The organism is Phenylobacterium sp., from assembly GCF_013822795.1.
GTDB lineage: Bacteria > Pseudomonadota > Alphaproteobacteria > Caulobacterales > Caulobacteraceae > Phenylobacterium.
On the sequence record NZ_PNLB01000002.1, the window covers coordinates 113,142 to 307,040 of the forward strand.

Below are 193,899 nucleotides of genomic sequence, written 5' to 3' on the forward strand. Positions count from 1 at the left end.
GGCAACGCCCTGGGCAACTACGCGGCGGTGTACTGACGAGCGCTCAAGGCAGGAAGCGCGGGACCCGCGCTTCCAACAGCCTGATCAAGACCGGATCCATGAACTCGTAGTCATCGGGGATGTCGAGGCAGACCACCCGGGCGCGCTTGAGTTGCGCCCGGAAGCGCCTGGCCAGCTTGGTCCGATGCACCTTCTCCATCACGAAGATGATGTCGGACTCGGCGACCATCTCGGCGGTGAGCGGCTCGACGGCGTCGTTGTTGAGGCCGGCCGAGCTGACCTCGATCCCTTCCCAAGCGGCGAACACCTGCTCGGCCGTCGGGCTGCGCAGCTTGTTCTGGCTGCAGACGAACAGGACCCGCTTCATGCGGGGGACGCCCCCGCCCGATCTTCGGACGGGCGATAGAACAGGCCGAGCTTGAAGCTCTCGGCGATGCGGCCAGCCCTGGCCTGCAGCACCTGGGCGATCTGCGGGACGTAGGTCTCGTCGGTCGCCTCCTTCCACAGCGCCAGCCAGCGGTCGAACATCGGCGGGGTGATCGGCTGGCGCATGTGCTTGGCCATCGGCCGGCCGGTGAAGCGCCCGACGCCCAGCAGGCCGGCGGCCCAGAACTGGGCGATGTGGTCGAGATGATGGTCCCAGTCGTCGATCGCGGCGTTGAAGACCGGGCCGATCAACTCGTCTTCGCGCGCGCGGCCGTAAAAGCGGCCGACCAGCTCGCGCAGGTTCTCGGGCGTCACTTGCGAATGCATGACCGCCAGATAGGGGGCCGGGCCCAGCGAGGGTAGTCCGGAAATGTCCTGGGGCCGCGAACGCGGCGGTTCAGCCGCCCACGATCTGAAGCGCGGCCGATCGAATTTCAATCTCGTTTGATATCAAACGACTGATCCGTACGGTTTTTTTGCGGGGCGGACAGCACGCGCTTGCACCGGGCCATGCGCAGGGCCGCCGATCCGAGGCCTTTCAAGGCCGAAACTTGCCGTTTCGGCGCCGGCCATAGGTCGCCCAAATCGCATTTCAAGAGGTCGCCCTCGGACTGTGACTGACCGGTCACACCACTCGCAGACCGGTGAAATACAAGGGCTTCAGCCATTGTGACAGCGCGACGACAGGCATAGCTGGGGTCCAGTGTTTCAAGCCCAAAAGGGGACAAGAACGTGAAGACCCAACTGATCGCGACGGCCGCCGCGGCCGCCTTTTTCGCGCTGACCGGCGCCGCCCAAGCCCAGACCGTCGGCCATGTCGGCGCCAACTATAGCCGCGCCGAAATCGACGCCGGCGCGCTCGGCGACACCGACGCCGACGTGTTCCAAGGCGAAGGCGCGGTGGCGTTCGACGTCGGCTCGTCGCTGCGCGGCGCCGTCGATGGTTCGGTGACGAACTTTGACGCCGACGGCGGCGACGCCACCACCTGGGCCGTGACCGGCCACCTGAACAAGACCTTCGAAGGCGGCCTGGCCGGCGGCTTCGTCGGCGTCAACAAGAGCGACGACGTGACCCTGTGGGCCGTCGGCGCCGAAGCCCAGTACAACGTCGCCCCGAAGACCACCCTCTACGGTCAAGTCGGCTACGGCCAATCGGACGACCTGGACGACGTCGACTTCTGGGCCGGCCGCGCCGAGCTGCGCTACTTCATCACCGACACCTTCAAGGTCCAAGGCACGGCCGGCTACACCAAGGCCGACGCCAAGGGCGGCGACCTCGACATCTGGAACATCGGCGCTGACGCCGAGTACCAGTTCGCGGGCACCCCGTGGAGCGTGACCGGCGCCTATGAGCACGGCGAAATGGACGACGCCGACCTGAAGGCCGACATCTTCAAGATCGGCCTGCGCTACACCTTCGGCGGCACCCTGCGTGACCGCGACCAAGCCGGCGCGTCGCTGGGTTCGACCACGAACCTGTTCGGCGGCACGCTGGGCCAGAGCGTGATCGCCGCCGCCGGCGCGTTCTAAGCTCAGACGCTCTAGATCGGACGCAAGGGCGCCCTCGGCTTCGGCCGGGGGCGCTTTCTTATGCGAGGTGCAGCGGCTCGACGCTGACGGTGTTCAGGCTGGCCTCGAAATCCATGAAGATGTCGATCAGCTCGTCGACCGCGATCCGCGGCAGTTGGCCGGCCGGGAAGCGGAAGCGCCAGAAGCTGGCCACGTGCTCGATCGCCGACAACCGTTCGCCCAGGCTGTTGAACATCGCCGGGGCGCGCAGCAGGAACTCGCGGAACGCCACCGGATCGCTGCGCTCGGTCATGGCCCCGTAGGCGGTGTCGTAGGCGGCCAGGGATTCCGTCACCGCCGTCGTCGCCGAGAAGATCCAGCCGCGCAGGTCCTTCTTGATGCGAGTGATGTAGACCCGGTCGTCGTGCTCCATCGGCCCGACCGGCCGGATGAGCGCGATCTCGTCGACCACCTTGCGGATACGCGGCAGCAGGTCGCGCAGCTGCCACTTGTAATAGAGAAACGCCTTCCAGCAGAACACGCCCTCGCGGAACTGCTGGGCGTCCATATTCATCACCCGGCGTAGCGGCTCGAGTTCGGCGCTGCCGGCGTCGGACAGCAGCTTGGACAGCAGCGTCGCCGACTTGGCCGCAAAGGCGTGACCCGAGCCGAACGACATCCGCACCAGCGGCTCGAGCTCCAGCCGCGCCGAGGCCGACATCCGCTCCACATCGCCGTCGGAGAGGTTGAAATAACAGGCGGCGGGCGTGAAGCCGTTGGTCTTCAGGCTCTCGCGCATCAGAAACGGATCAAGCGAAGGCAGATTGGCGATGATGTCGAGCACCAGCCGGTCGCGCGAGCCGCGCCGCAGATCGTCGGCGAAGGAGGCGGCGGCCACGTCCTCGAAATCACGCTGGCCCACGAACAGGAACCGCGCCCCGTAGCGCAGCTCGCGCTCGGCGATCGGCAGCAGGATCTTGGTCGCCGTCTGCACCGGATAGTCGAAGAGGTCGACCTCGCTGCCGCGGACCCGATGCTTGAGGATCATCGCCCGGTTCAGCAGCGCGTTGCGGAAGAACGGGTTCTCCTGATGCTCAGGCTTGCCGCCCTCGCGCTGGGCGATCTGCCAGAGATTGAGCACGCGGGACGTCGCGGCGCTTTTCCTCAGATACTCGAGGCTGCGATAGGTACGATCACGCGACACGGTTAATCTCCCAGACTCCGCGTCGTAGGATCGCCCGCGGTCCGCTTCAAGCCGCAATCAACAATTGCAACGATGCAAGCATCCAGTCGCCGAAAGCGGCGTGGTCAGACGCGAACGTCCAAGGCGCGGCCTTCTTCACGGCTCTCGAGCGGACGACTGGGCACGACCCGGGCCTCATCGGCGAAGCCGAGCTCCTGAAGGGTCTTAGCCAGATGCGTGGCCGCCAACTGCGTCATCGGCGCCGCGCGGGCCCAAAGCCCCTCTCCCAGAAAGTGAAACTCCACCTTGAACATCGGACGATCTTTCTAATCGCGACGTAGGGGAAGCTTGCGCCCGCATGGTTATCGAGAGGTTAAATATACGCAGGTTCCGCGAACTTCGTTCGCTGAACGCTTTCGGCGTAGCACGCAGGACACACCGCGAAAGGGGCCCGGCGCCCAGCCGAACCCCATGCAGCGCGCCGATCTCCCGGCGCGCTGACGACTGAACGTGATCGGCGCGCGAGGCGCCGTCAGGCCTGCTGGGTCGCGCCCAACGGCAGGGGCATCGGCGCGCCCGGCGGACGACCAATCCAGATCTGGCCGGAGCGGGCCATGACTTCGCCCGCGCCGTCGAACAGCGCCACGCCGGCGAAGTGCTTGCGGCCCTCGACCTCGCGGGCCCAGGCGACGACGACATATGTCTCGCCCGCCTTCGGCTTGCGCAGGACCTCGCCGGCCATGGTGCCGAGCAGGCCGACCGGCGAGCCGGACTTGATCCACCAGGCCATTGACCCGGAGCAGTCGAGCGCGCCCCAGGTCACTTCGTCGGGAATGTTCCCGTCGGCGTCGGCGAAGTTGGCGTGCGGGGTCCAGACACCCGCGCAATGACCGGCTGGTGCGCCGTCGATCTGGCCGACGAACACGCCCAGGCCCTCGCCGGCGTCGCGCTCGACGCAGCACGAGAAGCAGCCGCGGTGCAGAGAACGGGCCGCAAACGGCGAGGCGGCGGCGAACGCCTTGGCTTCCTCGACGGTAGGCGGCGCCGGCGGCGGATTGGGAATCTGGCTGTCATCGGCCGGACGGGCCGAGCCAAGCACCGCGCCCTCGGCGTTGACCAGCAGCACGCCATCGCCCTCGCCGGGCTGCAGCGTCACCGCAGTGTCGAGGGGCACGCCGGCGCGCAGCATCGCCACGCCGCGGCCGCCGACCGCGCTGGAAAGCACGCCGCAGATGTAGCCGCCATTGGCCGTGAAGGGAGGTCCCCGAAATTGGCGGGGAACGACGATCTCGCTCATCGAAATGATCTCAACTTTGAATCGGCAGTCGAAAGAATTCGGACATCATGGCCCAGGCGGCGGCGTCCTGGGAAGCATGACCCAAGGGAAATGTGCAGGAACCGCGACTGTGCTTTTGGGTTCAAGCTAGGGCGCGCCGAGCCGGACCGGGCGATTGCGCGCTGATTGAACCGCCGCAGGAGCCGTCATGAGCATCGACATGAACGACCGCGCCGCCGTCGAACATAAGCTGTGGGACGACATTGAGCGCCATCAGACCGGCATGCTGGGTCTGGCCGAAGAGCCGGCCCTGCAGCCAATGACCGCCTTCGTTGAACGCGGCGGCGAACGGCTATGGTTCTTTTGTCGCACCGACACCGAACTCGCGCGCCGCATCGGCCAGGGCCGTGAGGGCATGTTCGTGTTCCAGCAACGTGACCTGCAGGCGACGATAACCGGCCACATGAGCGTGCAGCACGACGCGGCCCGGATCGACAAGTACTGGAACGCCGTGGTCGCCGCCTGGCATCCGCAAGGCAAGTCCGATCCGCACCTGACTCTGATCTGTCTGGACGCGCGCGACGCCGAGGTCTGGTGTTCGCAGGCCGGCCCCGTCACCTTCGCCTGGGAGATCGCCATGGCGAACGCCAGGAAACATGAACCGCACCTGGGCGGACGGGCGAACCTGCACTTCCACTGAGACGCCGCCGCTTCCCGTCGAGGCGATGCGGTTTTACTTCCGCCCAACCTGACGCTTCCAAGAACGGCGGTCTATATTCGCCAGTTCTCGCCGGATATTCTGGCCCGGCGGCGCAAGAACGCAAAGTTGTGTCGTGTTCACGACAGTCATCAAGCAGCACTCGGACTAGGTTAATCCCAAGCCGTAAGGCGACGCTTGATTCTCCGCTGCGAAGGTCTCCGAGTTCAGTGCAAAATCGCTTACTCGCCGCACTGCCTCCGGAGGATTACGGGCTGGTGGCGCCGCACCTCACCCACATGGATCTGGAGCGGGCGCGCCTGTTGTACGAGCCAGGCGATCGCATCGACGTCGTCTACTTCCCCCACGACGGCGTGATCTCGATGATGACCTTGATGGAGAACGGCGCGGCGATCGAGAGCGCCACCATCGGCTGGGAGGGCGCCGTGGGACTATCTGCGGCGGCCGCCCCGCGCCACTCGCTGTCGCGGGCGATCGTGCAAACACCCTGCCGCTGTTCACGCATCGGCTCCAGCCAGTTGCACGATGCCTGGGCCAAGAGCCCGCGCATCCGCGAACTGGTCGATCGCCACGGCGAGGCGCTGCTGGCGCACACCACCCAGTCGGCGGCCTGCAACGCCCTGCATTCGGTCGAGGCGCGGTTCTGTCGCTGGCTGTTGACCTGCCACGACCGGATCTCGACCGACACCGTCGCCCTGACCCAGGAATTCCTGGCCGACATGCTGGGCGTGCAGCGCACCACGGTCACCGCCGCGGCCCGCAGCCTGCAGGAGAAGGGCTGGATCCGCTATCGCCGCGGCATCGTCGACATCGTCGACCGCGACGGCCTGCAGTCAGCGACCTGCGAGTGCTACGAGGCGGTGCGCCGGCAGTACGAACGGCTGGCGCCGCCGCGGCCCGCCGCCCGCACCTAGAGCGAGAACACCAGCTGCGCGCGGACCCCGTCGCGGGTTTCGAGCTTCAGCTCCCCGCGGACCTGGGCCGCCAGGCTGCGGACGAACCATAGGCCGAAGCGCTCGCGCCCGCCCGGCGAGGACGGGTCGAAGCCGCAGCCGTGGTCGCGGACCACCAGTTCGTAGCGCTCCCCCCCCTCGATCCGCGACAGGCTCACCTCGATCTGACCGGTCTGGCCCTCGGGGTAGGCGTGGGCCAGGGCGTTGGAGACCAGCTCGTGCACGATCAGCGCCAAGGTCGAGGCGGCCTGGTCGGGGGCGATGACCGGCTCCATAGCCACCACCACCTCGGTCGGACCGGCCGCCTGGCGGCGACGCCAGACCGGGGCCATTTCCAGCAGATACTCCTGGAAGTCGACGCCGGAGCCCCGGCGATGCCGCTCGAGCGCGCCGAGCGCGCCGATCGCATCGGCCATCCAGACCAGCTGACGGCGGGCCTCCGGCTCGGCCGTGCGCTGACCCCGCATCCGAGCGAGGGCGGAAATGAGCTGGAAGGTGTTGGCGGCGCGGTGGCGCATCTCCGCCGCTCGGACGTCGTCCTCGCCTTCGTCCGTCATGGTCTCGCTCGAAGCCCCACGTCGCCTCACCCCGAGATGAGTATATCCACCGCTGCGCACGCCGTTTCGGCGCTTCGCAACAGTTATCCCAGGGACTCAATCAGTATGAATCACAGTATGCGGCGCCCAGGCGCCACGAAAGCTGAATAATTCCCGCTTAGGTCGTGCAATTTGAGCGCGATTCTCAGCGTTCGGAAACCGACCAGGCCAGGGCAGCGGCGACACCCAGCGTAAAGCCAAGCTCGAACACCTGCTCGATCGCCCCCAGCACGTCCCCGGTGTAGCCGCCCAATAGCCGGCGCGCGACCAGGGCTAAGAGCAGGGCCAGCAATGCCCCGGCCGCCAATCCCTGGACCACGACGCCGGCCGGGGACAGCGCCAGCGGCAGGGCCGCGAAAGTCAGGGCGCTCAGCACCTCCCAGAAGCCGAGGTCGGACGGCGCGGGCTTCCACTTGCCGCCGTCGACGTCGCGGACATAGGCCAGCGAGCGCATGGCCAGCACCGCCGCGCCGCGGCCGCCGGCGTGGGCGGCGACCAGGGTCCAGGCGCCGAGCCCGGCGGGCAGGGTCGCCAGGGCCGCGACCTTGGTCGCCAGCACCAGGCCCAGGCCGATTGCGCCATAGGTCCCGATCCGGCTGTCCTTCATGATCTCCAGCCGCCGCTCGGGCGTGGAGCCGCCGCCCAGGCCGTCGGCGGTGTCGGCGAGGCCGTCCTCGTGGAATGCTCCGGTCAGCAGCACGCCGACGCCGATGGCGAGCAGGGCCGGCAGCGCACCGTTCCAGAGCTGCGAAGCGCCCCAAAACGTCGCCGCGCAGACCGCGCCAACCAGCAGGCCGACGAGCGGGAAATAGCGGGCGCTGCGCGAAATCCAGTCGAGCTCGAAACCGGGCAAGGCCGGCGTCGGCACGCGGGTCAGGAACTGCACCGCGCAGAGGAACAGCTGCAGCTGGCGGGCGGCGAAGCTCACAGGCGGCCGGCCAGCACGTCGTCGAGACTGGCGACCTCGCGCAGCATGGCCGCGGCGGCGCGCACCATCGGAAGGGCCAGCAGCGCGCCGGTCCCCTCGCCCAGGCGCATGGAGAGGTCGAGCAGCGGTTCGGCCTCGGCCGCCGCCAGCACGAGCGCGTGGCCCTTCTCGGCGGAACGGTGGGTGAAGATGCAGAAGCCGGCGCAGGCCGGGTCGAGGCGGATCGCCGCCAGGGCCGCGGTCGAAGCGATAAAGCCGTCGATCAGCACCGGCGTCCGCGCCGCCGCCGCGCCGAGGATCGCGCCGGCCATGGCGATGATCTCCAGCCCACCGAACTGGGCCAGCACCTCGCGCGGTTCGGCCGCGTCGCTGCGGGCGGCGGCCTGGCTGAGCACCGCGTGCTTGCGGGCCAGGCCCTCTGCGTCGTGGCCGGCGCCCAACCCGATGCACTCGGCCAGCGGCGCCGGGGCCAAGCGGTGCAGGATCAGGGCGGCGCTGGCGCTGTTGCCGATGCCCATTTCGCCCACCACCAGCACCTGCACGCCCTCAGCCTCGACGGCGTTGCGGGCGATGGCCGCGCCGCGGGACAGGGCGCGCTCGACCTCGTCGGGCGTCAGCGCCGGACCGTGCTGGGCGTTGCGCGTGCCCTTGCGGACCTTGGCGTCGATCAGGGCCGGATGCGGCGCCAGGTCGGCGTCGACGCCCGCGTCGACGACTATGACCTGGGCCCCGACGGCGCCGGCGAAGGCGTTGGCGCTGGCCTTGCCGGCCAGCAGGGTGGCGACCATCGCCGTGGTCACCGCCGACGGATAGGCCGAGACCCCGGACTCGTTGAGACCATGGTCGCCGGCGAACACCAGCAGCAGCGCCTTGTCGAAGCGCGGGTCGGGGCGGCCGGCGATCAGCGCCAGACGGACGGCGAGGTCCTCGATCTTGCCCAGGGCGCCGGGCGGCTTGGCCTTGCCATCGACGATCGCGCGGAAGGCGGCCTCCTGGCTGCGGTCGAGGGGAAGAACGGGGGTCATACGCGAGGCTCCAGGCCGGCGATGGCCGCCAGACGGGGGATGTCGAAGGACGACTGCAGCACGGCGGCGATCTCGTCCAGGGCCGCGTCCACCCTGGCTGTCTGGTCGAGGCCGTCGGACGCCGCGCCCAGCTGCGCCAGCAGGGCGGCGCGGGCCTCGGCGTGGTCGAACAGGCCGTGGACATAGGCGCCGGCGATACGCCCGTCGGCCGACTGCGCCCCCTCCCCCGCCCCATCCTCACGGATCAACAGCGGACGCTGGAGCGCCGGACCCGTGGTGCGGCCGACATGGATCTCATAGCCGGTGAACGGCGCGCCAGTGGCCAGGCGGCCAGCGGCTGGGCGCAGAACCTTGTCGCCGCTGAGCACGGTTTCGAGGTCGAGCAGGCCAAGGCCAGTGGCGGCGCCGGGCGGCCCCTCGACGCCGTTAGGGTCGGCGATGGTGCGTCCCAGCATCTGGAACCCGCCGCAGATTCCCAGCACCCGGCCGCCACGGCGGACGTGGGCGGCGAGATCGATGTCCCAGCCCTGGGCGCGCAGGAAAGCCAGGTCGGCGATGGTGGCCTTGGTTCCCGGCAGGATCACCAGGTCAGCGTCGCCCGGCAGCGGCGAGCCGGGCGGCACAAAGCCGAACTCGACCTCGGGCTCGGCCCGCAGCGGGTCGAAGTCGTCGAAGTTGGCGATGCGCGAGAACATCGGCGCGACGATCTTGACCTTGCGGCCCTGGCCGGCGGCGCGGCGGTCCAGCACCACGGCGTCTTCGGCCGGCAGGCGACGGGCGGCGGCAAACCACGGCGCCATGCCCAGGTCCGCCCAGCCGGTGCGCGCGGCGATGTCGGCGCGACCGTCGTCGAACAGGCTGGGATCACCTCTGAACTTGTTGATCAGGAAGCCGGCGATCATCTCGCGGTCCTCGCGCTCCAGCACCGCATGCGCGCCGACCAGGGCGGCGATGACATGGCCGCGGTCGATGTCGCCGACCAGCACCACCGGCACCTGGGCGGCGCGGGCGAAGCCCATGTTGGCGATATCACCGTCCCGCAGGTTGGTCTCGGCCGGACTGCCGGCGCCCTCGACGATGACCAGGTCGCTCTGCGCTTGGAGGTTTGCGAAGCTCTCCAGAACCACGTCCAGCAAGGCGGCCTTGCGCTCCTGATAGCCCCGCGCCTGCCAGGTCCCGGCCATCTGGCCGCGGACCACGAGCTGGGCGCCGACGTCGGACTGCGGCTTGAGCAGGACCGGGTTCATATCGACGGTGGCGGGGGTGCGGCAGGCGATGGCCTGGAGGGCTTGGGCGCGGCCGATCTCGCCACCGTCGACGGTCACCGCGGCGTTATTCGACATGTTTTGCGGCTTGAAGGGCCGCACTCGCAGGCCCTGGTTGGCGAACACCCGGCAGAGGCCGGCGACCAGCACCGACTTGCCGACGTCCGAGCCGCATCCCTGGATCATCAACGCGGCCAAGCAAGTCCTCCGAGAGCAAGCGCGACGGCGAGGATCGCGCAGGCGCGCAGATAGAGCCCAAGCCCCCGCCTGAGGTCCAGGGGCGACAGGCGCGGTCCTTCGCCGAAGGTCGGGCGGTCGTGGGCGACGCCGTCATAGCTGGCCGGGCCGCCGAGCTGAACGCCCAGCGCGCCGGCCATCGCCGCTTCGGGCCAGCCGGAGTTGGGCGAGGCGTGCTTTCCCGCATCGCGCAGCATGGTCCGCCAGCCGCGGCCGGCGACCAGGGCGATCAGCCCGCCGGCGATGCGGGCCGGGATCAGGTTCATCAGATCGTCGGCGCGCGCTGCAGCCCAGCCGAAGCAACGATAGGGCTCCTCGCGGTGGCCGATCATGCTGTCGGCGGTGTTGACCGCCTTGTAGGCGAAGAGGCCGGCGACACCGCCGACCAGGAACCAGAACAGCGGCGCGACGACCCCGTCGTTGAAGCTCTCGGCCAGGCTTTCCAGGGCGGCGGCGGCGACGCCTTCCTCATTCAGCGCCTCGGTGTCGCGCCCGACGATCATCGCCACCGCGGCGCGGGCGGCCGGCAGGTTGGCGCCAGGGTCCAGCGCCCGGCTCACCGCCGCCACGTGGTCGTAGAGGCTGCGAGCGGCGAGGCCGGTGAAGGCGAGCGCTATCGTCAGGATAACCGCCCAGCCGTGCAGGAACCTGTCGAGCAGGAGACCGGCGAGGCCCGCCGCGCCGGCGACCAGCATCAAGGTCAGCACGCCGGCGGCGCGGCGGCGCAGGTCGCCGCCGTGGTTGAGCGCAGCTTCCAGCCGGCGCAGGCCTGCGCCGATCCAGACCACCGGATGGGGCAGGCGCCGCGGATAGCCGAAGACGCCCTCGACCGCCGCGGCGGCGAGGACGACCCAAGGATCAGCCGCCACGCCCGACGATCTCGATCAGCGGCCCGCCCTGCCCTTCGACCACGCGGGCGCGCACGCCGTAGGCGCGGGCCATGACGTCTGGAGAGAGAGCCTGCGCGGGCGGCCCATCGGCCAGCACCTTACCCGCGGCCATGACGATGACACGGTCGGCGATCCGCGCGGCGAGCGACAGGTCGTGCAGGGTGACGATAACGCCCTTGCCCCGGTCGTGCGCCAGACTGCGGAACAGCTCGCCGGCGTCGAGCTGGTGGCCGGGATCAAGACCGGTCAGCGGCTCGTCGGCCAGCAGCCACTCGGGCTCTCCGGCCAGGGCGCGGGCGATCAGCACGCGGCCGCGCTCGCCCCCCGACAGGGTGGTGACGTCGCGGTCGGCCAGATCGACCACTCCGGCGGCGGCCATGGCCCGGTCGATGGCGGCCGCGTCCTCGATCGAGAGCCCGCTGGAGCCGATGAACGGCGTGCGGCCGAGCCCGACCAGGATCCGCGCCTCGACCGCCCAGGCGACCTCCTGGGTCTGCGGCAGCACGCCGATGCGGCGGGCGCGGGCGCGTGGGGCCATGGCCAGCACGTCGTCGCGGTCGAGTTCGACGCGGCCGGACTGGGGCCTGCGCAGCCCGGCCAGGCAGGCGAGCAGGGTCGACTTGCCCGCGCCGTTGGGGCCGAGGATGGCGGTCACCGTGCCGCTCTCGAGGGCGGCGGTGACGCCGTCCACCACCGGCCTGCCGCCGAGGCGGACCTGAACGTCCTGGGCTTGCAGGCGGCTCATGCGATCCTCCGGCGTAGGGACAGCAGCAGGGCGAAGAAGAACGGCCCGCCGAGCACGGCCATGGCGACGCCGAGCTTCACTTCGCCGGCCGCGGGGGTCAGGCGCACGGCGATGTCGGCGGCCAGCACCAGCACCGCGCCGCCGAGGGCGCTGGGCCACAGCAGGCCGCCGGGCTGGGCTCCGACCAGCGGCCGCAGCAGGTGCGGCACGATCAGGCCGACGAAGCCGATGACGCCGGTGACCGCGACGCTGGCCCCGGCGGTGAGCGCGACGCCGAGCGCCAACATCCAGCGGACGGCGGCCATGTTGACGCCCAGCGATCGGGCGCCGGTCTCCCCCAGGGTCAGGGCGTCCAGGCTGCGGCCGATCATGAGCAGCAGGCCGCAACCGACGACGATCAGCGGCAGGGCGGTCTGCACCTCGGGCATGCTGCGGTCGGCCAGCGAGCCCATCAGCCAGTTGACGATCTCGTTCACCGCCCAAGGGTTGGGCGCGAGGCTGAGCGCCAGGGCGACGCCGGCCCCGGCCATGGTCTGCAGGATCACGCCGGCCAGGACGAAGGTGACGATGCTGGAGGCGCGGCCCGACAGCGCCAGCAGCAGGAACACGGCGACCAGGGCGCCGAGCATGGCGAACGAGGTGATCACCCAGGGCTCGGCGGCGCCGGCGCCCAGATAGAGCGTCAGCACCGCGCCGAGCGCGCCCATTGACGACACGCCGAGCGCGCCGGGATCGGCCAGCGGGTTGCGGGTGTAGCCCTGCATGGCGGCGCCGGCCATGCCGAGCGCAGCGCCGACGGCGATGGCCAGGATGGTGCGCGGCAGGCGCAGCTCGAAGATGATCGACCAGCGCGGATCACCGGGGTTCAGCCAGTCGGACAGCGGCACCCAGACCCGGCCGGCGGCCATGCTGACCAGCGACAGCAGCACCAGCAGAATGCCGAGGACGAGGAGGGTCGTGCGGCGGCAGGTCATGCGGGGCATCCGCTAATTGCTCCCCCCTTGGGGGAGCTGTCAGCCGATCGGCTGACTGAGGGGGACTGGGGAGTCAGCAGGCCCCCTCCGTCTCGCGGCTGACGCCGCGATCCACCTCCCCCAAAGGGGGCGGAACTTTTGAGCATCATGCTCCCCTCCGCTTGGCGAGGGCGTCTTCACGGGCCTTGGCGAGCATCCGCGCGGTCTCGATCAGCACCGGGCCTCCGCAGAAGGTCAGCTGCTGGGGGAAGGTCGCACGGTGCATGCGGCTGGCGACCCGCGACAGCGCCGGATGGGTGAGGACGCGGTCGGCCCAGGTCGGGGCGCCGGGCTCGGCCTGCCCCGCCAGCAGGACGTCGGGGGGATCGGCGACCAGCAGCTCCAGCGGGATGTTGCCGGTGCGCTTGAGCCCGTAGCGGGCGGCGGCGTTGTCGAGGCCGCAGCGGCGCATCATCTCGTCCATCATCGTCCCCGGAGCGGTGGCGAAGCCGCCGGCCTGGTAGGTGATCGCGCTCAGTCGCGGCGTTCCCGGCCGCGGCGCGGCGGCCGCCAGCGCAGTGCGGACCTGGGCGATCACCGCCTCGCCGCGCTCGGGGCGATGCACCGCACGAGCCACCTGGCGGACCTGGTCGAGGCTTTCCTCGACGGTGTTGGGCACCGCAAACAGCTCGGCCGGAATGCCCAGGCGCTTCAGCGCCGCGCGGGTGGCGGGCGAGGAGTGGCGGCCGGTCAGCACCAGGTCGGGCCGCAGCGACAGCACCTCCTCGGCGCTTTCGTAGGTGAAGGGGTAGCTAGCGCCGGACGGCCCGATGCTCGAGGAAGTCGGCTCGTGCGAATAGTGGCTGATGGCGGCGATCTGGGCGCGGTCGGCCACATGGACGAGGATCACGTCCAGGCAGGGATTGAGCGAGACCACGCGCCGCGGCTCGCGCACAGGAGCAGCCGCGGAAAGGCCCACCGCGGCGCCCGCGACGAGCGCCGACCGCCGGGTGAGCATCCAGCTCAAAAGTCGATCCCGCGCTGGGCCTTGATGCCCTGCTCGAACGGATGCTTGACCAGGGTCATCTCGGTGACCAGGTCGGCGATGGCGAGCAACTCCGGCTTGGCGTTGCGGCCCGTGATCACGACGTGCTTGTCGCGCGGACGGACCATTAGGTCGGCGACCACCTGGTCGACGTCGAGATAGTCGTAGCGCAGGGCGATATTCAGCTCGTCGAGGATGACGAGATCCAACTCCGGATCGTTGAGCATCTCCAGCGAGGTCGCCCAGGCGGCCTGGGCGGCGGCGATGTCGCGGGCGCGGTCCTGGGTGTCCCAGGTGAACCCCTCGCCCATCACCTCGTAGCGGACGCTGTCGGGGAAGCGCTTGAAGAACTGGCGCTCGCCGGTGATCCACTTGCCCTTGATGTACTGGACGATCCCGACCTTCTGGTTCCAGCCGAGGGCGCGGGCGACCATGCCGAAGGCCGCCGTGGACTTGCCCTTGCCGTCGCCGGTGTGGACCAGCAGCAGGCCCGGAGCCTCATCGGTCTTTTCGGCCATCATCGCCTCGCGCTCGGCCTTGAGCGCCTGCATGGCCTGCTTGTGCTCTTCGTTCTTGCGGTCTTCGTCGCTCATCGGCGGGAACTCTCCAGGGCCGCCTTCAGGCGCGGCCAGTCCTTGGGTTTCGGCAGGCCGAACCTGAGCCAGGTCGGCTGATCGGGAAAGGGCCGCGTGAGCACCCCGCAGCGGGCGAGCTCGGCGAAGCGGCGTCCGGCATCGGGCGCCGCGGCCAGCCGGAACAGCGAGGTCCCGCCCAGCACCGCAAAGCCGCTCGCCACCAGCAGGGCGTCAAGGCGCGCAGCGTCCCGGGCGAGGCGCAGGCGCGTACGCTCGCGCCAGCCTTCGTCGGCGTAGGCGGCCAGGCCGGCGGCGATCGCCTCGGCGCCGACCGGCCAGTCGCCGAACTGGGCCCCGATGCGCGCGGCCAAGCCCGGCTCGGCGATCACGAAACCGAGCCGCACGCCCGGCAGACCGTAGAACTTGCCGAACGAACGCAGCACCACCGTGCGTGGGCCGGCGGCGGCGGCGGCGCTGAGCTGCGGCGCAGTCTCGACGAAGGCCTCGTCGACGATCAGCCAACGGTCGGCGAGATTCGGCGCGGAGACGATCGCCCCGTCCGGATTGTTCGGATTGACCAGCACCACCGCTTCGGCGGCGCTGGCGGCGATCTGGTCGGCGGCGATGGCTTTGACCTTGGCGCCGGCCAGCCGCCAGGCCTCGGCGTGGCCGCCATAGGTCGGCGAGACGATGGCGACCGAGCGGGCGCCAAGGATCCGCGGCAGCACGCGCAGCGCCGCCTCCGTCCCCGGCGTCGCCACCACCCGGTCGGGGTCGACCCCGAAGGCGCGGGCGGCGGCGGCTTCCAGCGCCCTCACCTCTTCAGGATCGGGCAGGCGGCGCAGCGCATCGGGTGTGGCCCGCGGCGCCGGATAGGCCCGCGGGTTGATCCCCGTCGACAGGTCGAGCCAAGGCGCGGGAGCGTCCGGGAACGCTTCCTTCGCCGCCGCCAGGCGGCCGCCGTGGCGGAGGAAGACCCCCGCGTCGAGGTCAGAAGCGGGCGCGGACACCGGCATAGACCCCACGGCCCGGCGAGCTGTAGTTGCGGATGGTTTCGTACTCGTCGTCGAAGGCGTTCTCGACGCGGCCGTAGAGCTCGAAGGTCTCGTTGACCGGGTACGAGGCGCGCAGGTCCAGCAGGGTGTAGGCCTGCAGGGTGTAGCTGTTGGCGGCGTTGTCGTAGCTCTTGCCGACATAGCGGATCGAACCGCCGAGGCTGGCCTTGTTCTCCCAGGTGTAGGTCGCCTGGATGTTGGCCTGATGCTCGGGCCGGCGGGCCAGGTGCTTGCCGCGGTTGGCGTTGCCGGCGGAGTCGTTCTCGGTGTCGGTCCAGGTGTAGTTGGCGCCGAGCGTCAGCGGGCCGAGATCGGCGGTCCCTTCCAGCTCCACCCCGTGCGCCTTGGTCTGGGCGGTGTTGGCGTAGTAGCCGAAGCGGCGCACGCCGTTCACGACGCACATCGGATCAGTGGTCGTGGCGGTGCAGGAGAAGTAGTCGATCTGGTTGTCGGTCTCGCGGTTGAAGTAGGTCGCGCGGACCAGGAAGCGATCGGCGAAGCGCTGCTCGATCCCGGCGTCCCAGCCGTCGGCCTCTTCGGCTTCCAGGGCCTGGTTCCCGTACTCCGAATAGAGCTGGTAGAGGGTCGGGGCCTTGAAGCCCTGGCCGAAGCTGGCGCGCAGCACGGTGTTTCCGTCGTTCAGCGACCAGGCCGCAGCCAGCTGGCCGAGGGTCGCGTCGCCGAAGGTGTCGTGGCTGTCGCGGCGCAGGCCGGCGGTCAGGGTCAGGCCGGTGATCACCTCGCCCTGGACCTGGGCGTAGATCCCGTCGATGCCGGCCTTGGCGCGGGTGGCCGGCGGGTTGGGCGCGAAGGCGCTGGGCGAGGCCGAGCGCATCGAGGAGTCCTCGGTCTCGCCGCCGAAGGTCGCGGTCCAGGCGTCGTTGATCGTCCAGACGCCCTGGTACTCCCAGCGCTTGTTCTCGCCGCGGGCGTCGAAGGTGGTGGTGGTCACCGCCTGATCCGGATTGGTGTTCTGGCGGTCGGTGCGCGTGTAGGCGTAGGCGATGCGGTTGGCGAGCGCGCCGCCGAACAGGTCGAAATTGACCCCGGCGTAGCCGACGAACTCCTCGGTCTCGCCGTACTCGCGGGTGTCGCCGAAGCTGTAGGTCGGCGGCGGGAAGCCGTCGAAGCCGTTGCGGCCCTTGGAGTAGACGCCGCGCAGGTCGAACGAGAGCGCGTCGGTGGCGGTGATCAGCGCCCGGCCGCTGACGCCGGTGTTCTCATAGCCGTCCTTCTCCTGGCCGAGGCGGTAGGACGAGACGCCATCGGTGTCGTAGCGGCCGGCGGCCAGACGCCAGGTCAGATGCTCGCCCTTGCCGCCCGCACCGGCGCGGAAATAGCTCGTGCCCATCGAGCCGCCCTCGGCGGAGAGGTCGGCCTCGAACGGCGTTTCGGCCTGGCGGGTGATGACGTTGACGACGCCGCCGATGGCCTGGCTGCCCCAGAGGGTCGATTGGGCGCCGCGCAGGACTTCGATGCGGCCGATGTCGCCGGCCAGCAGGTTGGCGAAGTTGTACCCGCCGCCCGTGGTCGAGGGGTCGTTGAGCTTGACGCCGTCGATGATCACCACGGTCTGGTCGGCCTCGGCCCCGCGGATGCGCACCGAGGTCGAGCCGCCGACGCCGCCGTTGCGCGCGAAGGAGACGCCGGGAAGGGTGGACAGCAGGGAGGAGACGTCGGCGGTCTGGGCGGCCTTGATCGCCGCGTCGTCGAGGACGCTGACGCTCTGGCCGACGCGATCGGCAGCCTGCGGGTTGCGGTTGGCGGTGACCACCAGTTCGCTGACGCTGGCGATGGCGACCGGCGCGGCGCTCTGGGCGAGCGCGCTGGTCGAGAGGCCGCAGAGCGCGGCGGTGGTGGCGAGTAGAATGGTCTTCATCGGGTTATCCCCCCTGACGCATGACGACATGACCCGCGCTTGCACGCAGGTCGACGGACGCCGTCTCTCGGGAAAACTCCCCGTTCGCGCGCTCCCACCGAGCGTACGAAGGACGACCGCGTCAGGCAGGTCTCCTGGCTCACGGGTCACAGCCTTTGCGCGCCGCCTTCCCAGACTTCCGTCCAGTGGCCTATGACGCGCGGGCTCGCCGCTTACAGTTGCGGGGGCAGCCCAGGTTTCACACCTGAGTTCCCTATTAATCCCCTCTCGGGGAACCTGTCGCGGGGCCTGCCTAGGCTCTGCCATGCGGAGCGTCAATCCAAATGAGCCTGACCTTCGTCCTCGGCGGCGCGCGTTCCGGCAAGACCAGCTACGCGCTGCGAGAGGCTTGGAACCATTCCGGAAAACGTCGGGTGATGGTCGCCACGGCCCAGGCCCACGACGCCGAGATGGCCGAGCGGATCGCCCGTCACCAGGCCGAACGGGGCGAGGGCTGGGTCACGGTGGAGGCGCCGCTGGAGCTGGCCGCGGCGGTCGCCGCCTTGGGCGCGGGCGACGTGGCGGTGGTCGACTGCCTGACCCTGTGGCTGACCAATCACCTGCTGGCCGACGCAGACCTGAGCCAGAAGGTCGCCGAGCTGGTCGCCGCGATGCAGGCCAGCCCGGCGGCGCTCTATGTCGTCTCCAACGAGGTCGGCCAGGGGATCGTGCCCGACAACGCCCTGGCCCGCCGGTTCCGCGACGAGGCGGGCTGGATGAACCAGGCGATGGCGGCGGCCGCCGACCGCGCCGTGCTGGTCAGCGCCGGATTGCCCCTGGTCCTCAAGGGTTGATACATTTTGCATCCAAAATATTGACCGTTTGAATTCACCCTCATAGGCTTGCCGAAACGCCCGGCAAGGGCGCAGGCCTGGGTGGAGCGCGATGGACGGACCGATCAGGATTCTGGTGCCGACAGGCTCGCTCGGGGCCGGCGCCAGCGAGAAGGAAGTCGCCTACGGCATCGCCCAGGGGGCGCGGGCGATCGCCACCGACGCCGGATCGACCGACAGCGGCGCGGCCTATCTGGCGCTCGGGATCTCGAAGAACAATCGCGGCTCGGTGAAGCGCGACCTGACGATCCTGATGCAGGCCGGGGCCGAGGCGAAGATCCCGCTGATCATCGGCACCTGCGGCCAGGCCGGCGGCGACCGCAACCTCGACTGGACGGCGGAAATCGTCGTCGAGGTGGCGCGTGAACTGGGGATCCGCCCGAAGATCGCCCTGCTCTATTCCGAGCAGGACAAGGCCGACCTGAAGGCGCGCAACGCGGCGGGCAAGATCTCGCCGCTGGCGCCGCTGGGACCGCTGGACGACGCCGACATCGACGCCTGCGAGCACATCGTCGCGGCGATGGGCCCTGAGCCCTACATGGCCGCGCTGCAGGCCGGGGCCGACATCGTGCTCGGCGGGCGCACCACCGACACTGCGGTGCTGGCTTGCTTCGCGCTGCTGCACGGCGCGCCGGCCGGGCCGGCCTGGCATGCGGCCAAGATCGCCGAGTGCGGGGCCCAGTGCACGGCGGTGCGCAACGGCGGCGCCGGGGTGCTGATCGGCATCGGCCCTGACGGCTTCGAGGTCGAGCCGCTGGCCGCCGACAACTGGTGCGATCCGGAGAGCGTCTCGGCGCACATGCTCTACGAGAACAGCGACCCGTTCCGGCTGACTGAGCCCGGCGGGGTGCTGGACGTGACCCAGGCGGTCTACACCCAGGCCTCGCCGCGGGCGGTGAAGGTGACCGGCTCGATCTGGGAGCCGCAACCCTACACGATGAAGCTGGAAGGCGCGGCGGCCAGCCGCTTCCAGACGGTGATGCTGATCGGCATCCAGGACCCCGACGTGCTGGCCGATATCGACGCCTTCCACGACCGGCTGCTGGCCGCGCTCCACCAGCGGGTCCACAAGACCATCGGGGCGGCGGCCGGCGACTTCCACATCTCGCTACGGCTCTACGGCTGGAACGCGGTGTCGGGCGACAAGCCGCCGGAGGGCACGCCGCCGCCGCGCGAGGTCGGGGTGCTGTTCGTGGCCACCGCCGACACCCAGGAGATGGCCTCGCAGATCGCCAAGGCCTGCAACCCCTACTTCTTCCATTTCCCGCTGGTGATGGACAAGGAATTGCCGAGCTACGGGTTCGCCTTCACGCCGGCCGACATCGACCGCGGGCCGGTGTTCGAGTTCAAGCTGAACCACGTGGTCCAGGTCGACGACCCGATGGAGCTGGTGCGCACCGCCTGGATCGACCTGCGCGACGAGGAGGCGGCCTGATGGCGAGGGTCAAGGACGTCTGCCGCCACGTGCGGTCCAAAAATGCGGGGCCGTTCTGGGTCACCATCGACTTCTTCTTCGACGGGCCTGAGAGCTTCGCCCGCTACGCCGACAGCCCGGTGCTGGGGCCGGAGCTGTTCGCGCGGCTGTTCGGGGCCGACCCGGCCCTGGTCAAGCGGTTCGCCGCGCCGAGCCTGAACGTCGTGAAGGTCTCCTATCCGCGGGCCGCGCCGCAGGGCGGCATGGTCGAGCGCGACATGCACGCTGGCCAGCAGTACGTGCGGCTGCTGGACGTCGAGCTGGACGCCGCATGATCCGGCGGGTCGTCGTCACCCAGCGGTTCTTCGACGACGCCGCCCGCGCCTATCTGGAAGAGAACGGCTGCGAGGTGGCGGTCGCCGACCTGCCGCCGGGCAAGGGCGACGGCGACTACACGCAGGCCGAACTGGAGGCGCTGCTGGCCGGGGCGGCCGGCTGGATCGTCGGCCATGCGCGGGTGACGCGGCCGCTGCTGGCGGCGCTGCCAGGCTTGCAGATCGTCTCGCGCCGCGGGGTCGGTTACGAGCGCGTCGACCTGGAGGCGGTGCGCGAGCTGGGCAAGGTGGCGGCGATCGCGGCCGGCGGCAACGACGCCTCGGTGGCCGATCATACGATCGCGCTGATGCTGGCGGTCGGCCGCCGGTTCCGCGAGTCCCAGGCCGCCATGCAGGCCGGGACCTGGTCGATCCTGACCGGCTCGGATCTCTACCGAAAGACCGTCGGCGTGGTCGGCGCCGGCCGCATCGGCCGCAGCGTCGTCCAGCGGCTGAGCGGCTTCGAGGCCCAGGTGCTGGTGCACAGCCCGCGCCGGGACGAGACCTGGGCACGCGCCGCCGGCGTCGCCTACGCCGACCTGCCGACCCTGCTGGCGCAGTCCGATTACCTGACCCTGCATGCGCCGCTGACGGCGGAGACGCGGTTCCTCATCGACGAACGGGCGCTGGCGGCGATGAAGCCCGGTGCGATCCTGATCAACACCGCCCGCGGCGGGCTGGTCGACGACCGCGCGCTGCTGGCGGCGCTGGAAAGCGGGCGGCTGGGCGGCGCGGGCCTCGACACTTTCATGAGCGAAAGCGATCCGGACTGGGCGGCGGTGACGCAGGCGCTGCTGGCGCGCGGCGACGTCGTCGCCAGTCCGCATGCGGCGGCCTCCTCGCGCGAGGGGCTGGAGCGCACCAACATGGTCGCTGCCCGCTCGGTCGTGGCGGTGCTGGACGGCGGCGATCCGGCGGCCGGATGCGTGGTGGCCGACGGCCGCTAGCGCAGCGCCGCGGCGATGGCCTGGCCGCAGGCCACCGTGCCCAACGGGCCGCCCAGGTCGCGGGTGCGCAGCTCCTGGCGGGCCAGCACCGTCTCGATCGCGCTCACCACCGCGGCGGCCGCCTCGTGCTCGCCGAGATGATCGAGCATCAGCGCCGCCGACCAGATTTGGCCCACCGGATTGGCCACCCCTTGCCCGGCGATGTCCGGGGCCGAGCCGTGCACCGGCTCGAACAGCGAGGGGAACTTGCGCTCGGGGTTGATGTTGGCGGCCGGGGCGATGCCGATGGTGCCGGTGCAGGCCGGGCCGAGGTCCGAGAGGATGTCTCCGAACAGGTTCGAAGCCACCACGACGTCGAACCAGTCCGGATGCTGCACGAAGTGCGCGGTCAGGATGTCGATGTGGTACTTGTCCCAGCGCACGTCGGGATAGCCCTGGGCCATGGCTTCGACCCGCTGGTCCCAGTAGGGCATGGTGATCGAGATGCCGTTCGACTTGGTGGCCGAGGTCAGGTGCTTCTTCTCGCGCCGCTGGGCCAGGTCGAAGGCGTACTTCAGCACCCGATCGACGCCGATCCGCGTCATCACGGTTTCCTGGACCACCACCTCGCGCTCGGTGCCCGGGAATATCGTTCCGCCGATCGAGGAGTACTCGCCCTCGGTGTTCTCGCGCACGACGTAGAAGTCGATGTCGCCGGGGCCGCGCCCGGCCAGCGGGCTGGGCACGCCGGGCATCAGCTTGACCGGCCGCAGGTTCACGTACTGATCGAACTCGCGCCGGAACTGGATCAGCGAGCCCCAGAGCGAGACGTGGTCGGGCACGCTTTCGGGCCAGCCGACCGCGCCGAAGAAGATCGCGTCATGGCCGCCGATCTGCTGCTTCCAGTCCTCGGGCATCATCGCGCCGTGCTGCAGGTAGTAGTCGCAGGACGCGAAGTCGAAGTGGTCGAACTCAAAGCGGCAGCCGTAGCGCGCCGAGACCGCCTCCAGCATCCGCAGGCCCTCAGGCAGGACCTCCTTGCCGATCCCGTCTCCCGGAATGACGGCGATGCGATGGGTGCGGCTCATGACTCCCTCAGGCGCAAGCGACTATGGACAGCGCCGATGCTATCGCCCAAAAGATTGGATGCAATAATTATATAAAATGGATGCCATTTACGGGCAGCCTCATCGAAGGGTGGCGATGGCGAGGATGCGGGTCTTGGTGCGCAGCACGTGGTCGCTCATCGCCCGTTCGGCGCCTTGCGCGTCGCCGGCGCGGATCAGGGCGAGGATCTTTTCGTGATCGGCCTGCATCTCGACGATGTGCGGCGGGGTGGTCGCCGGCAGCTGGCGGGCGCGGGCCGGCACGTGCGCGGCGATGGTCGGCGACACCCGCACCGGATCGCCGAACAGCGGATAGAGCAGCGTCATGCGGATGGCGCTGCGCAGGGCATGGTTGCGGGTCACCTGGTGGATCAGCCGGTGGAAGATCCGGTTGTACTCGTACCAGTCGCGCTCCAGCGCCTCGGACCAGTCGCCGCGCGTCGCGATGGCCTGCGAGCGGGCGGCGACGTCGGCGAGATAGGCCAGCTCCTCGTCGGTCCAGCCGCGGTCGACCGATAGGCGGCAGGCCAGTCCTTCGAGCGAGGCGCGCACGTCGATCGAATCGTAGACGTCGCCAAGAGTCACCGCCCGCACGGTGTAGCCGCGGTTGACGCTGTAGAGCACCAGCCCCTCGGCCGAGAGCACGGCGAGCGCGCTGCGGATCGGGGTGCGCGAGACCTCAAGCTGGGTCGCCAGGCCTTCGGCCCGCAGCCGCGTGCCCGGCGCGATCGCGCCCGTGACGATCATCTCGCGCAGCCGGGTCAGCACGGTGTGGGTGGCCGGCTCGGTGTTCTGGGGATCGGCCAGCGCCTCGACACCGCCCATCGTCTTGCCCGCCATGCCCCGCTCCGAGAATCTTCGATCGGCCCCACGGTGGGCGATCCCCCCGAGCGATACAATCACCGGGCCGCGCGCGTCCCGCCCTTTCCACGCGCCGCGGCGAGCGGCGCTCGAGCGACGGAGCTCAGCCGTGATCCCCCTCATGCACCCGGCCCTGCTCGGGCTGGCGATGGTCGTCGTGTTCATGACCCTGATCATGACCAAGAGGATGTCGGCGATCGCCGCGCTGCTGATCGTGCCGATCGTGTTCGGACTGCTGGCCGGCTCCGGACCGCAGCTCGGCGACATGATCATCAAGGGCGTGCTGCAGGTGGCCCCGACAGCGCTGATGCTGGCCTTCGCGGTGCTCTACTTCGCGATCATGATGGACGCTGGGCTGTTCGATCCGCTGGTGCGGAAGGTGCTGGCCACGGTCGGCGAGGACCCGGTTCGGATCAGCCTCGGCACCGCGGTGCTAGCGGCCACGGTCTCGCTCGACGGCGACGGCACGACCACCGCCCTGATCGTGATCAGCGCCATGCTGCCGGTCTATCGACGGGTGGGGATGAACCCGCTGATCCTGGCCACCCTGCTCGGCCTGACCAACTCGCTGATGAACTTCGTGCCCTGGGGCGGGCCGTCGGCCAGGGCCGCAGCGGCGGTGCACGCCGAGCTCGCCGACGTCTTCCTGCCGCTGCTGCCGGCGATGATCGCCGGGCTGGCGGCGACCTTCGTGCTGGCCTGGCTGTTCGGCCGCGCCGAGCGCCGGCGGCTGACCTGGACGCCCACGGCCGACGCCTCGCCCGCCCCCGCGTTCGCGAGCGCTGACCCGACGCTGGCGGAGATCCGCCGCCCGCGACTGTTCTGGCTCAACCTCGCCCTGACCGCAGGCCTGGTGGCCGGGATGATCCTCGGCCTCGCGCCGTTGCCGGTGCTGATGATGGGGGCCTTCGCCATCGCCGTGACGCTCAATTATCCGCGGCTGGCCGAGCAGCGGGCGCGGATCGCGGCGCATGCGGAGAACGTGGTCAACGTGGTGGTGCTGATCTTCGCGGCCGGAGCCTTCACCGGCATCCTGAACGGCGCGGGCATGGCCGACGCCATGGCCCAGGCGGCGCTGTCGGTCATCCCGCCCAGCGTGGGTCCCTTCCTGGCGCCGATCACCGCCCTGGCCAGCATGCCGCTGACCTTCGTGATGTCGAACGACGCTTACTACTTCGGAGTCGTGCCGGTGATCGCGGCGACCGCCGCCAACTTTGGCATTCCGCCCGAGGAGATCGCCCGCGCCTCGCTGATCGGCCAGCCGGTGCACGCGCTCAGCCCGCTGCTGGCCCCGATCTACCTGGCCTGCGGCCTGCTCGGCGTCGACGTCGCCGACGCGCAGCGCTTTGCGCTGAAATGGGCGGTGTTGATCTGCCTGGTGGTCCTGGCCGCGGCGATGGCGACGGGAGCCGTGCCGCTGGCGGCCTAGGCGGTACGACGATGCAAGGCACGGGAGGGGATGTTGGGATTGCGGTCGTTAGTGGCGGCTGCAAGATTTGAAATCAGCGGCCGGCGCAGAAATCGCCATGCGTTCCAGATCTCACCTTATCGAGCGGCTCCATGTCGATATTGCACATTGCGACGACCGCACTGATCGCAGGCATTGCGCTGGTGCTCGCCGGTGTCTGGGCGTTCCAGAACTATGGCGTCTATCGCTTCAGCCGCAGCGACGCGCCGCCGCCCGCTGACGGCGTGAGATCCGTTCAATTTCGCTCCAGCGACGGCCAGATGATCGGAGCGAGATTGGCCATGCCCGAACCGGGCAAGCCCGTGATCATGAGCTTCTATGGCAATGGCGCTGACGTAGACTCGTCGTTTGCGCGGCTCAGGCCGTTGCGCGATCGGGGCTTCGGGATAGCCATGATGGAGTATCGTGGTTCCGGCGCCACCGCCGGCAAATCGAGCGAGATGAACTTCGCCCGCGACGCGCTCGCCTTTTACGACCAGCTCGACGACCTGATGGGGCCGCCGGCGAACCGTCGCGTTCTGCATGGCTTTAGCCTGGGCGCCGGCGTCGGCAGCCGACTTGCGGCGGCTCGACCGTTCTCGGCCGTCGTATTCGAAGCCTCGCCCTATCGCACCTGCCTCTACTATCAGGACGCCTTCAAGGGCTTCCCGTTCTGCCAGGTGATGTGGGCTGAACGGTACGACATCGTCGACCACGTGCAGGCCATCAGCGCCCCCAAGCTCTTCGTTCACGGCGCACTGGACGAGGCCTTGCCGGTCGCGCGGGCCCGCCAGCTATTCCAAGAGGCTCCAGGTCCCAAGGAGTACCTGGAGATCCCCGAGGGCCATCATGCCGATCTCGCCAAGTTCGAATTGGCCGAGGCGATGGCTGCGTTCATCACCAGGTCCGTACCGCCCTCGTCCTGAGGCGTGATGCGGCTTTCGATCATCTTGGCCAGCAGACGGACATTCTGGTCCTTCAGCATTCCCATATGGTCGCCATCGACCCACGGCGTTTCGACCGTAGAGGGATTGGATACCGTCCCCCAGCCCAGGGTCGGGTCGAGCTCAAGGGCTCGGCGCGCCAGCAGCCGCAACGGCCGAGTGCGGAACAGCGTAACGGGCGCACTGATCTTGCCGCCTTCGTACTTGCGGGCCGCCGCCATCCAGATGTCCTGCATCACCTGATAGCGCGAGTGGGACAGGCTCGAGTTCTCGACGAAGCGGAGCCTGCGCCCGCGCATGATCCTGGTGCGCACGGCCTTGGCGCGCCGCTCGAAGAACAACGGCAGGCCCTCGATCCGCAGCAGCTGGAACTCGTCGAGAAGCCACTCGCCCACGCCCAGTTTGACGGGCGGCCGGAATTCCTTGGCGAAGCCTGGCGCATAGGTGTCGAGCACGAACAGCCGGTCGACCTTCTCCCCCGCCATCTCCAGCTGACGAGCCATCTCGAAGGCCGTGAACGACCCGCCCGAATAGCCAGCCAACAGATACGGCCCGGTCGGCTGGTGCTGCCGCATGTAGCGGATGTTCGCGGCGGCCATCTCCTCGATGGTCTCGTAGGGCGTGTGGCCAAGCACCCCACGCGTCTGGAAGCCCACCACCGCGCGGTGGAGACCAAGCTGCGCGCCCAGCTCCATCAGGTTGTTGACGTTGCCGCCGACGCCGCCGGCGATGAACAGCGGGCGTTCGTCGCGATCGGGTCCGGGGTGGATGACGGCGCTGGTGTCCCACTCCGCGTTGGGGTTGGTTTCGGTCGGCGCCGCCGGGATGGACGTTTCCAGCAGCTCGGCGAGCTCGCGGAGCGTCTGGTTGCTGAACAGGGTCGAGATCGGCAAGTCGTGGCCGAACTCGCTGCGGATACGGTCGAACAGCCGCACGGCCAGCAGCGAGTGCCCGCCCATTTGGAAGAAGTTGGTATGGGCCGAGGTCACCTTCACGCCGAGGACGGCGGACCAGATATCGGCCAGCCGCGTCTCGCCCTCGCCGCGCAGCGCGGCGTCCGCGGCCTCGTCTGCGCCCTTGCCGCGCAGAGCCGGCAACGCGCGCCGGTCCGGCTTGCCGTTGGCGTTGAGCGGAATGTCGTCCACGGCCACGAAGAAGGACGGTATGGCGAAGTCCGGAAGGCGCGAGGCCAGGAAGCCGCGCAGTTCGGCGGCTAGCGGCGCGGTCCCCTGCGTCACGAAGTAGGCGGCCAGCACCTTGTCGGATTGGCCTTGCGGCACGGAGGCGGCCGCGACGGACTGTCGAATGGCCGGGTGGGCGTCGAGCGCTTGTTCGATCTCAGTCAGTTCGACGCGGTAGCCGCGGATCTTCACCTGCGTATCGGCCCGCCCGAAGAAGCGCAGCACACCATCGCCAGGGTTCAATGCGAGGTCGCCCGAACGGTAGAGCTTCAACGACGGGTCCCAGGGCGCGGCGACGAACTTCTCCGCCGTCAGCTCCGGACGGTTCCAGTAACCCAAGGCGAGGCCGCGTCCCGCGATGCACAGCTCGCCGATGACGCCATCGGGAACCGGGTTCAGGTTCTCGTCGAGGATGTAGATCTGCGTGCCAGGAATGGCGCGCCCGATGGGCAGCGGCATGCCGCGCGACAGATCGGCCTGGGTGACCTTGTGGGCGTTGGTGACGTTGCTTTCCGTCGGTCCGTAGCCGTCGATGACCGTGACCTTCGGACAGGCGGCCATGACGCGCCCGACATGCGCGGGCGAGACCACGTCGCCGCCGACGACGACCTGCTTCACGCTGGCGAAAGTCTGTGGCCGAAGGTCAGCGACGGCATGGAACAGGCCGGAGGTCAGCCAGAGCGTGTTCACGCCGTGGCTCTGGATCGCGTCGGCAAGCTGGGAGATGGAGAGCGCACCATCCGGCGGCACCACCAGCGTGCCGCCATGCAGCAGCGATGCGAACAGGTCGATAATCGACGTATCGAATGCGAACGCCGAAGAATGCAGCGTGACGGTCTCGTCCGTCATCTCCAGCCAATCGGTGTCGCGGAGCATCCGGATGATCGACCGATGCGGCAGCACGACGCCCTTCGGCACTCCGGTCGTGCCGGAGGTGAACATCACATAGGCGATAGACTCCGCGTTGATCTCGACGACGGGCGCGGCGGCGGGCGCCTGCGGGAAGTCCCCCCAATGGACGATGCGCACGCCCTCTTGCGCAGCTGGCGGGCAGTCGCCGAGCAGGACGTTGACGCCCGTGTCGCGGGCCATGAAGCGCAGCCGGTCCTCCGGCAGGCTCGCATCGAAGGGCACATAGCCGGCCCCGGCCTTCATGACGCCCAGCACCGCAACCATCAGCGACAGCGAGCGGTGGGATGAAATCCCAACCAGCTGGCCGGGCCGAACGCCCGAGGCGACCAGCATCGCGGCCAGCGCGTCGGACCGCTGGTCAAGCTCGGCGTACGTCATCGTCTGATCGCCGAAGCGCACGGCGACCTTGCTGGAGTACCTGCCCGCGACGGTGCGGAAGACTTCGGTGACCGTCTGCGGCCCTGCGGCTCCGGGGTCAGCATGCGAGCCGCTGGCGGGACCGATCTCGCGACCGTGCGACAGCAGGGAGGCGATGGGCCGGGTCATCGCATCCGGCGTCTCGGCGATGGCGCGAAGCAGCCGCAGCAGGTTGTCCGCATGAAGCCGGATGGTGGCTTCGTGGAAGAGGTCGGTCTTGTAGTTCCAGGTCAGCTCCACGCGGCCGGGCGCATCGAACTGGTTGAAGAACAGATCGAAGAACTCGTGCCCGGTCGAATTGACTTCGATGCGGGCGACAGCAGCGCCGAGCGTGAGGCTCTCCAAGTCGGCCAGGCCGTCGATGTTGACCACGACCGGCGCGAGCAGATGGCGCGCTGAGGTCCGCGGGGCCTGCAGGTCCCGCACCAACGCGCCGTGGGTGTAGTTCTGGTGCTCGACCGCGTCGAGCATGTCCCGGCGCGCCTGGCTCAGCAGGTCGCGCAGCGAAGCGTCGCGGCTGATCGTGGCGCGGACCGGGAGGAAGCTGACGCCGTGCGCGACGACGTCTTCCAGGCCGTATGAGACCTGTCCCGCAACGGGCACCCCGACGGTCACGTCAGGCGCACCCGCCATCAGCGACAGGTAGTAGCGGAAGCTGGCGAAGATCAGGTTGCGCAGCGGCGTATCGGCTCGTTGCGCGACGCCGCGCAGCGCTGCTTCCAAATCGCCGTCGAGCCGCGTGACGACACGCGCGGCCGCGGTCGTCGGCATGGCCGGATGCGGCTTGTCGAAGGTCAGGTCCATGACCGGCAGCGCGCCGGAGTACTTCTCCAGCCAGAACCGGCGATGGGTCTCGGCCTCGGCCGAACCGCGCCATTGCGCCTCGGCCTCGACCAGGTCGCTGATGCCTTGTGCTGGCGGCAGCTCGGCGGGCGCGCCTTGCAGCGCGGCCGTGTAGAGCGCCGCGAGGTCGCTCATGAGAACGCCGGCCGACCAGCCGTCGCAGACCATGTGGTGCACGATCAGCACGAGCTCGGCCCGGCCCTGCGGCAGGCGCAACGAAAGGACGCGCAGCAGAGGGCCGTTCGACAGGTCGAACGGCGCGCCGGCCGCCTCGCGCATCAGCGCATCGCGCTGCGCCTCAGCCTGTTTCGCGTCCAGACCTGACATGTCGTGCTCACTGAGGTCGAAGCCGCCTGGCGGCCCGACGGTCAGCGTCGCGCCGTCGAGATCGAAGGACGCACGCAGAACCTCGTGCCGGTCGACCAGCCCCTCGAGCGCCGTGCGGAGGGCGGCGGGCTCGATGGCGCCGGCCACGTGCATGGAGAAGGATAGGTTGTAGGCGATCAGCATCGAGCGATCGACGAGGATGCTGCCGGCGATCTCACGCTGGCCTTCGGTCATCCCGATGACGCGCGGCTCCAGACTGCGCATCCGAACGGGCGAGGTCGGAGCCTTCGCAGCGGCCGGCTGCGCAGCGGCCGCGCCGGCCCCCAGCAGGGTGGCGAAGGCTTCGAGACGGGGCCCCTCGAACAGCTTGCCGAGCGGGATCGATGCGCCGAAGTCCTTGCGCACCCGCGCGATCATCCGCACCGCATTGAGCGAATGGCCGCCGAGCGCGAAGAAGTCGTCCTCGGGCGCAATGCCGGAGACACCGAGGATATCGCTCCAGATGGCGGCCAGCCGCGCGGTCACCGGGTCGGCGATCTGCTGCTCGGGCCGGTTCTGGCTGCGAGGCTTGCCGGCGTCCGGGGGCTCGAGCATGGCGAGCCGGATGAGGTCGACCGACACCGGCGAGACCACCACCTGGCGCCCCGCATGGCCGAACACCCGGGCGAACAGCTCAGGCGCCTCCAAGCGCCGGATCCCCGTGGAGAGCAGCTGGTTGCTGAGGCTCTGGCGCGGCTGCGCCGTCATCAGCCCGCCCGCGGCGACGGCGCGGAGGGCGAAATCGTCCAGCTGCACCAGCACATTGCCGTCCACGTCGCAGATGGCGACCTTGAACGACGCAAACCGACCCGGCTGGCTGGCGGTCAGTTCGGCATGAGCGACGATGCGATCGGTCAGCGGCCCGAAGACCTGCATCCGCCCGGCCGACATCGGCGCGTAGAGGCTTCCGCTGCGGGGCACGAGCGCCAGGCCGATCGTCGCCGCCATGTCCAGCAGCGCCGGATGCATCGGGTGTCCGGCAAGGTCGCCGTGGAAGGCCTGGTCCAGCGCGAACTCGCCGACGACGCGGCTCTGCGCCACCCGGATGTCGCCCACGCAACTCCAACGAGGCCCGAAGCCGACCAGCCGGCTCTGCACGGGCTGGCCGCTCATGGCGGAAACCGGCCAGTCGCCAACGCTCAGCGGTCCCGGGCGGGCGCTGGGAGCGTCGAGCGCGACGATGCGCGCGCGCATATGCTCGACAGGATCTGCAGTCTTTCCGGCGCGGCTTTCGATCACCAGCTCATAGCCGTCGGACGCGGGCGCCAGCCGCATCGCGACGCGGCGCGGCATGCGCTCGAAGGTCATGGCGGCGGTGAATTGCAGCGCATCAAGCACGAACGGCCGCTGCGCCATCACCGCGCAGGCCGCGGCGTGCGCAAGCTCCATGCAGGCCGCCCCCGGCAGAACCGGGACGCCGTCCACGACATGTTCGGCGACCCGCCAATCCGTTTGCGGGTCAATGACGGTTTCGAACCCGATTGAGCCGTCCACGTCGTCCTTGCGGACGCCGAGCAGCCCATCGCCGCCCACGACTGAGCCTGCGCCATAGGCCTGCGCAGCCATGCCGACGTCGCGCCAGGCCCCCCACGCGATGGAGAAGCCGTCCTTGCGACTGGCCGCGATGGCTTCCAGCGCGGCGTTGGCGCCCGCATAGGACGTCTGCCCCACGCCGCCCAACAGAACCGAGGTCGAGGAGATGACTGCAAAGAAATCGAGTGTTCCGTCCGGGTAGCGCCGGGCCAAGGTGCGCGCGCCCGTCAGCTTCGGCTCCATGACGGCCAGCGCGGCTTCGAGCGGCTGGAGCGCCAGCGGCGCATCGTCCAAAACGCCGGCCGCATGGATGACGCCGTTCAAGGCCCCGAAGCGTTCGGCGACGGCGTCCAAGGCCGTCGTGGTCGCGGCAGGATCGGAGAGATCGGCCTGGACGAACGCGACCTCGCCGCCGTGCGCCTCGATTTCAGTGCGGAGGACAACGTCTTCGCCGGTGCTGCGCGACAGCAAGATCAGCCGCGCCTGGCACGTCTCCGCCAGCCACCGCGCCATCTCGCGGCCGATGCCGCCGGCCCCGCCGGTGATCAGATAGACGCCGTTCTTTCTCAGACGCTGCGGCAGATCCCGCGGATCGACGGAAGGGACGGACTTGCGCGAGCGCACGAAGCGGCTCGTGCGCAGCGCCACATGATCGGCCTCGTTGGGGCCGACGGCTTCGGCCAGCAGGGCGTCGAGGTCGGAGCCCTCGCCGAAGTCGACCAACACCGAGGTCAGGCCTGGAACTTCGCGCGGGGCGACCCGAACCGGGCCGAGCAGCGCGTTGGCCTGCGGATTGGCCACCGGCTCGCCCGCGACGCTCGCCGTGCCTTGAACCACCAACGTCAGGTGCGTCGCATGATCGGCGTCCGCCTGTTGCAGCAGGCGGGCGAGGAGATAGGCGCCGGAAAACGCCTTGCCAGTGAGACCAAGGTCGGCGCCCCACAGGTAGAGGATGCGGGCCGGAACGGCCTGCAGCGCATCGGCCAGCGCGTCAAAGTCGTCCTGCGCATCGGGACGCACGGTGAAGCCATGAGCGCTTTGGCCAAAGCCCACGCCGGCGCGGACCGTGACGATGCGCGCGCCGTCCACGCCGAGCCGCGCCAACACCGCCTCGGAGAGCGCGTCGTCGCCCGCGAAAACCAGCCAGTCGCCGTCCAACCGCGGCGCTGGGGCGTGACGCGCCTGCTCGGTCCAACCGAGTTCCTCAAACCATTGCTCAAGGTCCGGCTTGCGCACGAGTTCGGGCGCTTCCTCGACGCCGGCGCCGACCAAGCCGCGGCCCGGCTCGACCCAGTGCCGCTCTTTCGCGAAGGCGTAGGTCGGCAGCGAAACGCGCGCGCCCTCGGCCGCGACAGCCCGCGACCAGTCCACATCGACGCCATTGGCCCAAACCCCGCCCAGCGCGGCGAGCACAACGCCAGTTTCGTCGCTGGTGTCGCGCGCCCGCGGCGAGGAGTAGAGCACGGCTCGGGGTGGAACCGGCGCATCGCAGGCTTCCAACAGAGGGCCTAGCGTCTGCCCTGGTCCGACCTCGATGACGATGCACGGGTCGCCGTCCAGAACCGTGCGCGCCGCATCGGCGAAACGCACAGTGTTGCGCAGGTGCTGCACCCAGTACTCGGCGGAGCACAGATCATCGCCCTTGGCCCAACCGCCGCGCATCGACGAGGCGATCGGCAAGGACGGCGCGTCGAAAGTCACCCCCGCGAACCCGGCGCGGAACGGCTCCAACTGGCCGTCCAGCTGCCGCGAATGCGCCGCGACCTCGATGTGGATACGTCGCGCTTCGATACCGGCCGTCGCCAGGACTTGTTCGGCCTGCTCGATGTCGGCGGTCCGGCCCGACAGCACCGTCGCCTCGGCGGTGTTGATGGCCGCAATGTCCAGCTTGTCGCCGAGATAGGGCCGCAAGCGCTCGACGGAGAGCGGCACGGACGTCATCGCGCCCGCAGGCGCATCGTCCATCACCTTGCCCCGCAGCGCGACGATCTTCAGCGCGTCGGCCAAGCGCATGGCCCCCGCCGCCACCGCGCCCGCATATTCGCCGACCGAGTGTGCGAGCACGGCGTCAGGCTGCACGCCCCAAGACTGCCAGAGCTTGGTGTAGGCGTACTCGAGGATGAACAGCGCCGGGATCGCATAGCCGGAGCGTTCGAGCTTCGCCTTGGCTTCCGCATCGCTGCGCTCGCGGCGGAACATGATGTCGTAGAGGTCGGCGGGCGCGATGGGCGGCAAGGCCGCGAAGCACGTGCGCACAGCTTCGGCGAAGACTGGAAACGACGCCAGCAATCCTGCCCCGGCGCCTGGATACTGCGCACCGCCGCCCGGATAGAGAAACACGATGCGCGGGACCTTGTCCGCAGTGCTGCCCTGCTGACGATAGGCCGAGCTGCGCGCGCCGATCGCCTCCTGCAGATCCTGAACCGTGCGGGCGGCGACGGCGAAGCGCTCGCCAAAGGCGCGGCGGCCTTCCCGCAGCGTGAAGGCCATGTCGGCCAGTGCTGGAACCTCGCCGCCGAGCGCACCGGCCCAACGCTCGCGGGTACGGTCGAGATCGGCCTTGGTGCGGGCGCTGAAGGGAAACAGCTTCCAGGCGCCGTCATCGGCCGACGCAGCGCGGCGCGGCGCTTCCTCAACGATCACGTGCGCGTTGGTGCCGCCGACGCCGAGCGAATTGATCGCCGCGCGCAGCGGGCCGCTATGCTCCCATGCGCCCCCCTGCGCGACCACGCGGAACGGGCTGCCGTCGAAGTCGAACCGGCTGTTGGGCTTCGAGAAGTTCAGGCTGGCGGGCAGCGTGCGATGACGCATCGCCTCGACGACCTTGATCAGACCCGCAGCGCCCGCCGCAGTGTCGAGATGGCCGATATTGGTCTTAACCGAACCGATGCCGATGCCGGCCTGCCGCACGCCGCCATAGACCTGCTGAAGCGCGGCGAGTTCGATCGGGTCGCCAATCGGCGTCCCGGTCCCATGCGTCTCGATGTAGGAGATATCGCCAGGCGCCAGTCCTGAAAGCGCCAGCGCCTCGGCCGCCGCTTCCGCCTGGCCGTCGACCGAGGGGGCCAGGTAGCTGGCCTTGCCCGAACCGTCATTGTTGACCGCGCTGGCGAGAATCACGGCCTTGATGTCGTCGCCGTCGGCGACCGCGTCCTCGTAGCGGCGCAGCACCACCAGCGCGACACCGGACCCGAACACCGTACCTTTGCTGTCGTCGTCGAAGGCGCGGCAAAGCCCGTCGGGAGAGAGGATCTCGCCCTCGCTGTACTTGTAGCCGACGCCGTGCGGCAGCTCGATGGTTACACCGCCCGCGAGGGCCATGTCGCATTCCATGTTGAGCAGCGACGAAATGGCCGTATGCACCGCCACCAGCGACGTCGAGCAGGCGGTCTGGACGGCGACGGACGGGCCGGTGAGGTTCAGCAGGTACGACAGGCGGGTGGTCAGGAAGTCCTTGTCGTTGCCGGTGTGGCGCAACAGGAACAAGCCGATTTCCTCGGCCAGATCGGGATTGCTCAGCAGGTTGAACGGCAGATAGGCCTGCATGCCCGAGCCAGCGAACACGCCGATGCGGCCGTCGAACGTCTCCGGCACGTAGCCGGCGTCCTCGAGCGCCTCCCAACCGCACTCCAGAAAATGCCGATGCTGAGGATCGAGGATCGACGCCTCGCGCGGCGAGAACCCGAAGAAGCCGGCGTCGAAACAGTCCATGTCCGGCAGCACATTGGCCACGCGCACGTAGTTGGGGTCGGCAAGCTGCCGACGGCTGACGCCACGCGCCAGAAGCTCGGCGTCGGTGAGACGCTGCGAGGCGGTGCGGCCGTCGCGCAGCATCGCCCAGAATTCATCGACATTGCGCGCCGAGGGAAACCGCCCCGCCCGTCCGACGATGGCTATACGATTGCCAGGCGCCGCGTTCGAATCGTGCCGATCCACGTCCCCGCTCCCCTGATCCTACCTGCGACCCATTCTGGCCAGGCGAGCGGCGGCGCGCGCCGCGCCCCTGTCGGCGGCGGTGTTGGTCGAGCCGACGTCGCTGGATAGATGCGCCGCGATCGCGCGAACCGTCGGGAACCGGAAGATGTCCGTGATGGCGATGTCCCTCGCGAAATGCCCCTTCATGCGCCGCTGCACCTGTACGACCAGCAATGAGTGCGCGCCGAGATCGAAGACGTTTTCGGTGACCGAGATCTCCTCAAGGCCAAGAGCGTCCTTCCAGATCGCCGCCACCGCCGCTTCCATATCGCCCGTGGCCTCGACCATTTCGCCGCGCTCAGCGACGGCCTTGGGCAGCGGCAAGGCCTTACGATCGATCTTGCCGTTCGGCGTCATCGGCATCCGGTCCAGGACGACGATCTGCGAAGGGCGCATGAACTCGGGCAGCTTTTCGGCCAGGCTCGCCCGCAAGTCGCGCTCGCTCGGCTGCGAGGCGCCCGCCGTGACGTAGGCGACCAGACGCATGTCGTTGGCGCCGAACTCCGCCATCTTGACCGCCACCTGCCGGACCGCGTCGGACTCGGCGATAACCGCCTCGATCTCGCCCAGCTCGATACGGTGGCCTCGGATCTTCACCTGGTTGTCGGTCCGGCCCAGGAACTCCAGCGTTCCGTCGCCCAGCATGCGCACCAGGTCGCCCGTGCGATACCAGCGCTGGCCATCGCGTTCGACAAAGCGTTCAGCCGTCAGCTCCGGCCGCCGCCAGTAGCCGCGCGCAACGCCTGCGCCCGAAATCCACAGCTCGCCTTCCACCATGCGCGGAGCGACCTGCCCGCCGGCCACGCGCACGCTCAGGCTGGTGTTGGCGATCGGCTGGCCGAGCGGCACCCGCTCGGCCACGACATCGAGCGATGCGACCGAGGACCAGATCGTCGTCTCGGTCGGCCCGTACATGTTGAGCAGACGGCCCTCGAACCCGGCGCGCAGGTCGCGGGCGAGGTCCGGCGGCAGCGCCTCGCCCCCGATCATCAGGCAATCGAGCTGTCCGAGCGCGCGCTTGCCCGCCGCATCGGCGGTGAGATAGGCGGCCATCGAAGGCGTGCATTGCAGATGGGTGACGCCGTTCTGAATGATGTCCTCGGCCACCGAACTCTTATGGCCGACGCCGCCCTCGCGTTCGAGCTCGCTCATCAGCGCGCGAATGTGCTTGAGGTTCGCCAGCACGGTTTCGGAATCGATGCCGAAATCGATCAGGCAGGCGATCTCGTCGACGCCCGCGGCTGTCACGTCGCGCACGATCTCCTTCGCCGTTTCCGGCGTGCCGAACAGGCCCGAGCGGCGATAGTACCGCTCGAACGCATGGTCGAGCAGCGCATCGAGCTCTTCCGGCGTCAGGTCCTCGCTCTCGAAGATATCCTGCGGGCTGCCGCCCGCGGCTTCCGCCCGCGAAACGAAGGTCGGGAAGGTCCACGACGCCCGACGCACTAGGTCGACCGCGCTGTTCAGATAGGACTTCATCGGCTGGCGCGCGGTTTCCAGCACGGTTTGCTCGTCGTCCGAGACGAACGAATGCATCATCAGCACGACATGGCCGTCGCCTTCGAAACCGGCCTGGGCGCGCGCCTGGCGATAGGCGGCGATCTTGTCCTTCAGTTCGTCGAGGGTCTGGCCAAGCAGATGGGTGAGCACGCCGCACCCCAGGCGTCCCGCCTCGGCGAAGGTGTCGGCGTTGCCCGCCGCCGTGATCCAGACCGGAATTTCCTTCTGCACCGGGCGCGGATGGATGTTGACCGCGACCGGCTTGCCGTCATGGCCGGGAAATTCCACCGCTTCGCCGGCCCACAGCCGCCGGAGAGTCTGGACCGTGCCCAGCGCAATCGACTTGCGCTCGGCGAAGTTCTCGGGACGCAGGATGAAGTCGTTCGGCTGCCAGCCAGACGCGATCGCGATGCCCGCGCGCCCGCCCGACAGGTTGTCGACGAGCGCCCAGCTTTCGGCGATGGACACCGGATGATGCAGCGGCGCGACCACCGAACCGGCCCGCAGCTTGACGTTCTTGGTCATGCCCGCCAGCGCTGCGGCGCTGATCGCCGGGCTTGGATACAGGCCGCCGAACTCGTGGAAATGCCGCTCTGGGGTCCAGATCGCCTCGAAGCCGTTCTGATCGGCGAACTGCGCGCCCTCGAACAGGACGCGATAGGCGCCTGCGCCGGCCGCCCCTGACTGGGCTGCGAAGTAGAACAGTGAAAAGGCGGGAATGTCCGCCTTGCCGCCCGAAACCTGCAAAACGATGGTCGCGCCGCGCGTCAGCGTCCACAGAAGCTCCAGCACGGAGATGTCGAACGACATGGACGTGACGGCCAAAAGCCTCGCCCCGCGCTCAAGCGGCACGGCGCCGTCCATCCCTGCAAAGAAGTTCGTGACATTGCGATGCTCGATCATCACGCCCTTCGGCCGACCGGTCGAGCCGGACGTGTAGATCAAGTAGGCCATGTCGCCCGCCGCGCCCTGCATGCCGGCGAAGGGCTCTGCAGCCTTGTGCGAGACCACGCGCGCCGGGTCGAGGAAGCCAGGCAGCGCGGCGCCCGTGTCGGCCACCACCAGCGCCGCCTCGGAGTCTTCGACCATGAAGGCGACGCGATCTGACGGATAGGAGGGGTCGAGCGGCAGGTAGGCTGCGCCAGTCTTGAGAACGGCCAGCAGGGAAACCACCAGATCGGCGCTGCGATCGAGATAGATGCCGACCACCGCGCCCGGCCCTGCGCCGCGTGCGGCCAAGGCCCCGGCCAGGCCGGTCGCCCGCTCCTCGAGCTCCCGATAGGTGAGTTTGCTGCCGCCGCCCTCGACGGCGATGGTCTCCGGCCACTCCTGCGCGGCGTGCGCGATCAGCGCATGGATCGTGTTCGGATTTTCCGCCGGTCCGCCCGCAGCCGTCGCCGCGGCGTCGCCGCCCAGCGGTATGGCGGACAACGCAGCGTCCGGCCTGCCGAGAAACGCCTTGCAGAAGGCGCTGAAGTCCGCGGCGATCACGCTCAGGACGTCGGGTGCGTAAAGGCCGGCGCGAACCCTGATCGCCGCCGGATTGGCGCTCAGCGCCATCTCGGCGTCCGTGGCGCTCGGGCCATCGGCGACCACCGTCCCCAGGGCGGCCAGGGCGCCCCGCACGACCGCTTCGTCTCCAAGCCGCAATGGCAGGTCGACCGCCATCGGCGCATGCGCCCGCGCCTTGCTCAAGGCTTCCGCATAGGCCGCGAACGCCGCCTGGGCCGTGCCGGCGGGGTCGAACTCCACCGTGACCGGGAAGCGGCGCGACAAGGCGACCCCGGCCGGTTCAGCCTCCACCGCCAGCGTTACGCGCGGTTGGCTGGCGAGGGACGCCAGCCACGCAGCCCACGCCGCGCCGAGCGCATCTGCAGACACCCGTCCAACGTCCAACGCGACCTGGCCGGCATCGGCCGCATGGTCGCGCGGATAGGGAAGTTGGATCGGATTGGCGCTCTCGAGCGCCTCCTCCCAGAAGGCCTCCGAAACGCCGACGCTACGCAGCGTCGCAGCCTCGACCGGAACGAGCGGCGGCAGCACGGCGCCGACCGCGACGCCCAGCGACCTGGGATCAAGCGCCCCGCCGTCCATGTCGGAAAGGCCGGTCAGCACGACCGCGCCGTCCCCGGCCATCAACGTGATCGAGCTGTCGTCGAGAGCGAGGACGCGGCCCGGCTCACCCCTGGCGTCCAACGCGCGCTCGAGTTTGCTGACCGCCACCAGTCGGTCGCCAATCAGCACCTTGGGCAGGGCAAGAGGATTCCGGCGCGCGCCGAAATCCAGCGCCCGCACGATCCGGCCGAGCTCCTTCGCGGGCCGCGTCAGATCAAGAACGCCGAAGTTGGCGGGACGTTTGGCGCGCGCATACCAGCCGCGGTCCCCGCTCAACGGCGTCGCGTTCAGCCGCCCGACGGCAAGGTCGGCCAGCAGTTCACGGAAGGTTTCCTCGCCCGCCTCATAGCAGCGCAGATTCAGGCTGAACGCCGTCTCGTTCGGCGCGATCGCGAAACGCTGCGACTTCAATGCGCGGCCCGCATCGACCGCCTCCACCATCTCATGCCACGTCACGGCATGCTCTTCGGCGCCTTCGAGGATCGCCCAGGCCGGCGCGTTCTGACCACCGCGTCCCGGCAACGGGCCATCGTGGAAGTTGATCGCCATCATCCGCGCGGAGGCCAGCGTTTCAGGGGCCAGCACCGCAAGGTTCGCCACGCTGAAGAGGTAGTCGGCCCCGGCTTGCTCCAGCTCCGGTCGGACCGGGGCGCCGAGCAACCGATAACCGTGCTCCCGCGCCCAGACGATGATCTGGGGGGCGGCCGTGACAATGCCGGCCACCTGCCCGCCTGTCTCTATGAACGCTTCCGCGCAGCGGATCAGAAGCGTGCCATCCCCAATAAAGTAGGCGCTTTGCCTCGACATTTGGAACCGCCTAAGGTTCGACCATTCTGGCCGACAAGGATTTTCCCGCGACAGGAGAGATTGTCTAGTTACATACTGAAAAGAATAACGTGTACGACGCCCGCACGGCACGCGATTGTTAGGCCACTTAACAACTTTTCCAGAAATACGGTCGGGTAAAGCGATAAGATCAGACAGACATTAATTAATGACTTCTGAAATAACCAATCAACTTAACCAAAGCGGTAAACGGAGACGCTGAAAGCGGTCAGCTGACGATGATCAGGGGGGGCTGAATCATGCTGGACTTGATCCAAGTTGATCTTTCCATTCCGGTTACGAAAGAGCTTACAGCCTGTCTTTCGCCGGAGGAACTCGCCAAGGCGAGATCCTTTCATTTCGATCACCTGCAACGGCGCTATCTGGTGGCGCACGCCGCGCTTCGGAATGTCATGTCCAGCTATCTGACGCGCTCCCCCTCTGAATTGTCGTTTGTGAAGAACGAATGGGGCAAGCCCAGCGTTCCGGGCGGACCGCATTTCAGCCTGTCGCATTCGGATGATCTCGCCGTGATCGTGGTGGATCTCGAGCGTGAAACCGGAATTGATCTGGAGACCGGATCGCTTGCCCTAACCCGCGATGAGATGACCTACGTCCTGTCGCCGGAGGAACTGGCCGAACGCCGCGAACGCGATCTCGCGGACGCCGATCACCTGCAACTGTGGGTCAGGAAGGAAGCCGTCCTGAAATCTCTCGGCAAAGGGGTCGCCTATGACCCCTCGCGGCTCACGGTCGGCTTCCACTCGCTGGACTTCAACCGATGGCGGGAGGTTTCAACCATCGACGATGGCGCGCGCTATGACTTTCATCTGCTCGATGTTCGCCTCGGCGCGATGAGTTGCGCCGTTGCGCGACGGGATGAACCCCTAGCCACAGGCTCGATCGCCTTCCGGAGCTGGAGCCCGGAGTCGGGAGCGTACTAAGCGCCGGGCTCTTTCAGGATCAGTGGCGGATGCTCTGGGGACGTTGAATCGTCGCCATACTCAGAGCGAGAGCTCCACCTCGCAACCTACCATGGAGCCATACTTGCTTGCAACCATTCCTAGAAAGCGCTAGCGGCCGGGGCCCGGCCGTCGTGTGGTTACGCTAGTTGCGTCGAGGCGATTGGGTCGATGAAATAGTCGTCGATCGTCATTCCTCGGCCAAAGAGGAACTCGTCAGCCGTTGGCAAATTCGGATCGCTCGTTCGATCATCCACGGGCCTTGTCGGCGTTAGGTGCCAGACCGTCCCAACGTCCGCAACGGGTCAGAAGCGGGCGAGGCTGAGGTTCGCGCGAGCGGACCTCATCTAGTGTCCGCTTATCGGCTGCCACCCAACTTCCGCTGATGGCACCAGGCGGACAGGTCGCCAAAAAATGCGAGCGACTAACTAGTTGAAGGCGACGTCTCCGCCGCACGAATTTTCTGAAGCACTTGCTTCAACTGATCGTCCGATAGCGCACCGCGCAGCAAATAGCCGTTGATCACCAAGCCTGGGGTTCCCTCAAGCGCCAAGAGAGACGCCTCGCGTGCATTTCGTGCCAGAATGGCGTCGATGTCCCGGCGGTGGACCATCATGTCGTTTGAGAGCCTCGCCCAATCGACACCGGCCTTCTTGGCGATGGCGTCGACAATGTCCTCGTCGCTCAACCGTGTAGGCGAGCGCATGAAGGCACTGTGCACCGCGTCGTACCGCCCCTGATAGTTCGCCGCCAGCGCCACTCGCGCGGCATACGCCGACGCCCCGCCAAAGATGGGCCATTCCTTGTGCACCACGGCCAGGCGGCTGTCCGTCTTCAGCGCAGAGGCTAAAACGGGCTCCATTCGCTTACAGTAGCCGCAGTTGTAATCGGCGTACATGACGATGATGACGTCGGCGTCCGATGCGCCCGCCAGCGGCGTGCCAGGATTGCGCAGCAAGTCCCTAAAACCTACCTCGGCAGCATTGACTGGCGTGCAAAGAAGGAGGGCGATCGCAAGGGCGGCGGCGCAGCGGAAAAGCATGAGGAACTCCAGGACGGAGCCTCAAAAGTCAGATTGAGGCTGTAACGGCAAGCGCCGATCTGGCCCCCTGGAGGCCCGTCCTCGATGACGCAGGCGAGGCTTAGGTCTAAAGGCCCGAAAGGCGCGCCCGCGCGTTTGCCAGTGCGGATGATGGCCAACCGGAAGCGCTCAGGCCCTTTCCGCTCGGCCGCCTACTAATTGAAGGGCTGGAAAGTGGCTCCCCGCATTGGTCTTCGATGGCGCTTACATGGGCAGCCGACATGCCCGCCAGCCCACAGCTCGCGACAACGTTAGGTCGGCTTGCTGAAACGGGGAGCACTCAAGCCATCCGGCACGGTGCCCGTAGGATCAGGCAACAGTTGAGCGACCCGGCACACGCAACGTGTTCAGCACCGCCAGGCGCGGACGCGAAGAGCGTCCCTTGGAGGGCGACAACGCGACGGCGGTAGCCATCCTTCGTCGCCCTATTCGCCTTCGTCGGCTGCCCCTGCGTGCTCTCGATGTGCTCACTGGGGAGGCACGGTAGCCGGTGTCGCCGGCGCGCCGGCGACGCTCTCCACGACCTTATGGGCCTGGCCGCCCCACTTGTAGTCACTCACGAACGGCGCGCCCGGGATCTCAAGGGCGTAGATGCTTTTGTCACCACATCGGCCAGCGCGCGCGGGAACAGAGCAGGAGCCGCATCGAGGCGGAGGCCTTTCGGCCGGATGCGCGCGCAAAGACGATCCTGCGCGGCAAGGCGGCGGCCGCTCAGGATCTGCGAGCGTCGGGCGGCGCCTACGATGTCGATGAAGTCCGCAGGTTGCTAAACGGGGTCACACGCCAGGCCGTGGACAAGCGGGTCCACGACGGGGCGCTTCTGGCGGTTCCGGGGCCGAGCGGCCATCGGCATTTCCCCACCATCCAGTTCAATCGAGATGGCAGCGTCGTCGACGGACTGAAGGGCGTGCAGGCTGCTTTGAACTTCTCGAGCCCCTGGGCTGTGCTGAACTTCCTGGTCAACGACAACGACCGTCTGGGAGGGCGTCGGCCGATCGACCTCTTGCGGGACGGTAAAGTGGAGCCGGTTCTCGTCGCTGCGCAGAGCATCGGCGTGCAGGGGGCGTGAGCGCCCCCTCCCCCCAGCGATCTGGCCAGCCATACGCTTCACCTGCTGGAGATCGAGATGGGCGTTGTTATCCATCGCTTCTTACACGCTCGGAGATGGCGCGCGGCGCTTTGATCCCATCTACTCCGATCAGTCGCTGCAGGGGCGGTTCAACGCTCCAGATGCGAGCTATGGCTTACTCTATGCCGCCAAGGCGGAGCCTGGGGCCTTCGTCGAGAGGTTTCTGCGATCGCCGGGCCGTCGGGACATCGATCCCGGCCTGTTGGACAACAAAGGATACCCTCGGCTGAAGGTGCTTCGCCCGCTGAGGGTGGTGGAGTTCGATGGTCGGCGGCTCGCCCCACTAGGGGCAACCGCAGCTGTGCCGCATGGCGATCCGCCCTACGATATCCCCCAGACTTGGTCGCGTGCCTTGCGCGACCACCCCGCAAAGTCGCCTACACGGCGCGCCATGACCCTTCCGAGCTCTGCTATGCGCTGTTCGACAGCCCCGATCCGCCAGTCGGGGAGCTTCGGCGCGATTACGATTGGTTCTGGCGAGTGGCGGACCTCTACGAGGTTGGTTTAGCGCCTTGAGCGAAGAGCACGGTGATCGGGCGCCAGAGCCGCGAAGGGGCCGCCACTTGCCCCTTCAAGTGCAACGCGGCCCGCCACGTCTCGCCGTCAGAATCTGACGGCGAGGTCGAGGTGGAAGGCGTGGTCCTGCGCGTCCTTGGCGATCTGGCCGCGGTATGAGGCTCCGAGCGTGACGTTCTTCTCCGAGCGCAGGTCGAACCCGGTCTCGATCAACGCGGCGTTCTCGGCGATCGGCGCGCCGACAATCGAGAAAGCGTCTCCGCCTGAGAAGGCGAGCGTGGCGGCCGGGTCGAGATCGCCGACCGCATGCCGCCAGGCCAGGGTTCCTCGCACGGTTAGGTTCATGTTCGAGACCTGGGCCCCGCCCGCGGCGCGCACGCCGAGCGTTGAGACGCCGACATCGACGTCCTCACTGTGCCCGGTGAGCGCCGCGGCGCCGCCAAGTTCGTGCAGGTCGTCGGCCTGAAGCCGGACCGCGGCCAGGCCGGCGAACGGCTCAAGCGCCGCCTCACCGGCGTCGATCCGGTAGCCGATCTCGCCGAAGGCCTGGGTCGTCTCGGCCCGGTGGTCGGCCCCCATTCGGTCGTTGAAACCGGCGAAGGCAACGGATCTGCGGGTCTCGAGGTCATGCCAGCTCCGGCTGGCGCCAAGGCGCACGCCGACCGCGCCCCACTGCCCGCCGCCATAGACGCCCAGATGGTAGTTGTCGCTCTCGATCGAGGACATGCGCTTGTCGAGTTCGAACTCGGACTGGCTGAAGCCGGCCAGGGCGCCGAGGCGCAGGCCGTTCTTCACCGCGACGTCCCCGCCGAACAATAGGCCGCCGGTCGAGCGCTTCAGCTTGGCTGTGCCGCCCGTGGCGTCGACGTGGCCCCAGGAACCATAGGCCTGACCCCAGCCGACATAGGATCCGCCGCTGGGCGCCGGGGCCGCGCCGACGGCGCCGAAGGCCGATCGCAGGCGCTCGATGCCGGTCGCGCGCAACAGGCCGCTCTCCTCGATCAGGGCCGCCCTCGTAGACGCGTGGATCTCGCCGGAGAGCTGGTCAAAAGCGCCACGAGCGGCTTCGCCGTCGAGCACCAGCAGGCTGTTGTAGAGACCGAGCGTCTCGCCTGTCTGCGGCAGCGCGTTGAGGGCGAGCGCGGTGGCGTATTGGTTCGCCGTCTGCGCCGCCGTCTGGAACACCACAGGGGCTCCGCCGCCGGTTTCTCCGCCCTTGATGCTGATCGAAAGCGCGACCCCGCCGGTTGATGGGTCGAGGGCGAGGTCGAGGAAGCTGGAGGCGCTGGTCACGCCGGCGAAGCTTCCGATAATCCCGCTTCCCGCGCTCACCAGGCTGTAGCGTTGGCCGGACTGGTAGCTGATCTCGGGATCGAGCGTGGTCAGGACGACGTTGGCGCCGGTCAACGTCGCCGTTCCCGTTACCGAAATCTGGTCTCCCCCCCCGTCGGCGGCGATCTCGGCCGCATAGGTCGAGCCCGGCGCGAGGACGAGGTCGCCGTTGACCCTGAGCGTGCCGATCGAATTGCCCGGAGCGATGGTCCCGCCCGCCCTGATCGTGGTCGAGCCGACCGTGCCCGAGCCGCCAAGCGCCGCCCCCGAGAACACCGTCACCGCAGATCCGGCCAGTGAGCCGTTGACCGAGAGCTTGCCCTCCTCGACGCTGGTCGGGCCGGTCAGGCTGCTGGTCCCGGTGAGCTTCAGAACGCCCGCGCCCGTCTTGGTGAGACGACCCGAGCCGTTGATCGCATTGGCGAAGCTGGCGTCGGCCGCCTGGTCGATCACCAGCGCGGCATTGTTCAGCACCGTTCCGCCGCCGAAGCCGGCCGCCGCGCCGACCAAGGTCCCGTCGGTGATCGTCGTGCCGCCGGTATAGCTGTTGACCGCGGTCAGCATGGTTACGCCAGAGCCAAGTTGTTCAACGCGCCCGGTTCCTGAAATCACCCCGGAGAGGCTCATCGCGTTCGCGCGATTGAAGACCAGGGCGCTGTTATTGACGACGTCGCCGACGATCGAGCCGGTGGTTCCGCCGGCCCCGAGCTGAAGCGCGCCCGAGGTGATCGTCGTGCCGCCGCTGTAGGCGTTGACGTCGGACAGGATCAGGGTCCCGGCGCCCAGCTTGGTCAGGCCTCCAGCGCCGGAGGCTGCGCCGTCCAGTTGCAGCTCCACGCCGCTGGCCACATCGAAGCCGCTGCTCCCGATCAGGGTCACCGCCCGCGTCGTGACGATATCCGCCGTGGTCGCCAGCACGCCGCCGTTCAGGACCAGATCGCCGCTGGCCGCGCCGAGGTTCGCGTTGGACGAGATCTGCAGCGCGCCGCCCGTGATTGTCGTGCCGCCGGTGTAGGTGTTGACTCCCGACAGAATGACCACGCCGGCGGTGTTCTTCGTAGCACCAGCGGCGCCGGCCAGGATGCTGCTCACCTCGCCGGACCGCAGATCGAAGCCGGCCGTAGCGGAGAGTGAGCCGCCGGACATGGTTCCGCCGGACAAGCGGTAGGCGCCGGTGACGGTGACGTTGTTGGCGAGCGAGAGGGTTGCGCTGTTGGCCAGAGTGTGGCCCGTAACGTCGACGTGGTCGTTCAACAGAAGGTTGCCGGACGCGAGGACGAGGTCCGAGTTTGTGTTGACGATCGATCCCATGTCCGACTGGCCGATCCCTGCGCTGACGCCCGTCAGCGTGCCGATGGTCGCGCCTGAGCCGCCGGCGATGATGAGATTGCTCGCTGTGTCGTTCTGAATGTCGCCTGCGATCAAGCCGCTGTTCTGGAGCCCAGTCATAACGGCCGTCGATCCATAGGCCAGGGCCGTGGGGGCGATGATGGTGCCGCTGTTGCTTAGGGTTGCGATGTATCCGTCATTGACCAGACCAATCTGATTGGCAGACATCACCCCGTTGTTGACGAGCGAGAAGATTGTTCCGCTGTTCGCAACGGCGCGGTCGCCGGAGATGGCGCCGCTGTTCTGCAGAGCCCCGATCATGCCTGCATTGAGCAGGCCGGCGGCCGAGCCCAAGGTCCCAGAGGAGGATGCGACTAGGTGCCCCTGATTGCTCAAGGTTTGGATGACGCCCAGATTGACGACGGCCCCAAGTCGGTTCTCTCCGTCTTGGACGGTCGCGTCGAGGGAAACCACGCCGGAGTTTGTGAAGGTCGTGATCGTGCCGCCGCCCATGTTGGCGACGCCTGCCACCAGATTCCGAGCGCTGCCGCCCGGGGCTGCGCCCGTGATCTGGACGACGCCGGTGGTGCTGATGAGGCCGGTATTGGCCAGGGAGCCGACGTTGCCATTGCCAGCCGTGGACAGGCCGGCGATGACGTTGTTGAACCCAGCTCCGCTGGCGATCGTGCCGACGGCGCTGATCGTGCCGTTATTGTTGGCGGCGCTCACCGTCCCGGCTCCGGCAAGGAAGGCCGCCGCAATCGATCCGTCGCCCGAGATGGTGCCGTTCAGCCGGACGAGGCCGCTGCTTAGGAAGGTGCCGACCGTTCCCGCCGTGATGAGCGCGGCCAGCGTTCCGGGCGCATAGACATTCGAAGCGATCGTCCCCGCGTTCGTGAACGTCAGATTGCCGCCGATCCAGGCGATGCAGTCGTTGACGTCACCGACGACCGTCGAGTTAGTACTAAGATTGATGCACGCTGCTGCGGCGGCGGGCTGCGCCCCGCCTAGGTTCGCCCCTACGGCCAGGAGTGAGGCTCCCGCAAGCCATTGCACTCGGCCAAAGCGCTTGCCGCGCCCGCTCGTCATACGCCCCATAACCCGCCCCAAAAGCACATCTACAGATCGTGCCTTGCCTACGAAATCGTCGCTAAGTTGCTAACGCGAGCGCAAGACTTGGAATTTGTCGGATCGCCCCCAGGGGCTGGGGTCAGCGGGCGAGTCGGGTGAGCCCACGCCCGAGTTCTTCGATCACCGAGGTCCAGTCGCCCGGCGCCGTCTGGCGCAGCAGTCGATGGCTCGGATACCAAGGGCTGTCGTGGCGATCGAGCAGCCAGCGCCAATCGGGCACGAACGGGAGCAGCACCCATGCAGGACGACCCAAGGCCCCGGCCAGATGCACCGGCGAGGAGTCCACCGACACCAAGAGGTCGGCGATGCTCAGTATCGCCGCCGTATCCTCGAAGTCCTGGATCTCCCGATCCAGAGACTGGACCCTTAGCCCGGTCGGCGGCGAGAGAGCCTCGACGGCCTTCGGTCCCTTCTGAACCGCCAGAAATGTCAGGTCCAATTCAGCCAGCGGCGCGAAGTCCGCCAGGCTCATCGAACGGTTGGCGTCATTGGCGTGGGTCGGCCGCCCAGCCCAGACCAGAGCCACCAGCGGGCGCGGCAGCGCGGCGAGCCGCGCTCGCCAGGTCGCCACGCGCCTTGGATCTGGCTTGAGATAGGGCGCCTGGCCCGGAAGATCGCTCATGGCCAACCGCGTCACCATGGGAAGGGACATCAGCTCGCAATGCCGGTCGAAGGCCGGCGGAAGGCTGCCGCGCGCGGTGACGGCGTCGACGCCGGTCATGCGCTCGGCCAGGGACAAGAGTTCGGGCGCCACTTCCAGGACCACGCGCGCGCCGCTGCGCGCCTTGGCCTCAGGCGCCATCCGCAGGAACTGGAGCGTATCGCCAAAGCCCTGTTCGTCATGGATCAGCAGGGTCTGGCCTAGCATGGGCGCGCCATCCCAGCGTGGACGCTGCACTTTACGCTCGATGCCCGCCGTGTGAGGCATTCGGTAGCGCCACTGATACTCCCGCCACCCGCGCTCGAAGTCGCCGAGCAGCAACAGGCTTTCCGCCAGATCGAAGCGAGCGGTGAAGTCGCCTGGCAGCCAATCCACGATCTGGAGCTGAAGATCGCGGGCCTCGGCGATGCGCCCCTGCGCCCGCACGGCGAGCGCCAGCAGGCGTATGAGGTTTATCGGCGCCGCGTCAGCCGTCAGTTGCGCGCGCAGCACGCCCTCGGCCTGCGCATGGCGGCCGGCGTTCATGAGTTCGCGAATAGCCTCCTCGGAGATCTGGTCCGGGGCGGTCATGACGCTAGTCCGCCAAGCGCCGTCAATAGCGGTTGCAGGTGCGAAGCATAGGCTTTCCAGCGGCCGGCCGAGGTCTTGTAGATCGGCTGGCGCACCTGCGCGAAGCTGGAGGTCTGCGCCAGGCGCCGGGTGTCGTAGAAGCGATCGTCCCAGGGAAGACCGAGCGCCGCCAGCAGCCGCCGAGTCTGGCCCTCCGGATCCTCCACCACGGCTTCGTAGTCCACCTCGATGAACCGCTCGGCCGGGAGCACCGCGCGCCAATGGTCGGTGAGCGCCTGGTAGTGGCGATAATAACGCCCGAGTTCAGCAAGGTCGTAGGCGAACTTCTGTTCGCCCGTGAACAGCTTGCTGTAGATCGACAGGCAGGTGTCCATGGAGCCGCGGCGGCAATGGATGATCCTCGCCCGCGGCAGGATCGCCCTGATCAGGCCCGCGTGAAGGTAGTTGGAGGGCATCTTGTCCACCACGTGGCGACGCCCGGATGCGAGCGGCCGAACGCGGGCCAGATAGGCCGCTCCCAGCTCGGCGAAACGGTCGGGCCCGAGCGTTTCGATGCATGACGGATAGCCGTCGAGGCCGCCGACCAACGCTTCGAGCGCCGACAGTTCGCCGGCGCCGTGGACGGCGGGGTGAGACGCGAGGATCTGTTCGATCAGGGCGCCGCCCGTACGCGGCATGCCGACAACGAAGATCGGCATTTCTGAGGCCTGACCCGTCTCGGCCAGGGCGTCGAGCCGTTCTCGCGTGAACGTGCGCGCGATGTCGCGCATGTGCTCGCCAGCGGCCTCCACGTCGAAGGTGAAGGTGGAGCGCTTCATGTGGTTGCCGGCGGCCAGGTGCTCGAACGCCGCGCCGGGTTGGTTCGCGTCGAGATAGGCCTTGCCCAGCGCGAAGTGCAGTCCCGTCCGGTCGTCGAAACTCGCAGGGCCGCCCACCAGCATTTCCATCTGGGTGATGTCCGGATCAGCCGCCTCAAACCGCTTAAGTTCCGCCCGATTGATCCAGGCGCGGGCGAAGTCCGGCCGTTCGGCGAGCACGACATCGAAACCCGACAGCGCCTCCGTCAGGCGGCCGAGCTGCATCAGCAGGTTGGCCCGATTGACCAGGGCGTCGGCCCGGCCGCCCGGCAGCCGCGCGGCCGTTTCGAAGGCGGCTAAGGCTTCATCCTGGCGGCTCGCGGCCTGCAGGATTTCGCCCAGGGCGTTATGCGTGTCGGCGCTGTTCGGGCCGGCCGTCACGGCCCGCCGGGCCGCATCCAGCGCGCGTTCCAGTCGGTCTGTCCGCCAGAGAATGCGCGCCTGCGCGGCCAGAGCGCCCGCATGATCAGGGGCGAAAGACAGCAAGGCGTCGAGCCGGCGCAGCGCCTCGCCCGGGCGGTGGCGCCGCAACTCGCATCCAGCCAGGTTGATGTAGGCCTCGGGCAGCCTTGGGTTGAGTTCGATGGCGCGCCGCGCGGCCTCAGCCGCCGCGTCGTACTGGCCAAGCTCGTTCAGCAGAAAGGCCATGTTGCTTTCAGCTTCGGCATAGGCTGAATTCAGCTCGAGCGCCCGCGTGTAGCTCAGCCGCGCCTTCTCAAGGTCGCCGAGACGCAGGTGGGAGTTGCCGAGATTATTGTGCGCAGCGGCGTTGTCGAGCTGCAGGTGGACGACGCGTTCCAGACAGGCGACGCTTTCCGTAAGCTCTCCCATCTCCTGCAGGATCACCCCCAGATTGTTCCAGGCTGAGGCCAGATGCGGATCCAGGGCCGTCGCCCGCCGGCCGGCCGCCGCCGCGCCCGGTAGATCGCCGCCCTGGCGCTTTAGTTCAGCGAGATTGCTTAGATAGAGCGCGGGCGCGCGCGGCGCGAGACACGCCTGCTGTACGTGCTGGATGGCCAGGTCGAGATTGCCATAGGCATGCGCCATCAGGCCGAGGATATGGAGCGCGTCGGCTTGGCCTGGCCACACCGCGAGGACCTGCTGGCACAACTGTTCGGCCTGCTCGGCCTGCCCGGCGTTCCAGTGGTCGTTAGCACGCTGGAGCGCTTCCTGAATGCTGAGGACGGAGGGTTGAGCGGTGGGAGCCGATTTGCGAGCCATCGGATCGTGCGATTAGCGGATTCGGATTCTCCGCATCAACCGATGAATGCGGGCTCGTTGAGCTCCGCGAGCAAGATCAATCACAATCAGCCGCGGGTGAGGAGGTGTTGCGGAACGCGGGCCGGTCGGAAGCGCCCAAGTCGACTCGTCCGAGCGGTTGCGGTCAGTCTGCCCTCCACCAAGATTCTGGACAGGGCTTGAGTAAAGCTACAACCTCGACGACAGGATCCCTGGCCTGGAGCAATGCGATGTCCGCACGGCGACACGCGCGCAGGACTTGGCATGCGTTGTGGTTGGGAGCGGCCCTCTCGGCGATTGCCCTTGGCGCTACGGCTGCACCCGCCGCAGTGAGTGCGACGGCCCGTGACGCGGCAATGCGCGAACTCAAGTCGCCGCAGGGAATCGGCGGTTGCATACTTCTGGCTGTGCCCGTCAGCGTCCGGCGGGAGGCCCTCATCAGCGCCCTTGCCCGGCAGCCCACGCCTACCTCGTTTAAGGCGGCGGCCTCTGTCGTCACACCACAATGCGCTGGCCGGTCCTACTCAGCCGCCGATTTGCCATTGGTCGGATCAGTGGTGGCCGCACTGCACAAGTCAGCGGCCGCCGTAGCCCTCGCCCAGGAGTTCGGAGTTGGGCAGGAGAGCTTGGACCAAGCTTGGACGGCCGCCACGCGGGATGAGAAGGCGGCCTATTACGACGCGGCCGAGGAGTTTCTCCGGCCGGGCGGCGCCATGACGCCGCGTGTTCTCGACGTCGCCCCGCTCGCTCGGAAGACAGGCCTGATGATGGCCACCGATGAGGCCGCAGAGCCCAGCCTTCGCACCTACTTCATATACACGGCGTTGAGTGAGAGATCGGAGGCTGTGCTGAGGAGCGCACGCTAGATCAGCGCATCCGCGAGCCAAGCAAGTTGCGCATGGCTCAGCTCCGCTCGCAACCTCCCAGATCGCCTCTCGTTCGTGCTTTGCCGGAATGGTGAGCCACGCCGCCGGTGAACCGCCTCGCGGGCCTCAAGATCAGAACAGCCTTGGATCGAACTTGAACGGCTCATTGGCCTGCAGGCGCAGTAATGCGGCCGCTGGATGGCGCGGATTGACGAGACTGTTTCGCTCCTGCGGGACGACCGCGCTCGGGGCTCGGAGCACCAGCGCCTCGCCTCGGCTCAGAAAGTCGTCGCCGACCGCGCGCGGATCACCGGGTAGGTCTTCCAGTTCAAGGACTGGGGCGTCGTCGGGAACATGGATGGATAGTAGACGGTAGTCGTTCCGTAGAAGCTCCGGCGGCAGGTCGAAACGCACCAGCACTTCGAGAACCGCCAGGCTGGGGCTGGCCGCCGTATAGATCATAGGTCGTCCAGGCGAGTTCCAACGCCCGCCGAATAGGCGCGCGCCCTCCCCGTCCAGACCGGCGACGGGGGCCATCGTCAAGCGATGGACGATCAAGCGGCCGGACCGTGGGCGATCCGACACAGAGACCGCTCGACGCGCTGAGAGCCGATGTCGGTGTCGGCCAGTGAAAGCGGCGCTTCGCCGGAAAGTACGCGATTGGGCCGCCCTAGCCAGATCATCGCCTGTTGGCCGGCGTCTCGGCGATGATTGAAGGTGCGCCGGGGCACGGCGTAGGCTTCGATCGCCGGAGAGCGCAAATGGGTCGTTAACAGGACATCTTCCACCGCGACCGGCGGCAGGCCCTTGCGGGCCTGGCGCACGAGTTCGAGCCGGCTGGCGCGGCGATCGGCCACGAGTTCGCCCCCGAGCAGTTCCTGGATGTTGGCGACAGCGGCCACGGGGGCGCCTCCTGCAGTATGCCGCACGTCCAGCGGCGAATAGCTGGCCAGTCACTGAGCGCCTGGCCGCACCGGCATTCGCCCGGCGCGCTTTGAACCTCACGGGCGGGGTTGTCGAGGCCGCGCTCCGATCGGCTGGTTGAGGCGCTCCCCCGGCGCGGCAGGGGCCGTAACGCCCATGGCGCGCCGGGGCTACGTGCGCGATCGGAGCCTCAAGGCGGAGCTCAGCCGGGGTCCCGAGCTTGAGCCAACCGACTAACCGCGTCGTCAGCCTTGGCCCGCCACCAGTCGCGGGCGGCGGCCACTTCGGCGGCGTAGGCGGAGACCTCGTTGGCGCGTCGGACCGCCTGGACGAGCGCGCCGCTCAGGACGACCTCGGCCGACAGAAAGCTGTTCGTCGGGACAATGCCGCCGTCGTTCGCCTTTGTGCATAGATCGGCGAGGTCGCCAACCGCCGGCAGGCGTTCAATGAGGCCCGTCCAATAGCTCCGCAGCTCATCGAACCTGGCTTCAAGCTTCGGCTCGATCGGAATGGCGCCCCCGGCGGTCTCTGTTTCCTGCAACTGGCGTATGACGAACTCTCGGGCCAGCAGCGCGTCTTGATCAAGGGGCTCGACCGCAATCGGCGCCAGTCGGTTCAACTCCAACAGCACTCGCAGTTGGGCGTAACCGATGGACTCGTTCGTACGGGCCCGAGGCTCCCGGGCGTCGAGAGGCGCTGAATCTAGACCGGCGGCGGTCAGAAATCGGTGACAAAGCTCGGAGTTGTGGGATGCAGGAACAATGAACGGGCGCAGCGTGGCCTCGGCGAGCGCTACGGTCGAGCCTCCGAGATAGAGTTCGGACGAGCGCCGGTAGCGTTCGATGAGCGCCGGCGACGCCTCGGCTAATTCCAGGCGCTCCTCCCCCCTCCCCAACCCCCATTTGACGGCTTGCTGCCACATGGAGGGGATGAGGCGTCGTGGGTCTCGCAGCCCATAGACGACGACGAACTCCTGGGCGCCGCTGACATCACGGATCAACGCGAGCGCCGCGTCGTCGAACTCGTCAAGGCTGAAGTCTTCGGCCGAAATCAGGAGCGTGTGGGCTTCCAGCTCGTCGACCTGTTGCAAGGCCTGCTCCCAGCTCAGGGAGGAGCTTGAAAGCCTTACGGTCTTGCGCCCCAGTCGCTCCAGGATTTCCCAAGCAAGCGTTGGGTGCCCCTCGACACCTTCTTCTCCGGGCGCCGACGGATAACAAACCCCGGAACTTGCTAGAGCTTTTCTATTTCGGGCGAGCATCCCCTGAATAGCCGTCGTGCCGGTCTTGGAGGGCCCAACATGCAGTATAATACGTTCCATTTACTACTCTATACGCACGCGAGCTGTAGTTCCCGGCCCGCAATACGCCCATCGATCACCAGGAGCAAGCCGACCTGGGCCGTACGGTCGCGCAGCAAAGGGTTTCTTCCACTCCCAGCGCGTGATGCTCGCGGGGCGCTACACATCGGTGTGACTCTGGTCCGCGCGGGGCGCAGCTATCGCACCCGGAAGTATTGCCCGTCCTGCGCCATCGCATCCAACATCTCCGCGACGTCGAGCGCGTCCTCATGGTCCATGTCGTCCTGGGGCTCGTTGCCACCAGGGCCGGCCACCCGGTGAAGCGATCAAGCACCGCCCACCTTTGCGCCGCGGCCCGCACTTCAAACCGCTTGCTCCAGCTGCGCATCGGCGCCCCGCGTCTCCGTAATGTGCGCGTCTGCTTTGCCAGCCCAACGATGCGATCAGCCAATCCCTGAGGCGCCTGGCCTTGCGGAGCAAGAGGTTGCGGATTTGCACAGTGAAGCTTCAATATATATCGCTAGGCTTCTCTCGCCCGCTGAGCCCGTCTCGCTCCGCACTTTGGAAGCTTGTTCAACACTCCCGACATGTTGCGTATCGGCTACCCTTCAAAGGACGATCAGAATCCGGAGGCGATCGCGGCGCTCATGCACGCGGGATGCAATGTCGTGCGCTGCGAGGATCTCGATGTTGGAGCGCCGCGCGCAAGGCTTGAAGCGATCCTGAGTTTCATGGCCCCCGACGACCGACTGGTCGTTCGCCGCCTTGGCGCGCTTGGCGGGCCGCGCGCGACGCTCCAGCTGCTCGATCGGCTGAACGCATGCGAGGCGATCCTTGAAGTTCTCGAGCCGCCCTTCTCAAGCCAAGGCCCGGCCGGCGATGCGCTGCGTGCAGCGCTCGGGCTCTCGCCGGACGCCCCGGCCGAAAAGCCTTTGCGGCGCACCAGGCCAGACGCCATTCGTGATCTCCGGCGGATCGGCCGCACGCCAACGGAGATCGCAAAGCAACTTGGCGTGTCGCGGATGACGGTGTGGCGGGCCTTGAAGTCGGCCAACTGAGCCCTTGAGCGTCGACGCCGTCCGGCTCGCGCGGTTCGAATGCCCCTAAGCCCGGAGACGGGTCAGCCGAACCGCGGGCTGGCGCGTTGCCACGATGACGCCATGTAACTATGGACCTCATCCTCGACGCTCCCCGCCCGAGCTCCCCCGCGCAATGCGCTGACGTCTCGCTTCGGAACCCTGCATGCTGCAGTCGCCGCTGGTCTCCTTTATTGTTCTATCATACAATAATGCTCGCTTCATTCGGCGAACGCTCGACAGTATATTTTCGCAAACTTCCGAAAATTACGAGGTCGTTATTGTAGATGATGGATCCAGCGATAACTCCGTTGATATCATCAATAGTTATAATGATCCCCGAGTTCGGCTGTTCGCCCATCCCAACAACCTGGGGCTGACCCCTCGCTACAATGAGGCGATCGCCCATGCGCGGGGCGATTTCCTGGTCAATTTAGACACTGACGACTACATTCACCCTGAGAAGACCGCCAAGCAGCTCGCTTGCTTCGACGCAGACGCGTCCCTTGGCGTGGTCGGAAGCTACATCGACCTGATCGACGAAAACGATCAGCCTCATGATCAGGCGGCGCTGATGGAGGGCATGCTCAATCGCGTTTACGACTTCAACGATCCCGCCGCGTGGGTGGTGCAGAACATGTTGGTGCGCTCGTCGACCATGATGCGCCGACAGCTGCATGAGCAAGTCGGCCCGAACGAGATCGGCATGCTGCGCGCGCCCGATTACGACCTTTGGACGCGGGGCCTGCAAGCCGGCTTCCGCTATCACGTCATTCCGGAACGCTTGACGAGCTATCGGCTGCATTCGGCGGGTCTGACCTATGGCGACCCCAAGGCCACCTTCCTCGAACTCAGTTACGCGCTCCTGCGCAGGCTGCTGCCGTTGCTGTCGGCGGCGGGCGAGGCGGTCTTGATCGCTAAGGCATTGAATTGGATGCTCGCCGATCCGCAATTCCTTGCGCTCCCGGCCGCGAGCGCCGAGCGTCTCGCCGGCCTGTTCGCGCGGGGCGTCGATCCTGGCGCCTATCTCGATTACCTCCGCTTTCTGGAGGACGGGGGAGCCGACGACGACACTGGCCGGACGACCGGGCGCAGGCTGATTGAACTTCAGAGGGGAGACGCCGCCCGCTGGGCGCAGATCGAGGAAGCTCTTCAGTGGCAGACCGCGCAGCATGCCAACTGGGAGGCGGAAGCCAGCGCGCAGAAGGCCCAGAACGACGAAGTCGAGGCGATGCTTCGAGACCAGCGACAATCGACCGAGGCGCTCGAGGCCGCGATGGCGTGGCACGCCCAACAGGCCGAGAACTGGAAGACGGAAGCGGGCGCCCAGAAGGAGCGAGGCGACAAGCTTGAAGCCGCGCTCGAAGCTGAGCACAGATCCGTCGTCGCCCTGCAGGAGGTGCTCGCGCAGCAGGCCGAGTCCCGCGGAATCACCGCGGCCCCCCTCAAGGGGACGCCCGACTGAGATCTGCCCACCAGCCTCGAGAGCAGAGCCAATGGCAGGTTTGTCGTGACGGGCGAACAGGCGGCCCACGCGATCGGGTCCTGACGTATTCCGGCGCGGCTACAAGGCGGCGCCCGAGGGGTGCTACTCAGAGCGATTGACGTGGCTGCGGCGAGACATCATCGGTTGCAGGCGTAGCGTTCACTTGAGTCGAACGCCTCCTGGGGCGCCACCTATGATCAATTCTCTGACCGGCCTTCGGTTCTTTGCCGCCGCGGCCATCGTGCTCACGCACAGCCAGATGCCCAACTTGATCCCCGAAGGAACGTTCACCGCGTTCACTCTGACGGGCGCCGTGCCGTTGTTCTTCGCGCTTTCAGGTTTCGTGCTGGCGATCAACGCGCCAAAGTATGCCTCGACCATCGACTTCTACGTGGCCCGCGTCGCGCGGATCTGGCCTGCGCATATCGCCGCCGTGGCGTTCCTGTTCTTCATTTTCTGGCCATATAGCATCAGCCTGCTTCAGGGGGCCGACAATCAGCGCCATGCGCTCCTCAACATCCTACTGTTGCAGGCATGGTCGCCGAACCTTGCGACCTACTACTCGCTCAATGCGCCTGCGTGGTCCGTCTCGGTAGAGCTCTTCTTCTATCTCGCCTTTCCGGCAGTGCTGGTGCTGCTGTCGCGGCAGACCTGGTTGCGCGCTGGCCTGCTCTTCATTGGTGCGGCCGTTGCGGTGCACCTTATTCAGCGGAAGTTCCCGTCGCTGGACCCCAACTGGCTCGGCTACATCAATCCCCTGGTCAATCTGCCCACCTTCGCGCTCGGGGTGGCTGCGGGCATGACCTTCCTCAAGCAACCAACTACGCGCCCGAACAGCACGCTCCTTCAGTTGGGCGCTCTCGCCCTGGCATGTGTCGCAAACGTCGCCTTCACACAGCTTGCCCAGCGCATGCCGCCCGGCGGACTGGCCTATTTCGTCCAGGTCACCGGACCCGTGCCGTTCTATGTCGCGCTCATCTATGTGCTCGCCGCCTTCGATGGGGGGCTGTCGCGCGTCCTGGCCAAGCGCCCGATGACTTTCCTCGGCGAGATCAGCTACTCACTCTACCTCTTCCATCAGCTGATCTTCCGGTGGCACTCCGGCAAGACGTGGGCGCTCCCCACATGGGTACAGGTGCTCATCGTCTGGGCCCTCTCTCTCGCCATCGCCGCGGCGTCCTACCTCGTGATCGAACGTCTGACGCGCGCTGCGATCAAAGCCGGCTGGAGAGCGCTTCAAAGGCCCGTCATGCGCTCCGCGCTCGAACAGGGACGATCGCCGGCCGAGTGAGCGCCCGGCGGAGTGGGCGGCTCGGACGGGAGCATCTGGCGCTTTCGGCGAAAGCTGGCCGCGGCGGCCCTGGGTCCAGAGGTCTTGGGGCCGCTCGGGCCCCAAGCGCGCGGCGTCAGGTCACGCGCTTGAGGCGGTCACGGAACAGGTCGGATGGGATCATCATCGCGCCGCTCGCTTCCGTCGACTTCAGAAGCGAGCTTGGCTTGACCCGCACCAGATGACTGGTGCCGGGAACGATCTTGTGCACGGCTCCGAACGAGATCGTCTGGGCGTTCCACGCCCAATCTTCGAAGCCGAAGCCTTCCCCAAGCGTGGTCCGCCGATAGGGCACGGCGTCGAACAAGCGCTTCGACGCAAAAGCCAGCGAGGTCCAAAGATTCTGGGAGGCGAGCCGCAGCCAGGCATAGGCGTCATCGTCCATGTCCGGATGCATGAGCCAATAAGGATCGATCGCCTCACCGAAGAAGAGGCTGCCCTCCGGGTGCCAGATGACCTGACGATCATCCTGGGTGGCGCAGGCGTATGCGGCCTTGAGCCAGTTCTGGGCCCATAGATCGTCGCCGTCCAAGAACGCGACGTACTCGCAGGACGTGCTCTGCACAGCCACGTTTCGCGCGCATCCGAGATCGTCGACATCCGTCGTAAGCACGCGCAAACCAGGGGCCTCGAGACCCTCCACATAATCCCGTGTAGGCTGGTCCGGACAGTCGGCGACGACAAGAAGCTCAACTGAGATGCCGTGCGCGCGCGCGGCGTCCGCCGCGCGAACAGCGCTCTGCACGGATGTATGCGCAAGCAAGCCTTCGCGATGCACATTGATGATGGCGCAGATTTCGGTCATTGGGCGCCTCCGTCGCGGCCGCTGCCCGCGGCAAGAAATCCACCGTCCGCGCTCAGCGCCTTGAGGAAGAGACGCCAGCTCTCGCCCTCGACGTCGAAGGTGTCCGCCGAAACGATCTCACCAGGGCGGCGGTGCAGGGCCTTGGCAGGCGCCGGCAAGGACCGCAGCCTGCCGTATGCCGAGGCCGGGACGCCGAACCTATCGGCCAGCGAGCGCAACTGCCGCTCATCTTCACTGTAAAAGGCCGACATGCTCGGAAAGCAGCGGCGGAAGACGCGGCCGCTGTGCGCGTCCGTCGACGTCCCGGCGCCAAGCACCCCGTAGAGCCGCATCATCTTCGAGAGAGGAGCCCCCCTCAGATACATGCTTTCCCACCCGGCGAGGCTGTCGACGACCATGACGGCTTCGGGCTGGACGCAATGGAGCAGGGCCGTCACCAGGGCGCTTCGATCAAAGCTTCCCAGATCCGCGCCGAATTCCGCGAGCGAGCGCCATCGGACGCCGCGCGGAAGGCCTTCGGGCGGTCGCGGAGCAGCTTCGTCCGTCGCCAATACGAAAAGGCTGTCTGCGCCATGCAGTTCGGCCGTGGCGCGGGCGATCCGCCCGGCGGCCGGGCTATTCGCAAAGCTGCCGCACAATATTATGCGGCTGGGTCGACCGTGCATCTCAAGGTACAGCTTTTCCCAAGCGATCGGGAGCCCGCCCTGTGTCGGGCGGACGATCGGCAAGGCGGTCAGGTCCTGCGATTGCAGCCGCATCAGATCGAACTCTGTCGTCGCAAAGCGCCGCACGGTCTCAGCGGCCGACGCGGCCGTCGCCAAACTCGGGCCATGAGGATCCCGCAACGGGCACGCCTCGGCTGCGGCCAAGCCGTGGTCGGCGATGTCCGCGGGCGCGCCCGCGAGCTCCTCCTCCTCCTCCGCCGCCGTCCGAGGCCCTATCTCTCTCCCCTCCGCCTCCCCGAAGGCCAGGAAATGAAGCAAGGGGTTGAGGCCGCTCTCAGCGACGTCCGGATGGCGCGTCAAATACCACAGGGTATCGAAGGCCTCGCTCGGATTGCGCCCTTCCGAAGCGCCATGCGCAATGTAGTGCGCGAAGGGCTCCAGTCCGGCCTCCGCTACGTCTGGATAGGTCTCTAGATAGTATCGTGGATCGAAGTAGCGGTTCGGCCGCCGTCCCTCTCGCCATCCCGTCTCGAAATAGTGCACGAACGGATCGACGCCCGCCTCGGCGACATCGACGTTCGTCTTCAAGTAGAAGAGCGGATCGAACGCCTGCTGCGCCTTGGTGCTCTCGGATTGTATTGCGGGCCGATTGAGGACGCTGCCGACGAGGCCGCGCAGTCGCCGACGAGCCCGTCGCGCGAACGATCCAAATCTGATCAAGATTCGACAACCCCCACCCCGGCGCGACCGCTATCAAAGCGCCCTCGCGCTCGGATGACGCGGTCTGCAGTCAGTGCATGTGCCTATCAGGTGGAGCGGTCCATGGCCAGCATGCCCCGCCGGTTCAAGCCGTGCCCGCGCGCCGCCGTCGGCGGGTCATGCGCCGCGTGCGGCCAGGTCGGCGCGGCTGCGCAAGAGCGAGCGATCTCCTCGCCCTGCGGGGCGGCGAAGGCGCGGGGGCTGTCGACATCGAAGGGCAAAGCCGTTACCCAGGCGCTGCCCGGCGCGATGCGCGGTAAAGGTGTTGTAGGGATAAGAGGACGAGCTGAATGGAGTGCGATCTGGCATCGACGCGAGTACTGGTGACAGGCGCCGGCGGCTTTATTGGCAGTCACTTGGTTGAAGCGCTTGTTAAGAGCGGCGCTCAAGTGACTTGCATGACTCATTACAACGCCCTCGGAAGTATCGGAAATATCGGCTTCTTGCCGGACGACATCCGCCAGCGCATCACGATCGCGGCGGGAAATGTCGAGGATGGCGATTTCGTCCAGCGGATCGTCGAGGGCCAGGACCTCGTGTTCCATTTGGCGGCCCTGATCGCGATTCCCTACTCGTACGTCGCGCCGCGCAGCTATCTGCGGACGAACATCGAAGGGACTCTGAACGTTTTGGAAGCGGCCCGTCGCACGGGGATCAAGCGGGTCGTGCACACTAGCACCTCGGAAGTCTACGGCACGGCGCTGCGCACGCCTATCGACGAGGATCACCCTCTCCAGGGGCAATCGCCTTACTCGGCGAGCAAGCTGTCCGCGGACAAGATCGCCGAAAGCTACTATCGCTCCTTCGAGACGCCCGTGGTTACGGTCCGTCCCTTCAACACCTTCGGGCCGCGGCAGTCGGCGCGCGCCTTCATTCCCACGATCATCTCGCAGGCCCTGGCCCGCGATGTGATTCAGCTGGGTTCGTTGACCCCGCAACGCGACATGACCTTCGTGTCGGACACCGTCTCGGGATTCCTGAAGGCCGCCACCACGCCCGGCCTGGAAGGCGAGACGATCAATCTCGGCACAGGCAGCACCTTCAGCATCGGCGATTTCGCGACCCGCATCCTGGCGTTGATGGGCATGGACAAGCCCATCGTGCACGACAGCGCCCGCGATCGCCCGAGCAAGAGCGAGGTCATGAAGCTGGTTTCGGATAACAGCAAGGCGGCCCGGCTGATGAACTGGCGCCCGGTTGTGGAGCTCGACGACGGTCTTCGTGAGACGATCGACTTCGTGTCCAACAACCTGCACCTCTACAAGCCCCAAGAGTACGCCGTCTAAGGTCACATCATGAAAGCGTTGGTCATGGCCGGGGGCAAAGGCACCCGGCTGCTGCCGTACTCGGCCCTCTTCCCCAAGCCGCTCATGCCCGTCGGCGACATGCCGATTCTGGAACTCCTTCTGCGCCGGCTGAAGGACGCCGGCGTCGAGGAGGTGATCCTTGCGGTCAATCACCTGCGGCATCTGATCGAGGCCTTCTTTGGCGACGGCGCGCGCCTTGGCATGAAGATCTCCTACAGCGTCGAAGATCGCCCGCTCGGAACGGCCGGTCCGATGGGGCTCGTGCTCGACCGTCTTGGGGAGAACTTCCTGCTGACGAACGGCGATCTGCTGACGAACCTGGACCTCCGCCGAATGATCGACGTGCACAGGGAGCGCGGGGCGGCCGCGACCATCGGCTCCTATGCGCGCGAGATGCGCAGCGAGTTCGGCATTCTGGAGGTCGACGACCAGATGATGATGACCGGTTATCGCGAGAAGCCGTCGTACAGTCAGCTGATCAGCATGGGCGTCTATGTTCTGCGCACCGATGACGTGCGTAAGCACGTCATTCCAGGCGAGTATCTGGATATGCCCGACCTCGTGCGCGCGCTCGCGGCCAGCGGCGAGCAGGTTTACTGTCACAGCGAAGACTGCTTCTGGCTCGATATCGGGCGTCCGGAGGACTTTGCGCTGGCGCAGGAGATGTTCGAGAAGGATCCAAAGGTCTTTCTGCGGAGCCCGACTTGAAGCGGGCGGTGGTCACGGGCGCGAGCGGCTTTGTCGGACGCAGCCTCGTCGCGCAGCTGCGGATGCAAGGCTGGGACTTGCGTTTCCTGGGTCGCCGGGCCGACCAGGGACCGCATGGGCTGGCTCCGGATTGGAGTACGCAATCGCTCCGCCCCGCCCTGGCCGCCTTTCGCCCAGACTATATTTTTCATCTGGCCGGTCGGACGCAGGCCAAGGCCGCGCAGGAGTTCTACGCGGCGAACCTCCTTCCCGCCGCCCAGCTGCTCGACGGCCTGGAGGATCTTCCCGAACGGCCGGTCGTCGTGCTGGTCGGCTCTGCGGCGGAGTATGGCGAGGCTCCTGAGGCGGCCATGCCGGTGCCCGAGACCCATCACTGCGCGCCGGTTTCCGATTACGGGGCGAGCAAGCTCGCCCAAACCGAGCTGGGCCTGAGCCGCGCCCGCCGCGGGTGGCCGATCGTCGTCGCGCGGCTGTTCAATCCAGTCGGGCCGGGGATGCCAGAACATCTTGCGCTGGGCTCGTTCGCCGCGCGCTTGGCCTCGGGCGTGACCAGCCTTCAGGTCGGCAACCTGGACGTGAGGCGCGACTTCATCGCGGTGGACGAAGCTGCGCGTCTCATCGTGGAAGTGGGCCAGTCGCCCCAGGCCCTGGGACAGGTCGTCAACATCTGCTCCGGCCACGCCTACTTGCTTCGAGAATTGGTCGAGCGGATGGTAATGCTTGTAAACCAGCCGACGGTCATCGAACCCGTCGCGAGCAGGATGAGGCCCGGCGAAATGACGACCTTTGTGGGATGTACCCACCGGCTGGAGGCGTTGGGCCTCGCGCCGGCCGCCCCCGATTTCGACGCGCTTCTGCCCCAGATGCTGGAAGCCGCCAGGTGAGCAGGCTCGACGAAGCTTGGATCGCCCGCCTTACTCAATTGGTCGGTCGAACGTGGGGACTTGGCGACAACAGCGCCGGGGCATACCTGCGAACTCTCCGCTTCGACCACGCGCCGGCTGACCTTGCGGGCGAAATCGCAGGCGCCTTGCTCAGTGTTCGATCCGAGGGATTGGTGCTGGTCATTGTCCATTCGGCGATTGGGTGGTCGGCGGGCCTAGGGCGCGAAGGCGTACACGAGCTGGCAGGCGCCGCGCGCCTGATCGCTCAGCCCGTGCCCCGCAGCGCCCCCTTCGACGAACTTGGCCCGCTCTGGCTCGGCGTCGCCACCAAAGCCGTTGAGAAAGTCGGATCGGTGCGGGCGCTTCTGTCGCAGATCGCCGCTCCACGCCTTTCGGATATGACCGGGCTGGAGGCCGGCGCTGCAGCGCTGATCGCCTTGGAATGCGGGACTATTGGCGCAGCCGACGGGCTGCAGCACCTCGCGGCAGAGGAGATCTCGCCCGACGCCCTCCTCCGGGTACAGGCGCTTTGGCGATGGAATCTCGCGCAATCGGCTGCGCTTGAGGCGAAACTCGCCGCGACTTCACGCCAAATGACCGAGGCCACGATCCGGGCGGGTCGCGCTGAGCGCGATCTGGAGATTGCGCGCGCCGACCACCGCGCCAACGTTGCGCGGCTGATGCCGTTCGCGGCGAAGGCGGAGGCCAAATCGCCGTCAGTCGGGCGCAAGGCTCGGGCCGCCGCCGCCGCGGCGCCCGAGTTCGGAAAATGATCGACAGCTACCTTCCTGCTGCGCCGGCGCGCGATTTGACCGAATGGCCCGCGAGCGCCCCCTTGGTCAGCGTCGTCATTCCCTGCTTCAACTACGGCCACTACGTCGACCAGGCTATCGAGTCCGTGCTGGCGCAGACCTTCACCGATCTTGAGGTGATCGTCGTGGAGGGCGGCTCAAGCCAGGCGGAGTCCCGCGAGCGCGTTGTCCAGCTTGATTTCCCGCGCACCCGGCTGCTGTTTCAAGGCGCCGCGACACGGGTCGGCGCCAATCGGAACCTTGGGATCGAGAACGCTCGGGGCAAATACATCATCTGCCTGGACGCCGACGATCGGCTCCGTCCCACCTATGTGGAGAAGGCGGTTTTCCTCGCCGAGACCTACGGCATCGATGTCGTCTCGTCGGCCATGCAGTTCTTTGGCGACCGATCGGACCGCATCGACATTCTGGAAGCGCCCGATCTCGACGCGCTCATCCACGGCAATCACGTGCTGACCTGCGCGCTATTCCGGAAATCGTTCTGGGAGGCCGCCGGCGGGGTTCGCGACTTCTCGAAGGGCGGCCATGTCCACGAGGACTGGGCCTTCTGGATGCGTCTGGCCGCCCATGGGGCCCGTTTCCTCAACATGCCGCGTGACCCCTTGCTGCTGTATCGCAGTCATGGCGTCAGCCTGAGCACCGGCGATGACGTCCACCCCATGGACCAGCAGGCCAAGCTGGTCCGGGAGATGAACGCGGACGTGCTGACGCCGGCGGCGTTCGACCGTTCGCGCCGGCTTGCGGTGCAGGAACGGCGGAGCGTGCCCGCGCCCCGTCCGGACGCCTATCAGGCGCCCAGCCTTGAAGGGCCTGTCGTGCTTATCGCCTTGCCCTGGCTTGTGCTCGGCGGCGCCGAGCGGCTGCTGAGCGCGATCGTCAAGCACCTCTCGAGCTGTGGCTGGCGGGTCATCCTCCTCACTTCGATCGACACCTCCCCTGACCAGGGCGACACGACAGCCTGGTTCGAAGAGCACACGGCCGAGATCTACAAGCTTCCCCTGTTCTTGCGGCGCGATCGATGGGACGCGTTTCTGGACCACCTTATTCAGTCGCGCGGCGTCGACATCTTGTGGGTGGTCGGAAGCGCGTTCGCCTATGATCGTCTGGTGTCGGTCCGGAACAGCTACCCGAACCTCCGTGTGATCGACCTTCTCTTCAATACGGTCGGCCACACGCAGAACAACCGCTTACGCAAAGACCTGATCGACCTGACCATTGTCGAAAACAATGAGGTTCAGGATTGGCTGCTCACCCATGGCGAGGCGCAAGCTCGGATCAAGGTGATTGAAAGCGGCGTTGATCTCTCGCGGCTGTCGCCGCGCTCGCGCGACCCCGAAGTCAGTCGAGGGCTGCATCTGCGCCCCAATGAGATCGTGGTCGGCTTCTCCGGTCGTTGGTCGGAAGAAAAGAACCCCCTGGGTTTTATCGAGATCGCCCGGCGCACGGATCCCCGCCTGCCGATCCGGTTCGTCATGACCGGGACGGGCCCGCAACATCATCTTGTCGAACAGGCGATCGCCGAGGCGCGCTTCGCGCCGGGTCGTTTCACCGTCGTCGGCGACGTGCCTGACGTAGCGCCGTGGCTGAGCTCGTACGACCTGCTCGTCCTGCCGTCGCGCCTCGACGGCCGGCCGGTCGTGGTGATGGAGGCGCTTGCGTTCGGCGTGCCCGTGCTGGCGTCACGCGTCGGCGCCTTGCCCGAGTTGATCGAAGAGGGCGTCAACGGGTGGCTCTGCGGCCCGATGGAGACCGACCAATTCGCGCGCTTGATCGACGCCTTTGCGCGCAACCCCGGGCGAGCACGGCACCGCACCGCGGCGCGGGCCTTTGCTGAGCGAAAGCTGGATCAAAACCGCATGCTCGCCAATTACATGGCGGCGCTGCAAGGCGATCTTGAACGTGCCAGCGAGGTCTGCGAGGCGCTTTAGAGGCGGCGCCCAAAAAAGGCGAGGATCGGCGCTCTAACTGAGCCGCACTCTCACGCGCGAGAAGGCGAACGGCTCGCCGTTTGGCGTTCGACAGGCGTCGAGGCGCAGCATGCCTTCGCCGCAGATCACCAGCGGCGCGCCATCGTTCAGGCTCCAGATCTTGCCCGAGTGGCGGGCCACAAACGGGAGGTCTTCGACGGCGCTGGCTCGATCGATGATGATTTCCCTGTCGCCGGCGCGCGCGCGCGCGCCGCCATAGGGCGTCCCGACGGCGTAGACGAAGCGTTCCAGCGCCTGCGCTGATTGCGACCAATCGATCCTGTAGTCCTGCTCATCGCGCCAGATGCTGTAACTGGCCTGTCGCTCGTCCTGCGGCGTGGCCGACAATCGCCCCTCCCGCCATCGCGCATGCAGATCGACCGCCAAGTCCGCCATCAGCGAGGCCTGGGCCTCAAGAGCCGCTGCAATCGCCATGGGATGGCGAACCTCGATCGAGGCCTGACCGAACACGGGGCCACTATCGACGTCGCTGCGAGGCTGAAGCGCGGTCACCCCGATCTCATCGTCGCCATTAATGAGCGCGGCGACGGTCGGCGCGAAGCCGCGATAGCGCGGCAACAGGGAGTCGTGGAAGACCACGACATGCGGGCCAGTATCCTCCATCAGATACTGCCAACCGACGACGTAGATCAGCTCGGCGCCGGAGACGTCCGGACGCCGGTCGAAGAGCGTCTCGACGCCTGCGGACGCCGCTATTTCCTTGATGCGCTCCCAGCTTCTCGAGGCGTCATCGCGTTGTTCATAGGTCACGACCTTTACGGGGCGAACGCCGGCCGTCAGCAGTCTTTCCAGGAACACCGCCCCCTTGAGGCCCACGACACATGCGACCAGCATCGGCTAAGCGTCCTCCCCCAGATAGGCCAGCACGCGATCGATGACCCGGTCTTGGGCTGCGCCGAGTTCGTCAAACAGCGGAAGCCTGATCAATCGGGCGCTTGTCGCATCCGTCATCGTCATGTCGCCGTTCGCGCGCCCATAGGTCAGCCCCGCGGGAGCGGTGTGCAGGGGAATGTAGTGGAAGGGCGCCAGTATCTGGTGCTTCGCCAGCCACCCGATCAGGGCGTCCCGGTCGCTGCGGTCACGCATCAACAGGTAATACAGATGTCCATTGTGCCGGCAATGCGAAGGCACGATCGGCCGCCTCAAGCGTCCCTCGCGTTCGGCGGCCTCGAAGGCGTGGTGGTATCTGTCCCAGATCGCCAGCCGCGTTTCCGTCAGTCGGTCGGCGTTCTCAAGCTGCGCCCAAAGGTAGGCGGCGTTGATCTCGCTCGGCAGATAGGACGACCCCACGTCGAGCCAGGTGTATTTGTCGACTCCGCCCCGTCGGAACTCGACGCGATTGGTTCCCTTTTCGCGAATGATATCTGCGCGCTCCACAAGCGCCTCGTCGTTGACGGCGATAGCGCCGCCTTCGCCTGACACGACATTCTTCGTTTCATGAAACGAGAAACAGGAGATCGCCGACAATCCGCCGGCCGGCCTCCCCTTGTAGAGCGACGACAGCGCCTGGGCTGCGTCCTCGATCACCATCAGACCGTGACGATCAGCGATCGCCTGGATGGGGTCCATTTCACAGCAGACGCCCGCGTAGTGCACGACCACGATGGCTTTGGTGCGCGGTGTGATCGCTTGCTCGATGAGCGTCTCGTCGAGATTGAGGGTGTCGCTCCGGATATCGACGAACACCGGGACCGCGCCGCGCAGCACGAAAGCATTGGCTGTGGAGACGAACGTGAAGGACGGCATGATTACTTCATCGCCAGGCTCGAGCCGCGCCAGAAGCGCCGCCATTTCGAGCGCCGCGGTGCAGGAATGGGTCAAACGCACTTCACCGCCGCCGACCTGGCCGCTCAACCAATTCTGACACAGCTTGGTGTAGTGGCCATCGCCAGACAAATGACGGCGTGCGATAACGTCGCCGATGTACTCCAATTCACGCCCGGTGACTGGAGGTACATTGAACAAGACGTCCATCGGCGAACTCTCTCTAGGCCTAAGCGCACCCCAAAAGCGCCAAGGAGCCGGTCGCCAGCTCTTCCTGCCGCCTGTCGTCGCACGCGGCCTGAGCCCGACGCGGTGATCCAGCTTCAGTGTTTAGTGCATGGCCCTGGCCGGCGCCAGGGTCCGAGCATGGCCGTCGTCAAGGCGGCCCGCCGACGCCCACGCGGCCTGGCCGCGCGCCCAGGCCGGACTTCAAATGCAATCTCATCGAAAATTCGGCTCTATCACCCGTCGGACGTCCAAGCCCGGCAGCACTTTTGGCCAATCCGGCTCAAGCCCCAAACGTCGGGGGACCTCACTCTCACCATCGTCATTGCCGCGTCGTCCATCGTCGCCGCCGAGCCGCGTTCAGCGCGCCTGGCATAGCGCCTTTGCCCAGCCCCAGCGTCGTGCGCCCGCCAGATATTCGCTCCGGCTACGCCCGCTATCCTTGCGCCATTTTGAAATCCGGGATCATTTGCGCCGGCGCCGTTGACGGCGATCACCTAGCCAAATGCGAGTATCCCATGTCCTATTCCGCCGGAGAGCTTGTCAATCGCCCCTGGGGCGTTTGGGAAGTTCTGGTCAAGGGAGAAAACTACGCTGTCAAACGGGTGACCATCGATCCAGGCAAGAGGCTGTCGCTTCAATTCCACCATCATCGCCTGGAGCTCTGGACCATTGTGGCGGGACAAGGTGAAGTCGAGCTGGACGGCGCGCGCCTTACAGCCGATCTTGGCGACCAATTCCGTATCCCCAAGTTGGCCCGACATCGGATCGCAAACACCGGATCCCTGCCCCTTGTGCTCATCGAGGTGCAATTTGGTTCTCGCCTCGACGAGGGCGATATCGTGCGTTTGATGGATGACTTCGGACGCGTGCCCGCGACGGCTGAATAGACAGTCCGATTTCTGCCGCCGCTTGTGCTGCGCATGGCCAAGGCCGCGCCCCATCATTCCAGCTCTAAGACCCCAGTACGCCCAGCCTGCGCGCCGCGCTCGACACCGGACAGGCGGCCAGCTAGGGCAAGCGCCAGGGAGTACGCATGAGCGATAACGCAAACACGACCGCCCCTACCGAGGGCGAACAAGCAGAACTGCGCATGTTCCTGGCGCAGCTGGCCGAATTTCGCGAGATCCTGTCTGCTCAGCTCGCGGAACTAGAGAGCGAGCGCTCGGCGCGCCGCCAGATCGCGCGGGAAGTGGAAGAGGCTCAGGCCTCCGTCAAGCGCGCAGAGTTTCGCGCCAAGAACCTCGTACGACAGCTCGAGGAGGCTAATCGACAGGTTGAGCTTGCTGTCGCTGCGCACCAGGAGGAGCTTGCCGCTGGACACGAGAGACTGATTGGCGCAACCGAAGAGATCGCGGCCAGGGACCGCGCGATTGCCGAGCTCGTCGCCGAACTGACCGCGCTCCGCAGATCCACCTCCTGGCGGCTGACTAGGCCGCTGCGCTGGCTGAAAGGCAGTCGGGCCTGACTTGCTTGGCGATATGGCGGACGAATTGAACATTCAAAGTGGCGATGGCGACGATTGGCGGAGGGTCGCCGAAAGCGGCCTGTTCGATGACGTCCATTACCGTCTCTCGTGGCCAGATCTCGCGCCCGAGGCCGACGCAATCGAGCACTATCTGCTCTGTGGTTGGGAGAGTTCCAATCCTGGCCTCGGCTTTGATGGCCTGTACTACCTTGCATCCAACCCGGACGTGAGAGCCGCCGGTCTCAACCCCCTCCTCCACTACCTGCTCATGGGCCGGAGCGAAGGGCGCCGGGCCATCCCGCCCGCTCGGCGCGAAGCAGAAGGCCTTGAGCTTGTCGGGCAGCCCTCTGCACCAAGCGCTGCCGATTGGCGTGCGCTGGCGGCCGAACGCGACGCCGATCCGCGAACGCCGGTCGTCGATGTTGTGGTGCCGATCTTCCGCAACCTTGATCAGACGATGCGGTGCCTCTTCAGCGTCCTGAGATCGCCCCATCGCACGCCCTTCCGGCTGATTGCGATCGACGATTGCAGTCCAGAACCGGACCTTAGCGCTGCGCTGACGCAGTTGGCGGCGAAGGGATTGATAGAGCTGCATCGCCCCCCCCAGAACCTCGGGTTCGTGGGGGCCTGCAATCTGGCCATGAGCCTCCATGAGGACCGAGACGTCGTTCTACTCAACTCCGACACTGAGGTTTTCGGCGACTGGCTGGACCGGCTCAAGACGGCCGCCTACGGTCGCACGCAGATTGGAACGGTGACGCCCCTTTCCAACAATGCCGAAATCTGCAGCTATCCGCACTTCGTGCAGGACAATTGCTGGAAGCTGGAACTCAGCGACGCCGAACTCGATGCCTTAGCGGCCGAGGTGAATGCTGGGGAGCTTCTGCCGATCCCGACCGGCGTCGGTTTCTGCCTCTACATTCGCCGCGATTGCCTGAACCAGGTGGGCCTCTTCGATGAAGAGAACTTCGGGAAGGGGTATGGCGAGGAAAATGACTTTTGCCGGCGTGCCGCCGCGGGAGGCTGGCTGAGCGTTCTGGCCCCGAACATTTTTGTCCGCCACTATGGCGGTTCGTCCTTCGGCGACAGCAAGAACGCCCGGGTGTCGGCAGCCATCCAGACGGTGGAATGCCTACATCCGGGCTACAACAAGCTCGTCGGCGATTTCGTCCGGTCAGATCCGGCCTCTGCCTACCGGACCGCGCTCGACATGGCGCGTGCGGCGAAACTTTTAACTAGCCGGCCGCGCGGCGCCGTTTTGTTCATCACCCACAACTGGGGCGGGGGCGCCGAACGGCACGTCCAGGACATGTGCCGCCTGACGGCGCAGGCCGGGGCCATGCCGTTGATCGGGCGACCTTCCCCATCCGATCCCGAGGCCATCGTCCTTGAGGTGTTTGGGAACGCTGAATTTCCCAACCTCCCCACCCTTCACGCAGGAGGGCCCCTGGGACTCGCGGCGGCCCATCTGGGCGCGCTCGGCGTTTCGCACGTCCACGTGCACAGCCTCGCGGGATATAGCGATCAAGTGTCCGACTTCGTCGCCTCGCTCCCATCTGAGGCGGGAGCCAGCTACGACGTGACGCTTCATGACTACATGGCCGTGTGTCCACGTATCACCATGATCGACCGCAGCAGCCTCTATTGCGGCGAGCCGGATCTCTCAGCCTGCGAGAGCTGCATCGCCCATGCAGGGTCTCCGTTCGGCCGGCCCGATGTCTCCGAGTGGCGCGCCCGTCACGGACGCCTGCTCCGAAAGGCTCGAAAGGTCTTCGTCCCGAGCGAGGACGCCGCCCGAAGGATGAGCCGCTACCTGCCGGGCCTCGAATTCAGCGTTCGGCCCCATCCTGAGGTGCCCCCCCCGAACCATCGTGGCGTGAGGCCAGCTGACGGCGATCGTCGGCGTGTCGCACTGCTTGGGGCCTTGTGGCCCCATAAGGGCTCAATGCTGCTGGCCGAAGTCGTGCGCGCGGCCAGGGCCCATGACCTGCCGCTCGACTTCGTGCTTGTCGGCTACAGTGATCGAGACGCAGAACTTCGCAGCCTCGGGGTCGAAGTCACCGGCCCCTATGGCGAAGGCGACGGCGCGCGGCTGTTGAACGAGGTCAATGCGGACATCGTTTGGTTCGCTTCAGTTTGGCCGGAGACCTATTCCTATACGCTCAGCGACGCCATGGCCGCTGGGCGGATGCCGGTGGCGTTCGACTTTGGCGCTATCGCCGATCGAATTCGCCAGGCCGAGTTCGGGCACGTGATGCCGATAGATCTCCTGCTTGATCCGGTCGGCGTTGCGGTCACGCTTGCAGGCCTCAGAACACCTACGTCTCGCGGTCCGGAATTCACGGCGGCCAAGTACCCTGACGTGTTCGCGGACTACTACGAGCTAGACTGACCCGCGCTTCGCCAGACATCGGTCCCGGGGGAGCGCCCTAGGCCCGACGAAGTCGCTAGGCGGCGGCCAATAGCCCACCAAGCTCGCCGATCGGGGTCACGGCGGAGGCTCGCCCCGACTCGATGCGGATGACCTTGTTGCAGTAGCGTTCGATGAGCGCCAGGTCGTGGGACGCGAGCACGAGGATCCCGGCGCGCTCCACCAGCTCGTTCAAGCGCTGCTCGGCCAGGGCCCGGAAGTCGCCGTCTCCGACCGCCACCCATTCGTCCATCAGCAGGACGTCGGCCTCGACAGAAGTCGCCACGGCGAAGGCGAGCCTAGCCTGCATGCCGGCGGAATAGGTTTTCAGCGGCATGGCGATGTAGGCCCCAAGTCCGCTGAACGCGACTATTTCCTCCATCCGGCTCTCAATCTGCCGGGCCGAGAGGCCAGCGATACGGCCGCGAAGTCGGATGTTGTCCAGGCCCGTCGCCGAGGGATCGATCCCTAAGCTGAGGTCAAGCAGGGCCGAGATACGCCCATGCACATCGATGGTGCCTTCGTCAGGCTCGTAGGCCCCCGAGAGCGCGCGCAGCAGGCTGGTCTTCCCAGACCCGTTGTGCCCGATCAAGCCGAGGCGGTCGCCGGGGCCGAGCGCGAAGTTGACCTTGTTCAGCGCGGTGACGATGGTCGAACCGGTCAGGTTCGAACGCAACTGCCCCCCGACGGTGATCTTGGCCAGGTACTTTTTCAGCGACTTGGCGTCGACGCCGTAGACTGGGAAACGCAAGGTCAGGTCGCTGACTGTGACGGAGATGTCGGGACGATGGCTCATAGGTAGTGCACGATCCGCCGGCGGGTAAGGGTGAACACGACAAATGCGACGGCCCAGCCCGCGAGGGCCATGAGCGCCAGGACGACATGCGCAAAGCGTGGGGGATCCCCGCCGAGCAAGGGCGCGCGGATCGCTTCGAGCATGTGAAAGAAGGGGTTGAAGACCAAAAGCGCGTGGTCCAGCAGCTTGCCCCCCGGCTTCCAGAACACCGGGGTCATGAACATCGCAAACTGGGTCAGCGACATCATGATCTGGGGCACGTCGCGGAACCGCGCCGAGGCGATACCCACGATCAGGGTGATCCAGCTGAGATTGCACATGACGAGCGCAAATCCCCCCATTGCGGAAAGGAGGTCCGCCGATCGCCATTGTCCGTAGATAAGCATCACCGCAACGATGATGATCAAGTGGTGTGAGAGGTTGATGACGTTTCGCAGCACTGCGCGCCAGACAAAGACGAACATCGGCAGGGCCGTCTGATTGAGCATGCTGACCGCGCCCGTATAGGCGCCGCATCCATCGATGATCGTATTAGCGATCATGCCCCAAAAGACGATGCCGCACGCGACATAGGGCACGAACTCCTGGACCGGCACCTGGAACAGATGCGCGTAGAGGAACCCGATGCCGCCCACCATGAACCCCATGGAGAGCGTGATCCAGAACGGCCCGAGAACCGAGCCGCGATAGCGGGCGACGACGTCGTGCCATGCCAGCGAACCGGCCAGGCCGAGCGACTTGAGCGAAGCTGTCAGGTCCGCAAGGGACATGGCGAATTCATGCGCCAAACCCCGACGACCGGTGCGGACCATATGTTGTGACGCGTACATTCGGGCTCCGACCTGATCTGGGTTGCCTAACAGTCTCCGTTTTGGGGCGCAAGCTGAGGCGTTCGGGCCGTCTTTGGGGGCCGCGGCGCGGGCAATGCGCCTTTCGCGGTGGTCTGCTCGTCAGCGTTGTTCTGCTCCAGTGCTCGGCTCACGGCGTCAGGTTCAAGATCGATCATCATCAACAGGACGCGAGCCGCAGCTTCGGGCGCCGCCGTCCCGTCTCCCAATTTCGGACCGCCGCGTGGCTGATCCCGACCGCCGCGGCGAACGCCCCCTCGCGAATTCCATCGTCGTCAGCGCGCGCGCCAGACGTCGGCGCCCTGGCTAGTCCGACGCGCCGGCAGCCGATTCGAACGCGCTTCGCTCATGAGCTCCCCATAGCCGCCCCCGCGGCGGACGTCACAACCCGCCTTGACACGGCGCCTCCGCTGGCAAACCTTCGTTCGGGGACTTCGGGTCTGTTGGGGAAAAGGCGTGCCTCGTATTTTAGTGTCGGCGCTCGCCGCGGCGGGATCGTTTGTCCTGTTGCTCGCCGGTGTGGGTGACGCTGTTATCGACCGCCAGGACGGGTGGGACGACCGTGCACACGTCCTCGCTGGCGCTGGTCTTGCCCTGGCTTCAATCCTGTTGCGCCCGGCCTCGCTTTTGAAACTGCGCGCTGGCGCGCGCGCCAAACTCCGCTCGAGATACGTGATGAAATCCCGGGGCGAACGCGAGCGAGCCGGCTCTACAGTCTCCTAGTTCACACGCCCCTCAAGAGGGCGCGTTCACCATCCGCCGTTCACAGACGTGCGCTGATCCGGCGCCCAGTTCAATAAGCGTTCGTCGAGGTTGGCCAAGCATGTGGCGCGAGTTTTTCCTGGCCACGACGCTGCTCGCTGTGGCCGCCTGCGACCAGCGTCCCAAGGACTGGACCGCCTATGTGCTTCCAGATCCCGACCAGGTCGAGAGCGGCGTCCATGTCGGCGGATTGAAGGACTTCGAGGCCTGCCGCCGCGCCGCCCTTGACGTGATGGTCCGGCTCGGCGGCTCCGATAGCGGCGTCTTTGAATGCGGCTATGACTGCCACTACAGCCGCAGCTACCGCACAATGATCTGCAAGGAGGTGCGATACTGACGCTGCGGCGGCCTCAGCCAATCTCGGGCCGCCATGCGGCTGCGCCCTTCACCTGGCTGTCGCCCCGGTGTAGGGCAACGCTCCGCCGCTAGACCCGCCGGCGGGAAGCCGAACCTCATTTCATGTCGCCCTCTGCTGCATGTGGGTTCGGCGCATGCGGCCTGACCGTTCGCGTCGGGCAGGCCGCATGCAGAGGGAGCGAGTTTCCTGCGCCTTGCGCGGGAGTCGGCGAGGTCGGCCGCCGAGCGGTTTGCTGGCGCGGGATCGAATGCTGGCTGGCGCTTGCCAAACCCAGCCAACGGTCTGGGCTCTGACAATGACGCTCGCCTTCCAATACGTGCTCGCTGGAGTAACGGAGCCTTTCAGCGGCCTCCCCCTGCGGGCCCGACGCGGCCTGCAGCGATTGTTGGCCGACGCGCTGCCCCGGGGACGACGAGGTGGCCACTGTGCAGGCGATCTTCCGGTGCTATGCTTTGATCTGTCTTTCGCTCCGCAGTCAGACGTCGGCGCCGCATGATTTTCCGGCCCGACCTGGGAGTTGCTCCGTCGCCTACGTGCGCGGGGGGCTTGGTCGGCTCGCTAACCCGCGCGGGTCTGGCGGGCGCTCCCCGCCCTCTCCTCCCTTAGCACCTGCTCGGCCCACCTGGGGCCCTGGCCTTGGATGGGCGCGCGCCTGGCCCTCTACCCGTCATTTATACCCGGGCAAATTGACAAGCGTCGGCGGGTGACGCCGGTCGGTTTGAAACGTTTGTCGCGGGCTGGCCCGCGGACATTGCAGTCTATCTCCGCATCCTGGCGGCCGAAGCCTTCCCGGCTTGAATTAGGGTTGGTTAGGCGGCGCTGAGCGACACGAAAGCTTCGAACTTCCCGGGCCCAACCTAAGCTCAGCTTTACTTCGTCGACGCGAGTGAACCGCGGCCTGTCCGGGAGGGGGCGCCGCCCGAGCGTGGTGGGTCGATGGGCCGTCCAATTGCGCTGGAAAGGCCGACAATGACGCCTTGGATCAGTTGCAGTTGGTCTTCCACCTGCCTGATCCAAACCGACTGCGCCGCCGCGCTCGGGATATCGAGAAGCAGCTGATCGGCTCTCAGGGTCAACAGGAGGCGACTGAGCAAGCGCGCCTGGCTGCGGGCCGACTGGTCCGGCCAATGGGCGCGAGGTTCCTCGATCAACTGGGCGAGATCGCCTTGGAGGCCGCTGGCCTCCAAGGCCTTCAGCGCCACGCGCGCAGCGCTGACCTGTCCCCCGACAAGGCTGGCTTCGAGGCGCCGGATGGCCGGCGTCCCGCGATCCAGCGCCTCGATCAGATCGAGCGTGAGGTCGAGCTTAGCCTGGGCACGATCCCGCGCCTGACGCCGCGCCGGGGCGAGACTGATCCAAACCCCAACCGACACGGCCAGAACCGTTCCCAGGCCCTGCACCCAAGCCGCGTAGTCGGCGCTTGTGACGGGCGGCGGCACATGCGCAAAGACTGGAGCGACGACCGCCAGGCCCATCACCAAAAGCGCGAGCCAAATGATCGCCGAGCCTTTCATGTCCACGCGAAAGAAGCACACTCATGCGCTTATGACCACGAAACTCGCGCCGCCAAACGCCTCTAGGTCAGACGATCAATTCGTTTTGATAGTTGGAGGCGCCCGAGATCTGGACGCCAGCGAAGTCGTCCGAGGCGTAGGAGGCCCGCCCTTCGAGCACGCCGTGGGTCAGGTAGTGCCAGAGCGGATTGACGCCGGCGGCGGCGACGTCGGGGTTTGCGGCCAGATACTTGGACGTGTCGAACGTCGCTGAAGGATCGCGGCCTTCACGCCAGCCATAGGCGTCGTAGTGGTCCAGCGGATTGCCGCCGCCCGCGCCGACGTCGTTGTAGACGGTGAGGTACCCGGTGGTGTCGAAAGCCGCGTTCGGATCGCGCCCTTCTTTCCAGCCTTGCGTCGCCCAGTGGGTGTACGCGTTCACGCCTGCAGTCGCCACGTCGGGGTTGGCGAGGATGTAGGCGTCGCTGTCGAAGCTGTTGGCCAAGAGCTCCTTACCGATCGCGCCGAAGATCTCCCGCCCCTCGGCTTGGCCGTACTGGAGGTAGTGCACGAGCGGATTCATCCCAGAGGCCGCCACGTCCGGATTTTGGGTCAGGTAGTACTCGTTGTCGAAGGCGGCCGAGGGGTCGCGTCCTTCACGCCAGCCGGTTTGCTCATAGTGGAGCAAGGGATTGACGTGGCTCGCGGCGACCGAGGGATTGGCCTTGAGATAGCCGTCGGTGGAGAACCAGGCGTTGGGGTCGCGCCCTTCCAGCCAGCCGTAATTGGCATAGTGGTCCCCGGCGCTGACGCCCGCGGCGAAGACGTCGCGATTGGTCAGGGCGTAGTAGATGGGATCGACGAGGTTCCCGGCGCCGTTCAGATTGATCTGACCGTCTGCGAAACGAAGAATCCCGGCGTTGGCGACCTCGTGGCGCTCCGAAGCGCTCACGATCTCGACGCCGTCACTGCCCAGATAGTGAACTTGGTAATCGTCCACGCCGCCCTCGAGCTGCATGGTGACCTTGCCGGGCAGGTTGTTGTCGCCGCCCGGGATCACCGACGGAGCCTCGCCGCCGCCGAGGTTGCCCGGATCGATGCCTTGAGCGGCCAGCCATTTGGTCAGGTTGGCGATCTGATCGGCGCTCAGCGCCTGCAGGATCGTATCGCCCTTTTGCGTCAGGTTGGTGTTGCCTTGAAGGACGTAGGACTGCGCCTCATTGTCCGTGAGCTGCGCGTTGGTCGTATCGCTCACGCGGATCCAGGACTTCTGATCGCCGTATGCAGCCACGATGTTGCCATCGATGACCAGACCATTGGCCCTCGACACCATGATGCCATTGTACATTCCGCCGACGATGACGTTGTCGCTGACGGTCACGCGGTCGTAGCCCAGCCCGATCTGATCGGTGATGAACACGCCCTGGATGATACCGCCGTCGCCGCGCATGATCAGATTGTCGCTGACCAGGATGTCGTGCGCCTTGGCCGTCGTCCCGCGGGTCAGGAATTGGATGGCGTCCGGGTGATCGCCGTTCGCAGGGTAGAAATCGGTGAAGGTATTGCCGATCACTTGTACCTTTGAGGTGCCGGCGCTCATCACCCCGTCCGAGCGCAGGTCGTGGAAGCTGTTGCCCTCGATCCGCACGTCGTTGCTGTTCATCATGCTGACGCCGTGGGAGAACTCTTGGAACTCCGAGCCGGTCACCTTGACGCCCGTGCTGTTGCGGATCAGCAGCGCGTTCTGGTCGTCGGCCGGGTTGCCGTTCATCGACCCGTGGAAGTCGAGGTTGTTCAGCACGATGTTCTTGGAGTCGACAACCTGGGCGTTCCAGACGGTCCAGGGCGAGCTGAAGTCCATATGCAGGTTGCTGAACGTCAGCCCCTGACTGCCGTTCACCGTCAACCCGGTCAGCGTCGCCGGCTTGTCGGGATCCTTCGAAGCGATCGTCACGGCGCTATCGAACACCATGCCCCGGATCTGGAGGTTCGAATAGTTCCCAGCTTCCAGCAGGATCGTATCGCCCGCCTTGGCGGACTTAAGTGCAGTGCTGAGAGTTTCTACGCTGTTCGCAGTCAGTATCACGGTAAATTCCTGCCAATAGTGCCGCCCCCGGCGCCGGCTGTCTCGGAAAGGCGAAAGCCTTTGGTCGAACTATATGTTCTGTCGCGACCAGCTTTCGTTTGGTTAAGCTCTGTGGTTAACCAATCTAAAATATAATTCCGAGGGGACCATGCGTCATGACGCCGCCCCGGACGGAAGCTCATGCAAACCAGCCAGACTCGGACTAGACTCGGATGGCAAACGCGCTCACTTGAGACGATGAATACCTTGTCGGTGAGGTCGCGGCCTGGGCATCGAGCCTGCGGGCCCCTCCAAGTACTCTCACAGAGCCAAAATCAACCTGCCTTCTTTTCAACACAATTCATTGCGCGAGCAAAATCCGGCGTCGCTGAGGTCGAACCGGCGCGGACGGGAGTCTTTTGCAGGCTGATCGAAATACAAGATGGCGATCGACAGGATATCCACAGCGCCCCGCAGCAGGTATCCTTACCGGCCGCCTCGCCTGGCAGCCGGAGTGACTGTTCCATTCCGCTTTCGGCGGGCGCGTGTTGTCGCAATGCCTGAACCCAACCCCTTGATCTGGACAATTAAAGGAGCGGCTGTCGGCGCAAGGCCCGCGCGGTAAGCGTGTTGTTGATCACAACAAGCAACGCGACGAGAATACCCTGGGCCTGGGAAGTCGATGGCGGGAGCTTCGGTGATCGGGGGCGGAAAACGCCCCGCCAACCATGCCTGCCGGTTCCGGCGATCCGCCGCCTGCCCTAATGTCGACGACGTACGGGTATAGGGCGGCGGGGCGATTCGAGATGTGGCTGGTACGCGCGTTAATCGGCGCGCTCGCTTTGCTGAGCGTAATCGTGGCGCTGGCGCCAGAACCCGCTCCTGAACCAATTCCGGGCCTCCAGTTGAAGGTTCTTACTGGGCGGCCGGGCGCGATTTCCCTCTCCGAGGTCAGGGACCGAGATCGAACGGCGCCAACGGCTGTTCTCAACTATCAGCTCTTGCGCTCGTGGACGCCGGAGGGAGGGGTCCGGCCGCTGAAGCTTGAGTTCGGCCCGTTGCCGCATGGGGGCTATCTGGGCGTCCTCTACCAAGGCTCCATCGACGACCCGGAGCATCTGAACGATCTCTATCTGCGCTGCTCGAGCACCGACCGGGTCAAGGCCGTCGCCATAGGCGGGGTCAACACGACCGTCACCGAGACCATCGTACGGCTTGATCGCAACTGGTGCGCCGACGGCGAAATTTACCTGCGATTGGTCGGCGGCTCGATGCGCAACATCGGCGTCGCCCCGCCCTACAGCCGGTCGCCTATCGCCTACTTGAAGCAGTCCTATCTCGGCTATGTGGGGTTCTTTCTTGTCGCGTTCGCCGGACTTTTAGGGCCGTTTTTTGCGGGCGGACTCGCCGCCCGCTTGTCGACCCGCGGCCTCGACCCGGTGCTTGGCGGCCTGTTGGGCGTCGGAGCCGCCTCGCTCCTGGCCTTCTACGTCTATGCCTGCACGCCCATACCGGCGCCATCGGGGTTGGCCGCGCCGGCGTTCTTTGCACTCGTCGCGCTCTTCGCCTGGCGGCGAGCGCCCGTCCTCGCCCGATCCGTTTGGCGCGCTCAGAGAGGCGCGGTCATGGCCTGGTTCGCTGTCGGGCTTCTGGTCGTCTCCATCCTTCACCTGGCCAGCGTCGGCGCCGGGGCCTGGGAACCGGCCTATCGCTTTTCGCCTGCCGTCTGGTCTTCAGACCATACCCTCCCGATGCTGCTAGCTGAGGTCGCGCGCATTGGCGCGTTGCCCCAGGAAGGGCTCATGGGGGGATGGTCGCTTAGCGATCGGCCCCCGTTGATGGCCGGAGCCTATCTGCTCTCAGCCGACCTGCTGCGCATCCTGCAGCTCAACAATGACGGCCCCTACCTCCAGCCCATCGCGCTCGGCGTGGGCGGCGTCGCGGCCAGCGCGCTTTGGGCCGCTGCGCTCTACTGGGCGGTTCAGCGCGCCGCCGCGCTGGGGCCGCGGATCGCCGCCCTCGCGGTGGTCGCCGTGGCCGCCACGCCGTTCGCACTGTTCAACACCGGCTACACTTGGCCGAAGTTATTCGGCGCGGCCTTCAGCCTGGCTGCGGCGGCCTATGTCTTCCGGCGCCGCGCGATCACGACGACGGGAGAGGCCAGCGTGTTTGGCGGGCTGGCCGGCCTTGCCCTGCTGAGCCATGCGGCCTCCGCCTTCTTCCTGACGCCGGTGGCGCTGGTCTACTTTGCTGGACGGCTCTGGAAGTCCCCGAAAGCGGTGTTGGTCGGAGCCGCCGTCGGGCTTGCTCTCCTCGCCACGTGGGCGGCCTTCAAGGCGTTGGTCCTGCCAAGCCACGATCCACTGTTGGCCTACGCTCTGACGGGTCATCTGGTCCTCGAGCCGACGCCGCTGCTGCAGCGGTTGGCCGAACGCTATGACGGCCTGGACGTCATCTCGTGGGTCCGCGCGAAGCTGGAGGTGGCGAGCTATCTGCTGACCCCCGCCCCGCCGCCGGGTCCGCTGCCGTTGGAGCGGCCCCCGTCGATGCCCGCTGGCGATCTCTCAGCCAAGCTCAGGTTCTGGGATTTCTACGCCCTGAGCGCCGGCAACTCTCCGCTATTGCTGCTGGGCGCGGTCGGTCTCATCGGCGCGTTCTTCGCCAGGCAACCCTCGATCCGGCGGATGAGCGGGCGCCTGATCCTGGCGACGCTGGGTTGCTATGTGCTGTTCGTCACAGCGACCTTTCTCCCGCTCTTCATTCACCAGTTCAGCTACGACGCTATCCTGGCCATGGCCCTGGCCGGTATTGTCGTGGCGGCCGGCCGGCCCGTTGGTCGGGCCTTCCTCCTGGTCCTTGCGGCGGCCGGGGCGATTTATACAGGCCTCGTTTGGGGCCTCGCGCCACTCGCGAGCGCTAGGACGATCGATCTCGCCGGCGTCGCTGTGACGGCTTTGCTGCTGGGAGCAAGTCTCTCGGCTGGACTCAGGCCCTCCGCCGGACCAGCCCGGGCGGGCGTCCTCGCCGCGTCGATCGCCCTGGTCAGCGTGCTTAGTCTAACCTTGGCATGGCGGCCGGACGTCTTCATCGTCGAGCGTCCGCCGGGACCGCCGAAGGCGCGAAACGGCGTTTGCTTGGGAACCTTCGACCAGGTCATTCAGCAGAAAGACGGCGCCTGGCAGGCCTTCGGCTGGGCGTGGGATGTTTCAGCTGCGGCCCCTGTTCGATTGGTGCGCGTGTTCGACGCCGGCACGCCCCTGGGCGTGGCCGACACCGGACAAGAGCGGCCCGACGTGTCGGCTGCAATTCCTGAAGTCAGCAGCGCGAAGAGCGGATGGACGCTCGGACTTGCGGCCCGTCCCAGCCGCCCACGGGCAGAAGCGATCTTGTCCGACGGCGCGGTGTGCGACATTGGACGGGCCGCGCGATAGGGGCTGGGGGACGCTGCGGTCTCCCTCTTGTTGCTGGGTTCGCTGGGATTCCTCCTCCGGACTGGCTTTCCGCGGTCGATTGCCTGGGCCCGTAGGCTGCATTGCAACCTTTTCGCCTGATAGACGGGGCTAGATCCCAGGCCGAGGGTGAAACGATGCACGTTCCTGATGCAATCGATATCGAGGTCGGACGCCGACTGCGCTCGCTACGCCTGAAGAAGGGCGTCTCCCAGGTTGACCTGGCTGAGGCGGGGTCCATTACCTTTCAGCAGGTCCAGAAGTACGAGCGCGGCGCTAACCGTCTCAGCGCTTCGATGCTCTGCCGCTTCGCCGCGAAACTGCGGGTCAGCCCGCTGGCCTTGCTGCCCGGCGATGAAGACGACCTGATCGAAGAGATCGCCGTCGGCTCACGAGAGGTGGCCGAGGCGGTGGCGCTCCTCAGTCCGCTTTCCCGCTCCGAGCAGCAGCGCATGGTGCAGATTCTGCGGCTTGCCGCGGCCCCTTTCGACGAGGTTTGAGGGCGCTCGGAGCCTCGCTTCGTAACCCTCGCCCCCGAGGGGCTTTGCCATGCGACCAACATCACTGGGCCGCCTGAAGGCGAAATCGCTGAACGAGGCCGGCCCGTGCGATCGCCGCCTGTACGTCCGCTCGAGCTTTGATCTCCGGGAGACGGAGGTCGTCAGGGGTGACCGGATAGGTGGGCCGATGCGGATCAAAGTCGCTGAGCAGCAACAGCGCGTCTGCGCGATTCGCGGGATCGTCCAGACGGCGGATGATCGTCGTCGCCGCCCCGTCCAGATCGCCCGTGCAAAGCTGAAGGATCGTCAGCGCTTCCTGGTGATCAGCTTCGTGCGCTGCCGCATACTCCAGATCCGCCTTGGCCGCCGCCGCTTGCCCCAGCGCCATGCGTGAGCATCCTCGGACCAGACGCAACACCATCTGACCGTAGGGGGAGACCTCGCCGGGTCTCTTCTCGACGGACGAAATCGTGGCGAGCGCTTCGGCCGGCCGGTTGAAACGCCATTGGGCGTAGCCGAGATTGAGCCTTTAGCTGACGTTCAGCAGGCCGTATTCGTCCGTGGCGGCGCCTGTGCGCAGGGCTTTCACGGCGTCATCATAGCGGCCGAGTATCTGATAGCTCTTGGCTACCCCATCCCACCACCAGTTGACGTATTCATCGGTGATGGCGACTTGCCTTGGCTGGTCCGGCCGCGCCGCTTGCAGTGTCGCAAGCGCCTCCTCGGGGCGGCCCAGCATGCGCTGGAGCTGCGCAGTCCGGACAACGGCGGCGAGAGACTCCGGATGAGCGTCGGCATAGGCGCGGGCCTTGGCCAGGCTGCGCTCGGTCTCGGCGCGGCCGTCGAATGCGGCTGGCAGGGTCGCGCGCAGTCGTGGGTCGGTGCTGATCTTGAGGAGCTCTGTCGGTGTTTCGATCCGGCGCGCCAGCTCATGCGCCGCGGCCTGGTCGCCCGCATCGGCCAGGATGACGGCGTACTTGCGCTTGAAAATGTCCGCCGAGCCAAAGACGTCCTGCGGCTGATAGCTCTCGGCGACAAGCACCTTGAGCAGGCGGGCCTGCAGCGCGGGATCTGAGTTTGCCTGGCGTTCGAGCTGCAAGAAGCGCCTGATCGGAGTGGCGTTCAGCGCATCGGGATTGCGCATCGCCATGGCTTCCACCGTCTCGACGCCTTGGGCGGCGCGCGCGCCGGCCAGCTCGAACGTCAGCCGGGTGCTCCATAGGGCGTCGGTGCCGGCGGACTGGCTGGTTCCGTCGAGGGCGTAACGGTAAGCGCGGTCCTCCTGGCCGATCAAACCGGTGCACGAGGCGGCGATTTGGTAGACCGCCGCCCTTCCGAACTCTGGAAGGCTGGGAAACGCCTCGTCGCCCAGGGCGGCGTCCCAGTGTTTCAGGCTGGCCCGGCAGTCGCCTTGAGCGACCTTCTCGCTTCCGGCCTTGATACGCCGCTCCAAGGTTGAGGCATGAGCACCTGAGAAACCTGAGGCCATCGCCAAAGCCGCAAGGCAGCTCGCTGCAAACATGCCGTTTCGCTTACGCATACCCCTCCCAAAGGACTGTCGCGCTTACGCTCTTGGACACTTCGGCCCATTGAGCCGCCTGCTCCTTCACGCAGAGGCGGCCGTCTCCGCAGCCGCTCTCCCCCTGACCTGAGCAGCGCCCTCGTACAAGGGGCCCTCAGGCGCCCACATGCATAGATTGATCACATCTACCCCAGGTAAGGGAAGCGCCCACGAATGCGTCTTGGAGCGAGCGGTCGGCGGAGGCGCCCAGGACACTGCCTACGAAGCCCGGCGCGCCGAGCGAGCGCGACCTTGATCGGCTGATTTCGATCCTGGCGGCGCGCCTGATCAGTGGCCGCGGGGACGTTCAGTCGGTCGCTGAGCCTCGATCGCGAGCGCCTCCGAAAGCGCGCTGGCCTGTTGCGGCGACAGGACCATGGAGATCGGTATCCCCTCGCGTGTCGCGACGTGGATCGAAACCTCGCCAGTCGTAGTTCGTCCGGCAACCGTTTGTGTGACCCGAAAGGCGCTGACGATCCTGAACGGGTCAGTTTGCGCCTTGGCGCCCGCGCGAACCTTGGCGGCGGCTTCCCCCGCCGTTCGAAACGCCGTCAGGAGCTTGGTCCAGACGTGCGCTGGCGTCTTGAGCGCCACGATGCCCGAGTTCGCCGTTCGGACTTCCACGAAGACGGTCTGGCCATTGTCCATGCTGCCGACGCGCGCGTGGCCAGTCACCTGAATCTCGGTTAGCTCAACCATGTCATCCTCCGCGCGCGCCGTATCGAGACACCGAGTCGATAGCGGGGCCCAGGCCGGGGGCGCCTTTGGACAGAGGTGGCGGCGCCTCGCCATCTTCATCGGACACCACAAATTTGCTAGTCTGTCGCCGCTGCAGTCCAATTCTGGTCGGCCGCATCCCTTGAATGCGCGCCCGTCGGGCTTCGGCCTGGCGGGCCTTCAAGATGTTGCGAGACCGCGCCTCGCACCAGCGAAGCCCACATTCCTGGGTGCTGCAGTAGAGCTCAACGGCGTCGCTCCAACTTCCGGTCGGCTAGGTGATGTCGCCCAGATCGGCCGCCAGCGAGCTGAGCAGGGTCGCTCGACCAGCCCATGAGGGAGGCGCCTTGCGCGCGCCCTAACAAGCTGTACCGTTCGTCTCTGGCAGGAGCCCCGGGGGAGAGCCATGCGCCGTGAGCTTATAGCTGCAACTTTCGCCCTCATCGGGTGCAGCCCGTCTGGCGATGTGGAGCAACCGAGCGCGCCGCCCACGGAGGCCAGCGACAAGCCGAAAGTTTGGTCGTTCGGCTGAAGAAATGGCGGCTGCGGAGCGGGAGAAGGCGCAGGCCTCGGAACTCGCTGGGTTTCAGCCGCGGTGACGACAGAGAATTCATCGCCAGGCGGCGAGGTCGTCAATCGCATCTACCGCGGTCAGAAGCTCACGATCTACGAGGAGCGCTCCGGCTGGACGCGGACGACAGCCGATGGCTTCACACCGCGATGGAGCAAGACCGCGGACCTCTCTGAGAAGCAGCCGCCACCGGCCGCGGAGTACGCTGGGCCAGAACAGTATCGCGACCCGCGGAGCGCGCCGGACGCAATCCCGAACTCCGGAGAGTACAACCTCTCCAAGGCAGACGTAGACATCCTTTGGAATGGCGCGAAGCTCGTCCTCGATAGCCAGGACTGTGGGACCGTCACCGTAGCGGACAAGAGCGTGTCGAAGAAGGACACCTACTATGTGACATGCTCATCGGGTCGGGCGCACAATGTGTTCTTTACGAAGGTGGAAGCCTTGGCCGCACAATAGGCGTCGAACCTCGCCCGCCGGCGCGGTGGCGACGTCTCGGTCCGCAACGGTCGGAGGACTTCCATGCGAGCTGCCGCGCCCGTGATCGGCGCTCTGAGTGCGCTCTCGCTCGCCGCCTGTGGCGCCGCGCCGGCCGGCGGCCGAACAAGCTCGATGGGAAAGCGCGCCGATTTCAGGCGATCCAGAGGTGGAGCGCGAGTACCAGGGCGTCGTGGGTGAAATGGGGCCAGGCCCGGGCGTCGAGGCGTTGCTCTTTGGGGGCCGCGGCTTTGACGGTCAAACTTGCGAGGCCTGGAAGGTGCTGGGAACTTGCGAACAGCCAGCATCGCGGATGACGCGAGGAACACGCTCCTCCCCGCCTTGTCAGTCGGGATCGTCCCGCAGGTCCTCAATCGTCGTCTCGATGAGTCCGAGGCGGGCGGCGCGAGACAACACGTCCGCCAGCTCGTCCGCCTCCCGAACGCGTAGACCCATCGCGGCCTGGCCGTCTTCCAGTTGAGCGACAAGCCCGGTCCATATGTCGAAGACCGACCAGCCCTTGTCGTCCCTGCGGATGGCGAAACGTGGGGTCATGGCCAGGAGCCTATCACCGCCCGCCCAGAGAGCCACGAAAAGGGAAGAGCCCCAGCTCGCCTACCCATGGGGCATGGATGGGACGGTGGAGCGCCAAGAGCCACAAAGGCCTAGATGGGCAGCCGCGCTGGGGCGGATTGGGAACGCTCGGCGAGCCTTTTCCCGATCCGTGCGGTTTCGCCTAGCGGGTCGCTGCATGCGCAGCTTTTTGCGGCGGCCCCTGGTTGGTTGCGTGTCGGCCAATGCGCCCTGCCGCAACCGATGTGCTCCCAGGAATGGCCGCCGGCCGCAGCCGCTCAGGCTCGGCGGCCATCTCGGGAACGTTTCGATTGCGTCCAACGTTTCTTCTCGCCGCGCTGGCGCACCGGCAGCGCGTCTCAGCGCGGCGCGGTCGCTTCGCGTCCGTGGGCCGGGGGCGGTCTTCCCTGCAAACAGCAGATGCATCGAGGCCGCCCCCGGTGACGGCGATGGAATGCGTTTGGGAGGCTGGGAGCTTGTCGGCTGGCGGCAGCCCTCGGCGAACCCGCCTCTCCCTCGCGCCCGGAAACGCGGCCCCGCACGGTTCGGCGACCGCGCGCTCATGGCCCACGGTCTACCTTTCGCCCGTAGGGCGTTCGCCCTAAGCGAGCGCCTCGCGACGACAAGCATAGATGTCGATCCAGCCGGGTGCGAGATTGTCGTCCATCGCCTTGAGCTGCCGACGCCGAGACGGCGCCCTGGCGTTGGTTCAGCTAGGCAAGGGCCGACCGGGCCCGCTTGCGGCTGGACCGGATGGCCGAACCCGCAGCGCCGAACCCGAGGATCATCATCGCCCAGGCGGAAGGCTCGGGAACCCCCGACACCCATGTCCGGAAGTTCATATCGTAGTCCGTGTGATACATTCCCGCGGGGATGAAGGTGAACGCCTTGCCTCCGGCATAGTTGTTCGTGTCGCTGCCGTCAGACATGGTGTGCCAGCTGCTCCACGAGGTCTGGCAGAAGGCCACTTGCGGGCAGGATTCCACGGACATGCGGAAGGTGAGCAGATCGCCCTGAGCAGCCATGATGCCAAGGCTCCGGAGATCGAAGCTCGAGGTTACGTTCGCGCCTTCGCCCAGCTCGGACGCGGCCCTTGTCAGCGAACCGAGCTCGATCTGCCCCGGATACCACTCGTTCCCCCCGCTGAGGATCGTCAGGGTCACCTGGAAGTCCGTGTCGGTCGTAAATGCCTGGCCGTCCATGGACATCAAGCGAATGGCGCTGCCGAAGATGTCGATCTGATCCAGCCGGCCAGATTGGCCGACGGTCCAGGTTTGATACCCCTGTGTCGGCTGCAAACCGAATTGCGCTGAGTAGTGCGACGAGCCGCCGAGTCCCCCGCCGTGAGGAGTCTTTTCCAACAGGTTGTCGACATCGATGGTCGCAGCGTGCGTAGGCTGAGCCCCGATTACTGCGACAATAGCCAGCGTGGCCACTGAGCTCCACAAACGCATGCGTCATTCCTTCTGATTCGACAGAAGGCTAGTGCAGCCGTCCGCCGCACGTCCAACTCAATCTCCTGTAGAGCGATATCCCCTTGGGTTGCAGGGCGGTCCCAAGCGCGTGGGAGGGCTGGCTTCCTCCGTTGTTAGCGCCCAGGCTTCCACCTGTTGCCGCAAGCTAGGCACGTCACCACGATACTGGAGCTGCCTAGCCCACCGGCGGCCAACCCCATAGGGCCCACGACCAGAGCGCCTAGCGCAGCCCGCGACGACCCCATCCCCTGACACTGCTGAGCGAGCAGCGGCAGTTGTCGGCGAACGGTTTGTTGAGGCGTGGCGCGGGCTCAATTCTCAGCGTGGTCAGTGACCTGATGAACAAGCAACTTGCGGTTCATGCCATCGCTGTAGATGATCACGTCGCCGGCGCGTTCGGCGACACTCAGGCCTAGCTGTTCGTCGGCGACGAAGTCATCGATCACGGACCAGCCGACGCCCCCGTCAGTGATGGCCACATAGCGGTTCTTCCCTGCTCTCGGAATCTCCAGAACGAGCACACGCAATTCTCGCGGACTGGTGCCTCCTGAAGCTTTTAGAGATCCAGATCCGTAGCCCGGAAACGCCAACCCCAGTACTGCGGAGAACGCCTGCTCCCGATCGGCGAACCGCCTGGGTAACTGCGCGCGCGTCATCAGCCGTCGACATGGGCGATCTCGGTTGGGTCGATGTTGCTCGGATCCTGCTGGTAGTCCTCATAGTCGCGCGACAGGCGCACAACCTCTCCATCATAGATGACCGACCGACCGTCATCGCTGATTTCAGCGCGCGGTGAGGGCTCGGCCCGTGCGGTTTGGGCGAAACCCGCAGAGGTCCCGATCGCCATCACGGCTATTGCAGTGTTGAGGTTAGGAAGCCCCCGCATAGGCCGAGGCTAGAGCTGAAGTCGGGAGGGGGCAACGCACGCCGAGCTCTCGGTGAGAGCCTGCGGAGGTCCCTTCCCGTATGAACTTTTGCAGCCCGGCTTCAGCGTCGAGGATGGGCCGCCCGGCGCCGAAGCTAACCGACTCCCAGTCTTCCCGCATGGCTCGCGCCAGGAAGTAGTCTGCAAGAGTCCAGCACCGCCTGCTTGCCGGATCGTCTTCCACTCGGTACCCAGCCAGTTTGGCGACACGAGCGAGAGTCTGGCTGACAGCGAGCCCGTCGATGTCTTCTCGACCTCCGCTGGGAGGTTTGCGGACAACTCGAACGGCTGAGCCGCCAAGGCGCGCAACTCAGCCAAGTTCCGTGCCTGGCGCATCAAGGTGAGCTAGTCGGCGCGCCCCGCGGGGGGAGCCGGCCCGGCCCCGCCGCGCCCCGCCCCCTGCCCTTCCTGGCCCTGGTGGCGCGTCCGCTGGACGCGGGCAAATCCCCGGAGATACGGCGTCGAACAGCCGGTCAGGGGCCCAGCTCGCACCGTCAGGCGGGCTGTCTCGCAGGAAGGCTTATCGACCCGCTTCGCGCAGCCGAATGTAAACTCGCGCCACCGCATGAGAGAGCGTCAGCGACGGTTCTGTCGCGCACACGTTGGCGACCTCCATCACCAGGCCTTCAACATCAGTACTATGGCCGACCTTGCCCTCCGCCATGGCGTTGAGGCCCGACCAGTAGCCGGCGATCCATTGCAGCCCGGCCGCCTGGGATTCGGCGCTCCTCTGCCACGAGGCGCAACTCGATGCGCCCGCGCCAAGCGTGAGCACCTGGGCCGGCGGCGCCGCCGAGGCGACCGCTGCGCTGGCCAAGGCTGCTATCATCAACATCTCGGATACTCTCTCCACTAGAGCGGTGAACTGCGTTGTGGCGTTGGGGCGCCCCGGCCTCGCGCCAGTCTGGACGCCGCATAGGTCGCGCCCCATACACTGGGAGCGGTCGCAATCCGAATCCGGGTGCATCTGAGCAGCAAGGCCGACTTCCGGCGGTTGGATACCCTGGCGTTGAAGGCACGCTCCATGCGCTGCAGAGACCGGCGGATCGGATCAATCAGCAGGCAGACTATGGCCGACAACGAACAGCGCTCCGCGACGATGCGGCCGCCCCGGCTCCGGCGCTATTCGGGGTGTGCGTTCAGCGCCGCACGCGCGCCAGTCACCATATTCACGTCTCGAAGCACGACGGGCGCTCGGCGACCGTCTTCGAGGACAAGCGTCGATACCGACTCCTGCCAAGCGCGCTGGAGATCGAAGAAGTCGCCGTTGATCCGGCCGTCGGCGCCAGCTCGCCCGTCGCGCAGCCACATTTCGATGTTGTAGGTGACTTCGAAAGTCGAGCCGTCCTCCAGCTCGATTTGACCACTGCCCGCAAGCGTCTCCATCAGCCTTCCTTTCTCCGGACAAGGCGGAACTTGGTTACTGAGCTCAACAATCAGTTGCCCCGCGCGACCGATCTTGACAAGTCCGAGGGCGAGAGCCGACTGCAGCGGCGCGGCGACGAAACTCTGTCGAGTCAAGATGGTCCCGCGCGAGGAGATCGCGAACCTCCGGGCGTTGCGGGCAGACCGCGCGACCGTCGGCGCACTGAACGCAAGAGCTGCAATCATGTCCGTCCACCTTGCCCACTATCTTGATCATGAGCGCTGCCATGGCGTGCGGCTGACCTGCCTGGGATGCATGGGCCATCGCGACCTTTCCCTGACCGCCGTCATCCTCCGCCTTGAGGCGCTCGGCCTGGACGGCCCGCGTACGGCGATCGGAGACGTGGCGAGGTTCGTGCGCGAGCCGTGCCCGACGTGCGGCGGCAAGACATTTGAGACGGCGCCGGCGGTCTGAAGCACGAACGGCCGACCGCTCAAGCGATCAACGGACGACCATCCAGAGCAGGACGAGAAGTGCGGCGAGAGCCAATGCCGGCCCCAATACGATGATCGGGTTGAAGCCCATCGCATAGCCGTACCACGCGACGCAGGCCGCGAGGGCCATCAGTCCTGCGCTGACGACAAGGACCAGTCCCTTGAGGATCGCCTTCAGCGCCCGTCGACGCCATGATCCTGACGCGAGCCGCCGGGCGAGCGCCGCTGGCTGAGCTGGCGGCCCCGGCTGCATCTCAGCGCCTCGAAGCCTCGATGGCCCGTAAATCGGCCCCCAGCCGCCCGGCGATCCTGCTCGCCCACGTTGAGACGAAGGCGAAGATGGCCGCAATGCCGGACACGAGCGCAGCGAAGGACAGGTTAGGCGATGGCGCTAGCAGCTGCGCCCCCGCAACGGGCGCGACGACCAGGGCCATGATCGACATGCACGTCGCCAAGACGACGAATACGAGGCGGTTCATACTTGCGAGGCGTATTTCGTACTCGGTCATGTGGCGCAGGTGAAGGCCTCGGCGCTCGGGCGTCAACCCGCCGCCAAATTGCATGGGGACCGGCCCTAAATCGGGAGCGGAGCCAGGTCAGGCGTGCGCCGGCCGGGGAACCTCCGCGCGCGCGGTCCGTTTGGAGCCCGCCCGTCGCGCACTCTCCGCACGGATGGGCAGCTTCAGGAAGCCGCCTCCGTGTCTGCGCATGGGGGCGGTTTCTTCCCCTTTGCCACTGCGCGGCGGCTGTGGACGATCTGCTCGATGTCCGCTGTCGGCGACTAGGTTCGCGACCGAAATCGACCCATTGCGGGCATCAAGAACGCGACTCTTTGCTCTCCAAAGCCTGCCGCCGGTAAGTGTTGAGTTTGTTCGCCATGGTCTCCGGCGGTGTCGCCCAGCCCTTCGGCAGCGCGGCATCCGCACCGAACTGCCGATTGAATTTTGTCATCGGCGAAGCCTCACCAGAGTTCGGTCGATAATTGTAGCCGATTAACTTGCCGCCCCTTGGGAGCCGATAGACAAAAAACTCGTCGACGTCCTTCCACCGCACTTTCTTCGGCGTCCGCACTAGCCCGCCAGAAAGTGTAAAGCCTTCTTCGTCGAGCGAAAGTCGCTGGGGTCGGATCAATAGCCAGGTGAAAATGGTCGAACATAAGCCGAAGAAAACAACGCCGACATTGAGCTTCCAAGATCCTGGATCGTCATCCCTCGGTAGAAACAGCCCAATGGCGACGAATACGAGGCTACCTGCAAGATAGAAGGCGGACTTCAGGCGCGAACTCAATATCTCCATCGTACTCACCGCAACTTCTTCCGCTCGCTTCAAGATCGCAGTGCACCCAGTATCGACAAGCGAGTGAATGTCTCCTTGCCACCCTTAGCTGCCGAGCGGCTGCGCCCGTTTCTTGGCCGATCTCCTCGGCGTCCGCTGTCGGCGAGTAGGTCTGCGCCCCAAGGCGGCCCGTTGCCGGACATCGGACAGGGCCGGAGCGCTGCCCAAGCTAGCTGTGCGGCGCGACCGTTATGGCGTTGCGCTCGCAGATTGCATGGGCTGTTTCGGCCACGAATACGTCCATGTCCGCCGCGAGCGCTTCAAGGACATCGCGCGGCACATTGGGATTGCCCGCAATCGTACTGCGGACGGTGGCGTCGGAGTCCAAGGCAAGTTGCTCAAATAGCTGGCGACTGAGCTTGCGCTTCATCGCGACCGCCTGGCGCACTCGCTGATCTAGATCGCGAGCCAGCAGGGCCAGGATCTCAAGGGGAACCGTTTTGTTGTGGGCGACCCATTCACGCATGTCCGGGTAGCGCGAGATGACCTCAAGCCAGACCTCTTCAGCCGCCTCTTCGCGCGCAGCGCGCCCGTACTCATCCGGGTCGCTGCTTCGCCTTAAGCGGCTGAACTCGTCGGCTGAACCAATCATCCCGAGACGATAGTCGCCAAGTGGTTCGGTATTCCACCCCATGGCTGACTGAGGAATTGTGGCACAAAGCGCCGATGGACATTCGCATGGCCGCCTCGCTTATCTCCTTGCCGATCGTGGCGTGTTCCGGGCCGGAGCCTGCTGTTGTGGCGCTTCCCAGCGATAACGGGGCGCCCTATCGAGTTTTGCTCCAGACGTTTGACGACGGAGCCTACGCCGACCGACCATTTCAACTGCTGGTCCAGACCGCAGGCAGCACTGGGAAGTCCAAGACCGTGCTGCGCGCTTCGCAGTGCAAAGACGTGAGGGTCGCCCAAACCGTAGATGCGCTCTATGTATTCTACGGTGAACTCATACTGGAGGGTTTCTCGAGCTTCCAGTATGCGGCCAACGAGCCGCGAGTGTTCCTATGTGACTTGCGCGCCCCCGCTTGCGCCAGCATGCAGCGTCAGCTCATCGAGGCGGGCGCTAAGCTCTCCGAAGTATGCAGCTATCGGACTGGAGCCGTGACGTAGGGCGAATGCGCCATACGTCCGTACTCCCCTGATGGCGGACGTCGACCGAGGGGCCGCGGCCCAAGGGTGCGGCTTGATCATCGCCAGCGTCCGTTTCGCGATCCTGGCGACAACGTGGGGCCGAGGATCGACGACTTCCGCAATATCATACTCAGTTGAGCTGCTCAGCAGGGCCGCGATCTCTGAGTCATTGAGTCCATATCGATCCTTCAGCCACAGCGACATTCCGCTGGTCGCCATCTGCAATGACGAATCCAGGGTGTTGTCGATCCCGGAAACCATCACCTCGACGTCGCCCTCAGCCCAGATGTAGCCGAGCGACTTGCCCTTGATCTCGACCTCAAGCGAGGTCTCCAGGCCCTGGCCGCTAATTTCGCCGTCGCCCTGCAGCGCGTGACCATCGCCTAAGGAGAGCAGTGCTCCTTGTTGAAAGATCGGCAGGTAGAGGGTCACGCCCGCTGTCAGCCGGTTGTAGTCGAGGTTGCCGCCGTGAAATCCGAGGTCGCCCGCGAAGATCGCCCGGATCGGCGCTGCGACTTCCACTCACTTGTCGCCCTCGGCTTAGCGCGATCCTACGGGCAGGGATTGGGCGGTGAAGGCCTCGCGCCGACCGCAGCCGGGAGAAAGGAAGCCAAAAGAGGTTCGGCGTCCGGAACGACCAGCGGCAAGCCGCGTGGATTCGAACTGCTGTCCCCGGAAAGGCGTCGGGAGATAGCCAGGATTGGCGGCAAATCTGTCGCCCCGGTAAATCGGGCGCTCTCAAAGGATCGCGATCTCGCGGCCGCTGCTGGCCGCGTCGGCGGGCAACCGCCGCGACGGTGCCGGCGGGCGTCCTAGCGCTCTAGCAGCCAAGGCTTGGGGCGGAACGCGCCACCCCGAAGCCCGTGATCCTCACCGGCCCGAATACTTGACGCGCCAGCGGTTCGACTTCCGGTCGCGATTGAACGTCGTATCGAGCAGGTAGTCTTCGCCCTCGGCGTCCATCATCCAACGGTCAGCGGCCTTTAGCGCTGGGCCGGAGATCAGCATCACGCTCGGATAGAACACGAGGAAGTTGCTGACGTGCGGCGTTTCGAACTGGCCGTAGACGCTGGGGTCCACAGCGTTCCCGCAGGAGAAGATGCAGTCGGTTCCGAACGTCGCTTCGTGCGCCATGCCCCCTTGAGACCAAATTCGGCGAGCGAGAAGGTGCATTTCGGCGACAGTTCAGTCAAATCGAGGCGCTCGATAGCGCTATCATGGAAGGTGATCGACACGTCGCACCCGTCGACCACGTAGACGCGCTCGTCGCCGTAGACATTGCGCGCGGGCCCGGTGGTCTCTTCTAGATAACCGATATCCGCTCCGAACATGTCCGCTTTGAAGATGCTCGTCAGACGCCCCGCCGGCGGGTCGCTGACCGCCTCACGCGGGGCCGCCCCCGGCGGGGCTGCGGCCAGGACCACGGCTTCCGCCGCCGGCGCTGACGCGCGCGCCTGGGTCTCAGTGTCAGATCGGCGAGAGCCGACGTAGAACGCGCACGCACTGGACGCTACGAGAAGCAGACCCGACGCTCCTTCAGCTGCCCCGCCGCCAGATAGGTGACGTCCGCTCGGCCTGATTGGTGGACGCACCCTGGGGCGGTTGTCTACGCTTCATTGGCGGCGCTCCGGCCCCTCACCAAACACCTGCCGGCTAGCCGTGGCCCGCCTCCTGAAAGGGGCGGGCCTTTTGGATGGTGGTCATGATGCGAGGGGCAGCGCCAGTGCGGCCATGAGGGCCGCAGCGCAGGCGAAGAGGGCGGCGACGGCGTTCAGCCGGGCCTGCTTCTGCAGGGCCCGATACATGGCTGCGGCGCCAGCCCCGTCATTGTCGTAGCCGCCGATGTTGAGAGCGGGAATTGGGGTCAGGGCGGCCCAGAGCCAAAAGGAGGCCGAAATGATGCTGCAGAGCGCTGCAGCGACGAGGGGGAGGCTGTTCATAGGGTGAACGGTGCAGGAGCGGCGGCGCCCAAATCGATTTCGTTGTCGGCCATGGGCGCAGTCGCAGGCGGCCAATTTGTCCTCGCGGTCGCCGCCCCGAGAGGTCCAGTCGCAGTACGACGGCGTCGCCGATGACGGCGGAACTCGGGGCGGATGTCGTGGGCGCCGGTCATCCGGCGTTCCGCACGTCCGCAGCGATGACGCGGGCGAGGCTGACCAGACTGGCGAAGGCGGGCGGATTGGTCTGAGCGATCCGGGCCAAATCGGTCAACAGTTCGGAGCCTTTGTGCTGACTGACGATGGCCATGGCCATGGCGATGCTCGGGTTCTCGACCGGCTTTTGATGATCGGCGGGGAAGAAGTCGCCGGGCCGGCATCCGAGCGCTGCGGCGCAGCGCGCCAGCATCGAGGCCGACACGCGATTGGAGGCGCGCTCGTACTTTTGGACCTGCTGGAAGGTGATACCGAGACGCCCGGCCAGGGCCTCTTGGGACATGTTGGCGAGCTTCCGGCGCGAGCGGATCTCGGCGCCGACATGAATGTCGATCGGATCGGGCGCGAAATCGGCCGGGACGTCATAGGCCATGGAGCGATCTCCAGTCTGAGTTCAAGGTGCGCGACGGGGTGGGCCGCATGCTGGCTTGCAAGATCGTGGCGAGGCCAGGACGCGCATCTCGCCGAACCTAAGCCCTATGATGTCGGCGGCCTTTTATGCCGTGATTATGCGGCAACTCACTGCTGTGCCGCCTGGGCGCTGCGAGCCGCGCCGTCGTTCTGACTGCTGGGGTGCGCAACGCGCCTAGCCCGCTCGAACAGGTCCGTTTACTCGGCCTCTTGGCTATTCCTCGCGGCCCGCGCGCCGCGCTCGCCGCGCTCGCCGCGCTCGCCGCTGGCGTATCGCGATCCCGGCCACTCCAAACGCAACCACCATCACGGCCCAACTGGCGAGAAGTTCGTATGAACTGACCACCCTTGCACGTCTCCGGTTGCCTTTGCGGGCGTCCCTCGGCGTGGAGAGCGAATACATCTGCTTGACAGTTCCGCGCTGCAGACCAAGTGACGCAGCCGGGGCGTTGATCTTCGCGCCGCATTCTTGTGGAATTGCGAGCGATCACCGGCTGCGCGAGCCCGACGCGAACGGCGCGGACGGGCAGTCAGGCCGTCCTAGCCCCTTGCTTCATCCAGCGAGAAACCGGAACAAAACCCCCAACTTTCTCCCAACCATCCGCAGTTGGTCCAAAAAGCAGACATCTAAGTCATTGATTTTTTGGAGCGGGCGATGGGATTCGAACCCACGACATTCAGCTTGGGAAGCTGACGCTCTACCCCTGAGCTACGCCCGCGCCGGTCGCGCGCCGTTTTGAGCGGGGCGGACCAATGCCCTCCATCTAGCGATTCCCCGCGCGCGGCTCAAGCGATGGCCGCGAACGCGGACGCATTCCCGCAGTAGCGATCAACGCGGGAAACGCGCAGGAATGCGCCCGCTATCCGGGCGCTCCGCACCCAATGGTTAAGGTGTTACAATTTTTCATAGTAAATTCACGCTAACGCTGTTGCGCCAAAAGGTCGCGGCCGGCTATGTGCCCGCTCCAATAGCGTCGCCCCTCAGATCACAATGCGAGATAGTGATTGGGACCGGCGCACCTGTAAGCTGGAGTAACCTATGAAGAAGCTGTTTGTCGGGGCTGCGCTCGCGGTCTCGATGTTGGCCGCCGCTCCGGCCGCCAACGCCGCGCAATACATCAACCTCACCTCGCCGGCCGCCGACGGTTCGATCACCGGCGTGTTCGGCGACACCGCCGTCACCCGCGGCGACTTCTCGCACGTCTTCGACTTCGTGTTCCCGACCAACGGGGCCGGCGGCGCGACGATCAGCTCGATCCTGACGCTGGGCGCGCCCTCGACCAACATCAACTTCACCTCGGTGAAGCTGAACGGCGTCGCTCTCGACCTGATGTCGAGCGGCGATGTCGAGTTCCGCTCGCTGTTCAACCTGCCGGTCCTGGCCGGCGCGCAGAAGCTGGAAGTCGCCGGCTGGAGCGGCGGCAACGGCTCGTACAGCGGCACCCTGACCTTCGGCTCGGCGGTTCCGGAACCGGCGACCTGGGCGATGATGATCATCGGCTTCACCGGCGCCGGCGTGGCGATCCGCGCCAACCGTCGCAAGGGCGCCCTGGCCACCGCCTAAGCCCCGACGACAAGACGGCATTCGGACCCGCCCGCCCCGCGCCGGCGGGTCCTTTTGTTTTGACGCCCCCTCGCCGCGGCCGCACGATGGCGCAAACAACGAGAGGGAGGCCGCCATGGCCGACGGCGAGATCCAGACCCAGGCCAAATTCACGGCAATGACCGAGGGCACCCAGGACGACTGGATGGCCATCATGAAGGCCGCGGGCCCGTTCAACCGCACCCTGCCCGACCGGCTGATCGGCCATCTGAAGATGCTGCAAGGCGACGACGGTGGCTATCCGGTCGACCGGCTCGAGCACTCGCTGCAGACCGCCACCCGCGCCTTCAAGGACGGCCGCGACGAGGAGTACGTGGTCTGCGCGCTAATGCACGACATCGGCGACATCCTGGGCCCGGCCAACCACGCCGAGGTCGGGGCGGTAATCATGAAGCCCTACGTGTCGGAGCGGAACCACTGGATGCTCGACAAGCACGGCATCTTCCAGGGCTACTACTTCTTCCACCACCTGGGCCTGGACCGCGACATGCGCGAGCAGTTCCGCGGCCATCCGGACTTCGAGTACACGGCGCAGTTCTGCCATCTGTACGACCAGAACAGCTTCGACCCGGCGTATGAGTCGATGCCGCTGGAGGCGTTCGAGCCGATGATGCGGCGGGTGATGGAGCGGCCCAAGCGCTCGATCTATCGGCGCGAAGAGGCGTAGTCGCCAGCTATCATCCCGGTTTGCGCAGCAAGACCGGGACCCATTCACGCCAATTTGGCGGAATGGGGCGCGGTCGCGCCGCGACCTGACCCATCAGGTGTTCATGGTTCCCGGACAGCCGCTGCGCGGCTTCCGGGATGACACGATGCGCTCAGGCGTCCATGTCCAGCGAGTAGCCGGCCGAGCGCACGGTGCGGATCGGGTCGGCCATCGTCTCTTCCTTGTTGAGCGCCTTGCGCAAGCGGCCGACATGGACGTCGACGGTGCGGGCCTCGACATAGACGTCCGAGCCCCAGACCGCGTCCAGCAGCTGCTCGCGGCTGAACACTCGTCCCGGGTGCTGCATCAAGTAGTCCAGCAAGCGGAACTCAGTCGGGCCCAGGTGGATCTCCTTGCCCGCCCGCTTCACCCGGTGGGCGACGCGGTCGATGGTCAGGTCGCCGATGTGCACGCGATCCTCGGCCAGGCCCGGCCGGATGCGGCGCAGCACCGCGCGGATGCGGGCCGACAGCTCGCTCATCGCGAACGGCTTGACGATGTAGTCGTCGGCGCCGGTGTCCAGGCCGCGGATCCGATCGCTCTCTTCACCACGGGCGGTGAGCATGATGATCGGCACGTTGCGGCTTTCAGAGCGCTGGCGCAGGCGGCGGCAGACCTCGATGCCGGAGATCTTCGGCAGCATCCAGTCGAGGATGATGATGTCCGGCAAGCGCTCGGACACCAGGGTCAGGGCCTCCTCCCCGTCGGCGGCCACGACCACGTCGTAGCCTTCCTTGTCGAGGTTGTACTGCAGCAGGGTCGAGAGGGCGTCTTCGTCCTCAACCACCAGAATAAAGGGCGTCAATTCAGCGGACTCCTTGAAGCGAGCGCGCGTCAGACGCGCAGCGCATCCGTCTTCGGTCGTTCGGCGGAGATCATCTCTTCGCCGGTGATTTCGTAGTGGATGATCTCGGCGATGTTGGTGGCGTGGTCGCCGATACGCTCGAGATTCTTGGCGACGAACAGCAGGTGGGCGCAGGCGGTGATCGTGCGCGGATCGCCCATCATGTAGGTCAGCAATTCACGGAACAGGCTGTTGTAGTGCTCGTCCACCTCGTCGTCGCGCGACCACACCGCCAGCGCGCGGTCGAGGTCGGAGCCGGTGTAGGCGTCCAGCACGTCCTTCAGACGGCCCAGCACCAGGCGCCCCATGCGCTCGATCGAGCGGGTCAGCGGGCTGATCGGCTCGGCCTCGTTGAGGATCATCGTCCGCTTGGCGATGTTCTTGGCCAGGTCCCCGCAGCGTTCGAGGTTCGAGGCGATCTTCATCGCCGCCACCGTCTTGCGCAGGTCGTTGGCCATCGGCTGGCGCAGCGCGATCAGACGGATCGCCTTGCGCTCGATGTCGGCCTCCAGGACGTCCAGCCGCTCGTCGCGGCCGACCACCGCCTCGGCCAGCGCCTGGTCGCGCTTGACGACGGCGTCGAGCGCGTCGCCGACCTGAGCCTCAGTCAAACCGCCCATCCGCGCGCAGTCGGCGGTGAGGGTGTTCAGTTCGTCTTCGTAGGATTTGACGATGTGCTCGTTCATGTCCCTGCCCCTAGCCGAACCGGCCGGTGATGTAGTCCTGGGTGCGGCTGTCACGCGGGTTGGTGAAGATCTCGCCGGTGGGACCGGCCTCCACCAGCTTGCCCAGATGGAAGAAGGCGGTCTTCTGCGACACCCGCGCGGCCTGGGCCATCGAGTGGGTGACGATGACGATGCAGTACTGGTTGCGCAGTTCGTCGATCAGTTCCTCGATCCGCGCGGTGGCGATCGGGTCGAGCGCCGAGCAAGGCTCGTCCATCAGGATCACCTCCGGCGACACGGCGATGGCGCGGGCGATGACCAGGCGCTGCTGCTGGCCGCCGGAAAGGCCGGTGCCGGGCTGGTGCAGGCGGTCGGCGACCTCGGTCCAGAGGCCGGCGCGCTTCAGCGAGGATTCGACGATGGCTTCCAGTTCGGCCTTGCCCGAGGCGATGCCGTGGATGCGCGGGCCATAAGCGACGTTCTCGAAGATCGTCTTAGGGAACGGGTTGGGCTTCTGGAACACCATGCCGACCCGGGCGCGCAGCACCACCGGGTCGATGGAACGGTCGTTGACGTCCTCGCCGTCCAGCTCGATGCGGCCGGTGACCTTGCAGCCCGCGACGGTGTCGTTCATCCGGTTGATCGAGCGCAGGAAGGTCGACTTCCCGCAGCCCGACGGGCCGATCAGGGCGGTGACCGAGTTCTCGGGCACGTCGAGCGAGACGTCGAACAGCGCCTGCTTCTCGCCGTAGAAGACGTTGACGTCGCGGGCGCGGATCTTGATCGGCGCATTTGGTAGCGCCGCGTGACCACGGTCGACGGCGATGTGGACGGGGGCGGTGGCGGTGTCGTGAGCCATGGCGTCATCTCGCTGGCTGGGCATGGAAAATCTCGGGATCAGGCGCATCGCGTCACCACCGCCGCTCGAAGCGGCGCCGAAGCAGGATGGCGGCCAGGTTCATGACGATCATGAAGACCAGCAGCACGATGATGGCGGCGGCGGTGCGTTCATGGAAGCCGCGCTCGGAAGCGTTCTCCCAGATGAACACCTGAACGGGCAGGACGGTGGCCGCGCCGGTGAAACCTTCCGGAACGCCGGGCACGAAAGAGACCATGCCGATCATCAGCAGCGGCGCGGTCTCGCCAAGCGCGTGGGCCAGCGACAGGATCGCACCGGTCATGACGCCGGGCATGGCCAGCGGCAAGACATGGTGGAACACCGTCTGCGTGCGCGAGGCGCCGACCCCGAGCGCGGCCTCGCGGATCGACGGGGGCACGGCCTTCAGCGCCGAGCGGGTGGCGATGATCACGGTCGGCAGCGACATCAGCGCCAGCACCAGGCCGCCGACCAGCGGCGAGGAGCGCGGCACCGCCATCCAGTTGATGAACACCGCCAAGCCGAGCAGGCCGTAGACGATCGACGGCACCGCGGCGAGGTTGTTGATGTTGACCTCGATCAGGTCGGTCCAACGGTTCTTCGGCGCGAACTCTTCCAGATAGGTCGCGGCCAGCACCCCGATCGGGATCGCCAGGGTGGCGGTGACCAGCAGCATCATCAGCGAACCGACAATGGCCCCCAGCACGCCGGCCTGTTCCGGCTCGGTCGAGTCCGAGCGGGTCAGGAAGCCGGTGTTGAACCCGGAGGTGACGGCGCCGGACGCCTTGAGCTTGTCCATCCAATCCAGCTGCTGGTTGTCCAGCTTGCGCTCGTCCTCGGGCGTGGCGCGCTTGATCTGGTCCTTGAAGTAGAGGGCCGCGTCCGATTTCACCGGGCCGGTGACGGTGACCGTCTTGCCGATCAGGCTCGGGTCCTCGCGCACCATCTTCAGCAGCTGGAAGCCGAGGTCGTTGGACATGATCTCCAGGACCTTGCCCGACTTGTTCCCGAATTCGTCGTCGGTCTCGCCCAGCTTGGCCAGCACCGAGTTGGCGACCAGCATGTCGTAGTTGGCCCCGGTCGGATCGGCCTTGTCGATCTTGCTGGCGTCCAGGTGAACCGGGACGGTGATCTGGTAGTCGATGAAGGTCGAATAGCCCTGGGTCACGATCCGGCCGAGCAAGATCGCAAGGAAGGACAGCGCGATCACGATGGCCAGGCGGCCATAGAGGCGGAAGCGCATTTCCTGGGCGTGGCGCTTCTTCAGCCGCGCCTCGACGGTCTGGCGCAGGCTGTTCGCGGAGGGCGTCAGGGCGGCGTCAGTCATACTGTTCCCGGTATTTCCGCACGATGCGCAGGGCGACGATGTTCAGCATCAGCGTCACCGCAAAGAGGGTGAGGCCGAGGCCGAAGGCCGACAGCGTCTTGGGGCTGTCGAACTCCTGGTCGCCGGTGAGGAGAGTGACGATCTGGACGGTCACAGTGGTGACGGTGTCCAGCGGATTGAGGGTCATGCGGGCCTGGAGGCCCGCGGCCATGGTGACGATCATCGTCTCGCCGACGGCGCGGGAGACGGCCAGCAGCAGGGCGGCCATGATCCCCGGCAGGGCGGCGGGCAGCACCACCTTCTTGACCGTTTCGGAGCGCGTAGCGCCCATCGCCAGGCTGCCGTCGCGCAGCGACTGCGGCACGGCGTTGATGATGTCGTCGCTGAGCGAGGAGACGAACGGGATCAGCATGATCCCCATCACCGCGCCGGCGACCAGGGCCATCTGGTTCTGCACCTGCATCAGATACTGGGCCAGGCCGTCGAAGCTGCCGCCGGCCAGCTGAGCGCCGATCCAGTTGAAGAACGAGCGGAACAGCGGCCCGACCGTCAGGGCGGCGAAGAAGCCGTAGACCACGGTCGGCACGCCGGCGAGGATCTCGAGCAGCGGCTTGACCACCGATCGGGTCCAGGGGCTGGCGTATTCCGACAGATAGATCGCCGAGAACAGCCCGATCGGCGCGGCGACCATCATCGCGATCAGCATGATCAGGAAGGTGCCGACGAACAGCGGCACCGCCCCGAAGGCCCCGGCGCCGGCGAACTGGTCGGCGCGCATGGCGATCTGCGGGTTCCACTCGGTGCCGAGCAGGAACTCGTGCACCGGCACGGCCTGGAAGAAGCGCCAGCTTTCCCAGACCAGCGAGGCGATGATGCCCGCCGTGGTCAGGATGGCGGTGACCGAGCAGACGACGAACAGGCCTGCGACCCAGCCCTCGACCTTGTTGCGGGCGCGGAACTGGGGGGAAATGCGCGGATAGGCGATGAAGACGCCGGCCAGCGCCAGGATCGCGCCCAGGCCGATGGAGCCGTACTGGATCAGGCTGCTGATCTGCTGCGACTTGGCGGCCTTGTCCTCCAAGGCGGTCTTGAGCGCGCCGTCATAGATGGTCTCGCTGGGCGTGCCGCCGCGGGCGATGGCGCGGGCGTCGTCGTAGAAGACATCCTGCTGGGGGGCGGTCAGTTCCTGGACCGCGGCCGGCGGATCGACCCGCAGCAGGCCCGCCTCCAGCCGCCCGCCGAACATGGCGAACAGCAGGATCAGCAGGGCGGCGGGCACGCCGGCCCACAGGGCGGCGTAGCTGCCGTAGTAGCCGGGGAGCGAGTGAAGCTGCGCTGGCTTGCCGGCGGTGACGGCGACCGCGCGGCGGCGACCGGCCATGTAGGTGGCCAGCGAGAACAGCAGCAGCGCCGTCAGGGCGATCCAGGTGAGCATCGAAGGTCCATGCCGTTGCGCGAGCCGGACATTCGAGTGGCTGATCGCCCCTCTGCCCGCCCGGGCTGGAAAGTGCCCGCCTTATGCTGTCGGGCTGCGACAGTTCGATGACAGTTTCATTACGATGAGGGGCCGCGCCCTATCACATCCGTCAGCTAGGCGCGGTCGCAGGAACTCCCCACCCTCCACCCTGGATAGGCCGCACGCGCACGACAGAGGCGCGGCGCCGGAGGAGGAAGAGATATGCCAGGACAATTCACCCTGCGCGGGCTGCTGGCGCTGAGCGTCAGCACGGCCGCGCTGTTTTCAGCCGCGCCCGTGGCGGCCCAGTCGTCGGGCCAGAGCGCCACAGAAATCGAAGCGGTCGTCGTCACCGCCCAGCGCCGGGAAGAGACCGCCAACGCCGTCGGCATGGGCATCCAGGCCGTCAGCGGCGAAACGCTCGACAAGCTGCACGTCACCAACGTGAAGGATCTGAGCACCTTCGCGCCGAGCTTCAGCGTGTCGCAGAGCTATCAGGGGGTGCCGACCTACACCCTGCGCGGGATCGGCTTCAACACGATCAACATGTCGGCCACCTCGACCGTCGGCACCTATACCGACGAGGTCGCCTACGCCTACCCGATGATGAACACCGGCCCGATCTACGACCTGGAACGGGTCGAGGTGCTCAAGGGACCGCAGGGCACGCTCTACGGCCGCAACACCACCGCCGGCCTGATCGACTTCGTCACCCGCAAGCCGACCGAGGAGTTCCAGGCGGCGATCACCGGCGAGATCGGCAACTACAAGACCCACAACTTCGAAGGCTATGTCAGCGGCCCGATCGCCGATCGCATCCAGGGCCGTCTGGCCTTCCGCACCGAAGACAGCGACGAGGGCTGGCAGATCAGCAATACCCGCGGCGAGCGCCAGGGCGAGGTCCACCGCTACGGCGGGCGCGCCTCGCTGGCGATCCAGCCCACCGACACCCTGTCGATCGACGCCTCGCTGACCGCCTGGCGCAACAAGTCCGACACCGTGGCGGCGCAGGGGATCGGCTTCACCCCGGCCACCACCGGCAGCCCGTTCAACGCGCCCGGGCTGGCCGCCTACATCGCCGCCAACGCCCCGACCAAGGCGGACCAGGCCGACTGGGCCCCGCTGTCGGTGCGCTCGGCCGACATCGGGGTCGGGATCGGCATCGGCGGGCCGCTGCGCGAGAACAACGACTTCTACGCCGGGAAGGTGAAGATCGACTGGGACCTGGGCGGCGACCTGCGACTGGTTTCGCTGACCAGCTACAACAAGCTCGAGCGCAACGCGAAGTTCGACTGGAGCGGCGCGCCCTACGAAATCCTCATCCAGCACGCCCAGGGCGACATCGAATCGATCGCCCAGGAAATCCACCTGGAGGGATCGGGCGAGAACTTCTTCTGGCTGGCCGGCGGCTATATCGCCCGCGACCGCATCCTCGACTCCAACCGCACCCTGCTGGGGCAAAACGCCAACGTCACCCTGATCCGCACGGTCGGCCAACCGCTGCTGGCGACGCCGTTCAACTCCGGCGGCTACACCGCGGCCCAGTTGAACCAGTCATTCCGCACCTACCAGGACATCGGGCGTATCGAGACCGATACCTGGAGCCTGTTCGCCAATGGCGACTATCGCTTCAACGAGCAGTTCAAGCTGACCGCCGGCATCCGCTACACGCAGGACAAGCAGGACTATGCGGGCTGCTCGCGTGACGTGAATGGCAGCATGCTGCCCAACGTGAACGTCGTGAACCGGGCGCTGTTCTTCCCCGCCTACGGGATGGTGGCGCCGATCGGCCCCAACGATTGCAGCACCTTCGATCCGGCCAAGCGGGCGTTCGGCCTGGTCACCTCGACCCTGGACGAGGACAACGTGGCCTGGCGCTTGGCGCTCGACTGGACCCCGGCCGAGGGCGTGCTGGTGTTCGGCTCGATCTCGCGCGGGGCCAAGGCCGGCGCCACGCCGATCAACGCCGCCAACATCTCGACCCAGAACGCCCCCGCGACCCAGGAACTGCTGACCGCCTACGAGGTGGGCGTAAAGGCCGCGCTGTTCGAGCGCCGGGTGCAGGCCAATGTCAGCGCCTTCTACTACGACTATGAAGACAAGCAGCTCAGCGTCTATTTCGCTGACCCGATCTACACCGCCCTGGCGCGGCTGGCGAACGTGCCCGATTCCGAGGCCTACGGCCTGGACGGCGAGGTGACCTGGCGCGCGACCCAGGCCCTGACCCTGATCGGTTCGGCCACCTTCCTGCACACCGAGGTGAAGAACTACATCGGCATCAACGCCGCCGGCAGGCCGATGGACTTCGACGGCAAGCCGTTCCTCTACAGCCCGAAGTTCCAGGGCGGGCTGACGGCGCTCTACAGCCGCGACCTGAGCGAGAACCTCGGCCTGCAGGCAGCGATCGCCGGGCGCTACCAGTCCAAGTCGCACGCCGACCTGGAAGGCGATCCGCGCTTCGTCATCGAGGACTACGGCGTGCTGAACGCCAGCCTCGGGGTGCATGCGCTGGACGACCGCTGGGAGCTGTCGCTCTGGGGCCGCAACCTGACCGACGAGTATTACTGGAGCGCGGTCAGCAGCAACGCCAACGTCGTGGTCCGCTTCCCGGGCCAGACGCGCACTTACGGGGCCTCGCTGACTTTCAAATTCTAGAAGCTGATTTTCCCCGCCCAACTGATCCCCGGGCCCGCGCCCGGGGATTTTTGTATCAGGCGGCGGGGAGCTCCTCGGCCTTCACCATCGGGAAGTAGGCGGTGAAGGTGGCGCCCTCGCCCTGGACGCTCTCGACCGCCAGCCCGCCCCGGTGGCGGTTGACGATGTGCTTGACGATGGCCAGGCCGAGGCCCGTGCCCGAGCGCTCGCCGCTCTTTTGGCCCTCGACCCGGTAGAAGCGCTCGGTCAGCCGCGGCAGGTGCTCGCGCGCCAAGCCGACGCCGGCGTCCGACACCCGCAGCGCCGCATAGGTGTCCGAGGCCCGGTCCGGGGTCAGCAGCGAGAAGCGGGCGGCCCGCGGATCGCCGACCGCCGCCGCCGCGCTGGCGGAGACGCCGCTGCGCAACGAGATCCGCACCGCCTTGCCGGCTGGGGTGTACTTGATGGCGTTGTCGACAAGGTTCTGGACGACCTGGATGATCTGGTCGCGATCACCGGCGATCATCACCGTGCCGCGCGCGGGCAGATCGACCGGCTCGAGCCGCACGCCGCGGTCACGCGCCAGCGGCCCCAGCGAGTCCAGCACGTCCATCACCGCCATGATCAGGTCGACTTCGCCGTGGGGGGCGATGTGCTCGTTGAGCTCGATGCGGCTTAGCGACAGCAGATCGTCGATCAGCCGCGACATCCGCTCGGCCTGGGCCTGCATGATCGACAGGAACTTCTCGCGCGCGCCGGGGTCGTCCTTGGCGTGGCCGCGCAGAGTTTCGATGAAGCCTGCCAGCGAAGCCAGCGGCGTGCGCAGTTCGTGGCTGGCGTTGGCCAGGAAGTCGGCACGCGTGCGCTCGGCCCGGCGGATGTCGGTTTCGTCGCGCAGCACCAGCAGCGCCAGCGGCGCGCCATCGGCTGCCTGTCCGACAGGCTTGGCGATGGCCCGCATGACGCGTTCCTGGGCGCCGCCCATCTCGTAGACGGCCTCGGCGACGGTTTGCCCGAACAGCGCCTTGTCGACGGCTTCGAGCACGTCGGGGTCGCGGATCACTGTCACCAGCATCCCTGCGTCATATTGTACGCGGAGTGTTTCCCGGGCGGCGGCGTTAACCAGCACGAAACGCCGCCCTGTGAGGTCATCAGGCTCATGGGCGGCGATCACCAGCACCGGGTCCGGCAGGGCGTCGATCAGACTCGCATAGGGCGGCGCGTCCTCATGTGTGGCGCGCTCGAACGCGCTGGCGCTGGGGGCCGTCACGCCCACGCGCTCGGCCACGTGCCAGGCCGCCAGCCCGGTGACGCCGCTGACCACCAGCAACATCCATGACACCGCCTGCGCATCGGCGCCGACCAGCAGCGCAAAGCCGAGGATGGCGAACACGCCTGCCGCTCCGGCCGTCAGGACAGGACCGACCGGGCCAAGCCAGGTCGGAAGAGCTGACCGCGAAGACGACGGCGGAAGCGCCAAGGCGAATCGATCCTGCAACACGACGAACAACCAAGCCCGACCCTTATGTCATCGGGATGACAGTGACCCAAGCGCGAGGCTGCGACCGATATGCGCTGTCAGGAAATCTGCGACCGCTTGAAGTCAAACTCGATTTTTCCGATGGGAATTATCGCGTCTACATGCGGTCGAGTTTGAAACGAACTCCAACAAAACGAGGGGCAAGAACCACATGACGTGGAAAACCAAACTCATCACCGGGGCGGCGGCGATCGCCTTCGCCTGGCCGGGACTGGCCGCCGCCGACGAGGCGACCGACGCGCGCATCAAGGCGCTCGAAGAACAACTGGAACTGCTGCAGTCGCAGATCTCCGACCTTAAGCAGTCGACCGCCAACAACATCGCCGACGTCCGTAAGGAAGCGACCGCCACGACGGTGTCGCTGGCCAACGGCCGTCCGACCATCGCCACCGCCGACGGGAACTTCACCGCGTCGTTCCGCGGCGTGTTCCAACTCGACGCCGCCCACTATGACCAGGCCGCCGCCGGCCCGCTCGGCACTGACTTCCGTCGCGGTTCGTACGGCGACGCCAGCGAAAACGACCACGCCCGCGACCTGTCGGACGGCGCCAACTTCCGCCGCGCCCGCCTGGGCATCGAGGGCAAGGCCTTCGGCGCCTTCGACTACAACTTCCTCTACGATTTCGGCGGTTCGGGCACCGAAGAGGCCGGCAAGATCAGCGCCGCCTGGGTGCAGTACGGCTTCCCGGTCGCTGGTCTGAAGCTGCGGATCGGGGCCTTCTCGCCGCCCTCGGGCCTGGAAGAAGCGGTGTCCACCAACGGCTCGCTGTTCGTCGAGCGCGCCTCGCCGTCCGAGACCGTGCGCAGCATCGCCGCGGGCGACGGCCGCACCGCGGTCGCCCTGCTGGCCGGCGGCGACAACTGGACTGGCACCGCTGCGATCACCGGCAACATCATCGGCACCTCGAGCTTCGACGAGCAGACCGCCTTCGTCGGCCGCCTGACCTACGTGCCGTTCCGGCGTGACGACAGCCTGATCCACGTTGGGGTCAACACCTCGATCGTCATCAACCCCGCCGCTGGCGGACCGGACGTCAGCGGCGCGCCGGCCGCCACCAACATCCGCCTGCGCGACCGCCCGGAAATCCGCGTCGACGGCACGCGCCTGATCGACACCGGCAACATCGACGCCGACGGCCTGACCGCCATCGGGGCCGAGTTCGGCGCCCAGTGGAAGAACCTCTACGTCCAGTCCGAGTATTTCGACATCAAGGTCGACCGTAAGGGCCCGCTCAGCGATCCGGACTTCAACGGCTGGTACGCCCAGGCCGGCTGGACCATCACCGGCGAGCCGCGCCGCTACACCGCCGGCACCTTCGATGCGCCGCGGCCGGCCAAGCCCTTCGACCTGAAGAAGGGCGCCTGGGGAGCTTGGGAGCTCGGCCTGCGTTATTCGCAGCTGGACCTGAACTATCTCGCGGGCGCGCCGGGCACCGTGCCGATCGCCTCGGCGATCCGCGGCGGCGAACAGGAGATCATCACCCTGGGCCTGAACTGGTACGTCAACAACGTGCTGCGGTTCCAGGCGGCTTTCCAGGACGTCTCGGTGGACCGTCTGTCCCCCGGCGGCACGGCCTTCGGGACCGGGACGGCGACCCCGCCGGCCGGCGCCCAAGTCGGCCAGGACTTCAACATCTACTCCCTGCGTACCCAGTACGCGTTCTAACCCCAAGGCGCGCCGCCCCGGCCACGGCCGGCCGCGGCGGCGCACCCACGAGCCCGAAGAACAAGGACCTCGAGCGATGAGCCAGAACCGACAAGATCCCTCCCGCCGCGGCGTGCTCGCCGCCGGGACCGCCGGCGCCGCGGCCGTGGCCGCGCCGGCCCTGCTGGCTGGCCCCGCCGCCGCCCAGGGCAAGGCCGTCACGCTGCTGAACGTCAGCTACGACCCGACCCGCGAGCTCTACAAGGACATCAACGCCGCCTACGCCAAGTACTGGAAGGACAAGGTCGGCCAAGACCTGGTGATCCAGCAGAGCCACGGCGGTTCGGGCAAGCAGGCCCGCTCGGTCATCGACGGCCTGCAAGCCGACGTCGTCACCTTGGCGCTGGCCAGCGACATCGACGAGATCGCCGCCAAGGCCAAGCTGCTGCCGGCCAACTGGCAGTCGCGCCTGCCTAACAACTCCACGCCCTACACCTCGACCATCGTGTTCCTGGTCCGCAAGGGGAACCCCTGGAAGATCAAGGACTGGGGCGACCTGATCAAACCCGGCATCGACGTGATCACCCCCAACCCGAAGACCTCGGGCGGCGCGCGGTGGAACTATCTGGCGGCCTGGGCCTGGGCGCTGCGCCAGCCGGGCGGCAACGCGGCCAAGGCCGAGGCCTTTGTCGGCGAACTGTTCAAGCACGTGCCGGTGCTCGACACCGGGGCCCGCGGCTCGACCACCACCTTCGTCCAGCGCGGCATCGGCGACGTCCTGCTGTCGTGGGAAAACGAGGCCTATCTGGCCATCGAAGAGCTCGGCCCCGGCAAGGTGGATATCGTCTACCCGTCGATGTCGATCCTGGCCGAGCCGCCGGTGGCGCTGGTCGACAAGGTCGTGGACCGCAAGAAGACCCGCACCATCGCCGAGGGCTACCTGAACTTCCTCTACAGCCCGCTGGCCCAGGACCTGATCGGCAAGAATCACTACCGTCCGCGCGATCCGGCCGCGGCAGCCAAGTGGTCCAAGAAGTTCCCGAAGATCCCGCTGGTCACCATCGACGACACCTTCGGCGGCTGGAAGAAGGCCCAGGCGCTGCACTTCGGTGATGGCGGTATCTTCGACAAGATCTACAAGCCGCGCTGATCCTTCCCACAGAATAGGCGTGACGATGGCGCGGGGCGAGAGCTCCGCGCCCTTCTTCGTGCGCGCAACCTTGGCCGCGGCGACCCGTTCTGCGCCCATGGCCCTGTCCTTGCCCGACCTCGTCGGAACCGCCGCGGCGCTTTGCTCGATGGCAAGCTTCACGCCGCAGATCGTCAAGATCTGGCGCGAGAAGGACGCCTCGTCGATTAGCCTGCGGACGTACGTAGTGACGGTGACCGGGTTCGCGCTGTGGACCGCCTACGGCGTCCTGACCGCCAGCTGGCCGGTAATCGGCGCCAACAGCGTCTGCCTGGCGCTCGCGGCGGTCATACTGACGCTAAAGTGGCGCTACCGCGGCGGATAAGCGCGGCATAGTTGGCGCAGCGGGGACGCATGACTAGGTTGCGCCGCACGCTGCGCCTCCGCGCATTTTCAGATACGCGCGCCGTCGGCGAACCGTCAGCGCGTCACAGGACGCTTGCATGTCGACTGAGAGATTCGCTCCCGCCGAGGCCGCCCTCAAGGCCGGCCGTTTCGAAGAAGGCGTGGCGCTGATCGAAGCGTCCCTGAAGGAAGATCCCCAGGCCCCGCTGCACATCTACCGCAACTTCGCGGCCCTGCTGATCCGCCACAAGGACTACGAGCGCGCCGAGATCTGGACGGTGCAGGCGGTCGACCGGCACCCCAAGGACATCGACCTGTGGAACATACGCGGCGTCGCGCTGCGCCGCCTGCGCCGCTATGACGAGGCGCTGGCCGCGCTGGGCCGCGCGACCAAGCTGGACCCCAAGAACAAGTCGGTCCTGAACAACCTCGGCAACATCTACAATGACCTGCGTAATCCGCAGGCGATCGACGTCTTCACCAAGCTGGTGCGCCTGACGCCGAGCGACGCCGACATGCAACGCGCGCTGGGTCGCGCGTACTGGTTCGCCGGCGATCTGGAGAAGGCCGAGACCCGCCTGAACCTGGCGACCAAGCTGAAGCCGGCCGCGGCGGACGCTTGGCTCGACCTCATCGGCGTCGCGCACGAACTGCGCAGTCCCGAGGCGGCCGATGAGGTGCTGAACCGGGCCGCGACGGCCTGCCCCGGCGACCTCCGGCTGGTGGAGGCCCGCGCCGTCGCGATTCGCCGCGGCGGGGAAACGCGACGGGCCGAGCAGTTTCTGCTCGAGGCGATCGAACGCCATCCGAAGGCCGCAAGCCTCTACTTCCAGGTCGGGACGACGATCACCGACTACGATCGTCCGCGTGCCAACTCGTACTTCGAGAAGGCCATCGAGCTCGATCCGAACGAGGTCAAATACCACATCATGTTCGCCGAAAGCCTCGGCCGATCGCGCCACGGCGACGAGGCGGCGAACCTCGAGCGCGGCTACCAGATCATGATGGGCGTGTTGCCTCGCATGCCGATGGACGCGACGAATCTCAAGATCGCCTACGAGTTGATGACCCGCGTGGCCGACTACGACACCATGGACCAGCTGGGATCGTTCGCGCAGATCGGCCGCACTTGGGCCGAGGCTGGCCGTCACACCGCGCTGTTCGCCCACCTGGCGCGGGTTGAGGCGCCGGAAGATCGTCTCGAACTGGTCGAGCAGCATCGCATCTGGGGCCGCAAGGTCGAGCAGGCCGTCGCCCGCCGCCCGATCACTCCCCCTGCGCCGCGTCAGGCGAACGGCAAGATCCGCGTCGGCTTCATGTCCTCGGACCTGCGCGGGCACCCGGTCGCCTACTTCGCCTTGCCGCTGTTCGAGCACTACGACCGCAACCACTTCGAGGTCTATTGCTACTCCTACTACCAAGGCCAGGAAGACCAGACCCAGAAGGCCATCACCGGGATGGTGGACCAGTTCCGCTGGGTCCCCGAGATCACCGACCGCAACGCCGCGCAGATGATCGCAGATGATCAGCTGGACATGCTGATCGAGCTCGGCGGCTCGACCCACATGAACAAGATCGGGGTCATGGCCTACAAGCCCGCCCCGCTATCGGCCAGTTGGGTGGGATATCCGCATTCGGCCGGCCTGAAGGAAATCGACTACCTGGTCCTCGATCCCTACATGACGCCCGAGGACCCCGCGCTCGTCATCGAAAAGCCATTCGTGCTGCCGAAGGCCTGGTACACGATGGGTCCGAACGCCTTCCGCGAGGAGCCGCAGGCCGCGACGCAAGCGCCCGTCGAGCGCAACGGCTTCGTCACCTTCGGCACCGCCAACAACCCCTACAAGTTCAGCCGCAAGGTCATCGAGACCTGGGCGCAGATCGTGGCCGCGACGCCGAACTCGCGGTTCCTGTTCGTCCGGCCCGAAGGCGGCTCGAAGATCTTCCAGGACAATTTGCGGGCGAACTTCGCCAAGCATGGGGTCGGCGCCGAACGGGTCGTCTTCGAAGTCGTCCGCGGTCGCCACCTGCCCTACTACAACGACATGGACATCTCGCTGGACGCCTTCCCCCAGACCGGCGGGACGACGACCTGCGAGGCCCTCTGGATGGGCGTGCCGGTGGTCGCCAAGCGCGGCCCGGCGGTGTTCGAACGCCTCAGCTACTCGGTCCTGATGAACGCCGGCCTCGGCGACCTGTGCGCCGAGACGACCGAGGAATACATCGCCATCGCGCTGAAACTGGCCGCCGATCCGGAGCGGATCGGCGAACTGCGCCGCGGGATGCGCGCGCGCCTGAAGGCCAGCCCGCTCGGCGACACCAAGCAGTTCGCCGCCGATTACTTCGCGACGATCGAAAAGGCGGTGAAGGGCCAGATCTGAGGCGGACTTAGGCCGGGGCGCTGAGCAGTCCGCTGGCCGCGACCCGCTGATAGTAGGCCGCATAGTCGTCCCAGAAACCGGCTTCCTCCCAGCCGGGAAGCCAGGGCTGGTCGTTGACCCGCACCAACGGCTCGGCCAAGTCAGGCTGGGGCAGGACGTCGATCTCGCAGGCCAGCGCCAGGCGCGGGGCCATCGCTGCGGCCAGGCGACGGGCGAACGCCTCCTGGGTTCCGACGAACCCTGAAGGGCGCGCCACCGCCTCCGTGTCGGCGGCCGGATCCAGCAGCGTCTCGGCCAGCCGCACATAGGCGTGCGCCAACAGCGGAACCGGGATGTTGTCGCGGACATAGCGCGGCGTGCGGACCACCCCGGCCTCGCCCTCGAACCAGCGCTGCATCAGGGACCAGACCATCCGTCCCTCCTCCAGCGGTCCGAACGGCCCGGCGACCACGAACTTGCCGAACCGCAAGCCGCGCCAGCGGGCCATGTGGCGGACCGTCTCGTTGGTCAGGGACTTCGAGAGGCCGTAGGGGCTGACCGCCAGGTCGCCGCCCTCAGGTCCGCCCTCCCCCGCCTCGAAGGCCGTGCCGGTGGCCACGACCGCCCGCCCACCGGCGTCTGCGAACGCGTCCAGAACCGCCTCGACGCCGGCGATGTTGCGAACGAAGCCGTCGACCGGATCGTAGCTGGCCGAGCGATAGTTCGGGATGTCGGCGGCGTGGTGGGCCAGCAGATCATGGCCGCCCTGCACCAGGCTCAGGAAAGCGGGCGAAGCGATCGGCGCTTCGTAAACGACCTGCGCGAAGGTCTCCAGCCGCGCGACCCGCTCGGCGCGCAGGCCTTGATAGTCCGCCCTCGGACGCGTTACCGCCGCGCTGACCTGGTGGCCGGCGGCGGCCAGGGCCTGCGCGATCCAGAGCCCGCTGAAGGAACTGCCTCCGGTGAGCAGGATCTTCGCCATGTCAGACTCCGTGGTCGGGATAGGTCGCGTCGCGCTCGGAGATCACAGCGGGGCTGACCGGCCAGGTGATATCGAACGCCGGATCGTTCCAGCGCACGCCGCGGCCATGGCCGGGCTCGAAGATCTTGTCGATCTGGTAGAGGACGTCGGTGTCGTCCTCCAGGGTGATGAAGCCGTGCGCCATGCCCTTGCCGATCAGCAGGGCGCGGCCGTCGTCCGCCGACAGCTCGGTCCCGGTCCAGCGGCGATAGGTCGGGCTGTCGGGGCGCAAGTCGACAGCGACGTCGAAGATCCGTCCACGGACGACCCGCACTAGTTTCGACTCGGCATGCGGCGCCGCCTCATAGTGCATGCCGCGCAGGGTGCCGGCCCGCAGGTTGCGCGAGAGGCTGGTCTGCTGGGGGACGAACGCGTGGCCGGCGGCGGCGAACTCGTCAGGACAATGCAGTCGGGCGAACGCGCCGCGCTCGTCGCTCGTCAGGATCAGGTCGACGATCACGACGCCGTCGATGTCGGTCGTCGTGAAGCGCATCAGCCGACCACCTTGGCGTCCGGCGCAGCGGTCACGAATTGTCCGCCCCAGTCACGGATATAGGCCAGTTGCCCCATGATCTCGTCCTTCAGGTTCCAGGGCAGGATGACCACGTAGTCGGGCTTGAAAGCGGCGATCGCGGCCGGGGCGTGGATCGGGATGTGGGTGCCCGGCAGGAAGCGGTCCTGCTTGTGCGGATTGGCGTCGAACACCGCGACGATGTCCTGAGGGGTGACGCCGGCATAGTTCAGGAAGGTGTTGCCCTTGGCCGCCGCGCCGTAGGCGGCGACGGTCTTGCCCTCGGCCCTGGCCGTGGCCAGGAAATCGAGGAAGCCGCGGCGGACCTCCTCGACGCGGGCCGCGAAGCCCTCATAGCCGCCTGGCGTGTCGAGCCCTGCGGCCTGCTCGCGCGCCCGCAGGTCGCGCAGGCCTTGCGTCTCCTGGTGGCTGGACGCCTCGTGCGCGCAGAACAGCCGCAGCGAGCCGCCATGGGTCGCCAGCAGCTCGACGTCGAACGGCCGCAGCCCGTTGGCGCGCAGCACCTTCTCCACCGCCAGCAACGACAGGTACGAGTAGTGCTCGTGATAGATAGTGTCGAACTGGACCTTCTCGATCAGGTTCAGCAGGTGCGGGAATTCAAAGGTCAGCACGCCTTCGGCCTTGAGCACGTGCTGGAAGCCGGCGACGAAGTCGCCGATGTCCGGCACGTGGGCCAGGACGTTGTTGCCGGCCATCAGGTCGGCGGCGATCCCGCGCGCTTTCAGATCGCGGCCGGTGGCGTCGTTGAAGAAGGTGACCTCGGTGGGGACGCCCCGCTCCTTGATCGCCACTTCGGCGGTGTTGGCGGTCGGCTCGATCCCCAGCACCGGCACGCCCATGGCCTTGAAGTGCTGCAGCAGGTAGCCGTCGTTGGAGGCGACCTCGATGACCAACGACTGCGGGCCCAGGCCGAAGCGGGCGGACATCGCCTCCGCATAGCGCTTGGCGTGGGCGACCCAGCTTTCCGAATAGGCCGAGAAGTAGGCGTAGCCTTCGTCGAAGATCGCATCGGCGGCGACCGGATCGTCGGCCTGGACCAGGAAACAGTTTCCGCAGGCGCGAGTGTGCAGCGGATAGAAGCCCTCCTTGCCGGACTCCAGCTGGGCCTTCGTCAGGTAAGAGTTGGCCAGCGGCTGGTCGCCCAGGTCGAGGAAGGTCTGGGTCAGCGGCGCGCGGCAGAAGCGGCAGGTCGGAGCAGTCATCAAAGTCTTTCGTATCGCGAGATCTGGTTGCGCATGAGGGCCTGGGCGTCGCCGCCGTCGGCCTGGGCGCGATACCAGTCCATGGTCCAGTCCACCGCTGCGGGCGCGTCCAGGCGGCTTTCGAAGCCCAGGACCTGGCGGGCCAGGCTGGCGTCGATGCCGAGGGCGCGGGCCTCCAGCGAATAGGGATCGGGTTCGTGGCGCCAGGGCTTGGCGCCCAGCGCCTGGGTGGCGCGGGTGGCGAGCTCGCCCACGCTGACCTCCGGGCCGCCCGGACGCGGACCGAAGTTCAGGGCTCGCGGCGCGGCCGGATCGCTGGCCAGCCGCTCCAGATAGACAAGATAGCCGGCGACGCAGTCCAGGACATGCTGCCAGGGCCGCGTGGCTTCCGGATGGCGCAGGACCGTGACGGCCTGGGCCTGGCCGGCGCGAACAATGTCGGCCACCAGCCGGTCGCGGGAGAAGTCGCCGCCGCCGATGACGTTGCCGCCGCGGGCCGTGGCCAGCGGAACGCCGGCCTTCTCATAAAAGCTGCGGGCGAAGCTCTGAGTGACGATCTCCGCGCCCGCCTTGGAGGCCGAATAGGGATCCTTGCCGCCGAGAGCGTCGGCTTCCTGGAAGGCCCGGCCCTGCTCGTTGTTGGCGTAGACCTTGTCGGAGGTCACGACGAGGACGGCCGCCAACGCCGGCTGGGTGCGTAGGGCCTGCAGCAGATGCGCCGTGCCCATGATGTTCGACGCAAATGTGCCGACCGGATCTTCGATCGAGGTCCGCACGATCGGCTGGGCCGCCATGTGCAGCACCAGGTCGAACTGGCGGGCCGAGACCAGCGCCTCGACCGCGGCCTGGTCGCGCAGGTCGACGACGTGTGAGTCGACGAGGCTGGCGACGCGGGCCTGGTCGAACAGCGCCGGGGTCTGGTCGGGTGCCAGGGACAGGCCGGTGACCTGCGCGCCCATCTGCGCCAGCCAGACCGCCGCCCACGAGCCCTTGAACCCGGTGTGGCCGGTCAGCAGGACGCGCTTGCCCGCCCAGAAGGCCGGGTCGGGCCGCGTCATTCCCAGAGCTTCCAAGGCGCCTTGCCCGAAACCCAGAGAGCCTCCAGGTGGTTCTTGTCGCGCAGGGTGTCCATCGCCGCCCAGAAGCCGTCGTGCGGTCGGGCCATCAGCTGACCGTCGCGGGCCAGGCCTTCCAGGGGTTCGGCCTCAAACACCGTGGCGTCTCCAGCGACGCGATCGACGACCTCTGGTTGGAGGACGAAGTAGCCGCCGTTGATCAGGCCGTTGTCGCCCGGCGGCTTCTCGATGAACCGCTGAACTACGCCATCGATGATTTCGAGCGCGCCAAAACGGCCGGGCGGGGAGACTGCGCTCACCGTCGCCTCCTTTCCGTGCGCCTGATGGAAGGCGAGCAGCGCGCTGATGTCGATGTCGGCCAAGCCGTCGCCATAGGTCAGGAAGAACGGTTCGCCGGGGGTCAGGTACGGCGCGACCCGTTTGAGCCGCCCGCCGGTCATCGTCTCGGCGCCGGTGTCGACCAGCGTCACGCGCCAAGGCTCATGGTTGGTGGCGTGGTATTCGACCGAGCCCTTTTTCAGATCGACGGTCAAGTCGGCGTTATGCAGGACGTAGTTGGCGAAATACTCCTTCACCACGTAGCCCTTGTAGCCGAGGCACACGATGAAATCGTTGAAGCCGTAGTGCGAGAACAGTTTCATGATGTGCCAGAGGATCGGCCATCCGCCGACCTCGATCATGGGCTTGGGCTTGAGGTGGCTTTCCTCTGAGATCCGCGTGCCAAGGCCGCCGGCGAGCAGGACGACCTTCATGCGAGGCCGCCTTGTTGGCGGATCGCGCATCCGCAATAGGCGTCAGAGTTCGTCTTCAAAACCAAGTCTGCCTTCAGTGCATAAACCGGGGCCAGGGCGCACATCTCTAAACGTACGCCGAACGCGCGATGAAATCGTGTATGCCCCTCGCAGAGCGAGGCAAACATGTTCGCCCCACCTTTTGGAGGCTCGATTGGGTTCCTCACTGGTGAACTTCGTCGTCGTGGGCGTGCAGAAGGCAGGAACGGCCGCCCTCTTCGACTACCTTCAGGACGATCCGGCCTATGGCCTGCCCGACGTCAAGGAAATCCACTTTTTCGACGACGAGACCCTCGATTGGGCTGCTCCGGACTACGGTCCCTATCACGCGCGATTTGACTGGAGCGATCCTGCGCTGATCCGCGGCGAGGCGACTCCGATCTACATCTACTGGCCGCGCAGCCTGGAGCGGCTGGCCGCCTACAACCCCGCCGCCAAGATCGTCCTGATGCTGCGCGATCCCGTCGAGCGCGCCTGGTCGCATTGGCGCATGGAAACCTCGCGCGGCGTGGAAACACGATCGTTCTCGTGGTGCATTCGGCAGGGACGCTCGCGGCTCTTCGAGGCACAGCCCTGGGGCGTGCACAGGGAGTTCTCGTACGTCGAGCGGGGGTTCTACGGCGAACAGGTGGAGCGGCTGCTGGGCTGGTTTCCTCGGGAGCAGGTCCTGTTCCTGACAGCCGACGAACTGCGGGCCGAACCAAGCTCTACGCTTGCCCATGTGAATGCGTTCCTGGGCGCGCCGCCCCCCGCCCCGGCCGAACACCGCGAGGTGCACGTCGGCCACGACCTCGGCGGCGACCTTGATCCGGCCGACGCGGCGTTCCTGGCGGATCTCTACGCCCACGACCAGGAACGGCTCGAAGCGTTGTCGGGCGTTCGCTTCCTCTGACGCCACATTTCCGGCCGCAAGCTAACCCAACGCGACAGGATGGAGGCTATCGTGAAGCTCTCCCCACTTGTCCTCGCCAGGCTGCTGATCGGCTGCACGCCCCCCGACATGGGCGATAGCAGCACCAAAAACGGGAGAAAACTCCACTAACGACTGCGCTCCCCGCACCAAGTGTCAACAGATCAGTCCTCGCGCAGAGCATCGCGGATAGTGTCGGTGAGCGGGCTGACCACGTAGGACAGGATCGACCTGTTGCCGGTAACAATCATGGTCTCAGCCGGCATGCCGGGGCTTAGTTTGTCGCCCTTAGGCAGCTTAACCAGCTCCTGCGGCGGGATCTTGAGATCAACGCGGAAATAGCCCTCGCCAGTCTTCTCGTCGACCAGCTGGTCGGCGGAAACGGTCATGACGGTGGCGTCGACCGGCGGCGTGCGGCGTGCGTTGAAGGCCGAGAGGCGGACCCGGGCCTTCATCCCCGGCTTCACGACATCGACGTCCTGCGGCTTGATTCGCCCGGTGACGATCAACGGCGCATTGGCCGGAACGACGCTCATCAACCTCTCACCGGGAGCGACGACGCCGCCGATGGTGAACTGGGTCAGATCAAGCACGTAGCCGTCGGCCGGGGAACGCACAGTCGCCGCGTTCAGCATCTGGCGGGCGGCGGCCAGCTTCGGGGTGGTTTCCGCCAGGCCGGTCTGCATCTGCCGCAGGCCTTCGGCTGCCTGGGTAATGCGCTGCTCCTTCAAGGTCGTGATCTGCAGCCGCGTCTCACCGATCTGCTCGCGCAGTCGGGTGATCTCCGCGGTCAGTTCACCCTTTCGACCGGCCAAGTCGGCCAGCGAGCGCTGATAGCGCAGGATCAAGGTCTTTGGCGCATAGCCCTTCTGGTAGAGCGTCTGATAGCCGGCCAGCTCCTCGCGGGTCAGGCGGTCAGATTCGCGCACGGCGTCGACCTGCGCCTGGACGCCGCCGATCTGCGTCTCAAGCTGCTGCAACTTCTGAGCAAGCACCGCGCCCTGGGTTTCGAAGAACTGCAGACGCGAGGTGAACAGGAATTCCTGGTCGTGGATGATGCCCGCGACCCGCGGGTCGTTGACCGCGCGCGCGGTCAACTCGGCCGGGATCATTAGCACCTTCTGGTCCATCGCCTCGGCCTGGTACCGCGCCAACTGCGCGGTCAGGGTGTCGTACTGGTTCTGCAGCACGTCGGTGCTGGCGCGCGGCTGCACCTCGTCGAAGGTCAACAGCACCTGATTTTGGCGGACGTGCTGCCCCTCCTTGACCAGGATCGATTTGATCGTGCCGCCTTCGCGGTGGCGGATCGTCTTGCGGTTGTCTTCGACCTGCACGATGCCTGGAGCAACCACGGCGCTGTCGACCTTGGCGACCGCCGCGAACAAAGTCAGGCCCACCACGAATACGCCGACCACCGCCGCCCCGGCCACGATCGGGCGGCGCATGCGCTGGGCCAGCGCCGGGTCGAGCGGGACAAGGTCCTTATCGTCAAACTGCGGCGTGACGTAGGGCTTCGGCGCGTTGAAATCCATCTTCATCAGCCGGCCTCGATCGCACGGGGGACGGCGGGCTGGACGACCCGCGCCATGACCTGGTCGCGCGGCCCGAACATCTCCATCCGGCCGTCACGCAGCATCAACATCTTGTCGGCCGAGCGGAACACGCTCGGCTTGTGGGAAACGATGACGATCGTCGACCCGCCCGCCTTCAGCGCGTCGAGCGCCTTAACCAGCGCCTCTTCGCCTTCGGCGTCCAGCGCGGCATTGGGCTCGTCGAGCACGATCAGCCGCGGATTGCCCAGCAGGGCGCGGGCCAGGCCCACGCGTTGCCGCTGGCCGGCCGACAGCACATGGCCCGACTCCCCCAGGTCGGTGTCGTAGCCGCTCGGCAGGCGCAAGATCAGCTGGTGAACCCCGGCCACCTGCGCGGCCCGCACCACCTGCTCGTCGTCGACGTCCGCGCGGAAACGGGCGATGTTGTCGCGAATGCTGCCTGAGAACAGCTCGGTGTCCTGGGGCAGGTAACCGACGTGGCGGCCGAAGTCGCTGCGATCCCAGGTGTAGACGTCGGCGCCGTCGAGGCGGACATTGCCGCTGTTCGGTTGCCAGATGCCGACCATCAGTCGGGCCAGCGACGACTTGCCGGCGCCCGACGGGCCGATAATCCCGAGCATTTCGCCCGGCTCGATCTTGAAGTTCACGCCCTGCAGCACAAACCGCGTGGCGCCCGTGGGCGCGAAGTTCACGCCTTCGACCGACAGCTGGCCGAGCGGCTTGGGCAAAGTCGTTGTGACCTTGGTCGGGCGATAGTCGGCGAACAGCGTGTTGAGCCTCTGATAGGCGCGATAGCCGTTAGTCAGCGCGTCCCACGAGCCGACGAGCCGCTCGATCGGTTGCAGCGCGCGGGCGGCCAGGATCATGTTGGCGAACAGCAAGCCTGAGTGAATTTTGCCCTTCACGACCAAGTAGGCGCCGATGGCGATGATCAGCACCTGGATCGCCTGGCGCACGAACTTACTGATATTGCTGATGACACTGGCGCGCTCGCTGGCGCTAGCACTGCGCTCCATGGTGATCGAGCGGAAGCTGGCCCAGCGCGAACCCAGCGGCTCGACCATGCCCATGGCCCGGACGACCTCGCCATTGCGGAGCGCAGCGTCGGTGAAGGCGTAGCTGCGTAGGGCCGCGTCATTGGCCTCCTTCAGCGCCGGGCGGGTCGCCCGGTCCTGGAAGAGGGTGATCAGGAACAGCAGCACCGCGCCGGCGATGGTCACCATCCCGATGATCGGGTCGATGATCAGCAACACGATCATGAACACCGGCATCCACGGCAGATCGAACATGGTGCCGAAGGCCGGCCCGGTCAGCATCTGGCGGAAGGCGTCGAGGTCGCGCAGCGCCTGCGAGCGCGCCGACGGATTGCCGCGGATCACGGTGTCGAACAGTGCCGAGAACACCCGGCCCGACACCCGCTGATCCATGATCACGCCGTAGTTGATCAGCACCTTGGCCCGGTAATCATCGATCAGACCTGAGACCAGGAAGGCCAGCATCACCATGAAGGTGAGCACCAGCAGTGTCGGCACGCTGTAGCTCGACAGCACGCGGCCATAGATCTGGAAGGTGAAAATCGGCAAGGCCAGGTACAGCAGGTTTGAAACCAAGCTGAAGCCGCCAGCATAGGCGAGCGGCTTGTACCCTTCCTTGATCGCCCGGGTCAGCGGATTATCGGGCATATCTGCGAACGGATTAAAGATCTTCATGCGCGCCGAGCCGTTCCGTAGATGGTCGTCGCCGATAGCCGGAGTGGCCATGGCCGAAATCGGCGCTCGAAGTCCAAGGCGGATTGCGCCAAAAACGCGCGACACATGAGCGGGCCTCCTGTGGATGTCAATGGCGCTCGCGAAGGCGGGAATTCGCAATATAGGCGTCTGAGTTGTAATTACCGTCGCCTGAGACGCGAGGAGTAAGGATTACCCAGGGTCGCCGTAATCGGAGTTGCATTACCCGCGATGTGTGGCCGATCGTGGGCGAAGCGCCGCCACAGGACCTGCACTATATTTCCCGAACGCGCCTTGCGAGCCTGCCGCCTTTCAGCTCCACGGGGCGATCGCCAGCGAAGACCCGCCAGCGTCCCTTGAGCCTTCCGCTTGCGCATGAGGCGCCCCCGCGCAAAGCGAGCCCATTTCACGCAGCCAGTAGCAGCCCGCGAGCATGCTTCCTGAACGGCGTCGTCAACGTCGGGCTTGAGCGCCCAAACTGATGGATCACGAGGCAGCGCGGTCGTTCGCCAGCGCCTCAGCCGCGACGCTCCTTTAGGCCGCGGCGATTGGGACTTCTCCTCGCGAAAAGCCACTACGCAGATTGTGCACACATTGACGTCGACCTCGGCGAAGCCCGGATTTTCCTTGAGATAGGCGTCGATCGATAACCATGCGCCGGATCGCCGTCCGCATGAGTTGGGTCACGATCAGCCTGACGACCAAAGTCAAAGTCCATCGCCACCAAGAGCAGACTATGAAAGCGATGTCTTGAGGCCGCGGCGGCCACGCGCAAGCTTTCCGTACGACGCCGAGCAAGTTGCCCCCCGATCATTCGCGTCAGCCTTGCAGCGCGGCGCGAGTGGCCATACAGCGGAGTCTCGGGGCCGGGGTTCTGGGTCGAAATCGCGCCGATGACGCCGCTTCCGTCGGCCCACCGACCACGACGCCTGCAGCGAGACAAGACCACCATGCAGCAGACCTTTCAGCGGACAGCCTATCTGACCCTTGGCACGCATCGCTCGGGCGCTTGGGCGACCGAGCAGCTGTTGGATCTGGCCGGAGCCGAACTGCTCGGCAACGTGACGCGGGACAACGAACACGGCTACTTCTCGGCGTACAGCGACCGCCTGCACGCGGCCGGCGGCCCCTGGGGTGCCTCCGTCAACCTGCCCCATGCGCCGCTGAAGAGCGAGGCCCAGGCCGCGACGGCGCGTGTGGCCGACCGCTTCAAGGCCGAGCTCGGCGAGGCAATCCATCCGCTGCTTAAGGACCCGCACGAGGTGCAGGACCAGCAGATCCGGACGCTGGCGCGCGAACTGGCCACGCTGCGGCAGGAGCGCGCGCAGATCGCGGGCGTGATCGACACCGCCCTGGCTGGCCGCTAAGCACCTCGCACGAGAATTCCGCCGTGGCCAACGACATCCAAAATCCCGTCCCTGACAACGCGGCCGAGGCTCTACTCGCCCGCCGCCGAGACCTGCATCGCGCCCGCCGCGTGGTGGCCGAGGACCGCTGGAACCGCTTCTGCAAGGCCGCCGCCCGCCGGGTCGGCCTGGCCGACAAGGGACCGACCGAACAGCGCATCGACCTGATGCTGGCCCGCGCCAAGTGGCCCGGCCGTGCGGCGCTGATCGCCCGTTCGGGCGTCTGGGACTTCAAGCTGAAGACCGGCCTTGGGCGCGACGGCGGCCAGGCCCGAGACCTGATCGGCTACGTCCGCGCCGGCCCCGACGGTGGCGTCAATCCCAAGGCCCTGTTTGATCAGGCCTGGTATCTGGAAAACAACGACGACCTGCGCGGCTCGCGCTGGGCGCCGCTGGCCCACTACCTGGTCGCCGGCGACAGAGAGGGGCGCGCGCCTCACCCGCTGTTCGACCTCAAGGACTATCGCGACCGCCACGCCGTCAAGGTCGCCGCCAGTGGCCTGACCGCCCTGCAGCACTACCTGCATAAAGGGGTCACCGAAGGCTACGACCCGCACCCGCTGTTCGACGTGCGCCACTATGTCGGCCAGGCCGAAGAAGTCGCCGACAGCGGCGAGAACCCGCTGGTCCACTACCTGCGCGAAGGCTGGCGCAAGGGCTACGAACCGCACCCGTTGTTCAGCGGCGCCTGGTATCTGGCGATGAACCCGGACGTGGCCGAGGCCGATGCCGCGCCGCTGCTGCACTACGCGACCAGCGGGGCGAGCGAGGGGCGCAGCCCGCACCCGCTGTTCAATCCTGGCTGGTATATGGACCGCTACCGCGACGCCGCGCCGATGGGCTCGAGTGCGCTGGCGCACTTCTTGGCCTATGGGTTCGAAGAGCGGCGAGATCCCAGCATCCACTTCGACACCGGCTACTATCTCGACCAGCAGTCCGAGCTGCCGCAGGCCGTCCACCCAGTCGTGCACTACCTGACGGAGGGCGCGTTCGAAGGCGTGTCGCCGGCCGCGGACTTCAACGAAATCGCCTATCTGCTGGAGAACCCGCACGCGGCCGAGACGCCGGTCTCCTCGCTCGAGCACTGGGCGCTGAACCGAACGCCAAAGCCGGAGCCCGGCGCCATCGCGGCCCGGCCGCAGGGCGAGGCGGGCCTGTTCGAGCAGCTGCGCTCCGCCGGCCGGGCGCGTGACGCCGGCGCCTATGACAACCAGGCTTATCGCGACATGCGCGCGGCCCGCAGACGCATCCGCGAGCGGGCGGTCGGCGACGTGCGGGTCAAGCCGTTCGACCTGATCAAGGTCGAGGCCCGCGACGTCGAAAAGGCCGCTGCGGCCGTGGCCTTCGCCACACCGAAGTCGCCGACGGTCTCGATCGTGATCCCGGCCTACAACAACCTGACCTTCACCCTCGAATGCTTGGCCGCCCTGCAGGCCTGCGGCGACCTGGAGGCGGCCGAGGTCATCGTCATCGACGACGCCTCCAGCGACGAAACCGCCAAGGTGCTGGCCAAGATCGCCGGCCTGAAGCTGATCTCGAACCCCGAGAACCTCGGCTTCATCCGCACCTGCAACCGCGCCGCCGGCGAGGCCCGCGGCGAGTTCCTGGTGTTCCTGAACAACGACGTCCAGGTGCGGCCGGGCTGGCTGCCCGCCCTGCTCGCCCCGTTCGTCGAAGAGGCTAACGTCGGCGCCAGCGCCCCGAAGATGCTGTTCCCGGACGGCCGCCTGCAGGAGGCCGGCGCCCGCATCGGCGTCGACGGCGCCGCCGAAATGATCGGCCTGTTCGAGGATCCCGAACTGCCGCGCTGGAACGTCCGGCGCGAGGTCGACTACGCCTCGGGCGCCTGCCTGATGGTCCGGCGCGAGGTGTTCGCCGAACTGGGCGGCTTCGACCTGACCTTCGCGCCGGCCTACTGCGAGGACGCCGACCTATGCTTCCGGCTGCGTGAGCGCGGCCTACGGGTGATCTACGAGCCGACCTCGGCCATCGTCCATCACCTGAGCATCACCGCCAACTCGATCGACAGCGGCTACAAGCACCGCCTGGCGACGCGCAATCAGCAGAAGTTCGTCGAGCGCTGGGGCGAGCGGCTGGAAGCCCTGAACCGCGTGCGGACGATCGCCTTCCACCTGCCGCAGTTCCACACCGTGGCCGAGAACGACCGTTGGTGGGGCCCGGGCTTCACCGAGTGGACCAATGTCAGCCGCGCCCTGCCGAACTATCGCGGGCACTACCAGCCGCACGTGCCGGCCGACCTCGGCTTCTACGACCTGTCCAATCCCGAGACGTTGCGCCGCCAGGGCGACCTCGCCAGCCGTTACGGGATCGGAGGATTCTGCCACTATTTCTATTGGTTCACCGGCGGGCGCCGCATTCTCGAGACGCCGCTGCAGCCGCTGCTGGACGGCGACGCAAGCGACTTCCCGTTCTGTCTCTGCTGGGCCAACGAGAACTGGACCCGCACCTGGGACGGCCAGGAGCGCGACGTTCTGCTGGCCCAGACCTACGAGCCCGGCGACGCCGAGGCCTCGATCGCCGAGATGGAGCCGTTCCTGCGGCGGCCGAATTACATCCGGGTGAACGGCAAGCCGCTGGTGCTGATCTATCGCCCCGGCCTGCTGCCGGACGCTCAGGCCTGGGCCCAAGCCTGGCGCGAGCATTGCCGCGCGGCGGGGATCGGCGAGATCTACCTGGCCTTCGTCGAGAGCTTCGAGAAGGCCGGCGGCAAGACCGACCCGGTCGATATCGGCTTCGACGCCTCAGTGGAGTTCCCGCCGGCCGGCGCCGGGGCGCTGATCCACCCGCCCGGTCCACTCTACAACGCCCGCTTTGAGGGCCGCGTAAACGACTATCGCCAGATGGTCCGCAACTACCTGTCGACCGAGCCGCTCGGCCACAAGCGCTTCCGCGGGGTGATGCCCTCCTGGGACAACACGCCTCGCCGCCAGGACGCCGGCTGGAACTACCAGCACGCCACCCCCGGCGCCTTCCAGGCCTGGGCCGAGGCGATGTTCGAGGAAACCCGCCGTCAGAACTTCGGCGAGGAACAGATCGTGTTCATCAACGCCTGGAACGAATGGGGCGAAGGCGCGCACCTGGAGCCCGACCAGCGCTTCGGCCACGCCTGGCTGGAAGCGGTGAAGAACGCTGCCGACGCTGATCTGCTGGACAAGTCATGACGCCTGAAGACCTCGTCCTCGTCGGCCACCCGTTCTCCGCCATCGGCATGGCCGAACACGTGCGCTCGGCCTTCCGCGCCTTCCGCGCCGCCGGCGCCACCCCCGGCGTCATCGACATTTACGGCATGGACCGGAACAAGGACCCCGACTTCGAGCGGGAGTTCGCCGGCCACATCGTTCCTACGCTGAGCCCCAAGGCCAACCTCTTCTGCATCAATGCCGACGAGGTCGAGCAAGCGATGGGGGTGCTCGAGCACCTGGGCTCGGGCCCGGCCTTCAAGAGCGCCTACAACATCATCTATCCGGCGTGGGAGCTGGCCAAGTACCCTGAGCCCTGGGCCAAGATCCTCGACCGTTTCGACGAGGTCTGGGCGCCGTCGGAGTTCATCCAGGGGGCGGTCGCCGCCGCGACCACACGGCCGATCGTGCACATGCCGCTGTCGGTTGAGCTGACCATGTCGTCGTTCCTCGGCCGCCGGCACTTCGGCATTCCCGAGAACGCCTTCGTCTGCCTGTTCTTCTTCGACTTCTCGTCGTACGCCGAGCGCAAGAACCCGTTCGCGATGCTGGAGGCGTTCGAGAAGCTGGTCGCCCAGCGCCCGCACGCCCCGCTGCACGCGGTGGTCAAGTACAAGGGCGGCGACGACGGCGCCCCGGCCCGCAAGGAGCTGGAACGCCGGATCAAGGCCATGGGCGGCCAGATCCAGGCGATCACCCGCCAGCTCAGTGACAACGAAATCAAGAACCTGGTCCGCTGCTGCGACGCCTTCGTCTCGCTGCATCGCTCCGAAGGTTTTGGCCGCGGCCCGGCCGAGGCGATGGTGATGGGCCGCGCGGCCATCGCCACCAACTACTCGGGCAATCTCGACTTCATGACACAGGAGACCAGCCTGCTGGTCGACTGCAAGCTGATCCCGGTCGCGCCGGACGCCTATCTGTTCGGCGAGGGCCAGGTCTGGGCCGACCCGTCGGTGGATCATGCGGTGGAGCTGATCGGCGGCTTAGTGGACGATCCGGCCGGGACCCGCGCCCTGGGCGAGCGCGCGCGCCGCCATATCCGTACGAACTTCAGCGCCCGAGCGATCGGCCTGCGCTACGTGGCGCGGATGGAAGAGTTGGCCGCCGCCCAGGCGGCCTGAGGCGGCGGCCTAACGTTGGGCGATCGTGGTCGGCCCGACCGGGCCTTGGCCCAGCGCCGTTACCCCAGGATTCTCGGTCACGGCGATCTGATGAACCACGAAGTAGCCGCCGGCCTGCTCGTCGGTATCGACCCGGATCTGGTCGATCAGCGAATTGGTCCAGTCGTCGCCGCCAGTCTTCAGGTTGGCCATGTCATAGACCAGCACCACGGTCTCGTTGACCGCCGGATCAGCGCCGTCACGCGGCTTGGCGTGATACTCGCCGGCCTCGCCATGACCGGCGGTGGAATAATAGATCGAACCGTCCCAGTCGGCGCCAGCGCGCGTGCGCGTCAGGCGCACCAGCACCAGCGAGTAGCGGCTGCCGTCGAGCGCCAAGCCCTTGGGCGAACGCATCATCGAATCGGTCCCGTTGTTGCGCAGGTCCATGCCGATCGGATTGGCCGGCAGTACTTCGCCGCCGCCGACGACGAAACCCTCGGTTGATCCGTCGAAGGTCCAAAGTCGGCCGGCCTTCAGCGGCGCGCCATTGATTTCGAAGCGCTGGCCGTCGTCGTTCCAGGCCACCGCCTGCGCCCGCTGGCTCCGGACGACGACCGGTTCGGGCGCGACCGCCGCGCGAGCCCACGGCGCGGGCTGATCACAGGCCGCGAGGGTTAGGGCGATGGTCGCCGCACCGGCGAAATTCAGAATTGATTTCATACGAGACTTCCGAGCGCCCCGAGGGGAGGATGGGGGCCCACAGCCCAGATAGATAGCCTTCCAAGCTCTCGCCAGGGTCGCAGTGAAGATATTGCACCAAGTCGCCGGGCGGTTCTGTGACGTCGATGACAGTTGCCAAGCTGGTCTGCGGCGACTACCCCGCCACTCATTGCCGTCAGTCAGGCCGGGAACAGATCGCTCCTCATGCATCATGAACTGGTGCGCGCCCGCGCTCCCCTTCGTCTCGGTTTCGGCGGCGGCAGCACGGACGTCTCGCCCTATTGCGACGAACACGGCGGGGTGGTGCTGAACGCGGCCATCGATCTGTTCGCTCACGTCACCGTCCAGGCCCGCGACGACGACCAGGTCCGACTGGTCGCCGCCGACCGCGACCAAGTCTGGCAGGCCGGAGCTGTCGCGCCGCTGCCGACCGACGAGCCGCTGCGCCTGCTGAAGGGCGTCTACAACCGGTTCATGGCCGATCATGCCGGCGGGCGCGCCCTGCCGCTCACCCTGGTCTCCTACGCCGACTGCCCGCCCGGCTCGGGCCTGGGCTCCTCGTCCGCACTCATGGTGGCGATGGTGGAGGCGATGCGCAGATTCATGGGACTATCGATGGACGCCCACGCGGTCGCGCGGCTGGCCTTCGACATCGAACGGCGTGAGCTGGGCCTGGCCGGCGGCGCACAGGATCAATACGCCGCGGCCTATGGAGGCCTCAACCTCATGCGCTTCTTCGACGCCGCCCGGGTCGAGGTCGAGAGCGTCGCGGTGCCGGACAAGGTGATGAAGGAGCTGGAGGCCAGCTTGGTGCTCTATTTCACCGGAGTCAGCCGCGAATCCGCCGCGATCATCGAGGAGCAGACCGCCAACATGCGCAGTCACGCCCCCAAATCGATCGAGAGCCTGCACGCCATCAAGGCCAGCGCCTTCGAGATGCGCGACGCCCTGGTGGCCGGCGACCTGCCGCGCTTCGGCGCGCTGCTGGATTCCGGCTGGAGCCTGAAAAAGCAGACCGCCCACAACATGTCCTCGCCGATGATCGACTCCGTCTACGAGGCGGCCAAGAGCTTTGGCGTGTTCGGCGGCAAGGTGTCAGGCGCGGGCGGCGGCGGGTTCATGATGTTCCTCGTCGATCCGACCCGGCGCGAGGGGCTTAAGCGCCTGCTGGGCGGCTTTGGCGGCGTGGCGCAGGCGGCCCGCTTCACCACGACCGGCGCGGAATCCTGGCACGTACGATAGGATCAAGACCTTGAAAGAACTTTCGAAATCCATCGTCCGCCGGATGGCCGACCCGAACTTCACCCGTCGCTGGTTCGTCGGCGAGGGGCTGGACATTGGCGGCAAGCCCGACCCGCTGTCGCTTTACGTGCCGTTTTTCCCGGGCCTTAAGTCCGTGCGGGTCTGGGACTGGGAGGACGGCGACGCCCAGTTCCTCGCGGGCCTGCCGCCCGAGAGCCTCGATTTCGTCCATTCCAGTCACTGCCTGGAACACCTGGTCGATCCGCGCCAGGGCCTGAAGGCCTGGTTCGGCGCCATCAAGCCGGGCGGCTTCCTGATCGTCACCGTGCCGGACGAGGACCTTTACGAGCAGAGCGTGTTCCCCTCGACCCACAACCGCGACCACAAATGGACCTTCACCGTGCTGAAGGCGAAGTCATGGTCGGACCGGTCGATCAACGTGCTGGAGATCCTGTCGGATCTCGGCCCGGCCGCCGACGTCGAGAAGATGGCGCTGCTGAACTCGACGTTCCGCTACGACCTGCCGCGCTACGACCAGACCCTGACGCCGATCGGCGAATGCGGGATCGAGTTCGTGGTCCGTAAGCGTTCGGCCGCCGAACTTGCGGCCGGCGGCCTGGTGCGCGAGACCGCCCAGCCCTCGCCCGCGGACCGGCGCCACTTCAACCAGTACCGGGCCGACCACGCCCACATGAAGACCAGCGCTCCGCCGTTCGAGGACGAAAGCGAGCTGTAACCGCTCGCCACCGGCGTCGGGGCGGATTTTCCTTTGGATTCCGCGCTCGGCGCCATGCTTGCGCCGCAAAATGCGACCTGTTACCCACCGGCGAGCGCCACAGACGGCGGGTGCGTCGGCGCGCTCTTGGTCGGGAGACTGAATGCTATCCGCACAACATATGGTTCGCACCGGACGGCGCGGGCCCATGCACGAGTTCAGCATGGCGTTCGCCGACCTGCGCGCCTCGCTCGACCGCATCGGCCTGGCCTGGTCGCTTGCCAAGCACGACGTCGTCTCGCGTTATCGCGGCTCGATCCTCGGCCCGTTCTGGATCACCCTGTCCATGGGCTTGATGGTGGCCGGGATCGGGTTCCTGTACGCCAACCTGTTCAAGCTCCCGGTCAACGAGTTCATCCCCTATGTCGCGCTGGGCATCGTGGTCTGGGGCCTGATCGCCAATGTCATCCTCGAGGGCTGCCAGACCTTCGTGCAGGCGGCCGGCATTCTCAGCCAGAGCTCGCTGCCGATGTTCACCTTCGTGTGGCGGACAGTTATGCGCAACGTGATCAACCTTGCGCACCACCTGATCATCATCGTCGGGGTGCTGGTCTATTACGACCACTGGCGTCAGACGCACGTACTGATGGGCATGGTCGGCGTGTTGCTGCTGGTAGCCAACATATCCTGGATCAGCCTGGCGGCTGGCATCGCCTCGGCCCGCTTCCGCGACATCCCACAGATCGTCGGCTCGGTCGTGCAGTTCGCGATGTTCATGACCCCGGTGTTCTGGCTGCCCGGCGGGCGCCTGCTCGACCACGCGGTGCTGCTGCTGAACCCGTTCTACCACCTGCTCGAGGTCGTCCGTGCGCCGCTGCTCGGCGACGTCGTGGACCCGCGCACCTACATCTTCATGGTGGTTCTGGCGGTCGTCGGTTGGGCCGGCGCCTTCACCACCTTCGCCCTCACTCGTCGACGGATCGTACACTACCTATGAAGGGCCCCGAGGTCTCCGTCCGGGCCACCAACCTGCCCCTGCGCTTCCCCGTCTACGGGGTCGACGGCAAGTCTCTGAAGAAACACCTGACACGCATCACCGTCGGCGGCAAGCTCGGCCGCACGGGCATGGGCGCGACCGAGGTCACCGCCCTGTCCGGCGTCAATCTCCACCTGAAGTCCGGCACCGCCGCCTGACGCCCCGGGGAGCGACCTTGGACTTCATCTTCACCATCGTCTCGCGCAACTACGCCGCCCAGGCCGCCAGCCTGATGGAGAGCCTGGCGCGCGCCGAGCCGAACATCCGCCGCGTGGTCGTCACCACCGACGGCCCGATCGCCTTCAAGGACCCGGGCATCCGCACCCTCGACGCCGCGACCGTGGTGCCTGAGTTCGCGGCCATGTGCGCCTATTACGACGCGCTGGAGCTGAACACCGCGGTCAAGCCGCTGTGCTTCAAGGCGCTGCTGTCGGAAGAAGGCGTCACCTCCGGCGCCTATTTCGACCCCGACATCTGGGTCTACCGTCCGCTGGACGCCGTGCGCGAGGGCCTGGCCCGCGCGCCGCTGGCCCTGACCCCGCACACCACCCGCCCGCTGCGCGGCGAGGCCAGCCCCAACGACCACGTCATCCTGCAGTCCGGCTCCTACAATCTCGGCTTCGCCGCCATGCGGGCCGACCCGGAAATTTTCGATCTGCTCAACTGGTGGGCCGAGAAGCTGCGTTTCGACTGCCGCGTCGACTTCGCCGCCGGCCTGTTCACCGACCAGAAGTGGATGGACCTGGCGCCGGGCCTGGTCAGCGACCTGGCCATCCTGCGCACCCCGACCCTGAACCTCGCCTACTGGAACCTGGAAGGCCGCCAGGTCGCCCGCGCGGAAGACGGCTGGACGGTCGACGGCCAGCCGCTGGCCTTCTTCCACTTCTCGGGCTTCGATCCGTTGCGGCCCGACCTGCTTTCCAAGCACCAGGACCGCATCAAGGTTACGCCGCGCTCGGACTTCGCCGCCCTGCTGGCCGACTACGCCCAGGCGCTGCTGCGCAACGGCCATGTCGAGGCCTCGGCCATCCCCTACGCCCACCGCGCCTTCCCGTCCGGCGAGTTGGTCCCGCGTGAGACCCGCCGCCGCATGCTGGCCGCGGCCCGCGCCGGCGAGGACTTCGGCGGCGGCCTGACCTCGGCCGCCGAGGCCTGGGCCGCCGTGCGCCCCGGCGAGGTGATCCGCGAGCCGCTCGACGGCCTGCCGGACGGCCCCTGGCTGACCGGCTCGGCTGAACTCACCAGCTGGCTGACCAGCGCCCCGGAGGCGCCTGCGATCGGCGCCCTCACCCATGCTCGCCGCGACCTGCGCGACCGCTTCGCCGCCGACCAGGCCGGGCTGAAGGCCTGGCTGCTGGGCCCGGAATCGATCGACGGCCGCTTTTCGGCGCGGCTCGCCCCGCCCGAGGCCTTCGCAGAGCCCGAGCTCGCCCTGCGCGCCGCCCGCCAAGTGGCCGGCGACCTTTCCGAAGCCAAGCTCCGCTTCGCCGCCTATGGCCTGGCCCACCGCGCCGCCTGGCCGCAATGGGTCGGCACGGCGCTGCGCTCGGGGTTCAACGCCCCGGTGCGCGAGCTGGCCCGCGGCATGCCGTTCCCACGCCTGTTCCTGTCGATCTGGGAGAGCCGCGGCGACCTCCAGCGGCTGTTCCCGCTGACCAGCTTCAAGGGCCGCTTCGGCTTCCTGCGCTGGCTGATCGGCGGCGGCCTCGCCGAATACGGCGTCGACGTCGCCGCCCTACCCCCGACCGTCGACAGCCACCCGGTGTTCGAGCTCGCGCGGCTATCGGTGCGCCGCGAACCTGTCGAGGCCGGCCGCGCGCCGGCCGCCGGGTCCATCAACACCCTGCTGGCGGTCGAGCGCTGGACGCCAGATGCCGCCGGCGGCGAAGCGCTGGTGTTCGACGCCGGCGCCGGACGTTTCCGCACGCCGCAAGGCGCGCCGGCCGATCCGCCCGCGCGGGTAGGCAAGCTAGTGTTCCGCACCGCGCCGGGGCTGATCGCCGCCGACGCCGTAGCCCTGCTCGCGCAGGGCGTCGCCTGGGAGTCCGCCAGCGCATGAGTCTGCTGTCCACGGCCCGCGGCGCCTGGCGCGCGCTGACCCCCGAGCCTCTCCGCCGGTTGGCTCAGCCGGTGCTCGGCCCGGCCCTGGCGGCCTATGTCCGCCATCAGGCCCGCGCCCCGCATGACGCGCAGACCACGAGCGGCCCGATCCGCGTGGTCGGCGACTATGGCGGTTCCTACGGTATCGCCGCCTCGGCCAAGCTTGCGGTCCGCGCCTTCGAGGCGTTGGGCGCACCGGTCGAGCAAGTCGACATCGCCGGCGCCAAGCTGGACTGGATCGGCGCCTCGGAGGCCGCCCGTTCGCCCGGCCCCTGGATCTTCCACGTCAACGCCCCCGAGCTGCTGGCCGCGCTGGCCTTCCTTGGCCCCAAGAACGTTCGCGGCCCGCGCTACGGCTACTGGGCCTGGGAGCTGCCCCGCGCCCCGAAATCCTGGCTGAAGGACGCCGCCTTCCTGGAGGAGGTCTGGGTTCCCAGCGCCTTCACCGGCGCGGCCCTGACCGGGGCCAAGGCCCCGGTGCGAGTGGTGCCGCATCCGTTGTTCATGGAAGACTATCGCGGGGTCGTCCCCGCACCGCGCGACGAGCGGTTCACCGCCGTGACCCTGTTCGACTTCAAGTCCTCGGCGGCGCGCAAGAACCCGGAGGCGATGATCGCCGCCTTCGCCCGGGCCTTCCCGGACGACCCGACCGCCCGCCTGGTGATCAAGACCCAGAACGGCGCGGCCTTCCCCGACTTCCTCGCCCGCCTGCGCGCCCAGGCCCCGGCCAATGTCGAAGTGCTCGACGTGGTCTGGCCCTACGCCCAGGTGAAGAGCCTGATCGCCTCGGCCGACGTGCTGATCTCGCTGCACCGCGCGGAGGGCTTCGGCCTGACGATGGCCGAGGCGATGGCGCTCGGCACGCCGGTGATCAGCACCGGTTGGTCGGGCAATGTCGACTTCATGGACGAGACCTGCGCCCTGGTGATCCCCTCGCAGCCGATCGCCGTCGACGACCCGCAGGGCATCTATCGCGGCCAGACCTGGGCCGATCCTGACGTCGAGGCCGCCGCTGCAGCTCTACGCCGCCTACGCGGCGACCGCGACCTGGCCGCGCGCCTGTCTCAGGCCGGCCAGCGCCGGGTGGCAGAACAGCTCTCGCCCCAGGCCTGGTTCTCGACGCTGCCCGACGGGGTGCAGCGCGCCGCGCTTGCCGCCGCCGGGGCCTCGCGGCGGGCTCAGTCCTCGCGATAGGGCTTGGCGTAGGTGGTCAGCACGAACACCGCCGCCATCGTCACCACCGCCGTCGGGGCCAGGGCGTTCAGCACCTCGCCAGGGCCGTAGCCGACCGCCCGCAACTGCCCGGCGATCAGCGGCCCGGCGATCGAGCCCAGCCGCCCGGCCGCCACCGAGGCGCCGGCGCCCGCGGCTCGGAACTGCGGCGGATAATAGATCGGGGCCAGGGCGTACAGCACGTAAAGCCCGCCGATCACCGTGAAGCCGGCGGCGGCTGACGCGGTCAGGATCATCGGCATGCCGTCGGCCGCGGCCAGGCCGTAGAGCGCGGTCGCCAGGCCCGCGAACACGGCGACCAACAGCCATCGATAGCCGATCTTGTCGGCCGCCCAGCCCAGCGCCAACGAGCCGACCACCGCCGCCAGGTTCATCGCGAAGGCCGCGGCCGCCCCCTGGGCCGCCGTGAAGCCCTTGGCCACCACCAACAGCGGCAGCCAGTTCAGCAGCAGGTAGGTGACCAGTAGATCCAGCGCGAACACCGTCCAGATCAGGATGGTGGCCAGCCCCCGGCCGTCGGCGAACAGGCCCGTCAGCATCCGCGGCGGCGGTCCCTGCTCGGCGTGCGCCGGGCGGGTTTCCGGCAACAGGAAATAGACCACCGGCACCAGCATCAGCGGCAAGGCCCCGCCAATCATGAACAGCATCCGCCAGTCGCCCCCGCCGGCCTCGCCGACCTGGGCGGCCAGGGCCACCAGCGCCCCGCCGACCGGCAGGCCGCAGAACATGCTGGTGGTGGTCAACGCCCGCCGATGCGGCGGGCTGATCTCGGTGGCGATCGCGATCAAGTTGGGCATCGCCCCGCCGAACCCGAGACCGGTGGCCAGCCGGGCCAAGGTCAGGGTCTCGAAATTCACCGCTAGGGCGGTGGCCAGCGAGAACACCCCGAACAACGTGACCGAACCGAGCAGCACCGGTCGGCGGCCGTAGCGGTCGGCGGCCCAGCCGCCGAACAGCGCCCCGATCACCAGCCCGATCATCGCCGCGCTGCCCGCCCAGCCGAGTTGCGCGTGGCCGAGACCGAGATCTGGAGCCATATGCGGCGCAGCCACGCCGAACGCCTGGATGTCGTACCCTTCGAGCGCGGCGATGCCGAAGCAGATGGCGACGATCAGGCCGGGACTCGCCGTTCGCACGCTCATAGTCATGCCATCTTCTCCCCGGCGCGCTGGTTCTGGTCGAACAGGTCGCGCGCCGTCACTATACAATTCGTATTCGCACGCGTTCAGTAAACAGGAAGCGCTTGGACACACCCGTCAACGGCCCCGATTGCCTCCCGGTCATGGTCATCGTCGCCGGACAGTCAAACGCGGCGACAGGATCACGTCTGCGCGCCGCTCTATGTGATCAAGCACGCCCGCGGCGAAACCGGGCTGGCGGCCGACCCGGCGGCGCGCGTGCAGGCGGTGTTGTGGATGCAGGGCGAAACCGACGCGGACAGTCCGGCCAAGTCCGAGGCCTACGCCGCCAACCTCGCGGGCTTCGTGGCCCAGGTCCGAGCCCGCTGGGGCGACATCGACACCACCGTGCAGATCGGCCAGATCGACCGCCCATGCCCCGCCGGCTGAGACGCCGTGCGCCTGGCCCAGTCGCAGCTGGTCGCCGCTGACCGCAAGACCACCCTGACCGACACTGATCCGTTCGCGCGCCAGCCGGCCGGACAGGTGCGGTTGGGCGACGACTTCTATGAGACCTTGGCCGCCTCTGCGCGGCGCTAGCCGTCCAGCCTGTCGGGCGTGAAGCTGATAACGCCCTGGCGCTCGAGCTCAGTCAGGATCTGATCGATCTGGCTGCGCAGCTCCAGCATGCAGTTCGGTGTCAGGATCAGGTAGCCGGACTTGACCTTGTGCTCCTCGCCCGCCTCGTCGGCGACATTGGCCGCGAAGGCCAGCCGCGCGACGCCTGACTGGAAGCCGAGCCCGGCCATGGCGTCGCCGAAGATCATCGGCAGGTCGAACTCAGGCAATCCGGGCGGGCTGGGCATGGCGCCTGATCGCATGATTCCAGGTCCTGCGGCCAAGGCGCACACGACGGCTTGAAATTGCGCAAAACTACACAACGTCTATTCTTCGTTTCTTCGCGGAGGATCCTCCCATGACCACCCTCGTTTTCGTCGCCCTGGCCCGCAGCGCTCCGGCCGGCGGCTACAGCGCCAGTTTCCCCGATCTGCCCGGCCTCGCCGTCGAGGGCGCGGACATCGCCGCCTTGGTCGTCGCCGCCCGCGAGGCGGTGCTGAAGGAGTTGCAGCGGCTGGCCGACGACGGTCACGACTGGCCCAAGCCGAGCGCGCTGGAAGCCGTCACAGCCGAAACCGGCGTGATCCCGTTCCTGGTCGACGTCTCGGTCGAGGACACCCCGGTACGGGTCAACATCTCGATCGGCGAGCGGCTGCTGAAGCGCATCGACCAGGCCGCCGAGACCCGCGGCATGAGCCGTTCGGGGTTCATCGCCGCGGCCTCGCGCACAGCTCTGGGCGAAAAGATCGGGGCCGGCACAGGCGCTGATTTCGACGCCATCGCCCGCAAGCTGCAGGACGAATGGTCGGTGCTCGGCCGCAAGATCACCGACAGCCTCGGCCCGGACTCGGCCTTCAACCGCAGCGTCAACGATTTCGACGCCAAGCTGACCGAGACGATCCGCAAGACCGCCGACAACATCTCGGCGGCCATGGCCCGCCGCAAGGAGGCCGAGGCCCGCAAGGACGAGGCCCCAAAGGACGAAAAGAGCCAACCCGCCGACGCAGCGATCTAGCGCGGCATGGCTGGCGGCATCGCTGCGACCACGGCGTCGCGTGACGAACTGAAGCTGCGCGAGCTCAAGCGCATGCAGGCCATCGCCACCGGACTGCTGGTGGCGATGGCGATCGTCTTCGTGGCCGCCAGCCGGGCCGACGACTACTGGCCCTGGCTCGCCTACGTCCGCGCCTTCGCCGAAGCGGCGATGGTCGGCGCCTGCGCCGACTGGTTCGCGGTCACCGCCATTTTCCGTCAGCCGCTTGGGCTGCCGATCCCGCATACCGGCATCATCCCGCGCAACAAGGAGCGCATCGGCCAGGCGTTGGGCGGCTTCATCGCCGACAATTTCCTGACCGTCGACGTTCTGGACAGCCGGCTGAAGCAAATCGAGGTCGCCCGCTGGGGCGGCGAATGGCTGCGCCAGCCGCGTCACGCCCGCCGCCTGGCTCAGCGACTGGCCAGCCTCCTGCCCGGCCTGCTCAAGGTGCTGCCCAAGGACATGCTCCGGGAGACGGCCGGTTCGGCCGCGGCAGCGGCCGTCCGCGCCATCCCGGCCTCGCCAACCGCGTCCAAACTGCTGGCCGCGTTCTGGAACGAAGGCCGCTCGCAGGTGGCCCTCGATTGGGCGCTGAACCGGCTGGAAGCCTATCTCGCCGAAAATGAAGAGGCGATCCAGGAGAAGGTCGAGGCCAAGTCCTGGAAGTGGATGCCCAAGTTCGTCGACCGGATGATCGCCCAGAAGGTCACCACCGGCCTCGGCGAGATGCTGGTCGAGATGCGCGATCCGGAGCATCCCTGGCGCATGGAGCTGAACGCGGCGATCGAGCGGTTCATCGAGCGGCTGGCCCACGATCCCGACCTGATCGCCAAGGGCGAGGAGCTGAAACTGCGGCTGCTGGCCGACCCGGCCGTGCACGACCAGGTCCGCCGCGTCTGGATCGAGCTGGAGGATAAGCTCAGCAGCGGTCGCAGCCCGGCCCTGGCCGAGCGGCTGGAGCATATGCTTCTGGCGCTGGGCGAATGGCTGCACACCGAGGAGAACGCCCAGGCCCGGCTCAACGACTGGGCCCGTATCCTGGCCCGCCAGGTCATCGCCCCCCGCCGCCACGAGATCGGCGGCTTCGTCGCCCAGGTGGTCGCCAGCTGGGACACCAAGGGCGTCGTCGACAAGCTCGAGCTGCAGGTCGGCAAGGACCTGCAGTACATCCGCGTCAACGGCACGCTTGTAGGCGGGCTGGTGGGCCTTGCGATCTTTTCTGCGAGCCGCGCCTTCGGTCTCTAGTAGCGCCGTTCTCCCACGCACGCTTAGATGCGCCGCCTACGTGGAGAACTCGACATGGCCCAGTTCAAGGTGACCCCTCTGACCCCGACCATCGGGGCCCTGATCGAAGGCGTCGACCTCGCCCAGCCGGTCAGCGACGACCTGCTGCACGAAATCCGCCAGGCGTTTCTCAAGCACCAGGTGGTGTTCTTCGAGGACCAGCACATCACCCCGGTCCAGCATCGCGACTTCGCCGCGCGGTTCGGGGCGCTGCACACCCATCCGCTCTATCCGGGGGTGCCCGAGGCGCCCGAGCTGTTCATCCTCGACAACCACAAGGACAACCCGACCGACAACGACAGCTGGCATACGGACGTGACGTTCATCGAGACGCCGCCGATGGCCTCGATCCTCTACGCCAAGCTGCTGCCGCCCTCGGGCGGCGACACCATCTGGTCGAACTCCAAGGCGGCCTTCGAGGCCCTGTCCCCGGCCTTCCGCGAGTTTCTCTCTAGCCTGGACGCGGTGCACGACTTCGCCCGCGGCTTTCCGCAACGCGGCATCGTCGCCAAGGGCGCCGGCGAGGACAAGCACGCCAAGGCCCTGGCCGAGCATCCGCCGGTGCTGCACCCGGTGATCCGCACCCATCCGGAGACCGGCGAGGATGGCCTGTTCGTCAATTTCGGCTTCACTGATCGGATCAAGGGCCTGCGCCGCAAGGAAAGCGACGCGATCTTGAACATGCTGTTCGAGCACATCCAGAAGCCGGAGTTCCTGGTCCGCTGGCGCTGGAGCCCCAACGCCATCGCCTTCTGGGACAATCGCGTGACCCAGCACTATGCGGTCAACGACTACCTGCCCCATCGCCGGATCATGAACCGCGCCACCGTGCTGGGCGACCGGCCCTATCACCGCTCGCGCCTACCGGCGGGCATCAAGGTCGCGGCCGAATAGGCCCTTTCGCCAGTCCAGAGCTTGCACATCAGACGATGGACATGCCCAGCGGTCGGGTTTCGCTGACCTCATCATGCGCCCCGCGGCCGCCTAGGAGATGTCCGCCCCAAACCGCCGAAGCGTCACTACCAGCACATCGCGATGGGCCAGCCGTGTCGGATCGAACGGCTCGATCGCCGTGACCCCGTGCAATACTCGGTGGTCGTCGATGAACACTGCGTCCAGCGGCTCAAGCAGGGTGAAACTGCCCAGTGATCGGCCAGCCGGGTCGTAGATGCCGGTGACGCCGGCCGCCACATTCGCGCGCGCCACCAGCATGACTAGCACCCAGTCGACGCCGTCGCGGTGCGCGCCCTCCGGCGTCGGGCGTCCGACCTCGTCGGCTCGCGCCTCGATGCGGAACTGGTGCATCTCGATCCGCCACGGAAAACCGGGCGCCGCACCGGCCGCCTTGCCAAACACGTCCAGCGACAGATCGATGATCCGGCGGGTCAGAGGCATGGCGCCAACCGCTGGCGTGATCGGCTCGAACCAGCGCACCACTCCGCCGTTGAGGCTGTTGTAATCGAGGCTCTGGAAGTGCGGCTGGTGGACCTGCCGGCTCACAACGCCCGGGGCGGCTTCCAACACAGCGTAGCGCCGCCGCCGATAGCGGCCGCCGTCGGCCATGTATTCATCGATCGCCAGGTCGTTCCAGCTCTGTGCATAGGCCGCCCAGTCGGCCAGGGCGTCTTCGCCGATCAGACGGCGCATCTGCGGCGCCTGCACACGCGCGAACCCGTCCCGGGCCACCTGCAGTCTCAGATCATCGAGCAACGGTGATCTCCCCTCGGCTCACCGCAGCTATGCCATTCCAGCGGACAATCAAGGCTGACACTGGTGAAAAGCACCGAAAACAGTAGAAACACACTGAAATCCCAAAATCGTCCGCCGCGCTTTGGTTTTTATTAGGTCGAAATAGGCACTACACACCGACACGGCGACATAAATCGCGGATTGAATTGATCATCAGATTCGTAGAAATCGGCTCTATACATCCCCAAACGACCTCTGAGGCCGCATTTTGTTGATTTATATAGAATATATTCTTGACGCAGGCACCACGCGGAGCCACGCTATCTCATAGATTTTCGGACCTCGGCGACCCAGTAGTGACCCCAAGGTGGTCCAGGGGGAGCCGCTCAGGAGGCTCGCAGATGGGAAGGCGGACAAATCGGGACCTCACGGCAGCTTTCTGCCGCTCCGCAAAGCCTGGGGTGCGGGAGACCGCCTCAGGCTTCGAGTACTGCCGCGTCTCGTACCCCGATGGCGACGTGCGCGGCCTAGAGCTTCGCGTCACGCCCAATGGTGAGAAGACCTGGGCCTTCCGCTATCGAGACAGGATCACCGGCAAGCAGAGCCGAGTGACGCTCGGACGATTCGACCCGCATGTTGATAGCCCAGTGGAAGTGGAGCCCGGCGTTCGGCGGCTGACCCTCTATGGGGCTCGGGTCACGGCTCGCCAGCTGCGCGCCAAGGTCGACAACGGAGGCGATCCAGCCACAGACCTACGCCAGGCTAAGGCGCAGGCGAGGTCCCAGACGGTCAACACGATGTCCGACCTGGCGGAGGTCTATTTCGAGGCCTGCGAGAGCGGCATCTATCGAAGCGGCCGGCGACGCCGCAAGGCGACCAGCACGCTTGCTGGGGAGCGCTGGCTTTGGAAACGCTACCTCGACCGCCGACTAGGGGCGGAGAGGCCTGAGACGCTTACCAGGACCGGGCTGCGCGCTGTCCTACGGTCGATCTATGGCGATGCCCCCATCCAGTCGAACCGCTGTCGCGCCCTACTCTCTCAGTTGTTCAACTTCGCGATTTCAGAAGAACGCCTCACCGCAAATCCGATCGCGCACATCACGCCGCTCGCGGAAGAACGCGCTCGCACGCGCACGCTGGACCCCACCGAAATACGGGCGATTTGGACGGGCCTTCAAAGCCCTTCCACCCTCCAGTTGAAGCGCGGACGTGAGACTGTCCCGTTGACGATCGGCAGAGGGCTCTGCATCGCCATCGAGCTTGCGATGGTCACCTTGCAGAGGCGCGCCGAGATCTCCGGCATGATGCGCTCCGAGCTAGACCTCGAGCACCACCTCTGGATCATTCCAGAAGACCGCGCAAAGGGCCGAGCCCAGCAGCTTGTCCCCCTATCACCGAGGGCACTGTCGCTGATCGAAGAGGCCCTCGCGTTGCAGGCCTCGCGCGGCAAGACCAGCAAAGCGGTGTTTCCCTCCCCTCGCGGCGTCGACGTACCGGTGGGAGCGCCAGCACTAAGCCACGCCATGACCCACCTCGTTGCAGCGCTTGGGCTTGTCGACGTCACGCTGCACGACCTTCGCCGCACTGGCGCAACGGGGATGGCCGCGCTCGGCGTACCGCCCTTCATCGTCTCCAAGGTGCTCGCACACAAGGACGGCGGCGGCGGCGCTGCAGTCACGGCGCGGCACTACAATCTCTACGCCTACGCAGACGAAAAGCGCGAGGCGCTGCTCAAGTGGAGCCGGCGACTTGTCTCCATCACAAGCGGGACGCCAGCCGAGGCTCCCAATTCTACAGCCGACGACGCGATCAGCCGCCGACGCGCCGCACTCCTCGAAGAGCTCGCGGCACTAGACGCCGCATCCGTCATGGCGAGGCAGGATGCGCCGACGGCGGACTTCCAGCCATGAGCCTGCACGACATCGTCCGCGCCCTCGGCGGAGAGCTCTACTCGGGCGGTTGTCGGGCAAGCATTCCGGCGCCAGGTCACAGCCCTGCCGACAGGTCGGTCTCGTTGCTGGTCTCAGATGGGCGGGTGATCATCCACTCTTTCGGCGAAGCATCCTGGCAGGCCGTTCGGGATGACCTCCTGCGACGTGGACTGATCGACGGCCATGGGACGCCCGTGGCCGGAGCCACGTTTGAACCCCGTAGCTTCGCTCCAGCGCCGACCCAGATTGAGCGCGTCTCGCGCGCACGGGCGCTGTGGGAAGAGGCCTCGCCAGTCCGGCCGGCAACGCCCGCCTGGCGGCACATTCGGCGGCGAGCGATCTCCGGCTCGCCTCTCGGCTTCCCCTCGCTTCGCAGCCATCCCCAGGTCCCTGCGAGCGCCTACCGGGGATGCGCCGTGACGCGCCCTGCCCTACTGGCCGCGATCCACGATCGATCAGGCGAGCTGACCGGCGTCGAAATCACCTATCTCACGAACGGCGGACTACGAGCGAGCGACATGCGCCTCTCTCGGAAGACCATCGGCGCAATTCCCGCCGGATCCGCGGTGCGCTTTAACCCAGGTGCACCCTCGATGGTCGTGGGCGAAGGCGTCTTCACGACGCTGTCGGCTATCGAGCACTTCGGACTGCCAGGCTGGGCGCTGCTCTCCACCAGCAACCTGCGCCAATGGACGCCACCAGAAGACGTCAGAGTGGTCGTGATCGCGGCCGACCGCGGCGTGGCGGGAGAGGCCGCGGCTGAGGCGCTCCGCCACCGCCTCACGGCGCGCGGCGTCGTAGCTGCCCTGAAACTGCCGCCCGAGCCGTTCGGTGATTGGAACGAGTTCGCTCAGTCTTCCCGCCGCTAGATTCCACACTTGCCGATATCGCGCGTGAAGCGCGCCGGGCTTGCGTTTTGATGCGCTGCCCGGCGCTTCCGCGCGCTCAGATGCATGAGAGGAAAGTTCAGTTGAGAGAGCCGGAAGCCGGAAAATAGGTACGAGGACAAGATAAAAGGGGGTCCGAGCGATAACGTCAGATTCCGTCACCACTTCAATTGGTTAGCTTGATTTCTAGGCACGCTTTGACGAGTTGCCGCGAGTTGTTAGATTTTCGCTCAGTTCTCGGGCGCTAGGAACCGCGAATGCCTCAGACGCGAAGCTGCGCCGGGATCTGCACCAAGAGCTCGCCGAACAGTTTCGCCGGGTCAACTTCGAGGGCACGCGCAATGGCGCAAAACTCGATGACATCCACTCGCCGCTGGCGCTGCTCGACCTTTGACACGAACGATTGTGGGCGACCCAATCGCTCAGCCAATTCCGCTTGGGTTAGGCCGGAACGCCGCCGATGGCTGACGAGGACGTCGACCAGTGTCGAATAGGCATCGGTGTAGACCGACTGGGGCATAGGACGCCGTGGCGAGTTGCAACGGCCTCCTGATTGGAACCTATTTTAGGATATCCCAAAACGGGTTTTTCTGGCAGACTCTGAGGCTCAAAGATGGAGCCGGAGATGCGGAACTTCTTCTCGGACCGAGCTGCTGCCAGCGCGATGTTCGCATTGCTGCGCAATGTGGCGCAGCGAGCCAAGCTTCTGGGCCCCCAGACCAAAGAAGACGCAGTTCAAGAAACGGCCCTGCGCCTCCTCCAAGCGAGCAAGGGCGAGGGAGCCATTCATGCTCCAGATCGCTTTGTCAGTCGTACGATGCGAAACTACGCGATCGATGAGATGCGCAAATTGACGGTCAGAGGTGGTAGTGCGCTGCCGCTCCACGAACTCGACGATGCAACAGCGCCGTTCACGGCACCGTGCCAGGAAAGCGCGATCCTACTGAAGCAGTTGATCCTGCGTCTGCCGCCGCTCTACCGCGACACCTTCATCCTCAACCGCTTCGTCGGACTGACCTACGATCAGATCGCATCGCTTCAGGGCGTCGCACCGAAGACCGTTGAGTATCGAATGTCGCGCGCGCTTCAGCTCTGCCAGGAAGCGCTCCAAGAATAGGTCCGCAACGGGCTCATTGCGGACATCCACGAGGTCAGCTCTCCGGACGTGGCGACCTTCCCAAGGTTCGTTGTCGGGACGGTGGAGCGCTTTGCGTGACCATCCGCACGGCGATCTGCTGTTTGGACCGGCCTCCAAGCTCGCCGTCGAGAACCTCGCGTACGAAGGCCCCTGAACTCCGCGCGGTTGGCCGCCGCGCGTCCCATGTTTCTGCCGATTGAGGCGGCGCCCGTCGCAACCGGTCGCTAGCAACAGTAGCGATGGCGCCGGCAAAGCTGCCAGAGCCCCAGTGGGCGCGCCCTCAGTGTCTGAGAGACCATTCCCTTTGTGGTTGCGACTCCCCATTAAGCTCGCATTAATCGGCGCTGCGTTAGGGGGAACTTCCGCTGTTGACACGTGTTTACGCAAAACTAAGTTGTATGGTGTGCGGTGGGTAGGCCGCGCCACTCAAACAAGGAGGTCGAGGAAGCGATCGCTTACGCGGAGGCGCGCGGCTGGCGCGTGATCAAGGGGCGCGGCCACTGCTGGGGCCGGCTCTTTTGCCCGAAGCATGACCGAGATGGCTGCAGGATCTCCATCTGGTCCACGCCGCGGGTCGGGCAGGATCATGCCAACGACATCCTCCGAGTCCTGGATCGCTGCTCACATGCCCATGGGGACGATGATGAGAAAGTTTGAACTGACCATCATCGCATCCGGACTAGACCCGGAAGCGGACGATTTCGAAGACCGTCTGTATGAGGCTGGCTGCGACGACGCGACAGTGTCGGTCCAGAAGGGCCTGATTATCTTGGAGTTCACGCGCGACGAGCGAAACTTCGTCCACGCATTGGTGTCAGCCATCGAAAACGTGCGTGCCGCGGGCGCGGCTGTTGAGCGCATAGAGCCCGACCATCTGGTGAGCCTCTCCGACATCGCGCGGCGCGCGGGGCTGAGCCGAGCTGCGGTCTCTCTCTACGTGAAGGGGGAGCGCGCCTCCGATTTTCCAGCGCCGGTCGCACGTGTGACCACAGATAGTCCGCTGTGGGACTGGGTGGATGTCTCACGCTGGATGTATCGGCACGAGAAGCTCGACCTTGAAGCGGTGCTCACCGCCAAAACGGTGCGGGAGGCGAATATGGTCGTCCTCAATCGCAATGTTGAGCCAGCACATTTCGCCAAGCACCTCGAAGATCGGGCGGCGGAGCTCGAAGCTGCCCTCTAGGGTGTTGACAACTGTTTACATGTCGGGCCGCAGTCGCTATAACGCGAATGGGCCCAACGACGCGGCAACGTCGCTGGGCCCAACGAACCGCCGGTCATGGGCGGCTGTGCTCGAAAGCAACCCAGCGTAACATGCTGGGTTGAAGCGCGGCAAATCATGACTGGCTCCACAATAAGGCCAGTCATGAACCTCTTCCTGATTAGCTACGACATGAGGTCGCCGGGGCGAAACTACAGCCCCGTGTACAAGCTTCTCGGGCAATGGGGCGCGGTGCGACTGCTCGATTCGTCCTGGCTCGTCGCCATCGAAAGCACGTCGGTCGCTGTTCGCGACAGCCTCAAGGCTCTGATCGACAGCAACGACGGTCTAGCCGTCCTCGAACTCAAAGCCGGCAGTGGCTGGGCTGTGACCGGCGTGCAGGCTCCCGGCCTCGCCTGGCTGCAACGCCATATTCCCTAACCCGCCAGGAGGAGACACCCATGGCCAAGAAGTACAAGTTCAAGATCGAGAACGACACCCACGAGTGGGACACCCAATTTATCAAGGGCTCTGACGTTCGTGGCGTGCCGCCGGGGATTCCCGACAACATGGACCTGTTCCTCAAGGTGAAGGGAGCGGCGGGCCGGCTTATCCTGAACGACGACCAAGTCGACCTGGAGGATGCCGGCATCGAGAAGTTCTACGCGCAGGACGCCAGCTCTGAGGCCGGTGAGGCCTGATGTCTTTGCTGTTCGAGAGCGATTACGACTACCTGGCCGAGATTGGCCAGGTGACGGAAGAAGATGAGGAGGCGCGCTTCCTCATCTTCAAGGACTTTCCCCTGCCGCGGGACCTCTATGTCGCGAACGGTCAGGCCCGCGAGTCCGTCGACGTGCTCTATGCGATACCGGATAACTATAACACCGAGGGCGGCGACATGTTCTGGGTGCGTCCGCAGCTGGCGCGAGCCGACGGCAAGGCGATCCCTAACATCAGCGGGCCCGGTGAAGACTCCCGCACCTACGCCGGCGACGAGTATCTTCGCTGGTCGCGGCACTGGAACAATCGTCCCTGGACACCGAAGGTCGACGACATCCACAAGATCCTAGACCGGCTGACCTGGGCGTTGGCGAACCCCGATGCGCAGCGCTGAACGCCGTCCGGCCCGCATCGTTATTGGCGGGGCGCTGGACGCGCGCCTTCGCACCTGGTTGACCAGTCACCCTGAGGGGCACGAGCGCGGCGCGTTCGTATTTTTCAAGAAGGTGGATCGCGACGTCCAAGGCCTGGAGCGTTCGCCCCGTTATATCGCCGTGGATGCGGTGGAGCTCGACGATCGTTGGGTCGAGGACAGTTCACCGATACACCTCCGCTTTAGCCTTCGACGTCTGGCCGAGCTGTCATTCCGATGCGAGCAGGAGCAGCTCGAGCTCGGCTTCGTGCACAGCCATCCCGACGGCGCGCCTAAGTTCTCTTCCAAGGACGATAGTAACGAGCGCGCGATCCTTAGGGGCCACGCGGGGGCGAGTGGCGATAGCGTCGATCTTGTCGCCCTGATCCTCTGCCACGGGCAGTGGCTCGGCCGGGTGCGTCACGCGGCGGCACCCGATCTAGCTGTGCCCGCGCGGCATGTCCTAGTCCTCTCGGACAAGATGTCCCTCTGGACCGGCCAGCAGCCCATGGACGATGAAGGCTCGCTAGCCCGTCAGGCGGCCGCCTTCGGTCAGCCGTTCAACCGGAAGCTTCGCTCGCTCCGCGCCGTCGTCGTGGGCCTCGGGGGGACCGGCTCGCCCATGGCCACGCTCCTAGCCCGTTGCGGCGTTGGCGAACTCGTCCTAATCGACGGCGACCGCCTCGAAGTCACGAACCTCAATCGGGTCCGCGGTTATCGGCGTTGCGACGTGGCCGAGCACAAGGCGGTTTCGCTGGCCGCCTACATCCGGAGCCTCGAACTGGGGTGCAGGGTCGCCTACCTCCCCGAGTTCATCGACGTGTCCCCCGCAGCGATTGACGCGATTGCGACCGCAGACGTCGTATTCGGATGCACAGATGACGTGGCGGGCCGGGACATCCTCAACCAATCCCTCTACTACTATGCCCTGCCGCTGATCGACGTCGGCCTCACCGGCATAGTCGCCGAGGCCGCCGATGGGATGCCCTATCTCCGTGACCATCGGGGGCGCATCAGCACCGTGCTGCCGGAGGCCGGCGCCTGCCTGCGCTGCCAAGGGGTCGTCACAGAGGAGAAGCTCAAGGCGGAGCGCGCCTTCAAGGCGAGGCCGGAGCTTGCTCAGCTCGATCCAGAAACCCTGAAACGCGAGTATTATCTCGTGGGCGGGCACGAGAGCGCGCCCGGGATCGGCCCCTTCACCAGCGCCACCGCGGACCATGCCGCGGCCGGATTCATGAATCTCATCCAGCCGTTCCGGAAGCTCGGCGATGAACTTCGCCAGGACAACATCTGGATCGATTTCGTGCACCTTGGCATCTACAGCAACGAGCCAAGAGGAAGCGCGAGCTGCTTCTGCTGCGGCGCCGACGGGCTTCGCGCTGGAAGTGAGGGCCCCTATCGCCTCAGCATGCCCAAGCTGGGACGCGCGCCATGAGCGTGTTTGGAGGGATCTGGCGTAGTTTCGCGGCCTTCGGGCGCTGGCTTGCAGGTTCAAGCGCTCAGCCCCGCGCCGCGCCTCACGTCCGAGAGGTGCATCAGCCGCCTTACTTCGACGCGGTGACGCACCTGGACCGCACCCCGCCGAACGAAGCGGTACAGCCGCAGCGCTTCTACCTTGTTGAAGCGCGCGGAGAGAGCTACTGGGCGCTCTTTCGCTGTCCCTGCGCGTGCGGTGAAGTGGTGAATCTTCCGCTGCGGGCGCCTCACCAGCCTCGATGGCGTGTGACGTCAGATGGAGACGGGCGCCCAACCCTGCATCCCTCGGTTTGGCGCAACCGAGGCTGCCTCAGCCACTTCTGGATCAGGCAAGGGCGAGTGATCTTCTGCAACGATACGGGCCTCGAACCGTGGAAGGTCCGCCCGGACTTGTACTCTCCGCCGCGCATGTAGGGGCACTCGGAGTGCAGCGTCGCCCCACGTCATGCCTTGAGCCGTGACGCATTATGTTCGTTGCATCGGCGATGGAGGGCGAGATCGCGATCGGGGGCCACCCCCTTCACGTCAATAGACGGCGTCCCCTGCGACCGGCGGTCACTTCCGGTTAATGGTCCTCTTTTCGGCCGGAAGCCTATGTCTGCAAGTGGCGCAAAGCCGCCCCATCACGCACCCGAGGATTTCCCTGGCGCTACTCCCGTGAACGCTCCACCTCACCGCGCACGATCCCTTCCACCTCCTTGAAGGGGAGGTGATTGCTTGGCGATGTATTGACGAGCGTCGCCACAGACACATCCGGGCCGATCAGACTGAAGAGCGATGCGGTAAAGCCATCGATCGCGCCTCCGTGTGAAATCTCAGCCTTCTTGCCTTCGCCTGCCAAAAAGACGCCCATACCGTAGTGAACCGGTCGGCGCGTTCCATTCTTGGTCAGCTGAGTTGGCAGGCTGCCATCAGCGAGGCGAACGGAAGTGGTCATCTCCCTGTAGCTCTCGGGGTGCAGCACCTTTTCATGGGTCAGTGCATGGCTCCACGTGAGGAGGTCTCCTACCGATGACCTCATTGCCCCGGCAGCGAAGGGCACGCTCATGTCGACCGGGTTGGTATTGATCCAGCCGATCTGCTCGGCGGTCATTCGATCGTAGCCAGAGGCCCGTCCTGGGACGACGTCGGCCGAGCGATCCAGGGCCGTCGAGTTCATGCCTAAGGGACCGAAAAGCCGGGTTGTCATGAACCTCTCCAGAGGCTCTCCAGAGGCCCGCTCTATGATCGCGCCGGCCAGGGCGTAGTTGGAGCTTGAGTACTGCCAGTTCGTCCCGGGTGCGAAGGTGTGCAGCGTTGGGACGTCGAGCACGTAGGCCACTAGTTCGTCGGTGCTGTGAGGCAGCCGCGTTTCTCGGGGAAAGCCAGGCCGTCCGACATAGTCGGCGATGCCCGATGTGTGGGTCAGCAACTGGCGGATCGTGGTCGGATCCGAGGCGGGAAATTCGCCGATAAACTTGGAGACGCGATCGTCGATGGCGAGCTTGCCGTCTTCCTGCAGCAAGAGCATCGCGGCGGCAGTGAACTGCTTGGTCAGCGATCCAATCTGGAAGACGGTGTCGGGTGTCGCGGGCGTGCCTGTCTCAAGGTTCGCGAACCCATATCCGCGTGCAAAGACGACTTCTCCACGGCGCATTACGGCCACGGCCCCACCGGCGGTCCAGCCGCTCGTCACGGGCGCTTGCATAGCCGCATCGATGGCGGCTTCAGCTTCGACTGAAAGGGGCTGGGCGAGGCATGGTCCTGCCGCTGCGAAACATGCGGCGATCGCGAAAACCAATCGCGGACTGAACAAACCCGACCCCCGGCGCTGCAGGCTGCATATTTCGCCGAGCTAGCGACAAGCAGCAAGAGGAATGGGCGCGCGCCAACGGCCAGCATCTGCCCCCGACTAGTCAGTTCTGAGCCGACCGGAGCACACGCCGAGGTGCTTATCCGCCGAAAGGTCTGCTTAGCGGCAACAAGGAAATGTCCGCTGCTGGCGCTGAGCTGACGTAGATCTTGGGGTGCGCGCAAGCAGGAGCTGTTCCGCCGCGCGAGGGGGAAGGGGCCTAACTAGCCGGCCCCACTCAAAGGGGATTTGGCTGGCGGCGAGCTATGGCAGGTCGAGACGAAAGCGCCGATTGCTGGGCTCAAGCGGTACTTTGGTTTTCGGATCACATCGTACCGACGCAAGGAACGACCGCGAGACATTGCGGCTAGAGCCGTGAGCAGGCGAGGCCCTGATCCTTCATCGGCGACGTAGCGATAGCTAAGCCCGCCACCCAAGCCGTGGGCAAAGAAGTACTCGCGGTTGAAGGTGACCGCCTGGGTCTCTCCCCAGTCAATCCGAAAGGTCATGTCTAGAGTGGGCGTAGGCTGCCACTCGATCTGCGGATTGCTCGTTCCAGGTACAGGGGCGCTCGGACCGAGAACCATGCGAACGTCGCCGGCCTTGAGACACTGGACTTTGAGCGTGTCGGAGATCGGCAAGCCGATCAGCGGTGGCTGCGCACTCTGCCGTATCTCAGACGCGATATGCTCACGATCGTAGCTTTCAGGAACGTAACTCTGCCATGGGTTGGAATGCGGTCCGCAGCTGGCCAGGAACGCGCTCAAGACGGTCGTGATCAGTAGGACCTTTGGCCTTGGCGGCACGCTGCGCTCCCTCACCGGGCGGGGTTGCTCAAAGCCGGGCAGTGAGCGTCTGCTTCCGGCTCCGAGTCCAGTGTCAGCTTCTGGCGCGACCCGGACTTTCAAGCTGGAGGGCTATCATCAACAGCTAGCGCCAATGCGTAGTCGTGCTTCGGTGTCCGTTAACGTCTCGGTCCAACCGATCGCTGCCCGGCGTTGGTCGACGGCCGAAATGTCCTCGACGGCGAGGAAGCCCCAAGCGCCGCTCACGCAATGGGCCTGGCTGGCATAGCGCTGTGGACGATTGCCTTTGACCTGAACGCGGTCAAAGAGCAGCGCGTAGTCACGCGGATTGATCTCGCCTGTCGCCACAAGTGGCTCGATCCGGTTCAGGATCGCCTGCTGAAATGCCGTGTCGGGTGAGTGCTGCACGATCAGCCAAGCGTCGGCGCCGACTTTTTCCCCATATTTGCTGCGCGTGAACCACCCCTCTTGCGGGAGGGCCGCTGTCAGCGCCCGAGTGTTATCCGCGTCGATGGCTACAATCTCTTCGAACAACTGCTGAAGCGCGTGTCCCTTTTCAACCTGCGACAGATCCGATCGCATGACATCAGTGACCCCGTCCCGTGCGACTGCGTCCAGCCGCGCGCGCCGACTGAGATCTTCGGCGACATCTTTCGGCGGGGGGAGCGCCGCCTGCTGCGCGCGGAAGGCCGCGAGTTCCGCTCGTAGTTCGCTCAACAGCGCGGCGGCTTTCGGAGACACTTTGCCTGGCGGTACGGCAGGCTGCGCCGTTGCGGTGGTGGCGAGCGCAAGTGCAAGGCTCGCTCCCGTTAGAGCGCGTTGAACCAATGCCATTCGAGCCTCCGCGGTAGGGCGTCACGCTCTCGCAGTGGGAGATCGGTGGCAAGGCGCAATTTATAGTCGAATGGCGTCGGCTTGGCCGCTTTATGGCCCCTGGAAGCGGCCCTTCGGGTAAGTCCGCTTTCAGCGTCACAGCCGATGTCCGCTAGTGGCGCGATGCGGACTCCTGCCGAGCGGGGCGCACCGTGCCGATTATGGCGCCGAGACAGCGGCCGCACGATAGCCGGGCTCGGCCGGCAGTCCGGGAAACTCCATGGCGAAAATCCCGACGGCTGGGAAGCATGGCCAGCGCGCGCCGTTCAGCCAGGCGGCGGGGCGCAGGCGGGCGCGCTGTTCGAGGGTGATCGGCAGGCCGGCGGGCAGACTTTCGAGGCTCAGGTCCGGCGAGAGAGTCCCGGCGTCCAGATCGAAATGCCCGAGATAGATCACCTCGCCCGCCTTGGCCTCGAAGGCCGGTGCGCCCAGGCACAGCTCCAACGCACTGCGCGACAGGATCCGCCACCGTCCCGGCGGGAGGGCGACAGCATAGACTTCCCGGTCGGTCTTGGAGAGAGGGTGCTTTTGCTCGCCCCACAGGAAGAACTCGTCGGGCCGCCCGTCCGCATCCCAGGCCAAGACCTCCGGTGTCGGGCCAAACCGACGGGCCTGAAGAAAGTCGTACTTCGAGGAGGACTTGCCGGAGAAGGAGAAGATCGCCAGCGCCTCGGTCGAGGGAACCGCCCGGACGGCGGCAGCGTCCAGCGGCTGGGCCATGAATTTTGCCTTGGCGTTGGCGTAGCGCACCTTACCGACCTTCGGGACCTGCAACTTGCTCGGGTCGAACGCCTTCAGGCTTAGGGAGCGCACCGACAACTGCGGGAGCGTGTGGATCGCGAACACCACGGCGCCGCGGCGGGCAGCGTCGTTCTCGTAGGTCCGAACCACCTCGCCCGGCGGCTGTTCGGCGCCCGCCCACGCCTGGAGCTGGCGGGCGATCTCCGCCCGGTCCGCCTGCCACAGCGCCGCGCCATGGGCGTCGTCGAGCCGCATCACCCGCCAGCCGGCTACCGCCATGCAGTTCTGCAGGCTGACCTGCAGACGCACCTGGTTGGCCATCGAGAAGATGAGCCCAGGTGCGATACCCCCAAACAGGGGGTCTGCGGTGGTTCGTATCTCGCCCCGCTTGGTGAGACCGCCGTCCACGAAGCCGCCGACGGCCGTGCCGATACAGCCAGCCACCTCCCGCTCGTAGTCTGCGGCGCTGGCGGCCGGCCGGTTGAAGTAGGTGTACCCCGTAGCCGCCACCGTCGCGTCTGGCGTCGCAGCCATCGCCGCGCCGGACGATACCAGAAGCGCGAAGGCAGCGCTCTTTCCGACGAGATCCATCCTGGCCCCCCAACGACGTTCGCTGCCGAGCATGGCGCGGAATCCGGCCCCGGACAAACGGCCGGGGTACTCTGCGAGCTCAAGCGAGGAGGCCGAGGGCAGCGCAGTTGAAATGTCCGCTCCTACGTCAAACTCAGATGACCGCTCATGGCGCATTCGCGACCGAGGCCGACGGCTTAGTCGGTTTTGCCAAGCGCTGACCTATCCAGCGTCAGCTAGGGGTGGAAGACGGTCGTTCGCCGACGAGGCCCGGGAGTGCCCGTGACGTGCCAACTTCAGAAGTTAGCGCCGGTGAAGTCCGGCCTCCGCGACCAAGCTTCACAATAACAACTTTTGCGTGTTCTTGTTGACCTCCTCCCAACTCAAGGTGCAAGCATGGGCTGCGACGTCCGCTCGCGCGCGGCCAGTCGAAGCGGCCAAGATGGTCTTAGTTCAACGCTGATTTTTGTAGGGGATACGGTTATGGCTGTATTTGATGGGAATGAGTGGTGGGACGATTTTAAGTCTAGGCCAGGAGTTCTCCCCATTACCGGAGGTGCAGTTTATAATGGCACGTCTGGAATGGACGAAATCTATGGATCTGACCCGGATATCTGGGGGAGTGGCCCGGTTCGGGAGAATCTTGGAAACGACACCTTGAGCGGTGGCGGCGGCGACGACGGGATCATGGGCCGCGGCGGCAACGACAGCATAAGCGGTGGAGACGGCAACGACGGGCTCTATGGGGACGCCGGCACCGACTTCATCTTCGGCGATGCGGGTAACGACTTTATCGATGGCGGCGCCGACAACGACACCCTCAGCGGCAACACCGGCAACGACACCATTCTCGGCGGCGACGGAAACGACAACATCACCGGCGGCCAGGATCAGGATTGGCTGTCAGGCGGGGCCGGCGACGACGTCGTCGACGGAGCGCTTGGCAACGATACGCTCCAGGGCAACGCTGGAAACGACACGATCTCGGGCGGCGACGGAAACGATCAACTCGCCGGCGGCCAGAACAACGACGTCCTGAACGGCGGCGCAGGGGCCGACACTCTGACCGGCGACCTGGGGAATGACACCCTGACCGGCGGATCGGGGGCCGACGTCTTCTTCGCCTCGAACACTACGGGCCAGGACGTCATCCAAGACTTCAACTACGCCGAAGGCGACCGCATGCAGATCATGTCGGGAACCACAGGCACGGCCTACCAATCCGGCGCCGACACCATTTTCGACATGGGCGGCGGCAATCAGATCGTGCTGGTCGGGGTGAACCTTTCCTCGCTGCCTGCCGATTGGGCATTCTACTAGATCTTCACGGCCCGTCCGCAACGCGGGCGGGCCGCTCTTCGCAGCGGCGGGCCGCAAGAGCGCCCGGTCATTTATTCGTCCTCTCGCACCAGCCGGCGGTCACCGCTCCCGCGTGGCTCCACTTTCCATCTGTGGACGCCCCCTTCAGCGCAATTAGGATTTCCGAAGGTCTGACACGTAGTCGGATGCTGCCATCCGTCCGGCCTGTTGTGCGCCGCCTTATCGGTCCGGGGCCGCATGGGTATTTGCGGATCGGGTCCAAATCACCCGTAGCGTACTCGTAACGCACTTGCGGGAACGCCACAGCACCGGTCGCGTCAGCTCCGTGCGCCAGGAAACACCGACTTGGCGAATATCCAGGTCAATGATGGTAACGTCTCCGGTAGACGCCTCCCTTGAGTGAAGTCAGACAACCTCACTCTGGCGCGTAGATGCCGTCGGGGGGGCCACTCCATCACCCCTAGCAGACACCTCTTTCGTCTGATCTCGGTCTAACTGAACCGGCGCGGCGAATTCAATTCGCTGCGCGGCATCCCTGACAATCGACAAACCTAAGGAGCGTCCGCATGGCGGCGCCCCCTACGCTCGCGCTTGCGCAGAACCTGGTCGACGACCTGGTCTTGCGCGGGGTCGAGATCACTGACGCGGCGGCCTTGGCGGCGAGCTGGGCGACCCGGTTCGAGGCCTATTTCGGCGGCGACGAAAACCTGCCCGCGCAGTTGGTGACGAAGCTGACGACGGCGATCGCCGGCGTCAGCGCCGATGCGCTCAACCGCATCGAATGGTGGACGGGCGCGGCCGACGGCGGGTTTGGCGACGACGAGGGCGAAGGTGAGGGCGGCGGCTACTACCGCGTGACCCTGGCCGATGGGTCCGAGCGGTTCGAGCCGTGTCTGGCGCGCATCCTGGCGGACGTCGGGAATGTCGAGGCCGGGATGGCTGCGGCGCTGGCCGACTTCGCGGCGGATGCTGCCGCCGCGATCACAGCCTTCAACGCGGCTGGGGCGGCGGCGATCGCGGGCCTGACCGCCGAGATCGACGCCAAGCTGAGCAAGAACGGGCCGCAGACCTTTACCGGGGCGCTCGACATCCTCACAGGGCCGCTGGTCGTTAGGGGCGCGGGGGCGATCGGCCGGGTCGCGATGCTGCCGGGGGCGGCTGACCGCACGGGCTCGTTGAGCTTCCAGGGGACGACCGGGACGCAACTGGCGTTCATGGGCTACGGCGACCTGACCAACAAGGTGCTGGCCATCGGCTTGACCGACGCCGCTTACGTTTGGCGCTTCACGACCAAGCTCCCCCAGGGGCCGAGCGGCGATACCGTGGGTTACCTGCATCCGCCGCTCGTCGTGCTGACCGTGAACACCGAGTTCCGGCAGGAGCGCGATGGAATGAACCTGCTGTTCAACAATGGCGCAGGCGCGCCGGTCACGGTGTTCTGTCTAACGACGGCGGGCGGCGCGGCCCCGGTGGCCGGCACGTCCTGCCTGATCACGAACTGGGTCTCGGGCGGGGCGGTCTCGATCGTCCCGAACGCCGGCGCGGGTCTCGTCAACGGCAACACTGGCGCGCTCGTCGCGTCGTTGGCGGTTCCAAACGGGCGAGTGGCCAAGCTGACCTGCATCGGCCCTGACAGCTATCAAGCCACGGTTCTCTAGGAGCGGCCATGTACACCTATCTGAAAGACGGCCAGCCCCGCTACGCGACCGAAATGGGCGTCGGGATCGGGCCGGACGGCGAGCCCTGCGAGCTGGTGTTCGTCGACGGCGTGACGGTTCCGGTCACGCCGGAACTGATCTCGCTGGTCATGCTCCAGGAGACCGCGCCGGCGCCGCCGCCGCTGGAGGGATTCCGCGCCACCGGTCTGCGCCTGGTCGTGACCGACGGGGCGATCACGCAGGAGCACGTCGTCGAGCCGATCGTGTTCGACCGGCCGGCCCGGGTCGCGGAGCTGTGCGCCGAGATCGACGGCCTGCGCGACGCCAAGATCGAGGGCGGCTTCGACTTCGAACTCGCCGGCGTCGTGCATCGGATCCAGAGCCGGGCGTCGGATCGCGAGAACATCGTCACCCTCGGCATGCTGGCCAGGTCCGCGGTGCAGGCCGGCGCGGAAGTCGGTGATCTGCGCTGGCTCTATCTGGATCGCGACTTCGGCTTCATTACCGAGGCCAACGTCCAGATCGGCCTCGACGCGCACGACATGGCCCGCCTGTTCCTGATCGGGATGGGCTTCAAGGATGCGCTGACCTTCAGCGCACGGCAGATGAAAGATTGGGTCGTCGATCTGGACCGCACTGACGCAGAGCTTGCGCAGCACGACCCGGCGATCGGGTGGCCGGCATGATCGGCGTGGTGAGCCTGGTCGCCCTGACGCTCGCCTTTTCGGCCGCTGATCGGTTCGCTGGCGGCGGTCTCGGTTGGTCGAGGCTGACCGTCGATCATGGCGGCAAGTTTCGCGGCCGGCCGCTCTGGTATGTCGCCGCGCCGCTGGCGCTGCTGGCGACGATGGCGGGCAGGTCGGCCGGCCTCGTGCTCGCCATTGGCTGGATCATCTATCGCGGGCCTGGATGGCGGGTCGGGACTTGGTCGGCGATGACGCCCGATCGGCGGGACGTCGTCGGCCTGGCCGTCGCCGCCTTTCGCCACGCGGTCGCCTTCGCCGCGCCGATCGGCGCGGGCCTGGCCGGCGGCCGGGTGATTGGCCTTGGCGAAGCGGCCTTCGCAGCGCTGCTCTACGGCGTCGCGGCGACCGGGCTTGGCCTGCTGCTGGCCGCGCATGCCGATGGCGAGGGCGATCCGAACGCCGGCGTCGAGCTGGCGCGAGGCGCGGTGTTCGGCCTGCTGGCCGGCCTGTTGTCGGCCGCCTGAAAGACTCGAGGCCGGCCGCCTCGGCCGAGCCTCCTCAAAACTCAGTCAAAGAGGAGTTCGAGCGGATGCTCGACACAATGGGCGACAAGCTGGTCGCCGGCGGCATCGCCATGCTTTCCGCCCTGCTCTCGGCCGGCTCGGCTGTCTGGATCGCCGAGCGCAAGAACCGCACCGAGTTCGTGGTCGCTGCGGCGAAGGCGGCCGAGGGCATGGTCGACGCTCAGGCGCGGATGATCGCCGGCCTGGAGCGCCGCGTCGACGAGCTGGCCAAGCGCGACCGCGAGAGCTGGGCGCGCGATGCGGCCTGTCAGGCGCGGGTCGCCGATCTGCGCGATCAGGTCGCCGGGCTGGTCGCTCAGCTCGTCGCCGCCGGGCTGCCGCCCTATCCGCGTGACCCGGCCGGCGAGGCCGGCGAGCGGCGGGAGGTTGAGTAGATGGCCCGCTCGTCGACGCACCCTCTCTCGGCCGCCCTCGCCGGCCTGCTGCGCGCCTGCGCGACCGTAGTGATCTCCGCGCCGCTTCGGCTGTGGGCGCTGATCCTGGCGGGGCCGCCGCTGACCGCGATCGACGTCTGGCTCGTCTTCGTCCTCAAGGACGGGACGTGGCCCGAGGCGCTGCGGGGCCAGCAGCTCGAAACGATCGGGGCGCTCGCCCTGGTCCATGCCGGCCTCGTGGCCGTCGTCGTCGTGAGCCTGGCGGCGGTGAAACTGGAGGCGCAGACGCGCCTCGGCTCGATCTCGATTGGCGGCGACGGCGACGATCCGGACCCGCCTTCCAAGTCGCCCGCCTGACGGCCGGCCGCTCAATCCCAAAGAGGATCTACTAGCTATGACGACGCAGTCCCTGCGGCGATTGACGCCGCATTTCTCGCTCGAAGAGCTGACCCGATCCCAGGTCGCGGTCCGCAAGGGCATCGACAATACGCCCGGGCCGGTGAGTGTGCAGAACCTGCAAACCACGGCCGAGGCCATGGAGCGGGTCCGCGCCATCCTCGGCGTGCCGATCACCGTCACCTCGGGCTATCGCTCGCCGCCGTTGAACGACGCGATCGGCGGCTCGCCGACGTCGGCGCACACGCTCGGCCTAGCCGTCGACTTCGTGGCCGACCGCTTCGGCGCGCCGCTCGACATCTGCCGCAAGCTGGTCGAGGCGCGGGTTCGGTTCGATCAACTGATCGAAGAGGGGACCTGGGTCCATATCAGCTTCGACCCGCGCATGCGCGGCCAGGTGCTGACCAAGCGCCCGGGCGTCGCCGGCTATCAAGCGGGGCTGCGCCATGCGGCTTGATCCCGTCGACCTGGCGGCGGCGATCGACGCCGCGTTTCACATTGAGGCCGACCTCGGCCGGCCGACCACGCTCGCGGGCGACGTGCTGCGTCTGCGCGCCGCCCAGCGCGCGTTCCAGCGGACCTTCGGCCGCGTGCTCGACAACCTCGACGAGGGGGCCAGCGTCCTCGATCTGCGCGAAGCGCTCGACGAGTTGGCGCGGCCTGACGCCGGCCGGGAGGGCGAGCCTTGAATGTTCGTCTGATCGTCGCGGTCGCCATGGTGCTCGCCATCGGCGCGGCCCTGGTCGCCGGGCGGCGCTATCTCGGCGGGTTGCAGGCCGACCGCGTCGAGCTGGGGGCCTGCCGCAACCTTGCCGCCGGCCGCGCGCCGGTCCTACCGCAGCGCTGTGGCCCGCAGCTCGTCGCCGCCGTCGAGCGCGGGCTGGCGGCGGCGGCCTGCGACCAGGCGCTCGACGCCGAGGCCAGGACCGCCGGGGCGGGCGGCTACCAGATCGGCCGCGCCTGCTCGGCCGCCGTCAAGCGGCTCGACGCTCAGCGACAGGCCGCGAGCGGCAGTCTCGTCGACGCCGAGAAGGAAGTCGGCCGCCTCCGTGGCCGCCAGGAAATCGACACCGCCGAGGCCGTCGCCCGCGCTGTCGCCATCGAAAGGAAGAAAGCCAATGCCAACGCTGCGATCGACGCTGCGCCTCGCTCTGCTGACGGTCGGGCTGTCTGCGACCTTGAGTGCGTGCGCGCGCTCGCCGGGTTCGGGGCCGCGCCTGGCTGACATGGCCCGGGCCGATCCCATCGTCACCGTCGATCGGCGAACTGAATTCGTCTGCCCGACGCAGCTCGACGCGCCGATCGCCGCCAAGCCCGCGCCGCCGGAGGGCTCGATGCTGGAGGGCTCGCCGGCGGCGCTGGGGTGGGTTGGGGAGCTGGCCAGGTGGGGCGACGACCTGGCCGGCCGGATTTCGGCGGCGCAGGACGCGTGCCGGGACGCGCGCAAGTGATCCGCCGGGGTTGGCGGATGACCTGGCGCGGGTGGGTCTGGCTGGGGCTGCTGGGGTTTAGCGGGGCCTTTTGGTGGGGCTTGGCGGTCGTGCTGGGTCGGCTGTAGTTGAGAAACGGCCAGTTGCCTTGACCCGAGCTGCTTCGACGCCATCATCGGCTCCGCTTAGGGGGAATCCACGATGGTGCTGGGGCAAGACCGTCCGGTTGAGCTTGCGGGTGACGACCTGTTGGACCGGGCCGGATTCGTCTCAAGTTTGGCGCGCGCACTTGTCGTGGAAGAGCACGACCTCTCGGGGCGGGTGGTGGCTCGTCATGCGACCGGCGTTGTGGTCGGGCTGACCGGAAAGTGGGGCGCTGGCAAATCGACGATCCTGAATCTGCTAGCAGAGCAGCTCAAGGGGACCGATCACGTCGTCGTCGCAACCTTCAATCCTTGGCTGTTCAAGGGGCGCGACGAGTTGGTCTCAGCGTTCTTTAACGAGCTTCGGGCCGCGCTCGGTCGAAGCGCCACGGAGACGGTCCGAGAGGCTGTGACCGCGCTCGACCGATATCGGGCTGCTATTACGGCTGGCGGCGAGCTTGTCGCGTTGGGGGCGGACTCAATATCGCCGGCGTGGGTCGGCAAAGGCGTTCGAGCGACCCTTGGTCTCCTGAAGATAGTCACGCGACCAAAGGGGCTATCTCCGCAGCAGGAGCGGGAGGCGCTCGAAAAGAAGCTGGGAGCCGCCAAGGTGGCGGTCGTGGTCCTCGTCGATGAGCTTGATCGCGTAGAAGATGACGAGGTGCGGGCGGTCGCCCAGCTGGTCAAGGCGGTCGGCGATATCAAAGGGGTGTCGTATCTTGTCGCCTATGATCCCAAGCGCGTGGCGGAGGCGTTGGGTCGAGGTGATGTGAGGGCCGGTGAGGCCTATCTAGAGAAGATCGTGCAGCACCCCATCCCCGTGCGGCCACTGTTTGCCGGCGATGTGACTCAGCTCTTCGCCAGGCTGCTTGAGCATCATGCTCTTCAGCTTCCTGCGGACCTTACAGAGGATGAGCGTGCGGTCGTGGCCTGCGTCCAAAGCGCGGTCCAGACGCCGCGCGACCTTAAGCGCCTGGTTGGGGCCTATGCCGTCCTTGAGCGAATGTTGCGGCAAGAGGTGAGCGCGGCCGACCTCCTCGGCTACTCCTGGCTCGCGATCAAGGCGCCCTCGCTGCGTGACGCAATCGCCAGCAACCACAATCTATTTGTTGATGATCCGACGGCAGAGGAATTGGGCCGCCGCATTAGCGATAGGATTGATAAGCGCGACCCCGATCTCGACCACGCTCTCGGCGGGCCTGCTGGGGTGCACGCGGCGCTCCTGAAATTGCTGTTTCCGCGGTTCGGAGGGGGTGAGCGAGAACACAGCGGCTATCGCCTTTCGCTGCGCCGCAACTTGGTTCGGGCCATCTATCTTGGCGATGCGCCGGATTCCGTCAGGCGCGAGAGGTTGGAGGAGATGTGGGGCGCGCCGGATGTGGGCTCGCTCACGGTCGATCTGGGGCGCGCGCTTACGAGTGGTGAGCTGGGGCGAATTTTTGATCGGCTCGACGACCTCTTTCCTAAATTGCCGGAAAGTGGCGATGCGGCCTTTTGGCGGGCGCTGGCTCATGCCCTACTTCGGGAAGACGATTGGTATCTGAACGACGAACCGCATCGCGCGTACGCCAATGACGCGGCGGCCGTGCTGATGCAACTTGGGCGCAGGGATGTGAAGGATGTCCGGCGCGCGAAGAGCATCGTTGCGTCGCTTCTCTCGGCGGAAGACACCGTCTTGCTGCCGATCATCGTGCGCAAACACCTGTTCCGCTGGGGGCTGACCCGCTACGACTCGTTCGAGGGGCGGGGGCCGTCCATCTTCGACCGTGCGGAGACGGAAGAATTACTCTCCCGATCTGTTCCGATCTTTCGAGCCTCGATCCTTGATGGTTCCCTGCTTCGGCGTGTTCCGAACAGCGAGGCGATGTGGGTGCTCTCCAACGTCGACCGGTGGGATGAGCAGCTCCGCAAGAGCCTAACGTCTCAGCTTGCCAGCTATGAGGGGCGAGCATCCTTCGCGTCCCTCACTGTGCCGCCCGGCTATGGAGTTGGTCGGTCATCGCTTGAGGAGTTGTTCGATGTGGACATCGTTCTCGCCAGAATGAAGGAGGCCGGCGAGGGCGCGACTTTCGAAGACAAGTCCTGGACCAATCTCTGTCTTCGTCGCCTTCGTAGGACGTTAGAGGGCAGGGATACGATGTTCGACGACGGTACGGACGACGCTAGTCCTTGACCCCAAGCTCACCTACAGGCGTGGGGCCGTGACTGTTGAGCGCGGCGCAACCGACGCGACCTGTACGTGATTACCGCACTTTTGCGGGATTGCGGGCGCCCCTCATAGTCGAGCGCTGGCCGCTACGGCAACGCCTGGCGCTCAATTTGCGCCGAAGCGCTGGCCTTTGATGCGGGGTCCTGACGATGATCGATCCACGCGCCTTTGTGGCCGCAGCTTGAGAACCTCGCGTTCGCGGCTAGCTCAGCCTCAGTCATGTCCTCGGGGAACTGCGCCAGGTCAGGCCACTCGATCACCGCGCCAGACCGACCGCCATGTCCGCACGTCGAGCAGGTGAGGACGATCAGCCAGCCCTTTTCGCGGCACAGACCGATGGTCGTGCTCTGCAAGCTCTCTTCGTAGTAGTCGGGCCACTTCCGTTCCATGCGTTGCATGTGAACGGAAGGAGAACATTTGAGTCAAGCGGGCACGCCGGGCGAATTCGTTTCGCCCCTGTGGCGGCTGGGAAAATGCCGCTAACCCATTGGAACGATTAGAGCGGAAATGGGCCTAGTTGGGAGCCGGTGCGTTGATTTCATTGAATTTCAGCGGAGCTTCCCAAGTTGAATGTCGTGGGTTCGTAACCCAACTCCGCGCCAAGTTCGCGTCGGCTACGAAAGAGATAGCCCCATCTAGCCGGATCGGGATGGCCCAGTGCGGGGCGCTTCTGTCACTTCGGATGAGGCATAGTCCATTTCGGATAATGGACAGTGCGCGCAGTAGCGGACTGCGGGCGTTGGCAATTTCCGCAATGGGTGGGTTGCGGTCTTCACCGCGCCGGCGGAAAGCGGACCTAGGAACTCAACATCTCGACGTGGCGACGGACCGTCCGCGCTCGCCACTCATCGTTCAGGCGGCCTAAGAGATCCTCTTGGGCGGCAAACCAGCGCCGCCGCTGATCGGTGTGGTTGCTGTTTTCGACCGCCGCTCTTGCGAGCTTCGCCGTGACCTCGTCGAACAGGACGTAGAGGAGGTGGTCGGGGTCGCTGGCGAGGACTTCAGCCAGTTCCCAATCGACGCCGTCTTCTTCCCTCATGAGCGAGAGGTACCACCCATCGGGGTCGTCACCGTCATCGCCTTCATGCCACGCTAGACCAATCCAAGTACCGCCAGGCAAACGGTCGTGGCTTGGCAGTAGATCGATCGACGCGCCAATCCGTGCTGCCAGCCGCCCGATCTGTACGTGCAGATCGTCTAGCAATGCCTGTCGTTCGCTCGGCTCCATCGCGGGAGACTAGCGGACCTACACAAGGTCCGAGAAGGGTCGGATCCGGTCTATCGCGGAATGCCCGGAAGCGGGCATACGCATGAGTCCGCTTCCGGCTCTGCACCCTATGTCCGGTAGTGTAGCTAAGCGGCCGCACCCCGCGTGCGGCACCGGCGACAGCGTCGGTTCGGCCAGGTTGGTTTGACTGTCGAGCCAAATGACTTGGGGCTGCGCCCCGGTGCGCCTCGCGCTAGCTTCCGCCCCGCTTCGGACGCCCGAGGGGTCCTGCAGCCGGTTCCCGCGAAGCTGGCGCCTCCGCTTGCCCCCTGGTCTCGCCGACGGGCAAGGGTTCATGCTGAACCCCAGCCTGAGTAACAAGGCGAGAATCCCTTGGCTGGCGCGATGACCTGGCGAATGGGCTCCTGGAGTCCAGATTGCTCTCGGATCACCACTGACAGCCCTCGCCTCTCCCGTTGCCGACGGTAAGAGCTAGCGCAGTTCAAAACGCTTCAAGCTGTTCAATTGAACGGAAGCCGGCGGCGGCTCCCTAGGCCCTTGCGGCCCCAGAACCGAGTTCTTGAGTGGGCAACCGAGTACGCCCATGAGGCCCACGCTAGAGCGCTCGCCCCCAATGTGACCCTGAACGACTTGAGAACTGCTTCTAGGGTCGAAAACCCTAGAAGAAATGGCGCGCCCGGAACGATTCGAACGTCCGACCCTCAGATTCGTAGTCTGATGCTCTATCCAGCTGAGCTACGGGCGCGCAGTGCCTTTCGGCGAAGGCGCGGAACCTAGTCGGCGAGGCTCCGGTTGGCAAGCGGGGGCGAGCGGAAAATTTCGCCCCCACCGATTTTCTTTTCAGAGCCCCGGAAGACGGCCGCCGAGCCCCTTCAAAATCGCCCCGCCAACCCCCGGCACGCCGAAGGGCGACTTGCCCTGCTGGCCGCCTTGGCCGCCGCCCTGAGCCGGGGCTCCACGCGCGGCTTCCTCGTCATCGCCGCCCATGCCCGGCATCTCCATGCCCAGCATGGCCCCAGTCTGGGATTTGTAACGGACCTTCACCGTCCAATCGATGTTCCAGGCCACCTTTGGGTCGGCCGGTCGCGGCGGATAGGAGATATTGGTCTCGCCACCATAGGCGGCCAGCTGCACCATCGCCTGCGGCGCGGCCTTGGTGAACTCCATCGGAATCGTGCAGCTGGTCGTGCTGGGCGCCATCAGCGCCCGCGAGGCCACCAGCCGCTTCAGGTCGGCCGAGCTCAGATAGTCCGGCAGGGCGAACGCCGAAGCCTGCACCTCGCTCGACGACCACATGACGATGGTGTCCTCGCCGGACGACCCGATGGCGGTCGCCAGATAGCCCTCGGCGTTGGCCACCGCGTTCCAGGCCAGTTGGCCCGAGCCGCTGGGGTTCATCAGGTTCTTGGTCAGGGAGAGCGGCCCCAGGAAATCCTGCTGGGCGGCCAGCGCGAACTGGATGTCGGGGGTGTAGGTGCCGCGGATCAGGTGATCGCCGACCAGCGAGCCGGCCGCCGGCACCGAGGTGCGGGTCTTCTCGTTCGGCCACTCGCCATAGGTCGTGTTGCGGCTAGACGACGGCGGCTGCATCGGCGAGCCGAGCTGATTGGCCAGCGCCTGCATGCCGGGCGGAACCTGGCCGGCGGCGACCTTGGCGAAGTCGATGACGATCGGCTGGCCAGCCTTGGCGTGCTCGCCGCAGCCCCAGTAGATCAGCATCTTGCCCTTGGGCTTGTAGTCCTGGGGCATGTAGCTGTCTTCGCGGGGCGGGGTCGGCGCGACCTTCGGCGTCAGCAGCGGCAAGCTCTGGCCCGCCCGCAAGGCCGCCGGCGGCAGATGCTCGGCGGCCGGTTCACCGGTCGGCTTGCGCGAAGATCCAAGCTGCAGGGTCAGGGACTTGGCGACGTTGGAGTCGCCGCCGCCCATCATCGCGCCCATCATCGCGCCCATGGACGGACGCCCGCCGCCCCCGCCGCCCATCGCGCCGAACCCGGTCTGGGTCTGGGCGCTCATCCAGTAGGTGGCGACCGGGCCGGTCACTTGCTGCTTGGTCTGCGCGTCAGCTGCGCCGGCCAACAAGCCCGCGCCGGCCACCAGGGCCGTCGTTCTCACCCACTGCATAGGCAGGTCTCCATTCAGACATCTAAGAACGCGGGTCTCTAAACTGTATGCTTAGCTGCAGCGTTCTCCAAATCGCCGAACAGGCCCTGGCGAGCGACGAAAGCGCCGAAGGGGTCAGACGGGCAGATCGCGCCAGCCGCGGACGCCCGGCCAGGGGGCGGCGGCGTACACGCCGCGGGCGCTGGCCCGGGCCAGCACGTCGGCGGCCAGCGCCCCGATTCGCGCCACCACAAAGTCCGCGCCCTCGGCTGGCGGCGGCCGCCGGGCGGTGGAGAGCGCGAACACCACGTCGCCGTCAAACGGGGCGTGCACCGGTCGGATCGCGCGCGCCAGCCCGTCCTGGGCCATGATCGCCACACGCTTGGCCTGGGCCGGGGTCAGGGCGACGTCTGTGGCCACGCAGGCGATGGTGGTGTTCATCCGCGCCTTGGGGTCGGATTTGGCCAGGCCCCACTCGTCGGGGCCGGCGCGCAGGTCGCCGGGGCCCAGGCCGCCGAATTCCCCGTCAAGCTCGTAAGGCGCGGCCCAGAAAGCCCGGCCGCCCGGCGCGACGACCGACCCGAACGAATTGACGCAGACCAGGGCCCCGACGGTGATCCCGTCGGCGCTGACGATCGAGGCGGATCCGGTCCCGCCCTTCAGGGCGCCGGCCATCGCGCCATAGCCGGCGCCGGCCGTTCCGAGTTCGAGATCGAGGCCGGCGGCGAGCACCGCCTCTCGGCCGAGACGGCGATACGGCGGCTCCTCCCCCCAGGCCTTGTCGCCGCCGTTGGCCAGGTCATAGAGAATTGCGCCGGGCACGACCGGCGAGCGCGGCACGCCATTGGCGCTGACCAGGCCATAGCCGCGGCCCTGCGCGCCCAGCCAGCCCACCACGCCGTCGGCGGCGGCCAGGCCATAGACCGACCCGCCCGACAGCACGATGGCGTCCACGGCGTCGACCAGGTTCTCCGGGGCCAGCGCGTCGGTCTCACGCGTGCCCGGGCCGCCGCCGCGCACGTCGCAGCCGGCGACGGCGCGATCGTCGGGCAGGATGACGCTCACCCCGGTGCGGGCGGCGGCGTCGCTCGCCTGCCCCACCTTCAGGCCCGGCACGTCGGTGATCAAGTTGCGCGCGCCCGGCGCGGCGGAGGACATCTGGCTCATAATCGGCATCGAAAGCACGGCGGCGCATTTGTTGTCCACGCGCGGATGGCTATGGTGGCGCTCTCCTCCCCCAGCGTCCGACGGGTTCTACGTGCTTCAGCTCCAGCGTTTCGCCGCCCTTCCCCTCGCCTTGGCCCTGGCCGCCTGCGCCACGACCGCCACGAAGGAGGCGCCGACGCCCGCCCCCGCGGCGACCGCGACTGCGACCGGCCCCAAGGTCATGGTCTCGGCCGCCAATCCGCTGGCGGTGGAGGCGGGGCTGAACGTCCTGCGCAAGGGCGGCTCGGCGGTGGACGCCGCGGTGGCCGTGCAGGCGGTGCTCAGCCTGGTCGAGCCGCAAAGCTCGGGCGTCGGCGGCGGCGCCTTCATGACCTACTACGACGCCAAGACCAAAAAGGTGGTCGGCTACAACGGCCGCGAGACCGCGCCGGCCGGGGCGACCGCGACCATGTTCCTGGACGCGACCGGCAAGCCGCTGCCATTCCCTGTCGCCGTGACCAGCGGCAAGGCGACCGGCGTGCCCGGCGCGGTGGCGATGCTGGCCATGGCCCAGGCCCAGCACGGCAATCTGGCCTGGAAGGACCTGTTCGGCGACGCCGAGCGGCTGGCCGCCGACGGCTTTGTGGTCAGCCCGCGCCTGGCCGGCATGATCGCCAGCCCGTTCCCGCAGGCCGGCACGCCCGACGCCAAGGCCTATTTCACCAAGCCCGACGGCCAGCGCTACCAGGCCGGCGACGTGCTGAAGAACCCGGCCTACGCGACCACGGTCCGCAAGATCGCCGCCGAAGGTCCCAAGGCGCTGCTGGAAGGCACGATCGCCCAGGCCATCGTCGCCAAGGTGCATGAGGGCCCGCTGCCCGGCACGATCACCCTGGCCGACCTGAAGTCCTACAAGCCGAAGTCGGGCGACGCGGTCTGCCGGCCCTATCGCGTCTACATCGTCTGCGTGCCCAACGCCCCGTCCAGCGGCGCGGCGCTGTTGGAAGCGCTCGGTATCCTGTCGCACACCGACATCGCCGACCGCGGTCCGACCGACCCGCAGGCCTGGTTCCTGCTCGCCCAGGCCAGCCGCCTGATGTACGCCGACCGCGACCGCTACTTCGGCGACCCGGACTTCACGCCCGTGCCGATCGAGGGGCTGCTGGAAGAGAACTACGTCGCCAAGCGCGCCACGCTGATCGGCGACGTCGCCGGCCCGGCCCCGGCTCCCGGCACGCCGCGCGGCGCCGGCGCCCTGGCCCCCGACGCCACCAAGGAACCGGGCGGCACCTCACACTTCGTGGTCGTCGACGCCGACGGCGACGTGGTCTCGATGACCACCACGGTCGAAAGCATCTTCGGCACGGGCCGCATGGTCGGCGGCTTCTTCCTAAACAACCAGCTCACCGACTTCTCCTGGGCCCCGGCCAACGCCGACGGCACCAAGGCGGCCAACGCCGTGGCCCCCGGCAAGCGTCCGCGCTCGTCGATGGCTCCGACCATCGTGCTGGACCGCGAAGGGCGCTTCGTGGCGGCCATCGGCTCGCCGGGCGGCAACTCGATCCTGGCCTACAATCTCAAGGCCTTGGTCGGCGTTCTCGATTGGAAGCTGAGCGTTCAGGACGCCTTCGACCTGCCCAACCTGATCGCCCGCGGCGACAGCTTCGCCTCGGAACCGGCCCGCTTCGCACCGGGCGTCGTTGACGCCTTGGCGGCCAAGGGGATCGCCTTCAAAGGCAGCGGCGGCGAAGGCTCGGGCCTGCACGGCGTCATGGTCACCCCGCAGGGCCTGCAGGGCGGCGCCGACGACCGCCGCGAGGGCGTGGCGAAGGGCTTCTAGCTCTCGGCGTTCCTGGCGCGCCGGCGCTTCGGCGTCGACGCCCGGGTTGGCGCTCCCGGCAGGCGCAGTTCGAACACCGTACCCTGCGGCCCGGTCTCGGCCAGCGACAGGTCGCCGCCGTGGCCCTGGGCCAGTTCGTGAGCGATGGCCAGGCCCAGGCCCGCCCCGCCCTGCCGGGTCGAACCGGCGAACGGCTGGAACAGGCGCTCACGTGCCCGCTCCGAAACGCCCGGACCGTTGTCTGCCAGGCGGATGACGCTGACCCCATCCTCGTCGAACAACGAGACCTGCACCGAGCCCTGGCTCTCGCGGCCGCTCTGCTGCTCGATGGCCTGGCGGGCGTTGCGCATCAGGTTGACCAGGATCCGATGCAGTTGGTCGGGATCGGCGACCACCTGGTCGGCGGGGTCGACCAGCGAGATCATCCGCACGCCGTCGGGCGACAACCGCGCCTCCTCCTCGGCGTCCTCGAGCACCTGGGCCAGGCGCAGCGAACGCACGTCGGGCGCGGCCTCCTCGGTCTTGCCGTAGGCCAGCACGTCGCTGGCCAGCTTCACGGCGCGGTCCAGCGCCCGCTCCAGGCGCGGCATGGCCTGGGTCACCTGCGGATCCTTCAGCGCCGCCAGCCGCTCGGAGGCGATCTGCGCGCTGGTCAGCATGTTGCGCAGGTCGTGGTTGATCTTGGCCACCGCCTCGCCGAGCGCGGCCAGGCGGGCGCGTGACTGCAGGGCGGTGCGCAGCTCCTCCTGCATGCGCTCCAGCTGCACCTCGGCGCGGCCCACCTCGTCGCGGCGACCGGAGGGGTCGATGTGCGCGGCGGTGTCCTCTGGGTCAGCGGCGAAGCGCTCCATCGAGCGGGTGATCCGCTGCATCGGGCGGACCAGGAAGTAGTTGAGCGACAGGTAAACCAGCCCGCCGGCCAGGAACGAGACGAAACCCATGATCGCCAGCAGTCGCCAGAGATAGGCGCTGAGCTCGGCCTTCAGCTCGGTGTCGGGCGCGACCACCTCGATGAACTGGGCCTTGTAGAAGCGCGGCTCGGCGATCACGCGGACCATTCGCCCCTCGCCGCCGCCGAACAGCGTCTGGAACGGCGCCGACAGCCAAGAGGCCGGAGCCTGGTCGCGCAGGTCGACGAGATAGGGCGGCTCTTCCAGCCGCGGGCCGGGGACCTTCAGGAAGCGGTTGCCGTCGTTGTCGAGCACCGCGACCGTCTGCACGCCGGCGCCCTCGCGCAGCTGCGAGGCGAGGTTCTCGCTGAGGATCTGGTCGGGCGCGACTTCGGTGGCCATCGAGGCCAGTTCCGCGGCCCGCACCCGGTCCAGCAGCCACTGTTCCTCAAACGAGGCGAGCGCCGCCGGCAGGGCGATGGCGCTGGCGCCGGCGACGAACAGAATAGTCAGAATCAGCAGGCGTGCGGACAGGCCGCCCGGCCAGAAAAAGCGACGCGTGGGCGGCTTTTTGGGCGCCGAAGGAGAGGGGGCGTCCGCCATGACGACTCCCCCGTTACTGCACCCGGAACGGTTCGGCAACGCAGCGCCGTTCCGAAGCGTGGCCGATTCCGCAGGAAAGCCCGCGCTTTGGCCTCAATTGGCGCCCACCGCGGCGGCGACCGAGGCGAAACCATCACGCCGCAGGCAGGTCGCGAGGTCGCGCTTGATTCGGGTCACAAGGCCCGGTCCGCCGAACACCATGGCCGAGTAGAGCTGCACCGCGGACGCCCCGGCGCGGATCTTGGCGTAGGCGTCCTGGCCCGAAGCGATGCCGCCGGCGCCGATCAGGACGACGCGTCCCGCCGAGGCCTGGGCGAAGGCGCTCAGCATCTGGGTCGACAGCGCCGTCAGCGGCGCGCCCGAAAGCCCGCCGGTCTCGCCGGCGAAGCGGGAGGCCAGCTGCGGGCGGCTGATGGTGGTGTTGGAGACGATGATGCCCTCCAGCCCGTTGGCGACCACGGTCTCGACGATAGCCTCGACCTCGCCGTCCTCCAGATCGGGCGCGACCTTCAGGAACATTGGGACCCTGCCGGCCGCCGGCAAGGCGTCGCGCGCCTGGGCCAGACGGCCCAGCAGTTCCTCGAGCGCCGCCTTGGTCTGCAGCGCCCGCAGGCCCGGCGTGTTGGGCGAGGAAATGTTGATCGTGAAATAGGAGGCCAGGCCCCACAGCCGGGTCAGGCCGGTGACGTAGTCGGCGACGCGATCCTCGGCGTCCTTGTTGGCCCCGATGTTGGCCCCGACCACGCCCGGGCCTCGCCGCGCCAGGCGGGCGGCGAACGGCTCCAGGCCCTCGTTGTTGAAGCCCATGCGGTTGATCACCGCCTGATCCTCGCTGAGCCGGAAGAGGCGCGGGCGCGGATTGCCGGCCTGGGCCAGCGGCGTGACCGTGCCGCACTCGACGAAGCCGAAGCCGCTGGCCAGCATCGGCCCGAACACCTCGGCATTCTTGTCGAAGCCCGGCGCCAGGCCCACGCAGTTGGGCAGCTTCAAGCCGGCGACCTGCGTCGCCAGGATCGGATCGTCGCCGCCGGCGCGCGGGCCGAGCCCCAGGGCCAGCAGGCGAATGGTCAGGCGGTGGGCGTCCTCGGGATCGAGGACGTGCATGGCGCGGGCGGCGATGTCGTGCAGGCTCATGCCAGCTTCCCTAGCTGCGGAACCCCGTCGGAGGCCAGCGGCGCTTCGGTGACCGCGCGAACCTTGTCGGTCGCGAGCTGTCCGTAGAGATGCGGAAAGAGGTCGCCGCCGCGCGAGGGCTCCCAGACCAGCGCTGCCCCCAGGTCGTCAGCCTCGATCGCCAGCACCACCAGGTCGGCCTGGCCGGCGAAGTGCCGCCGCGCGGTCTCGGCCGCCTGCGCGGCGCTCGAGAAGTGGATGAAGCCGTCGGCGTGATCGACCGCCGAGCCCGCGAATACGCCGGCGGCCTGGGCCTGCGCCCACTCCGCGCGGGAGAGGATCTTGTAGATGCGTCCCATGGTCAGCCCCGCGGGAAGAACAGGCCGTCGTACGACGGGCGACCGGCGGCGTCGAACAGGAACACTGCGGCCGCCGCGGTCGGGAAGGCCGCGTGGGCGCGCGCGATCAGCGGCGCCGGGGCCGAGCCCTCGGACAGCAGCCGGATGGCCAGTTCCTGCAGGCCCGGATTGTGCCCGACCACCATCACCGTGCGCGAGCTCTGGCCCGCCGCCTCGGCCAGTTCGCGAACCAGTCGCTCCTCGGCCAGGTACAGCGAACGTTCGAACCGCGCGGCGCAGGCCGGAAAGGCCGCGTGCGCCGACGCCCAGGTCTCGCGGGTGCGCTGCGCGGCCGAGACCAGCGCGATGTCCGGGACCAGGCCCAGGTCGGCGAGGTTGGCGGCCATCGCCGCAGATTCCCGCACCCCGCGGTCGGTGAGCTTGCGGTCAAAGTCCTCGCCGCTCTTGGACTCGCGCTCCGCCTTTCCGTGGCGCATGAGAATAAGCCGATCCATGAACTCTCCGCCGCGCTCCTTGCTGTGTGACGCGCCCCCGAGCGCTGCTGGTAAGGTCTCATAGCCGTCCTGAGCCGATACGCGAAGCTGTTGACAGCGAAAGAGCTTGGCGGTCCAAGCGGCTGATGAGCGCGATTGCGATCCCGAAGGGCGAAACTGGCGGCGGCCTGCACAGCTTCCCCGCCGATCGGCCGCTGCGCCTGGATTCCGGCGCTCTGCTCAGCCCCCTGGAAATCGCCTACAAGACCTACGGGACGCTCAACGCCGACAAGTCCAACGCCGTGCTGGTCTGCCACGCCCTGACCGGCGACCAGCATGCGGCCTCGCCCCACCCGGTGACCGGCAAGCCCGGTTGGTGGGATCGGGTGATCGGCGCGGGTCTGCCGCTCGATCCCGAGCGCTACTTCATCATCGCCACCAACGTCATCGGCGGCTGCATGGGTTCGACCGGCCCGGCCTCGCTGAACCCGGCGACCGGCGAGCCCTACGCCCTCTCCTTCCCGGTGATCACCATCGCCGACATGGTGCGGGCCCAGGCCATGCTGATCGAGGCGCTGGGCATCGAGACCCTGTTCGCGGTGGTCGGCGGCTCGATGGGCGGGATGCAGGTCCTGCAGTGGGCGGCCGACTACCCCGAAAAGCTGTTCTCGGCGATCTGCATCGCCGCGGCGGCCCGCCACTCGGCCCAGAACATCGCCTTCCACGAGGTCGGTCGCCAGGCGATCATGGCCGATCCCGACTGGCGCGCCGGAGCCTATCAGCTCGCTGGCGTGCGTCCGGAGAAGGGCCTGGCCGTCGCCCGCATGGCCGCGCACATCACCTATCTGTCCGAGCCAGCCCTGCAGCGAAAGTTCGGCCGCGAGCTGCAGCGCGACGGCCTGTCGTGGGGCTTCGACGCCGACTTCCAGGTCGAGAGCTACCTGCGCCACCAGGGCGCCAGCTTCGTCGACCGCTTCGACGCCAACTCGTACCTCTATATCACCCGGGCGCTGGACTATTTCGACCTCGGCGCGCGCTGCGGCGGGGTGCTGGCCGAGTGCTTCGCCAAGGCGCGGCACGTGCGCTTCTGCGTACTCTCGTTCTCGTCCGACTGGCTCTATTCCACCGCCGAGAGCCGCGACATCGTCCGCGCGCTCAACGCCGCCGGCTGCCGCGCCAGCTTCGCCGAAATCGAGACCGACAAGGGCCACGACGCCTTCTTCCTCGACGAGCCGGTACTGGATTCGGCGCTGCGCGGCTTCCTGGCCTCGGCGGCCGACAAGCGGGGCCTTGCGTGAGTTTCATCCGCGACGACTTCAAGGAAATCCTCCGGATGGTGCGCCCGCACGCGCGGGTGCTCGATGTCGGCTGCGGCGAGGGCGAGCTGCTCGAGCTGCTGACCAACGAGAAGGGCGTCGACGGCCAGGGTCTGGAGCTGTCGCGCGAGGGCGTGGCGGCCTGCCTGGCGCGCGGCCTAGCGGTCGTCCAGGGCGACGCCGACCACGACCTCGACAATTTCCCGACCAAGGCCTTCGACTACGCGGTGCTGTCCAAGACCCTGCAGCAGGTGCGTGATCCCAAGCACGTCTTGTCGGAACTGCTGCGCATCGCCGATCGCGCCGTCGTCTCGCTGCCGAACTTCGGGCACTGGCGGGTGCGGATGGACCTGCTGACCAAGGGCCGGATGCCGGAGACCAAGTCCCTGCCCGAGCCCTGGTGGTCGACGCCGAACATCCACCTCTGCACGCTGCGCGACTTCACCGCCCTGTGCGAGGATCTCGACCTGCGCATCGACGCCTGCGCCTCGCTCGTCCCCGGCAAACCGGCCCGGCAGATCGACCCGCTGGCGCCGATCGAGAACTGGCGCGCCGAGAACGCCCTCTTCCTGCTCAGCCGAAAGGCGGAGCCGGCGCCTCCAAGCACGCCGGCCCCGCCCCCAGGCAGCCTCTTCGAATAGCGGCGGGCGGCGGGGGGACCTTCCGCCCTGGGGGGAACACCGCCTTAGGAGAGCCACTTCGGCTGCGGGCGTCCCGCCGCAGCCATCAGGCTGAGGAGCGCCAGGCTCCCCTCGAAGAGGCAGAAGCCGGCCACCAAGAGGACCGGCGTCTCCACGATGGCGCTGGGGTGGACGACCACCAGCGCAATCCCGAAGATCAGGCAGACGACGGCTCCGGCCAGAGCCGCCCATGACCGCCAGAGCGGCGGGCGACCATGGGTGCGCCGCGCTACACCGACCAGCCCGGCGGCGATCGCCAGGAGAGCTCCAGCCAAGAGCGTCATCTCAGTTCAACTCCGCGCACTAGAAGAGGAAGCGGACCACCACCCGGCCGTCATAGGCCTCGTAGTCGTCGCGATATTCGCCGCCGCCCTCTAGGGCGAAGTCGAAGTACTGGCCCTGGCCGCGCAGGGCCAAGCGCACCACCGGCCCGCCGCCCGACAGGTCCGGGGCGGCCAGGCTGAAGGCGGGACCTCCGGCGACGAAGCGGGCGGTCGTGACGTCCACTCCGTCGCCGGCTGCCTGCCGCCAGCCGGCGGTCAGCTCGGGAATCCAGACAAAGGCGCTCTCCTCGCCGAAGCGGGCTCCGAGGGTGAGGCCAGCGAACGCGCTGAGCTGGTTGCTCGAACGCTCGTCGATAGAGAGATCCATGGCCCCGCCGCCGCCGGACTCGGTCCGGCCGTCCTCTTTCAGCATGAAGTAGTCGGCGGTGGCCTGGGGCTTGAAGTAGAAGCGGCCAAGGTCGAGCAGGTAGGACAGGCCCGCATGGGCGGCGAAGGTCAGGCCGCTCCAGTCGGACTTGGTCTCCTTGTTGAGCCCCGCGGCCGGGTCTGACAGCACGCGGGTGCTCTTCAGCGAAGCGTAGCCGCCGTTCAGGCCGAGATTGGCGGTCAGCCCGCCGGCGGTGTCGCGCCAGTAGACGCCGGCCGAGTAAACTTGGCCGCCGAGCGATTCCGCCGCCGAGGCGAAGGCGTCGTCGACATTGACGTTCACAAAGCTGGTCATCAGGCCCAGCGTGCCGATGCCGGTGTACGGAGCCTCGACGCCGCCGGCCAAGCCGAAGCCGTCGGCGTCGTACTTGGTCGTGCGGTCCACGTCGCGCTTGACCAGGAAGGCGATCTCCTGGGTCCAGACGCGAAGGCCGTCGCCGTTCAGCTGGCCGTCGCTCTCGTCGATCGCCCGGTTGGTGGCGTCCGAGGCCGCCGCCAGGGTGTGGAACAGGCTGCCGGTGAAGTCGGGCAGGAACTGGTCGTAGAGCCCCGCGAAGCCCGCCTCGTCGGTCTTGCCGATCAGGGCGTCACGGACTGTGGCGTCACGGTCGAAGTTGGCGAACACCGCGTCGTAGGCCGCCGCTTCGGCGCTGTTCAGCCCCGCCTCGGCGGCGGTGCGGCGACGCACGTCGGCGAGCAGCGAGTTGTTTGCCTGGTCGAGGCGCAGCTCGGACTTGTAGAGCCAGGGCGTCGTGCCCAGCAGGCTCTGGTCGATAGTCCCGGCGGTCAGCACCCCGGCCTTGATCAGGGTGAAGGTGGTAGGCTCGCTGAGCTTCGAAGTGAAGCGCAGGCCCACCTTCGAGCCGGTGGCCAGATCGGCGCGGCCGGCGACGTTCAGAGTGGTCGACTTGCCCGACGTCGGATCGGCGGTCAGCACCAGCTCGCCGGTCGAAGCCAGGCTCAGCGACGTCAGGTTGACGGCGTCGGCGTTGGTCGTCGTCAGTCGGCCCTTGGCGATGTTCACGGTCAGGCCGCCGCCGGCGTCGGTCACGGCGCCGGTCAGCTTCGCGCCGCCGTCGATCACCAGCGTGTCGGCCCCCGATCCGAAGGTCACCGCCCCGTCCATGGTTCCGGCCAGCAGTTCCAGGCGCGCCGGCCCCGAACCGAACAGCACGTCGCCGACGATCGCCGGCGTGACCGAGGTTGAGGCGTTGGGCCCCTGGCGCACAGTGACGCCGCTGGTGTTGGCGCGCAGGTCCATGGCCACGGCCTTCCCGGTGACAGTCTCCGACGTGGAGAAGCCGGCCGCGATGGTCTTCACGTTCTCGATCAGGCTGAGCGAGCCGGATGCATCGAGGATCGCCGTCGCCGAGCCCTTGGTCCCGGTGATCGTCGCGGTGATGTCGCCGGAGTTGCCGAGATAGGAGACGCCGGCCCCGCCGTCGATCTGCACGGCGCGGACGTCGACCGCGTCGGTGGCGGTGGACGTCGCCTTGATGGCGCCGCCGTCGACCAGGATCTTCGGCGTGCTGACGCCGGCGCCCAGCCGCAGGCCGGTCGCATTGGCCTTGGCGGCCGTCGCGGTGACCGAGCCGGACACCCGCACCCCGCCGTCGATCGTGACGCCGCCGCCGAGGCCGCCCAGCTGCACGGCCGTCGCCGAGACCCCGTCATAGATGCCCAGCGCCTGGGCCGAGCCCTTGATGTTCAGGCCATAGGCGCTGACCCCGGTCCCGCCGACGCCCAGGCGGATCGCGCGGACGTCCGAGCCGATCAGCATGGCCGGGGCCGAGCCGATCGAGGTGATCGCGCCGGTGGTCTGACTGGCGTCGGCCACGCCGTCACCATCCTCGTCGGCATTGTTCTTGTCATTATCGGCTGGCGCAGCATCGACCACGACGCCGCCGAACACATCGCCGCGCACGCGCACGGCCGGGCCGCCGATCAGCAGGTCGTCGGCGTCCAGCTTGGCGACGGCCGCGTCGGCGCCGCGGCTGGTGTAGCGGAAGCCGGTCGAGGTGATGGCCCCGCCGAGGATCAGCTTGCCGCCGACGTTATCGTCGGTGGCCACGGCCACTGCGCCGTCGCCCTGGACCGACGCCGCCGAACGGATCGCGACGTCGCCGCCGACCGTGCTCGTCGTGTGCACCCCGTAGACATTGGCGCCGGTCACGGCGATCGCGCCGGCGGTGCGCACCGAACCGTCGATCGCCGTCTCGACCGAAATGGCGGCCGAGTCGTTGCCCTCGATGGTGATCGAGCCGCCCGACTGGATGACGTCGCCATGGAAGGCGCCCGGGCCGGTGACACGGATGCCGTAGCGGCGCGCGCCGGTGGCGAACGGACCATCGAGGTCTCCGTCGCCGTCGGTGTCCTTGACCTCGGTCGTCTCGTCGATGGTGATCGTACCGGCGTGCTTGATCGTGCCGGTCATGCCGCCGAGGCCGAGGATGCCCGTGGCGTCGTTGACGTCCGAGAACTTGATCGTCCCCTCGTTGGTCACCGTGTTGTTGCTGTTCAGCGTGACGGCAGCGCCGGCGGACGTCGGCTGGATCGTCCCGGCGGTGCTAATCTTCACGTCGTCGCGGGCCCCGCTGGCGGCGGTGGCGGTGGCGACCGGCGTGGCGACGGCGGTCGAGATGACGGTTTCGGCCTGGGCCGCGCCCGCCAACAGGCAAAGCGGCGATGCGGCGGCGAACAGGACGTGGCGAAGGCGCATGATCACTCCAGTCGGACCTCACGACGTGGCTTGCGGCCACAGATCCGTGCTATGACAATGACGAGGCGTTACGCGTCTCGTATGAATACGTTTCGTAAGTACTGTACATCGGCGGGTCAATGCGCAAAATGCGCTGGCGGCCAAGCGCGCCGCGAGCTGAAGGAGTAGAAGCATGCCAAGAAGCGCGGTCGATCCTGCGCGGGCGGCGGCCACCAAGAGTCTGCGCCAAGAGGCCGGACGCTGGTTGAAAGCCGGACGTGAAGCCGCGGGCCTGACCCAGGCCGAACTGGCGGAGCGCGTCGGCTTGCGCTACTACACCTTCGTCTCGCAGGTGGAGAGCGGCCTTGGCCGCGTGCCGATCGAGACCCAGGGCGCCTGGGCCCAGGCGATTGGCCTCGATCCTGCCGAATTCGCCCGTACCTTGCTGCGCTACTACGAGCCGGAGCTCTTCCGGCTGCTGTTCGGGGACGCCGCTCAGGATGCGCCGGTCGCGCGCCTAGCGGGAAGGGGCTAAGGAACCACCGTCGGAATGGACAACGTCGTCCCGTTCGCGCCGCGGCCCAGCGCCGGCGGCGGATGGACCGCCGCTGAACGCGCGCGCCTGTCCGAACTGGCCGACCGGCTGTCCGAGGGCGGCGCGAAGGTCGAGGTCGTCTATGGCGTGACCGACGAAGGCGACCCCTGGTGCGTCATCAAGGACGACCAGGAAGAAGTGCTGATCCACGTCGCCCGGATCAACGGCCAGTTCGTCATCCACGACGCCTCAGCCGACGCGATCCAGGAGGGCGAGACCCTCTGGGCGGCCTGCGACCGCCTGCTGGGCGGCGACTGGCGCGAGGCCCGCGACGACGTCGTCGTCTCGCTCAGCGCCCGCCAGGTGCAGACCTTCATCGCCCTGGTGGTGGCCGCCACCTTCATCCACGAGGTCGACGACGCCGAGGCCGCCACGCCGACGGCGATCGAGCATGTCGACATCGCCGCAGCGACCGCGCCGCTGGCCGTGGTCGCCGCCAGCGCACAGAGCAACTCTGACGAGGTCCAGCGCCAGGACCTGCTGGCGCCGCAGAATCATAGCGCCGGCGAGGAATCGCAGACCGTCTCGGCCTCCGCGACGGTCGAGGACGAGGCCCCCGCCCCGCAGCCGACGCCCGAGGCGCCGCCAGCCGAACCGACCACGCTGGCCGCGCTCGACGCTCCCGCCGACGCGACGCACGACGCCGCGCCACCCGCCCAGGAGACGCAAGCTGGCCGCGTGATCGAGGGTACGGCCGGCGACGACACCCTGCGCGGCGGCGATGGCGACGACACCCTTTCGGGCGGAGCCGGCAACGACAGCCTGATGGGCGGCTCCGGGGCCGACAGCCTGATGGGCGGGACCGGGAACGACACCCTCGACGGCGGTGGCGCCCCCGAGGGCCGCTTCGACCTGCTCGACGGCGGGGCCGGCGACGATGTCATCCATCTGTCGGCCACTACCATCGCGGTCGGCGGCGCCGGAGCGGACAATTTCGCCATCGTCACGCCGCCGCCGGGCGGCGGCCTGCTAGGGGTGGTGTTCGACTTCTCGGCCGGCGAGGGCGACCGCCTGACCTACCGCGGCCGCGACGTGAACCTCGCCACCCACAAGGACCAGACGAACATCTTCGAAGGGATGCATACGGCTGGGAACCAGACGTTCACGCCGACGCCCGGCCAACGGGTCGAGGTCGACCTCGACGGCGACGGCCAGCTCGACGGCTACCTGCTGCTCGGCCACGGGCGTCCGGTCCCTGGCGCGCCGGTCGATCGGGACACCGTGGTGGTGGTCGAATCGCACGCCTTCGGGGATCCGGCCGACTACGCGGCCTTCAAGGCCGCGCACGACGACGGAACGTTCGTCTAGGCCTCAGCCGGCGATGGCGGCCGCGTCGCGGTCGCCGGTGCGGATGCGCAGCGCCTGTTCCAGGTCCAGCACGAACACCTTGCCGTCGCCGATCTTGCCGGTGTTGGCGGTGCGCGCCACAGCCTCGATCACCGCCTCGGCGATGTCGGACGGCACGGCGATCTCCAGCTTCACCTTGGGCAGGAGTTTCACCTCGTACTCGGCTCCGCGGTAGACCTCGGTCTTGCCGCGCTGGCGGCCATAGCCGCGGACCTCGGTGACCGTCAGGCCCGACGCCCCGGCCTCGGTGACAGCCTCCAGCACCGCGTCCAGACGGCTCGGCTTGATGACCGCGACGATCATTTTCATGGTGCTACTCCCAGACTCGGCAGACGCCCCAAGCTAGGGCCAAGCGATACTGTGTCCAAGCGCTTGTCTACGTCGGCGGTTCCTGCGCCCGCGAAACAGGCGCCCGATTGGCCGGAAGAGGCGCCAGGCCCGGTCGAACGGCAGGAACCCGCACTCGCGAGGTCCGGGCCTTGACCGCAAAGGTCTCCTTCACTGCCTCGGTCAGCACCAGCCCGGCGAAGCCCGGCCACAACCGCGATCCGGCCTGTTCGAAGCCCTCGGCCCAGCTCGCCATCCAGGTCACCGGCGGCACGTAGAGCGCCCGGGTCCAGCCCGTCGGCTCCAGCTCAGCCTCGCGCAGCAGATCGGCCAGCTGGCTGCGGGTATAGGGGCGGCCGTGGCCGAAGGGCGTGCGCTCGGCGTTGGCCCAGAGCCCGTTGCGGGCGGCGGTGACCACCACCACCCGGCCGGTGGGCGAAAGCACGCGCCAGACCTCGCGCAGCAGCGCGATCGGGTCGGGGCTTTCCTCCAGCGCATGCACCGCCAGGATCCGGTCGAAGAAGGCGTTCTGGAACGGCAGCGCGTCCTCGGCCGACAGGCAGGCCAGGTTGCCCCCCTCGGCCGGCCACAGCTCCACGCCCTGCTGGGCGGGCATGGCCGCCACCACCCGCCGCGCCGCCGGCCGGATCGGGCCGAGGAACGGGGTGGCGTAGCCCAGGCCGAGCACATCCAAGTCGCGGGCGTCGTCCCAGGTCTCCAGCACCTTGCGCGAGACCATCTCGCGTGCGGCGCGGCCGAGCGAGGTGGCGTAGAATTGGCGGAGATCCAGGACGTCGCGACGCATGCTCTGCAAGACTTAGGCTCGACTTGGCCGGCTGCCGACCCTAAATCGCAAGGACCCCGACAAGAAGGCCAGGAGAGACACGTGTCGATCACCGTCCATCAGTTTTCCTGCCTCTCGGACAACTACGGCTTCCTGGTGCGTGACGACGCCAGCGGCCTGGCGGCCTGCATCGATACGCCCGAGGCCTCGGTCATCCTGCGCGAACTGAACGCGCTCGGCTGGAAGCTCGACCTGATCCTCAACACCCACTGGCACCCTGACCACGCCGGCGGCAACGCCGAGATCAAGGCCGCCACCGGCGCCACCGTGGTCGGCCCGGCCGAGGTCGAGCGCATCGGTCAGGCCCCCGACCGCATCGTCGCCGGCGGCGATCACGTCATGCTCGGCCAGACCCGGCTTGAGGTCATCGAGAGCGGCGGCCACACACTGGGCCACGTCGCCTACTTCGACGCCGAGGGCCACGTCGCCTTTGTCGGCGACACCCTGTTCGCGCTCGGCTGCGGGCGACTGTTCGAGGGCACGCCGCAGCAGATGTGGGACAGCCTGCAGCGGCTGGCCGCGCTGCCCGACGACACCAAGGTCTACTGCGCCCACGAATACACCGCCTCCAACGCCCGCTTCGCACTGTCGGTCGACGACGATGCGGCGTTGAAGGCCCGCACCAGCGACATCTTCGCCGCCCGCGAGCGCGGCGAATGGACGGTGCCGACGACCATCGGGCTGGAAAAGGCCACCAACCCGTTCCTGCGCGCGCCGCAGCTCGCCGGCCGCCTGGGCGTGTCGGGCGCCCCCGACCACGAGGCGTTCGCCGCTGTGCGGGCCGCCAAGGACAGCTTCAAGGGTTAGGCGGGGGCCAGCCATTGACCTGGATCACCACCATCCTCTTCCTGCTGCTGGCCGTGGTGGTCAGCGCCCCGCTGGCTCGGCTGCTGCGCACGCCGTTGCCGCTGGTTCAGATCGGGCTCGGCGCGATCATCGCCCTGTCTGTGGTCCCCACGGTCGACCTGAAGCCGTCGGTGTTCTTCCTGCTGTTCCTGCCGCCGCTGTTGTTCCTCGATGGCTGGCGCATCCCGAAGGACGACCTGTTCCGCGACGGCGCGGTGATCCTCGAACTGGCGCTCGGCCTGGTCGTCTTCACCGTCATCGGCGTGGGTTTCCTGATCCACTGGCTGATCCCGGCCATGCCGCTGGCCGTGGCCTTCGCCCTCGCCGCCATCCTGTCGCCGACCGACCCGATCGCAGTTTCGGCCATCGCCTCGCGCGCGCCGATCCCCAAGCGGCTGATGCACATCCTCGAGGGCGAGTCGCTGCTCAACGACGCCTCGGGCCTGGTCTGCATGCGCTTCGCCGTCGCCGCGGCGGTGACCGGCGCCTTCTCGCTGCAAGAGGCGGTCGGCTCGTTCCTGTGGGTCGCGCTCGGCGGCCTGGCCATCGGCACCGGCGTCACCTGGAGCGTGACCAAGCTAAAGAACCTGGTCAGCCAGAAGCTGGGCGAGGACACCGGCGTCCAGATTCTGATCAGCCTGCTGATCCCGTTCGGCGCATATCTGCTGGCCGAGCACGTCCACTGCTCGGGCATCCTCGCCGCAGTCGCCGCCGGGGTGACGATGAGCTTCACCGAGCAGAGCGGGCAGGTCCTGGCCATCACCCGCGTGCGCCGCGCCGCGGTCTGGGACACCGTCCAGTTTGCGCTGAACGGCGTGATCTTCGTGCTGCTGGGCGAGCAGATGCCCTCGATCATGGCCAGAGCCGCGGAGACCGTCCGAGTCACCGGCCACCACGAGCCGTGGTGGCTGATCGTCTACGTGCTGGCGATCACCGCCGCCCTCGCCGCCCTGCGGTTCGTGTGGGCGTGGTTCTCGCTGAAATGGAACATCGCCCGCGCCATCCGCCGGGGCCAACCGCCGCCGCCGGTCAGCTGGCGGCTGATCGCGGCGACCTCGGTCGCCGGCGTGCGCGGGGCCATCACCCTGGCCGGCGTGCTGACCCTGCCCTTCGCCTTGGCCGACGGCACGCCGTTCCCGGCCCGCAATCTCGCCATTTTCCTCGCCGCCGGAGTGATCATCGTCTCCCTGGTGCTGGCCAGCATCGTCCTGCCGCGACTGCTGAAGAACCTCGAACTGCCGCCGGAGCCGTCGCATCAGAACGAGATCGACAACGCCCGGGTCGAGGCCGCCCAGGCCGCCATCACCGCCATCGAGCAGGCCCAGCATGACATGGCCGAGGGCCGCGCCGACGCTGACCTCTATATCGACGTTTCAGGACGGATCATGGAGCTGTACCGCCAGCGGATCGACAGTCGTCGCCAGGAGCCCGAGATCCTCGAGCTCAATCGCCGGATAGAGCTGATCGAGCGGCAATTGCGGCTGGCCGGGCTGCGGGCCGAACGCGACACGATCTTCAAGCTGGCCCGCGCCCGACGGCTCGACGACGAAAGCGCCCGCAAGCTGGTGCGCGAGATCGACCTGCTGGAAGCCCGTTACAGCTAGCCGAGCACGACCACCGAGTCGGAAAGCTCGTTGGGATTGTCGCCCTGGCGCGGCGGGAAGTGCTCGGCCAGGATCGCCCCGCAGAGGCCGATCGCCTCTTCGAACCCATCGGCCGGCCGCCCGGCCTTGAAGCCGTCCATCAGCCGCGCCATCGCCCCATCCCAGGCCCGATCCGACACCTTGGCGTCGATGCCCTCGTCGGCGATCAGTTCGGCCATGTGCTCGCGGGCCGAGACGTAGATCAGCACGCCCGTGCGCTCGCGCGTAGCCTGCAGGTTCTTGGCCAGGAACTGCTCGTGGGCGCGGCGGCGCACGCGTTCCCGCTTCAGCGCCCGCGGGGTCATGACGTGGCGCACCACCGGGATCGCGACCAGGATCGCCACCGCCACGAACAGCGCGCACTGCAGCAGGATTGCCCCGCTCAGCGCGGTGCGCGCCGCGGCCTCGGCCGCCGAGCTCATCTGCGCGGCTGACCAGCCGCCGCCGAGATCGTCGGGCGCGGTGACGTGCACGCCGGCCGCCAGCAGCACGGCCGGCGCGGCCAGGGCGGCGATCGCACCCCAGGCGATCGGCACCTCCAGGTACTCCGAGGACTCCGGCGCGACCACGCAATAGATCTCGCCCGTGGTGCCGGCCTCGGCCGCCTTCACAGCCGCCTCGATGCGGGCGCGGTCGGTTTCGCTCAACATTCCTACCAACTCCCCGAGGCCCCGCCGCCGCCGCCGGAACCGCCGCCGCCGCTGAAGCCGCCTCCCCCGAATCCGCCGCCGCCGCCGCCCCAGCCGCCGCGACCGCCGCCTCCGCCGCTTCCGAGGATCAGGGGCAGCCACCAAAGGCTTCCGCGCCGGCGACCGCCGAACACGCCGCTGAGCAGCCAGAAGATGATGAAGATGACGATGATGGTCCCGACGCTGACCCCGCCCTCGCTCTGCGGACGCTCCTGGGCCTTGGCGACCGCCGCGCGCGCCTCATCGTCGGGCAGCGACAGTTGCTGGACGATGGCCTGGGTCCCGTCGACCACGCCCTCTTCCAGCCGGCCCTCCTTGAAGGCCGGGATGATGCGTTGGTTGATGATCAGGCTGGACAGCGCGTCGGTCAGCACCGGCTCCAGCCCGTAACCGACCTCGATGCGTACCTTCCGGTCGCTGGGCGCGACGATCAGGACCGCCCCGTCGTTGCGCTCCTTGCTGCCGATGCCCCAGGTGCGCAGCAGCTGGTAGCCGTAGTCCTCGATCTCGTAGCCCTGCAGATCGGGCAGCGTCGCCACCACCAGCTGGCGGCCGGTCTGGGCCTCCAGGTTGGCGAGTTCGGTGGTCAGCTGCGCCTCGGTTTGCGGCGACAGGATGTTGGCGTTGTCCACCACCCGCCCGGTCAAGGGCGGGAAGGTCGGCGCGGCGACCGCCGCCCCGACCCAGACGAACATGACCAGGACCGCGAGGCGCATCGCGCCCCACGGCCCCGTGCGCATCGTCATTGAGCGGGCGCCGGCGCCGGAGCGGTCGGAGCCGGGGCGGCCGGCGTCGCCGGGGCCATGTTCACGCCCGGCGCGGCCGGGGCGGAGCCGCCGAAGTTCACGTTCGGCGCGGTCTGCGCCGCGGCGCTGGCGGCGAAGGTCTGCATCGGCTTGGCCCAGCGGTGCACGGTCCCGGCCCACAGTGCGCCGGGGAAGGTGCGGATCTCGGTGTTGTAGTCCTGGACCGCGGCGTTGTAGTCGCGCCGCGCGATGGCGATGCGGTTCTCAGTGCCTTCCAGCTGGCTCTGCAGGGCCAGGAAATTCTGGTTCGACTTCAGGTCCGGATAGCGCTCCTGGATCATCATCAGCCGACCCAGCACGCCCGACAGCTGGTCCTGGGCCTGGGCGAACTTCTGGAACTGCACGGGGTCGGTGATGGTCGAAGCGTCGACCTTGACCTGAGTGGCCGAGGCGCGGGCCTCGGTGACCTGGGTCAGCACCTCGCGCTCCTGGGTCGCATAGCCCTTCACGGTCTCGACCAGGTTGGGGATCAGGTCGGCCCGGCGCTGGTACTGGTTCTGCACCTCGGCCCAGGCGGCCTTGGCCTTCTCGTCCTTGGTGGGGATGGTGTTGATGCCGCAGCCGGCGATCAGCATGGGCGTCAGCACGATCAGGGCTGCGCGCACGAAGCGTTGGCGAATATTGGTCACGTGTGAGTGCTCCCAAAGCCGCCAAGTCCGAGCTTGGCACGCGCATCATTGTCCCGTGGCGCGCGACTTCGCAATCTCCGCGCGATTACTGATACGCGCTCTCGCTTCTGCGGCCATTCGCGGGACTTGGCCTAGCGCACCGAAGCGTTGAAAGTCCGCGCGGGCGCCCCGACGGGCACAGACGGAATCCATGCGTGACGAACGGCCAGCGATCCGGCCTCGAGCTGAACGGCGTCTTCCGGCGCTCGATCCCTGTGTTCGCGCTGACTATCCTGGCGCTGAACACGGTCAACATGCTGACCGCGTTCCAGGACCGCCCGGAAACGCCGTGGATCTTTCCGGCGGTCGAGCAGTACACCAGCGCGCTCTGCGCCATCGCCTTCATGTGGATCGGCTGGGTCGCCTTCCGCATCGCCCCGCCCGACAGCCGCCCGCTCTGGCGGATGCTGGCGGTGCAGGCGCTCGGGCTGCTGGCCTTCGCCACCGCCCACATCGTCAGCTTCTATCTGCTGCGCGCCCTGGTCTTCGGCTGGCTCGGCCTGCCCTTCGACTTCGACCTCGCCCAGCGCTTCGTCTACGAACTGCGCAAGGACGCCATCGGCTACTTCATCGGCGTCGGCGCATTCTGGGGCCTGGCCCGGCTCTACGCGCCGCAAGCGTTGCGGACGCCGCAGTCTCCGCCGCCGGCGCCCGCCACCTTCGACATCCGCGATGGCGCGCGCATGCTGCGCACGCCGCTGGCCGAGATCCTCGCCGCCACCTCGGCCGGCAACTATGTCGAGTTCTTGCTGGCCGACGGGCGCAAGCCGCTGATGCGCGCCTCGCTCACCGCGCTCGAGGCCGAGCTCGCGCCGCTCGGCTTCGTGCGCACACATCGCTCGTGGCTGGTCAACGCCGCCCGAGTCACCGAGCTGCGGCCGGAAAAGTCGGGCGACTACGCGGTCCGGCTGGGGGATCTGGAAGCGCCGCTGTCGCGCCGCTTCCCCGACGCCCTGGCCCGGTTGCGCGGCGGCTAGGGCCTCCAGACCTCTGCGTTGGCCTGGGCGAACGCCTCGAACGTGATCGCCGCCCTGCCGGTCAGAGCGCCGTAGTCGTCCGAGGTCTGGGCGTGCGCCCCGGCGGCGATGGTCTCGTATCCGGCCGCCAGGAACCGGGCGGTCAGCTCGGGCAGGCCGCGCTGGATGAAGCGCGCGGCGAGATCGTCGGTCGAGATGCGGACATGCGCGACCGGGCGCCCGCGGGCCTGGCCGATCTGCTCGGCGACCTGGTCGTAGGACATCGCCTCGCCGCCGGTGACCAGGAATTCGCGGTTCTGTCCCGCCGGGCCGGTCAGCAGCGCGAACGCCGCGCGCGCGATGTCGTCGGCGCTGATGAACGGCACGCGGCCATCCTCGGTGTTCGAGTAGATGGCGTCCTCGCCGCGGATGGTCGCCAGATGCGAGCCCTCGGCGAAGTTCTGCATGAAGGCGCTGGGCGCCACGACCGCCCAGTCGTCGCTATTGTCCTTCAGCCATTGGTGGACCTGGCCGTGGGCCGGGCCGCCGGCCGGCAGCGAGGCCATGCCCAGGAACACCAGGCGGCGGGAACCCGCGACCTTCAGGAACTCGATCATCTTCGAATAGGGATCGTCCACCGTCGGCGGGGCGACCAGGTAGATCGCGCCGACGCCGTCGAGGGCCGCGTCCCAGGTCTGCGGCGCCGTCCAGTCGAACGGCGGCTCGCTCCCGCGGGTGGCGGCGCGATAGGCCGCGCCCTGCGCCTGCAGCTGCGCGACCAGGCTCTTGCCGGTCTTGCCGCTCGCGCCAGTCACCAGCACCAGGCCGCTCATGCCGCGTCCCCGAGCACGAAGGCCTCCACCGCCGCGGCCCCGACCTGGGCCTTCAGGCCCTGCAGCGGGTCCCAGTAGTCCTTGTAGTGAATCATCCGGCCACCGCGGGCGCGGATGACCGAGATGTAGCGCTGCTCGTATGGCTCATCGACCTTCAGGGCTCGGCCGCGAGCCTCGAACTCGACGATCACCACCTCAGGGTCGCCGGTCTGGTGGACGACGACGTTCCCGACCGTATCGACGCTCACCGATCCGGCGACGCCCATCAGATAGGCGACCACGGCCTGGCGGCCCTCGATGCGCCGCTGCATGCCCGGCCGGGCGTACGGAAACTCCATCACGAAGTCTTCGGACATCATCTCGATGAAGTTGGCCGCCGACGGGTCGATGCGCTCGCCCAGCGCGTCCTGCAGGACGCTCACGAAGGTTGGCTTGGTCTCGCTCACGCGGTAGGTCTCCATCGATGGAACAGGATCGTCTCGACGAGATAGACCTCGACACGATGGAACGCAACCGTTCCGTCGCGACGGATGCGCGTCTGAGCGGCGCCGCCGTGAAGCGGCCGCAGATCACCGACGCCCTGGCGCGGGTCTTCTTCGAGGAATGGGCGCGGGTCGGCTACAGCGCGCTCAGCCTCGACGCCGTCGCCCGCAAGGCCGGGGTGGGCAAGGCCGCGCTCTATCGCCGTTGGCGCTCCAAGGCCGACATGGCCCAGGACCTCGTCTCGCAGCTGACCGCGACCGTGCCGGCGCGCATCGAGTCCGGCGATCGCGGCTCGCTGGAGGCCGACCTCTACGCCATGGGCCTCGCCGGCCGGCGGCTGATGCGTCACCCGATGGTCCGCCGGATCATGGCCGACCTCTATGCCAGCATGGAGCGCGAACCGGCCCTGGCCGCGGCCCTGCGCCCTAGCGAGGCGGCCAGCGCCAAGAAGGTCGCGACCCTGGTCGAGCGAGCCGTCGCCCGCGGCGAGCTCTCGGCCGACATCGACCGCGCCCTGGCGACTGACTTTCTGATCGGTCCGCTCTACTGGCGCCTGGTGGTGCTGGGCGAGCGCTGCACGCGCGAGCAACTGAAGGCGCTGGCGCGGATGACGGCGGCGGCGTTCCGGGCGGCCTAGCGCCCGTCCCTGGCCCAGGCCCGCGCCGCCTCCAGGTCCTTCAGGTCGAACGTCCGCAGCTCGACCGACAGGAAGGCCGCGAAGAACCGCGCCATCGGCCCGATCCAGCCGTTGTCGGTCACCACCGCGCAGCGACCGAACGCATCCAGCCGCGAGAAGCTGTAGTTGAGGTCGCGCCACCAGAGGCTCGGCTCCATCCCCGCGAAGCTGCGCACCACCTCGACCGCGTTGATCTTCTTGTGAGTTTTCAGCAGCGCCTCGATGGCGGCGACGGCGGCCTCGTAGCCGGCGCTGTCGATGGCGCCGTCGACGGTCAACTCGATGTACCCGGCGGTCTCGTCGATCTTGATGTCCAGCATGTACAGCCTCCTTCACGGCGAGATTCCGCCCAGGCCAAGGCAACGCATTGAGGGCCATCAAGGCTGCCGATAACCTTTCGTCGGCGCGAGATCGCCGCGCCGCCCCGGGAGCAGCTCATGGACTTCATGAAAATCCTGCGGAGCTTTGAGGACTTCCTCTTCGAAGCGACTTCCTGGCTAGCCTTCTATCCGCTGACCCTCTGGCGGGTGATCACCCGCCCGCTGACATGGATGGCCTACTCGGACGCCGAACAGTCTGATGAGGGCGAGGGGCGCTATGACCGGGCGCTTTCGCCGCCGCTGCTGCTGCTGATCACCGTCGTCCTGCTGAATCTGATCGGGACCGCCACTCACTCGACGCCGGAAAGCCCTTCCGAGGTGGTGAAGGCCATCAACAGCACGCCCGAGAACCAGGCGCTCGCTCGCGCCCTGATCTTCAGCCTGCTGCCGCTGGTCGCCGCGATCGTCATGCTCAAAGCAAGGCGCCAAGCACTATCGCGTGAGGCCCTACGCGCGCCGTTCTACGCCCAGTGCTATCTGGCCGCCCCGTGCGCCCTGATCCTGAACGCCGGGATCTTCATCTTCGCGCACGACGAACTGTCGAACGACCTGGGGATCGCCGTGATGGTCGGAGGCGCGGCCTGGTTCCTCGTCGCGCAGACCCGCTGGTTCTCGGCGAAGCTGACGGCGGGCGTCGCGACGGGGGCGGCATGCGCCGTCGGCTCGATCCTGATGGCGGTCGCCTGCCTGCTGGCGATTCTGATCCCGATCGCGTTGCTCTAGGCTCCCGCCATCTCCCGCAGGTGCGCGCGCTCGTTCAGCGCCACGACGTTCCGCTGGCCGGCGCGGGCGCACATGTAGCGGTGGACGCTGGTGTAGCCCGGCTCGAAGAACAGCCGCGGAGCCATGCCCAGGATGTGCGCGGTCCAGACGTTGATCACCCCGCCGTGGCAGAACACCGCCACGCGCTGACCGGGATGGGCGGCGATCACTTCCTCCAGCCCCCCGACCACGGCAGCGCTGAACGCCTCGATGTCCATGGCGTGGTCGCCGGTGGCCATGGCCAGCCAGGCCTCGTAGTTTTCGCGCTTCAGCACTTCCATCGGGATGTAGGCGCCGGAGTCGCGGTCGAACTCGGCGACCCCCTCGTGGATGTTTATGGCGTGGCCGAAGCGCTCGGCGAACGGCTGGGCGGTCTGCACGGCGCGCCGCATCGGGCTCGACCACACCGCGTCGGCGCCCTCGTGCGCCAGCCAGTCGGCGACCTTGCGCGACTGGTCGTGGCCCTCCGCCGACAGGTCGGGATCGGCGCTGTCGTCGCGGCGCACCGGCAATCCATGACGGATGAGGATCAGTTCCATGTGTTTCCCCTTGCCGGTTTCCCCCGGCCTTGGATCCGTTATCCCCGACGCAGGCGCTGCGCGCCAGACCGCGGCCGGCTTTTGTCGCGGCGATTAATCCTGTATATGCCGGATAATGCAGCCGCCCGACGACATGCTGTGGTTCTGCTTCGGCCATCGCAGCCGCAAGGCCGCGCGGGCTGTGACCCGGGCCTTCAACCAGCGTCTAAAGCCGTTCGGCCTCAACATCAGCCAGTACGTGCTGCTCGGCGTCATCGCCCGCGGCGAGCACGGCTCGGTCGCGGCCATGGCCGAGGAGGTCGGGGTCGAGCCTTCGGCCCTGCTGCGGAACCTGAAGCTGCTGGAGGCCCGCGGCCTCGTCGCCGGCGAGGGCGGGCGCGGACGCGGCGGCCGGCGCCTTGCGGTCACCCCCGCGGGCGCCGACCTGATTGGAACGACCATCCCCAGCTGGCGCCAGGCGCAGGCCGATCTGGCCGCGCTGCTGGAGGGCCAGGCCGACGAAACCCGTCAGGCCCTGGTGCGCTTGGAACGTGCGGCCTTGGCCCTCGAGAGAGCTGAAAGGTGAGTGAGATGCGTAGAATCGTTGTGACCGGCCAGGGCGTGGTTTCGCCGTTGGGAACAGGAACCGACAAGGCCTGGTCGCGGCTGGTCGCCGGACAGTCGGGCCTGCGCCGGCTGCCGGCCGACCTGGCCCCCGACGTCCCGGCCCAGGTGGCCGGGAACGTCCAGTCCATCGCCGAGGATCCGGAGGCCGGCTTCGACCTCGACGCCGCGGTCTCGGGTAAGGACCAGAAGAAGATGGACCGCTTCATCCAGTTCGCGATCGCCGCGGCGGAAGAGGCGATCGCCCAGTCCGGCTGGGCCCCGCAGAGCGAGGCCGAAAAGCACCGCACCGCGACCATCATCGCCACCGGCATCGGCGGCTTCCCGGCCATTGCCGAGGCCGTGCGCATCACCGACGAGCGTGGCGTGCGGCGGCTGTCGCCGTTCACCGTGCCGTCGTTCCTGGCCAATCTGGCCGCCGGCTGGGTGTCGATCCGCCACGGCTACAAAGGCCCGCTCGGCGCACCGGTCACCGCTTGCGCCGCTGGGGTCCAGGCGATCGGCGACGCCGCCCGGATGATCCGCGCCGGCGAGGCCGACATCGCGATCTGCGGCGGGGCCGAGGCGACCATCGACCGCGTCAGCCTGGGCGGCTTCGCCGCCGCCCGCGCGCTGGGCTCGGCGTTCAACGACGAACCGACCAAGGCCTCGCGCCCGTTCGACGCCGCCCGCGACGGCTTCATCATGGGCGAGGGCGCCGGGATCATGGTCATCGAGGCGCTCGACCACGCCCTGGCCCGCGGCGCCAAGCCGATCGCCGAGTTGGTCGGCTATGGCACCAGCGCCGACGCCTATCACCTGACCGCCGGACCCGAGGACGGCGACGGCGCGGCGCGCTCCATGCGCATGGCGCTGGCCCAGGCCGGCCTGGAGCCCTCGGCCATCGGCCACCTCAACGCCCACGCCACCTCGACGCCGGTCGGCGACAAGGGCGAACTGGCGGCGATCAAGTCGGTGTTCGGGACCGGCCACGGGCCGGCCATCGCCTCGACCAAGTCGGCCACCGGCCACCTGCTGGGCGCGGCCGGCGGGCTGGAGGCGATCTTCACCGTGCTGGCCCTGCGTGACCAGGTGATCCCGCCGACCCTCAACCTGGAAAATCCGGACGAGGACGCCGCCGGCCTCGACCTGGTGGCGCTCAAGTCGCGCCAGGCCAGCTTCGAGCATGCGCTGTCCAATGGCTTCGGCTTCGGCGGCGTCAACGCCAGCGTGGTCTTCAAGCGCTGGGACGGCTGATCGCAGCCGACGCGCCCAGAAGATGCATTTGTATGGCCGGCCGCACCCCAGGGTGCGGCCGGTTTCGTTTTCGGCCCCTGGCCTCCCCAATTTGGGGAACTGCGCGCCCGCCATTCAGGACTTGTTAGCTATCACGGCGCGGGTATCGGCCGTAGTTGTGCAGCTTAATTGGTCGAGCGTGTGATGATGACTTTGAATAAATCTGGCGACGCACTTCCGGAAAATCACAGACAGACGTCGTATACCCGACGCGGAATGATCTGGATTTTACATGGCGTTACAATTCGCCGCCCCGGACGTTGCGAATGACAATCATCAATTTCCCGAGCGATCGGTTCCGTACGCCGCACACTGCTGCCGAAAAGGCGCGGATTCTCATCGTCATCGTCACCGGCATCCGCACCCTCGGCGAGCCGGCCACCTCCGACGAACTGGTCGCCTTCGCCCGCGGCCGTCTCCCGGCCATGGAGACCTGCCGCCTGAAGGCCGGGGTCGAGGCGCTGTTGCGCGAGTACGCCGAACCCGCCGCCGCCGCGCCCTTCGCCCATCCTCCCTTCCGCCGGGTGCTGTTCGCCGGATCGGAGGCTTGGGCGTTCAGCAAGCCCTTCCGCACCGAACTCGCCAACAGCGGCCTGGACGTGCGCCTGCGACCGATCGACGGCTCCGATGACGCCTGAGACGCGCCCGGCCGCCGCGCTCCAGGAGCCGGCCGACATCTTCTTCGCCCGGCTGGCCGGCGGCTTCGTGCTGCGCACCCTGGCCACCGCCAGCGAGGTCTTCGAAGGCGACATGATGCTGGGCGTCGTGTTCATGGCCATCGGCCAGGCGACGGTCAGCCACATCGCGCCCGAGCGCCACCTGGCCGACCTCCAGGCCGGCCTTGTCCCGAACGACATGCGCCACCCGGTCAGCGTGTTGTCGATCGCCGGATCGCTGAACATCCCGCGCGAGACCGTCCGCCGCTACGTCTCGCGGCTGGTCGACCTCGGCTACTGCCAGCGGGTGCGCGGCCGGCGGGTGATCATCCCCGGCGAGGTCTATCAGCGCCCGGAACTCGTCCAGGCGCTGAACCTCAACAAGCGAGACCTCTTGCTGCTGCTCGCCGCCTACCGCCGCGCCGGCGCGCCGAAGGACGACGAGAACTAACGCCGCTTGGCCGCGCTGGCGTCGCGCAGCGGCTTGAACTCCGAGCCGTCCTTCCAGTTCGGCCAGGCTCCGCCCGCCGCCAGCTCTTTGCCCATCTCGTAGAACAGCGCCACGTCCTGGGCCGCGCCCGACAGGTCCCAGTCGGCCGACCAGGCGTCGCCGGTCGTGTGATAGGCGCTGGCGGTATAGTCGGTGACCCACTTGTCGCCGGCCGCCCGGCCACCGTGCACCAGGTCGGCCCCGCCGCCCAGGCCCATCAGCAGCAGCACCGGCACGCCCTTGCGGGCCAACGAGAAGTGGTCGGCGCGGTAGAACAGCGCCCGCTCCGGATGGGCGTCGGGCGTCACCGTCCGGCCCTGCGCAGCCGCGGCCTTGGCCAGCATGTCCTCCAGCGCGTTCTGGCCCGCGCCGATCAGCACCACGTCCTTGGCCAGGCCGTTCGGCTGCAGCACGTCCATGGTGAGGTTGGCGGCCATGGTCTCCAGCGGCACGGTCGGATGGACGCCATAGTACTCCGAGCCCAGCAGCCCGCGCTCCTCGGCCGTCCAGGCGGCGAACACCAGGGTGCGGGCCGGCGGCGGACCGGCCTTGAACGCCCGCGCGATCTCCATGGTCCCGGCCACGCCGATGGCGTCGTCGAGCGCGCCAGGGCGGACCGTGCGACCCTGGGCGTCCGGCGCGCCGACGCCATAGGCGTCCCAGTGGGCGGCGAACATGATGCTCTCGTTCGGCAGCTTGGCGCCGGTGATCTTGCCGATCACGTTGCGACTGACGATCTGGTCGTGCGTCACGCCATAGCTCGCCGAGAACGCCGCGCCGGTCAGCGGCACGGGCTGGAAATCGGCGCGCTGGGCCTTGGCCTTCAGGGCGTCGAAGTCCTGGCCGGCGGCGGCGAGCAGCTCGCGCCCCGCCGCCCCGCTCAGCCAGCCCTGCAGCAGCACCTTCTCCTTGGCCGGGTCGGCGCGGACGATGTCGAAGCCCTCGCCGTTCGAGGCGATCACCGTCGACCAGCCATAGCCGGCGCCGGGCGCCTCGTGGATGATCAACGCCCCGATCGCGCCGCGCCGGGCGGCTTCCTCGTACTTGTAGGTCCAGCGCGCATAATAGGTCGCCGCCTGGCCGCCGAACTTGCCGGCCACCGGCGCTCCGGCCGGGGCCTCGAAGTCGGGGTCGTTAATCAGGAAGACGGCGATCTTGCCGTTCAGGTCGACGCCCTTGAAGTCGTCCCAGCCGCGCTCGGGCGCGGTGACGCCGTAGCCGACGAACACCAGCGGCGCCTTGTCGATCGCCACCTTGTCCACCGGCCGCAGGGTCGTGGCGGTGACGTCGGTGTTGCGCGCCAGCTCCCGGCGCTTGCCGTTCAGGTCGAGCGCGAAGGCAGCGTCGCCCTTCAGCTTGGTGTGCAGCAGCGGCACGTCCTGGGTGTAGGCGCCCGCGTCGCCGGCCGGCTCCAGGCCCAGGGCTTTGAACTCCTTCACCAGGTATTCGATGGTCTTGGCCTCGCCGGGCGTCCCGGGCGAGCGGCCCTGGAATTCGTCCGAGGCCAGCACCTTGGTGATCGACGACAACCGCGCCGGATCGATCGGGTCCTGGGCCAGGGCGCTCGTGGCGAGCAGCGACAGGGCGAGCGACAGCGCGGCGGTGCGGATCATGGGGGCGACTCTGAACTGGGATTGTTGGGCGCGACCCTAACCACCCGCTCATCCCGGCGAAAGCCGGGACCCAAGCGGCCTCTCGCGCCCACCACCCGATGCCCCGACTTATCGAACGTCAGCTTGGGTCCCGGCTTTCGCCGGGATGAGCGGCAAGGAATTACGTCCGCGTCGCGAACTCCGCGTCGCCGGTCGTCGCCACCACCTGGTCGTCGAACGAGGCGTGCGCCGAGGTGTAGAGGTGCGAATAGAGCCCGCCGGTGGCCATCAGCTCGTCGTGGTTGCCTTGCTCCAGGATGCGGCCATGCTGCAGCACGATGATCCGGTCGGCGTCGCGGATGGTCGCCAGCCGGTGGGCGATGACGATGCAGGTCCGCCCCTCGAACAGCACCTTCAGCGCCTTCTGGATCGCCTGCTCGGTGAAGGAGTCGATATTGGCCGTCGCCTCGTCGAGGATCAGGATTTGCGGGTTGGCGACCAGCGCCCGGGCGAACGAGATCAGCTGCCGCTGGCCCATCGAGATGTTGCGCCCGCGCTGACCCAGCTTGGTCTGGTAGCCGTCCGGCAGCTTCATGATGAAGTCGTGCGCCGCCACCGCCTTGGCCGCCGCGACCACGTCCTCGAAACTGGCGGTCGCGGTGTTGTAGCGAATGTTCTCCTCGATCGTGCCTGTGAACAGGAACGGCTCCTGCAGCACCATGCCGATGGTCTTGCCGAGGCTGTCGAGCGTCACGTCGCGCACGTCCTGGCCGCCGACCAGCACCTGGCCCTGATCGACCTCATAGAACCGGTGGGTCAGGGCGATGATCGAGGTCTTGCCCGAGCCGGTCGGCCCGACCAGCGCCACCACCTCGCGCGGGTTCACCTTCAGGCTGATGTCGTGCAGCACCGGCCGCGCCGGGTCGTAGCCGAAGGTGACGTTCTTGAACTCGACGGTCGCCGGCGCGTCGCTCAGCGGCTGGGCGTCCGGCGCGTCCTTGATCGCCACTTTCACGTCCAGCACCTCGAAGATCCGGTGCGCCGCGGCCATCGCCCGCTGCATGATCGTGTACTGCATCGACAGCATGCGAACGGGGTCGAAGAACCGCTGCACATAGAAGATGAAGGCGACCATCACCCCGACCTCCAGCCGGCTGTCCAGCACGGCGTTGCCGCCGACCACGATGACGATGGCCATGGCCAGGCCGGTCAGCACGTCGACCGTCGGCACCATGATCTGGGTCATCCAGGCCGCCCGCGCCTGGGCCTCGAAGTTGTCGTAGGCCTTGTCCTTGTAGAGGTCGAAATTCACCGCCTCGCGGCGGGTCTCCTGCACCGTGCGCACGCCGTTGATGTTCTCGGCCAGCGCCGAGTTGGCGGTCGAGGAGGCGTCGCGCGCTTCGCGGAAACTGCTCTTGGAGAACGGCAGCCACACCGCCCGCACCGCGATCAGGATCGGCAGCACCGTCAGGGTCAGCAGCCCCAATTTCCAGTCCATGCTGATCAGCACCGCGGCGATGCCGATCAGCATCGCGAAGTCGCCGACCGCGCCGGTCGAGCTCTCCAGGAACTCCTGCAGCGCGTTCACGTCGCCCTGCAGCCGCGACATGATCCGTCCGACGTGGGTCTTGTCCATGAACGACAGCGAGACGTCCTGGAAATGGTCGAACATCTTGCGGCGAATGTCGAAGATCACCCGCTGGGCCAACCGCGCCGACAGCCACTGCTCGATGAAGAACGCCGTCGAATAGATCGCCACCAAGGCTGCGAAGGCGATCAGGGTCTGGTCCAGCAGATGGCCGTCGCGGGCCACCGCCGCGTTCACCGCCCGCCCGATCAGCGCCGGGATCGCCACCACCGAGGCCGCCGACACCAGCACGGCGACGACGGCGACGAGGAACGCGCGGCGGTAGGGGACCATCAAGCCGAGGAAACGC

At 67.2% G+C, this 193,899-nt stretch carries 183 protein-coding genes, 2 tRNA genes and 1 riboswitch (1 of these 186 cut by a window edge); of the genes, 87 read left to right on the plus strand and 98 right to left on the minus strand.

Going from position 1 to position 193,899, the window contains the following annotated elements:
- Positions 1–36, plus strand: the final stretch of a protein-coding gene (locus C0481_RS02165; protein WP_293400259.1) for an SDR family oxidoreductase. Its footprint begins 759 nt before the window's first position; the window shows 36 of its 795 coding nt (coding positions 760–795); its start codon lies off the left edge, out of view; the stop codon is at positions 34–36.
- A 7-nt stretch (positions 37–43) separates the two neighbouring features.
- Here C0481_RS02165 and C0481_RS02170 read toward each other — a convergent pair whose 3' ends face one another.
- Positions 44–367, minus strand: a complete 324-nt coding sequence (locus tag C0481_RS02170; protein WP_293400261.1) for a low molecular weight protein tyrosine phosphatase family protein — start codon at positions 365–367, stop codon at positions 44–46.
- Positions 364–753 carry a group III truncated hemoglobin gene (locus C0481_RS02175; protein WP_293400263.1) on the minus strand — a complete coding sequence of 130 codons (390 nt, stop codon included), beginning with the start codon at positions 751–753 and terminating at the stop codon, positions 364–366. The genes C0481_RS02170 and C0481_RS02175 overlap by 4 nt, the downstream gene beginning before the upstream one ends.
- Before the next feature lie 405 nt (positions 754–1,158).
- Here C0481_RS02175 and C0481_RS02180 point away from each other — a divergent pair, with 405 nt between their 5' ends.
- Complete coding sequence (locus C0481_RS02180; protein WP_293400265.1) at positions 1,159–1,956, plus strand: outer membrane beta-barrel protein; 798 nt, start codon at positions 1,159–1,161, stop codon at positions 1,954–1,956.
- A 58-nt stretch (positions 1,957–2,014) separates the two neighbouring features.
- Here the strand turns inward: C0481_RS02180 and C0481_RS02185 are convergent, their stop codons facing one another.
- The 3 genes from C0481_RS02185 to C0481_RS02195 form a co-directional block, all read right to left on the minus strand.
- Positions 2,015–3,139, minus strand: coding sequence for a hypothetical protein (locus tag C0481_RS02185; RefSeq protein WP_293400267.1), 1,125 nt, complete (start codon positions 3,137–3,139; stop codon positions 2,015–2,017).
- Positions 3,140–3,243: 104 nt separating this feature from the next.
- Positions 3,244–3,432, minus strand: a complete 189-nt coding sequence (locus C0481_RS02190; protein ID WP_293400269.1) for a hypothetical protein — start codon at positions 3,430–3,432, stop codon at positions 3,244–3,246.
- A gap of 218 nt (positions 3,433–3,650) precedes the next feature.
- Complete coding sequence (locus C0481_RS02195) at positions 3,651–4,415, minus strand: hypothetical protein (protein ID WP_293400271.1); 765 nt, start codon at positions 4,413–4,415, stop codon at positions 3,651–3,653.
- Between the two features lie 187 nt (positions 4,416–4,602).
- Between C0481_RS02195 and C0481_RS02200 the strand changes: the two genes are divergently transcribed.
- Together C0481_RS02200 and C0481_RS02205 are read left to right on the plus strand one after the other, a co-directional pair.
- The gene (locus C0481_RS02200; protein WP_293400273.1) at positions 4,603–5,094 is read left to right on the plus strand and encodes a pyridoxamine 5'-phosphate oxidase family protein; all 492 of its coding nucleotides are present in this window, start codon (positions 4,603–4,605) and stop codon (positions 5,092–5,094) included.
- A gap of 275 nt (positions 5,095–5,369) precedes the next feature.
- The gene (locus tag C0481_RS02205; protein ID WP_293400275.1) at positions 5,370–6,026 is read left to right on the plus strand and encodes a Crp/Fnr family transcriptional regulator; all 657 of its coding nucleotides are present in this window, start codon (positions 5,370–5,372) and stop codon (positions 6,024–6,026) included.
- On the opposite strand, the gene C0481_RS02210 is transcribed toward C0481_RS02205, so the two are convergent.
- From C0481_RS02210 to C0481_RS02260, 11 genes are all read right to left on the minus strand, one after another.
- Positions 6,023–6,622 carry a sensor histidine kinase gene (locus C0481_RS02210; RefSeq protein WP_293400277.1) on the minus strand — a complete coding sequence of 200 codons (600 nt, stop codon included), beginning with the start codon at positions 6,620–6,622 and terminating at the stop codon, positions 6,023–6,025. The two genes, C0481_RS02205 and C0481_RS02210, sit on opposite strands and share 4 nt — an antisense overlap.
- Before the next feature lie 184 nt (positions 6,623–6,806).
- Positions 6,807–7,589 (minus strand): adenosylcobinamide-GDP ribazoletransferase, encoded by a 783-nt coding sequence (gene cobS, locus C0481_RS02215; protein WP_293400279.1) that lies wholly within the window; start codon positions 7,587–7,589, stop codon positions 6,807–6,809.
- Positions 7,586–8,614, minus strand: coding sequence for a nicotinate-nucleotide--dimethylbenzimidazole phosphoribosyltransferase (gene cobT, locus C0481_RS02220; protein WP_293400281.1), 1,029 nt, complete (start codon positions 8,612–8,614; stop codon positions 7,586–7,588). Before cobT ends, cobS begins: the two co-directional genes overlap by 4 nt.
- Complete coding sequence (locus C0481_RS02225) at positions 8,611–10,077, minus strand: cobyric acid synthase (RefSeq protein WP_293400283.1); 1,467 nt, start codon at positions 10,075–10,077, stop codon at positions 8,611–8,613. Before C0481_RS02225 ends, cobT begins: the two co-directional genes overlap by 4 nt.
- Positions 10,065–10,985, minus strand: coding sequence for an adenosylcobinamide-phosphate synthase CbiB (gene cbiB, locus C0481_RS02230; protein WP_293400285.1), 921 nt, complete (start codon positions 10,983–10,985; stop codon positions 10,065–10,067). The genes C0481_RS02225 and cbiB overlap by 13 nt, the downstream gene beginning before the upstream one ends.
- A complete protein-coding gene (locus C0481_RS02235) occupies positions 10,975–11,751 on the minus strand; it encodes an ABC transporter ATP-binding protein (protein WP_293400287.1) in 777 nt (258 codons plus the stop codon). The genes cbiB and C0481_RS02235 overlap by 11 nt, the downstream gene beginning before the upstream one ends.
- Entirely contained in the window at positions 11,748–12,734 is a 987-nt protein-coding gene (locus C0481_RS02240) for an iron ABC transporter permease (RefSeq protein ID WP_293400289.1), read from the minus strand. The genes C0481_RS02235 and C0481_RS02240 overlap by 4 nt, the downstream gene beginning before the upstream one ends.
- Positions 12,735–12,870: 136 nt before the next feature.
- On the minus strand, positions 12,871–13,722 hold the full coding sequence (locus C0481_RS02245) for an ABC transporter substrate-binding protein (protein WP_293400553.1): 852 nt from the start codon (positions 13,720–13,722) through the stop codon (positions 12,871–12,873).
- 5 nt (positions 13,723–13,727) lie between these two features.
- Complete coding sequence (gene cobO / locus C0481_RS02250) at positions 13,728–14,342, minus strand: cob(I)yrinic acid a,c-diamide adenosyltransferase (RefSeq protein ID WP_293400291.1); 615 nt, start codon at positions 14,340–14,342, stop codon at positions 13,728–13,730.
- Positions 14,339–15,334, minus strand: coding sequence for a threonine-phosphate decarboxylase CobD (gene cobD, locus C0481_RS02255; protein WP_293400293.1), 996 nt, complete (start codon positions 15,332–15,334; stop codon positions 14,339–14,341). Before cobD ends, cobO begins: the two co-directional genes overlap by 4 nt.
- Complete coding sequence (locus C0481_RS02260) at positions 15,315–17,258, minus strand: TonB-dependent receptor (RefSeq protein ID WP_293400295.1); 1,944 nt, start codon at positions 17,256–17,258, stop codon at positions 15,315–15,317. Before C0481_RS02260 ends, cobD begins: the two co-directional genes overlap by 20 nt.
- Before the next feature lie 106 nt (positions 17,259–17,364).
- Positions 17,365–17,553, minus strand: a riboswitch (cobalamin riboswitch).
- Positions 17,554–17,581: 28 nt separating this feature from the next.
- Here C0481_RS02260 and cobU point away from each other — a divergent pair.
- From cobU to C0481_RS02280, 4 genes are all read left to right on the plus strand, one after another.
- Entirely contained in the window at positions 17,582–18,091 is a 510-nt protein-coding gene (gene cobU, locus C0481_RS02265) for a bifunctional adenosylcobinamide kinase/adenosylcobinamide-phosphate guanylyltransferase (protein WP_293400298.1), read from the plus strand.
- 91 nt (positions 18,092–18,182) lie between these two features.
- On the plus strand, positions 18,183–19,565 hold the full coding sequence (locus C0481_RS02270) for an acyclic terpene utilization AtuA family protein (RefSeq protein ID WP_293400300.1): 1,383 nt from the start codon (positions 18,183–18,185) through the stop codon (positions 19,563–19,565).
- Complete coding sequence (locus C0481_RS02275; RefSeq protein WP_293400302.1) at positions 19,565–19,879, plus strand: DUF4387 domain-containing protein; 315 nt, start codon at positions 19,565–19,567, stop codon at positions 19,877–19,879. Before C0481_RS02270 ends, C0481_RS02275 begins: the two co-directional genes overlap by 1 nt.
- Positions 19,876–20,865 (plus strand): phosphoglycerate dehydrogenase, encoded by a 990-nt coding sequence (locus tag C0481_RS02280; RefSeq protein WP_293400304.1) that lies wholly within the window; start codon positions 19,876–19,878, stop codon positions 20,863–20,865. Before C0481_RS02275 ends, C0481_RS02280 begins: the two co-directional genes overlap by 4 nt.
- Here C0481_RS02280 and C0481_RS02285 read toward each other — a convergent pair.
- Together C0481_RS02285 and C0481_RS02290 are read right to left on the minus strand one after the other, a co-directional pair.
- Positions 20,862–21,932: a tartrate dehydrogenase gene (locus C0481_RS02285; RefSeq protein WP_293400306.1), complete on the minus strand. Its 1,071-nt coding sequence runs from the start codon at positions 21,930–21,932 to the stop codon at positions 20,862–20,864. The two genes, C0481_RS02280 and C0481_RS02285, sit on opposite strands and share 4 nt — an antisense overlap.
- Positions 21,933–22,031: 99 nt before the next feature.
- Entirely contained in the window at positions 22,032–22,790 is a 759-nt protein-coding gene (locus C0481_RS02290; protein WP_293400308.1) for a GntR family transcriptional regulator, read from the minus strand.
- Positions 22,791–22,920: 130 nt separating this feature from the next.
- Here C0481_RS02290 and C0481_RS02295 point away from each other — a divergent pair, with 130 nt between their 5' ends.
- Both C0481_RS02295 and C0481_RS02300 read left to right on the plus strand, forming a co-directional pair.
- Positions 22,921–24,240: a citrate:proton symporter gene (locus tag C0481_RS02295; RefSeq protein WP_293400310.1), complete on the plus strand. Its 1,320-nt coding sequence runs from the start codon at positions 22,921–22,923 to the stop codon at positions 24,238–24,240.
- 131 nt (positions 24,241–24,371) lie between these two features.
- On the plus strand, positions 24,372–25,184 hold the full coding sequence (locus C0481_RS02300; protein ID WP_293400312.1) for a hypothetical protein: 813 nt from the start codon (positions 24,372–24,374) through the stop codon (positions 25,182–25,184).
- On the opposite strand, the gene C0481_RS02305 is transcribed toward C0481_RS02300, so the two are convergent.
- Together C0481_RS02305 and C0481_RS02310 are read right to left on the minus strand one after the other, a co-directional pair.
- Positions 25,106–34,390, minus strand: coding sequence for a non-ribosomal peptide synthetase/type I polyketide synthase (locus tag C0481_RS02305; RefSeq protein WP_293400314.1), 9,285 nt, complete (start codon positions 34,388–34,390; stop codon positions 25,106–25,108). The two genes, C0481_RS02300 and C0481_RS02305, sit on opposite strands and share 79 nt — an antisense overlap.
- A gap of 18 nt (positions 34,391–34,408) precedes the next feature.
- A complete protein-coding gene (locus tag C0481_RS02310) occupies positions 34,409–38,767 on the minus strand; it encodes a MupA/Atu3671 family FMN-dependent luciferase-like monooxygenase (RefSeq protein ID WP_293400315.1) in 4,359 nt (1,452 codons plus the stop codon).
- Between the two features lie 362 nt (positions 38,768–39,129).
- On the opposite strand from C0481_RS02310, the gene C0481_RS02315 reads away from it, so the two are divergent.
- Positions 39,130–39,813 carry a 4'-phosphopantetheinyl transferase superfamily protein gene (locus C0481_RS02315; RefSeq protein WP_293400316.1) on the plus strand — a complete coding sequence of 228 codons (684 nt, stop codon included), beginning with the start codon at positions 39,130–39,132 and terminating at the stop codon, positions 39,811–39,813.
- Positions 39,814–40,255: 442 nt separating this feature from the next.
- On the opposite strand, the gene C0481_RS02320 is transcribed toward C0481_RS02315, so the two are convergent.
- Complete coding sequence (locus C0481_RS02320; RefSeq protein WP_293400317.1) at positions 40,256–40,873, minus strand: DsbA family protein; 618 nt, start codon at positions 40,871–40,873, stop codon at positions 40,256–40,258.
- An 829-nt stretch (positions 40,874–41,702) separates the two neighbouring features.
- Here C0481_RS02320 and C0481_RS02325 point away from each other — a divergent pair.
- Complete coding sequence (locus tag C0481_RS02325; protein ID WP_293400318.1) at positions 41,703–41,981, plus strand: hypothetical protein; 279 nt, start codon at positions 41,703–41,705, stop codon at positions 41,979–41,981.
- Between the two features lie 64 nt (positions 41,982–42,045).
- Complete coding sequence (locus C0481_RS21845) at positions 42,046–42,549, plus strand: RES domain-containing protein (RefSeq protein WP_363223061.1); 504 nt, start codon at positions 42,046–42,048, stop codon at positions 42,547–42,549.
- A 95-nt stretch (positions 42,550–42,644) separates the two neighbouring features.
- Here C0481_RS21845 and C0481_RS02330 read toward each other — a convergent pair whose 3' ends face one another.
- The 3 genes from C0481_RS02330 to C0481_RS02340 all read right to left on the minus strand — a co-directional run bounded on the left by C0481_RS02330 (position 42,645) and on the right by C0481_RS02340 (position 49,658).
- Positions 42,645–46,316, minus strand: coding sequence for an autotransporter domain-containing protein (locus C0481_RS02330; protein WP_293400320.1), 3,672 nt, complete (start codon positions 46,314–46,316; stop codon positions 42,645–42,647).
- Between the two features lie 112 nt (positions 46,317–46,428).
- Entirely contained in the window at positions 46,429–47,580 is a 1,152-nt protein-coding gene (locus tag C0481_RS02335) for a glycosyl transferase family 8 (protein ID WP_293400322.1), read from the minus strand.
- Positions 47,577–49,658, minus strand: coding sequence for a tetratricopeptide repeat-containing sulfotransferase family protein (locus C0481_RS02340; protein WP_293400324.1), 2,082 nt, complete (start codon positions 49,656–49,658; stop codon positions 47,577–47,579). The genes C0481_RS02335 and C0481_RS02340 overlap by 4 nt, the downstream gene beginning before the upstream one ends.
- 374 nt (positions 49,659–50,032) lie before the next feature.
- On the opposite strand from C0481_RS02340, the gene C0481_RS02345 reads away from it, so the two are divergent.
- Positions 50,033–50,542 carry a hypothetical protein gene (locus tag C0481_RS02345; RefSeq protein ID WP_293400326.1) on the plus strand — a complete coding sequence of 170 codons (510 nt, stop codon included), beginning with the start codon at positions 50,033–50,035 and terminating at the stop codon, positions 50,540–50,542.
- Positions 50,543–50,674: 132 nt separating this feature from the next.
- Here the strand turns inward: C0481_RS02345 and C0481_RS02350 are convergent, their stop codons facing one another.
- From C0481_RS02350 to C0481_RS02360, 3 genes are all read right to left on the minus strand, one after another.
- The gene (locus C0481_RS02350; RefSeq protein WP_293400555.1) at positions 50,675–51,079 is read right to left on the minus strand and encodes an RES domain-containing protein; all 405 of its coding nucleotides are present in this window, start codon (positions 51,077–51,079) and stop codon (positions 50,675–50,677) included.
- A gap of 17 nt (positions 51,080–51,096) precedes the next feature.
- Positions 51,097–51,444, minus strand: coding sequence for an antitoxin Xre/MbcA/ParS toxin-binding domain-containing protein (locus tag C0481_RS02355; protein ID WP_293400328.1), 348 nt, complete (start codon positions 51,442–51,444; stop codon positions 51,097–51,099).
- A gap of 224 nt (positions 51,445–51,668) precedes the next feature.
- Positions 51,669–52,556 (minus strand): hypothetical protein, encoded by an 888-nt coding sequence (locus C0481_RS02360; RefSeq protein ID WP_293400330.1) that lies wholly within the window; start codon positions 52,554–52,556, stop codon positions 51,669–51,671.
- 776 nt (positions 52,557–53,332) lie between these two features.
- Between C0481_RS02360 and C0481_RS02365 the strand changes: the two genes are divergently transcribed.
- From C0481_RS02365 to C0481_RS02375, 3 genes are all read left to right on the plus strand, one after another.
- Entirely contained in the window at positions 53,333–53,821 is a 489-nt protein-coding gene (locus C0481_RS02365; RefSeq protein ID WP_293400332.1) for a helix-turn-helix domain-containing protein, read from the plus strand.
- 184 nt (positions 53,822–54,005) lie between these two features.
- Complete coding sequence (locus C0481_RS02370) at positions 54,006–55,304, plus strand: glycosyltransferase (RefSeq protein WP_293400334.1); 1,299 nt, start codon at positions 54,006–54,008, stop codon at positions 55,302–55,304.
- 214 nt (positions 55,305–55,518) lie between these two features.
- Positions 55,519–56,616: an acyltransferase gene (locus C0481_RS02375; RefSeq protein ID WP_293400336.1), complete on the plus strand. Its 1,098-nt coding sequence runs from the start codon at positions 55,519–55,521 to the stop codon at positions 56,614–56,616.
- Positions 56,617–56,731: 115 nt separating this feature from the next.
- On the opposite strand, the gene C0481_RS02380 is transcribed toward C0481_RS02375, so the two are convergent.
- The 3 genes from C0481_RS02380 to C0481_RS02390 form a co-directional block, all read right to left on the minus strand.
- Positions 56,732–57,460 carry a glycosyltransferase family A protein gene (locus tag C0481_RS02380; protein ID WP_293400338.1) on the minus strand — a complete coding sequence of 243 codons (729 nt, stop codon included), beginning with the start codon at positions 57,458–57,460 and terminating at the stop codon, positions 56,732–56,734.
- A complete protein-coding gene (locus C0481_RS02385; protein WP_293400340.1) occupies positions 57,457–58,845 on the minus strand; it encodes a hypothetical protein in 1,389 nt (462 codons plus the stop codon). The genes C0481_RS02380 and C0481_RS02385 overlap by 4 nt, the downstream gene beginning before the upstream one ends.
- Positions 58,846–58,931: 86 nt before the next feature.
- On the minus strand, positions 58,932–59,105 hold the full coding sequence (locus C0481_RS02390) for a hypothetical protein (RefSeq protein WP_293400342.1): 174 nt from the start codon (positions 59,103–59,105) through the stop codon (positions 58,932–58,934).
- Between the two features lie 69 nt (positions 59,106–59,174).
- Here C0481_RS02390 and C0481_RS02395 point away from each other — a divergent pair, with 69 nt between their 5' ends.
- The 5 genes from C0481_RS02395 to C0481_RS02415 are packed head-to-tail and all read left to right on the plus strand — an operon-like array spanning position 59,175 to position 64,523.
- On the plus strand, positions 59,175–60,170 hold the full coding sequence (locus tag C0481_RS02395) for a GDP-mannose 4,6-dehydratase (RefSeq protein WP_293400344.1): 996 nt from the start codon (positions 59,175–59,177) through the stop codon (positions 60,168–60,170).
- 24 nt (positions 60,171–60,194) lie between these two features.
- A complete protein-coding gene (locus C0481_RS02400) occupies positions 60,195–60,899 on the plus strand; it encodes a sugar phosphate nucleotidyltransferase (protein ID WP_293400557.1) in 705 nt (234 codons plus the stop codon).
- Positions 60,896–61,783: an NAD-dependent epimerase/dehydratase family protein gene (locus C0481_RS02405; protein WP_293400346.1), complete on the plus strand. Its 888-nt coding sequence runs from the start codon at positions 60,896–60,898 to the stop codon at positions 61,781–61,783. The genes C0481_RS02400 and C0481_RS02405 overlap by 4 nt, the downstream gene beginning before the upstream one ends.
- Positions 61,780–62,556 (plus strand): hypothetical protein, encoded by a 777-nt coding sequence (locus C0481_RS02410; protein ID WP_293400348.1) that lies wholly within the window; start codon positions 61,780–61,782, stop codon positions 62,554–62,556. Before C0481_RS02405 ends, C0481_RS02410 begins: the two co-directional genes overlap by 4 nt.
- Positions 62,553–64,523 (plus strand): glycosyltransferase, encoded by a 1,971-nt coding sequence (locus C0481_RS02415; RefSeq protein WP_293400349.1) that lies wholly within the window; start codon positions 62,553–62,555, stop codon positions 64,521–64,523. Before C0481_RS02410 ends, C0481_RS02415 begins: the two co-directional genes overlap by 4 nt.
- 33 nt (positions 64,524–64,556) lie before the next feature.
- Here C0481_RS02415 and C0481_RS02420 read toward each other — a convergent pair whose 3' ends face one another.
- The gene (locus C0481_RS02420; RefSeq protein WP_293400351.1) at positions 64,557–65,417 is read right to left on the minus strand and encodes a formyltransferase family protein; all 861 of its coding nucleotides are present in this window, start codon (positions 65,415–65,417) and stop codon (positions 64,557–64,559) included.
- Positions 65,418–65,420: 3 nt separating this feature from the next.
- On the minus strand, positions 65,421–66,557 hold the full coding sequence (gene rffA, locus C0481_RS02425; protein ID WP_293400353.1) for a dTDP-4-amino-4,6-dideoxygalactose transaminase: 1,137 nt from the start codon (positions 66,555–66,557) through the stop codon (positions 65,421–65,423).
- 533 nt (positions 66,558–67,090) lie between these two features.
- Here rffA and C0481_RS02430 point away from each other — a divergent pair.
- The 3 genes from C0481_RS02430 to C0481_RS02440 all read left to right on the plus strand — a co-directional run bounded on the left by C0481_RS02430 (position 67,091) and on the right by C0481_RS02440 (position 70,432).
- The gene (locus C0481_RS02430; RefSeq protein WP_293400355.1) at positions 67,091–67,462 is read left to right on the plus strand and encodes a phosphomannose isomerase type II C-terminal cupin domain; all 372 of its coding nucleotides are present in this window, start codon (positions 67,091–67,093) and stop codon (positions 67,460–67,462) included.
- A 146-nt stretch (positions 67,463–67,608) separates the two neighbouring features.
- Positions 67,609–68,040: a hypothetical protein gene (locus tag C0481_RS02435; protein WP_293400357.1), complete on the plus strand. Its 432-nt coding sequence runs from the start codon at positions 67,609–67,611 to the stop codon at positions 68,038–68,040.
- A gap of 13 nt (positions 68,041–68,053) precedes the next feature.
- On the plus strand, positions 68,054–70,432 hold the full coding sequence (locus tag C0481_RS02440) for a glycosyltransferase (RefSeq protein WP_293400359.1): 2,379 nt from the start codon (positions 68,054–68,056) through the stop codon (positions 70,430–70,432).
- Positions 70,433–70,487: 55 nt separating this feature from the next.
- Here the strand turns inward: C0481_RS02440 and C0481_RS02445 are convergent, their stop codons facing one another.
- The 3 genes from C0481_RS02445 to C0481_RS21850 form a co-directional block, all read right to left on the minus strand.
- Positions 70,488–71,246, minus strand: coding sequence for an ABC transporter ATP-binding protein (locus C0481_RS02445; RefSeq protein WP_293400361.1), 759 nt, complete (start codon positions 71,244–71,246; stop codon positions 70,488–70,490).
- Positions 71,243–72,016, minus strand: a complete 774-nt coding sequence (locus C0481_RS02450; RefSeq protein WP_293400363.1) for an ABC transporter permease — start codon at positions 72,014–72,016, stop codon at positions 71,243–71,245. Before C0481_RS02450 ends, C0481_RS02445 begins: the two co-directional genes overlap by 4 nt.
- Before the next feature lie 238 nt (positions 72,017–72,254).
- A complete protein-coding gene (locus C0481_RS21850) occupies positions 72,255–72,425 on the minus strand; it encodes a helix-turn-helix domain-containing protein (protein ID WP_363223092.1) in 171 nt (56 codons plus the stop codon).
- A gap of 492 nt (positions 72,426–72,917) precedes the next feature.
- Here C0481_RS21850 and C0481_RS02455 point away from each other — a divergent pair, with 492 nt between their 5' ends.
- Entirely contained in the window at positions 72,918–73,193 is a 276-nt protein-coding gene (locus tag C0481_RS02455) for a hypothetical protein (protein ID WP_293400365.1), read from the plus strand.
- Positions 73,194–74,083: 890 nt separating this feature from the next.
- Here C0481_RS02455 and C0481_RS02460 read toward each other — a convergent pair.
- Positions 74,084–74,734, minus strand: coding sequence for a hypothetical protein (locus C0481_RS02460; protein ID WP_293400367.1), 651 nt, complete (start codon positions 74,732–74,734; stop codon positions 74,084–74,086).
- Positions 74,735–74,795: 61 nt separating this feature from the next.
- Positions 74,796–76,793 (minus strand): right-handed parallel beta-helix repeat-containing protein, encoded by a 1,998-nt coding sequence (locus C0481_RS02465; RefSeq protein WP_293400369.1) that lies wholly within the window; start codon positions 76,791–76,793, stop codon positions 74,796–74,798.
- 785 nt (positions 76,794–77,578) lie between these two features.
- Between C0481_RS02465 and C0481_RS02470 the strand changes: the two genes are divergently transcribed.
- The gene (locus tag C0481_RS02470) at positions 77,579–80,203 is read left to right on the plus strand and encodes a hypothetical protein (protein ID WP_293400371.1); all 2,625 of its coding nucleotides are present in this window, start codon (positions 77,579–77,581) and stop codon (positions 80,201–80,203) included.
- A gap of 155 nt (positions 80,204–80,358) precedes the next feature.
- The gene (locus C0481_RS02475; protein WP_293400373.1) at positions 80,359–80,721 is read left to right on the plus strand and encodes a helix-turn-helix transcriptional regulator; all 363 of its coding nucleotides are present in this window, start codon (positions 80,359–80,361) and stop codon (positions 80,719–80,721) included.
- Positions 80,722–80,782: 61 nt separating this feature from the next.
- On the opposite strand, the gene C0481_RS02480 is transcribed toward C0481_RS02475, so the two are convergent.
- From C0481_RS02480 to C0481_RS02490, 3 genes are all read right to left on the minus strand, one after another.
- Complete coding sequence (locus C0481_RS02480; RefSeq protein WP_293400375.1) at positions 80,783–81,109, minus strand: hypothetical protein; 327 nt, start codon at positions 81,107–81,109, stop codon at positions 80,783–80,785.
- Positions 81,110–81,250: 141 nt separating this feature from the next.
- On the minus strand, positions 81,251–82,174 hold the full coding sequence (locus C0481_RS02485) for a hypothetical protein (RefSeq protein WP_293400377.1): 924 nt from the start codon (positions 82,172–82,174) through the stop codon (positions 81,251–81,253).
- Between the two features lie 396 nt (positions 82,175–82,570).
- The gene (locus C0481_RS02490) at positions 82,571–82,981 is read right to left on the minus strand and encodes a hypothetical protein (RefSeq protein WP_293400379.1); all 411 of its coding nucleotides are present in this window, start codon (positions 82,979–82,981) and stop codon (positions 82,571–82,573) included.
- Between the two features lie 613 nt (positions 82,982–83,594).
- On the opposite strand from C0481_RS02490, the gene C0481_RS02495 reads away from it, so the two are divergent.
- Complete coding sequence (locus C0481_RS02495) at positions 83,595–84,029, plus strand: hypothetical protein (protein ID WP_293400381.1); 435 nt, start codon at positions 83,595–83,597, stop codon at positions 84,027–84,029.
- A gap of 363 nt (positions 84,030–84,392) precedes the next feature.
- Here the strand turns inward: C0481_RS02495 and C0481_RS02500 are convergent, their stop codons facing one another.
- From C0481_RS02500 to C0481_RS02525, 6 genes are all read right to left on the minus strand, one after another.
- A complete protein-coding gene (locus tag C0481_RS02500) occupies positions 84,393–84,602 on the minus strand; it encodes a hypothetical protein (RefSeq protein ID WP_293400383.1) in 210 nt (69 codons plus the stop codon).
- A 731-nt stretch (positions 84,603–85,333) separates the two neighbouring features.
- Complete coding sequence (locus C0481_RS02505) at positions 85,334–86,074, minus strand: PEPxxWA-CTERM sorting domain-containing protein (RefSeq protein ID WP_293400385.1); 741 nt, start codon at positions 86,072–86,074, stop codon at positions 85,334–85,336.
- A 332-nt stretch (positions 86,075–86,406) separates the two neighbouring features.
- Positions 86,407–86,751, minus strand: a complete 345-nt coding sequence (locus C0481_RS02510; RefSeq protein ID WP_293400387.1) for a hypothetical protein — start codon at positions 86,749–86,751, stop codon at positions 86,407–86,409.
- On the minus strand, positions 86,751–86,942 hold the full coding sequence (locus tag C0481_RS02515) for a hypothetical protein (RefSeq protein WP_293400389.1): 192 nt from the start codon (positions 86,940–86,942) through the stop codon (positions 86,751–86,753). Before C0481_RS02515 ends, C0481_RS02510 begins: the two co-directional genes overlap by 1 nt.
- A 598-nt stretch (positions 86,943–87,540) precedes the next feature.
- On the minus strand, positions 87,541–87,837 hold the full coding sequence (locus tag C0481_RS02520) for a hypothetical protein (protein ID WP_293400391.1): 297 nt from the start codon (positions 87,835–87,837) through the stop codon (positions 87,541–87,543).
- A gap of 305 nt (positions 87,838–88,142) precedes the next feature.
- A complete protein-coding gene (locus C0481_RS02525) occupies positions 88,143–88,631 on the minus strand; it encodes a hypothetical protein (RefSeq protein ID WP_293400393.1) in 489 nt (162 codons plus the stop codon).
- On the opposite strand from C0481_RS02525, the gene C0481_RS02530 reads away from it, so the two are divergent.
- On the plus strand, positions 88,630–88,860 hold the full coding sequence (locus C0481_RS02530; protein ID WP_293400395.1) for a hypothetical protein: 231 nt from the start codon (positions 88,630–88,632) through the stop codon (positions 88,858–88,860). The two genes, C0481_RS02525 and C0481_RS02530, sit on opposite strands and share 2 nt — an antisense overlap.
- Before the next feature lie 27 nt (positions 88,861–88,887).
- Here the strand turns inward: C0481_RS02530 and C0481_RS02535 are convergent, their stop codons facing one another.
- From C0481_RS02535 to C0481_RS02555, 5 genes are all read right to left on the minus strand, one after another.
- On the minus strand, positions 88,888–89,133 hold the full coding sequence (locus C0481_RS02535; RefSeq protein WP_293400397.1) for a hypothetical protein: 246 nt from the start codon (positions 89,131–89,133) through the stop codon (positions 88,888–88,890).
- 1 nt (position 89,134) lies between these two features.
- Complete coding sequence (locus C0481_RS02540; protein ID WP_293400399.1) at positions 89,135–89,323, minus strand: hypothetical protein; 189 nt, start codon at positions 89,321–89,323, stop codon at positions 89,135–89,137.
- A gap of 373 nt (positions 89,324–89,696) precedes the next feature.
- The gene (locus tag C0481_RS02545; RefSeq protein ID WP_293400401.1) at positions 89,697–90,185 is read right to left on the minus strand and encodes a hypothetical protein; all 489 of its coding nucleotides are present in this window, start codon (positions 90,183–90,185) and stop codon (positions 89,697–89,699) included.
- A 199-nt stretch (positions 90,186–90,384) separates the two neighbouring features.
- Positions 90,385–90,849 (minus strand): hypothetical protein, encoded by a 465-nt coding sequence (locus C0481_RS02550; protein ID WP_293400403.1) that lies wholly within the window; start codon positions 90,847–90,849, stop codon positions 90,385–90,387.
- A 365-nt stretch (positions 90,850–91,214) separates the two neighbouring features.
- Positions 91,215–91,865, minus strand: a complete 651-nt coding sequence (locus C0481_RS02555) for an acetamidase/formamidase family protein (protein ID WP_293400405.1) — start codon at positions 91,863–91,865, stop codon at positions 91,215–91,217.
- A 141-nt stretch (positions 91,866–92,006) separates the two neighbouring features.
- On the opposite strand from C0481_RS02555, the gene C0481_RS02560 reads away from it, so the two are divergent.
- Positions 92,007–92,159 (plus strand): hypothetical protein, encoded by a 153-nt coding sequence (locus tag C0481_RS02560; protein ID WP_293400559.1) that lies wholly within the window; start codon positions 92,007–92,009, stop codon positions 92,157–92,159.
- A gap of 54 nt (positions 92,160–92,213) precedes the next feature.
- Here C0481_RS02560 and C0481_RS02565 read toward each other — a convergent pair whose 3' ends face one another.
- From C0481_RS02565 to C0481_RS02580, 4 genes are all read right to left on the minus strand, one after another.
- Complete coding sequence (locus tag C0481_RS02565) at positions 92,214–92,477, minus strand: hypothetical protein (protein WP_293400407.1); 264 nt, start codon at positions 92,475–92,477, stop codon at positions 92,214–92,216.
- A gap of 566 nt (positions 92,478–93,043) precedes the next feature.
- Positions 93,044–93,283 carry a hypothetical protein gene (locus tag C0481_RS02570; RefSeq protein ID WP_293400409.1) on the minus strand — a complete coding sequence of 80 codons (240 nt, stop codon included), beginning with the start codon at positions 93,281–93,283 and terminating at the stop codon, positions 93,044–93,046.
- Positions 93,284–93,452: 169 nt separating this feature from the next.
- The gene (locus C0481_RS02575) at positions 93,453–93,869 is read right to left on the minus strand and encodes a helix-turn-helix transcriptional regulator (protein WP_293400411.1); all 417 of its coding nucleotides are present in this window, start codon (positions 93,867–93,869) and stop codon (positions 93,453–93,455) included.
- A 682-nt stretch (positions 93,870–94,551) separates the two neighbouring features.
- Positions 94,552–94,626: transfer RNA gene (locus tag C0481_RS02580), tRNA-Gly, on the minus strand.
- Positions 94,627–94,946: 320 nt separating this feature from the next.
- On the opposite strand from C0481_RS02580, the gene C0481_RS02585 reads away from it, so the two are divergent.
- Entirely contained in the window at positions 94,947–95,471 is a 525-nt protein-coding gene (locus C0481_RS02585) for an FxDxF family PEP-CTERM protein (protein WP_293400413.1), read from the plus strand.
- A gap of 115 nt (positions 95,472–95,586) precedes the next feature.
- Positions 95,587–96,177 (plus strand): HD domain-containing protein, encoded by a 591-nt coding sequence (locus C0481_RS02590; protein WP_293400415.1) that lies wholly within the window; start codon positions 95,587–95,589, stop codon positions 96,175–96,177.
- A 151-nt stretch (positions 96,178–96,328) separates the two neighbouring features.
- Here C0481_RS02590 and phoB read toward each other — a convergent pair whose 3' ends face one another.
- From phoB to pstC, 5 genes are read right to left on the minus strand one after another with little or no spacing between them, the layout of a single operon-like run.
- Positions 96,329–97,021: a phosphate regulon transcriptional regulator PhoB gene (phoB, locus tag C0481_RS02595; RefSeq protein WP_293400417.1), complete on the minus strand. Its 693-nt coding sequence runs from the start codon at positions 97,019–97,021 to the stop codon at positions 96,329–96,331.
- Between the two features lie 29 nt (positions 97,022–97,050).
- On the minus strand, positions 97,051–97,746 hold the full coding sequence (gene phoU / locus C0481_RS02600; RefSeq protein ID WP_293400419.1) for a phosphate signaling complex protein PhoU: 696 nt from the start codon (positions 97,744–97,746) through the stop codon (positions 97,051–97,053).
- Between the two features lie 10 nt (positions 97,747–97,756).
- Entirely contained in the window at positions 97,757–98,584 is an 828-nt protein-coding gene (pstB, locus tag C0481_RS02605; protein WP_293400421.1) for a phosphate ABC transporter ATP-binding protein PstB, read from the minus strand.
- A 52-nt stretch (positions 98,585–98,636) separates the two neighbouring features.
- Positions 98,637–99,929 (minus strand): phosphate ABC transporter permease PstA, encoded by a 1,293-nt coding sequence (pstA, locus tag C0481_RS02610; protein WP_293400423.1) that lies wholly within the window; start codon positions 99,927–99,929, stop codon positions 98,637–98,639.
- Positions 99,922–101,364 (minus strand): phosphate ABC transporter permease subunit PstC, encoded by a 1,443-nt coding sequence (gene pstC / locus C0481_RS02615; protein WP_293400425.1) that lies wholly within the window; start codon positions 101,362–101,364, stop codon positions 99,922–99,924. The genes pstA and pstC overlap by 8 nt, the downstream gene beginning before the upstream one ends.
- Before the next feature lie 243 nt (positions 101,365–101,607).
- Here pstC and C0481_RS02620 point away from each other — a divergent pair, with 243 nt between their 5' ends.
- Entirely contained in the window at positions 101,608–104,040 is a 2,433-nt protein-coding gene (locus C0481_RS02620) for a TonB-dependent receptor (RefSeq protein WP_293400427.1), read from the plus strand.
- Between the two features lie 55 nt (positions 104,041–104,095).
- Here C0481_RS02620 and C0481_RS02625 read toward each other — a convergent pair whose 3' ends face one another.
- Entirely contained in the window at positions 104,096–105,412 is a 1,317-nt protein-coding gene (locus C0481_RS02625) for an ATP-binding protein (protein ID WP_293400429.1), read from the minus strand.
- Positions 105,413–105,710: 298 nt separating this feature from the next.
- Here C0481_RS02625 and C0481_RS02630 point away from each other — a divergent pair, with 298 nt between their 5' ends.
- The 4 genes from C0481_RS02630 to C0481_RS02645 all read left to right on the plus strand — a co-directional run bounded on the left by C0481_RS02630 (position 105,711) and on the right by C0481_RS02645 (position 111,119).
- Positions 105,711–107,225, plus strand: coding sequence for a porin (locus tag C0481_RS02630; RefSeq protein WP_293400431.1), 1,515 nt, complete (start codon positions 105,711–105,713; stop codon positions 107,223–107,225).
- Between the two features lie 76 nt (positions 107,226–107,301).
- Complete coding sequence (locus tag C0481_RS02635; RefSeq protein WP_293400433.1) at positions 107,302–108,354, plus strand: sulfate ABC transporter substrate-binding protein; 1,053 nt, start codon at positions 107,302–107,304, stop codon at positions 108,352–108,354.
- 97 nt (positions 108,355–108,451) lie between these two features.
- Positions 108,452–108,718 carry a SemiSWEET transporter gene (locus tag C0481_RS02640; protein ID WP_293400435.1) on the plus strand — a complete coding sequence of 89 codons (267 nt, stop codon included), beginning with the start codon at positions 108,452–108,454 and terminating at the stop codon, positions 108,716–108,718.
- A gap of 118 nt (positions 108,719–108,836) precedes the next feature.
- Positions 108,837–111,119: a tetratricopeptide repeat protein gene (locus C0481_RS02645; RefSeq protein ID WP_293400437.1), complete on the plus strand. Its 2,283-nt coding sequence runs from the start codon at positions 108,837–108,839 to the stop codon at positions 111,117–111,119.
- Positions 111,120–111,126: 7 nt separating this feature from the next.
- Here the strand turns inward: C0481_RS02645 and C0481_RS02650 are convergent, their stop codons facing one another.
- The 5 genes from C0481_RS02650 to rfbF are packed head-to-tail and all read right to left on the minus strand — an operon-like array spanning position 111,127 to position 115,681.
- The gene (locus C0481_RS02650) at positions 111,127–112,080 is read right to left on the minus strand and encodes an NAD(P)-dependent oxidoreductase (RefSeq protein WP_293400439.1); all 954 of its coding nucleotides are present in this window, start codon (positions 112,078–112,080) and stop codon (positions 111,127–111,129) included.
- 1 nt (position 112,081) lies between these two features.
- A complete protein-coding gene (rfbC, locus tag C0481_RS02655; RefSeq protein WP_293400441.1) occupies positions 112,082–112,612 on the minus strand; it encodes a dTDP-4-dehydrorhamnose 3,5-epimerase in 531 nt (176 codons plus the stop codon).
- Positions 112,612–113,853, minus strand: coding sequence for a class I SAM-dependent methyltransferase (locus tag C0481_RS02660; protein ID WP_293400442.1), 1,242 nt, complete (start codon positions 113,851–113,853; stop codon positions 112,612–112,614). The genes rfbC and C0481_RS02660 overlap by 1 nt, the downstream gene beginning before the upstream one ends.
- Positions 113,853–114,911 carry a CDP-glucose 4,6-dehydratase gene (gene rfbG / locus C0481_RS02665; RefSeq protein ID WP_293400443.1) on the minus strand — a complete coding sequence of 353 codons (1,059 nt, stop codon included), beginning with the start codon at positions 114,909–114,911 and terminating at the stop codon, positions 113,853–113,855. The genes C0481_RS02660 and rfbG overlap by 1 nt, the downstream gene beginning before the upstream one ends.
- Positions 114,908–115,681: a glucose-1-phosphate cytidylyltransferase gene (gene rfbF / locus C0481_RS02670; RefSeq protein ID WP_293400444.1), complete on the minus strand. Its 774-nt coding sequence runs from the start codon at positions 115,679–115,681 to the stop codon at positions 114,908–114,910. The genes rfbG and rfbF overlap by 4 nt, the downstream gene beginning before the upstream one ends.
- A 193-nt stretch (positions 115,682–115,874) precedes the next feature.
- Here rfbF and C0481_RS02675 point away from each other — a divergent pair, with 193 nt between their 5' ends.
- Positions 115,875–116,612, plus strand: a complete 738-nt coding sequence (locus C0481_RS02675) for a sulfotransferase domain-containing protein (RefSeq protein WP_293400445.1) — start codon at positions 115,875–115,877, stop codon at positions 116,610–116,612.
- 182 nt (positions 116,613–116,794) lie between these two features.
- Here C0481_RS02675 and C0481_RS02680 read toward each other — a convergent pair whose 3' ends face one another.
- A complete protein-coding gene (locus tag C0481_RS02680) occupies positions 116,795–118,168 on the minus strand; it encodes an HlyD family type I secretion periplasmic adaptor subunit (protein WP_293400446.1) in 1,374 nt (457 codons plus the stop codon).
- The gene (locus C0481_RS02685) at positions 118,168–119,943 is read right to left on the minus strand and encodes a type I secretion system permease/ATPase (protein ID WP_293400447.1); all 1,776 of its coding nucleotides are present in this window, start codon (positions 119,941–119,943) and stop codon (positions 118,168–118,170) included. Before C0481_RS02685 ends, C0481_RS02680 begins: the two co-directional genes overlap by 1 nt.
- 917 nt (positions 119,944–120,860) lie before the next feature.
- Here C0481_RS02685 and C0481_RS02690 point away from each other — a divergent pair.
- The 3 genes from C0481_RS02690 to C0481_RS02700 are packed head-to-tail and all read left to right on the plus strand — an operon-like array spanning position 120,861 to position 125,637.
- Positions 120,861–121,277: a hypothetical protein gene (locus C0481_RS02690; RefSeq protein WP_293400448.1), complete on the plus strand. Its 417-nt coding sequence runs from the start codon at positions 120,861–120,863 to the stop codon at positions 121,275–121,277.
- A gap of 23 nt (positions 121,278–121,300) precedes the next feature.
- Positions 121,301–124,498, plus strand: coding sequence for a glycoside hydrolase family 99-like domain-containing protein (locus C0481_RS02695; RefSeq protein WP_293400449.1), 3,198 nt, complete (start codon positions 121,301–121,303; stop codon positions 124,496–124,498).
- Positions 124,495–125,637 (plus strand): glycosyltransferase family 4 protein, encoded by a 1,143-nt coding sequence (locus C0481_RS02700; protein WP_293400450.1) that lies wholly within the window; start codon positions 124,495–124,497, stop codon positions 125,635–125,637. The genes C0481_RS02695 and C0481_RS02700 overlap by 4 nt, the downstream gene beginning before the upstream one ends.
- Positions 125,638–125,646: 9 nt before the next feature.
- On the opposite strand, the gene C0481_RS02705 is transcribed toward C0481_RS02700, so the two are convergent.
- A complete protein-coding gene (locus C0481_RS02705) occupies positions 125,647–126,339 on the minus strand; it encodes a hypothetical protein (protein ID WP_293400451.1) in 693 nt (230 codons plus the stop codon).
- A 204-nt stretch (positions 126,340–126,543) separates the two neighbouring features.
- On the opposite strand from C0481_RS02705, the gene C0481_RS02710 reads away from it, so the two are divergent.
- The 6 genes from C0481_RS02710 (at position 126,544) to C0481_RS02735 (ending at position 132,626) form a co-directional block, all read left to right on the plus strand.
- The gene (locus C0481_RS02710) at positions 126,544–127,581 is read left to right on the plus strand and encodes a dehydrogenase (protein ID WP_293400452.1); all 1,038 of its coding nucleotides are present in this window, start codon (positions 126,544–126,546) and stop codon (positions 127,579–127,581) included.
- A 10-nt stretch (positions 127,582–127,591) separates the two neighbouring features.
- Positions 127,592–128,317, plus strand: a complete 726-nt coding sequence (locus C0481_RS02715; RefSeq protein WP_293400453.1) for a methyltransferase domain-containing protein — start codon at positions 127,592–127,594, stop codon at positions 128,315–128,317.
- 187 nt (positions 128,318–128,504) lie between these two features.
- A complete protein-coding gene (locus tag C0481_RS02720) occupies positions 128,505–129,293 on the plus strand; it encodes an ABC transporter permease (protein WP_293400454.1) in 789 nt (262 codons plus the stop codon).
- Positions 129,290–129,490, plus strand: a complete 201-nt coding sequence (locus C0481_RS02725) for a hypothetical protein (protein ID WP_293400455.1) — start codon at positions 129,290–129,292, stop codon at positions 129,488–129,490. The genes C0481_RS02720 and C0481_RS02725 overlap by 4 nt, the downstream gene beginning before the upstream one ends.
- Before the next feature lie 17 nt (positions 129,491–129,507).
- Positions 129,508–131,391: a hypothetical protein gene (locus tag C0481_RS02730; RefSeq protein WP_293400456.1), complete on the plus strand. Its 1,884-nt coding sequence runs from the start codon at positions 129,508–129,510 to the stop codon at positions 131,389–131,391.
- Positions 131,388–132,626, plus strand: coding sequence for a glycosyltransferase family 4 protein (locus tag C0481_RS02735; RefSeq protein WP_293400457.1), 1,239 nt, complete (start codon positions 131,388–131,390; stop codon positions 132,624–132,626). Before C0481_RS02730 ends, C0481_RS02735 begins: the two co-directional genes overlap by 4 nt.
- Here C0481_RS02735 and C0481_RS02740 read toward each other — a convergent pair.
- The gene (locus tag C0481_RS02740; RefSeq protein ID WP_293400458.1) at positions 132,611–133,813 is read right to left on the minus strand and encodes an MFS transporter; all 1,203 of its coding nucleotides are present in this window, start codon (positions 133,811–133,813) and stop codon (positions 132,611–132,613) included. The genes C0481_RS02735 and C0481_RS02740 overlap by 16 nt on opposite strands.
- Positions 133,814–134,008: 195 nt before the next feature.
- Here C0481_RS02740 and C0481_RS02745 point away from each other — a divergent pair, with 195 nt between their 5' ends.
- The gene (locus tag C0481_RS02745; protein ID WP_293400459.1) at positions 134,009–134,233 is read left to right on the plus strand and encodes a sialate O-acetylesterase; all 225 of its coding nucleotides are present in this window, start codon (positions 134,009–134,011) and stop codon (positions 134,231–134,233) included.
- Between the two features lie 6 nt (positions 134,234–134,239).
- Positions 134,240–134,383 (plus strand): hypothetical protein, encoded by a 144-nt coding sequence (locus C0481_RS02750; RefSeq protein ID WP_293400460.1) that lies wholly within the window; start codon positions 134,240–134,242, stop codon positions 134,381–134,383.
- Here C0481_RS02750 and C0481_RS02755 read toward each other — a convergent pair.
- The gene (locus tag C0481_RS02755; protein ID WP_293400461.1) at positions 134,380–134,664 is read right to left on the minus strand and encodes a hypothetical protein; all 285 of its coding nucleotides are present in this window, start codon (positions 134,662–134,664) and stop codon (positions 134,380–134,382) included. The two genes, C0481_RS02750 and C0481_RS02755, sit on opposite strands and share 4 nt — an antisense overlap.
- A gap of 95 nt (positions 134,665–134,759) precedes the next feature.
- Between C0481_RS02755 and C0481_RS02760 the strand changes: the two genes are divergently transcribed.
- From C0481_RS02760 to tauD, 3 genes are read left to right on the plus strand one after another with little or no spacing between them, the layout of a single operon-like run.
- On the plus strand, positions 134,760–135,416 hold the full coding sequence (locus C0481_RS02760) for a type II toxin-antitoxin system HicB family antitoxin (protein WP_293400462.1): 657 nt from the start codon (positions 134,760–134,762) through the stop codon (positions 135,414–135,416).
- Positions 135,417–135,422: 6 nt separating this feature from the next.
- Positions 135,423–136,682 (plus strand): DUF445 domain-containing protein, encoded by a 1,260-nt coding sequence (locus C0481_RS02765; RefSeq protein WP_293400463.1) that lies wholly within the window; start codon positions 135,423–135,425, stop codon positions 136,680–136,682.
- A 54-nt stretch (positions 136,683–136,736) separates the two neighbouring features.
- On the plus strand, positions 136,737–137,615 hold the full coding sequence (gene tauD, locus C0481_RS02770) for a taurine dioxygenase (protein WP_293400464.1): 879 nt from the start codon (positions 136,737–136,739) through the stop codon (positions 137,613–137,615).
- A gap of 90 nt (positions 137,616–137,705) precedes the next feature.
- Here tauD and C0481_RS02775 read toward each other — a convergent pair whose 3' ends face one another.
- The gene (locus C0481_RS02775; protein ID WP_293400465.1) at positions 137,706–138,431 is read right to left on the minus strand and encodes a 2OG-Fe dioxygenase family protein; all 726 of its coding nucleotides are present in this window, start codon (positions 138,429–138,431) and stop codon (positions 137,706–137,708) included.
- A 380-nt stretch (positions 138,432–138,811) separates the two neighbouring features.
- On the opposite strand from C0481_RS02775, the gene C0481_RS02780 reads away from it, so the two are divergent.
- Together C0481_RS02780 and C0481_RS02785 are read left to right on the plus strand one after the other, a co-directional pair.
- On the plus strand, positions 138,812–140,320 hold the full coding sequence (locus C0481_RS02780; RefSeq protein WP_293400466.1) for a site-specific integrase: 1,509 nt from the start codon (positions 138,812–138,814) through the stop codon (positions 140,318–140,320).
- A complete protein-coding gene (locus C0481_RS02785) occupies positions 140,317–141,210 on the plus strand; it encodes a toprim domain-containing protein (RefSeq protein WP_293400467.1) in 894 nt (297 codons plus the stop codon). Before C0481_RS02780 ends, C0481_RS02785 begins: the two co-directional genes overlap by 4 nt.
- Positions 141,211–141,490: 280 nt before the next feature.
- Here the strand turns inward: C0481_RS02785 and C0481_RS02790 are convergent, their stop codons facing one another.
- Positions 141,491–141,748 carry a helix-turn-helix transcriptional regulator gene (locus C0481_RS02790; protein WP_293400468.1) on the minus strand — a complete coding sequence of 86 codons (258 nt, stop codon included), beginning with the start codon at positions 141,746–141,748 and terminating at the stop codon, positions 141,491–141,493.
- A 105-nt stretch (positions 141,749–141,853) separates the two neighbouring features.
- On the opposite strand from C0481_RS02790, the gene C0481_RS02795 reads away from it, so the two are divergent.
- The 7 genes from C0481_RS02795 to C0481_RS21855 all read left to right on the plus strand — a co-directional run bounded on the left by C0481_RS02795 (position 141,854) and on the right by C0481_RS21855 (position 146,589).
- Complete coding sequence (locus C0481_RS02795; protein WP_293400469.1) at positions 141,854–142,345, plus strand: RNA polymerase sigma factor; 492 nt, start codon at positions 141,854–141,856, stop codon at positions 142,343–142,345.
- Between the two features lie 664 nt (positions 142,346–143,009).
- Positions 143,010–143,549, plus strand: coding sequence for a hypothetical protein (locus C0481_RS02800; RefSeq protein WP_293400470.1), 540 nt, complete (start codon positions 143,010–143,012; stop codon positions 143,547–143,549).
- 183 nt (positions 143,550–143,732) lie between these two features.
- Positions 143,733–144,008 (plus strand): hypothetical protein, encoded by a 276-nt coding sequence (locus C0481_RS02805; protein WP_293400471.1) that lies wholly within the window; start codon positions 143,733–143,735, stop codon positions 144,006–144,008.
- 20 nt (positions 144,009–144,028) lie between these two features.
- Positions 144,029–144,268, plus strand: a complete 240-nt coding sequence (locus C0481_RS02810; protein WP_293400472.1) for a hypothetical protein — start codon at positions 144,029–144,031, stop codon at positions 144,266–144,268.
- On the plus strand, positions 144,268–144,681 hold the full coding sequence (locus tag C0481_RS02815) for an E2/UBC family protein (protein WP_293400473.1): 414 nt from the start codon (positions 144,268–144,270) through the stop codon (positions 144,679–144,681). Before C0481_RS02810 ends, C0481_RS02815 begins: the two co-directional genes overlap by 1 nt.
- Positions 144,668–146,134, plus strand: a complete 1,467-nt coding sequence (locus tag C0481_RS02820) for a ThiF family adenylyltransferase (RefSeq protein ID WP_293400474.1) — start codon at positions 144,668–144,670, stop codon at positions 146,132–146,134. The genes C0481_RS02815 and C0481_RS02820 overlap by 14 nt, the downstream gene beginning before the upstream one ends.
- Complete coding sequence (locus tag C0481_RS21855; RefSeq protein WP_363223081.1) at positions 146,131–146,589, plus strand: DUF6527 family protein; 459 nt, start codon at positions 146,131–146,133, stop codon at positions 146,587–146,589. The genes C0481_RS02820 and C0481_RS21855 overlap by 4 nt, the downstream gene beginning before the upstream one ends.
- A gap of 235 nt (positions 146,590–146,824) precedes the next feature.
- Here C0481_RS21855 and C0481_RS02825 read toward each other — a convergent pair whose 3' ends face one another.
- From C0481_RS02825 to C0481_RS02835, 3 genes are all read right to left on the minus strand, one after another.
- Positions 146,825–147,862, minus strand: a complete 1,038-nt coding sequence (locus C0481_RS02825) for a serine hydrolase domain-containing protein (protein ID WP_293400475.1) — start codon at positions 147,860–147,862, stop codon at positions 146,825–146,827.
- Between the two features lie 1,067 nt (positions 147,863–148,929).
- Complete coding sequence (locus C0481_RS02830; RefSeq protein WP_293400477.1) at positions 148,930–149,646, minus strand: DUF6624 domain-containing protein; 717 nt, start codon at positions 149,644–149,646, stop codon at positions 148,930–148,932.
- Positions 149,647–149,844: 198 nt separating this feature from the next.
- Positions 149,845–151,017, minus strand: coding sequence for a hypothetical protein (locus C0481_RS02835; RefSeq protein ID WP_293400479.1), 1,173 nt, complete (start codon positions 151,015–151,017; stop codon positions 149,845–149,847).
- Positions 151,018–151,578: 561 nt separating this feature from the next.
- Between C0481_RS02835 and C0481_RS02840 the strand changes: the two genes are divergently transcribed.
- The 11 genes from C0481_RS02840 to C0481_RS02890 all read left to right on the plus strand — a co-directional run bounded on the left by C0481_RS02840 (position 151,579) and on the right by C0481_RS02890 (position 159,760).
- Positions 151,579–152,316, plus strand: a complete 738-nt coding sequence (locus C0481_RS02840) for a calcium-binding protein (RefSeq protein ID WP_293400561.1) — start codon at positions 151,579–151,581, stop codon at positions 152,314–152,316.
- Positions 152,317–152,882: 566 nt separating this feature from the next.
- Positions 152,883–153,974 carry a hypothetical protein gene (locus C0481_RS02845; protein ID WP_293400480.1) on the plus strand — a complete coding sequence of 364 codons (1,092 nt, stop codon included), beginning with the start codon at positions 152,883–152,885 and terminating at the stop codon, positions 153,972–153,974.
- Positions 153,975–153,982: 8 nt separating this feature from the next.
- Positions 153,983–154,660, plus strand: a complete 678-nt coding sequence (locus C0481_RS02850; RefSeq protein ID WP_293400481.1) for a hypothetical protein — start codon at positions 153,983–153,985, stop codon at positions 154,658–154,660.
- Positions 154,657–155,184, plus strand: coding sequence for a hypothetical protein (locus tag C0481_RS02855; protein ID WP_293400482.1), 528 nt, complete (start codon positions 154,657–154,659; stop codon positions 155,182–155,184). The genes C0481_RS02850 and C0481_RS02855 overlap by 4 nt, the downstream gene beginning before the upstream one ends.
- A 65-nt stretch (positions 155,185–155,249) precedes the next feature.
- Positions 155,250–155,618 carry a hypothetical protein gene (locus tag C0481_RS02860; protein WP_293400483.1) on the plus strand — a complete coding sequence of 123 codons (369 nt, stop codon included), beginning with the start codon at positions 155,250–155,252 and terminating at the stop codon, positions 155,616–155,618.
- The gene (locus tag C0481_RS02865) at positions 155,619–155,975 is read left to right on the plus strand and encodes a hypothetical protein (protein WP_293400484.1); all 357 of its coding nucleotides are present in this window, start codon (positions 155,619–155,621) and stop codon (positions 155,973–155,975) included.
- Between the two features lie 37 nt (positions 155,976–156,012).
- Positions 156,013–156,471, plus strand: coding sequence for a D-Ala-D-Ala carboxypeptidase family metallohydrolase (locus tag C0481_RS02870; protein ID WP_293400485.1), 459 nt, complete (start codon positions 156,013–156,015; stop codon positions 156,469–156,471).
- On the plus strand, positions 156,461–156,703 hold the full coding sequence (locus C0481_RS02875) for a hypothetical protein (RefSeq protein WP_293400486.1): 243 nt from the start codon (positions 156,461–156,463) through the stop codon (positions 156,701–156,703). The genes C0481_RS02870 and C0481_RS02875 overlap by 11 nt, the downstream gene beginning before the upstream one ends.
- Complete coding sequence (locus C0481_RS02880) at positions 156,700–157,239, plus strand: hypothetical protein (RefSeq protein WP_293400487.1); 540 nt, start codon at positions 156,700–156,702, stop codon at positions 157,237–157,239. Before C0481_RS02875 ends, C0481_RS02880 begins: the two co-directional genes overlap by 4 nt.
- Position 157,240: 1 nt before the next feature.
- Positions 157,241–157,465: a hypothetical protein gene (locus C0481_RS02885; RefSeq protein WP_293400488.1), complete on the plus strand. Its 225-nt coding sequence runs from the start codon at positions 157,241–157,243 to the stop codon at positions 157,463–157,465.
- A 180-nt stretch (positions 157,466–157,645) separates the two neighbouring features.
- The gene (locus tag C0481_RS02890) at positions 157,646–159,760 is read left to right on the plus strand and encodes a P-loop NTPase fold protein (RefSeq protein ID WP_293400489.1); all 2,115 of its coding nucleotides are present in this window, start codon (positions 157,646–157,648) and stop codon (positions 159,758–159,760) included.
- A 122-nt stretch (positions 159,761–159,882) separates the two neighbouring features.
- Here the strand turns inward: C0481_RS02890 and C0481_RS02895 are convergent, their stop codons facing one another.
- The 5 genes from C0481_RS02895 to C0481_RS02915 all read right to left on the minus strand — a co-directional run bounded on the left by C0481_RS02895 (position 159,883) and on the right by C0481_RS02915 (position 164,291).
- Complete coding sequence (locus C0481_RS02895) at positions 159,883–160,149, minus strand: hypothetical protein (protein ID WP_293400490.1); 267 nt, start codon at positions 160,147–160,149, stop codon at positions 159,883–159,885.
- 443 nt (positions 160,150–160,592) lie between these two features.
- Positions 160,593–161,024 carry a hypothetical protein gene (locus C0481_RS02900; protein ID WP_293400491.1) on the minus strand — a complete coding sequence of 144 codons (432 nt, stop codon included), beginning with the start codon at positions 161,022–161,024 and terminating at the stop codon, positions 160,593–160,595.
- Positions 161,025–161,692: 668 nt separating this feature from the next.
- Positions 161,693–161,769: transfer RNA gene (locus tag C0481_RS02905), tRNA-Arg, on the minus strand.
- A 95-nt stretch (positions 161,770–161,864) separates the two neighbouring features.
- Positions 161,865–163,145: a hypothetical protein gene (locus tag C0481_RS02910; RefSeq protein WP_293400492.1), complete on the minus strand. Its 1,281-nt coding sequence runs from the start codon at positions 163,143–163,145 to the stop codon at positions 161,865–161,867.
- A 114-nt stretch (positions 163,146–163,259) separates the two neighbouring features.
- Positions 163,260–164,291: a P1 family peptidase gene (locus C0481_RS02915; RefSeq protein ID WP_293400493.1), complete on the minus strand. Its 1,032-nt coding sequence runs from the start codon at positions 164,289–164,291 to the stop codon at positions 163,260–163,262.
- Between the two features lie 91 nt (positions 164,292–164,382).
- Here C0481_RS02915 and C0481_RS02920 point away from each other — a divergent pair, with 91 nt between their 5' ends.
- Positions 164,383–166,110, plus strand: coding sequence for a gamma-glutamyltransferase family protein (locus C0481_RS02920; RefSeq protein ID WP_293400495.1), 1,728 nt, complete (start codon positions 164,383–164,385; stop codon positions 166,108–166,110).
- Here C0481_RS02920 and C0481_RS02925 read toward each other — a convergent pair.
- The 4 genes from C0481_RS02925 to C0481_RS02940 all read right to left on the minus strand — a co-directional run bounded on the left by C0481_RS02925 (position 166,107) and on the right by C0481_RS02940 (position 169,569).
- A complete protein-coding gene (locus C0481_RS02925) occupies positions 166,107–167,603 on the minus strand; it encodes a HAMP domain-containing sensor histidine kinase (RefSeq protein WP_293400496.1) in 1,497 nt (498 codons plus the stop codon). The two genes, C0481_RS02920 and C0481_RS02925, sit on opposite strands and share 4 nt — an antisense overlap.
- Before the next feature lie 93 nt (positions 167,604–167,696).
- On the minus strand, positions 167,697–168,737 hold the full coding sequence (locus tag C0481_RS02930) for a quinone-dependent dihydroorotate dehydrogenase (protein WP_293400497.1): 1,041 nt from the start codon (positions 168,735–168,737) through the stop codon (positions 167,697–167,699).
- Positions 168,734–169,075, minus strand: a complete 342-nt coding sequence (locus C0481_RS02935; protein ID WP_293400499.1) for a DUF952 domain-containing protein — start codon at positions 169,073–169,075, stop codon at positions 168,734–168,736. Before C0481_RS02935 ends, C0481_RS02930 begins: the two co-directional genes overlap by 4 nt.
- Positions 169,076–169,077: 2 nt before the next feature.
- A complete protein-coding gene (locus C0481_RS02940; protein ID WP_293400501.1) occupies positions 169,078–169,569 on the minus strand; it encodes a histidine phosphatase family protein in 492 nt (163 codons plus the stop codon).
- A gap of 125 nt (positions 169,570–169,694) precedes the next feature.
- On the opposite strand from C0481_RS02940, the gene C0481_RS02945 reads away from it, so the two are divergent.
- On the plus strand, positions 169,695–170,846 hold the full coding sequence (locus C0481_RS02945; protein WP_293400503.1) for a homoserine O-acetyltransferase: 1,152 nt from the start codon (positions 169,695–169,697) through the stop codon (positions 170,844–170,846).
- Positions 170,843–171,505, plus strand: coding sequence for a methionine biosynthesis protein MetW (gene metW, locus C0481_RS02950; RefSeq protein ID WP_293400505.1), 663 nt, complete (start codon positions 170,843–170,845; stop codon positions 171,503–171,505). The genes C0481_RS02945 and metW overlap by 4 nt, the downstream gene beginning before the upstream one ends.
- A 44-nt stretch (positions 171,506–171,549) precedes the next feature.
- Here the strand turns inward: metW and C0481_RS02955 are convergent, their stop codons facing one another.
- Positions 171,550–171,819 carry a hypothetical protein gene (locus tag C0481_RS02955; RefSeq protein WP_293400507.1) on the minus strand — a complete coding sequence of 90 codons (270 nt, stop codon included), beginning with the start codon at positions 171,817–171,819 and terminating at the stop codon, positions 171,550–171,552.
- 28 nt (positions 171,820–171,847) lie between these two features.
- On the minus strand, positions 171,848–174,973 hold the full coding sequence (locus C0481_RS02960; RefSeq protein WP_293400509.1) for an autotransporter domain-containing protein: 3,126 nt from the start codon (positions 174,971–174,973) through the stop codon (positions 171,848–171,850).
- 172 nt (positions 174,974–175,145) lie between these two features.
- Between C0481_RS02960 and C0481_RS02965 the strand changes: the two genes are divergently transcribed.
- Both C0481_RS02965 and C0481_RS02970 read left to right on the plus strand, forming a co-directional pair.
- Positions 175,146–175,487, plus strand: a complete 342-nt coding sequence (locus C0481_RS02965; protein WP_293400511.1) for a helix-turn-helix transcriptional regulator — start codon at positions 175,146–175,148, stop codon at positions 175,485–175,487.
- A 15-nt stretch (positions 175,488–175,502) separates the two neighbouring features.
- A complete protein-coding gene (locus tag C0481_RS02970) occupies positions 175,503–176,855 on the plus strand; it encodes a hypothetical protein (protein WP_293400513.1) in 1,353 nt (450 codons plus the stop codon).
- 3 nt (positions 176,856–176,858) lie between these two features.
- On the opposite strand, the gene C0481_RS02975 is transcribed toward C0481_RS02970, so the two are convergent.
- Positions 176,859–177,203, minus strand: coding sequence for a P-II family nitrogen regulator (locus tag C0481_RS02975; RefSeq protein WP_293400515.1), 345 nt, complete (start codon positions 177,201–177,203; stop codon positions 176,859–176,861).
- Between the two features lie 67 nt (positions 177,204–177,270).
- Positions 177,271–178,026 (minus strand): methyltransferase domain-containing protein, encoded by a 756-nt coding sequence (locus tag C0481_RS02980; RefSeq protein ID WP_293400517.1) that lies wholly within the window; start codon positions 178,024–178,026, stop codon positions 177,271–177,273.
- Between the two features lie 81 nt (positions 178,027–178,107).
- Here C0481_RS02980 and gloB point away from each other — a divergent pair, with 81 nt between their 5' ends.
- Both gloB and C0481_RS02990 read left to right on the plus strand, forming a co-directional pair.
- Complete coding sequence (gene gloB, locus C0481_RS02985; protein WP_293400519.1) at positions 178,108–178,872, plus strand: hydroxyacylglutathione hydrolase; 765 nt, start codon at positions 178,108–178,110, stop codon at positions 178,870–178,872.
- Between the two features lie 14 nt (positions 178,873–178,886).
- Entirely contained in the window at positions 178,887–180,515 is a 1,629-nt protein-coding gene (locus C0481_RS02990) for a Na+/H+ antiporter (protein ID WP_293400521.1), read from the plus strand.
- On the opposite strand, the gene C0481_RS02995 is transcribed toward C0481_RS02990, so the two are convergent.
- From C0481_RS02995 to C0481_RS03005, 3 genes are read right to left on the minus strand one after another with little or no spacing between them, the layout of a single operon-like run.
- Positions 180,512–181,204, minus strand: coding sequence for a TPM domain-containing protein (locus tag C0481_RS02995; protein ID WP_293400523.1), 693 nt, complete (start codon positions 181,202–181,204; stop codon positions 180,512–180,514). The genes C0481_RS02990 and C0481_RS02995 overlap by 4 nt on opposite strands.
- Positions 181,205–181,206: 2 nt before the next feature.
- Complete coding sequence (locus tag C0481_RS03000; RefSeq protein WP_293400525.1) at positions 181,207–181,989, minus strand: TPM domain-containing protein; 783 nt, start codon at positions 181,987–181,989, stop codon at positions 181,207–181,209.
- Positions 181,986–182,624 (minus strand): LemA family protein, encoded by a 639-nt coding sequence (locus tag C0481_RS03005; protein ID WP_293400563.1) that lies wholly within the window; start codon positions 182,622–182,624, stop codon positions 181,986–181,988. The genes C0481_RS03000 and C0481_RS03005 overlap by 4 nt, the downstream gene beginning before the upstream one ends.
- 248 nt (positions 182,625–182,872) lie before the next feature.
- On the opposite strand from C0481_RS03005, the gene C0481_RS03010 reads away from it, so the two are divergent.
- Positions 182,873–183,694 (plus strand): LytTR family DNA-binding domain-containing protein, encoded by an 822-nt coding sequence (locus tag C0481_RS03010; protein WP_293400527.1) that lies wholly within the window; start codon positions 182,873–182,875, stop codon positions 183,692–183,694.
- Here the strand turns inward: C0481_RS03010 and C0481_RS03015 are convergent.
- Together C0481_RS03015 and C0481_RS03020 are read right to left on the minus strand one after the other, a co-directional pair.
- Entirely contained in the window at positions 183,691–184,506 is an 816-nt protein-coding gene (locus C0481_RS03015; protein WP_293400529.1) for a hypothetical protein, read from the minus strand. The two genes, C0481_RS03010 and C0481_RS03015, sit on opposite strands and share 4 nt — an antisense overlap.
- Positions 184,503–184,952, minus strand: coding sequence for a nuclear transport factor 2 family protein (locus C0481_RS03020; protein ID WP_293400531.1), 450 nt, complete (start codon positions 184,950–184,952; stop codon positions 184,503–184,505). Before C0481_RS03020 ends, C0481_RS03015 begins: the two co-directional genes overlap by 4 nt.
- Before the next feature lie 17 nt (positions 184,953–184,969).
- On the opposite strand from C0481_RS03020, the gene C0481_RS03025 reads away from it, so the two are divergent.
- Entirely contained in the window at positions 184,970–185,626 is a 657-nt protein-coding gene (locus C0481_RS03025) for a TetR/AcrR family transcriptional regulator (protein WP_293400533.1), read from the plus strand.
- Here the strand turns inward: C0481_RS03025 and C0481_RS03030 are convergent.
- Positions 185,623–185,985 carry an STAS/SEC14 domain-containing protein gene (locus C0481_RS03030; protein ID WP_293400535.1) on the minus strand — a complete coding sequence of 121 codons (363 nt, stop codon included), beginning with the start codon at positions 185,983–185,985 and terminating at the stop codon, positions 185,623–185,625. The two genes, C0481_RS03025 and C0481_RS03030, sit on opposite strands and share 4 nt — an antisense overlap.
- A 117-nt stretch (positions 185,986–186,102) precedes the next feature.
- Between C0481_RS03030 and C0481_RS03035 the strand changes: the two genes are divergently transcribed.
- Positions 186,103–186,768 (plus strand): hypothetical protein, encoded by a 666-nt coding sequence (locus tag C0481_RS03035; RefSeq protein WP_293400537.1) that lies wholly within the window; start codon positions 186,103–186,105, stop codon positions 186,766–186,768.
- Here C0481_RS03035 and C0481_RS03040 read toward each other — a convergent pair.
- Positions 186,765–187,346, minus strand: coding sequence for a histidine phosphatase family protein (locus C0481_RS03040; RefSeq protein WP_293400539.1), 582 nt, complete (start codon positions 187,344–187,346; stop codon positions 186,765–186,767). The two genes, C0481_RS03035 and C0481_RS03040, sit on opposite strands and share 4 nt — an antisense overlap.
- A gap of 115 nt (positions 187,347–187,461) precedes the next feature.
- Here C0481_RS03040 and C0481_RS03045 point away from each other — a divergent pair, with 115 nt between their 5' ends.
- The 4 genes from C0481_RS03045 to C0481_RS03060 all read left to right on the plus strand — a co-directional run bounded on the left by C0481_RS03045 (position 187,462) and on the right by C0481_RS03060 (position 190,331).
- A complete protein-coding gene (locus C0481_RS03045) occupies positions 187,462–187,911 on the plus strand; it encodes a MarR family winged helix-turn-helix transcriptional regulator (RefSeq protein WP_293400541.1) in 450 nt (149 codons plus the stop codon).
- Between the two features lie 5 nt (positions 187,912–187,916).
- Positions 187,917–189,185, plus strand: a complete 1,269-nt coding sequence (fabF, locus tag C0481_RS03050) for a beta-ketoacyl-ACP synthase II (protein ID WP_293400543.1) — start codon at positions 187,917–187,919, stop codon at positions 189,183–189,185.
- A gap of 305 nt (positions 189,186–189,490) precedes the next feature.
- A complete protein-coding gene (locus C0481_RS03055; RefSeq protein WP_293400545.1) occupies positions 189,491–189,862 on the plus strand; it encodes a hypothetical protein in 372 nt (123 codons plus the stop codon).
- Entirely contained in the window at positions 189,852–190,331 is a 480-nt protein-coding gene (locus tag C0481_RS03060) for a hypothetical protein (RefSeq protein ID WP_293400547.1), read from the plus strand. Before C0481_RS03055 ends, C0481_RS03060 begins: the two co-directional genes overlap by 11 nt.
- Here the strand turns inward: C0481_RS03060 and C0481_RS03065 are convergent.
- Positions 190,328–191,983, minus strand: coding sequence for a M28 family metallopeptidase (locus tag C0481_RS03065; protein WP_293400549.1), 1,656 nt, complete (start codon positions 191,981–191,983; stop codon positions 190,328–190,330). The genes C0481_RS03060 and C0481_RS03065 overlap by 4 nt on opposite strands.
- Before the next feature lie 160 nt (positions 191,984–192,143).
- On the minus strand, positions 192,144–193,899 hold a 1,756-nt coding region (locus C0481_RS03070), incomplete at its 5' end, for an ABC transporter ATP-binding protein (protein ID WP_293400551.1).

Coding starts and splice junctions, on each gene's coding strand:
- C0481_RS03030 (WP_293400535.1), bottom strand. CDS start 185,985: ATGCTGGACATCAAGATCGACGAGACCGCCGGGTACATCGAGTTGACC.
- C0481_RS02440 (WP_293400359.1), top strand. CDS start 68,054: ATGGCGGACGAATTGAACATTCAAAGTGGCGATGGCGACGATTGGCGG.
- C0481_RS03045 (WP_293400541.1), top strand. CDS start 187,462: ATGCAGCCGCCCGACGACATGCTGTGGTTCTGCTTCGGCCATCGCAGC.
- C0481_RS02645 (WP_293400437.1), top strand. CDS start 108,837: ATGTCGACTGAGAGATTCGCTCCCGCCGAGGCCGCCCTCAAGGCCGGC.
- rffA (WP_293400353.1), bottom strand. CDS start 66,557: ATGGACGTCTTGTTCAATGTACCTCCAGTCACCGGGCGTGAATTGGAG.
- C0481_RS02945 (WP_293400503.1), top strand. CDS start 169,695: ATGAGCGCGATTGCGATCCCGAAGGGCGAAACTGGCGGCGGCCTGCAC.
- C0481_RS02435 (WP_293400357.1), top strand. CDS start 67,609: ATGAGCGATAACGCAAACACGACCGCCCCTACCGAGGGCGAACAAGCA.
- C0481_RS02680 (WP_293400446.1), bottom strand. CDS start 118,168: ATGAAGATGGATTTCAACGCGCCGAAGCCCTACGTCACGCCGCAGTTT.
- C0481_RS02810 (WP_293400472.1), top strand. CDS start 144,029: ATGGCCAAGAAGTACAAGTTCAAGATCGAGAACGACACCCACGAGTGG.
- C0481_RS02620 (WP_293400427.1), top strand. CDS start 101,608: ATGCCAGGACAATTCACCCTGCGCGGGCTGCTGGCGCTGAGCGTCAGC.
- cobT (WP_293400281.1), bottom strand. CDS start 8,614: ATGACCCCCGTTCTTCCCCTCGACCGCAGCCAGGAGGCCGCCTTCCGC.
- C0481_RS02270 (WP_293400300.1), top strand. CDS start 18,183: ATGGACGGACCGATCAGGATTCTGGTGCCGACAGGCTCGCTCGGGGCC.
- C0481_RS02930 (WP_293400497.1), bottom strand. CDS start 168,737: ATGAGCCTGCACGACATCGCCGCCCGCGCCATGCACGTCCTCGATCCC.
- C0481_RS02870 (WP_293400485.1), top strand. CDS start 156,013: ATGACGACGCAGTCCCTGCGGCGATTGACGCCGCATTTCTCGCTCGAA.
- C0481_RS02450 (WP_293400363.1), bottom strand. CDS start 72,016: ATGTCCCTTGCGGACCTGACAGCTTCGCTCAAGTCGCTCGGCCTGGCC.
- C0481_RS02705 (WP_293400451.1), bottom strand. CDS start 126,339: ATGAAATCAATTCTGAATTTCGCCGGTGCGGCGACCATCGCCCTAACC.
- C0481_RS02840 (WP_293400561.1), top strand. CDS start 151,579: ATGGACGAAATCTATGGATCTGACCCGGATATCTGGGGGAGTGGCCCG.
- C0481_RS03025 (WP_293400533.1), top strand. CDS start 184,970: ATGGAACAGGATCGTCTCGACGAGATAGACCTCGACACGATGGAACGC.
- C0481_RS02815 (WP_293400473.1), top strand. CDS start 144,268: ATGTCTTTGCTGTTCGAGAGCGATTACGACTACCTGGCCGAGATTGGC.
- C0481_RS02505 (WP_293400385.1), bottom strand. CDS start 86,074: ATGCGTTTGTGGAGCTCAGTGGCCACGCTGGCTATTGTCGCAGTAATC.
- C0481_RS02475 (WP_293400373.1), top strand. CDS start 80,359: ATGCACGTTCCTGATGCAATCGATATCGAGGTCGGACGCCGACTGCGC.
- C0481_RS02570 (WP_293400409.1), bottom strand. CDS start 93,283: ATGAACAGCCTCCCCCTCGTCGCTGCAGCGCTCTGCAGCATCATTTCG.
- C0481_RS02420 (WP_293400351.1), bottom strand. CDS start 65,417: ATGCTGGTCGCATGTGTCGTGGGCCTCAAGGGGGCGGTGTTCCTGGAA.
- C0481_RS02935 (WP_293400499.1), bottom strand. CDS start 169,075: ATGGGACGCATCTACAAGATCCTCTCCCGCGCGGAGTGGGCGCAGGCC.
- C0481_RS21855 (WP_363223081.1), top strand. CDS start 146,131: ATGAGCGTGTTTGGAGGGATCTGGCGTAGTTTCGCGGCCTTCGGGCGC.
- C0481_RS03000 (WP_293400525.1), bottom strand. CDS start 181,989: ATGACGATGCGCACGGGGCCGTGGGGCGCGATGCGCCTCGCGGTCCTG.
- C0481_RS02965 (WP_293400511.1), top strand. CDS start 175,146: ATGCCAAGAAGCGCGGTCGATCCTGCGCGGGCGGCGGCCACCAAGAGT.
- C0481_RS02925 (WP_293400496.1), bottom strand. CDS start 167,603: ATGGCGGACGCCCCCTCTCCTTCGGCGCCCAAAAAGCCGCCCACGCGT.
- C0481_RS03065 (WP_293400549.1), bottom strand. CDS start 191,983: ATGATCCGCACCGCCGCGCTGTCGCTCGCCCTGTCGCTGCTCGCCACG.
- C0481_RS02525 (WP_293400393.1), bottom strand. CDS start 88,631: ATGATTGCAGCTCTTGCGTTCAGTGCGCCGACGGTCGCGCGGTCTGCC.
- C0481_RS03005 (WP_293400563.1), bottom strand. CDS start 182,624: ATGCTGATCGCCGGCTGCGGCATCAACACCATCCCCACCAAGGACGAG.
- C0481_RS02835 (WP_293400479.1), bottom strand. CDS start 151,017: ATGGATCTCGTCGGAAAGAGCGCTGCCTTCGCGCTTCTGGTATCGTCC.
- C0481_RS02260 (WP_293400295.1), bottom strand. CDS start 17,258: ATGAAGACCATTCTACTCGCCACCACCGCCGCGCTCTGCGGCCTCTCG.
- C0481_RS02490 (WP_293400379.1), bottom strand. CDS start 82,981: ATGGTTGAGCTAACCGAGATTCAGGTGACTGGCCACGCGCGCGTCGGC.
- C0481_RS02315 (WP_293400316.1), top strand. CDS start 39,130: ATGCTGGACTTGATCCAAGTTGATCTTTCCATTCCGGTTACGAAAGAG.
- phoU (WP_293400419.1), bottom strand. CDS start 97,746: ATGAACGAGCACATCGTCAAATCCTACGAAGACGAACTGAACACCCTC.
- C0481_RS02855 (WP_293400482.1), top strand. CDS start 154,657: ATGATCGGCGTGGTGAGCCTGGTCGCCCTGACGCTCGCCTTTTCGGCC.
- C0481_RS02565 (WP_293400407.1), bottom strand. CDS start 92,477: ATGGCGCACGAAGCGACGTTCGGAACCGACTGCATCTTCTCCTGCGGG.
- C0481_RS03055 (WP_293400545.1), top strand. CDS start 189,491: ATGACAATCATCAATTTCCCGAGCGATCGGTTCCGTACGCCGCACACT.
- rfbC (WP_293400441.1), bottom strand. CDS start 112,612: ATGCGCTTCACGACGACCGACATCGACGGCGTCGTGATCGTCGACCTG.
- C0481_RS02820 (WP_293400474.1), top strand. CDS start 144,668: ATGCGCAGCGCTGAACGCCGTCCGGCCCGCATCGTTATTGGCGGGGCG.
- C0481_RS02995 (WP_293400523.1), bottom strand. CDS start 181,204: ATGTTGAGCGAAACCGACCGCGCCCGCATCGAGGCGGCTGTGAAGGCG.
- C0481_RS02415 (WP_293400349.1), top strand. CDS start 62,553: ATGATCGACAGCTACCTTCCTGCTGCGCCGGCGCGCGATTTGACCGAA.
- C0481_RS02300 (WP_293400312.1), top strand. CDS start 24,372: ATGTCGATATTGCACATTGCGACGACCGCACTGATCGCAGGCATTGCG.
- C0481_RS02290 (WP_293400308.1), bottom strand. CDS start 22,790: ATGGCGGGCAAGACGATGGGCGGTGTCGAGGCGCTGGCCGATCCCCAG.
- rfbG (WP_293400443.1), bottom strand. CDS start 114,911: ATGACGCGGCCCGACCCGGCCTTCTGGGCGGGCAAGCGCGTCCTGCTG.
- C0481_RS02540 (WP_293400399.1), bottom strand. CDS start 89,323: ATGTCGATCATGGCCCTGGTCGTCGCGCCCGTTGCGGGGGCGCAGCTG.
- C0481_RS02280 (WP_293400304.1), top strand. CDS start 19,876: ATGATCCGGCGGGTCGTCGTCACCCAGCGGTTCTTCGACGACGCCGCC.
- C0481_RS03040 (WP_293400539.1), bottom strand. CDS start 187,346: ATGGAACTGATCCTCATCCGTCATGGATTGCCGGTGCGCCGCGACGAC.
- C0481_RS02790 (WP_293400468.1), bottom strand. CDS start 141,748: ATGCCCCAGTCGGTCTACACCGATGCCTATTCGACACTGGTCGACGTC.
- fabF (WP_293400543.1), top strand. CDS start 187,917: ATGCGTAGAATCGTTGTGACCGGCCAGGGCGTGGTTTCGCCGTTGGGA.
- cobU (WP_293400298.1), top strand. CDS start 17,582: ATGAGCCTGACCTTCGTCCTCGGCGGCGCGCGTTCCGGCAAGACCAGC.
- C0481_RS02210 (WP_293400277.1), bottom strand. CDS start 6,622: ATGACGGACGAAGGCGAGGACGACGTCCGAGCGGCGGAGATGCGCCAC.
- C0481_RS02175 (WP_293400263.1), bottom strand. CDS start 753: ATGCATTCGCAAGTGACGCCCGAGAACCTGCGCGAGCTGGTCGGCCGC.
- C0481_RS02900 (WP_293400491.1), bottom strand. CDS start 161,024: ATGGAGCCGAGCGAACGACAGGCATTGCTAGACGATCTGCACGTACAG.
- C0481_RS02395 (WP_293400344.1), top strand. CDS start 59,175: ATGGAGTGCGATCTGGCATCGACGCGAGTACTGGTGACAGGCGCCGGC.
- C0481_RS02735 (WP_293400457.1), top strand. CDS start 131,388: ATGAGTCTGCTGTCCACGGCCCGCGGCGCCTGGCGCGCGCTGACCCCC.
- C0481_RS02515 (WP_293400389.1), bottom strand. CDS start 86,942: ATGGCGATCGGGACCTCTGCGGGTTTCGCCCAAACCGCACGGGCCGAG.
- C0481_RS02780 (WP_293400466.1), top strand. CDS start 138,812: ATGGGAAGGCGGACAAATCGGGACCTCACGGCAGCTTTCTGCCGCTCC.
- C0481_RS02740 (WP_293400458.1), bottom strand. CDS start 133,813: ATGACTATGAGCGTGCGAACGGCGAGTCCCGGCCTGATCGTCGCCATC.
- C0481_RS02850 (WP_293400481.1), top strand. CDS start 153,983: ATGTACACCTATCTGAAAGACGGCCAGCCCCGCTACGCGACCGAAATG.
- C0481_RS02320 (WP_293400317.1), bottom strand. CDS start 40,873: ATGCTTTTCCGCTGCGCCGCCGCCCTTGCGATCGCCCTCCTTCTTTGC.
- C0481_RS02530 (WP_293400395.1), top strand. CDS start 88,630: ATGTCCGTCCACCTTGCCCACTATCTTGATCATGAGCGCTGCCATGGC.
- C0481_RS02845 (WP_293400480.1), top strand. CDS start 152,883: ATGGCGGCGCCCCCTACGCTCGCGCTTGCGCAGAACCTGGTCGACGAC.
- C0481_RS02650 (WP_293400439.1), bottom strand. CDS start 112,080: ATGGCGAAGATCCTGCTCACCGGAGGCAGTTCCTTCAGCGGGCTCTGG.
- C0481_RS02640 (WP_293400435.1), top strand. CDS start 108,452: ATGGCCCTGTCCTTGCCCGACCTCGTCGGAACCGCCGCGGCGCTTTGC.
- C0481_RS02960 (WP_293400509.1), bottom strand. CDS start 174,973: ATGCGCCTTCGCCACGTCCTGTTCGCCGCCGCATCGCCGCTTTGCCTG.
- cobO (WP_293400291.1), bottom strand. CDS start 14,342: ATGAGCGACGAAGACCGCAAGAACGAAGAGCACAAGCAGGCCATGCAG.
- C0481_RS02635 (WP_293400433.1), top strand. CDS start 107,302: ATGAGCCAGAACCGACAAGATCCCTCCCGCCGCGGCGTGCTCGCCGCC.
- C0481_RS02170 (WP_293400261.1), bottom strand. CDS start 367: ATGAAGCGGGTCCTGTTCGTCTGCAGCCAGAACAAGCTGCGCAGCCCG.
- C0481_RS02720 (WP_293400454.1), top strand. CDS start 128,505: ATGCACGAGTTCAGCATGGCGTTCGCCGACCTGCGCGCCTCGCTCGAC.
- pstC (WP_293400425.1), bottom strand. CDS start 101,364: ATGCTCACCTGGATCGCCCTGACGGCGCTGCTGCTGTTCTCGCTGGCC.
- C0481_RS02375 (WP_293400336.1), top strand. CDS start 55,519: ATGATCAATTCTCTGACCGGCCTTCGGTTCTTTGCCGCCGCGGCCATC.
- C0481_RS02590 (WP_293400415.1), top strand. CDS start 95,587: ATGGCCGACGGCGAGATCCAGACCCAGGCCAAATTCACGGCAATGACC.
- C0481_RS02805 (WP_293400471.1), top strand. CDS start 143,733: ATGAACCTCTTCCTGATTAGCTACGACATGAGGTCGCCGGGGCGAAAC.
- C0481_RS02890 (WP_293400489.1), top strand. CDS start 157,646: ATGGTGCTGGGGCAAGACCGTCCGGTTGAGCTTGCGGGTGACGACCTG.
- C0481_RS02550 (WP_293400403.1), bottom strand. CDS start 90,849: ATGGGGTGGAATACCGAACCACTTGGCGACTATCGTCTCGGGATGATT.
- C0481_RS02195 (WP_293400271.1), bottom strand. CDS start 4,415: ATGAGCGAGATCGTCGTTCCCCGCCAATTTCGGGGACCTCCCTTCACG.
- C0481_RS02700 (WP_293400450.1), top strand. CDS start 124,495: ATGACGCCTGAAGACCTCGTCCTCGTCGGCCACCCGTTCTCCGCCATC.
- C0481_RS02190 (WP_293400269.1), bottom strand. CDS start 3,432: ATGTTCAAGGTGGAGTTTCACTTTCTGGGAGAGGGGCTTTGGGCCCGC.
- C0481_RS02660 (WP_293400442.1), bottom strand. CDS start 113,853: ATGACTGCTCCGACCTGCCGCTTCTGCCGCGCGCCGCTGACCCAGACC.
- C0481_RS02500 (WP_293400383.1), bottom strand. CDS start 84,602: ATGACCCCACGTTTCGCCATCCGCAGGGACGACAAGGGCTGGTCGGTC.
- C0481_RS02340 (WP_293400324.1), bottom strand. CDS start 49,658: ATGGCTCGCAAATCGGCTCCCACCGCTCAACCCTCCGTCCTCAGCATT.
- C0481_RS02915 (WP_293400493.1), bottom strand. CDS start 164,291: ATGAGCCAGATGTCCTCCGCCGCGCCGGGCGCGCGCAACTTGATCACC.
- pstA (WP_293400423.1), bottom strand. CDS start 99,929: ATGACTGACGCCGCCCTGACGCCCTCCGCGAACAGCCTGCGCCAGACC.
- C0481_RS02785 (WP_293400467.1), top strand. CDS start 140,317: ATGAGCCTGCACGACATCGTCCGCGCCCTCGGCGGAGAGCTCTACTCG.
- C0481_RS02685 (WP_293400447.1), bottom strand. CDS start 119,943: ATGGCCACTCCGGCTATCGGCGACGACCATCTACGGAACGGCTCGGCG.
- C0481_RS02690 (WP_293400448.1), top strand. CDS start 120,861: ATGCAGCAGACCTTTCAGCGGACAGCCTATCTGACCCTTGGCACGCAT.
- pstB (WP_293400421.1), bottom strand. CDS start 98,584: ATGGCTCACGACACCGCCACCGCCCCCGTCCACATCGCCGTCGACCGT.
- C0481_RS02285 (WP_293400306.1), bottom strand. CDS start 21,932: ATGAGCCGCACCCATCGCATCGCCGTCATTCCGGGAGACGGGATCGGC.
- C0481_RS02725 (WP_293400455.1), top strand. CDS start 129,290: ATGAAGGGCCCCGAGGTCTCCGTCCGGGCCACCAACCTGCCCCTGCGC.
- C0481_RS02510 (WP_293400387.1), bottom strand. CDS start 86,751: ATGACGCGCGCGCAGTTACCCAGGCGGTTCGCCGATCGGGAGCAGGCG.
- C0481_RS02800 (WP_293400470.1), top strand. CDS start 143,010: ATGAGAAAGTTTGAACTGACCATCATCGCATCCGGACTAGACCCGGAA.
- C0481_RS02240 (WP_293400289.1), bottom strand. CDS start 12,734: ATGCCCCGCATGACCTGCCGCCGCACGACCCTCCTCGTCCTCGGCATT.
- C0481_RS03035 (WP_293400537.1), top strand. CDS start 186,103: ATGGACTTCATGAAAATCCTGCGGAGCTTTGAGGACTTCCTCTTCGAA.
- C0481_RS02860 (WP_293400483.1), top strand. CDS start 155,250: ATGCTCGACACAATGGGCGACAAGCTGGTCGCCGGCGGCATCGCCATG.
- C0481_RS02345 (WP_293400326.1), top strand. CDS start 50,033: ATGCGCGAACTCAAGTCGCCGCAGGGAATCGGCGGTTGCATACTTCTG.
- C0481_RS02200 (WP_293400273.1), top strand. CDS start 4,603: ATGAGCATCGACATGAACGACCGCGCCGCCGTCGAACATAAGCTGTGG.
- C0481_RS02575 (WP_293400411.1), bottom strand. CDS start 93,869: ATGGCCTATGACGTCCCGGCCGATTTCGCGCCCGATCCGATCGACATT.
- C0481_RS02455 (WP_293400365.1), top strand. CDS start 72,918: ATGTGGCGCGAGTTTTTCCTGGCCACGACGCTGCTCGCTGTGGCCGCC.
- C0481_RS02445 (WP_293400361.1), bottom strand. CDS start 71,246: ATGAGCCATCGTCCCGACATCTCCGTCACAGTCAGCGACCTGACCTTG.
- C0481_RS02535 (WP_293400397.1), bottom strand. CDS start 89,133: ATGCAGCCGGGGCCGCCAGCTCAGCCAGCGGCGCTCGCCCGGCGGCTC.
- C0481_RS02235 (WP_293400287.1), bottom strand. CDS start 11,751: ATGAGCCGCCTGCAAGCCCAGGACGTTCAGGTCCGCCTCGGCGGCAGG.
- C0481_RS02975 (WP_293400515.1), bottom strand. CDS start 177,203: ATGAAAATGATCGTCGCGGTCATCAAGCCGAGCCGTCTGGACGCGGTG.
- C0481_RS02470 (WP_293400371.1), top strand. CDS start 77,579: ATGTGGCTGGTACGCGCGTTAATCGGCGCGCTCGCTTTGCTGAGCGTA.
- C0481_RS03015 (WP_293400529.1), bottom strand. CDS start 184,506: ATGAGCGGCCTGGTGCTGGTGACTGGCGCGAGCGGCAAGACCGGCAAG.
- C0481_RS02335 (WP_293400322.1), bottom strand. CDS start 47,580: ATGACCGCCCCGGACCAGATCTCCGAGGAGGCTATTCGCGAACTCATG.
- C0481_RS02825 (WP_293400475.1), bottom strand. CDS start 147,862: ATGCAAGCGCCCGTGACGAGCGGCTGGACCGCCGGTGGGGCCGTGGCC.
- C0481_RS02970 (WP_293400513.1), top strand. CDS start 175,503: ATGGACAACGTCGTCCCGTTCGCGCCGCGGCCCAGCGCCGGCGGCGGA.
- C0481_RS02940 (WP_293400501.1), bottom strand. CDS start 169,569: ATGGATCGGCTTATTCTCATGCGCCACGGAAAGGCGGAGCGCGAGTCC.
- C0481_RS02630 (WP_293400431.1), top strand. CDS start 105,711: ATGACGTGGAAAACCAAACTCATCACCGGGGCGGCGGCGATCGCCTTC.
- C0481_RS02885 (WP_293400488.1), top strand. CDS start 157,241: ATGGCCCGGGCCGATCCCATCGTCACCGTCGATCGGCGAACTGAATTC.
- C0481_RS02875 (WP_293400486.1), top strand. CDS start 156,461: ATGCGGCTTGATCCCGTCGACCTGGCGGCGGCGATCGACGCCGCGTTT.
- C0481_RS02795 (WP_293400469.1), top strand. CDS start 141,854: ATGCGGAACTTCTTCTCGGACCGAGCTGCTGCCAGCGCGATGTTCGCA.
- C0481_RS02380 (WP_293400338.1), bottom strand. CDS start 57,460: ATGACCGAAATCTGCGCCATCATCAATGTGCATCGCGAAGGCTTGCTT.
- C0481_RS02330 (WP_293400320.1), bottom strand. CDS start 46,316: ATGGGGCGTATGACGAGCGGGCGCGGCAAGCGCTTTGGCCGAGTGCAA.
- C0481_RS02350 (WP_293400555.1), bottom strand. CDS start 51,079: ATGGCCCCCGTCGCCGGTCTGGACGGGGAGGGCGCGCGCCTATTCGGC.
- C0481_RS02980 (WP_293400517.1), bottom strand. CDS start 178,026: ATGCGTCGCGACGTCCTGGATCTCCGCCAATTCTACGCCACCTCGCTC.
- C0481_RS02275 (WP_293400302.1), top strand. CDS start 19,565: ATGGCGAGGGTCAAGGACGTCTGCCGCCACGTGCGGTCCAAAAATGCG.
- C0481_RS02760 (WP_293400462.1), top strand. CDS start 134,760: ATGACCACCCTCGTTTTCGTCGCCCTGGCCCGCAGCGCTCCGGCCGGC.
- rfbF (WP_293400444.1), bottom strand. CDS start 115,681: ATGAAGGTCGTCCTGCTCGCCGGCGGCCTTGGCACGCGGATCTCAGAG.
- C0481_RS02585 (WP_293400413.1), top strand. CDS start 94,947: ATGAAGAAGCTGTTTGTCGGGGCTGCGCTCGCGGTCTCGATGTTGGCC.
- C0481_RS02370 (WP_293400334.1), top strand. CDS start 54,006: ATGCTGCAGTCGCCGCTGGTCTCCTTTATTGTTCTATCATACAATAAT.
- C0481_RS02830 (WP_293400477.1), bottom strand. CDS start 149,646: ATGGCATTGGTTCAACGCGCTCTAACGGGAGCGAGCCTTGCACTTGCG.
- tauD (WP_293400464.1), top strand. CDS start 136,737: ATGGCCCAGTTCAAGGTGACCCCTCTGACCCCGACCATCGGGGCCCTG.
- C0481_RS02910 (WP_293400492.1), bottom strand. CDS start 163,145: ATGCAGTGGGTGAGAACGACGGCCCTGGTGGCCGGCGCGGGCTTGTTG.
- C0481_RS02480 (WP_293400375.1), bottom strand. CDS start 81,109: ATGGCGCTGGGGCAAGCGGCGGCGGCCAAGGCGGATCTGGAGTATGCG.
- C0481_RS02755 (WP_293400461.1), bottom strand. CDS start 134,664: ATGCGATCAGGCGCCATGCCCAGCCCGCCCGGATTGCCTGAGTTCGAC.
- C0481_RS02865 (WP_293400484.1), top strand. CDS start 155,619: ATGGCCCGCTCGTCGACGCACCCTCTCTCGGCCGCCCTCGCCGGCCTG.
- C0481_RS02765 (WP_293400463.1), top strand. CDS start 135,423: ATGGCTGGCGGCATCGCTGCGACCACGGCGTCGCGTGACGAACTGAAG.
- C0481_RS02245 (WP_293400553.1), bottom strand. CDS start 13,722: ATGCTCACCCGGCGGTCGGCGCTCGTCGCGGGCGCCGCGGTGGGCCTT.
- C0481_RS03060 (WP_293400547.1), top strand. CDS start 189,852: ATGACGCCTGAGACGCGCCCGGCCGCCGCGCTCCAGGAGCCGGCCGAC.
- C0481_RS02710 (WP_293400452.1), top strand. CDS start 126,544: ATGCATCATGAACTGGTGCGCGCCCGCGCTCCCCTTCGTCTCGGTTTC.
- C0481_RS02400 (WP_293400557.1), top strand. CDS start 60,195: ATGGCCGGGGGCAAAGGCACCCGGCTGCTGCCGTACTCGGCCCTCTTC.
- C0481_RS02430 (WP_293400355.1), top strand. CDS start 67,091: ATGTCCTATTCCGCCGGAGAGCTTGTCAATCGCCCCTGGGGCGTTTGG.